Here is a 174,271-nt window from a genome sequence, read left to right on the forward strand (position 1 = left end):
AAGAATAGATTTAGCTGTACGAAAAGATTTCAATCCTAACACCGAACGAACTCTCTTTTTAATAAAACGATAATCCTGTTCCACAATGTTATTAAGATATTTTACCTGCCTTATTTGGATGCCTACGGGCATCTTTTTCTCTTTCTTCAACTCTTCAATCGCAATAGGATAGGCTGGGTTCTTATCTACCGTGATAACACAGGGCTTTGAAACATGAAAAGACCGTAAAGCTTACTTGAAAAAGCGCTTTGCAATCTTATGCTCTCTTCTGTTGCTTAAATAAAAATCAATCGTATCAACAGCACGATATAGGTACATCCACTGACCTTTGACTTTCACATACGTCTCATCGATCCGCCAAGAATCATTGGTTGGCTTAAGATGATGTCGTACTCGCTCATCTAATTCAGGACCATACTGGTGAATCCAGCGCATGATGGTTGTATGAGCAATAGATAGTCCGCGTTCTTCCGTCATTTCGACTAAATCGCGAGAACTGAGGTTGTACCGCAGGTACCATCTTGCGGTTAATACAATAATATCAGGTTGATAATGTTTCCACTTGAATAGATTTTACTTTTCCATACTGATCACATCCTTTTTTAGAGTACTAGTATCAGTATGGAAAAGTTCGGGAGATTACTTGCAGATATTTTGAAGTTTTTGCACCAGAACCCGAACAAAGGACAAATAATCAATCTAAATTCTAAGATACTCAGAATAACAAACATATGTATTCTCCCTCACGCAAAAAGTACTGCCACCATGGTTAATTGTAGATATTTCTTTTTTAGTTGATACGTTATGCAGCGCTAACCAAAATACCCCAAACCATTATATCTTATAAAATAAAGTGATTTTTTGAAAGTAACCACTTTATTTTTTCTACAATCGTTATGTTTTAATATTTCTTATCATAAAGTCATTATGAATATAAGTATGATAAAAGGAGGTACCTTTATTGAATCATCCAACTATTTCTTTGTGTATGATTGTGAAAGACGAAGAAAAAAACATTTTAAACTGCCTAGAAAGTGTAAAAGAATTCATTGATGAAATCATTATTGTTGATACAGGATCAACTGATCAGACAGTAGCAATTTGCCAGGCATTCAATGCGAAAATTTTTCATTTCAAATGGAACAATAGCTTTGCAGAGGCTAGGAATTTCGGGTTAGAACAAGCAACTGGAGATTGGATATTATGGTTAGATGCTGATGAAAAAATGGATTTAAAGGATGCCAAGGAACTTAAAAATTTTCTAAATCAATCGAAAGATGAAAAATTAATTTCTATCCACTTAATTAATTATATTGGTAAAGAAAATGATATTAACCAAACTTTCCATATAGCACATACTCGTTTATTTAAAAACTATGAAGGCTTTAAGTTTATATACAATATACATGAAACATTAAATGTAGAAGAGATTCTAGGGGAAGTACAAGAGATTAAAACTCTTCCAGTAAAAGTTTTTCATTACGGATATTTGGATTCTGAAGTATCTAGAAAGCAAAAAACTGTTCGTAACTTAACCTTATTAAAAGAAGAGCTAAAAAAAGAAAAGCATAGTCCTTGGATTGAGTATCATATTGCTAGTGAATATTATAAGGAAAAAAATACACAGATGCCTTTGAGTTTGTTAATAAATCCATACTGAATTTTATTACTAATGAACGATTACCACCTTCCCTATTGTATAAATTAAAATATTCAATACTTTTGAATTTAGGAAGCATTGAAGGAGCTTGGCCTAGTATAAATTCAGCAATTGAATTATATCCTGATTATGTAGATTTACACTTTTTTAAGGGAATTATATTATTTTTGAAGGAACAATATAATGAAGCTGTATCAGTTTTCGAACATTGTATTAAAATGGGAGATAGAAATTTAAAACACCTCACTTTATATGGTGTAGGTGGACATCTATCTTGGTATTATAAGGGGGCCTGTTTAGAAAAAATGAACAATTTAAAAGAGGCTAGAATAGCATATGAAACATCCGTTTCATTAGTACAGGATTATGTTCCCGCTGTTGAAGCTTTAAAAAAATTAAACATATAGTGTGAAAATCAATAGATGCTCAATATTATTTCAAGCAAATGTCCTTACTACTTCCTTAAAATCGTTAGCGTTAGTTTATACAACAATGATAAGGCAAAAGACGTTCAATTTATACCCAGGACAATAAATGCTAATTGCGCATTTCACTAGCACTAATTATACAAGAATTCCACCTAGATATCCATTGTAAGAATTCATCCTTAAAAACGAAGTTGTACTTATAAAAACTCTAACTCTAGACTAGAGCATACTCCTGCTACAGAAACCTAAAAACATATATGGATAAGTGTAGAAAAACAGAGAATGTACAGAACTCACAAATGAAAGGATGTAAGAATATGTCACAGGCAAATATCCCTAATATAACTCCGACGATTGCCATTACTGCGGGTCAATCTATTTCATTAATATTAGCATCCATTGCACTAGAAGAATTAGCATTGGCACATATTATTAATAGTGAAGCAGAGAAAATTCAATTTTTATTAGGCACATTAAATTCATGCGTTACGCCTCCACCAGTAACATTATCCAATTTACTTACGGTAAATAATAGTGTTCAACAAACATTACAGGCAACCATTAAACAAGAAATGCTTTTACAATTCAAGTTAGAACATATACTAGATCTTCTTGAATAAAATCCCACTTTCATAACTTACCGGTTCTTTTCTCCTCTGATTTGAGTACTTACTACAGGGGACAAATAAGGGACGTTATTATTTAAAGAAGAAAGTTTCTATGCAGTTAAATAAAGAACACAATAAGTAAAATTAAAGTTTTAATTACTCATTAGTAATTAAAACTTTAATTTTAGAATACGATATAAATATCTCGAATAAAGACGGCTACTTATATCGTATTCTTTTTTAAAAATGTTTTTTTCTCTTATAATTATTGGATTTTTTTCTTTATTCCGTTCTTCGTTTTTAGAATGTTCAAATAATCCGAAATCCTTTATTTTATTTACAGTATTTTGTATTTGAGGTAAGAAAACGTATGGATCAGTGTCCGTATGTTCGCCTGATAAATCTTCCCGATCAACTATGTCATTGTTTTTTTCCCAAAAATAAAATCATCCCAGAAATTAACCATGTTTACATACTCCTAACTTTAATTACAAATAATATTAAATCTAATAATAATGTATTCATCTTTGTTATGTACGTGTGTGTATTTACTAAGGAAACATCAATGGTTTTCATGTAAATTTAATTAATTTTATTTGTGTTTGGTTTAGATATATTGAGCTTTTAATATATATGTTTTTAAGGAGGGGGAAGTATGTCATTACCAAATATTCCTGATATAAAGCCCCAGATAACATTGACCAGAGAAGAAGTTATTAATCTGCTTTTATCTTCTATTGCGATGGAAGAAATAGGACTATCACACTTATTAAATGCTGAAGCTGAAAAGATCCAAAAAATAATAGGGGAAAACTGTCTGTCTGTTAAAGAAGTGATTATAACTCAAGAGAGCGTAGAGAAAATATTAAGGAACATTATTAAAACCCAAATGTTACTACAATTTAAACTTGAGGATGTTCTTAAAATACCAACAAATTCCTGCCATGACTGTGATTGTGATTGTGATTGTAATTGTAATTGTGATGATTGTGATGATTGCGATTAAGAATTCTAAACAACTAAGAAAAAAGGAGTAAAAATAAACACATGTACCACATCCTAAATAAAAAAACATTGGTACATAAATTTTTTATGAAAGGAGAAAACTTCAAAAATGGACTACAACACCGAATTATTAACGGGGTGGGTTGAGAGTATGCTTCAAAGAGAAGTAGCATTAAACAAGTTGCTAGAAGCTGAAATAAATATGTTAAATTTTTTATTAGATGCCGAAAATCAAACAAATGATATTTTGAATTTCCAAAGTAAAATTGTCAGTTTAATGAATTGTATTTATAATTCGAATACAATTCTTGTTAATAATTTTGAATCGATAATTTATAGATATCATTTACTTCAGGAATGATCAATATGAATATTAAAAACTTATATCACGAAATAGAGAAACAAAATTTTTACATCGCACAAATCATTTTAAAATGTATTGAATTAATAGAAATTAAAAAAAAGACAAATATCCCTCCTCAAAAAGTAGTACTATTTGAATATAATTTAGTTTTACTGTCAAATTTATTGGTAACTAAAACACATGTAATAAAAAAAGACAGCACTATGCGTTACATTAATGAACATTTTTAACATCTCTAATCATAGTATAAATAATAAAATAAAATCTTCTATTATACTTACTGATTTAAAAAATATTAAATTTGATAATTATATATTGGGGAAACAATTTCATGAAAATATAAAGCAATTTGAATTAATGTTATTTGATTTTAGAAAAAATAGATTTTGGTAAGCCAATAGCTCCCACCATAGCCCCCCCGTATTTTCTTACTGTAAAAGGTAAGAGAATACGGGGGGGGGCTAACTATAATCCATTGTATAATCAACCATTTTAAAACTCTTATCGAGTTGAACCATTGGCGTCTCAAAAACCATTTTGCTAATTCCGCAAGGTTTCAAAACCCTTATCACGCTTCACGTACAGTCGGGTAACGAAGCTTAAAAAGATTCACTGTCGTTTACCTTTCTCATCTTTTCCTAGCATGGATTGAATGTACGTTCATCGCTTCCTTATGCATCCCCTCATGCAACTAACCCTGCCATTACTAGCAAAGCTGTTTCGGGTGGAAATATTCTTGACAAATAGAATAGCGTATCCCTATGGATACGCACTATTATGAAGCGACCTCTTGTCGTGCATGAATTTCGACATTCACTTTCCAATCCGTAAACATTTCTTCTCATTCTTTTTTTAAACTTTGTAATGCGATATAATTAGCTAAATTGAATTTCGACATAATTAGAGTGCCTGTTGGAGCTAAAATCTGAGAAATAGATTGTATTACACGACTTAATTGTTCGGGCTCAATGGGATGTGACAACAAAATAAAATAGAAATATTCACCACCAAACACTTCATGCAACTTGTTATATTCGCTACATATTGTAGGAGCTATCCTATTTGCAAGGACTGCTGCTTTTTCATTAACTTCCGCTCCAAATAAGCAAGCCGTTGAATAACGACTTTTCATCTCTAATAAAGTCGCACCACATCCAGCGCCTACATGAAGCATGTTCACTTTTCCTGGCATACATCGATCTAAAATTTCTAATAAATCATAGTAAATATATAGTCCTTCGGAATAAAACCCCCATTTTTCACAGAATTTCCCATTATTTTCATTTAAAGTCATCGAGAATTTAACACTATCTTCTCTCCAAGACACACTTCCATAGTGATGAACAAATGTATCTCTACATAAATATAATTTATATCCTTTTTCAAATATTCTTAATGACAAATCATCATCTTCATAATTCCCTGGTGTAAAACGCTCATCTAATAACCCAATTTCATCTAACACTGATTTTTTAATAAGCATACAAAATCCTATTAATTTCATACGTTCTTCCCACTTATTTTTATCACTTTGATTATATAAGCTTGCAAACTCCTGCATCTCTTGAATATCCCTATAAGAAGTCGGAATAGCACTATAGTAAGAGGCACTATTAGTTACAGGGCCTACAGCTGCAGCATCTTTTTCTTCATTTAAACACTGAATTAAGTTGCTTAACCAACGGTCTGTTACCACAACATCATTATTCAACAGTAGAATATTTTCACCTTTTGCCTTTTTAATTCCCTGATTACACCCCTTTGGAAACCCCATATTTTCCGCATTTTTCACGAGTAGAATATCCGATTGTTTTTGTAACCATTCTACCGTACCGTCTGTTGACGCGTTATCCACAACTATTAACTCATACTCTTGTTGTACTGTATACTTTCTGATACTATAGATACATTCTTGGGTGTATTGTAATTGATTATGAGTTAATATAATTATACTTGTGAGCATAAACTAAACTCCCTTCGCCATCCAAAATAATAAGCAGTTATACTCAAACTATTTTCTTTTAAATTCAACGATAGAATTATTAGGCATAAGCTGTGCAACTTGTTCATTGTGATAAAAACTATTACATCCCTTTATCCTGCTATAACCAATTTTATGTTTTATATAAAACAACCATGTATAACGGCCTTATCGAATAAATAGATTTTTTTTGGTCTTTATCTTTTAATTGCTACATCATAGCAACATATGGGCCTTTTAATGTTCATTCGTATCGCTTTTTCGTAGAAAAACACTTTTGTTATAATAAATCTATAGACAAGTACAAGTCTTTCAAACTCTTCCGCTCTTTGAGAAACGACTACATATGAGGTTGGAGCAGCGATTTTTTCTACTCCGTAAAATGCATCGAGTCGTCAAGAACAAGACACTAAAACATAATGGGAACCGATCTGTTAAGAGTACCGTACCCCATGAACCTACATGGTCTATACCGTAACCTTGCACGTCGGCGATACCAGAAATGGAATCCACATTTGGTAGCAACAATCACATTTCCATCAGTCCACTTGTCTCTTCACGTATACAAATGTTAACCCCCTCTAAAAAATATTATGTTTTTATACAATCTTAAATATTAACTTCAAACCAGTCTTTTCCTACACCAAAAAACCTTAAATACCCCTTAATACTACATTGATCCTTACACTCATTTGCATAATACTTGAGAACTAAGTCGTTTACCATTCGCAGACATTTTCCTATACCTTTCAATTACAATCAGTATACGCATTTTCTTTTTTATAAGTTACACCTATGTCACTGTTTATAAAATTTCTAGGAGTCCTAAATATCCGTGAACAAAACGATACTACTAAAAGAAAATTCTCGGAAAGGATGGGGTATTTTATGTGAGCAAGCTGTGGTTCTACGTAGAGAAAAAAGATTAAGATACTGGAAGATATCATTACAGTTAGGTTGCGATTCAACCATGTTAGGAAAATATCTAAAAAACGTGAACTCCATCACAAATTCCACAATGATATCAAGCAAGATGATTATATTTAAACTGTCCGCTATTTATTTTAGTAGGCTCTGCTCATAATTCCTACGGTGAAATGAGTGTACTTGTACAGGGACTCACACGCTTGAGGAAGGAGACTTCTTTCGGATAATGCGTTAAATTAACACATCAAATCCCCTGACATGGATATATTATCATATTCAGAACAGCATTCTATCCTCAATATCCCGGGATGCTTTTTTCAGTTATACAATATAATTTTTAGATGTACATTAAATGGTTTCTCTGCCATTTAATATATACATTGACTTCATTCGCTGTTGTATGATATTTGCATCATTTATATTAGAGTTAACTACTAACGCTCACTTTCACAGCAATAGTTAACCTTAATCAAATATCAACCGTACTATGTACACTTTAAATCTTATATTAAATACAAAAAGACGACTCCATAATACCCCCTCCCATCGTTAGACATAATTAACAATTGGAGGGGCACTTTTTTATGTCCCTGTGAATATGAAGATGAATATGAATACAAATAACAATGATAATAATAAGACTTGATATAATTAATTACAATTTTATGCAAGACAAAGTATCGATTTATTTGATACAATGACTCTCATTTTAAACTGTAATTATGGGAGTGGTGTTATACTTACTAAATCTAATACATTTTCTAATTTGAATTGTAAAAGCATTTCTTGCTTAATAACCGCTTGTAATGTTTGTTTAACACTATTATTTAATGTTAGCAAACCTGATACCGTCACTGGTGGAGGAGTAACGCTTGAATTTAATGTTCCTAATAAAAATTGAATTTTCTCTGCTTCACTATTAATAATATGAGCTAATGCTAACTCTTCGAGGGCAATAGAAGCCAAGATTAAAGACACAGATTGACCCGCAGTAATGGATATCGTCGGAGTTATATTAGGGATATTCGCTTGAGACATACTCATCTTCCTTTCATTTTTAAAATCCATACATTATACGAGCTTTTGAAGAAATTCGAGCATGTCCAATAAGCCTGTATTTTTTTCGGGCCCCAATTAAATTAAAAAGACCTTCCTTTATTCTATTTTTGCACCAGAACCCTAAAGACCACCTGTAAATGAATTTTTCCTTTATGTAAAATCCCCGCAACTTATGCAGGGATACAAATACCTCTTAATATTCTCGAGACAGGTAAAATAAAAAGAAAGGTTCAGTGTTGTGAACTAGTCAACTCCTTAATACTCAATTCGTTCCACTCACCGTTAACTTCCATCTTTAAAAATCATCATAATTTCTGTATAGCTGCACTGGAAAACTTACTTTATTTTAATAAAATTAATATCATCCTACTTTTACTAGTGTGACTTGGGTAGATGTTATTGGATTTCCTGATAATATAATAGAACCTCCACCAGATCCCACATTTTGAAGGGCTAAAGTACTTCCTGCTGTTGTTACAGTTACTAATGCTGTTCCGGTAACCGGTTGAGATCCTATACTTGCCCCAACTGTCGATGGAGAAGGATTAGAATAAATATCAGTACCTGGTACAGCTGTACCATTGAGGGTAAGTTGAACATTTCCAAGCGTATTCATAGGAGATGTGTTTACCGGATTATAGTAATAAGTAACAAGATAAGTCCCAGGTGTATTAATAGTTACACTATTAGTACCGAGAGTTAAATCAGGTGTTGTTCCAGCACCAGTAGTAGATAGTGGTAAATTAGCACCTGGTGCGACTGTACCACCAGCTGTAGAAAAGAAGAATCCAGAAGTTGTTAATGCTGTAGCTGTTACTCCCGTCGGTCCTGTCGCTCCCGTTGCTCCCGTCGGTCCTGTTGCTCCCGTTGCTCCCGTCGGTCCTGTCGCTCCCGTTGCTCCCGTTGCTCCTGTCGCTCCCGTTGCTCCCGTTGCCCCTGTCGCTCCCGTTGCCCCTGTCGCTCCCGTTGCCCCTGTCGCTCCCGTCGGTCCTGTTGCTCCCGTCGCTCCCGTTGCTCCTGTTGCTCCCGTTGCCCCTGTCGCTCCCGTTGCTCCTGTTGCTCCCGTTGCTCCCGTTGCCCCTGTCGGTCCTATTGGACCTCCAGCAGGTCCTGTTGGGCCTGTTGGCCCCGGAGGTCCTGTTAATACAGGAGTTTGTATAACACTATCTAATTTAGACTGTAACAGCATCTGCGTTTTAAGCGCAGTTTGTATAGTTTGATTTACACTTTCATTCACTGCCAAAATTTCATCCAACGTAGCTGCTGGCGATAGACCACCCAATGTTCCAATGGCATATTGAATTTTTTCTGCTTCCGCATTAATTATATGAGCCAAACCTAATTCTTCTAATGCAATAGATGCTAATATTAAATTAATCGATTCTTCACGCGTTAATGTAATATTAGGGGTAATATTAGGTATATTTGCTTGTGACATATCAAATTCCCCTTCCCAAACATAAATGTAACTTTCTATAAAATAATATGATAAGTTCAGGACAAGGGTGACAAGCTAACACCTAAATTCAGAAAATTCCCGAAAAATACATAACTAAGGGTGATAGGTTCTGGTGCAAAAAATCTCTTAAACTTGGACATACTGATATTATTACTCTAGAAAAGGTGTATGATTAGTATAGAAAAGGAAAATTTGTTCAAATGGAAGCATTATCAGCCCGATATGATTTTGTTAACGGTAAGATGGTACCTACGGTATAACCTCAGTTTTCGTGATTTAGTGGAAATGATGGAGGAACGGGGCTTATCCATTTCTCATACAACGATTATGCGTTGGGTTCATCAGTCACACTAATTCCCCCTTTTATTTATATTTTATATCAGAAATGAACGCAGGGAAAATACACCTTTTTTCGATTCCAATAACACTCTATAATCCCCACTGTTCCTTTAATTGGTGCACAAGTACCCTAGCCTTCCCACTATCTTTATTTATATCTGGATGAAACTCCCTCGCTAATACTCGATAGAACTTCTTAAGCAGCTTCTGTTCTTCCTCTGTGTAGTTACTTAATGCAAATGCTTGGTAAAAATGCTTTTCTTATTATTTACTTTAAACTCACATTTACAACAGATTAACTACCTCTTGTCTCTCGATCCACTTATCTAATTTGTTTTTTGTATCATCATTTAAACGTTTTCTTTTACCGGATAACATCCTTGAAAGTGTTGAATATGAAATATCTATTTCTTTTGCTAACTCACGTATACTCTTATTATTCTTCTCTTTATACGTGTTCATCTTTTCAATATAGAACTCAATACTATTAGGAATTTCTTGATTTAGTATACTTATTTGCTTCTCTTCCATTACTGGTGACTTTTCTTCCAACTCGATGACTAATGGTACCTGTTGCTTATTTTTCTTAGTTATTAACTCTTTTTGTAGTTTAACAAGTTCATTTGTAGGGGAAATAATTACTTTCAATTTTAGCCAATAGTTTTCAAACCAATTTTTCCCCTTACATTTCTCTTCATCAATTTCAGGAGAGTAATTCCACTCTTGAATCACTTGGTCCCTCATAAGATCATCTAACGTCTTTTCAAAAACTTGTCTTATTAGACTTGGTTTTCTATTCATACTTATTTCCATAACTTGTAATAGTCCTTTAGGACCACCAATACTATATGAATGAGTCAAATGTTGATATGATTGTTGAATACGCCAACGCCAACTTAGATATCTGGTTAATCTTTTGTGATATCTCTGTTGCTTGCTATTATACTCCAGTGCTTTCTTAGATAATAAACCTGTTAGCTTTTCAGAACCGTATAGATACTTCGATAAAAAACTGCCTGGTGTAACGTTCATACTCTCTATTCCTAATGTTTTATCCGTATCAATATCTTTTGCAATGATAATTTCATCCATTACAAATAACCTTCGAATTCTTTGCTTTTTATAAGCTAATGTTTCATTTGGATCCTCTTCATTCAATATCACAATCTCATTATCTTCATTGACATAAATAAAAATACTAGCAAGAGCAGCTAAACGCTCCATAATCTTTAATCTGTCCTCTTTTCGATAATAAGCCGTACCATTCTTGATTTGTTTCATATTACACATATCTAATATTTGTTCGTAATGTACAGGCACAATAGTCTTATCATTTTCCGCACTCTTTACCCATAGTTCCGTTACAATATCGAGGCAGTCTGCCGTCAAATCATCCATTACCCGTGTTAAAAAAGTAGATTCAATCAGTGTATTCCACCTTTTTAACTCTTCCCTTTGTAATTTCATATCACCATCATCGTGTGATGATACTACCACTAGACTATTTTGTTTATCCTGCAATTGAGCTATACGAACATTCTTATCTTGATCATCTATAAACTTATTTTTAGCAATGGTATCTGATAAATGGTACATAAACCCTGCATTACTTCGTTCTATATAATCACTTTGATCCCCTGAATCTAAAGGTAACTCTTTCGCGACAACGGGAAGTTTAATTCCAAATTCCATATATAAATCGTCTTTTAGACATTCGAAAATCTCTTCCTTATGATTATCTAATTTGGGAAGAATGTCTATCACAGATAATCCTAAGGCTTCCTTCTTAGAAACCCATTTCACTAGCCTTTCGAAAGTCTGTGATGAATAAGTTGAGTTGTATATCTTCTGTAAATCTTGTTCTACATCTTGATAGAATTGTTGCCATTTATTTAAAACTCTTTCACTTCCCTCAATTCCAGTAAATAGAGGGTACGCTATATATATAGTGTTTTGAAATAGTACTTTTAACTTTTCCACTAATAATCCTCCCTCTATAAATGCTTATATATCAACAGTTATACCCGCTGTTGGGTTGTCAAAAATATTTTTTCAACACGCTAGATTAACAATAATTTATATATATGCGAAACACTGACAGAACTTAGGTGCGCTACGCGGTTTCCACTGGATAAAATTAGTGGAAATAAACCATATATGATGCACTATGGATCTCTGCAAAACTTATGATGACGTACCCTCCCATGTCTCTGGGCATCTTGTGCCTACATTCCTTCCTTCGTTCGGTCGGTCTAGTCATAAGACAGAGGCTGACAAAGCTCCTCAAGGGACTCAAAGTCTAATGGAATAAATCACGCCAGCTTCTCCGTGTCATCCTATTGTCTAGTGAATCAAATAAAAGATAGGCGTTATACTGCCCCTTCGAAGCTTGGAATATCTTTCAACATACGCTGTGCATCGAATGCCACTTGTTTTGTACCAAGTGCATGCAAAATCTTCAGTAATTTGCCACACAATATCACCATGGATTGCTTTTTGCGTAACGGATTTCTTAGCTCTTGTCGTGTAGTAAACATGTAACTTACGAAATGCTTCGTTACAACGGACCATTGGCATCATGACGCGGAAAAGAAGCGCACGTAAGTGCCTCCGTCCTCGCTTGGAAATGCGTTTCTGTCCCCAGTGTTGACCAGAAGAATGCTCACGCAATGTTAACCCTGCAAGTTTGAGTAATTGTCGTGGGTGCTGATAATACGAAAAACTTCCAATTTCAGATAGCAATTCTACAATGGTTCTATCCCCAAGACCAGGAACAGTTGATAACCATTCATACTCAACAGAAGTTTTCGCCAAATCTGGCAATTGACTTGTAAGTTCTTGTATTTCGTGATCAAGCTGGCGATAACGACGGACTAATGTGGCAATCTCTATGCGGGCCGGGCAATCTCTTGTCCTTCGGTTACACCAATAGAATTACAGGCTACCTGTGCCAACTTCATGATCTTTGACTTCTGTGGAGCTTTGATTCCTTCAACTTGCCGATAATGATGCAAAAGTTCTTCTGTCGTTTTTGCGATGACATCACCTGGAAAGGGGCTACACTCTAACGCTGCCATGGCTGTCTTTCCAAAGTCAGAAAACACTTGTGTAAATTCAGGGAAATAGCGATCTAACCAGCGAATGAGCTTATTTCGTACCGCACATCGCTCCTCTACAAGTTGATTCCGTAAGGTAGCACCGACACGAAGCTCCGCTAAAATGCGTGGATAACTAAATCGACCATCTTTCACAAGACGAGCAATTACAAGTGCATCCTTTGCATCATGTTTCGTCTGTAAGTTATCATCTAACTCTTTGGAACGCTTCACATGCATCGGATTTACCATAACCAATGGAATACCTCGTTCCGTAAGGAAATAGGCGAGATTCAGCCAATAATATCCGGTAGGTTCAATTCCTACAATCACATCTGTTTTCTGGTATTCTTTCATTGTTTCTAAAATACTTTGATAAAAGGCTTCAAAACCTTCTTTTGATTGTAAGACCGGAAATGCTTTCTTTAACACACGCCCCCTTACATCAATCAAACTTGCATAATGTGTTCGTTTCGCAATATCCATTCCGATCACAAGAGTTGTTTCGGTAACTTAATTAATTTTTGAATTCTGATTACAATCCATATGGAGCCTCCTTGGTTATGAAGTAGGGATATTTGACACCCCAGCATCATACCAAGGGGGCTTTTTATATTTCAAGTGCCCTAAATTTTTTTAACAGGAATGCTCCTAATTGCTTCTAACACAATTATATCAATTGCTGCTAATCATTTATACCATTCTAAATAGAGTTTCGAAAGTAAGTAAAAATCACCAGTCATTTAACTGTTTTTTAACTATAATAATCTTTCCGAATTGCGTACCTTATTGTAAAACACGTAACACATTTGCATTATGGTGTACCTTTTGGAACGCATAAAAAAGAAGAATCCTCAATTCGATTCTTCTTTTTCAATCTTATAATTTTTATTGTTAAGATCTAACAAATTCATTATAAATACAAATAAAAATCCTATCGCAGCCGAACCTCTGAGCCAGTTAATAGTATGTTCAGTCTTAAGTGTGGAAATAAAATCAATAACATTAATAATAAACAGTATTCCGAATACCCACATGTTGAATTTTATTAATTTTAAACTTTGAATGACATTCACCTCAATCAATACATATAATTATCATTATATGTATATTAATTGTTTTACGTAATAGAATTTGTTGTGATATATTTTCATTTAAGTTTTGTTGTTGTTTTATAATGATATTTAAAAGTTTACTTTTATTTCAGAGAAGACTAGTTCCTTATTTCATTTTGCCGCAATCCTTATCTCTAACCTAAAAACAGGTAGGTACTTATTTTACAGAATATGAATAAGGATTTTCTCTTTTAATGGAAATTAAACATGCAACACCTTTCCCAACTCACGTACTGTTTCACTAAAATAAGCAACATTCTTCCCTTCTTGCGTACTTATTTCTCTCAACAAGCAACGTCTAATATTTAAATTATTTAATTTCATGTTAAAAAAAGCAACATTTTTCCCAAGTCGCGTACCTATTGTCCTAAGAAAATTAGCTACAAACGCTATTATATCAGGCGATTTAAGATATTTAATATAATACAATCTATATATTACATAAAAATCCTTTCCCAAGTTGCGTACCCATTTTTCCGAAAAAGAAGCAACATCTTTCCCAAGTTGCGTACCTAAAGTTTATTTGAATACCTATAAAGTATTGATATAAAAGGATTCTCCTTTTTCTCGATAAGTAGCATCATACCAAAAAAGAGCAACACCCCTTCCCAAGTCGCGTACAAAAAAATTTTAAAACTTTTTTTTAATCCCTTGTGTATCTACGGCTCATAAGGTGTTGCCTTTTTTATAATTCTCTCTTAAAGGGCACATTTTTATAAAATTCGTTTTTCTATAATCAAAATGGGTGTATTTTATAGTTTTTTAGCATATATTTCTGAATTTGCAGAACGGAGGTGAAGAAGATGGGAAAATCATTTGTGATACGAAATCAACGTAGCTTAAATGGGAAAACAACAAACGCAGTTTTAATAACGCTAAAATCTTGGCAAAAGTTTGTGGAAACATTTGAGGAGAAATACTACAGCTATAAAGATACATATTTAGAAGATATTCTGCAGTACATGACATACGAAGAGCGTATTGCGGATGTAGAAGGCTTTGTCGAGCAAGCGAAACCATCTTTTTCACGTCGTGCAATGTCTGCATTTGCAGAAAAAACAGGAAGAAAACATAAATTATACGGTATTACGAATGCTGATCTTGAAGTATTCTTGTACCTACATAAAAAATGCTATACAAATGGCGTCATTCCAAATGTAACAATACATATGATGTGGGAAGATTACAAGCAATATAAAGAAGAATTTGCTTATATCCAACACTCTCAATTCTATATCGCATTAAAGAAATTAAACTTACATAACATTATCTCCGTTGAAAATGGAGTAGATGGCCGATATACAATCAAACTCACTCATTTTATGAATGAGGAAACTGAAAAAGCAAATCCGTACGTATATATTAGTCCTGTTGTATTTACAAAGGCTTTCTTTAAGCTATCTGTAGCAGCTAAGAAACTATTCTTAGACATCGCTATGCAACAACATACAGAAACAACGTTAAAGCGTTCTTTGAACAAACAGGACGAAAGAGGCAATAAAACTCACTTTGGTGGGATGTATCGTTTCTTACATAAAAAATATCCGCATCAAATTCGTGCGGTTATCGAAGAATTAACAACTGCATTACCATGTACGTGGAATCCCCTATTCAAAATTTGCAAAATGCAAAAGGGTGTAAAGCATACAAAACGATATACAACCTTATATCTATCTATCCATCCGGACTTCTTATGTACGAAAGAAGCTGGTGAAGAACAACACAGGGATCCATTTACACCAAGAGCTACCTATGCTCGTAAAGCGAAATTCATCGAATCAGTTCTACAAGAAATGAATATCGGTGAACTGTCTGCAGACATGAATAAGTTCATTCATGTATTAAAGCATACTTGTCATCGTCAAATTCGTAGTGTGATTCGTGGACTTCGTGACATGGTTGATCGAAAAGAAGGATATCCAACAAAAATTGTATATACATTGAAAAAACTATTGCATCAAACATCTCAATATCAGATTCTTGATACAGCAGCGAAAGAAGGTATCTACCCTCTTATTGCGCAACATATACCAAAAGAGAGAAATAGTGACCGTGAACAAGCTGTCTTTAATTTTGGTCTACATTATTCCATGTACTCACTTCGCCACATCAAGAAAATGTTTAAAAATGTGCATGCACTGCTGAAACAGCAGTTTGCGGTACCAGTGACGGAAGAGTCTTATCACCGTAATTATCTAAAATACCAGGAAGAAACGTTATTTAGAAAATATGCATATGATCAGGGAGTTAATCTGCATGCATATATCGCTTTAGAAATTGAAATGCGTGAAAAATTAAAAGTTCGTGGCCATAAAGAACGCACAATTCCAAGTGATGTACGTGAATGGTTTATCGAAGCAATTGATAAACTACCGCAAGAGCAGCTGCGCGTGATTGAACTACCAAATCAGTTTAATTTACTAGCGTTTATGCGTACCTTCGAACGTTTAGTACGTGTTGATGTAACAATAAAAGCTCCAGATCAGGTGCTAACGGCAATGGAAATAAAATAATAGCAACAAGCTCTCTATTTTTGAAAAAATCGAAAGTAGAGGGCTATTCGTGTTTGTTTCATTAAGACCCCTTTTCTACTACTCTATTTATACATATCAAATCTGAAGAACTTCATGTGAAATGGAGTCTTTTTTTATACATTTCTATACAAATCCTCTTCTACCTATAGAAGAATCTCCACACTACACATTGAATATTCTTCACGTGTAGTAAAACATCCGATTTTATATCTACAAAAAATCAGAAAGATATTTATAAAAATAGTGGATATGAGGACAAATATGATCAAATGTGAATAATATTTCCCCAATATCCTTGAAAATACTAGTGTCGTTACATTTATCTAATAAAAATCATCAATAATAATGTGAGTTATGTGTAAATACCGAGTAATGTTAACAAATAGCTACATTATCTGAACAAATTGTGGATAATTGCAAGCTAGATACTACTATATTTACCAAAATAAAGAAAATAAACCTTGTTTCCATGGCTGAATAAATATAATGTGATTTGTATCAATTTATTTCCGATTTTATGTAGAAACATATGATCTCCTTTCTGCTTTTTTGTAGAATTAAAAATCTAACAATCGTTGAATCTACGGATACATTTTCCACTATTTATGATTTTTTGCGTTCTAAAATCTAATTATCGCTTGTGGGAGTAGATCTTTTTCCTATTTTTGATAACCTATAAAAGTTTTATCTTTATTTCTTTTTAATATATAAGATATATATTTATAATAGATTTTAATCTTATTAGTATGCTTGTTAATAAGATGTCACACATTCAAAAATAGGTTCTGGTGCAAAAACTTAAGGACAATTGCAATGAATCTATAAATCTTGGACATACTGTTACTATTACTTTAAAAAGGGTGCGTGATTGGTATGGAAAAGGAAAATGTATTCAAATGGAAGCATTATCAGCCTGATACTATTTTGTTAACGGTAAGATGGTACCTACGGTACAACCTCAGTTTTCGTGATTTGGTGGAAATGCTAGAAGAACGGGGTTTATCCATTTCTCATACAACGATTATACTTTGGGTTCATCAGTATGGTCCTGAATTGGACAAACGAATCCCTCATCACCTCAAACAAACTAATGACTCTTGGAGAGTCGATGATACATATATCAACGCAAAAGGTCAATAGATGTATTTGTATCTTGCTGTTAATTCGATAGGAAACACAATTGACTTTTTCCTAAACAAAATAAGAGACTAAAAGGCTATAAAGCGCTTTTTAAGAAAGCTTTGTGGTCTTTTCATGTTTCAAATTCGCATGTTATAACTGTCGATAAGGACCCAACTTATCCTATAGCGATTGAACAGTTAAAATAAGAAAAAAGCATACCTGATGGTATGCAACTTAGACAACAAAAGTACTTGAATAAAATAGTAGAACAAGATCATCGCTTTATAAAGAAGCAAATCCGTTCTATGCTAGAGCTGAAATGTTTTGAAACAGCTACATCCATTCTTTCTAGGGTAGAAGCCACATGCCCATCAAGCTAAGCTTATATAAGTTTAATTTTACGTGAGATTTTTTCTTTTTTCTAAAGGTCCAGTGTAAGTTCTTTAAAGATTTGCATACTAAATAAACCCTATCGGGTTTCAATTTTTTTGATTATGCTACATGATTGTGAGATATAGTAAAGTCGTATACGACGCCTAAGATATCAAAGACTGTTTTCTTCTTGTACCGGTGAGATTTTCTCCCGTTTTTCTCTAAAAGATAAAACAAACGCAGTAAAACTTTTAATAATTCATGGATGCCCTTCTGTAATCCTTCATAAAACAATAGATAATAATTCTTTATCATATAGATGGATTTGTATTCACTTAACTCTTTCTTTTTCTTATCCAAGAGTAACTGACGCATTTTGAACATCGTTGATGAACAGAGTAAAATACTAATGAGTTGCCCATATAAATGGCATTCTAAACGCTCCTTCTTGATTTCCTTGCACTTGTCAATTTGAAAGAAAGATTTCCATGTTTTGAACAAAATTTCAATTTGCCAGCGTAATGAATACAAATCATGGATATGTTCCGTTGGAACATTTTCTGCAGAAAGATTTGTAATATACACGTTGATTCCACTCAACCGTTTACTTCGTTCTTTGTAGATAATACCTTTCTTTTTTTCTTTTTTGGCTTGTTCCTTCAACCTCTTCTCTGTTTGTTCCTTTGTTAATCGATGAATAATAACACGAGCTGGTAATTTTTGATACTGTCCAATGTATGCCTCTGAAATCTCCATTGTTTGACCAGGGAGCAATTGATTCATGAGTTCTTCCATATCTAACTGAATATAGAGTGTTCCTTTCTTCACGATCCCATTTCGGAAATATTCTGGCTTATCATTCTTACGATAGATTCGAGAATTTAATTTCAAACGTGAGATATAGTAAGCTTCTTTATCATGGATCTTCTGTAAGTCATGTAAGTCGAAATAGCCTAAATCTCTTATGTACAAGTCTTTTGGTTGAACGGTTTGTAGGCTTGTTGAACCAAAAGTTTTATCATTTTCTCTTCCTTCTCCTACATAAACGTGCAGAAACTTTCCACTCAACAGGTCATACTCCAATTGAATTTTAACTCCTGCCGTATGGCTACTTCCACCTGAACCTTGATAATGTGGAGAAAACTTATCTGGAAGCTGGAATGTTGTAGAATCTAGAATCCGAATATGCTTAAAGGTCGTGGTATATTGATGAATTATTTCTTTTGTTGAATGAATTCTTTGAGTTAGAAGTTTAGCTAGCACTTGTTCAAGAAACTGTACTGCGGAAGCATTAAATCGTTGGTTAAGTCCTTCAGGACTGATAAGAACACCTGTAGATACTTCAAGACAGCTACATAATTGTGTGAGTGATGTACTTGCAACCTGTTGACTAAGCCATACACATAAAGCAACTAACTCCTGTGCTTGATATTTACTCTTTCGCTGAACGAATCCTTTTTCTTTGGCTAGGTGTTCTAGAGTATGAGGAGACATATGTCGTTGTAATTCTTCAGCAATCGGTTGAAGTTCGTCAAGAATCGAAAGATTCATAAAGAAACGCCATCCTTTCCTATAATTCTACAGAAAGGATAACGTCTTTTTCGCTTTATAGGTAGTGCAAAATTTTAGCTGGATAGCGATGGGGCGGTACCCCACATCCATCAACCTAAGATATTGGTTGTTCCCCAAAACGAAATTTCTATCTAAGAAATAAACCATTAAATATAAAGTTAAAATAAATGTATTTTATTTTAATGTCTTAAATATTTTAACCCCGTCCTAAAATTAGAACAGGGTTAAAATAAACGTGTTTAGTTTTTGGTGTAACATAATTCCATATTAAAAGTATAATAAAACAATCGTTTAAATATGTTTTGGATTCTCCTACAATCACGTCCGATTACTATAAATCAATAATTTATTTTGATTCTCAATTTAACAGGGTAAATAGTGATTTATCGGTAATTGTTATGAATTGGTTGAAACAAATTTTCTTGGCTGGTCCGAACAACAGAAAAATTGTCAACATTGTAATGACCATGAAGTATTTCATTATGATGACTTATTATCTTTTCAGCAGATAGGATTGAAGAATCTGTCGTTGAATGACCATCCCCAACTAAAGTAACATCAAAATGATTCACCGTTGCAGTCCTCACCGCTGTGTCAATACAGTGTTCTGTTTTACATCCCATGATAACAAGGTGTTCGATCTGGTTTTCCTTTAAAAAATCCATTAATGGTGTACCATAAAATGCATTTGTAGCTACTTTATCAAATATTTTTGCATTGGTTGGCACTTTTACTTTCGGGTGTATCTGAAAACCTGGACCTTTACCCTCAGCAACATCTTTATCCCTCACAAAGATAATCAAAGTATGTGATTCTAGTGCTTTATTAATAACCAAATTAACGTTATCTAACAATACTTCTTTATTAAGCACATTTTTAGTTTTGTTATTACCATCAACTAATTCTTGTTGGACATCAATAATAAGCAAAGCTTGGTTCAATTTAAAAACTCCTTTATATTATAATTTATATATATGTTCTCCATATCTTTCTTCATTTTAATAATCATAATATCGTCCTCTTTTATCTTTTGAATCTATTTCGTTACAAACCTCACAAAATAGTATTGTTATATGTTAAGAGAGCAGACACTACTAGATAGGGGTTTAGGTCTTTTGACAAGTTCTCCTTTACAATTAGGACAAACATAATTCATTAATTTTGTACATTCCTCACAAAATGTACATTCATGTGTACAAATAAACGCCAAAGATTGCTCTTCAATCTTATTACTACATTTCTCACAACATTTCCTCATCTCAAGTCCCATTTTTATTCCTCCAATAATATTTTTTTATTATATACATAAAATTATAAATATAATATAATTTTCTTTAAATACAAATTATTAGTTATTTTATCCAAAAGACTTAAAAAATTTATTTATTATAAGCGTTTTACTTTAAATTAAAAGGGGTGTTTAGAATGGATCATATTGATCAAGAAATTTTACATATTCTTCAAGAAGATGGACGTATATCTATGACTGAACTAGGAAAAATGGTGAATTTATCAACACCTGCTGTAAAAGAAAGAGTGAAAAAATTAGAGGATAAAAATATCATTACAGCCTATCGGGCAGTTATAAACCCAGAGAAATTAAATAAGAATGTAACGGCTTTTGTTTTGTTTGAATCGAAAAAATGCCAACAATTCAGAAGTTTTTGTAAAGAAAATCCCATGGTCCTTGAGTGCCACAGATTAGCTGGACAATATAGTTATTTGGTGAAAATAGTCACAGAATCGATGCAACATTTGGAAGAATTTATAGATGCTTCAATGGAGTTTGGTCATCCATCAACTTTAATTAACTTATCATCACCAGTAAAATATAGATGTATTTTTTAGAATAGAGTTCTTCGAAGCTATTTAAAGGATGCTGCCACATCGCCATCAATTTAAGAAATTGATTGTTCCCCAAAACGAAAAAAATGAGCCGAATTCTCATAAATAACTGTAAAAAGGTAAAATTCTCGTTATGGGGGTGTCTTAAAATTTTAGCTTGATGGGCATGGGGTAGCACCAACATTTCGCGGACTCCGTACGCTTAGATGAACCAACAAACGGACTAGATCCACTAATTGGAGTTGAAAATTTCATAGTTATTGCTATTAAGGTTGATTAACCAACACCTAATAGACCAGATAGTCTCTAAAACGGTCGTTTAAGGAATTTTTCTTCTCGAAACAGACTGAAATGTGGTTAAAAACTAGTTCCAAAACTCATTACCGAAAACAAAGTACTAAAATAAACTTCAAATATCGTTTTACAGTTATTTATAATAGCACACCTCATTTTTTCGTGTTGAGTAACAACCAATTTCCTAACTTGATGGCAATGGGGTACTGAAAAATTCAGTACCCCTCATTTAGCTTTATTCCTTCGACATTTAGACATTTTCCTCTATTCGATTTGTATGATAACAAGGTGTGCCGAAACAGCCCTTGTTCCTCCAGCGAAAGGAATCAGGGTTATGGATTTGGGATTTCCAGTAGGATTACGTACAGTGAGTATTGAATTGCTGACTGTCGTTTGCACAAGAGTCATACCTGGCACCATCGAATGGACTAAATCAGCGTCATTAAGAGTTAAAATTAGTCGTCCAGGTTCGGATATACTCCCCTGAAATATGACTTCATAGGTGCCAATCGTAGACAAGTTAAATGAACTGGGACCCGTACGGGTAATAGTAGTCCCACTAGTAGGTCCGTCCTGCGGAAAACTTATGTCTGTACCAGGAGCAACCGGTGCTGCATTATCAGGAGGCATCAAGGCAAAAAAATCCGCATAATTTAATCTTCCTCCGGTAGTTCCTGTTTCTCCAGTATCACTCGTTATTTGTGCAGTGTTAGGAATATTCGCTTGCGACATATCATAACCTCCTTGTTAATAATCGTTCTATATTAGTCATATGAAAACACCAGCCAGAAAGTACTAAGTGATTTTGCTGAATAATCATATTAGGCTTGATCTCTAACTTCGTAACTTTTTATAAACGGGGTAGCGTCAGGAAAATACGAATTTACAACGTTAGCAAATTCAGCTAAAAAAAGTCGATTTCTTTACATTAGGAACCGACTTTTTTATTGGCTTGTTTCACTAAAGCACCCGTTAGCTTCAGTACGTTTGTTCACAAACCTTTACTAAAAACAAGCCGTTTTCCTATAAGGAAACAGCTTGTTCATTGTTACCCTCTAATTTTTGAGTTTTCTCATTTATTGAATTAAGTCTTAATGCAGAAGCTAGTATGATTACCATACTCACTACTCCAATCCAAACAAGGGTAGATATAGAATTCCAAGTTAATCCTTGATCAAAGAAGAATAGTTCTCGTAAACCTTCTACCATAAATCGCATTGGCAACCAAGAATAGACCCAATCGCGATAAAATGGGGACATCATTTCTGGAGCCATTGCAAGCAATGGTGCACCAAAGAAAAGCATTAAGATAAAAATCGGCATACCTCTAAGCCCTAATAGTGAAAGTACAGCTGAAATCATAAGAAAAAAGCTAAAGGATGTTATGGATAAAAATAACGATGTATCTGTAAAATCTGGAATATGAAGCCCTACCATCCCATCTGCCAGCCAAGTTAAGCCAAATCCAACTACAAGGGTGACCATCGCACCTATTAAAATTTGCACCAATTTTGCGGCAAAGTTCTCTTTTCGATTAGTAATGGATCTTTTGCTAACAGCGATAAAGATAATAGCAGCACTCGCTATACTTGCAATCCAAAGAGGTTGGAATAAAGAAATAGGAGCATTACCGTTTGCACTATTAGTACCAATTTCATTAACATTAGTGACTTTTTTTGTAATAGGATTTGCTAGACTTTCAGCTTGCTTTGCTGTTAATTTTGCTTCTTGCTGTTCAAGCTCGTCTAGTAGTTGTGTACGAACATTATTGTTCAGATTGTCAACTACTCCGTTCAATATTTGTCCTGTCATTGTTGAAGCCATCGTATTCATACCTTGATTAATAAATATTTCAACTTCAGGTGAAGAAGGTGTTGGAGTTCGTAGAGAAGCCTGCTTAGCACTAAAATCTTTAGGAATAACCAATGCTGCATAATATTCTTGGTTATCTAATCCTCTTTGAACTTCCTCTGCGTTTTTTACTTCAATCCATTTCACAGCAGGATCTTCTTGATTTGTAGTTGTTTTTGAATTCTTTTGTATCATTTCAACCATTGTTTGACCCATATTCATCATTGGCTGATTAGGAATTTCAACCCCTACATCCTCATTTACGATTGCAATAGGTAGATTTTTGGGTTCTGGTTGGACCAAAGGAATTAATGTTAATGAAAAAATGAAAATAATTGCCAATGCAATAATTGGTGATAACAATACCAGTTTGTTTTTAAACATATTTTGAATCCTCCTAGAGGTCCCGCCAGCGGAATTTACACACTTGACGGGACTCAGACATTCACTAATCTTTCTTGGGAATCACCGGTACCAAAAGGAATGAATCATACTTCCCGCCAGTATAAACCAAATGAGTTCCTTTGTTCACTGTTTCCATGTGTTCAAAACGTACTTTCATTTTTTGCGAGCTGCTTTCGGTAATGATTTCGCTACCTTTAACTACCAACACCAGACTTTCACCGGCTTTAAGGAGTGTGCTTGAAGGCCAGATTTCAATTTCCACTGGCACTATCTCGCCTTGCTTTAACTTCAATAATCTTTTGTGCTTCAACCATGGTTGGTAAGGAGTAGATTTTTCTGTATCCAGCTCTCGATGGGAAACCCGCAGCCAACCAGTAGCCACTTGACCGTTTTCAATATGATTAAAATCAGGCAGGTATACTTCATTATCTCTTCTATCGTACTTCTTAATGCCGACAAAAAGATCCATGTCATCTGTATCGTCAGTAGAGACCCAAAGCTTGAGCTTCATATACCCGGTGAGCTCGATATCTTCTTTAAAGGTGATTTTAAACCTTAACTCATTATTCTCTGTTTGTCCTGGATCAGCTTTATAAGTCAGTTTTATTTCATCCTTGGACGGTTCTTTCTGCAACGCCATTTCTTCGCCATCAAGGTATAATTGGGTATATTCTGTCCGGGCAATTGGCCATTCACTCTCGAAGTGCATCTCCCCCTGATAGAATTTGTCTCTGACTTCGTAGGATACCCGTGGAGTATCTCTCCAATCATTCTCAATACCCTTCAAGAAATAATCAAAAAACGCTTTTTGTCGTTCCAGCGATTCCCTCGCATAGTAGGTTTCCCACTCCTTACGGCCATGGACATACAGCCACTTGTCTTCGGATGAAGCCTGTTTAAAACCTTCGAAGGTTCCCCGATTATGCAAGCCCTGGGTGGACCAGCTGGCACAAACAAACATTGGCACTTTGATATCGGACAATTTCACTTGTCTGTTCTCCCAGTAGTCATCAAACAACGGATGCTCTTTTTGTGTCTCTCTCAAATCTTCCATTTTTTTATTATTCGGCCACCTTGTTAAAAGGCCTTTCGCCCAAAACCGGAAGAAGCCCGTGTCTGGTATTCCGCCGTGAAATGCAATTTCCCTATACATATCATTGAGCCCTTCCCAAGGTATCATCGCCTTCAGGTGTGGAGGGTTTAAAGATGCCACCCACCATTGGGTAACTGCCAGATAGGATACGCCGTTCGTTCCTACATTGCCGTTGCTCCATTCCTGAACGCCGGCCCATTCGATGACTTCATAATAGTCTTCGGCTTCAATCCGAGACCATGGATGAAGCCCCCCCTCCGATTTTGAACTCCCTCGTAAGGCAACTTTGATCAACACATAGTCGTTTGGAACCCAAAAACCGGGGTCCGGCGATTCTTCGGCGGTAAATTCAGATGACGGGATAGCGCCTAAGGTCGGCCAGACAGGACCAAATGAGGGAAAACGGGATTTAGCATCTTTCCCATACGTATCAGCTGACATTACCACCGGAAACTTTCCGGGCTTGTCGGGGCGAAAAACATTCACATAGAGTGTGATCCCATCTCGCATTTTGACAGGAACATCCTTCTCCATAATCATCTCTTGATTACCGTAATGCATTGTACCAACAACAATTTTGTTCAATCCTGGTTTAATGTCATTTACATCCGTCTGATTTAGGTCAGGGCGGCCCAAGAATTTGTTCATTGTACAACTACTTCCTTTCATTAGAAATTGATTGCTGGAGCCCATAAGCTCCTTTAGCTTAAAAATAGTATCCCAACTTTGAGTGAAAAACTTGGCTTATTTGATGTCGAATTTTGCTTAGCGTATATTTTCGTTAAAATGTTGGCTGTACCACTCCAAGATGTTAAGTTATAATAATGAACAACCTGTTGTGTATTACTCTTCAAATTATAAAATTGGATTAGATTCTGTTCAATAATTAAAAATGGCAAATGTGTTGGTTACGGAACACCTTTAATAATTGTGTTGGTTAAAATTAAGGAGGAATTTGCTTGCGTAATATTAATGCTGATTTACGTGTCATTCGGACAAAAGAATCAATTCGGCACGCATTAGTAGAATTAATAAATGAAAAAAGTTTTGAAGCAATTACAGTTAAAGACATAACAACTAGGGCGAAAATTAATAGAGGCACATTTTATGCACACTATCAAGACAAATTTGATTTAATGACTAAATGTGAAGAGGAAATTATGCTTGATATGTCCAGAATTACAAAACAAAACTTCCCAAGTGTTATTGCCGCACTTGAAACTGACTCTCAGACTTTGACACCATTTTCTTTAACAGTTTCATTATTTGAGTATTTAAATATAAATAGTGGATTTATGAAAGCTGTGTTAGGTCCAAAAGGGGATTTATCATTTCAAACAAGACTGAAAGAATTTATGTGGGAAACACTCTATGGAAATAATCCAAGCGCATTTATAAAGGAAGAAAAATTCCTTGTTCCAGGACAATATTTAGCTTCTTATATGGGAACTGCAATAATAGGGGTAATTCAACAATGGTTGGAAAGTGGCAGGAAAGAATCTCCTCAAGAAATGGCTCGTATCCTAACGACCATTACGGTTAATGGTCCCTACTTTGCAGCTGGTTTAAAAAAATAATCCTCAAAGAATAAGGGACACTACCTTAGAAAGAACAGGTACTGTCCCTTTATTTCAATTAATCTTTTCCGATTTTGACATAAAAAAAACAGCTGCCTATTGGCAACTGGATATATCTTTCTTATGATCAAGCAAGGTGCTCTACAACATATACTTTTACAATCATAATTATACTTTAAAGGAATCCATGTGTCTGTTCGATTAAAGTTATAATTCATTTAACCCCTTCTTTCTTCAAAATATTGAAGAACTTTAAAACGCTCATGATAATGTGGAGTAAGGCGTTCTACGTTAATCTATGTTCACAAAAAAAATGTGTATACAACTAAATAAGCCTTTTTATTTTGGATCAATAAAAAGAAAAAAACCTTATCATATTAAGGGTTTGAGGGACACCTATGAATAGAGCACCTACTATTGATAATAGAGATACTTCGTGTATTATAGTTTAATTGTTCTAGCATTTTTTACATTAGCGAACCATTGACCAAGTACATGATTATGGTGATCAATAATTTGAGATCCAGATAAAAATTGAGAATCGTATGTACTATGTCCATCTTTTACAAGCATTACGTCATACCCAAGGCTATAAGCAGTTCGACATGTTGCATCCACGCAAACCTCAGATTGAATTCCTGTTAGAATAATTCGTTTTATATTCCTCTCATCTAATTCTTGTTGAAGGCATGTTTCATGAAATGAATCAGGATGATTTTTTTCAATTATGGTGTCATTTGTTGAGGGGGCTATAGATTTGTGAATTTCCCACCCTGATGTTCCTCGCTCAAGAGATGAACCAGATTGTCCGTTAAATTTCATATAAATAACAGGGACATGTATAGAATGTGCTCTCTTAATTAACAATTGAATTATTTGTAATAGTTCTTCTCCTTTATATAATATTTTTTTCTCTTTAAATGAACCTTCCTGTACATCAATAATGAGTAATGCAGTACGATTTTCTCCCATAAAAATACCTCCTCATATGTTTCAATTTACAAAAATGTTGCATTTATAAAGAAAAAATCTATTTTTAATGTACCCAAAATAAACTATCATATAATGTATAATCATTAAATAAAGTTGAAAGTATTAAATTTAAGGTATGAAGCATCTTCCAATAAATAAAATGTAAATAAACCAAATTTACATTTTAACAAGTAAGGGGTTTTTGACAGGGTAAGAAATTGTATAGGAGTATTTTTATAAAACTCTAATTTACACCTACAGTTATTTCATTTTTGAAATAGCTACAAGTTGTTTAAATAACCGTGAGAACAAATTTATTAGGCAGCACGTCCACTATAATACCCAATCCCCTAAAATTTCCACAATCCCATTTCTCAAGAACTCGAGATCTACCATTATCTAGATTCGTTACTACAATTTTGGTTCCTTTTCTAATATATGCCTCACTTGAGTCAACAGCGCGATCATTATCCGTCATCCACTAAGTTCTGTTTTTGTAGCCAATAATAAAACTCAATTAAATAATTCTCCATTCTATACACATAAGAACCTTTAATTTCACCACGTTTAGACCTAATTGTCTGATAAGATATATATTTTGCTCCGTGAAGTACAGATAAGCCTTTTATACCTTCTTGCTGAAGCGATAAAAAGTCCTCATCATTTTCTTTAATACGCTCTATAACAAAATTTAAATACTTACACACTTCACTTGCAGCATTCCTTTGGCTACTTAAAGACTGCGATCTTCTTCCATAAACACCTTTAATAAAATTAGTTAAAGGTGTCGGTAAAACCACCTCTCTATGCAAATCATATAGACCAATTCCAACTGCTTGTTTAAAGTTTAGTATCCCTTTATCAAATTCTGCAGCCTTGTATTCCCTCACCCAAAAAATAAAATTATTTAAAACTTCCACCTTCTATATCCCCCCTAAAATAGTACTCCACACAAATGTAAGGGCTTACAATTTATAGTTTTAATTTTAACACATATTTTTATTAACTGGGGAAATAAAAAGCCTTTAACATATTGCTGTTAAAGGCCTTTTAGAAGAGAATATTCTATAATGATAATTTCCACCTAAATATGTTATACAAGCCCCAAACCCTTTCTTAGAATAGCCTAGAGCCGTGTATGAAGCGTCTGATTTCATATGTGGGTTTCGTTCCATTATCCTTTTTAACTGTTCTATCCACATAGATAAGCCCCCTTATAAAGCAACCATATATACATTTTTTTGCATCTTAATGAACATTTCTTGCAGAACAAGATTTAACGAAACATTCGCTTGTCTTCTTATATAACCTTTTTCTAAAAGTTCTATTGCATCAGCAATTCCTTTTACACCCAGTTTTTTAGCATGTAGCCCTAAAATACCGATTTGACTTTGAAAAGATATTAAATCTTTCTTATTCGTTAAAGCATATAGTACATCTTTAAACCATATATTTATAAATTTAAATAGCATTGGCTCTTTTTCTTTTGTATCTATTAATTTTAATAACTTTATTATTTCTATAAAGACTGTAGGTTCCATCAAATTTTTCATCAAGCAGGCTACTTGGGAATGTAGATCTATAAACCACTGCTCTTTTGCTAGTGACATAGCTTTATCTATATTATTTGTCATACGAGTTAAAAGCTTTACTATATCCTGAGAAAGGTTAGCTGCAGATAATTCTTCTTCGTATTCTCCCATAGGTGTATCTAGAAAGTTTAAAATTTGGCATCTAGATTGAATCGTCCCGAGAATCCTTTGTATATTTTCTGTAACAAGAATGGCCGTTGTATCTCCATCCGGTTCTTCTAAAAATTTTAATAAACTATTAGCAGCACTAGTTGTAAGCATCTCAACTCGATCAATTAGATAAATCTTTCTTGATAGTTCAGTAGATGTGTATGTTATTTCTTTGTGTAACTGCTGAATTTGCTCCTTTTTAATACTCCCACCCTCTTCTGGTGAAATAATAACTACGTCAGGATGAATGTTGTTATTTATACGATCACAATTTTGGCAATCATTACATGGTATTCTCTCTGAATTTTCTAAGCAAAATAGGCTTTTAATAAATAATAAAGCTGTCTCTTTTTTTAAAGTACCTGCTTCCCCATTAAATAGATACGCATGACTAACCTTTTTATTTACTAATCCATTTTTCAGTATTGTCCCTACGATATGTTGCTTTTGCATAACTTCGCTCCAAGATATAATCCTTGTCATCATTACCACTCCTTAAATTTTGTTAACACAAAAAGACCTTTCGAAGAAATAAGTGCTATTGTAAGAGGCTTACAATAATTCTTATAACCCGAAAGGTCTAGTGTTTTAGTTTAAGCAAAAGGAAAATATTAATAGGTAAATAATACCGAAAATTCAGATAAAAAACAAGTGTATACGCCGTTATTATATTACTTCACTATATTTTTCAGCATCAAGGATTAACATCCGTTTTTAAAAATTAAAATAAACAACTTATAAAAGACAATAGATACGTTCGACTATTGCCTTGTATTTTCACCAATATTATATTTTCATTTTTACATGTTACTGCAGCAAGATTTTTACAGCTAACCTATGATACCAACTCAATTTCATTTAAATATTCATTAAAATTATTAATATTGTATCCTATGCTTTGAAGCATGCGTTTACTTCCTGCACAAGATACAGAATATCCCTTTTGCACTGAGTTTTTGAACTGTTCTGCCGTAATCTCTTTAAGATTTTTATTTTGATAACATTTTTGTCCAGAAACAAACTTCATTATCAAGAAGAGGTTGGGATCAATTATACCATCTGAGATTACTTCTAAATCTATACAAAAATCTACAATTCTCATTTTCTCTTCGAATATAGGAATGTATCGAAACCCTTCATTTATTAACCTATTTACTATTGCTTCTACATTTGATCCTTTTTCAACGTGGTAAATTTTATACATAATTTCACTACCCTTCATAATAAAATTTTGCTCTCATCCTTATACCCTCTTTCTTTACAACAAGCACACCATCCATATAAAGCTTTAAATAACACCTTTATTCACAATCCATATCTATTACACTTTTATAAGTACACTTTTTATCCGAACATTTTAGAAATATAAATTGATCTTTCGTTTCAATACATAATTCTCTATTACATTTTGGACATATTAATTCACTTTTCATTTTTTACTCCAACCCTTGGCTTTCTTTAAATTCTATATTAATCTGCTAAGATTAGTTCTATCTCCCTGTTTAATAAAATTATAGTGGTAATTTTATTAAACAAATTACCTTTTAAGTCTCACTATCGAATAATTAAGTATGCGAAACAAAAATAAAACTGTTGAAAGTACAATATAAAAAAGAAAGCCTATTGTTTTAATAAACAATACAATGCCTAATATAAAGAATATAGGTGCAATAATCATTTTAAAATAAGCCGGAATTGCGGGCATGTGCACACCATAATTTTCTATGGCTAAAAATGAAATTGAGTTTGATGATAATATTGAATCTTGAGTGTATATAAGATTTAAAAAAATGATTACTGTAGAAAAAATCACTATATAACTCAATAACCAGAACTTTAATCCTTTTTCCCCCCACGAGGGGTTGAATTCAATCCTTAATCTTCCATTCACTTTTATCCCCCCTTTTCCACACAAAACTCAAAATTAAATTCAAAATTGATTCCAATGGGCGGTGAAAGTCTTTCTGTCCAGCGGTAACCTTCATCAATATAACGTTTTAACTCATTGATTTCTAAAAATTTTCGTTTCCCTTCTACTGCATGTAAATTCCCCTCTGGATAATCAAACCTACGGTATTCCCAAAGTATCAAGTGTAATTTTTTATCAGGAAATAACTTAAAGGCTATAACACCTGTCTCCAAAGAACCAGATTCATATTTTTGAAGATAAAAGGGAAGATTTACTCCAGATTCTTTAAAAACTTCCTTCCCCTGAATTTCACGTATGTAAAAGTTATCCCAATTATTCTTTTGCTGCTCTCTCCAATTGAGATATAGTTCTTCAGGAACTCCAAATTCTTTACATTGATTTGTTACGAAGTTGAAATATGTATTGTTATAATCTCTAACGAATTCCATTTAATATTTCCCCCTTAAAATTCACTAAATTGGTTGTTTCACAATAATTATTGAAATATGAAGAATTTAAATAGTTGCTAGTAACCTAATTATTAACATAATAATAAAAACTTTCTATTTATTTTAATTATATTACTAATCCTCTCCAATTTAAAATCATTACATAAAAAATAACAGAAGTTCGTAATTTAAGTTCCTCTGTTATCTACTAGCCATAAAATGAATAAACGATATAAAATTCTATTTTGATGATTGTAGCTTTATCTTTTATATACTTCTTTAATAAATCTAGATATTTCACAAGATTGATTTCTAACCACCTTAGGGCTAGATATGAACAATTCACTTTCAGCACGGGTAATTCCTACATAAGCCAGCCTTCTTTCTTCTTCTAAACTTTCTTGTAGTTTCATTAGCATTTCTTTTTTATTTGTAATTCTATCTTCCATCACCTCAAGAGCTGACTTATGAGGAAGTACCCCTTCAGATACTCCAATAAAGAATACAGTTGGAAATTCTAATCCCTTAGAGGAATGTATAGTATGCAATGCAACCGCATCAGGATTTTGATGCTTCTGCAATTCTTCCATTTGCTTATTTCGAAGAATAACTTTGTCTATAAAATTTAAAAATGAAGCTATATCTTTAAATTTTTTCGATGACGCTGTCAGTTCATCAAGCACCTCTTTAACTAATTCTTGATGAATAGTTAAGGATCCACGTTTATTGTTTTGTAAATACTTTTCATATCCAATGTAACCATGTCTAATTTCTTCAACAGCTAGAGCTGGGTTTAATCTAGCCAAGCCCTTTAGGTTCTTAATCACTCCTATAATAAATTGAAGTTGATACTTTTTTAGTTCTGGAATTGATGTTAAATAGTATAATAAGGGTTTTACCTTTCCATCTATATAATCTAAGGCTGAAGCACGATTAATATGAGATATCGCTTTCTCCTTACTTATATACAGTACATTACATATCTCTTTAATCGCCTCTTCATCAGTCGGATTTAAAGCTAGCCTTAAAAAATTTATGATTGGCCGTACATACGTATTCTCATAAAAAGTATCTTTATTTCCATATTGAATATAAGGGATATCATTTAGCACTAACTGTTCTACAATGGCTCTACTAACTGCGTGAGTTCTATATAGAACCGCAATATCTTTAAATTGTCTTGTCTCACTTTTAATTGCACTTTTAATACTTTGCACAATATTTATTGCCTCTTCGTCACTATCTGCAGGTGAACTATAAATTGGTTTAGGTCCGTCTGCCTTAAAGGCTCTAAGTTCTTTTTTGAATTGTACTTTATTATTTTTTATCACTGCATTTCCAAGTCCAACAATGTATGGATTGGATCGATAATTAACTTCAAGTTTTATAACTTTCGCACCTGGGTATTCATTTGGAAAATCTAATATCAATTTGGGATCGGAACCTCGAAACGAATAAACGGTTTGCCCATCGTCCCCCACACCGAATATTAACTTTTGCGGGTATGCTAACATCTTAACTATCATTTGTTGCAGCAGGCTTATGTCTTGATATTCATCCACTAGAATATGAAGAAACTTATTTTGGAGTAGTTCAAGAAGTTGATAGTCTTCTAAAAGCAATTGATAGGTATATAATAAAATATCATCAAAATCCATTTGATTATTATCTGCTTTCCATTCTTCATAAGAGTGGTAAATTGTCTTAATTTCTTTTTCTATTGGTGTTTTTACTGGAAGATTTTCTGGAGTTACAAAAGTATTTTTGTAATAGGAGATAAGTGACAATACAGTTTCAGGATCATATGCGTCCTGGTATTTATACTTCTTTAGTATATTTTTAATAATAATGTGTTTGAACTTTTCATTACTCAAAATGCGTTGATCGTACCCTCTGCTTCTTAATATCCTCAAAAAAACAGAATGAAACGTACCAGCAACAATTGTATTTAATACCGATTTACTAATGCCTGGTAAACCGGCAATTCTTTGCTTCATTTCGTTGGCTGCCTTACGTGTAAATGTTAAAACTAATATTCTTGATGCATCTAGATTTGCTATACACATTAAGTAACCCACTCTACTTGCTAGAACTCGTGTCTTTCCACTCCCTGCAGCAGCAATTGCTAATACTGGTTTATCGATTGTTCGAACAGCCTCGATTTGTTTCTCATTTAGAAAAATGTTCTTTTCTTCTAACGCCCTAAAATAAAATGAATCAAGTTCATCATCAGCAATCAATTCCTTAGAAGTGTAAATATCAGCTATTTCAGCTTGAGGTATTGCCTTTACTTCAAAGTAACCTTCTGGTAGAAATACACTTTGTTTTTCTGACATCTTCAAAAGCTTTCCCTCTCTTTCATACTTGTGTACAAATGAAAACAGCCCTCCTGGAAAAAGAATGCCATGTACAATGTACATAGATCTTTTACCCGAAGGGCATAATCTCAAATAAACGAAAGAAAATTCAAAAAAATTATTAAGGCTAGTATATCATACTTAAACATACAAATCACTTTGCATATTACTCACTAGCATATCTTTTTAATGCACTTTCAAATGCTGAAATCCCCTTACTATTTACAAAGCGAATAGGAGTATTATAACGAGCTGCGGCCGGAATAATTAATTCATGATAGATATGACTCAGTAATTCTGTTAGATAAAAGACTACATCAGCTTTTTTAACTGCACTATCTATTTTACGATGCTGATCTTCTGCTACAAATATGATTTCTGCATTGTATTTTTCAACGCACTCTCTATAGTATCTTTCTTTATTTCCACCAATTACAGCCACTTTCTTTCCTGATAAATCATTCTTATACACATTTCCTTGCGGCTCTTCTTCTTTCTGCAATTGAATGATTTCTAGAGCCATTTGTTCAATCATTTTATTTAAATACGCTACTTCTTTTTTATGTTGTTCTGACTTGATTTCCTCCTCAGTTGCCAAATCAGTCATCAATTCATTTACGGACCTCTCTGTTTGTTTAACAACTCTTGATGCCTTAGCATCTGATGAGATTTTTTGTTTTTTCAGATGTTCATTTTCCATTTTATATTTATTTAACATTTTCTCTTGTTTATTAAACTTTTTTTCATACTCGTTTAACTTACTTTGAAGTTTATTCCACTCCTCTTTAAACGAAATCTCTTCGGCCTTTTCTTGACTAGGATATCTCTCCTTATGAAATATTGCTAATTCTGCAAGAATGTTAATGTATCTGAATGGAGCAGCTTCTAAGTACAAATCATGCATATCATCTGTTCCTTGAGTTTTTATATAAGCAGTGATAAAAATTGTGAAATGCATTCCGTACTTCTCAATTACTTCTTGTACATCTTTAATTTGCTTCTGTTGATTATCTGTTTGATCATACGCTGCTTGTAATTGAGCTATCTCAATTTCACCAGCGACTTTTAAATTTTTTTGAAGTCTTTCTTTCATTTGTGGTTTACTATACTCTTTTAACAAGCGATCGATTTTCCCTCGTTTACCCTGTTTCTTTTCCTTCGCTGTTAAGAAAATTTTACAGTCATTGAAAAAACGTGTAACTATTTTCTTGTGTTTCGGTGAATCACTTTCTATTAAAGATATAATAATGTACAAATCAACAACATCAGGTAATGAATCTGTAGATTCTAACCAATACTGAGTAACAGCATCTTTTACTGTTGTAAATAATTCATCAGATATTTTATCTTGACCTATAGAATCTCCTTCCTCAAAACATTCACTGTAATGTTTAAATAAATCTATTGATTCTTTTCCGTCCTTTTTTGTAATTGAAACTAATTCACCCATTTTTAATCCCCTCTCACAATAGAATTTTCTGATAACTCATCTAAATAGTAATATGTGGAATTATGAGTGTCAAATCGATTCATAAAGTTTTTAATCTTCCTTTTTGTCAGTCCAAGAGTTATAATATTCTTATATTTTTTACTTTTTGTTTTTTTCTTCTTTAAATTAAAAGCAGCCCTTTGGGTTGAGTTAACACATGAAAATGTGAACAGTAACTCTACTCATTTGGCTGCTTTTTTGCATTTAAAAGGATTGCCATTTAATAAAATTAGATATTTATGGGAGGAATATTAATGAGTAATTATGTTGCACTATACCGTGCGTATAGACCAAATAGCTTTAACGATTTAGTGGGGCAAGATCATATTAAAACGACAATCATGAATGCGATCAAACTAGAAAAAGTAGCACATGCCTACCTTCTATCTGGACCACGGGGGACTGGAAAAACAACTGTTGCCAAAATAATTGGAAAAGGTGTTAACTGCTTAACTCCATTAAGTAATGGTGAACCTTGTCAAAAGTGTGCCAACTGTAGTGATATTAATAATAATAAATTCGCGGACATTCTAGAATTTGATGCTGCAAGTAATAATGGAGTAGAAGAAATACGGCAGATACGAGACCAGGTACATTTAGCACCGGTTACAGGAAAGTATAAAGTGTACATTATTGATGAAGTGCATATGCTTTCAAACTCTGCATTTAATGCTCTATTAAAGACATTAGAAGAGCCACCAGCACATGTTATTTTCATACTGGCTACAACAGACCCACAAAAAGTTCCTAAAACTATCATTTCTAGATGCCAACAATTCGAATTTCGAAATATACCTCTTCAAGCAATGTTTGACAGGTTAAAATTCATCTCCAATGATCAAGGAATTCAGATTACAGACGAAGCATTACATTTAATATCTCAATTAGCTGAAGGTGGTTTACGTAATGCTCTTAGCATAATGGACCAAGTCATCGCATACGCAACAAATAATGTAACAATAGAGCATGTTGCAACTGTCGTTGGTAAGGTAGCTATTCAGGATATTGAAAAACTAATACATTATATAACTGAGAAAGATTTAACTAGCACTTTAGATTCTTTACAAACTATCCTAGAGAGAAAACAAGCAGATTTCTTTTTAAGCGATTTAATCGGTTATTATAGAGACCTCATGATATTTAATCTATCTCAAAAAACTGACATTTTTAAAGTGGCCATTTATAATAATGCCTTTATAAACCTCGCTAAGCGAATACCATTATCCAAGATTCCAAGTATTCTTGAAGAACTTACTACGGTACAGTATAAAATAAAAAACTCTGTATATGCAGCAACGCTAATCGAAATTGCATTAGTTAAGATACTTCAGCTGGAGCAGGAAATATCAACGAACCAACAGAATATCAAAAATAACGAAAATGAAGATTCCAGTGAGCTTAATCAAACGTTGTTACAAAGTTTACTTGATACCATCGCAGCATTCAATCAGCGTTTAGACGAATTAGAAAAACAAAAAGAAGAACCAACTGGTAATCAAAGACGCAGAAACATTCAAATTTATCGCGATCCTAAAGCTAAGGAAACTGCAAAAGATATAGTTTTACCAGAAATTACTTGGGAAACAAGCAAATTATTAGAAACTTTCCTTCCTAACTGTATTGCTCATATAAAGAAAGATAATCCCCTTATTGCAAATAGTTTAGGAGAAATAGTTCATGCTACTGGATCCAAACACCATATTATTTTCGTAATGGAAAATCCCCAACAAGTTGAGACATTATATAATCCATTAAATGATTCCATAGTTACCAAAACCATTTCACAATTACTTAGACGCACCATTAAGATGATTTACCTAGAAAAAAGTGAATGGGAAGAGATAAATACAAGAAAGGAAGTGTAAAAATGAATAGTATCAAAGTACCATTTGGAAGAAAAAAGAAACCTAAACTCCCAGTTACACACATTTCTGCCTTATCTTCTATGGAATTTGATCATCTATTGTATGTACTTAACGAACTAGCAAATAGTTATAGGGATGCTCATCCAATCCCTTATGACATTAGATCGTTTCATCAATTAATTGCCTTTCATCTAGCTAATAAATTAACAAAGCAGCAAACCTTTTCTAACATTGAATTAGGGATCTTAAACGGAATACTTGAAAATAGGAACTTACCCATTAAAGAAAGGAAAACATTAGGAGATTTTGTTTTACTACGGGAAATCGATGAGCTAAACAATTCGAATGAATTTATTACCCAATTAATAGAAAATGACTTTCAATTAGTTGAAAACATTGCATATGTACGGATAAACAAAGAAATTGACTATAATTAAACACTCCATAAAATATAACCCCGCTTAAATATAAGCGGGGTTATAAAATTCTGAACATAATTAACCAAATAAATCTATTTTTTCTTCACTTGGTTTTTCAAGTTCTTTAATTTTCTGTTCTTGTTCTGAAATAATCTCTTTTACAAATGAACGAAGACGACTCAGAAAGTCTCTATGCATACTGTCATTCCCAGCAATATTGAACAATGGAAATAATTCATTAATTAGTTCATGTTCATAAGATTCCCTTTCATTTTCATCCTCTACAAGATATACCTTTACCCGATGAAAATAATGATTTAAAAGCTCTGTACCTTCGCTTTTGCCTTTTAAATGTTCAAGGATACGTCCTCTCAAATTATTCGACATTCCCACATACAAAGTAACCCCAGTAACCGAATAAAATACATATACACCACCGACATTTAAATGAAATCCAGTTTCAATATCTTTGCATTCTACTGTTACAGAGGGATATTTTGTAATCGGTTTTCCATAGAAACTATTTTGATTTTGCTTCATAAATATTTCTCCGTTTGGTATTTCAGTCAAAAATACTATTGAGGAAGCTATTTCCTACAAAGCTATAAGATGCCGATTTTTCATCCCATTTTAATTCGACTTCTAATATTTCTTCTTTATCCAGTACTGTATTTTTAGAAACACGGTATTCAATCCATTTTATTTTTTGAGGAACATCCGGAATAAATAGTGCTGTAAAATAAGCTCTCCTTAAAATCGTTGCCAATTGAGCATAACGATCTCCTACTGATCGACTACCATTACCATAGATCACAAATCTTGCGCCTATATCTCTTGCTATGTCTTTATCATTAAGAACATACACTTCTACAGGAAATCGTTGTACCTCCCGTAACTTATCTTCATTTGATTCCGTGGACATAAATAGCCCTGTAACGTATGGTAATTCAAACTTATATACTCCTGAATGTATTTGTTGATATTTTGGTACTTCTTTAGTTCTATTAAACATTAGTAATCCCCCTTAGTAGTTATATAAAACTAGATTTATTTTTTTGCTGCCATCACTGTATTCTCCCTTAAATGCAATTCAATTTTAGCTACCGATTACTCTTTATCCTATAGATACTGTTCTTTAGCTTAGGCTTCTTGTGCAACCGTACTTTAGTCCCATTAATATCTAAGTCAATTTTTTCTTCCTCTAAAGCCTCCATTTTCTCTTTATGTTCTTTTTCAATTTTATCTCTTTCTTCTTTTTTCTTAGTCGCTTTAGGACCAATTACGAACAGAATTAAGAATATACTCACCATGACAACAAAAGTAGTCACTAGTACCTCTCCCCCCTTTGCCAAAACTTCGTACAACAAAATTCTTTTTAATGTCTAAGACTTAATTCAGAAAATTAGAGGAGAACGAGTGCTAGTATAATTAGACTGAAAAATAATAGAAATTACCTACACTATTCCCTCCTTCCCCTAGATAAACATAGATTATAAATGGCGCAACAAGGCGGGTACTATTAATGTCATTACAAATATAAAAATTGAACTATATCTCAAACTCGAACTCCATTTCCCATATTTCGGATGTTCAAATTTCTTATAAAGCATACCTAGTGCTAGAGATATTAAAAACATTAATACAGCTGTCCCTAAAATTATAGAAGTGATTAAACCCACCATATTACCCATAAAAGTTTGAAAATCAAAAGAACGTGTTGTAAGCATTAACACCGGTAAAATCCTTATTAGTAGTATGAGAATGAAGGATCCTACTCCAAAATATATAGATCTTTTTTTCCACTTTATATGTTTAAACCATAAAGAAGCTCCAAAAACTAGTAATGATATTAAGATTACTACAGAAAGAATAAGGAAAATAACATCAAAGAATGCAGGCACACTCGCATGGACTGCACCATCTATTTTATCTCCCCCATCTTTTATTACATCACTGCCGCCATTAAACAAAGAACCAAACCAGTCTACAATCCAATCAGTAATCCAGGAAATATCAAATGGTAACTCTTCATTATTTGTTTGTGCAGGAGCAGCCGAATTAAATACCTCCAAATTATCCTCCCCCTTTAATCAAAGTATGCCTTTACTTTAAGTATATAAATTTCTCCTATTAAAACTAAGAAAATATTCAATCATATCTGATTGAATAGAAGAACCACTTATAAATAGAAGCTTCATTTTATACATCTGTACACTCTAATTATTTAATGCATTTACTTTTGCCCCTATTATGGGATGAGTAAAAAAATACCCATCCAATTGTGATACACACAATAATTGGATGGGTACTTCATTATACATTCTTTATTCTATTCTTATAGACATCGCGAAATTTATACATTTTGTGGTGATACATACTGTAATACTTCATCAAATAGCTGAAAAATATTACTACAGGATTAATCTGTTTACACTTTTTCTTTAGGAATCAGTAGATTAAAACTCTATAATACTTTTAGAATAAAAACGTTATGTTTTTATCATTGTGGATGCCATCAAAACATTAAGTTGACGCTCATAAATTAGACAAGTACCACTATTACAAGAATATAAAGTATGATAATACTTATTAGCACCAGTCTTTCCATACTTATATACTTCTTTTAAATCTAATCGCTTTTGTATATTATTTCTTTTTAAGTTTAATAGCTTCTTCTCCAACGTAAATAAACAACTTTTATGATTCCTAAAGAAATAAAGAAATACAAAAGGATATTTATAAATTGTTCTGCTGTAATATATTGAAGTATATTAAGAACAAATAATATAACTATTCCTAGAGAAAGAGTATTGTATAAAAAATTAGTAGTTTTATACTGAATTTCTACACCTCTCTCATCTCTTCCTTCTTGACTTTTTTGAAATTTAAACATATATAATTCACTTAAAAATGCTAAAAATATAATTAAAATTAATACATATTTTATTAATTCCATTTAATTATTCCTCCTCATATTCAAAAACTTCTTCTAAAGGCTTTCCAAAAGCTTGGGCTATTTTAAATGCAAGAATTAAAGAGGGATTATATTTATTCTTTTCCATAGAAGCTATTGTCTGACGACTAGAACCCACTTTCTCTCCTAATTCTTGTTGTGTCCAACCTTTTTCAGCACGACAAACAATTATTCGGTTGCTTAACAATTACCCCCACCTCCTGTAAATATTATATTTTACTTTTAACATTTTGTATATAATTCTTAACATTTTGCATATAATTTTTAACGCATATTTTACAATTCCATTATAAAAGACTGCACCTCCAATTATTAAACTTTGTCTAACAATTGGAGGTGCAGTTAATTTTAAGTACTATTTTCTAAATTAATACTAAATTGGTTTTTCTAAAGTCAAGACCGAAGGTACTTGACTCGGTTGAGCTAAGCGTAATAATTGATATCCTATACCTGATAACCCCATAAATAAACCTGGAACTTCAATATGACGCCCAACACCAGTTTTATATTTTCCTATTTCTTGTTTTTCTTTAATTGTATTCATTCCTACTGCTTGAGCCATTCTATTCCATTCTGGGCGTCCTAATACTTTTCCTGCTACATGGAATAATTCTGAATTCCCTAAATCACCATGACAAAGAGAATGACTACGTCCCATTCCAGTATCTACAGTTGTAGATACTGCAGTTTCTATCTCTTGTTGTAATAATGCGTCTTTAATATAAGGCAAATATAAAAGACGGCTTAAACCAATTCCAGTAGCTCCATGACACCATGCCGCAGAAAATTCACTAGACTTATGTTGTGAACACCTTAAATCTGCCCAATTACATTTTTTTGAATTATATAAAGAACGGTCATATCGAATTGCCTCTATTGCTGTTTCAAAAAATTCTTGTTTGGAAGTTTGCTTATACAATCTTAATAATGACCAAGCTACTCCACTTGTTCCATGTGATAATCCACCTAACATGGATTGGCTTGAAGGATCCGGCCAACCAATTCCTTTTTCTGTAACTATTTTATTTTCAAGTAAATGATTACCATATTCCTGAGCAATATGAAGTGCCTGTTCATTATTAAACTGTTCATAAATATTTATTAGGACTTGAATTATTCCAGCACTTCCACCCAGTAAATCATAAAATTTATCATTCTTTACATTTTTCTCTATATTATTTAACGAATTTTGAATATATAAATTCCATTTTTGATTTTCACCATATAAGGCATCAAAATGAGAAAGGGCGTATAAATGAGAAGCCTGTCCATGAAATGCGCTAGCAAATGATTTATCTTGAATTGGCTGTTGTAAAATTGATTCCATTGTTTGCATTGCCAACCTATTAAAATCCTTCTCACCTGAAACCTTACCTAAATAGCCAAGGAACATCGCAATACCACTTAGTCCATTGTATAATCCTCTATCTAAGGCAGCAACTTGCCATTGGTTATGATAGTTAACACCCAGACCGATCCAAGTAGAATCATTATAGGAACCATGAATAGCTTGTTCCATCAAACTATATCCAATATTTTTCGCTTCTTCTACAAATATATCTGTTTTGATTTCTTTTAAGTCTTCCTTTAGATATGTGGCCTCTTTAATAATAATTTTTTCTTTTAAATTGCTGGACACAGAAGCTTCAATCAACTTTGATTGTTCTTCAATACTCTCTAATGTTAGATTTTTAATACGCTCAACTGAAATTTCATAACTTGATTGGTCAAAGTAATTTTCAATTTTCTCACCAGAACTTGCAAATAAATCTCTGCTCCCAGGTTTTGTTGTAAAAATTGGAATATCCCCATTGAATAAATCTTTTTTCTCAAATGGAATTTGACGTGTATCTAATATAGTAAACCAAATTCGATCTAATAATTTCTCCAGCTCCACACAATCCCTCATATAGTCTGGATGGTATTTTTCTAAAAGAAAATTCCCATAATATTGAGTCGGCCTTACTACAATTCGAATTTCTATATCTTTAAATTTAGCTATAGGGCCGTCTTCATTCAGAAGTTCAGATTTATTATTATATATAATTTGAGCTACATGTTTATATCCTTCAATAATAGAATCTACATGTAAAGCTGCTCCTACTGCTTTCCCATTTAACTTTGGTACATTATTATTATTATTTATTTCTGCTTTTACCTTTTTGCGCACAAACTGCATCTCATCTGTACCTTCATTTTCAAGTTGAAGTATAGGTATTGGCAATTCTTCCTGCTTAGTTATACTTACTCCACTAATATCAATACCATAACCATCTGCGTTTTTAAAGTATAAGTGTGGAAGTAGCGCAGTACCTAGAACAGAATCGGCAATTTTATATTTCGCTTCTACTTCTGCTGTAAAATTAATATTTAATTTAGCAGGATGGTGAAAAATAGTTTCTAAATCTATTAATGTAGGAAATTCACCATTTGCAACTATATTTTCATTATGGAAATCAGTACCATTCACAGAGTGTATAATAGCTAAATATCCACCTAGACGTTTATAATAGTTTTCAATCTCATTCTGCGTCTTACATTCTTGGTTTTTAATACACTCCTCCCATGCATAATCCTTACGATTTAATATATTGTACCCCTTTAGCTTTGGTGTAAATCCTTTTTTGTTTATCCAATCTAAAAGTTCATGAAAATAAATTGCTACAGTTAAAGGCTTTGGCTTATATAATATCTCTGTATTATCTTCAAACTTAAATCTCATTACAGATCGCCCTTGTTGATGAGAGTCTCCCAATCCAACAATTATAGATTGAAGAGGTGACACCTCAAATTTTAAAGATTGATTAATTTGATTCCAATCTTCTTCATAACGAGTCAATGCTTCAGTTATTGCATTGACATAATAATTTGTGCGTATCATTAAAATTCTAGAAAGAACAGGATATTCTTTATATATAAACTCAAGAGAATCAAAATCCATTAATTTAGTTCTTACAAAGGACTCAAACCTTTCTTTAGAGGTATCACCAGTTAATTCTTTTAATTGCTTTGCAATATAAAGTTCCAAAGTAATAGTTCTAGCACCTATTTTAGTTAGACCTTCAACTAAATTATATAAAATTGATGATTGTACTTTATCCCAGTCCATTTTTTCTGAAAGTAAAGGATGCTCTTTATAAAACTTATTAAATCTATTTTTTGCCCAGAGTATAAACGGACGGAATGCTAAACTTATATGTAATTGATCAGGCTCATTTAACACTTCATTTCTATGGAGAGTTAAAGCTTCATCCAACCAATTCATCCATATAGGATTTTGAGGTGGCTCTATTTTATTTTGTTGCAACCATTCTTCATTTTCGGATGCCTTTAATACTCTGATAAAAAGCTTTTCATCTAACTGTTCCGCTTGAAATCTCTTTTTCATTGAATCATCATTCAATAATGTTGCTGCTTTCCATTCATTACGATATTTTTGAAATTCTTCTTCAGTTAGATGAATTGTATCAATCTTATCAATTAATTCAATCCGTTCTTTTATAGATAAAGATTTAAACAAAGTATTTGAAATTAATGATTTTATGTTAGTATTGGGATTCAATTTTCTCAATTCTCCATTTCAGCTTAATGTTCTTTGAGTAACCTTACACTAAAAAACACCATAATGTAAATTATATACATTTACATTATGGTGTTTTTGCTACTCTACTATGTACAATTATTAACAGTAGATTTTTGAAAGTGAAAGACCTAATGCAACTCCGCTACCAAAAGCACAAATTGGCGTTGTTTCAGGTTGAACATCCCCTCCACCATGAATACGTGATAGCTCTTCTCTTGATACTTCTACTAACTTTGAACCTGCTGGATGATTTTTTGCTAATCCTTCAATAACTTGATTACGATTCATAATATAATTCCTCCTTTATTTTAACTACAAACGATATTTTATATGAGAATATCTTTTATTTATAGTTCGCAAATTTGCAATTTTTATTTTTTTAATATACTTTTCTTCCATTTTCACCCTTAATATATAGCTCATATAAGTGTCTTTTCATTTTGAGCAAACTGATAATATCCAAAAATTAAAAAGAACTACCTGCCTTCTAAAAATAAGAAAACCAGGCGATTCTTTAAATCAATTTTTAGAATTTAAAACTAGCAACTTTGTCTAGAAAGGGCAAGACCAATAGTGATCCCATTCGCATACCAAATAGTCGAAACACAAAGTGGCGTTGTTTCAGGTTGAACGTCTCCTCCACCATATACACGTGTAATTTCATCTTTTGATACTTCTACTAGTTTTTCACCTGCTGGATGATTTTTTGCTAATCCTTCAATAATTTGATTACGATTCATAATGTAATTCCTCCCTTAATGTTAACTACAAACAATATTTTATATAAGAATAGCTTTTATTTATAGTTCGCAAATTTGCATATTTATTATTTAGGGAATTTTTTTCATAAATTTGATTTTCAACTATGTAACATACACTTTAAAACTACAATAGGGTCTTTTTCGAAAATCATCGAAAAAGACCCTATTTACTCGTGGTTTACATTATATACAAACCAAATATATTATTTTATTTAATCAGTTCTAAAGCCTTATTCGCATTTATTAGACCATACCCATACTCAGCATCTTTACCAGGGGCTCCTAAATCAGTTGAACTCTTTTTTAATATATTTTTTAACTGAGCTAATTTCAGGGAATTTCGTCCTTTCTTTTGTTGTTCAGCAATAAGGACACCAACAACTCCAGATACCTTTGGGGCTGCAACACTAGTTCCCGACATTAAAACATAACCTTCAGGCAAGTTTAAAGCCTTGCTTATTGGTGGCTGTGGTAGATTAGTAGGATATGTAGTCAATGTCATTGAAAACGGATCTAGTTTTTGCTGAGTAGCCCAATCAGGTCCATAATCTCCAGCAGGAGCTGCTACAGTAACTCCACCATAGTTTGAATAAGATGCTAGTAGATCATTTTTATCAGTAGCTGAAACAGTAATTAATGATGAAAGTCCACCGCCAGGAAGATGCACTTGCTTATCTCCAGAAAACCCTCGTTTTTCTGCGATAAGGGTTGGGTTATTATTATCCAAGCTTTCATTTCCTGCACTAGCCACAACAATAACTCCATGCTTATGCGCATACTTAACAGCTCGTTTATAAGCTTCTACTACTACTCGATCTTCTGGTTTCTCCAGTGACTTGTATGTCCCTAGGCTTAAATTAATAACATCAACTCCATCTTTTGTAGCTGCAATAATTGCTTGTGTAACCCAAGCTGATTCAGCTCCATCTTGCCAATTATCCATTACTTTATAAGGTATAATCCCTAACTCTGGTCCAACTCCTAACATTTTCCCATTAGCAGCTATAGAACCAGCTGCCATAGTGCCATGCCCCATATGATCATCCATATTCTCTACATTCGGAACAAATGATTTTCCTTTAGAAATAATATTCTCTTTTAAATCTGGATGATTAAAATCAATACCGCTATCAATAATAGCTATTTTGACATTATGATTACCTTTTTGCCTTTTAAAACTTTTTCCATCTTCAGTGATTTTCTTTATATCCCACCCCAATACTTGATATAAACTTGCCTTTTCCTCTATATCTGGAACAATAGTTGGCATAATCTCATCTTTTGGAACTATAGGGTTCAAAGTATTTTCTTTAGAATCTATTATCTTACTTTCTGGTCCTGTGGTTTCAATTTTATTATGGTATCTTTCCTTAATATCATTACTAGCTTTTATAAGCTGTTCATTATTATTTGAATCTTCCAGCTTAACCATTGCAATTTCTGGGATTACTGTCCGCTTTACTGTTGGATATTTCTTCTTAAGAAATTGATTTACTTCTTCTGAAGCATTTGAATCAGTAAAAACAAATAGTTGGTCTTTTTCACTTTCTGCATTACTTGGTTTATTGAAAGTAAATGTAAAAAGAAAAATAGTAGTTAAAATTACAATTATAGTTCCTAATTTAGATTGCCACTTCTTCATTTTTTTTCTCCTCTTGAATTTTATAAAGTTGATGATAAAAGCCTTCTCTTTTCAACAACTCTTCATGATTTCCCATTTCTTGAATTTCTCCATCCTTTAATACAATAATTCTATCTGCATCTCGCACTGTAGATAGTCGATGGGCAATGATAACCTGCGTACAGTTTAATGTTTTTAAGTTTTGTTGAACTCTTGATTCAGAAAGATTATCTAAGGCTGACGTCGCCTCGTCTAAAATTAGTATTTTAGGATCATTAGCTAAAGCACGCGCTAAAAGGAGACGCTGTTTTTGACCACCTGAAAAATTACTACCACCTTCAGATACCATAGTATAATAACCCATGGGCAATTTTAGGATTTCCTCATGAATATCACCAATTTTTGCTGCACTAACTACTTTTTCTAAGGAAATTTTATTATCTAAAATTTGAATATTTTCTATTACACTCCCATGAGTTAAACTAGCTTCTTGCAAAACTGCCCCCATTTGATTGCGTAATGCATGTAGATTTAATTCCTCTAATAGTCTGCCATCGATATAGACCTGTCCATTAGTAGGTGAATATAATCCTAACAATAACTTAGCTAATGAACTTTTCCCTGAACCAGATTGGCCAACAATCGCTACTTTTTCTCCTGCTTTTATCCTTAAATTAATATTAGAAAGAACTTCATTTCCAAAACGATCATATTTAAATGATACATTTTTAAATTCAATTTCGCCTTGAATATTATTTATCTTGTATCCATCTGTACTCTCTGATTCACTTTCCATTACATCTTGTAAACGCTGTATATAAGCGCCTAAAAGTAACAATTGAGAATACGTGTTTCCCATAGAAACAATTGGCACCATAAATGAGGTAGCAAGGGCCGAAAATCCAAGAAGTTCTCCTATTGTAAATTCCCCTTTTAATATAAATATTGAGCCTAACCAAAGTAAGATAAGTGGAGTAATAAATTGAATTCCACTACTAAAAGATTCTAGAGTAGTAGAAAGAAAATTTTGTTTTTGAGAAGCTTTTAATTGATTATGAAATAACTGATGCCATTGATTAAAAACTTTTTTTTCGGCACCTAGAATCTTAATATCACAAATTCCATGAATACTCTCTGTTAAGTAACTCTGTGTTTTGGTTTGTACAACAAGATTTTGATCTGATAATTTCTTAATCATTCGAGTACTTAGTAGCGTGATACCTGTAATAATACTGCATAGTAATACTACTAACAAACCTAATTTCCATTGTATATAGAACATCATTATTGCATATCCAATAATTAAGATCATATCAATAATCAAAGCAATCATACGCGAAGAGAGAATTTGCCTAATTATTACATTTGAATTAGCTCGGTATATAAGCTCTCCACTTGTTCTAGCTTCAAAAAATGAATATTTAAGACTAAATAATTTAGAAATAAATGCTGACATAAGTGAGGAATCCATTCGTGTTTGAAGGATAGTAATTAAATAACCTCGAAAAATAGAGAATACCTGGTAAAATAAAAATAGACCAATTACACCTATCCCCATTATACTTATGTATTCTGCATTATTAGGTATAATAACCTTATCAACAATCCATTGTGTTACTTTAGGAATTACTAGTCCAATACCTTGTAATAGGAATGCCACCAACAATATACTGATTAGTATATTTTTATGCATTAAAATATGTTGTAAAAGAAAGTTGAGTTTTAATTCTTTCTTTTTCGTAACGAATTTTTCATCTGTTTCAAACTTCAAAACATATCCCGAATAAGAACTTTTAAATATCTCCGGACTTACTTTCCGCCTCCCATTAAGAGGATCCACAATAGAAATATTATTTTTATTAATTCTTTCAAGAACAACATAATGTTTATTTTCCCAAAAAAGAATTGCAGGGCATGGAATTTGACTTAATGCATCGTAATCTGCTTTATAAACCTTTCCTTTAAGATGAGTTTCTTCCGCCATCTCTATTAAATGATAAAGAGAGGTCCCCTTTTTTGATGTCCCAAATTTATTCCTTAATTCAGATAACGTTATATAATAACCGTGGTAGCCTAACACCATTCCCAAACAAGCTAATCCACACTCGCTATGCTCCATTTGTTCAATATAAGGCACTCTTTTGCGCATAATCATCATTCCCCATAATTTCTTCAAATTTTAGCCACCCACGATGATAGGCAAGAATTCCTATGTGAACTCGAGAAGATATTCTACATTTCAACTTAATTGATGAAATAATAACTCCTACTCTTCTTCTACTAACATATAATTTTTGTGCAATTTCTACGTCTTTATAACCCTGTGCAATAAGAATAGCTACTTGTTTTTCTTGGTTACATAACGATTGTCCCAACTTAATTCACCTTCCATTAATACTTATTTGCAATAAATACCCCTTGAACCTTTTTTACGTTATATTAAGAATTTATGATACATGAAATAAATCCCTCTAAAATTTGCGCGATAATGCATTCTCTCTATTTGAAAATACATTTATAACTTAAAAATATTAGGCGCATTAATTCCTTATAGTATAAAATTATACGTTATATTTTTACCGAATATTCAAAAATATAACTCTAATTCTAAAGGTGATATTTCCATAAATCACATAAAAAAGTAAATGATATCCAATAAATCACTTAGCCAAGATTACTACAAAATTTATAGTTTGTGAATAAGTTAATTATCAATATGCAAAATTACATATATTATTTCGAGTTAAAAAGCAGGAGTAATATTGTGCCCATCAACTCCAAGATATATATCACTCCAAAAACAACATTGCAAACCAAAAATTATTAATTTTCGCTATAATAATTACTAAAGATTAATATATGTGTTCTAGTGATATATCAAAAGAGCAAATCTTACTAGTATCCTAACCACTAATTCTATAAGATTCCTTTAGGCTAAATTTCTACAGTTATTAAATTAGAGTTCCCTTCACTCCTCTCTAGCGAGTATACTAGTAGATCCTTTATTTCTTTGCCTCCGGAAATACAATACAAGTATTATTGCTTAAGTTTAGTGAAAACACCTTTAATTTTTCATTATTCTTTTTTGTATTAAATAAAAACTCAGCAAAGCTGAGTTATATTATTAATCTATTCAATTCTCTTTTTTGAATGGGTGTTTCAATTAATAAATCTAAATAAAAACCCTCTTCTGTATCGAAGAAATACTCCATTGTTTTCTCAAATTCTTCTTCTTCACTTTGCATATATTTCTCTACTTCATAATTAGAAAGTGCTGAAACTGATTGAGCAATTAAAGAATATACGAATCGCTCTGCTAACACATTATCTTCAAAATGTTTTTTTTCTTTTCGAAAACACCCAGGAGCATTATAAGTAAATGAGACAAAACTTTTCATAATAAAATCCCCCTTTAATTGTCTTAAAATAATCAATGGATTTTCGTGCTTTTTTCATCTACTTCATCTAATAGTTTAAATCTGCCTTTTCCTGTTTTTATAAGTAAACCTTCATCAACTAACTGATCCATAATATTACGAACTACATTCACATCTAGTTTCATTTCCTGTTTTACACGTGTCACTGCCGTATCCCTTGTTTCTATAATGTAAGACTTTATCCGCTCATATGGTGTTGGTAATGGCTTTATGTTTAAACCATTGTTTGGACGTTCATAAGGGAACAAATCACATATATTTTGCAATATATCCTTAGTTTTTCCTTTAGATAAGTCAACTACAGGACTTTGAAACCTTACGTATTCTTCGCTCATGACAGGGCTTTTTAATAAAGCATCTCCTTTACCAAGTAACTTCACACCTGGTGCACTTCCAAAAACCGTTTTGTAGTCATGATAACTACCACAACTAAAAGCAATTTTCGTTGGTAAATTCGCCTTGATCAAACCGTCTACAACTTTAACTTCCGGTCTTTGAGTGCCACAAATCACATAAATACCTGCAGCTCTAGCTTTTTGACCTATTCGCACAATATAGTCTTTCACATCAGGGTTTTGCATGACTAAATCACTAAACTCATCGACAATACAAACAATATACGGAAGTTTTTCCACATCAGGTAATACATTATAGTCAACTAAATCATCTATATCGTATTCTTCCATCAATGCATATCTTCGGTCCATTTCCTCAGTTACTGCAGCTAAGACAGCTGTTGATTCCTCAACTTCAGTAACTATTTTTTGAACATGTGGGAAATCCTTAAATTTCTTAAAATCGATACGCTTTGGATCTATAATATAAAAATGCAAATCATACGGCGTTTTCAATAAACATAATGACAAAATTACTCCTATTAAAAAATACGTTTTCCCACTTCCAGTTGCTCCAGCTATTAACATGTGTAAGGTATCTGTTAAGTCCTCATAGAGGGGCTTTCCATGTCCATCTAAACCAATGATAAAAGGTAATTTCGCCTCTTTTGAGAACGTTAAAAACTCTGAACTGCTTAAGATATCCCTTAAGTAAACAACACTTCGTTTTTCTTTTGGAAAACTAAACATAATTGAGTTGAGTTCTGAAGCAGATGATAATTGTAGGTCCTCTAAACCAACCGCTACCCTTATATCCTCTACATGTTTTTTTATGTCTCTAAATTTAACGTTAGAAGGAATTGAAAGGGTTACATGCATAATTGTAGACCCTTCTTCTATTTTGATAATTTCACACGATTCTTTTATGATATTTTGTTCTCTCATAACATTTAGTATCTTTAATGTATTCTCATCTGCTTCTAACCGAGCATTGCGTTCCTCTTTTGTATAAGGTAATAATTCAACCACTTTTTCCATAAAGTCGGAACTGTACACTGTATTTGTGCCTGAATTACTTGTAGGGTTATTAACCGTACATTCATTCGTTCCAATTACATCTCTTTTAATTTCTTGCCTCTCCTGCTGTACAACCAAAGACAAAATTTCACTCTCACTTATATACTGTTTATTTTGGTTCACATGAATCTTTCTGCTTTTTATACCGTCTATAACATCCTCATTTCCTTCGATTGGAGACATGTGTAGGCGATTAAAATAAGTTACTTTCTCTAATGAATTAGCAATTACATGCTGCAAATAGTCTTTTCTTGAAGTGTCTTCAGCGTAGATCCCAATGATTAATTGATATTGATATAGCGGCTCCTTTATTTTTGCTTCAATATCCTTCACCTGAGAATTTTTATTTAATGGATAGTTCATACTTTCAAATAATTGATAAACATATTTTTGGAACTTCCGTTTAAACAAAGCATCTGATGGATTCGCTATTCCAGATAAATAGTCAATGTATTGCTCTATGAGGTCTTCTTTTGCTCTATCCTCTTTCTGAGTTAAAAATTGCATCACTATTTTTTCTCTTTCCTGCAGTACATCCTGTATATTTTGAAATATCCCTTTGTCATTCTTCAATGGAAATATACTCCCTTTTTGTAAAGACACTTCATACAGGTTCATACCACTGATTAGTTCTAAAACATAATGACTATCTATCTGCTCCTGAACTATCTCAAAGTTATTTCCTACTGGTGTAGATAAATAGTTGTTACAACCTTCTTTATAAATGATTTTCTCAAAACCTATTGTTGTATTCACATCACAATTTAAAACATATTTAACCGTGTTTTCATCAAAATTATTGATAGAATAGATTGTCGGTAATAAAACATCTGCTTGAGAAGTAAATCTACGCTGGAAATGTTTAAAAAACATCACCGATCCCCCAATTCGACTTATTTTTTCTTCCCTTTTTTCCATAGCTTCATTACTGTTCCTTTTAAAGGTATTCTTGTAAAATGACTCTTTAACGATTTTCCTACTGAAAACACATCATCTCCATTATCTTGGAAACCTTTTAAAAACCCAGGAGGATTCGCAACTCTATAGAAGCCACCAATTATAAATAAAATTTTCAATAAAATCATATTAGGTTCTATAAGTCCCCTTGTAGCAAATAGAACTATTGCCATAAAAGTAATAAATGTTGCATGTATAAGCTGTATCAAAGACAACAGCTTAACATTTTTCCACCATAGGTTAAACCAATGCCGATGTTGATCGAATATCCATGTACATAGTGCTAATGGAGTACTTATTACAAGCAACATCAAATCAAACCATCGCCTTCCAGCTTTTAATAAAACAGGGATTAGTGTAGAAATAAGTAGTAAATCAAAACCTATTAGTGCAATTAAATTAATTACACTTAAAGATCCATTTAACACTAATTCACCAGCTTTTATTTCACTGACACCAATACCAGTAATTGCATCTGAACATAGATTTAATAAGGAGAAACCTTTTGCAAAAAGTGTAGGAGCAGCACCAGTTAGTAATAATGCAAGAGGAATTCTGTGAAGGATTTTTCGTATAGGTGTGTGTGGTTTACGAAGCATCATATTTATCGAATTAATAGTACATAAAATCATGATTAAAATTAATGAAATAGTGAAAAATACAAGTGTCTGATCTTTAATAATTGTTGTTTCGAACAGAAATGCCGGTAGCTTTAACAAAACGTTAGATACTAACTCAAAAATTTCATTTAATAAAGTTACACTGCCATTATAAATGTGTTGAGGAAGATTTTTTATAAACAAATCAATACTATCAATTGCATCTGATATCCCTGTTACTTTTGACTTAATTTCTGTTAATAATGTACTAACACTATTAAAGTAATTACTTCCAGGAATAAATGAAAAGGGAGCAGGATCCTCTGATGTACTTGGTAGTTTGAATTGAAATTTATCTTCAAATGGCGCCCAAGGTTCAGCAGCACTTTCCATCGCATAAGCTTCTTTCACATGAAACATTAGGAAAGTAGTTGCTAAGGTTGCATAGGGAATAAGGTTTCCAAAGCCTCTTGAAATGTAGGTAAGTACCTTGCGGGATCTATATACCACTCTAGATTTCCAAACATGGAGTGGAATAATAAAATGATGCAAAATATAGCGAGTGGCATTAATAATACTTGAATTAACCCGCGAATGATATCGTTGCTCCATTCCTGAGCAAACTTGTGTTTTCGAAACATGCGGCACACTCCTGCCAATACGGAACCTACTAGCGCAATTCCGACTGCTATTATGATACAACTCATTAATATGGCTAGTAATATTTGAATCATCTCTGCCGGCATTAATACTGCTTCGGCAGTTTTGGATACTGTTTGAGCAGCAGCCGGAGATGCGTATATTAGAAAACTGCTTAACAGCGGCACACTTCTTTTGGCTAACTCTAACCATTGGTACCTTTTCTTTTTTTTGCAGTTTATCACTTCCCTTTTTAGATTTTTCACAAGAAAAGGGACTTTCTGTAGTTGCTCATTAAACTTTTTTTCAACACCCTGATATTCGGGTTGACTGTGATGAAATTTTATTTTATATGTGTTACCCACTTGTTTCACAGAAAATGGATGACCTTGCTTTTCATCAGTTCTTTGATGCTCTAACATAAGTACACCCCATTTAAAAAATAATTAACTACTATACATTCTCTTCGTTAAGCTCCTTCCTGATCGCTTCATAGTCATGAGTCGGTGGAGCTGACACTTTAGACTTTGCCTGTTTCTTATTCTTTTTATCAAAAGTATGAAAATAGTCTATAGCTTTCGTAACACCAACTGTAAAAGCGCCCGCTATACCAAACTTTGAGACCGTCATTAAAAGAAAACCTATACCAGTCATTTTGTCATGCCACCTTTTTATTTCGGATTTGGTAAAACTTATTACGCCTGTGCCTGGTTTTATGTCATTTATTTTTAAAATTAAATCAAAAAGTTTTAAATTTAAAACTTAAGGACAAAATAAAAACTACTCTAATCCTTATCCCGATAGAATAGCTCCTCAATTGGTGGATATTGTAGTGCAGCCCATATTTTAAAGAACGCTTCTAGTGACGGCTGAACATGATTATTTACTATCAAGCTTATATTCCCCTTTTTTATATTGGTTATAGTAGCTAATTCAGCCTGCTTCATACCGATATTTTTGAGATACTGCTTCAATTTGTTACGTAATGGATAATCTGTATTAGAAGCTAAAATTTTTAAATAGTTTACATTAATCTCTTCAGTTTCTGTGGCTTGTTCAATCTTTTTTAAAAACGTCAAGATAATTCCTCTGACCAATATTTCTAGATCCACTTTTTCTTCAGCATTTAATTTTTTCCTGAAATTCTGATATCCTACCATCTCTACCAACTGGTCATATATTTCCTCTGAAACCGTAAATTTAATCTCCTTCTCATCCATACTTGAATAAAAACCTCCTTTTGCGGAAATCGTAATACTACATGTTATAAGCGAAAGGACAGTGATATGCGTGATTTCACTATTAAATAATACTGAAAAAGTAGATGAGATATTAGATGAAGTATTTGATGCAGGAAAAAGAAGTAAATAAAAAGGGTGAAATTGATGTCATTTAAATTTCTCGGAATGTGGGTACCTCAAACTGGTGTAACACCTGAATGGTTAGAAAAGCTTGAAATATGTGACGAAAGTATATTTAAAGAAATAGGTTTATCAAGAGAAAAGGTTATTGAAATCTGCCAACACCTACATGATAATAATATCTTAATTTAAAATCACCTTTCATATATATAAATTAAGACACACCTCTTGTCAGAGTATGTGTCTTTTAAACTTTAGTTTTTTAGAAATGTTTTATTTTTGAATTTCCTTGTTTGAAGCATTTATTTCCAAACATTTTAACAAAAAGTCCTCACTTCTATTAGAGATATAATTATAGACGCCATGAGGTAAATCATTTGGCATATGATTTACTGCATCATAAAATCCTCTTAACATAAACTCAAGCTGTCCTGCTGAAAACTCATACTTATTTTGTTCCCCAGATGATTTTGAAGATTCATGAATAAGTTCACTTTGCGTTATTTCTAATAAGAAAGTAATGTAATTGTGTACTCCACCTTTTTCTTTAACATATTTTAAAGCGTCTAACTGATTTTCAGGATATTTATTATACGCTTCACTTATTAACTGTTTATACTCTTGGCTATCATTGTGTTTATATGGCATATCTTCTTTACCGAACATAATTAATTCCCCCTTAATGTTTTATCTAAATTTTACCACAATTCAATCTATAGTTAGTCATATAAATCAATTTTCTCATTTTTTCTTTTTTGCTGTTCTGCTAAATCAAATATATCTATTTCTTCATCCCTCGGTTTTTCAAGGGCTTTGATTTTCTGTTCTTGTTCTGAAATAATCTCTTTTACAAATGAACGAAGGCGACTTAGAAAATCTCTATGCATACTGTCATTTCCTGCGACATTGAATAGTTGAAGTAACTCATTTATTAATTCATACTCATATGCTTCTCTTTCATTTTCGTCTTCTATAAGATACACCTTTATCCGATGGAAATAATGATTTAAAAGCTCTGTACCCTCGCTTTTACCCTGTAAATGTTCAAGAATACGCCCTCTTAAATTTGTAGACATCCCCACATACAAAGTAACTCCACTGACCGCATAAAACACATATACACCGCCGATATTTAAATGAAACCCATCTTCAACATCCTTGCATTCTAATGTTACAGAGGGATATTTGGTAATTGGTTTTCCATAGAAACTATTTTGATTTTGTTTCATAAAAAGTCCTCCGTTTAATACTTCAATCAAAAATACTATTTAGGAAGCTTTGTCCTACAAAACTATAAGAAGCCGATTTTTTATCCCATTCTAATTTGACTTCTACTATTTCTTCTCTATTTAGAACTGTATTTTTAGCATTTCGATGTTCAATCCATTTTATTTTTTCGGGAACATCCGGTATAAATAATGCTGTAAAGTAAGCTTTCCTTAATATTGTTGCCAATTGAGCATAACGATCTCCTACTGGCCGACTATCATTCCCATATATCACAAATCTTGCACCGATTCCGCTTGCTACATCTTTATCAGTAAGAACATAAACTTCTACAGGAAATTGTTGTACCTCACGTTCCTCACCTTCTTCTGATTCCAAGAATATGGGTTGACCTGTAAAGTATGGAAGTTTAAACTTATATACTCCTGAATGTATACGATGGTGCATTGGTACTTCTTCAATTTTCTTAAACATAGAAATCCCCCTTAGTTTTTATTTTCCTTAACACAATTCTCTATAAAATTCAGAAGCTCTGAAGCTCCCTCTTTTATATCAATACAGCTTATTTTTTCTGCATGATTCTTAATTGAATCAATCAATTTTCGAGCAACAGCTCGTTCCATATTTATATAAATTAAGTGCTTTCCTAGCTCATTTAAGTTACCCCCACGCTCTAAGATTTCATTTGGAGATTCAAGCTTTCCGACTGCTATTTTATTAAAATCTGAAAGACTGGCTAAAATTTGTTCCCTCATGCCATTTTCAGGATTTATATAAAAAGGTTTCCGGAATGATTGATATGTCAGCCCCGTAATTACATGCCATTTCAATTATTGGAAAAGGCATGTAATCATTCATAGAGTGTTCTGCAATGAAGTGTTCTCTTTGATAAAGTGGTTTAGCTTTTTTCTGCACACCTTCTGTAAACAATATTCTTGCACGTAGAGCTTCAAAACTATATCCACGACCCATACCGTTCATAACACGAATAAGACTATTTAAAGACTCTGTATAAGCATTTGTGATAGGGTGTTCGAAGTAATTAAAGATTTCCTCATGCCAATTGTTACATGCCTTTAAAATTGGTTCAAAGGCTTCAAAAACATCTTCTGTAACTTGATTTACCCACTCTTCATACCTACGCTGTGCTTCTATATTTGATATTAAGTTAACTCTTCTTTTTGTTTCCGAAATGTTCAGTCACTTTTTATTTTTCATATCTTTTGGTTATATCAAGAAAACCCTTCATTAAGACTTCAATCAAAAATATAAAGGATAAACAAAACCCTATATTCAGGGCAAAGTCAGGAACTATGGTACTAGCAACATCATTTCCTAAATCCTGCAAATAATAAAATCTCATAAACAACAAAAAAGAATATGTCATTAATATAGCAACCAATTTCGATATTGAAAACCTCACTTTTTATGTCGATTGGATGCTTGATTAATTTCCCCTAAATAACTAGAAAGCTTTGTATATTCTTCTTCAGTTAAAAAGTAACCTACTCTGCCCTCATCTAATAAAGACACTCTTTCTATTTTTGGCTCTTTTACCTCTCCACTTTTTAACAAACAATCAATAATTTCATTTTGCCTGTTAACCTGTTTAATTAACTTGATTATTTCATCATTTCGTTTTAAAATCTCATTCTCAAAAAATCCATACGGTCGATTACCACACCAAATTTTATATTCATCATCAAATGAATCATAAGTTACAGCAAAGCAGTCATTCGGTTCTAATCCATTTATTTTCTCTAACATTTCTGCTTTTGTTTTAGCAGTTTTGTAAGTTGATATTTTTTTAATAGGATTGGTCATAAAATCTTCAACTTTTTGATTACTAATTTGCATGATTAGATTCTTCCCCTCTTAATAATATTCATCCTTAAGAACACGAATAACCCTACATCTGCAACAAATTCAAAACCTTGTTGTTTTAAATCATTTCTAACTTCATTTATACTTACACCTCACTTTAAAACTTTAGTTTTCTTCACTTATTTACTTCACTACATGGCGTCACACTTGATTCTTTTGTTACATAAATAGCATCTTTATAAGTCTTTATAAGTCTTTATAAGTCTTTAAAATATTAACATATTCTTCCATCAAATCTCCACCTAAATAAATTTTAATTTCACGTAAGAGATAATAAATAAAGCAAACTTATGCATTTAAATATCCTTCATTAATTTTTCTAGTAGTCTCATATAATTATACGCAATTTTCGCATAACCTTCCAACAAAACCCAATTATATTTAATATAACCACTTCAGTATCTGGCCCTTTAATGGAATACTTTTTTTGTTTGTTATATTCTCTTTTACAAGACTAACAATACAAGAGATATGTCTTAGTAATACAAACTATAAAACTGGATCAAATTTGGATATATATGTTTGGACAACTCAATTAATGCACCGTTTTAACACATCACCTGTTAATTTGAAATAAAGTTTAATCAAAAAAAGTCGCACTAAGCAACCAATTTATTAAAATAAATTGGTTGCTTGAAAGATTATCGGAAGAAGATCAGTAACAACTTTGAATTATTTTCTATCCGTTATAGTAAAGCTAATTTGATTTGTCTTATCTTTCCCTACATATCTATCATATCCGAAATCATATGTGTTTGGTGACTCGTTCTCGTCTCCCCCTTTAGCTATTAACTTATCAATCTCTTCTATTGTTAGATTAGGGTCTGCAAGACGAATCACACATTCCATTAGTTTATGGTATTGCTCATATGAAGTTTTATCCTCAAATACTTTCTTTTTTGTTGTAACTGATACGGAGTTCGATACCCAATCGCTTTTACCCATTTTAGCGTATAATTCAAAACCCTTCCAGTTTGCTCTATAAATATTATCGTTTTCTTTATCACGATGTTCTATTTTTGAATCTTCAATCTCAATTATACCGTTTGAGTATTCTTTTAGCTTGTTTTCAAAGTCTAATCGATGTGTATATCCCTCTTCTATCTTATCAACATTACTATTTGTAGTTACAGCCCATACTAATATCAGTCCAAGTATAATACCTAAAGTAATTTTATATCTCATTACTTTTTACCTAACTGATGTTCTTCATCAAAATTAGTATAGTTTACGACATCCTTTACGGATTCTTCTTCATCTAGAAAATCAAAATTACCATCAATTAGATTCTGTAAATACTCATCAAAGCTGTTTGCAATCACTTCATATTCATCAGGGTCGTGTAAAAAACGAATTATTTGACCACATACCCCTTCTTCAGAAGGATTAAAATCAATATACAGCTTTGATGTTCCACCGTTGTTCATACAATCTGAAAAGTGAATGTACGTGCCAGGGAGAAGTCCTTCTGGATTTATCTTAGGGTCAACAGCATCCTCGTCATCTTGGTATTCTAAAAGATAGGAGACGTCTTCTCCTTCTTTTGAACTTTCGATCATTTCCTGTGTAGAAAGCAAATAATATGGATACTCTTCAACATCTGAACCTAAAATACATACCGTGACTTCGTGTTCTCCATATTTCCGCCAATATGTACCATCGATATTTTTCAGTAATGAGATTAATGATTCTGGACAATTTGGATATTTCGTTCTTAATATATCAATATCCCCTTTTGTAGCACAGTATGCTTTATTTAGTGCTTCAAGATCAGCTGTTGATAATGCTGCTTTCAAACCGTTTAAAAATTTGTTTACCAAATCCAATATTTTGTCCTCCCAATAATCAAATATAAATTTTCTTGTCTATATACCTAACATAAATAAGATTTAACCTTTTACCGTTTTCACATCTAATTTAATGAGTACCATTACGCTCTAGCTCTTCTCGATTAAAGTATTGTTCTAGTAGCTCTTTACCTGTTTTGATTGTAGTATAGTACTCTCCATCATACAATTTCCCTTCTGATGGAGAGTGAAAATCTTCATATTTCTTGAATTCTTCATTTTCTTCAAATGATTTCTTTGCAAGGTCCATGTCTTCTGCTTCTATTTTAGCAAACAATCTACCTATATCGAATACACCGTCTTCATCAATACTCTCTTCTACTAAATAGTGCGCTTCTTCCACTATAGGAGTTAACTTCTTCTTTGTAACAGAATATAAATGTTTCGTTTCTTCTACTTGTACCATAATGAAAATCCAACCTACTCTTACAACTGTACATGGTGCTAATCCTTCTAGTGTAAATGCAACTACCTTTTGGTCTTTCACATATTTCCCCATCTTACATACCCCTTAATTTGTTTATTTTATTCTGTTTAAAGGTCGAAATATTTTCAAAGTGATGATACATATCTATAACCATATAAAACAGCAATTCCTTTTACTACAATTGTATTTTCTTCAATACTTTTCACTATCGCTTTTCCTGTTAAACGATTCATATATTGGATATAAATAGAAAATTCTATAGGTTCCTGTTTTTGTTTTGCTTCTTCAAAATAATATAATTCTTCTTCATAGGCACTTAACTCTAACTCCCAATCTTCAAAGTTAGTTTTATGTATGGATAGTGCATGAGATTCAGGCGATCCTATTTCATATTTTAAATCTTTAACAAAAACACGGTCTATGCCATGCCAGTTCCTTTTTCTTCCCATTTTGGTCATCCTTTTCGTTTCTATCAATAATTTTTTCTACTTCTATTAAGTCAATTATTGACTATAAAAATATTGGAATATTTCCATTTTTATCATACAGGATAAAGAGTAATTACACCAATTATTACCATGGGTTTCTAAAGTTTTTTGAAATGATGTTATTGCTTTTTAACAGGTTTATTATTTGCGTACATCAAGTTTACAATGATATTTATTTTGCCATTATTGAAACAGAGTAATTGACATAAAGTTTGATTAAAATGAAGTCTTTCCTTGTGAATTACTATGTAATTTTTATAAAAAGTACGATTGTTTTGTTATCCATTATTTTGTTTAGTTCTCCGCTAATTAAGTATCTTTCTTTACATTATATTGACTATTAATCATTATATAAGAGATAATAAATTTAATGATATAAATAATGCCATGGAGGTTTAGAATATGAAAAACATAATGGAATTCCTCAACAATCCATATATTAAATATCCATTAACTGTGATTTCAGCTATAGTTATAATAAAAACAGGTTATGATTTAGGTTCCTTTATTACAAAGTTAAAATATTTTTAAATCGTAAAAAGGCGATTGATTTTTTTACAAAAGATCAATTGCCTTAAATAATATAGAAAAAGCACTGCTGAAATCTTCAGCAATGCTTTCCCATTAACCGTATATGATAATGAACGTCTAATTTTTTCTCTCATGAGTTCTGTATACTCACATATATTTATTTTAGATTTAAGATACGTTCTATTTCCTTCACACTCAACTTACTTGCTTTTGCAATAGTTTCAAGTGGTACACCAATTTCATGCATTCCTCGGATCATCTGCATCTTACCTTGCTCAATACCTTTTTCCATGCCCTCTTGTTCTGCATGCGCTAACTTAGCTTGTTCATCTAAAAGCAATTTCTCTCGAGCTTCATATGCTGTTCGGAAAGAAGAATCATGGCTCATATTTTCCCATTTATTTATTGCCTTTTGTAAAATTGGATCTTGATTCATCGCAATCTCCTCCAATGTTTGAGTTAAATGTTCATCTTCATGCGCTGGTAATAATAACATCCAACGAACAAATGTATTTTCCCACGGGCTTACTTTTTCTTCACGCCACTGTTTTACCAATTTCGGTATCTCTACAAAATGGATTTCAATGTCGTCACTTAGGAGTTGCTGCATTTTAGTATTCCATAATTGTCCGATGGTATGAAATGCATCATCCTGAGAAAATAAAATAAAGTCCAGTAAGTTAATGGTAATGGTTTTCCGAAGTGAACGATATGGCATGCCTTCTTGCATTTGGGATGTATAAAGTTTACTCCAGTAATATAAAGATCGCTTTACCATATCATGTGTATTTCGAAGCTGAATTTCAATATTTACTTGCGTTCCATTATCTAGCGTTGCTAATAAGTCTAAAATTGATAATTTATCATCTTCATAAGATTTATGGAGATGTGGATCGTCTAGTTGTAGTGATGTAATAGGTGCATCTAAAGATTCCTCTAAAATTGCATTTAAGAAACCAGTTAATATTTCCTCATTTCCTTTTGTTCCAAATAACTGTTTAAAAGCAAAATCAATACGTAAATTTACTAATTTAGTGGACATGGGTTTCCTCTCCCTGTCTATATCATCTCTTATCCCTATTGTACATAAAAATAGGTAGATCATGCAAACAAGCTCTTATGTTACCCCACATAAGAGCCCGCCTAACCTTATAAAAATTGGTGTTTCTAACCAAAAACGATTGTCAGTAACATTGTATATTGCACCATAACTATTAAAAACTCTTTATGAAGAAAAAATTATCTAGTATGCTTATGGTCATACTGACATTATTACTCTACAAATAATTTTTTTATATAATTTTACAATTTTCGTTAGGTACTTTCCATATTCGCTCATTAAAATATATAATTCAACAATGCTTTACTGCTTTATATACTGATAAAGTTGAAATAACTCTTAAGCATCTGCTAGTGTATTCATATTCAATTAACCCTGACCATTTCATCAACTATTGATAAAATTTTGATTTTGGCATCATCCCAAGTTATTTATCTACTTAATATTCCACAAAATAAACAATTTATGGAATGTAATTGTAAATATCTAATTCTCTCCTTCGTCTTACTATTACCTACTACACACACGATTTTTGATTATTTTTGTCGGATCAAAACTCAAAAAGGACTCCAACATTTTTGTTGAAGTCTCGATTTTATCAGATTATCAATCCCAATATTTGAAACGAACTCTCACACAAAAGGAACACGATTTTGAGTCCCAAAAAACAACGTACATATAATGAAATCAACAACCACAACAGTTATTGAATTATTCTTTTTTTCAATCAACACGATTACTGACTATTATGCCTCTGTTCCTCAAAATCGTCAAGCTCTTAATTAACTTGTTTATTAAATTTTGCTTGCCCTAATTGCTTATACTTCTTTATTAGTCGAAGTTCAAAGTCTCTCGCTTCCTCCTCTTTGTCGAATATACCAACTATTTTATAATCGATATTACCATCCTTCATAAGTTGTCGATGAACCGAGTTTCTTCTATCTCTTATATAGAGGAGAAGAGAAATGTAAAATGAAATTAAAACTTTTTTACTTTCAGAATAATCAGTATAATCGAAGGGATAAATTCTTATCAATCAAATTAAGGAGCGATGAATATGGGAGATGGAATAATTAGAATAAGAAGGACTTTTGATGAAATTGAACTTACTGCGGAAGATGTAGTAGAAGCTATCCAAGATTTAAGTAATGAAGAAAAATGGAAGTTGTTGGACAGTTTATATGATGAATACTACAATCTAACAGATAAAAAAGGGATCCCAACGGATTATTGAAGTAAAAAACAACTTTTATAACTTCAAAAGTTATTAGAAGCTCTAAAATATCCACTGTTACATTCTACGATAATTAAATGTAATTATATTAACTCAACCATTAAAGTGCCACACAAAACAATCTGAGAACCCATTTTTGATGATGAACGAAATAAAAAGGGAAATCACCTCTGTAAAACACAAAGTTACGGCTTCCCTTTCTTCTTTTAAAAATAAAATTAATATTTTATATTAGTCTCCTTCTTCAATCATTACCGTTGCAAGGTTTACATAATAATTGAAAGTCTGTGAGATCATTACAACCAGATTTATATAGAGGGACAATATGATTGTAATGTCCTTATTTCAGGTTGCATTGAAATTAAACCTGAGCTTTTGTTTCTACTATTTAAGGAAAACTCAATACCTAGCTCTATAGCTATTTAGAGATTGTTTTCTATTTTTTAGAACAGCAATATGTACAAACTGCCTATCTAATTACTAAAATAACATGTTAAACGAATGCCATAAGTATCCTTTAAATAAGTATCAGTTGCAAGAATAATTTGTTTCATTGAATTTGTAATCTCAACTATCGATACTCCTGGCTGAACAATTGATATTTCAAATTCTGTTTCAAAACCAGATTTTATCATCTTTTTTAACATATGCAGAGTTTGTAAGTCCCCCTTCTCAAATCGTGTTTCTTCGTGGTTTCTCTGTCTCGTATTTTCTCGTTCGATCATTCTTTGAACAATTTCTAAGACATTATCATTCCACATAATTGATTTTTCAGCTTGACCACATACTTCATATAGGTCTGAAACACGAGCACCGGGGCGTTCTCCGTGTGAGTATTTACAATGATACAGGTGAAATACGACTTTTCGATGTTCATTATCAATTTTGACAGAAACAACATCTGCAATTTCTCCTGATCCATCATCATCAAAAATAATATTTGATGTCTGATCTACAATATTATGTATCGTAGCGTATTGAATTGAATCAGTTTTTCTTCCTTTTCCTTGGGATTCAGATTTAATATTGACCCCAAATCCCTTCCAGTCGATAGCAAATAAAGAGTCTGATGGCAATCCAATTCCACTTTTTGGTTTGATAACTGTTTTTAAATTTTCTTGGACTATTATAATAGTTCCATCACTTTGTATGAATGATATTTCTGGTGAATATTCGTACAGATAATCAGTCATTTTAACAGTTTTATTACCATATTTCACCATTAGTTCTTCACCTTCGATTTGCTTAAAACTATATGAGGTCTCATCAATAATCTGTTCAAAGATAAATCCTCTTTCATTTATCCAAAATTCAAAGCGAAGATTTCCATTAACTACACTAGGATTTTTTAAATTCGATTGAAAGAATGGAAACTTCTTTTGTTCTTTAGAGATATACAACTGTTTCGTAGAAGAATTGGAAATTTCAATTGTTTCTGGCAACAATATTTTATATGGAACACCTTCTGGAAATTCCTTAATAACTTCTAAAGTGAGCGAATTATTTAATATATTATTCGTATCAATAGTATCATCCAATATCTTCTTCCCTATATTCTGACACCACTCCGTCCAAAAGTTTATCCGTTCTACCCAGCGCATCCAAACTTTTCCTTTATACGAACAACCAATACTAATGCGCCCCCCACTTTGATAGCCATAACCGAATAAATTTGATTTAGTCGAACCAGATACAACTGCCTCACTAATTCCAGACTTAATATCAGTACCAGCAAACATTCTAAAGCTAATCCTTCCGCTAGGTTGTTGCTTCAATCCCAAAGTTCCAATCATCAATCGATTAATTCCATCTAAGCTTCTATATATTGAATCTCCCTTGATTGCTACTGCTTTCGGAAACATACTTTCTACAAGTCGATTTCCTTTTCCGGTATCGGTTTCGTTTATATGAATGATTCCATTCTCCTTATCAAAGAACAACACAAAGAAATCATAATCATATTGCACTATATCCTTTTGATCTGACCAGACTACTTTTGTTTCAATTTCCTCAATAAAAATGTAAACAGAATCTTCTCCATTTATTAATGGTGTAGTTCTATCTGAATCCAAGACTTGTTTCCATCCTTCTACAAAAGTTTCTTTTGAAGAGTATCGAAACATTCGGGTACTTACTTTCATCTTTAGCTGCGATAAATCAATCTCCTTCACATGGCCTTTTTCAAACTTGCTAATGAATTCACTGAGTTCAACTTCTTTGTCAATAGCTTGGTGTGAATGTATATTAAGTAGTTGATTCCAATCAGAATCCTGACGATATAACTCTTCAATCGATTCCTTCAAATCATCCATTGCCACATTTGTAATGAGCTTTGCATTGTCCAAATTATTACCACTTGTACGAGCAAATCGTCCAATGAATTGAAGCGTAATTGGAAGTGACTTATATTTATCATGAATTGCTGCAATTTTTAATGTTGGAATATCAATGCCTTCACCAAACATATCTACACATACCACAATTTTAGCATTACCATTTTTAACTTGCTCCAAAGATTTATTTCTCTTTGCTGGTCGAATGCCCGTGTGAATTACAACGGGATTATACTCTTTATATTGAGAATATATTTTTTCATATAACTCATCAGCGCGTTTACGGCTCTTCGCTCTCGCTAAAAGTATATGTTCATATCCTTGTTTCAAATCTTCTCCCAAATGCTGAATTGCAATTTTTGCAATTTCTTCATCAGACTTTCGCTCGTCAAATTCTTGAATTGGATAAAAGTCGATTGGTTTGAAATATCCAGCTTTTTGTGCCAGTGCCAAACCATAATTAAAAATTACTTTACCATCAACCTTTTTACCATCGTTTCTAAATGGTGTTGCAGTAAATTGTAAAATTCTCTTTCCTAAAAATCTTTCTCTTACCTTTCCCCACTCGGGAGCTGCGAGATGATGTGCTTCATCAAAGATTACAACTTCTACTTTTTCAGCTAGTTTATTCAAAACAGAGGGAGGCATTTTGTTAATCATACTGGGGGTTGAAACAACTATATTAGCTTCCTCAAGTGTAGCAATCATAGCTATTTCATCCTCATTTTCTACTTTTGACTTATAAAGAAAGGTGTTAGGATAAATAACTTCATCAGAAATCATTTCTAATTTTGGAAGTATACCGAAATGCCTCGCTCCTTCAAAAATTTGCTCCCTTAAGAGATTAGACGGTACAATGATTAATGTTGAAGATATTCTTTCAGAAATAATCGTAGCATACATTGTTTCAGACTTTCCTGTTCCAGTAGGTAAGACAATTGTTGCTGGAGAGTTTGATGTCGCCCAATGTGCGCGAATTGCGGATAATGCTCCAAATTGAGGCAAACGTAAACCAATCTCATCTTTATTTCGAGATACCCTCTCTCGGTACGTTAGTTTCCAACTATTAACAATCTCTTCTCGACTGAAGGTGTTACCTTCGGCGTCCGTACAGCGACTTAACTTATTCCCACGTCCAATTGTTGAGATTACGTTATTATACGTTACCAAACAATCCCTTCTTTCTGTTATAAAATTAAACATCTTAATCTATTAATTATATTATAACAGACATAAAGAAATCTTTATATTAAAAAAACTCCTCCCATCATTGAAGAATCCTGCTCTTAAATCTTAGATTCAAATTTATGTTTCTCTTTCGAGCTAAACCAGTGGGAAATCTAAAAGGTTGGTCAGCAATGCTTAAAGAGGAATATGTCAAGGTTCGTACAAAAGTATGAGCTTTTTTAAATCTCACGGGCCATGGGCCAATTGGTACCGACGCTGAAAACGTCCCTTTCCCCGTTATTACATGATATTTTACGTTTTTTTCAAAAAGGGTAGGCGGTATCTCCCAAGCTTTTTAGCCACACACTTTCCCAATTTTTTCACCCTCTTTTTAACCGCGAATTTTTTGAGCAATCATCTCTCTTTTAACATCATTGGTTTGATCATCATCTTCAACCACTTCACCATCATTAGTATTCATCTTACATCATCTCATCATCACTGTTGTTGCATCTGCTTTAACTACTGCATCATCTAATGTAGTTGCTACTGCTTACGCCTGCATACATCATCTATTGTTACTGCTGATTGATACTACCCTTACTCACTGTTGTTATAACTGTTGTACCTACGTATGTATCTACTGTTGTTACTGCTGTTCATACTGCTTATCTATCAGCATACATATCTGTTTATATATTTATAACTACATCTGTATCTGCTAATAACCACTATACATACGGATATGTATAACAACATCCTATCAATATTAATTAGGTAGTGGCTTCCTCCCCTCTATAAGTATTACTTTCATTTGTATGCTTCCACCTATCATCCAATAGTGCTTAAAATAAAAAAAGGAGGACCGGGGAATGCCGATTCTTTGAATAATTAATCTAACTAGCGTTTTAAATACTTTAAACAATAACCAATTTAGCGATAGCTTCAGGATTATACACTGCACCATCTATGTAAGCATCAAGAAGAAATCCAATTGAACCTCGAAGAGCTTGTGCACTATCTTGAACTGTAACTAGCTCTGGTCCTTTCTTAATCATTACTGCATAACCAGCTTCAATATTTCCAAATACACATGGAACTTGTCCAACACCATCGCCAGCTTCTAAAGAATCAGTAACTATTACTTCTAAACCAAGAAAAGTATAAGATACTCGATTATTTACAATACCATTCTGTATATAGAAATGGCCTGCTTCATCTTTCAACTTAGCAAGTCTATTAAAAAAGGATCGTGAAACAATGAATGCCGAACCTTGCAAGTAATCTGGGTGAATTGATGTTACCATATCGAACATCTTATCCAACAATTCTTTGTCAGTAACTGTCGTCTGTAAAGTAAACCTTCCAATCTCTTCATTAGAAACAATCCCTTTAAACTCTTCTTTCAAAGTACCTCGAAGGAAGTTATCAAGTTTTTTTACATATCTAACCAATTTGATTCAACTGTTTTATGCTATCATAAAATATTTCTTATAGAGTGCATACATGTTCATCAATATTTAACCAATTTGATACTACGCAGAATTATTGAGTAGAATTATAATTCCAGGTAATAATTCTACTTATACTCAAACAAATTTCATATTGAATCCCAAAGATAATGTTCAATAAATTTTCATAGAATTATCTTAGTAATATTTGTTATGATTTGGAAGTTCACAAATGAAGAAATTAATAGAAAGTTAACGACAAATATCAAGGTATATTCATACCATAAAACCGTTTGGATAATGACTAAATGAAGCAGAAAAAAACCTAAAAAAGTTTTACTCACTTTAATCCCCTATATACATTAGAATTTACAAACTCAAAAAGAAATCACCATTAGGCATGATGATTTCTTTTTTGTTAATCAAAACTAATTTCATCATTTTTCTTTTCTAACTTCCTACTTAATATAACTAGTTTTAGTTGTTCATAGATTTTCTGTGTATCTGGTGTACTTTCAGCTTGCTTACGCTCACGTTTTACCGTAGTACCATGTTCTACTAATACATCATCTTTAGTTTCTGCAACCATTTCTATGTGCTCCAGTACCGCTACACGCTCTAATCCTTCCATTTCATCTAAATCCTCTACATCATCTGCATCGTCAATTATTTCTGGTTCTTCCGTTTGTATAATTTCTTTCTGTTCTTTTTTCAACTCAATTACTGGTTGCTCTTGTACTATGTTCTCTTTTTCAATATTAACTTCAGCAGCTTCAATTACCTCTAAAGGTTTGTTTTTAGTATTTGCTATTTTATTTGCTTTTGCTATAGCAATTTTCACTTTCATCGCTCTTAAAGAAGACGATATATGATTTAGTATTCTGCTTAACCCATAGAAACGAATTGCCTCAACTATAACACCCATTACAATTCCAAAAATCCATGAATTAGAAAAGTATCCAACTAAACCAAATGTTATAACTCCTGGTAAATATAAGCTAGCATAGGCTATTAAATTAGGTAAAGCTTTTTCTACTGTTAATTTAAAGCTATATTTAACTATTAAATATATGGCGCTCAACCCCACTATTAAACCAGCCAGACTTAATAATAAATTTTTAAAAGTTTCACCTATCATTACAATTTCCTCCCTTAATGTTTTAATTTTAATTTTTTTATTAAATTCCTCTTTACTTTTCACATTTTTTCAAAAATCAAATAAATTCATCGCTAATTGTCCTTCTGCAATTTTCCGTTTCAAATATATACAACTACTTTCATCCTTTCTTTTTAGAAATATCTATATAAACGGCATAAGCCTAATTGTTTTTAAACACAAAAAACCCTTTCGGGTATATGAATTTTTGCAAGCAAGGCTGCTTTACAAAGTCATTTCCCCGAAAGGGTTGTAGTATTTATGGATTATAAAAAGAAAAAAGAAAGTCTTACATACATTATATAAATTACTACCATCATATTCAATTTATTTTTAACAGAAGATTCAGACCCTTATGTGTATTTACGTTTTTTTGTTATAATATGGATATATTTTAAAAGGGTTAAGCTATAGCTCCTTATTACTATTGATATGATTTCATAGTATATTACCATCTATTTTAAGTATTATATATTTTAAAATATTGATTGAGTTGTGCCATAGTCCCTTATTACCTTCTGATATGTATGCAGACTAATTGTTTGCTATAGTTCCTTCTTGATCTTATATGATATTTCTTCACTGAAGACCTATGAAATAACATTATCTTGGGATCTTCATTTAAGTATAAAAGCATTAACTTATATACTTAAAATATAGCATGTGTAAATTTTGAGTAAGTTTGATAATTCCCCTTTAACTATTAGTTCTATATTAGGAGTGGATCTTATGGAAGGAAAAACATTGATAAAATATATTTTTTACTTTTTTCTTATTTACTTGTTTATATACCCTCATTTCCAGTTATAGTTGTTCTTGGTATGGCTGGCGCTTCTCCTGATGTAGAACATACTATACTAGAATGGATAATTACGATCTTTGAGTTATCTGTTACAATTTTAGGGGCTTGGTTTTTTAACTTTATTTTCAAAAACATAATAGGAATTAAGAAGAATACAAAATTCACTTGGACTATCTGCATTCTTCATTTAATTCTTATTCCTTTGACATGGAGACTTCTTCTTTATTATTAGATCATTTTATTATCTAAGTTTTTTATTAATAAAACTATATTTCAAATCCTGATTATTTAATCGTGTACTTGCATACTAAAAAATAAATCCCTTTGTTTGTCTTAAACAAATATTCTTCATAACAGCATGCATAATAACCTCCTGGATCTAATTTAATCCAATAAACCTCATCGGGTTCTTGTTTGAATACATTTAATAACTGCTCTATTATATATTCCTTCGCAGTCAATCCATTTAAATCATATCCGTACGGTATTTTCCCAAACCAAGAAGACTCTCCATTGGGATATTGGCAAATTAGGAATTCTTTTTTCCATTCTTTCAAGTGTATGAGTTCTAATGTGTCATTATTAGTAGCGTATGTCGCCTTTTTGGCAAGTTCAAAAATATTGTCCTTTTTATTTTCTGACATAATACTAAGCTCATAATAATTACTTACATATTCGTCAGCATTTATATCAGCAAAATCGCTTAAAATTTTATTCATTATTTCCATTTGAAAGGTACTAATTCTTCCCAATTGTTCCACCCCTCTTTAGCAGCTGGATGTATAGGGTATGAACTATCAGAAGGATATTCAAATATTTCTTCCGTATATTGGTCAATAATAGCTAAAACCTGGTGTATTCTAGAATCATAATCACCTTTAACTTTATTTTCCTTTCCCCATCCCACAGCAATTACATCTATTCCGTTCCTAAATTTTCTTAACTGTTTATGTATTTCGTTATCATTGGCATTTGGTTCATTTTTTGATGCGACCAGCTGATTTATCGATTTATGGCTAATTGTTGATAGATCTGTTGCATATATACCTGCTAAATTCAGTATAACTACCTTTGAAAACCCTCTAACATAAAAATAGATACATACTTTATTTACTGTCATATCAGATTTAGTACGATTATCCTCAATAATTCCAGCCTGGCTTGGATTTTTCAATATTACATATGCAACAGGCCCATACACTATCTTTAAATGGAATTTCTAATGAATACCGCCATTTAGAATTAATATTTGATGGTGGATTCATTCTGATTCCTTCCTCTTTAATGTGAGGACCAAAATAATAATTCATATTATTACCTCCTTTATTCGTTATGACTGTATATTTCTATTACAGTAGCATCCATATAAAATCACTCTAATTATATAAATAATAAGATGCCAATAAAATTAATCCATTTTAAATAGAGTAAAAGAGTGTATTCAATTTGGAATATTTTAAGAACTTGATTTTATTGACTTATAATTTACTTATTAAATTCAGCAATTATTGGCATATGATCACTGAACTCAATCCACTCTTCACAAGAACCTATTTTAAAAGATTTTAATTGTTCCAGGCATATTTCAGAAGCAAACAGATAATCAATATGAAATGGTCTCCCTTTTCCTTTTCTAAAATAATGGGTCGCTTTCGACTCCTCACCTTGCTTTTCCTTAGAAAATTGATGATATGCACTCTTAATCCCAAATCCTTCAAGAAATTCGACAACCTCAGAATGTGTCTTAACTCTTTTTATATGATCAAATACCTTATTGCTGTTCCAGTCCCCTACAATAATACACGGCTCCTTTAGCAAAGAAGCATATTTCTCTAACGCTAAATATATTTGACCTATGTAACTACTATAACGTTTTTCCCCCTTCTGTGACCAAACAGCAAACATTATAAATTCCTGGTTACCAGCAGAGACTTTTATTGGAACAATATAGCGGAAAGATTTATCATAGTCAGGATGAATTTCAATTTTATACCTTTTATCAAAAGTAATTATTCCAATACCCTTGTTTGGATTATCCCCTTCCCATAAAAAATCATAGATACCTTTTTCTTTATCAATCTGTCCCCATTTTTCCGATTTTTCACATTCTGAAATTACCAATATGTCTGCTTTAAGCGGTAATATTTTATCGATTTTCTTCCTAAATGCCATGCCTGCATTCCATGCAACTATTTTCATTTACCCAGCTCCTATATGTGACTACATAATATTATACAACCTATTAACACCCTAAAAATTTTTAGATCCGAAATAATTGATACATACATATTCAAGCAAAAAAAGGTCATTGTAACAATGACCTTTGCCACTCATTTATTTACAACCTTTTTAACTATTCTTTGGTTTGTTTGCTGGAAAATTAAAAGCTTTAAAAACTTCTAAATGCACTCCAGTAATTTGTCCTTCTATAAAATCGATAAATTTATTAATCTCCATATCAGATGCCTTTGAATTAAGAGTGAAATCATAAGAAACAATGGCTTTAGTACCATCAATGTCATAGTATGTTAGATTAAATTTCGGATGATTTTCCACTCCTTTGACTAATTCATCAAAAAAGTCTTTAATTGAAAAACCATACACCTTGGGTCCTTCTCTCTCTTCAACGACTTCCACTTTAAGTTTCATATCTTCAATTTTAGTAATATTTATTTGAACCTTCTTCATAAGAGCAGTTTTTGGTTCACCATAATTTACAAGTGCATACGTAGTATTTAATTCGAGTTGTCTTAAATCCATTTTCATCGCTGCATCTCTTGATAAAAATACTCTCATAATTATATCCCCCTTCTAAAGTATTTCACAAAATAAACACAGGATATATAAGCATATTTTGCATTACTACCAAACATGTTGTTATTATTTTAGCCAAGAAAACCCCTTACTCAAAGAACGCAAAATGAGACGGCAGAAGATGGATTAACTTGGTACAAGCAATGGCAGGATGCCCTCTTTATTGTTCAACAGATAGTAAGTTGTTACTTGACAATTTGTCATGATCACTTCACTACACATCGAATGTATGTTCAGTTTATAATACACATATATCGAAATGGAGGTGAAACAAATGATTATCAATAAAGCATATAAATTTCGTATCTATCCAAATAAAGCACAAGCGAGCCTAATCAATAAAACGATTGGTTGTTCCCGTTTTGTATTTAATCATTTCCTATCTCTATGGGATAACGCATACAAAGAGACAGGGAAAGGTTTGACATATGGTACATGCTCTGCCAAACTTCCTGCTATGAAAAAAAAGTTTGTTTGGCTAAAAGAAGTCGATAGTATTGCGATTCAGTCGTCCGTTCGCAACCTTGCGGATGCTTATACACGTTTTTTCAAAAAACAAAACAGTGCTCCGCGCTTTAAATCTAAGAAGAACAACGTACAATCTTATACCACAAAACAAACAAATGAAAACATTGCTGTTGTAGGAAACAAAATAAAGTTACCGAAACTAGGTCTTATTCGATTTGCCAAAAGTCGCGAAGTAAAGGGACGCATTGTAAACGCTACAGTTAGACGGAACCCTTCTGGCAGCTACTTTGTGTCATTGTTAGTTGAAACAGAAATACAAGAACTTCCGAAAACACATTCTTACATCGGAATAGATGTGGGACTAAAAGATTTCGCCATTTTGTCAGATGGAAAAACCTATAAAAATCCGAAGTTTTTTCGCTTATTAGAAGATAAGTTAGCGAAAGCACAGCGTGTTCTTTCTAGAAGAACGAAAGGATCTACTCGTTGGAATAAACAGCGAGTAAAGGTAGCTAGACTTCATGAATACATGGCAAATGCTAGAAAAGATTACTTAGACAAAATCTCAACTGAAATCATCAAAAACCACGATGTTATCGGTATAGAGGATTTGCAAGTATCGAATATGTTAAAGAATCATAAATTAGCAAAAGCAATTAGTGAGGTTTCCTGGTCACAGTTTCGAACCATGTTGGAATATAAAGCAAAATGGTATGGCAAACAAGTCATTGTCGTATCGAAAACATTTGCTTCCAGCCAATTATGTTCTAGTTGTGGATACCAAAACAAAGACGTTAAAAATCTAAACCTACGTAAATGGGACTGTCCCTCTTGTCATACACACCATGATAGGGATATTAACGCAAGTATCAATATAAAGAATGAAGCGATAAGACTTCTAACCGCAAGGACTGCGGGGTTAGCCTAATAAATTAGCGTTCGATAGAACTCATTACTTAGGAATCCCCCACTCTTAAACGAATTGACAGTGGAGGAAGTTCAAATTCTATAGATATACAATCATTTCGTAATTCATTAATAATATCCCTTTTAATACTAGTTATTATAATCAAAGTTTATACAGCTATTACCGTATAGCAACCATTTATTAACATAATTTTATCATGTTATGTTGTACAACATCAAACTATATTTCAGAAAAGTCGATTTAATCGAAAAATTAAAAATAAACCATTACCATATGGCAACCCTTTATGTTAATATAAAACAAAGGTATTACATTACTTCACTTTTTTGTGTCTATTAAGGAGAAAGAATGCGAATGAATATAACACCGGAACTAAAGAAATGGCTCACACAAGAGCTCATGATAACTAAAGATGTAGCTGCGCTTCTTGGAGTTTCTAATGCACGAGTTAAAGCTCTGGTTAAAGACGGCCGTTTACTCCCTATTAAGTCTGAAGAAAAATGTACTATTTTCCTTCGTTCTGAGGTTGTTATATTAAAAGAAGAGTTGAGAATTAACCGATCAAAGTTTATGAAAAAGGATCCAAAAGATAAATAATATGATTAGACAAGGAGGATAAAAAATGAACAATACAAATCAAAAATTGGTTGATAAAGACGCTCAGAAACTAGGTGCGAAAATACTAGTATTAAAACTCAAAAAAAATAACCAACCTGCAAAATCACGTGTGTTAATTAAAGTGAAATATTCCAATTGCATCGAAGTACATTTGCGAGACAATTTACACTCCACTACAAATGTTTCAATTTTAGAGAGTATCAATGATATACAAGAACAAATAATCTCAGCTTTAGGCATTCATGATATTAGACTAAAATTTTTACAAGATTCCCGCTGGTTTTTATATGGTCATGATGGTACGATCCGTGAATTTTGCTATGGAGAATTAGAACCAATCAATTTAGATTCAGGCCACTTAGACCAAGACTTCTTAAAACTCACCCTAGACTCTGCTCCAGATATTACTTTTGATGTAAGTATCCCTAAGAAACAAAAAAAGAACATCATTAACAATAAACACCATCAACTTGAATTCCATCTCATCTAATTTAGCCAAAATAATATATTTTCATTTACAACCATGTTAAGGAAGTGATTTTTTGAAATCCCTTAAAGACCTTTTTAAAAGGAATACCAGACCGCAATTTCCTATTCAAGATACTAAAGCACTTTCCTCCAAAGAAGTTGATTATTTAATTTTAGATTTAAGAATTAAAAATGATGATAGAAAAAAATTGGATCTCCCAAAGCCTGTTAAAGAATTCGGGGATTTGATTACTGAAAAATTAGTAAACAATTTAATGTATGGTATCCAATTTAGCGAACTAGAGATAAAGATCTTAAATGGGTTTTATCGTGACGTAGATGTTTCTTTTATTGAATTTCTATTGTTAACCGATTTAATTCAATATGAGGAGCCTAATAAAGTAATAGGAGACTTACAAGCACAAGGTTACTCTTATATAGAGGGCATTGGATATTTACGTTTTAGAAATTATTATCAAACTAATTAGCAGTTTTTAGGAGGATATATATAATGACTGAAGTTAAATACTTAAAAAGCATGCACACAAGTTTCGGTAAAGAAGTAATCAAATTAACACCGCAGATCCCTGAAAGAACATATTTCACCCGGTCCTGCGAGCATCTCCTTTCTGTATTAAGTATTTATATTATGAGTGAAACATTTGTAAATGAAAAACTAAGACCGGTTAAATATAACGAATTAATTATCTCTTCCCTTGCTTTATTAAATGAATTTAATACATGGGAAAAGCTAAATGAAAAATTACACTCAGCTTCTAATCCAGACTTTAAGGCAGTTCTTGAAAATGATGCACTTTTCTACTTAAACCCAAGTTGGGAAGAAAATGATTATGCACAACGTTCATGGGCAATGGAAGAAGCAAAACAACGTTTAGAATTACTAGAAAAAGCAGCTTTATAATATTCTATTTAACTAAATAAAGGAGTGTTTTATTTGAAAATTATTAGTTGTGAATTCAATAAGTTGTATATCAATCTAGACATTGCTTTAAATGCGGAAGAATTTCAAGAGTCAGATCAAACACTGCAGCTGAATGTAATCCATAAGGTGAAAAATATTTTACATTCCTTTGGACATTCAAATACAGAAATCCCCAATATGAAGTTTGGCAAATTTAACCGTATCGATGATGACTCTTTACTATGTACAATTCGATTTGAGGAAAATCAAATAGTGTACCAAACAATAGATGAAAATATTCATAGTTAATTTATCCTGCAATATATGAAAGATCAAGATTTTTCGAAATGTCTCGTTATAACTAAACAATGGTTAGAAGCAGCTGAATGTTTAAATAAAGATAGATGTAGATAGATAAATAAATTGATTAGAAAGGAGTTTATATTGATGAATTTGACCTATAAAGGTATTAATAAAAGTGGTTTATCCGAATGGATTGAATCAGATTTAGGAGAAGTCCTTGAAGAATGGCAAATGTTCCGTTACAGATCATTTGTGGAATCCTTACAAGAAAACATTGGTCGTCAGTTGACAAAAGATGAACTGCGAACAGTTTTATGGTTATCGGGGTTCGAACAAAATTCGATTAACAATATCGTAGGTATCGTAAGTGCTGCTCATCTGCATGGCAAAAATACAAAATAATGTTCCAAAATCATAAAGTGGTTTAAGAGCAAAACTTAAGCCACTTATTCTTGCGTTTTCAGGGTCTGAAACCTCAAATATTATGAAATTATGAAAGATATTGTTTACCAAATACAAAGGGATATTCTAACAGCTATAGGGAAAACTCAAAAATAAATAATGAAGGAGAAAATTAATAATGAATCCACTAAAAGACATACAATTAACATATTGGCTAGTGAATTTAGGGAATATGTATTACGCTGGTGGCTTATTAAGAAAGCGCGAGATTGAGTCTAGTTTCAGTTATGAATTTGTAAATGACGAAAGTATACGCATTTCCCTTCTTAGAAGAACAGGGCGCTATAAATGTAGCTAAACAATGTAGTTGAATCGTTGTGCTACTAGCGAGGAATTAACAGTTTTAGAAGAAAGAAATGAAAGATATATAAATAGTGAATCACAAGCTAGATTAGAACAAGAAATCAATATCAGAGAAGATATACGAAGAACCTAAGAAATCTACATGACTAAAATTGCAAGAATAAAACGTGATGTTTTAAGTACAATATAAACCAAAAAGAGATCAGGAGCATACACCCTGATCTCTTTTCGCTTAATTAATACAACCTTTTTCTCTCAAACTAACAAATCTATGTTCACCGATTATCACATGATCAATCAGTTCTATCCCTAATATTTTTCCACACTCTGCCAATCGTTTAGTAACCTCTCGATCTTCGTGCGAGGGAGAGGGGTCACCACTTGGATGATTATGGAAACAAACTATTGACGATGCATTATTAAGTATAGCTGTTCTAAAAGTTTCACGAGGATGAATTATGGCACAATTTATCGATCCTTGTGATACAATGTTGCAACCAATAATCTCATTCTTGGTATTTAAATTAAATACCCCAAAAATTTCATGTGGCATTTCATCAACACATAATACCGCCCTAGCAAGAATATTTATATCATCTGGGCAAGTAATTCTTTTTCTTTCAACATCATATATCTTGTTACTTTCCTTAACCAATTTTACTGATTGTATCATTATTCGCTTTCCCATTATATTTCTCCTCCCAAAAAGAACAATTTTTTTATTTGCTTATATACGCACGTTAATATTTACAATTTATATTTGGACCTTTACTCCAAATGCTCTCAAAACATTAATGATATCTTTCGCCTTAAGATGAATTTTGGTATTTGGCTCACAAACACCTAATTCAAACAGTGTAAATAGTGTATTATCTGCTACATCTTTAATTATGACTTGTTTAGACTTCAGATAGTTTTGAAAATGTTGTAGCTGATTTAATGTAAGAATTATAGGTACTTTTGAGACATTTGATTTTTCATCAACGAAATATATTTTTAAAATCATGTCTCCAGCACTCAACTCCTCAGTTATTCGAAAATCATCTTTTGCTTCACCCTTTTTTTCTTTTTCAAGATTTTCAAATACCCGCTCTAAATGACTTAAAAGTACACTTTTATCCTTAGAAACAACGTTCATATTAATTCTCCTCTCACTTTTTATAATTTGTAATTCTTTAAATCACAATTGATTATCCAAACATTGGATAGTATTCATTTCTCCCCCCTATTCAATTTTCTTAATTCCATTCCTGAAACACAAAAAGCCTTTCAGGATTACATCGTTATTAGACATGCGAACAAAATGTACGCAATGCGTTAATAATGAGTAAACCCGAAAGGCTTAGATTAGTTATGGATTAGAAAAATATAAAAAAGATATGTTACCATTATATAGAAAATGGAATTTTCAAACAATATTTTTTGAGTATTCGGATTAATTAGCTGATAAACCTTATTAATAGTTATGTTCAAATACCAGTTCTATATAATTTTGTCATATTGCAACTTGATTTTTAAAAACTGATTAGAAATAGGTTCCCATTTAGCGTCTGTGAAAAACTCTTCATTATAAAAGGATAAACACTCTTTTTCTTCTTCGTTATAAAAGAATCCAACTATCTTTTTACCGTTAATGTAATCACTATCTTTTACTGGATAATATACTCCTTCCACAATTTCTCTATATAGATGATCAGTGTCCGAGGAATCTAAGTATTCGGAAGGATCTTTAGTACTTAAATATGCTTCCATACCAATATCCAAAACGAAAAAACACTCTGTCTTTTCAGTAGGCATTATCTTCATTTAAATACCCCTTTCGTGGCTTTTTTGCCTAAAATGAAGTTTTATCCCGCTTTTAATGGGCAGTAAAACCTCCACCTCAAAACTCAGCGAAAGTAAAGAATTTAGGTGGGGGATTAACTGCTCATAAAAGTCCGATTGGTTCAACTAATAACCAGTGGGGATAAAGAAAACCCCCACTGATTAAAGTTTCATCTTATTTAAATAACTCTATTGATATGCTAACAACCAATTATTCCAAAGAGCCTATTTTTTCAATTGAATCATTTAATCATAAGGTATCATTTTCATATCTTCCTTAATGGTCGACTTAACAATCAGATCTTGACCTACCATTAAACATGGATACTTTAATGATTTGCTCTTCATATATATATGATTCTTATTTTTGAGTATAATTTTCGCGTTATATACGGAAGCTTTTATACATTCTGCTTCTTCATTACGATTATTGAATGCATCATTTAGCAATATTCTTATCTAGCGTACCCTTATTTGACACATATCCTCACTCCTTTATATAGAAAAATAATAAAGTGTGTTAAAGATGTTAAAGGTGTTACTGTTGATTAATCGATTAAAACTTTGGATTTTTGAATGATTCTAAGAAGTCACCAAAAACGAATAGACAAAAACGAATTACAAAATAAGAAAAAGTAACTAGAATCATGAGCCTAAGCAAAAACATGAAAAAGGCGTGTTCTAACAAATCAGATGAAATAATAATACAATTTATTGTTATTAAGAATCCAAAAACCATATCTAACCTCTGTATACGGGGGGTTAATAAATACTTAACAAATCTCTTCATTAAAACTGCTCTCATTTTTAAAATAAACTTTTTTAATTTGTTTATTTCAACTAAATAATAACAAGTTTTTTGTTTATACTTCTTCAATGAAAATATTCTTTAATCTTTGTTCTTCCTTCCATTCTAAAGCCTGGAGTTTCATATGGGTTTCTAGCGCTAATTCCCGTGCTTCATCTCTTTCTTCCTCTAACTGCAATACCTTTTCTTCTAGTCTTTTAATTTGCTTAGCTTTTTTAAAAAACATAGCATCTGCCCCTTGATTTCATTTTTTATCTTCAAGTAATGTAAACTAGATACTACAAATCCGAAATAAAACAACATTATTATTACAGATGACCTTAATGAATATATAGTGACATACAAATTATAATTTTCTCCTACCCTTCTTATTAACCCTTTAAAGGGATTATTTTTTAAATTAATAATGGGTAACTGTTACTAATTGTGTAAATTCCTCTTCCCCGTATACCATAACTTTATAGTAATGATACTTCTTCCTGTAATAGCCTAAAGTAAACAACGCTACTACTGTTAAAACTAATAAAGATCCGTTTAGAATTGCTGAAAACATATCAATAAAGCCTTTTATAAGTAGTGCATCTAAAGCCATTAAAGCAATTACAGAAATACATAATTTATATTTGTATCCTACTAATAATTTTTGACATCGATTCAGATCACTCATTTCCTGCACCCCTATATTTTTAGTACAAAATAAACGACTGTTACCTACATTCTCTCTTAACCACAAAAAGCTGCTTCAGCATATTTACCTGAAGCAGCTCTTGTTATCTCAAAAATGGTAATGGTGCTTGCTGAATTCCGTTTTGAGTTGAAATATAAAAAGATTTTGCGAATCCCTCATTGTGAATACATTCGTCTATTACGAGCATTATAGGAATCTTTCGTAAGTCTAACATTAGCTCCTTTCTAACATGTTCTGCTAAAGCAAGATTTGATATAGATAAAATAAAAATACCTGGTAAACTCTTCGTATTTTCGAAGTTCAATAAATTATTTGGTCCATTTTGAATTTGATCTTCCCAAATTTCCAATCTCGATTTTAAGTGCTGTGCATATCGCTGCCCCTGTTGCACCCTTTCAAATATGAAGTTTTGATTTCCAATTGGAGTTTTAATTTCCCCAACAGCAATTGGATTATATCCCCTACCAGTACCTTGTAGCTTCGGATACCAGCACCAATTTTTTAATAACTGTTGGCCTACTGCAAACTCATATTTTATCTGATTCATAGTGACAAATCTCTGTACACCCGCCACCCCAAGTTTTAACCACTGCTCTGGCTTTAATGAGTAGTTTGTATTACGGTTATGATAAGCCCACATCATTAAATGACCTGCAGTATTTAGTGTAATTGGAGCAGAGGTTTTAGGTTGATCCGGAAATAGCCCCGATTTTATCTCCCATCTACTAACAAATCCATACAGTACTAGCTTTTTCAGCGATTCGGAAACCTGAGACCTACTAATTTTAGACTCCACAAAATTTTTAATTTGAGCTTCAGTAATTGCTAATGAATCCCAAATAAGCTTTAGTATTAAATTGTCTTTTTCATTTATAAAACCTGAATTAATTCTGTCATAAATACTACGTAAGTCTGTGAGTGGTTTGAATTTATCTGGAAGAATTGGTCCCCCCTGTAAAGAGGGGTCATCCCAAAGTGATAAAGATTGGTCCCTATTAAGCCAATATTGAACCGCCTTTCCATTCTCTTGTACGGAAACCTGCGGCGCACTCATTAGTTATATAAAAACGCCGTTGGGTCGTTAACTTTTTTGCGTCCAAAAGGAAACTTGAAGATAACCCCCGACCCTCTCTCTTTTTCTACATCCACATTCACAATTCTCATACTTACTACTTCATCCAATACTGGCTGTTCGATTGTTTTAGGGACAATTCCTTTAATTGTGCAGCCTTGGTCCAATTCAACAAAAACTCCAAAACGCGGGTCAACATTTACAACTCGCCCTACAATTGTGTCCCCTTCAGCTAATTCAGATAACAACTGATAAGGATTTTCCACTGCCGCTTTCCTAGAAACGTGAATTAGTCGTTGCTCCGGATTAAATTGTAGAACCTTAACTGGGATGCGTTCACCAATAGGCGCATAGCGATCCACTGCGTTTTTATACACTCTTCCATAGTTTAGTTCATGTAACTTCATGAAGCATTCCGCACCATTAATGCGTAAGAATATAGTAGGAACCTGAGCATTCATGTTGTATCCAGTTACTTCTGCTTCGTAGGTTGGCACTTGCAGTCTTTCATCTTGCTCCAATTCTATCAACTCACGAATTAAAGCATCTGCAGATCTCCTACTTGCTTCTTTTACTGAAACCTGAACTTTATTTACATCTAGTTCATCAGACATTTGAGTAATTACTACGTTAAAAATATTACCTGTGAATTGTGTAATACTTCTAAAAGAGTAATCAGAGAAGTCCTCTTTTTTACAAACACCTATAATCTTACCGTTTTCAAGGGCAAACTCAGCATATTCAGTATCTGGATCGTCTTTATCGTGTCTTTTAACCGTTCTCAATACCGCTTGAATTGGCCCTTTATATCTACGTAGTGCCTGTAGCTTTTCATAAGTTTTTGAATCCATAAAAATATCTCCTCTCCCTCGTTCAATATTTATAAAATTCAAAAATAATACTTCTACTTGGATTATTGATATTTTTAACTGAGAAACTAAGTGTTTTAGAAATATTTTCTAAAATTTTTAAAACTAGTTCTGATCCTTATCTTATTTGTAAAAGTTAATGTTAAAATAGTTGTATATTTAATCAATTAAATTTTTATCAAAAACTAATCCAATATGAACTATTCTTTTATTTTCAATTTTGATTGGAAGGGGAAAAAGAATGCGTAAACTGTTTAATGAAAAAAGGATATTAGAAAAAGAAACCGAGGAAGGTTCGCTTTATTTCATATTACCTACAGAGGCATTTCAGAAATACGTAGGACTTTGGGGGTATCTAATACGACCTGGAGAATTTCATAAACCTGTGAAGTGGGTAAATACATATAAAATGCACTCTTTGGATTCCTACGTATTACTAAATGAATTTAACCCTAACGAATATGAATACATGATTTTTGAAGAGTTTGGTTTAGCCAAACAGCTAAATCAAATATTGACTTCTCATGGAATAAATATAAACAATAGCTTTGAAGAGTTTTTGAATATAGCAGAAATACCAGCGGCAGCTGTAGAAGAAGTAAGAGATTGTTTAATTAAAAATGAGTGTATGAACATTTATCCAGAAGATTTCCCTATTGTAGATGGGTATGAATATGCATTTGCAGGAGAAAAGAAAAAATTCATTGTTGAAACTGAAGATCATTATGATGATGTTACTTTGTATGATCAAACCCATTACTTTTCCGATCATTACATTGTGGAATCATACAAAAAAACAATTAACGGGCAACATACATACTTATACAAAACACATTACGATGAGTGGTATCAACTTTATTCTTTAGACACAAGTGATAAGTGCTGGGTTTTTAAAGAAGTCTATGAAGATGAATTGGATAACCTACCACTCTCCTCATATGAAAAAATGATAACTGAAAAAAGAGAGATTCCACAAGAAGAAATAAATTATCAATTAAATTTAAAGAAATTACATGACCCTAATACTGAATGTGATTTTTATTACTCTGACAAGATATTTGCTTTAGGCTTCTTAAATAATGGGGGAAGAATTAATGTAGTAAACATTGATGGAGAATTAAAGCGGTATAGCGAGATGGTTTTTAAAGGGGAACAGCCATTCTCAAAATGGGACGATTTAGTATATGTAGGTACAGCAGCGCAAAAGGAAATACAAGAAGATATTCTAACAGAGCAAGAAATGATGCAATTTGCTGTTTATATGAGAGAAAAAAAGGAAAGGTCTGTATAGTGATAATAAAGTTATTGAATTTTGATTAAAAAAGATAAGAGCCTTACTACATTCTATATGCAGCAAGGCTCTTTAAAGTTGTTTCAAATTATATCCATCTGCTTATGTAATGCTTAAAAAATGAATAATAAAGTTGTTTACTTCTTATTAAACTAACGCCCCCGTTAGTTTAAGTGTAACTCTTCACAATTATTTGATATTATATAGATAAATAGAAATATAAATCAGAATTTAGTTTATAGTTATAAAAATAAGTTATTTATACCCTTATAATTCTTCAGAAAGGAGAGTGTATGAAAAAGACTATTGTTTTTGTATTAACGATATTTATATTATTCTCAGGATTCGCAACACAAAGTTATGCGTTGTCAGATTCGAAATCTGTGGCAATACAAGCATTGCTAGATGATGCCTGTCGTACGTCAGGTGTGCCTGGAATGTCACTCTCAATACTTGCTGATGGTGAAGTGTTCTACTTTTCTTCTGGGTATGCAGATCTTGAAAAGGGACTGTCTGCAAGTGAAAATACACTCTATGAGTTGGCCTCGGTGAGTAAAGCTTTTACTGGTATGGGGATTTTGCTATTGGAAGAGCAAGGGCTGCTATCAATGACTGACCCTATCCAAAAATATTTACCTTGGTTTACGTTAAAGTATCAAGGTAAACCTGTTGATATGCAAAAACTTACACTAAATAACTTTCTTCACCATACCAGCGGCCTAACAAATATTAGACATCTTCAAAATATTCCACAAGGTAATACGCCTGATATGTTGCAAAAGACTGTGGAAACGCTGGTAGATGCCGAATTGGCGTTCTCTCCCGGTGAACAATATAACTATGGAACCGTTAATTATGACGTATTGGGTTTGGTTATTGAGATTGTATCACGACAAAGCTATGAAGACTTTATGAAGGAACAGGTACTTCTACCCTTAGGTCTTCACCAGACGTATGTTTATAAAGAAGATGCTCAAGCCACTGGACAGTTAGCACAGGGCTACCGTTCTTCCTTTTTTATAACAACTCCATTTAACGCTCCGGATTATGCTGGGAATAAACCTGCCGGCTATATCATTTCTAATACAAAAGATATGACGCGTTGGATGGGCATACAGATGGGGATCGTGCAGGACATACCCGAAATATTTCACAGGGCCATCGAAAAATCACATAGAGGTGATATGTCTGTTTCGGCTGTCAATGGTATGTATTATGCGGCAGGTTGGTTGGTAAACGCCGAACAAACGTTTATAGAACACACTGGGGGTAATCCAAATTTTAGTACCAAAGTAGCCATACTGCCAAATGAAAGAACAGCCATCTGCTTACTGAGCAACGGCGCAAATACCAATATAAACCTGGTACTACAAGTTAAAAATATATTAAACGGCAATCTAACTCAGTCATATGAGATAAGTGGCACACAGCTTTTGGACATCATTTTGTCGTCTACCACAATTATTCTTTGCCTATTAGCCGTTCTGTTATTTTTCTTAGAATTAAGAAAAAGGAAAACGAATGAGCAGCAGCCAATGACAAAAAAGAGAACAATCGTAACAATTATTTTCCTAATCGCTACGATTGCCCAGTGTATAATGTTTTTTGCCTTCGATTGGTCAACGATACTTATTTGGCAAACATATAGTGTTCTTACAGCTTTAATTTCGTCAACATTATTAACAGCAAGCATTACTTGGTTTGTATATACTCACCGATTAGATGCCTCGGTCCGAAAATAAGTATAATGTTAAGTAAATAAATCTTAATTTATCGATATCCTTAATTTAAAAAACAGAAGACACCTCGGTGTCTTCTTTAATGTCATCGACACTTCTCCTAGTTAAACCCACTTGCTATTTCTTCTACTAACCTGCCTCGTTAGTAGAAGAAGGATTTTTAAACAAATATATTATTTTTTAAATGACTTTATTGTAAATTAAACAACTTTATTATCTCTGTACAAGGTCTTCATTACATTAATTTGTTAGGTATCAAAAATAACTACTAAAAGCAAAAGAGCCCTCTCTATTCAAGAAAAATAGAAAAGGCTCTTTTATTATTAATTTTTAGTTTATGGCATTTGATCTCGTAAATCTGCTAACGGGATAACCTTGTCAACGAGCCATAATTTCTTATTTCCATCATAAATTAAATTGATTTGCATTAATGACATGTTTTCTGATGATACACCATTGATAATCATTTTACTTTTAACTTTAGCAAGTACGTTTGCTTTGGTGGTATCGATGAAAGCATAGTACAATTCGCCATCAATGTACTCTGATTTAAAAGCTAACTTTTTCTTATCTTTTTCTTCTGCAGTACTTGAAGCAGGTGGGTTTGGTGCACCAGGAGGCGTCAATTCCTTCTTCGCATTTGGAGTTATATACGCTTCAACATTTGTAAGATATGATTCTCCTTTGCCAGTATCATATGTTCGGAACGCTTTCAAAAACCTCTCAGCTGCTTCCTTTACCTGTTGTTGATTATTACTCTTTAAAGCTAGTAATTCCTTCTCAGTATCCTTATATCTTGATTCTATTTTTAGTATTTTCTTAGACAACTTTTCCTTTTCATCTTTGATTTGGGCATTATCTGCGTTTATTTTTAAATTTAATCCTATGCTACCTATAAGCAATACGATTAATAAAATTGTTGTTTTTTTCATTTCACCCCTCCTATCTTGCCACCCTACCATAACCCGCAAAATGCTGTTGCCAATACGGTGTATTTAAATCTGCATAACCTATTGGATCTCCTGCATGGAACATACGATTGTTACCAACATAAATTCCAATATGTGAAATGCCTGGTTTATACGTACCTTGGAAAAATATTAAATCCCCTGGTTGTGGATCATTGGTTCGCTGTGTCATTTTAAATTGTGTTTCTGCAGTACCAACTAAATTAATACCTGCTTGCCCATATACCCACTGAATGAGTCCACTACAATCAAATGATGATTGTGGTGTTCTTCCTCCCCAAACGTAAGGCCACCCCTGATATTTAATGGCTTCATCCATTACCTTTTTAAATAATTCATCTCCGCCGGCTACTGGTCCACCACCACTACCACCTTGATAATATCTTAGTACATGCGGAACATAGTCTGGATCACCATAGCACCAATTATTAGCTACTGCCTCTGCACTTCGCCAAGAACCACATTTATAACCAGTTTTCGCTGTCTGTTCTGCAGAAAACGCTCTTGCATTCGCGTGAGAATATCCTCCATTAGAAAGTGCGTAGTTTGCATAACCAGTTCCATAGTTGTAGCACTGTAATGTAATATTTGGATCACCGTTGGATTTTTTATGACAATCTGCAAAATGCATTAAACCATATTTAATACTTTCTTCTGGATCTGTAAAATAACCAGGAGGATGATTTTGTGATTCGGAACTTTGCATAACGTCCAACTGGGTTCCAGAACTTTCTTGCTGAATAAGCGCTAATATTAACGGGGTCATCGCTTCTATGCCGTGTTGGGCTGCATATTTCCTTACTAACGGCTCCCATCTCATTACTTCAGGACTAACACTTGCAGTACCTGGTGTAAAAGGGCCACCAATCCCCCCAGGACTGACTTCATCCTCACCCATTGTAGCAGTTAATAAAAATATCACTATACCTAAACCCGCAACAGCAGCCAAAATCACACCGGCTATTATTAATAATGGTTTTGCAACAGCAACTGTAGCTGCCTTTTGAGCTACTTTAACTGCTACTTTCTTCCCTACTTGTGCAACTGCTTTACCCGCTACTTTTGTACCTTTACCAGCCGCCTTCCCTAAAGAATGGCCTGCCTTTTTCAAGGCAGGCTTAGCATTCCCTAGTTCAGCTTCAGGATGATGTTCATTTTCAAAGTCGCGATTTGGTTCCGCACTCAATGTATAAACCCTCCTTCATGAGCTGAATTATTTCGGTTTTATAGTTTCTTTTGCTTTTACATTTTTTAAAGCCTCTTGTTGTGTTTGTGCTTTCGTTTCAACTTTTTTAATTGCTGCCCCTTCTTTTACCTGTTGTTGATTATCTACTTTAGGGACATTTTTAGTTGGTTGTGATGGTGTTGTTCCTGACTGTGTTGGTGTGATTGGTTTGCTCCCCATCGGATTCGCTGGTGATGGTGTTGTTCCCGACTGTGGTGGTGTAATTGGTTTGCTCCCCATCGGATTCGCTGGTGATGGTGTTGTTCCCGACTGTGGTGGTGTGATTGGCTTTGTTTGAACTGTTGGTGTTTTAATTGTTGCTGCTGGTTTTGCTTCCGCCTTTATATCTTCTTGCTTATTCTCAAGTCCACCATTATTTTGACTTGCTACTGGTCTAATTTGAGCTTTTACATCCTCTTCTTTATCTTTTAATTCCTCATTTAATTGCGCTACTGGTTTAACATCCGCTTTTACATCCTCTTCTTTATCTTTTAGTTCTGCCTGTTGCATTTCAGGATTATTATCTTCATGGTTCCCTCGTACTGCTAATTCTGGATTCTCTTTAGTTGCGGCTACTTCTTCCTTAACCCTTTCTTGCTCCTGATTTCCTTTTCTATCGCGGACACCTAAGTTTTCCTCTTTTTTCATTTGATTAATATTCTTTTCTTTTTCTGCTTGCATTTGTTCTTTTTCCTTACGTTTGCCTTCTCCTCCCTTTTCTTTTCTATCTGTATAGTTTGCTTTCATCTGTTTAAATTTACTATAGCCTGATTTACCCACATTACTAGCCACTGCAGCACCAGTTGCTACACCTCTTCCAACTGTCTTAGATCCACGTTTAACATCACCATATTTCTGCCTAATATTGCTCATAGCATCTGAAGCTTTTGCTGCACCTGCACTTGCTGGTACTGTAGTAATAGCATCGAAAATAGTTTTACGATATAACCAAACACCTAAGAATGAAAGTACTTGTAATGCGGCAACTACTAAATAACCATACTTATCTGTTGCGCTAAATAAGATTGAAGAAACCCAAAACATTAAAGTTATAAGAAAGCCAATTGCAACTTTCATAAGCAGCGTTCGGAACAATTCAGCTAAAAATTTCTTAGCTGTCCCAGTCCATGCAGGTACTAAAGCCATCAATAACATTACTGGTGACATTAGCGCTACAATGATAAACATTAATTGGTAGAACAACATCGCCATACTACATAATCCTAAGACAACCCATAAAGGTCCGTTGATTAAGAAAAGTAGTAATACTAAAGCTCCACGCTCAAAAGTAGCATCCAAAGTTAATATCGTATTTTTCTTCTGTTCTACTTCCTCTTTTAATAGATCTTGCCTTTCATCTGCTCCTGTTGTTGTTAACATTTTCTTAATTCTTTCATCACCGATCTTCTTCATATCTGTTGTACCAAACTGTAGTAATGTATAAGGTTGTTTGATTAATAGAGTGTGTGTTAAATCTGTAATGGAATCGACACCGCTTGAATATCCTTCACTTGCTCCACTAATACTTTGAGTGGAATCAAGAACAGTTTTATTTACTTGTTCCGAAAAAGTGTTCAGTCCTTTGATAATATAACTTGAATTTGCGAAGAAAGCTAAAGTGAAAACTAAAATACCTAATGCCTTTAACAATCCTCCTAACATCTCTGACTGGCGTCGTTGTACAAAACCTACCCATATAACCCAGCAGGCTAATAAAGCTAACATGAGTCCAATTAATTCACTATATATTCCATTACCCCAAGAACCATTGAACCCTGCTGCTTTAGATATTACATCGCCTAATTTATCTCCTACATCAGCTACAATATTGAGACTCATAGATTGGCCGACCATACTTGTAACAAAAGTACTAACTGCAAGATTAATGGTCCATCCAATACTTACAAGACTAAATAACACAGCAACCATTTGTTCTTTTACTTTGTCTCCCCATTTCCAAAACTTAAGAGATTCACCAAATCCACCTTCTGGTGTATAGATGTCAATTCCATAGCTACTTGCAGGATGTTCTTCATATTTTAATTTTTCCTTATTCTTTGGAATGATATCGTCTATAAGAGAAGGTCTGGGCTCTTCCTCTGCATATACTGGAGCAGCTTTAAAAAGTAAATTAAATGCTAAAAGCAAAGTACAAATTAATAACAATAGGGTAATAAACTTTTTCATTACATGTTACTCCCCCTTTGATGGGAAACCTATTAATCTTTCGAACTAAACTCATTTGTCGGTTTAGTATTTGCTACTTCATCAATTTCATTTCGTTGAGGGCCAGAATAACTTCGAACTTTGAATCCATCTTCTGTACGAACTACTCTTACCCATTTCACTGCTTTATCGATATTTTTAGGGGGCTTCTTTGAAATAAAGTTATACATAATTGTATCCTTATCTACCACATATTCTTTTACTGTATAGTCTTTGTAAGATAAATTATTTTGTGGCCCTTGATTCGGATCTAAAATTTTATTTTTATCTCCATCGACGATAAGTTTTCTAATTGTTTTATTATCATGTTGTAAGTCGGCTTTTACAAAATCCAACATCATTTCTCTAGGAGTGTGCCCCTGTTTATCTTTTTCTTCTCCTACATTTGTTTCGCTATTTCCACATGCTGCGCTCAAAATTAGAGCGCCAGCACATAGGCTAGATAGCATTAATTTTTTTAGTTTAGTTTTTACCATATTAACTCACTCCTACATTTATTTTTTCTCCCCCTTCTTCGACAAAGGTTGCATTAACTTCCTGCTTTTCATCATCATTTGACTTTCTATAATTCTTCCTCGCATTTGGTCTAGTATCAAATGCATCATATAAATCCTTAAACACTACATCCATTGTGACAACACCTGTTCTTCCTTGGATATCTTGGAATAAACATTGTCCTGTTTCTAAATTAGTAATAATTGCATGATTTTCTTCATTATCAGGTAATCCAAAGAAATCTAAGATTGAAGAAATCTCTTTACTGTCGGTATTACGGAATGAGAACTTCATACCGATATTATTCTTAAATGTCTCATCTCCAAGGTCACTTGCACTTTGTGTAGCAAAGTATACTGCTGAGTTTAAAGCACGACCCTCACGAACTAGCTTACGAGCTAACTCTCGTCCTTGAGAAGTTCCCATGATTGCCCATGCTTCATCTAATAGAACAATTTTGAATTTAGTAGGATCCTTTTGAAAGAATTTTCTTGCAAAAGAAGATAGAGACATCAGCATACTAACTGATAAATTTTCTTGTAAGGTATAATCTTTTGGATCTTTTTGAATATCTGGCATGTCAAGATGCTGAATTTGTATGATATTTACTGCTGTATCAAGTTCAATATCTCTATTTGTTCCATCACCAAAGATTAAGTGTGCAAATGATAAATTCTCAAATGCTTGAATATGAGCTGCTAATTGTTGATCCACTTTATCCTCACTATCTTCAAGGTATTGTGACACAGCTGTTAAGCACGGCTCTTCCATTCCTGCTACGAATTCTACGGCTGAAGCTAAACGCGGAAATTTCTCCGAGTTATCTGGTTTAATACCTGTAATAAAAGTAAGAATTGTCATGGCTAACTCAATTGCATCTTTTCGGCTATGTTTATGAATGATAAATGGGTCTAGTTTCCCTTCATCTCGTCTATCAGTTCCTAGTGTAATTACGTTTACTTTACCTTCTAGACCGTGTAAATCTTCTGTCCAGTTCCCCCTCTCACCTTTTGGATCGACTATCAGTGTTTGAGCTCCTCCAAGTACGGCTAGGTAAACAATTAAGTTCGTTCCAAATGATTTACCGGAACCAGTACTTCCTGTTACTGCAACTGAAAGTGCGCTTGTTTTTTGATTTGCAACGGTATTAGTTGCTGCAAGTGAGGGTGTCATATAAACTGCTTTATTTAAAATACCAGTTGTTCCAATATAAAACCCAATATTATCTCCTAAATCTTGTGTTGCACCAAACATACCGGCTGCTAGAACTCCAGGTTCCATAAAGTGTATATAATCATTTACATACCTTCTAGAACCAGGGATAAATTCATTAAACAGCAGGAACTGATCTCCATATGGTCTTACTAGTTCAATCATCATCTCTCTATAAATAGAAATGAGTGAATTGGTATTTCGACGCATTGTATCCAAATCTTCAGCACATATACAGAAAGATACTGATGTCTTAACTAGTGGCATACGTGTCTTTTGTATAAGGGCTTGTAATTCAGTAGCTTCTTGAACACCCTCATATACGTTTAGTCCAACAGTTTGTGAATTTTCCCTTGCATGTGCCTCTTGATCTTCTAAATCTTTTTTCTTTTTATTTAGTTTAGATAGTGCTTTGCGATGGTTAATATTTTCTGTGCGTACACTCAGTTCAATTGGAAAATCGATATTTTGAATCATATACATCCACTCTTGGTCTGGAAACTCCATTGTATATGGAATCTTGGATGCTGATAAGAAACTCATATATGCTGGATAATCTAATCCATCAGAACCAATTTGGTTCATTTCTATATGTCTTCCTTTAACCTCTACTTCTGATTCCGTTAAACGTAATAGACTCTCTTGATTCGGAAAGATTGCAGAATCGTCATCAACTACTGGTGGTGTCCATCCTGCTGTAACTGGTGCTTCTAATGTACGATAGAAGTTTCGTAATACAATCCATTGTGTTTCATTTGTTTCTAAACTTCTTACTGCTAAATGTTTTCTTATTTTGTTTCTAAAGGCACTAGCTTCCCGCTTATACATCTCCAAATCAGTTTTTAATATTTTGGTATCACCAAGCAATCCAAACTGCTCTGCAGTGTTTTTAAAGGTATGAAATGCAGTGTAAAGCATTTCCTTAAGTCCCTCTTGTACGTGACGTACTTTTAATTTCACACCAATAAAGTAACGATACTCTACAGCATTTTTACCAAATTTTCTTTCTAACTCATGGACAACGTCGTCAGTATGATCTATTGCCAGCTCTTTTAATTCTCCACTAATTGTTTGTTTAAACTCATCGGCTTTCTCTTTAAAATTCTGATAAACAGGTATCATTAAGAGGTGTTTTTCTTCTTCGTAATTCCAAAATAATCCGAGTTGGCGCATAAACAACGTATTTTTATCATCGTCTCCTTTAAATTCATAAGGAATACCGTATGCCTCATAATACGCCCAGCAAGAACCATCTTGGTTAAAAATCAAATTATCATGAAAATATTTGACTGGAAATTCAACCTGATTCATTTGTGCCTCCTTAGAGAAGAATATGAGACTAAACTAATTCTTCCGTATAGATTAATTAATTACTTTTTCTTAATTGAATCATCCTTAAATCGAACTACTGTCTTATATTGATAGCTTCCAATATTGCCAGTTGTATCTTTATAACGACTCAACTTCTTTTTTTCAAATGTAAATACAAAGAATCGATATATAAATTTGTGTGGACTTTTTCCATCCAATTCTACATTTCCAAAGAAGTACGCTATACCACCAGGTAATATTAGATATTTGAAAAAGACGTTGTTTCCTAGTGGTAAAATCTGTTCTAAGAATATTATTATTAATAGTGTTCCAACAAAAATCCCCAGCTGTCTGTAAGGTACAGGGAAAGGGAGTGTTATATCCCTTATCCCATATAAACTCTTAGGAATATCCCAAATAGAGTTGTAAGTCCTTACTTCCTTGCGAGTCGGTTTCTGAGTCACTTATACCAACTCCTTAAAATTTCTATTTTTTACAAATGATCATTTAAATAATAAATTATATAATTTTGTTCCAAGGTCTTTGAATACGTCTGGAGTGAATACAAACACAGATACAATCGCACATAGTACTAACCAACCAATTAGACCAGCCATTTGTCTTTTTACAAGTAAAACTATTACACCGATGATTGCTACAACTAAAAAAATGGGACCTAACTGAGCTACTAACCAGTTTTTTGCATTCACTCCAAAGTTAATGTTGCCTAAGACCGCTGCATCCGTAATAGCAGGTAATTGCTGAGCAACCATATCTAATCCCAAAAGCTCCATAATTATTTACCCTCCACTTTCTCTAATGTGTTTTCAAATTTCTTCATAGAGCTAATTGAAAACTTGTTATCTTTATTTACAAGATTTAAATCATATGTGTATGTGTACTCTAAGCTGCTATCATTGTCTTTTAACTTAGCATCAACTAAGACTCTGTATCCTTTATCCTTATCTTCATAAATTCGTAGGTTTTCTAATTTGCTAAATGTCATAATACCTTTTAGTCCATTTGTTATATTACTTTTTTCAAAGTAGTAAGCAATTTCTTCTGGTGTTCCTTCTGTATACACTTTAAATACAGATTGTAAAAATTGTTCTACTTTTTTTATTTCTGTATCTGTATTAATTTCTCGTTCTTCTGATTTGAAAGTGGCTACTTTATAAGATGCCTTTTCTCTCTCTCCATGAACGATTGTAGGATTATTAGGGACTACCATCTTCCCTTTCTCCATTAAAATTGGTATAGAGAAGTACCTTGTAACTTCTTTTGGTTCTTTTGGTGTGTCTGGAGCTTGTGTCGTTCCAGGAGCAGGATTATTTACAGGTTCTAGTTTCTGAATGATTTTCAATGTAACTTCTGCTTCATTTCCTTTTTGCCGGACTTCGACTGCTTCCGATTTAACTAAAGTACTAGATGCGTTTTTTAAAGTATCTCTATTTAATCCACCTTGCTCGTCGGATCCTTCAACTAAAAATTTCTCTAATCGTTTTCTTCGCTCTTCAGCTACATTCATATCAACTTTCCAATTAAAATAAGTAGTGGCAAAACTATTTGCATATGCAATTAATTCAGCTTCTGACATTTTAATTTTTACGGGTTCCTCCTTCTTTTCCTGAACAGCTACTGCTCTAGGAGGACCGGCAAGTTGGATAAATGAAAGGGAGCTTCCTGCAAACACGAATCCCATCACACACCAAAATGTAACCTTACCTACTTTTCTTCCAGTTATCGCTGGAACTTTCTCCCTTGTTTTACGTTTCTTCTTTTCTTTAAGTGCTTCTGAATTTTCTTGCTGCATATCTAATATTTCGGTTGTTTTAGTCTTTGCTTTTTTAAAGAATGTAAATTTCTTTTTTTCGGGGTTTTTCTGGGATTTCTTTTTTACCATGTCTTCACCTCTCTTTTTAAATGGTTAGGAGATTACAAATTTCATTGTAATTTCCACTAATCAACTATCTAATTTAAGTATGATTTACTTTTTTCGAAAATCTAAGAGAAATAAAAAAAATTTATGTTTTATATCAAAATTTTTTTAGAATGATTAAAACTAAATATAATGTTTATTAAAGTACATAAAAAAACCAATTCCATTAAGAAATGAAATTGGTTTTACACAGGATCTGTTCTCTATAGTAAGTATTACACAATATAAAAACCTAATATAATATATATCTTTAATATATATAAAGAAAAAAGATAAAACTTTTATACAGAGAAAAAATCGTCCTAAAACATTGCTGTGGTAAGGATTCGTAATTACTTTAGCCATAAAAAATCATAAAAAGTAAATACTGGGAACGTACTTAATGAGCTGGATGAGGATTTAAAACTACAAATTATCGTAAAGTAGGTATATAAAAACTACATATAATCATCGTTAGTTTGATGCAAGTAACTGTATAAATAATAAGTGCATATTTTAATGACTTACGAACAAACTTTCCACATTTATAAAAAAACTGTACACAATTTATTAACAAATTGGTTAAAGTTAGGAACAGAATTCACTTTTTAAACAGAATTAACAGATGTTTTTCTGATTTTAAGTAGATTAAAGGCAAGAACATGATAAGAACAGTAATTAAGGCTTTATATTATACACATCAGGTCAAAATTATTAAGATATCAACAGAATACTGAAAAATATTTCTGCTTTTTTGTAGATGAAAAGTTGAAAGAAGATTGATAATTCAGAATAAATAACTTAGAAATTGTGAATATCTCAATTTGTTTCACATGCACTGTATGTAATTGCATAAAAAATAGAGAGTTGTGATCATTAAATTTGAAAACTGACTCTCTACTTTGCTTGAAGTAATACACTCCACAAGTTATCTCCAACACGAATAGCCCTCCACTTTTGTTTTTTTCAAAAGTAGAGAGCTGTATCATTACATTGCTGGAAGCAGCTGATCAACCGTATGTGGTACTTCACTTGTTGAACGGTAATATGCTTCTAAGGACTGTAGAAACTGAGTTAAATTAAAGTCTTCAGGGACCTCAATTACACGAATCTTTTCCTTCGGCAATTTATCAATTTTTTCAATGAACAGTTCACGAATTTCACTAGGGATTTGATTTCCCTTATGCCCACTAGACTTTAAGAGTTCGCGTATTTCAATTTCTAATGCTGTATATGCGTTAATGTTTACGCCTTGCTCATAAGCATACTTTCTAAATAGTGATTCTTCTTGATACTGCAGGTAATTACGATGATAAGTATCTATAGTTACAGGTACAGCATATTTCGCATGAAGCAGGTCATGCGCTTTACGGAATAGCTTTTGAACATTGCGTAAAGAGTATATAGCAAAATGAGTACCAAATTTAAAAATGGCCTCTTCTTGTTTATGTTTAGGTACATTGTGTGTAATTAAAGGATAAATTCCAGTTTTAGCAGCTGTGTCTAATACACGATATTGAGAAGATTGCTTTAATAATTTACTTAGTGTATAAACAAGCTTTTTAGGATATCCTTCTTGTCGATCAATCATTTCTCGTAAACCACGAACTACTTGGCGAATTTGACGGTGACAAGAGTGTTTTAAAACATTAATGAATTGGTTCATATCCTTGGCAAATTCAGCAATATTCATTTCAACTAACAAGTTTTCTATAAATTTAGCTTTACGCTTATATGTATCTCGTGGTGTAAATGGATCACGGTATTCTGCTCCTTCTTCCTTTGCGCATAAGAAATCAGGATGTACAGATAAGTGCAATGTTGTGTATTGCTTTTTATTCTTTTTCCCTTTTTCTAACTTGCAAATTTTAAATAAAGGAGATCCGGTAGCAGATAGTTTTGTTTCTAGTTCCTCAAGTACAGCACGAATCTGATGTGGGTATTTCTTATGTAAGTAACGATACATACCACCAAAGTGTGTTGAGTTTCCTTGTTCGTCAACTTTGAATAAAGAACGTTTCAGGGTAGTTTCGCGTTTCTGCTGCATTGCTACATCCATAAATAGCTTCTTAGCTGCAATAGATAACTCAAAGAATTCTTTTGTAAATACTATTGGGCTGATAAATGTATATGCATTTGCTTTATTTGTTTCCTTATTCATGAAATCATTTAAGATGATTTTATATTTACCACTGTACTCATTTTCGATTGTAATGATGTTATGGAAGCTTAATTTCTTCAAAGCCACATAAAATTGTGAGTGGTGAATATGTGCAAATGCTTCTTTATAATTTTTATAATCTTCCCAAAGCATATGAATCGATACATGTGAAAGCTCACCATATGTATTACATTTTTTATGAAGAAATAGAAATACTTCTAAATCAGCATTTGTAATTCCGTATAGCTTATGTTTTCTGCCTTCGTTCTTATCAAATTCACTTACTTTATCTACAATCTTTTTCATTTTCAGTGAAAAAGATGGCTTTGCTTTAGCAACAAATCCCTCTTCATCTGCAATTCGTTCTTCATAGGACATTGACTTCACAATGTCTTCTAGATAAGTATCTTTAAAACTGTAATACTTACCTTCTAAAGCATCTACTAACCTTTGCCATGATTTAATTGTTACAATTACCGGTGTTGTTGTTTCACCATTCAAACTACGTTTGTTCTTTATAACGAAAGGTTTTGCCATCTTTTTCACCTCCTTTTATTTTAAGTTGCAGTTTTCCCCACAATTAGATATAGAATTTCATTTTTGATTATATCAAATCGAATACTGGTGAAATCTGTCCCTTTAAGAGGAAAAATAAAAAAATGAAACGTGCCTCAATCCCTTGTGCGACAAGGGGTTTGACGTTTCATGAAAAAAAGTTTGTTGCCACCATAGGGCTATGAAGTTTTTTGAATATGAAACGTGGTATACAGTAGGATAAATCTTTCTAAACCATTGATTTCATAGGGTTTTAGGCTAATTCTTTTTCAAAGTTGTAGCCATCATATAGCTATAACGTTTCATGTTTTTTGTAGGATGAGAAATTTCCATAGTTTTCGTATAAACACTGATATATAGGGAGTTATAACTGTTTTTAAATGAAAAGTTGTAGCCATCATACCGCTATAAACATTTTACTTCGTTTCATGTTTCCTGCCGTCATATAGCTATAACGTTTCATGTTTTCAAAATAAATAAATTTATATAAAAAACCGCTGTAACCATTGGTGTATAAGGGTTTTTGTGAGGTTTTATGAGGTCAGTTGTAGCCATCATATAGCTATAATGATTTTATCGAGTTTTTGTTCATATTTTATGAAATGGCTTTATATCAACGTTTATCACTAAAGCGCATAAAATAAAATTTTTTTTAGAAGAATAATTGTCAGGAGATTCTCGTTTCATTTTTTTAAAGTTGTAGCCATCATATAGCTATAACGTTTCATAAATCACGAAATTGTAGCCATCATATAGCTATTCATTATTAAAAGTAAGAAGTAATAGCCAAGATAAGACTATACAGTTTCAAATAAGGGCTTATAGCCACGATAAAGCTACATAGTTTCAAGTAAGAAGTATAGCCGTGATAAAGCTATACAGTTTTAAATAAGAAGTAATAGCCGGGATAAGGCTATGCAGTTTCAAGTAAGAGCTTATAGCCAAGATAAGGCTATATAGTTTCAAGTAAGAAGTAATAGCCAAGATAAGGCTATGCAGTTTCAAGTAAGAGCTTATAGCCAAGATAAGGCTATATAGTTTCAAGTAAGAAGTAATAGCCAAGATAAGGCTATGCAGTTTCAAGTAAGAGCTTATAGCCAAGATAAGGCTATGCAGTTTCAAGTAAGAGCTTATAGCCAAGATAAGGCTATGCAGTTTCAAGTAAGAGCTTATAGCCAAGATAAGGCTATATAGTTTCAAGTAAGAGCTTATAGCCATGATAAGGCTATATAGTTTCAAGTAAGAGCTTATAGCCATGATAAGGCTATATAGTTTCAAGTAAGAAGTAATAGCCAAGATAAGGCTATGCAGTTTCAAGTAAGAGCTTATAGCCAAGATAAGGCTATATAGTTTCAAGTAGAAGTAATAGCCAAGATAAGGCTATGCAGTTTCAAGTAAGAGCTTATAGCCAAGATAAGGCTATATAGTTTCAAGTAGAAGTAATAGCCATGATAAGGCTATGCAGTTTCAAATAAACCTTATAGCCAAGATAAGGCTATGTAGTTTCAAATAAGAAGCAGTTTTATATAATTAAAGACAAGTAAAGGGAATTTAAATGATCCACAATAAAACCTGTGAAAACCAACAATTGTGAGGATTATTCAGATAACATTTCAAATTAAAGGTTATGTGGTTTTCTAAATGGGAAAAGTAAACGCATTTTGATTCATACATTCGTTTAAAGTGAACTTCCATCAGTGGGAGTCTTATAGCCTGCGAATGGTGGAATGAAAAATGGACTAAGAATTTAATCTTAGTCCATTTATTATTTTATATCCATTTTGTATGGAATGTACCTTCTTTATCTACTCGTTTATACGTATGCGCTCCAAAATAATCGCGCTGCGCTTGCAATAAGTTTGCCGGTAGTTTGGCAGTACGATAGCTATCATAATAAGAAATTGCTGCTGAAAATGCAGGTATCGGAATGCCCTGTTGTACCGCCATTGAGATAATTTGGCGTAATCCGCCTTGATATGACTCTACAATTTCTTTAAAGTATGGATCAAGTAAAAGGTTCGGTAGGTCAGTGTTAGTCTCATAAGCCTCTTTAATGTTCTGTAAAAAGGCAGCACGGATAATACATCCGCCTCTCCAAAGCATAGAAATGCTGCCAAAATCAAGGTTCCAATTATATTCCTCAGAAGCTGCCTTCAATTGCGTGAATCCTTGTGCATAAGAACAAATTTTACTCATATATAAAGCTTGGCGCACTGCTTCAATTAATTCAGCTTTTTCAACTCCAATTGCTGTTTTATCTTTAGGGCCAGATAAAACTTTGCTTGCGTTCACACGCTCTTCTTTTAAAGCAGAAATGCAACGTGCAAATACAGATTCCGTGATAATAGGCAGAGAGATACCTAAATCAAGTGCGCTTTGACTTGTCCATTTACCTGTACCCTTTTGTCCTGCAGTATCAAGAATAACATCCACTAATGGCTTACCAGTTTCTTCATCTTTCTTCTTGAAGATATCGGCTGTAATCTCAATTAGATAGCTGTTCAATTCACCTTTATTCCATTCAGCAAATATTTCATGGAACTCTTCTGCAGTCAAATCAAGTGTTTGTTTCAAGAAGAAATATGCTTCACAAATTAATTGCATATCTCCATACTCAATACCGTTGTGAACCATCTTTACATAGTGTCCTGCCCCATTAGGTCCGATATAAGAACAGCAAGGCTCGTTATTCACTTTTGCAGAGATGTTTTCAAGCATATCCTTTACTTTTTCGTATGCATCCTTCTGTCCGCCTGGCATAATAGATGGTCCCTTCAATGCACCCTCTTCGCCGCCTGACACACCTGCCCCGATGAAATTGATTCCTTCTTCGGCAAGACGTTTGTTTCGGCGAATTGTATCGACAAAGTATGTATTACCACCATCAATTAAAATATCACCTTTATCAAGGTGAGGGACTAGAGAATCAATTGCTTTATCTGTAATTTCCCCTGCATTAACCATTAATAAAATCTTTCTAGGTGATTCAAGTGAGTTAACAAACTCTTCAACTATATGAGTACCAACTAAGTTTTTACCTCGGTTTTCCTCAATGATTTCATCAACTTTTTCCTTTGAAATATCATATAGGGCAACAGAATACCCTTTGCTCTCAAAGTTAAGTGCGAGGCTTTTTCCCATAACGCCCACACCAACAACTCCAATTTGTAACTTTTCCATATTCCATCGTTCCTTTCCATGTATGTTACTCTGTATTATAGTATATATACCTAAAATATCACTTTAATCAAATAATCAATCTTTTTCATTTCAATAGGCTCCGCCAGTATTCGTACATAAGGTTATAGGGACACGGCACATCACTATCAAGTTAAAAAATAAAGAGAAATTGTCATCCTTATTAATCAATCATGAAAAATAACCGGTTAATTATGAAAAATCACATTAAACAGCTTCCGTATCCCTTTTACTGTTTAGAAAGATCTATACAAATAAACTTAGTAATAAGGTAAACCCTAATCCGGCTACAGAAACGATAGTCTCAAGTAAAGTCCATGTTGCAAATGTTTCTTTCATGCTTAAACCAAAGTACTCTTTGAACATCCAGAAACCAGCATCGTTCACGTGTGAAGCAATTAAACTACCAGCCCCTGTTGCAAGGACAACTAAAGCAAGGTTAACATCAGATTGACCTAACATCGGAATCACTAAACCGACAGTTGTTAATGCAGCAACCGTAGCAGACCCCAATGAAATACGTAAGATGGCAGCGATAATCCATGCGAGCAAGATCGGTGATAATGAAGTTCCTTTGAATAATTCGGCTACATAGTTACCAACGCCGCCATCAATTAATACTTGTTTGAAAGCTCCGCCTCCACCAATAATTAAGAGCATCATCCCAATATTCGAGATCGCTGTTGTACAAGATTCCATCACGTTTTTGATTGGAATATTTCTTGCCAATCCCATTGTATAGATCGCAACTAGTAAGGATATCAACATGGCAGTATCCGCATTCCCAATAAACTCGATCGTTGCTAGTAAACTATTATCTTTAAATCCCATTGTTTTTTGCAGCAAAGTAATAATTGTAGCGACTGCCATTAAAAGAACAGGTAGTAAAGCGGTAAAAACACTGATTCCAAAGCCAGGAGTTTCTTCAAGTTTAAATACTTTCTGCTCACCTAATGATTGGATATTACCGGTTTTTGTGAACGCCTCAGGTACTAGTTTTTTTGCAAGTTTAGTAAATACAGGTCCAGCTAACACAACAGTTGGAACCGCTATCATAAAACCGTAAAGTAATACTTCACCGATGTTTGCATGCAATTCACCAGCGATAGCAGTTGGTCCTGGGTGTGGTGGTAAAAATCCGTGTGTTACAGATAAAGCAGCTGCCATCGAAATACCGAGATATAAGATAGAAACTTTTAATTCTCTTGAAATTGCAAATACAATCGGAATTAATAATACTAATCCTACTTCAAAAAATAATGCAATCCCGATAATAAATGAGGCAGTCACAACAGCCCATTGAATGTTCTTTTCACCAAATTTTTTCACAAGGGTCATGGCAATGCGTTGTGCACCCCCAGAATCTGAAAGCAACTTACCTAACATCGCACCAAGTCCAAAAACGAGTGCTAAGTGCCCAAGTGTTCCGCCTAATCCCGCTTCAATGGTTTTAAAAATCTTTTCTGGTGGCATTCCAAGTGCTAAAGCAACCCCGACCGATACAATGATTAATGAAATGAAGGTATTTAATTTAAAGCGCATAATCAGTAAAAGTAATGCTAAAATCCCAATTGCTACAATGACTAATGGCATCGTAGTTCCCCCTAATCTTAGCTGTATTTGTATTTATCCCGCTATTCGTGGGAAGTAAGGCCCCCCACCTCGAGATTTAGATAGAAGCGAGGCGTGGGGAATTACTCATGAAAGTTTTACTTTATTAAATTTCTTTGATAATTTGCAATTCGTGTATAATCATCTTCTAGTGCCCTTGATAGGTTAATAAATATCGGCAGTAATTGTCTGTATTCTTTTGTTGCTTCTTCTTTCGGTGTATGTTTGTAGGTACTCCCAACCATTTCGGAAACGATTTCAAAAGAATCAATTTTTCCTGTGGCATAGAGACCTAATATACATGCACCTAGACAAGAGCTTTCGTAGCTCTTTGGAACAACGACTTCAGATGCAAAAATATCAGACATCATCTGTCGCCAAACGTCAGACCTTGCGAAGCCGCCTGTTGCTTGAATACGAGTTACAGGACCATCCATGCATTCGGTTAATGCTAAAAATACAGTGTATAAATTATATATAACGCCTTCTAAAGCTGCACGAATCATATGTTCCTTCTTATGTGACATCGTTAAACCGAAGAAGGAGCCACGTACATCTGGATTCCATAATGGTGCACGTTCCCCTGCGAGGTATGGATGGAATAATAATCCGTCTGCACCAGGTCTCACACGTTCAGCTATTTTAGTTAATACATCGTATGGATCAATTCCTAGTCTTTTCGCAGTTTCTACTTCTGATGAAGCAAGTTCATCACGAATCCAGCGAAGGACCATCCCTCCATTGTTTACCGGTCCACCAATTACCCAATGCTTTTCCGTTAAGGCATAACAAAATATTCTTCCTTTTTTATCTGTTTGTGGTTTATCAATGATGGTCCGAATAGCACCACTTGTTCCAATTGTGACAGCAATCTCACCTTTTCGAATTGCATTCACACCTAGATTAGAAAGCACCCCATCACTAGCACCAATGACAAACGGTGTTTGTGAATCGATACCAATCTTTTGGGCTAAATCTGGATTGCAGTTGCTAAATATTTGGGTGGTTGGTACGAGTTCAGATAATTGAGCTGGTGTTATACCAGCAATTTTTAAAGCTTCCCCATCCCAATCTAGTTTTTTTAAGTTCATCATACCCATGCATGAGGCGATGGAATGATCAACAACATATTGATCAAAGAATTGTTTGAAGATATATTCTTTGATTCCAATATATTTCTTCGTTCTAATAGCAATTTCCGGATGATCATTCACAATCCATGTAATTTTACTTAATGGTGACATTGGGTGAATAGGTGTTCCTGTTCGTCTATAAACTTCATGGCCATTCAGTTCATCTTTGATTTTATGTGCCCATGCCTCACTGCGATTATCTGCCCAAGTAATACAAGGTGTCAGCGGCTGATCATTTTCATCCATGGCAATGACACTATGCATAGCACTGCTAAATGAAATAAACGATGGTTTTTTATCTGAATGCTGTTTCGTTATATTTGATATCGCTTGTAAAACAGCTTGGAAAATCTCTTCTGGGTCTTGTTCCGCTGTGGATATATCCGGTGTGCGAAGTGGATAACCAATATTCTCGGTTTGGATGATTTCGCCTTTTTCAGTAAATAAAACTGCTTTCGTACTTGTTGTACCGATATCTATACCTAACATATAGTTACTCATGTCCTTGCTCAACTCCTTTAGATAACATTTGTTGTGACATCCAGAGGTCTTCGACTTTCCCTTGCACATCATCAAAGTTTTGATGTAAGGCCTCAATCATGAGGGCTCGATCTTTTGATTCGATTGCTTTTATATAAAGCTCATGATTTTTAATAATCCGTTCAAAGTCTTCGTATTTTTCCTTGAAACGAGTACGCATTGATAAAAGGATTAAGCTTTCCATAACAGGCTTTAAATTATTCCAAATCATCAGGATGTAGGAATGCTCAATGGTTCGAATAATCGTTTCATGGAATAAGAGATCTTGATAAGAAAATTCATCAGAATCATGATATTTAATGGCGATTTTCATCATTTCCATTATTTTATTTAGTTCTCTTACTAAATCATTTGTGTCCATCTTTCCAAGTCGCTCAAAGATAAATGTTTCTATAAGTAAACGAACATCATATATTTCTTCGATTTCTTTCTCGGTTAAACCAATAACAACTGCGCCCATTCTTTCTAAGCGAATAATATTTTCAGAAGCTAGTAATTTTAATGCTTCACGAACGGGTGACCGACTTACAGAAAAATCGGCAGCTATTTTATTTTCTGACAGGATGGTACCGCTTTCAATTACGTCTGCAATAATGCGCATTCTCAATTCGCTCGCAACACGATCACCTGTAGAAGCTTTTGAAAGCCATTTTTCAGGATAAAGAAATCCCATTGATTTTGTCATAAACCCACCTCTTGTTAATCAAGTATACTTGTATACAAGTATTATAACTTGGATTTTTAATTATGCAAGCGCTTTTATTGTTTACTTTGGTTCTTTTAGAGGAAAACCCCATAATTAATAAGCTAACAAGTCGAGTCGCCCCAAAAACTATTATTATTGATGGAGAAGATTTAGGGAATGGAAAACTGAAGAATATGATATCCAAGGACTTACATCAACATATTTACCATTCGGGTTTACAACTTTTTGAATCATAAATATAGATGTTAAAAATGTAACAGTAACTGAATTTGAGCATTAAAAACTTTCAAAAATTGAAATTGTATTGTAAAGTAATGATTTTACAAATAGAAGCAGTTTTATATAATTAAAGACAAGTAAAGAGAATTTAAATGATTCACAATAGAACGAGTAAAAATCAGTAATTGCGCGGATTATTCAGATAACATTTCAACTTAAAGGTTATGTAGCCATCATATAGCTATGACGTTTCATAGTTTTAGGATTTAAATTATATTGGTTATTAACATTGTTAGGAGGTACTTAAATATGGAGAAAGTATTAGTATTGTTCAGTGACGCCCTCCTACTTGCTGCTCCAATCTATGAAGAAAATAAGCAGTTATGGGCCAAATGGAAAAAATATTATAACGAAGTACAAGAGAATCACGATAAATTAGTAACATCAGCTAATATATCCCCTTCATTCTCAACACTTGTTTCTTGGTTGGGTCAGAAACAAGAACAAGGAATATCGTTGTTGAACATTTATGCGAATCTAGATAAATATAAAATTGAGATTCAAAATGTATTAGATAAAATCATTGAACAAGAGTTTGGAGAAAAGTTTGAAGCAGTTGAACCAACTCAAATTTCAAATCCTGAACATGGTCATATAAAAGAGCATATAGCAGATATACCTGACGACTATTATCCCGTATCTAATGACGCAATGTACTATCAATTACGTGATGGAATAGCAAAAAATCAGTTTGAAGAAGATGAAGTAGCAGCAAAACAGGTACTGCCATTAGAAACAAAGAATTCAAGCGGAGTTGCACAACTATCTTCACATAAAGATGAGGATTTGAGATTAGTGAATACAAATGAAGCAGAAAGATGGTCTATATTGGTTGATGGGGTAATTAGTAATATGGATGATCTTACAGCAGATTGTTTGGATACCATTACAATACAATGGTTAAATCAAGCTAAATCTCCAGATGAATTCATAGATTTTAGTTATGAAAATGTATTGGAATTATGTAATATGCCAAAAGCATCAGCAAACGGTGTAGAGTATTATCGTGCGGAAGATAAGATTAAAGTAGCACAACGTATTGCAGCGTTAGCAAGCATCTTTATTTATTTGAATGATGATAATGAAGTTGTAGTATTGAACGATCAAGCTGAAACTGGGGAACAATTTGAAGTAAAACGTGAAGTAATCAAAAGGCTATTCGTACTGGACTCTGTAGTGTTATGGAGAGATAAGAATACTAATGAATATATGGGGATAGAATCCTGTAAGATTAAACCAGGTAGTTTCTTATCGGGCTATTTGTATGGATCTAATAGCACAACTGCTTTATTGTCGAAAAAAGCATTAGAGTATAATAGCTATAGACACAAGTTTCATAAACGTTTAATACGTTATTTATCCTGGCAGTGGCGAATTCGTCAACAATACAGTACTTTAAAAAGACCATACTCCATTGGTGGAGAAAAAGGTTTATTATCTGTAATGGGTATTACAACCACAAAGGGTCGCCCAACTCGAATTCGTGAACAACTAGAAAGTGTTTTAATTGATTTAGAAAAAGAAAATGTAATTTCACATTGGGCGTATGCAGAGGAATTGGATGAAACAAAGATAGGAGAACGTAATTGGTTTAAGAATTACTATTCCAAATTAGGAATCATTATCTTACCACCCAAAGAATTGATGAATAATATAGATAGTATGGTAAAGAAAAAAGTAATAGGTATGCAAGAGAAGCAGGAAGACCATTATATTGCAGGGACAGTAAAACAAACTCCTGAGGGATCAGAAGATGTGATACGAGAAAAAATTATGTATCAGCATATGCATCAAAATAAAACAATGCGTGAGATAGCAGATGAAATAGGTCTATCCCCTGCTACACTATCAAGATTCTGTAATAACAAAATGAAGCGTATTTCAAAAAGTGTTAATGAAAAGCTAAACAAGTGGTATGAAAGACAAATGATTATAGAGTCTATGTAAAAAGAAGCAGTTACCTTTAACTGGAGAGGTACCTGCTTCTTTTTAGTTTGTTCATATTCTGCTTTTGCTTTGAAATAAACTTTGTTCACAATATATTTCACTAATTATTCTCAAGAACGTCGTGTAACCTCTCAGCAAACTCTTTATAATGCACTGTGTTGTATCCCGTATGGTGTCCGGGAAACTCAGCAAACTCTGTTCCGAGTTGTTTTGCTAAGTTGACTGCGCAATGGTAAGGAAAAAATTCTTGTGAAACACTTCCGCCGGCTGGAAGTACTTGTATCAATACAGATTTTAATGGAGTCTTTAATGCATCGATATTTAAAGTATATTTGAGAATTCCTGGGATTTCATACTCAGTGAAATACGTCGAATTATCGAGTAGCCGCTTTGTTAGTACATCTTTCGATAATCTGAAATTGGTATCATCAATATTTGACAATAACTTCATAACCTCACTTCGATGATTTTTCTTAAGGTCTTCCATGAATTTTATAGCTTGATTGAACTCATTTTCAGGTAAAAGTTGTAATAAAACTGGTTCGTGTGAGATTAGTAACTGTATCTGCTCAGGATGGCGTATGCACAGATCAAGTCCGATGACAGCACCAGAACTACTTCCGAATACATAAGCTGGTTCATCGGTCAGATTGGCTAGCAGTCGGTGAGCGTCTTCACTATGTGTGTTCACATGATAATCCTCAGTCTTATTCGCGAGATTGCTACGTGAATGACCACGACGATCGTAAGTAACAACTGTATACCAATTAGCAAGATGGTCGGCGATATTATGGAACTTATCGGCATCACCACCCCCACCATGGATCAAAAGAAGAATTGGACCTGAGCCACGCACCTCATAGTAGATGCTCGCTCCATGTACTTGCAATGTTCCGTTTTTTACTATCCTCATTTGTACATCCTTCCCTTCTTCTGTCATCTCCCTTAACACTACACGATTGGTGAAGGATATAAAATGCAAGAAACAACTAAGAAACAAATTTGCCATTAGAAAGAACAATGAGCGTCATTTCATCAGTGCATCCATTTTATTTAGAGCAGACAATTATTTTATGTAAGTATCTCAATTAGAGATAATCTATTTCTCGCCTGACTTTTCCAAAAGAAAGTTTAAATTGCCATGATATAAACAATTCCAAAATTGTCTATTGTAGTTATCATCATTAATTAATATGTTATTATCAAGCTCGACTAATTTGTTCTTCAAATCATGAAAAGTCTTTATTAGATCACAATCTTTGTAGTGCCCCTGCTCTATTAGCTGAACCCAATACTTTTTAAAGCAATTGAAGCAGGAATGCATTTTCTCTATAGAAGAATTAACAAAATATCTTTCTACTCTTTCTATAATTTCATGCTCTAGCTCATATATCTCCCCTGTGGGCTGGTAGATAGTAATTAGATTACCTGAATCCATATTACTCCCAATAACAAGGTATGGTTTAAACTTCTCTAAACTCGTTAAAAACGCTTCTGTATATTCTTTATCCAATATCGATAATGAAAAATCATTTTGTTTTGTCCATTCCACTACATCTAAAAGAAAACCATTTGAATAGGTGTAAAATTCTACATTGAGACATTCGAATTCATTTCCTTTAATTTGATGATTAAGTAAAAAGTGCATACTATCAATGGGCAAATTCAATTTGGCTATTTCCAATGTCATTCCTCCAACCCTTATTATGTAATCCATTTTCTGCTTCTACACAAACTTAATTAAATTTTAGCATAAAGAAATGGTCTTCTTGCGGAAAGTAGAATATGAATTAATAAAAAGGTATGAGTATACAACCCACACCTTTTTACCGTTATAAATATTCGTTATATGCTTAGTGCATCAATCATGATTAATGTCACCTTCGATATATTGACTGAGTTTATCCTTAATTGCCGCACTTTCTGGGGTTACTTCTGCTACTTTACGATTGTGAAGACGAGAGCCACCTTCCATTTCATCTAAAGGTAATGTATTTTCTTCTTCTTGAGGAACAGTAGCAGCCATTTGTTGTAACCATTGCATTGTTAAGTTAGATGTTGTATTTTTACCATTGATTTCTGCAGTTCGTTGAATTTCCTGTTCCTGCTGATTATGGGTAACAGTTGACGTGTAAGCAGGTTCTCTATATTGTGGTGTATGCTTCGCCCTTGGCACTTCTATTGGAGATTCAGTAATAACTGATGCTTTGTTGTTAAGTTCAATAGGTTCTCTATGTTTACTTGTATCTGGTACATTTTCTTTTGGAACATCGATTACTTCAGTAATTTTTGCGGGTTCTGTTTTATTAGAAGTAGCAATTGATGCTGTAGTGCTTTCCTTTTCTAGTTTAGGAGCAGAGTTTCTTGAGTAATCTTGCACAGACTGACTATTAGTTAATTCTCCTTCATTGTCAGTATCATCTTCATTATTATAAAAATCGTAAGTATCAGGATTTAACGTTTGTAACCAGCCTTCTATTGCAGTAGGTGCTGTTTTAGGTGTACTCAATTCCTCAATTACAGCTTCTTCACTATCAACATTTGTATCTGTGACATAATCATCATATTTAATTTCCGTATTCAATGACTCTTCACGAATTTTTAACCAATAAGCAGCTGCTTCTGCATCAACTTGAATCTTAGCTGTTTTAAACTCAGAGGCAGGAACAAAGTTAGCATTTACTTGTATTCCTCCTTGTGGAGCATTATCTTTTACAATTTTAGCCGCACACTGGAATGCTTTTTGAATTAAGATATCATTTTCAGAAAGAATGGGTACCTCTAGTTTCGAATAAGAGTAGGATGTTCTACGTGTACTTTGAGTTTTCGTTTCTGCAGTTACCATATCAATTTCTTGATCACCTTCACGTGCCTCATAAATTGTTTTCGTACCCATTAGCTTACTAAACAATTTAGCATCTTCATTAGTAACATCACCATAAACAAGCTTGTTACGAAATGTCCCTAATAGGATATCCATGAATCTTGGGCCATGTTCAATTGCTAATTGACTAATTGTTTGTGCAATAACAATTAAAGGTGCTTTATATTTACGGGATTGAGCAGGAAAACTTTTAAATGCTTTATAAATGTAATCTGCAAACTCATCGACTAAAACCGGATGGTAAGGAGATACGTTAGGCTTACGACGGAAAATAGCATTCTGTACGGCATATAAACACAATTTGCCAAATACATCAGATAGATCAGAAAGTTCCCCTTTTGCTGTATTGACTAACAATATACCTCCAAATTCCAGGTGTTTCTCGAAATCGAAATCCGATGGACCACATAAAACACGTCGGAGCAGAGGTTGAGCAGAAATATCATTTAATGTGTTTCGTAAACCGCGAACAAAGGTTTCTTGTTTATCAATAATCTTTGGTTGACCATAGTATTTCCCTTCAGTATGATAAACAACTTCCCCTCCCCCACGGCCACCAGAAATTTCAGGAACATAATTTAAATCAAACCATTCATCTACTTGTTTCATAATGCGGAAATGGTTTCGTTCATCCCTATCCGGAATAGATTCAATATCATTCGGAAGTCGTTCTTTTAATTTGAGATGCATCTCAAACACAAGATTAGCATCATTATACATATCAATTAAATGCTCAAATCTAGCTTCAAAGTTAGAATCATGGAGTTTTAACAGATAAATATGTTGTTTAAGATGAGAACGCTCAGATTGAACGAAGAACGGATTCACTGCTCCATTATCAGAGAGACCCGTTAATACTGAACATAACATCTCAGCAACTTTATCAACTGGACCACGTACAAAATTTATTGAAGGGGTATCAGGATTTGTTGGGTCTAAATAGAAAATAACACTTTCGGGAATCTTGTGTGCTAATACCAATTTATATACTTTTTCGCAGAAGTCATTAGATGGCTCGATAACTGTAAGACCATTAACCTGCGTACCTTTTACATCCTCTGAATGATAATCTTTTCTTGCATATAAGGTTTTAAAGTTATTAATCATGGAAGCCATATAGTCAAGAATTTGATTGGCAATTGGCAAACCTAGTGCAGCTGATTTACCTGTACCAATGTTACCTATGATCATTATATTAAGCGTTAGAGACTTGCCCTGTATTACTGCCATTTCCCGTGTAGCACTGTTAGGACCAAGAAAGATATCGGGTTCAGGCAATTTTGATGGATTCTTTTCAGTGAAAAATCTGTGTAATGAAGTAGCAAGTTTCCGTTGACGATCATCATTCAAAAAGGAAAGCATCCAACCAGGTATTTTAAATACGTATTCCCATTTTCCGAATTCATCTATAAGCTCTTTTTTATGTTCATAAAAAATCTTAAAGAGCCATAAGAGTACGAGAATAATAATAATTACAGGTATAGCAAATACAAGGTGCATAATATTACTAAAATTTGAAAGTATGGTATCCTCTAATCCTTTGTCATTTAGTGAAACCTCTCCAGCTTTCGAATGTAAGAATGGAATAAATATTTTAGCTAATGGAACACTAAACGCCCATAAGTACTGGGCAACTATACCAATTAACATCATCGAGAAGATAAACCATCTGCGCTTTATCTCCTGGTAGGTCTTAACCTTGGTTGATAGTTGCCAAGTATAAATTAAAATCCAAAAGCTAAAAAAGGTTTCAATGTAATAATTAGTTTCAAACGGATTACCGAAGATACTTAAAGTAGGCAATGGAGTGCCCATTTGTATTGACCAGAAAGAAGCGTATTTATATATTCCTCTAAAAGCAAAATACCAAGCTAGCAGAAGTAGTAATGTTATAACATAGTAAGATGAGCGGGCTGCTAAACGATATTTCCAACTTTTTGTAACGTCGATTGTAACTGTATAGGAATTTTTTTTACTCTTTCCGGCTTTTGGATCCTCCCCATTACCTGGTCCATTATTGAGTTCAGCATTCTTTTGAACTGCATTCTCCAAATTCTTGTTTCACCCTCTCTTTTAACGAATAAAAAGCAGCGGTGAAATTAAGCAATTCAGCAGATGTAGCCAATAATATATTCTCTGGTGCTATGGAATTGTGATACAAATCAGTAAAAATGGCTTGCTGCCCATGCTCTAATTCATCCGCTTCATATATCCCCAAAATTTTAATTGGGTTTAGTGTTCGGTGTTGATTTTGCATGGCCAACAATCCTGATAATTGCTGTAATTTAAAGTGTGTGTTAACCTCCCCTACCTTAAGTATTGTTAATATACATAATATTTCTAAGTAATCTAAAGATTTTTTTTCTTCATCAGGTGCTTTTTTTCGTAATACCAAAATGTCATCTGTTAGCTCAAGTAGTTTAGAATGTTGAATCCCTTTCGCTTGAATTTCATTTTTATTAGAAATCCACTCTACCGAATAAGGGAAAGAAGAATTTATGTTTAAACGTTCAGCGATTTTTTTTAGCAAATGACTTTTGTTTAAACTATTAATTTCGCGAATTTCATGAAGAATATTATTTATTACAAGTGCAGATCCACCCATATTGCTTACGTAAACATTTAGGTTATTCACTACACTTAAACGTGGTATATTGCTGAATGCCTTTTTTAAATTTGTTACACGTGTAGTTCTTTTTTTGTAAGTAGAAATTGTGTGATAGGAATCATCGATTACTGAAAATAAAACGTAAAACTGTTTAGACGCATTAGAAGCAGCGATATCAAGATATTTTTTTAGTTTGTTTTCTAGAAATGGAATGTTTTCCGTTCCTGTATCAACTTCAATATTGATAATAGAATCATTACATGTAAGAACCCAATCAGGAATGATTAATAGGTCTCCCTTTAGGTCTGGATAAAACACTTTAGATGGACGAAATGAATAAACGAGTTGAGGTAAGTCTGGTTGGAAGGAAACGGGTTGAAGTTCTGGTTGAAACATTTCGCGATACTCTTCATCTTCATATAAGAAGTAGACATCATTTGAATCGGAATACATTAGGTTGGGTAAATGTAAGTTTTGCTTAACAATTGAGTTTAATGGAAAAAGATAATCGCCATTACCACCTACAATTGCACCGGTATGTTCATTTTGGGATTCTGCTTCAAGTAGATTTAGCACGAATTGTGTAATAGCTATATTGTGTTCATATTGCCTTTTGGTAACAAACGATGTGTTGCAATCAGTAATTAATTTTAAACGATATAATATTTCTGCTCCCTTTGAAGCTATAGAAACGAAATCTAATGTAAAGCCACGCTTTTTTCTCACACTTATATTTTCTTTTTTTATTAATTTCATTTTTGCCCACTTAGTTAACTTGGATGAAAATGTAGTTCGACTTATAGGCTCCCCACTTATTAATTCATAAAATTTTCGTAATTGAATTTGAGATACTGTTCGTTGTTCATATAAAAATAAGACTGTAAAAATGTCAGAACGATTAAAATAAACTCCGCGGTCATTCTCTCCGACGATATATTTAACGGCATGATCAAATGATTTTTTCAATTTAAAACACTCCCTTGATATGGAAAAAATATACGGAAATCTGCATAAAAACGGGTGCAATTGTCATGAAATGAAAGTAATTAACGTTGGATAAATTAAGCAATTCAGTACATAAAAATGATTAGTGTATATTTTAACTGAAATTTACAAAAAAGTAACCCATTATCCCCTATGAACTCTCGATTTAAAAACGCATATTATTTCGTCAGGTGTGGGTAATTAAATTCAATGATATCAAGTGGAAAATTACTATTAGGGTTCGTCATTTGTACTTTGACATAGATAAAAGAACATATGACGAACTCTAATGATGAAAAAAGGGTTCGTCATTTGTATCTCGTCATATATGTGTAGAGTAACAAAAATAGATAAAATATACAGTGAATATTCTTTTGCATAGATGATATTAAGTGTTAAACAGAATTGTATTTAATTCTATAGAGCTATTTGTTTATCAGAAGGAAAAATTACATCATAAAAGAAATAAGTAAATAAACATTATAAAGTAAATGAAAATTGTGTATATTTTATATTTTGCATGTTACAATCTGTTTTAAGGGGTGAAAAAATGCGGAATTGGAACACAGAATATGGGTTAATAACAAAGATAATACAAAGCGAATTTGAAACGGACTTTCTTTATACTAAAGTAATCAATACATTAAGTATCGAACACGAGATAATCCCAATAAAGTTTGCAGCTCTAGATCCTTATAGAACGTATACTACGGCACAAGTCAGTAGAATTTTGAGGATAAAATCTAATCAATTAAGATATTTAATCAACAAATACGGTGAATACATCCAATTAATAAAAAAAGAACCAAATATGCTATTTCATTTAAAGCTTTATACAGGATTTATTTAGTAAATCTATGTTTAACAAAGAAATTAGTTAATTTAGCTGAATTTAACAACATTATGACTTTACATGTTAGTTATAGCGATTATATTGATATGAAATTGACAAGTTATACTGACAAGTTTGTAGAACTTAACTATAAAACTAGCCAATTAAATGAAAATGAATCAGAATTTTATGCGTTATTCCTGCAAATATCAGAAATAACTACGGAATTAATAAAAGAAATAGCTGAATATAATATGACATTAACATCCCCTTTCCTTTCTGTTGACAATAGAGAGAGAAATAAGTTGGTAAATAAGAAACAGGATCATGAAGTTCTTTTCAATAAACTAAGTATTTTATATAAAAATTTATAATTAGAAGAGTAATACTTTATTAAGTATTACTCTTTTTTTATAAACTTATTTATAACGTGTATACATAAGACTTATAAGTAAGACGTATAAAGATTTGTGGTAATATTGTATTGACATGAAATTAATATAAAAGTAAATAAAACCTTTATTTGTAGGTGTTTTTATGTAAGTCTTATATATAGTACGTTTATGTAAGTTGTATAAGTACGATAGAGGTGTTATTAGCAATATATTTTAGATGTATCAAATGTTAAAACTATAAATCTGGATAAAAATCTACATAAATACTGCCTTTTTATTAAGTATCCGATAGTTATTGTTAGTTATATGAAAACTGAAATTAACATGTTTTGTTTACTACGCATATAAATGACTTACATATACGTCTTATATATAAAGTATTGATATGTAAGAGTTTAATTCGTTTTTTGAAATGAAATCCTTATATAAGTCTTGTATATAATAACCTTATATAAGACTTATATATAATGACTTGATATACGTCTTATAATAATGTAATATGTTTTTAGGAATAATTAACCAACGTTTTAAGGGGGGGACAACTTGAACGAGGTATTAAGTGAAAAATATAAACAGAACAAATTTACTCCTGAAGTTGTAGAAATGTTCGCAGACATTATTGAAGAAGACGAAATACTATACAATGTATTTCATTACATAGGATCTCAAGTAAACAAACAATACCAAGAGACAAAGTATATGAGAGGTATTTCAATAAATGAGATAGTAGAAAATGTTGTTATTGATAGGAGAGTAAAGAAACCTAAGGGAAAATCCTATTCGTTAGAAATTGAAAGAACTAATATTTCAAGAAGATCAGCAGAGGGAAGTGTGGGTACTTTAGCTGCCATGTCATTAATAACAGAAAAAATTATGCATCCGTATAAGTTTTTAATTTCAACAATAAGAGGACAACAAATTTTAATTGAATTAGAGAAACGTAAAAATAAGTAAAAAGAACGAAGGAGAGATGGAAAATGGCAAAAAACTTTCTGAAAAACGAAGTTGCTGTAAAGATGACTATGGTTGGTTTTGGGCAAGCTGGAACTAGAATGGTAGATAGGTTTGCTGAGTATAAGCATACAGATGGTACAGCAGTATATAATTGTCTTGCATTAAATAGTAATGACGGAGATTTAGCTGAACTGAAGCATGTTCCAAAAAGCAATCAGGTTTCACTTAAATTAGGTGGTTTAGGTAAAAATCCTGAACGTGCTGTAAAGGTTTTAGAATCTAATGACGATGCTAAAGATAAATTAAAAGAGTTTATTACAGAACGAGTAAGACCTTCTGATGAATTAGTGTTATTTTTTGCTGGTTTAGGCGGTGGAACAGGTACATCTACAATTATTAAGGCAATTGAAGAATTCTCTGCTTTTCATAATAAGCCTGTTATCGCGGAAGAACTTAAAAGTATGGCAATGAAAATCCCTAGAGAAGAACTAATAGCAAATCAAAAAAAGTATGCAAGAATTGCTTTCAATAATGCAATTGAACGTAAAGATTTCATTAAAATGGGTATTGTAGTTACACTTCCAGTTAGAGCCGATGGACCAGACGTACTAAGACAAGTAAATAAATTCTCACAAGAAATTTGGAAATTAGCTAATGATCCGGCTAAAGGTGTAGCGTTTGTTGTGTTTGCAGATAATCAACATTTTTATGATGAGTTTAAAGGATTAAATGAAAATGAGAAAAAAGGAATTGCAAACTCAAGGGACTATGCAAACCAGCGCATTGGAGATATTATTCATGAGTTAAACACAGCTGCAAACGGTTCTGGAACGTCTGTAATTTTAGATTCTCAAGACTTTAAACGAATTCTATTAGAAAGAACTGGCTGCTTGGTAATTAATAAGGTTTCACGTAACATGAACCAAATTGAAAATAGTAAAGAAATTGTAGATATGTTCTCGGAATCATTAAAAGGAAGCTCATTCCACCACCCAATTGATCTAATGAAAACAAATGAAAATGGAGATTTAGAGGCATCTAAAGTGCATCATTTTGGTATGTTGGCAATTTTAGATGAACAAAAAAATATTGATGATTCATTTATGGATGATGCTAAGGTAGAAGTAACAAATAAACTACCAATCAATGGAACTGTTTTTAATGGATATCTAGTTAGTAAGAATGACTTTATGGGTAGCGTGTATACTTTCTATAAAACAGATGCACTACCATCTCGCTTATCTAAAGGATTAGTCGAAGAATACAATGAATTTAAAGAAAAGCAAAGCCAAATTCAATATACAAAGTCTCAAATTACAACTATTGAGGAACAAGATTCAGATGATGATTTCCACATTAATTTTGGTGATTATTTAGAAATGGAACCAGCTAAAGATGAAGAAAAGAATGTACAAAATGATGAAGAATTAGCGGCATTTATGGATCCAGATAAAATGTTTGGAGCATAATAAAAAATAAGCCTGGAATTTTCCAGGCTTATTTTTCTATATTCATAGCATTTTGTATGTACTCAATCATGTTTTCATCAATATAGTTTTCTATGAAAAGCTGCTTCCGCGCAAGATCTTCTTCTTTTTTAAACCAGCCAACTTTTTTAATCCGGGTTTCTTCAGGAAGAGTATTCCACTCTTTTTCAGCTTGTTTTCTTAACTCTGTACGCGCTCTGTGCTGAATAATCATATTATCTAGTCTTTCTTGTCTTTGGCGCTCTTTTAAGGATTCAGGGTCTTCTGGTTCAGGTAACGCAGAACGTACAGCTTCCTCAAATTTTGCTCGATACTCCATTTCAATGTTTTGTAAATGCAATTCAAGCTTTTGCTCTACTATTTTTTCGATTGTTGCAGCTGCTTCATGTATGTTTAATTGAGCTGAAACTTCACTGGTTTGATTTTCTAGTGAAACTGGCCTTAGTTCAAATTGAAGTGGTAAAAGTTCAATAATTGCATCTAGTGACCATTTTTCATCCCTCTTCTGCTTGATAAATAAAGCAATATCTAAATCAAGACTATTATATAATTTTTCATTTGTATTATTGGTTCTAAGAGTTCCATGTAACCCTTTTTCTTCTAACGTGTTGAACCAATTATATACAGTATTGTGATGGCGGCCTACTAACTTTGAAAACTCAGTTATTCGCCATGCTTTTTCAAAAGCGTCTTCATGAATAAAGCTTTTATTAGTTTCTTCACCATTTTCAGTGGTAGTTTGTTTATCTTGTTCAACCATTGTTATACCTCCTTGGAATTTAATCGTAGAAAGTGAAATTAACATAGAAAGTGGAATTGACATGTTAAGTACTTTTCGGCAATACTAATTAAAATACCTTCACAAAATGAAATTAACATAAAATATAGCATTAACATGTAATCGATTATTGGTTAACATGACATTAATGTTTATATAATAACGTTATAAAAGTGTTAATGTCATGTTAATGTTTTGTTGTTTGTAATGCTCTATTTGGAGTGTTAATCCGCTTTATTGTTGCTATGAAATTAACAAATTAGTCTACAATATATTAATGATAAGTAAATAAAAGTGATTTGTAAATAAATTATAAAGATATAATATTAAACTTATAATATAAAAAACTTAAAGTTTATGTATAAAACAAATAAAAAAAGCCCATACTTGAAAGTATAGGCTTAATTATTTAATTAATAATGCTAGGTAATATGAATCTAAAATCTGAATAATGAATCGGTTGTAATGGCTCAGTAGAATTGACGCCAAGGTTATTGTAATAATCTTCATGTACTATACTAATAGGCTTTTTCTCACCATTAAAGCCAATAGATATTAAATCACAGTTTATAACTTTTATAGAAGAATACAGTAATTGTACATTGAAACCGAATTTTATTATTGAGTCTTCAGGTTTAACTGATGGATCAGGTGTTGTAATATCCTCAGTTTGTATTAAGATTTGTGCGTTGCCCTCGGATTTTTCTTCATTTTCTATAGTGATAGCATTATTATTCAATGTAAAGATGCCTGTTGGTTTATTTGATGTAAATAGCATTATTTGTTCTAGAGCCTCTAATATCTCACGTTTGTTAACTAAAATTACATTTTCGTATAGTGGCGAAAGTAATCTAACTAAGACATCGGGATAATCGCCCTCAAGTGTTTGGGTTCTAAATGTTTCAGTATCACTTGATAAAATAAAAGTATTATCGAGTTTGCTCAGTTTAATCGATTTTTTTGTATCGAAACTATAGATAGCTTCTTTTAAAGCGATGGCTGGAATTGTCATTTTAATTTCTTCTTTAAAGGCTGTCTGTAATTTAATAGCTTTATATGCTAGTTGATGGCTATCTGTAGACTGAAAGGTCATGAGGTTCTCTGATACAGTTAGGTGAATGCCTTTTAAAATAGGTCTTTGATTTGAGGTAGACGCTGCATAGCAAACGCTGTTTATAGCTTCTTCTAATATAGAACACTCTATGTCAGCGAAATATTCAGCTTGACTCGGTTTAATTACAGGATAATCACTTACTTTAAAGGTATTTAGAGTGAATTTACTTTTACCAGAGATTACTTGAAGAGTATTTTTTGATAGTTTTAGTTTAATAGGTTCTTTTGTTAATTTTTTTGCGACATCTACTATTTTCTTTTCAACTAAAACTGTTCCTTCTGATATTACTGATACGTCTTCATCACAAAAAACAATCCGCTCAATTGTTTCTTTTGAATTAGTGGCAATAAATCGCAATTTATCTATTTCAGCTACAATCAAAATACTCTCAAGAATAGGCTCTTTTTTGTCTTTACCTGCAAATTTCACCACACCAGATAAGCTTTCAACTAATTTAGATTTTGAAATTTCAATGTGCATAGATATTTCCTCCTCAAAAATATAAAATGTTAATGTTATGTCAATCTCTAATGGGTTCAGTTGATATAACATTGATATTTCGGTGTTTCACTATACTTAACATGTTAATTTCAGATGATATGTTAATGTTAATTGTATATTTTGATTCGTTGAATTTCACTTGATGTTAACATGAAATTGATAGTTAGATTGCGTTTTTGCTTTGTTTTAAATAGCTATCTGTATATTCAACAGCTGCTTCGTTCATAAAACCGATAGTAGTTTTAAAATTGGTAAATTGTTGATTACAGCATCTTGATAACTCATTTAATATATGTTTTTCAGTATTTGAATTACTAGCCATTACTGCAATTTCTGCAGAATGTTTTATTATAGAAATGTAAAATTCTAATTGTTTTTCATTTAACTTTTTAAAATCGCGTTGTTTAGGGTATGACGGTGTTAATATCTCTTTTCGATCATCAATATTAATTTTTAACGCTTTTTCATAATTGTTTACGATGTTCCATAATTCATTGTAATTGCTGTTTGATGGTGGAGTTGTATTACTTGTTTGTTGGTGGTTCGGATTTAAGCATAGGTATAAGCCGATCCCAACAGATTCGCATGCCTTTACAAATGCTCTAGCCATTGCTGATTTTTCATCATCACCTAAATCACAAATTTGCTCCACAACTCCATTTTCTATATTTTTCTCTTTATTAGAAAATCTGTTCAATTTCTTTGCATCTGTGCCACAAACAATTCTTTTCTCGCCGCCCCATTCTGAAAAGTCTAAAGTTAACTTGCATGTTGTTCTTGCCCACATAATAGGGGGAACGCTACTTGGTTCTGCATAAAGTTCTTGAATCGGATATTCAATTGAAAATCCATAAACACCAAAAATCTCTATTAATCTTTTTCTAGCTTGATAATGAGGAATGTATGGTTTACCATCTTTGTATTTCAATTCATTCTTTTCAAATGGAGCTAATAAAGCGTCGTGTACATCTTCTAAACTTTTGTATTTTCTCTTTTTGAACATCTTTTTTCCTCCTTTTAAACACAAAAATGCCCTTCGAAGGAATCAAATTTTTTACACGAAGTTAGTGTAATAAAATCGATTACCCGAAGGGCATGAGTGTTTTTTGAAATAAAATAAAAAATAATGGTACATTTTAAGTATATGTTTTATAGTCTGTATTTTCAATTTATTTTTTTCGGGAGAAACACTTAGTAATTTAATAGAAAAAGAATATTCTTATTATGATAAGGAATTTAAATAGTTCGTTATAAATTTTAATTAAGGAGGGAGGGAGAATGTTGCTTATTGATACATTGATACCAGAAAATGATTCTGAAATATTGGTGCTTTGTAGAAAAAGATTAGGAATTAAACAAAACGAATTAGCTAAAGAATTAGGAGTAACTCCTAGCCATTTATCTAATATAGAAAATGGTAAGTATGAGCTATCATACAAAATGAGGAAACAGTTATGTCGTTTATTAGAGGAATTTAATTTGAGTAGAGAGCAAGGTGGTGCTTGAATTGAAAGTTTTAGTTTTAAAATCAATTGCTACCGAATTAAAAAAGGTTATTGAAGAATTTTTTCCTGGTGATGAGATCATTGAAGTTACGTATACCAACATAGACGATTATAATGAGGTTTTTGCAGTTTTCGTGGATTCAGAAGAAATAATAGGCGAAAATGGAAGTAGTTATATTGCAATGCTGCGGCAGAACTTAAGAGCGAATTACAAGGTATGCTTAGCTGATGAATTAGATAGTTTAGAATTAGATCTTATTACACATCCTTTTAAAGTAGTTGATAATTCACCTGGTAGTTTACATTCTTATTTACAAAAGATGATTATGGTTAACTCAAGAAGCGATGTAGGTGAGGGAAACCAGGAGAAGTCCGGTAGTAATGAATCGCGTAATAACAAAAATGAAGATATAGAAATAGAACCTCATATTGTAGAGGAAGTTAAAATACGAAAATTAAATACTGTTAAAAATGAACAGGACAATATTATTCAAAATGAAACCAAGGTAATCGAGAAATATAACGATGGAAATGTAGCTGCTGGCAAAGAAGATTATTTAGAAAAACCTCTTGAAAGTAAAAATGATAACAATTCTAAGGATGAAATATGTAGTAGAGAGGGTACTTCGATAAGTGAAGAAATTAAAAAAGAGACTATAAAAAGGGAAAGTGTTCTTGCAATAAGCGAAGAGACATATGAAAAAGCAATATTAAATCTTAGAAATTATATAAATATCCCTGTTCATAGAAGAAAACTAATAGGTGAAAAAGTAATTGGTGTATGGTCACCTATTAATCGTGTAGGCGTTACAAGCTTTTTGACTAACCTCGCTGTGTTTATGGCTAATTACTCAATTTCAATTTCTGTGTTAGAAGGTGTATCAAATACACCAAAATTATATTCTTATGTTCAAAAATTTATGAAGATAGATGAACGTTGGATATCATTAAGTGATTATTTAATTAACCCTAATCTAACAACACAACAAATTCCACTTCATTATAAGGGAGTAACCTTTTTCCCTTTTAATCGTAATAATTATAAATGCTTTACAGATAACATAATGAACCGCTATTACATTGAAGGGCTACGTTTTTTTGATTTAGTCTTTTTAGATATTCCTTCTGGTCCTATGGTAAAGCATACGATTGAAAGTTTAAAATACATTGATGAATTATGGATCCTATGCAATAACGATGTATATAATTATAATCTTGCTTCGAAATTTATTACTCAAAAAATAAATCCTAAAGTTGAAACTAAACTCATCTTCATAGATCAGTTTGAGTTTAGTAAACCGAAAATAATTCAGAAAATGTTTGAATCTGATATTTTGTTTGAATTTCCTTCTATTTTTGAGGAAGTAGCTAAAATACAATACTCTAATAAACTTTTTGTCGAGGATGATACAACATTTGAAAAGATAAAGCCTGGATTCGAGCAAATTATGAATTATTTAATACCTGAATCGAATTTTAAAGGCAGTTATAACGATGAGTCTAATGTAAAAAGGATTTGGAATGTAATGAAGAAAATTATAATTAATCCCTAGATTAAATTAGGAAAATTTAGTATATTTTTAATATACTCTTTTCAATTTTTTGTTTTATTTTCTAGTGATTACATAAAGCCCTTCGGGTTACGGATTAAATTACACATTTGTGTGGTATTTAACCTCCGTATTCCAAAGGGCTTTTTTTATTAATTTAATGGAAAAGGAGAGATATTATGTCGATAGAAAAATTAGCGGTAAGTAGAGTGTTAAGGCCAGCAAGAAGTATGAGCAAAGGTAGCAATGAAAGATGGTTTGAGTACTATAGAACAACTTGCCCAATATGTGGTCATCAGGGATGGTGTATGGTGAATGAATCAGAGTCAAAAATAATCTGTGGGCGAATAGAATCAGATACAAAACTAGGTGAAGCTGGCTATTTGCATTTAGTCAATGAAAATCAAAAAAGGGGATATGATTTTTCACCGGATCAGATGGTAAAGGAACATAAAAAGAAAAATGATTATACTTTAGATGTTTTATATTACATGTTTCTGCAAGAACTAGAACTACGAGAAGAACATATTGAAATGTTAACTGGTCCTGAGCGTAGGATTGCAAGAGAAACAATAAATATACGAAATTATAAAAGTTTTCCTATGAAACCTTGGGATGTAACGAAAGAAATAATCAAGAAAGCTGGCGGTAAAACAAGTTTGATTGTAGGGATACCTGGATTCTATGCAAAAGAAACGAAAGATGGAAGGTATTTTACATTTGCAGGTAGGAGAGATTCTCTCTTAATTCCACAAAGGAATATTTATAATCAAATATGTGGTTTTCAGTATAGGATTGATAATCCAAAATATGTGACAGTTGTGAGAGATCATAAACCTAGCTTTCAAGCAGCTGTTATTGAGCAACCTAATATCATTGAAGTTACTTATAAAATCAATGGTAAGATAGAGTCTTTGTTTAAGGGTGAAGTAGACGTAAAAGAATGGTATGAAATTGATTACGAAGGTAAAAAAATAGGTGAAGTACAGCTGAAATTGGAAAGTAAATACATTTGGGTTAGCTCCGGTGGAAAATTTCATGGAACGGGAGCAGGAAACCCATTACCAATACATGTAGCAGTGCCGAGTCGTGAGTTGAAATATTGGGAACGTGGAGAATTAATAAAAAAGGATAACGTATGGATCACAGAAGGCAGTCTAAAGGCCGATATATCTGCAGAGAATTTAGATGAACTTCTAACAAATGAAGAAAAATTAATGTATGGTACTACAGTTGTATCGATACCAGGAGTTAAAGTTTGGAGAATATTAATTGAGCTATTAAAAAAAATGGGTGTTAAGCAGGCGACTTTCGCTTTAGATATGGATATGATTACAAACCCTGATGTTCAAAGAACATTATTAGAATGTGCACAAGCACTATATCAGGAAGGTATAAGTATTAATTATGCAAGTTGGGATATCAATCTTGGTAAGGGAATTGACGACTTGCTTTTATTGGATTACATTCCGGCAGTGGAGAAGGTCAGATAAGTTATCTTTACTGAAGTGTGAATTTTATCGAATATACAAAAAAATACGAATTATTTAAAGGTAAACTATTTTTTACTTTTTTTAATGGATGTTTTGTATTAAAAATACAAAGCATCCATCACTTTAAATTTGTTCTTCATAATCATCAAGGTTTAAATTGTATATTTAAATTTTGGTGATTATGAAGAGTAAAATATATGTGAAATGGTGTGTAATTACTTTGCTAGGTTTATATAAATATAATTAGTTAGACCACAAGAAAATAATGTATATTTTAATATCTTGGTAATTTTTTTAAATTTTTTGAAGAATTGATTTTACATTTTTTTATAATCCTATATCATATACATACAGGGGAAAAATGGAAGAGTTTTGAAGAGGAAGTTTCGTATCTATGTCATATCGATGATAGTTTTTAATTATTAAATACTATACATGTATACGAGGTGAAACCAATGGGGAGACGAGTAAACGAGAAGAAAACAAAAGAGCAATTTTTATATGAAAGAAAAAGACAATTAGAAATAATGGAAGGTATTAGTAGCATCTGTAAAGGGTGCGATATATATAAAGAACTGAGAAAAACGAAAGCGCATAAGGAAGTTTCTAATACATGCGCAAAAGAATGTAAGTTAATTAGTAGTGTACAAAAGGAAACAAAGTTGTTTTTAGAAACAATACGGTAAAAAAGAGAGAGGAGGAATAGGTATGAAGCAATCATATAGCAGACTGAATCGCGATGAATCATTGAATAAAACTATAACGTATGGTTCTGCTGCAATAAATATTAAGCCAATGCCTAATACTGAAGAAAATAATTATAATATTAGGGGGATTGGAAATTACAAGGTACTGTCAAAAGAAGAGAGTTTGCATTTATTTAAGCGGTATAAGCATGGAGAAAAAGATCTTCGCGACTATTTGTTCCATGTAAATGAAGGTTTAGTATTATCTATTGCAAGAAATTATAAAAACAAGCATCCTGATATAGAATTTGATGATTTGGTTCAAGAAGGAAATGAAGGAATGCTGCGGGCGATGGAAGATTTTAATCCAGATTTAGGGTACTGTTTTTCCACATACGCTTTCTGGTGGATACAAAAAAGCATGTTAGGAATTATACGTAAAAAAAATCCGGACCATTTAAAATTCCTACTCATGTGAATCAATTTAATTTAAAATATGTAGAATTGGAAGATAAATATTTACAAAGGTACAATAGGACTCCATCGGTAGAAGAAGTAGTAAAAGAGCTAAATGTAACTAGAGAAACGGTTATAAGGCACAAAGTATATTATAAACGAGCTACTACTATGACATTGGATATAGATACAATAAATGAAAATGTCGGTATATCAAATCCATTCTTTGACGATAAATCAGCAATTCCTTCAACAAATGAGATGATAATAGAGGACTTAAATTACGAAATATGGTTAATATTTGATGAGGTATTAAATCCGAAGCAAAAGATGGTGCTAAATTTATGTTTCGGTCTACTTGATGGTAAGTTGTATTTGCATAAAGAAATTGCAAAGGCACTTATGATAACAACTGAAAGAGTTTCACAAATTAAGGATGAAGCAATAAAAAAATTAAAGAAATGTCAATATAAAAATGAAATCTTCAACTTACTTCATGAAAAGATGAAAGTAATGGATGAACTTAATATGGCGTGAAAATGAATATTCATATTTATCAGAAGATACAGTATAATGTACATATTGTATCTTTTTATTTTTAAATCTATTTCACAAAATTTTGCCCCTCGGGTAACGTGAATTACAAATTTGTTATTTAAGTTTGTAATAATACGAGACCTTGAGGGGCTTTTTGTGTCTAAAGGAGGAAACCATGTGATGAAGAAAAGAGAAAAGATCTTTAGTTTAAGAAAAGAACTAGGAAAAAAATTAAAGAATAACGGATTTTCTAAGGAGTTTATGGATATTCAATTAAAATTTAAGAAGCCAATTAATCAATATTCAACTGCTGAGCTGAAGGAAGAGACACTAAAAGCATTAATAAAATATTACAGAAGAAAAATTGAGCAAGTAACAAGTTATAAGGAAATAGAAGGAATCCCTTTTTCAAGGCAATCAATAGAAATATCTAAAATTGATGAGGAGGGATACTCAAGTGCAATACACTTATTGACGGATATTAATCCAAAATTGAAAGAAAGACGTAAGGATTATAAAGAGAGATTTAAAGTTCAGAATTTTAAAGAATTATTACCGATTAATATTAAAGTAAAGAAGTTTTCAAATAATAAACAGCAATTCCTTGAAAAAACAGGTATCGCATTTGCGAAAAATCCTATTCGAAAAAGTGCTCATATGCGCACATATAGACTTAAAACAGATTATAAAACATATAAACTCATAGATTTAGGGACGTTATTAGCTGAAGCATTTCTAGAGAATTCGTTTGAGTTATTTATTATTTCTAACTCGGAGTTGTATGAATATCAGGGGATAAAATTTTGCTTTAAAAACAAGATAGAGAATGAAAATATAGTTGATGTATATGTGGATATGAAAATTGATAATATGACCGCTGAAGGAATAATGATTTTTGAGAAGTTAAAGGAATTTAAATATATTAATACAAATGCAGAATTAAATATAATTCCTGTAGAAGATGATACAAGGAGTTTTTATAAACTTAACTTAAATCCAGAGTATAATGTAATCCATAATTTTAACGATTTACATTATAAAATCATGCTTATTGAGTTTATAGATAGACAGGAGAATATAAAAAAGCATATTAAGCTAAGAGGAGATAAAGCTACGGTATATGCTCGTTTTTTTGAAACAAAAAAGTATATAAACAAATCAACGTTTAGGGTAATGGAGAACAATTGTTTCAAAGAAAATTTCGGGTATGTTGAATTAGACAATGATGTAGACTTAATAAAATTTAAGAAAATTGAAAGGGAGTTCTTGGAATTCAAAAAAGTCGTTCCCTTACCAGAATTGAACGATCATAGCTTTAGGGTGAAAAAATTAGGCAGAATAAAGGCTGATGGTGTATACGTTTCTTCTCCGGTTAAGGCATTAATAATAGACATTGCTGCTCCTAATTCCTTTGCACACGAATGCTTGCATCTTATCGACTATACAATGACGAATGATACAACTCTTTTAAGTGAAGGTATACGGTTTAGACCAATAGTAGATAAGTATAAAGAACTAGTTTCACAAAATGTGGATTCATTAAAAAGTGGAGATGCTTTTAAAGCCCAGTGGTTTAGTAGTAAGAAGTATAACAAAGATTATTACTTGGATTATTCGGAGATATTCGCACGTGCTGGTGAAATGTATTTGTTTTATATCGCAAAGATAGAAACATCATTCTTGTATGATGTTTATAATTCAATTGTTTTCCCAAAAGGTGAAGAGTTTATGAATATGATAACTGATTACTTTAATTGGTTATTTCGAAAATTAAAAGCTAATCAACCTAAAAAAGAAAGGTTAATTATGAAAATCTTAAATAACATGAATTCAAACATGGATGCAGTGGGTGCTGCTCCATTGGAATACATTATTAACAGCGACGGCCAGCTTACCTTGTTTTAGTAAAATTTTCTGGAGGTGGATAGAATGCCAACATATGCGATGTATGGAAAAGAAACATATTTATTAGAAGATAAGGTTAAAGAGATAGTCCGTGGATTTACGAATAGTACAAATGAAGATTTAAACGTCATTGAATTCGATATGGAAGAAGAAACAATTCAGGCAGCTATAAATGAAGCAGAAGAGTATTCTTTTTTCGGAGGTACAAAAATTGTAATAACGAGAAATGCAAAGTTTTTAACAACTGATAATAATAAAGAGGTAAACCATGATGTTGATTGTATATTGAGTTTTTTAGAAAAGAACATGGAAGATTCGGTATTAATATTAATTGTTGATTATGAAAAATTAGATCAAAGAAAAAAGATAGTAAAGGAATTAAAAAAGAAAGCAATTATTTTTGAGGCAAAGGCACTTAATCAGGCGGAAACAGCTACTTGGATACTAAACTATGCAAAAGACAAAAATATACAAATATCTAATGAATTGGTTCAGGAATTGATAGTATCAATTGGGTGTGATTTAAGATGTTTGAAAAATGAAGTTGATAAATTGTATGTGTATAGTAATGGTGGAAAAGAAATAACTAGTGATGCTGTAGCAGCTGTCACTGTTAAGAGTCTAGAGCAGTCAATCTTTAATTTAAGTGAGTATCTATTAAGTCATGATACTCATAAAGCAATTGGGTTATTTAATGAATTAATTTTGAAAAAGCATAACCCTATTCAAATATTAGCAACCCTTATATATAAATTTGATATGTTATTCAAAATTAAAGTTTTACAGAATGGTACAAAGGACAAGGAACTAATTGGGATATTAGGTTGCCATCCATATGTATTACAAAAATCTAAAGAACAAATAAAGGAATTTAATCTTTCAAAAGATGACTTAGGTAATATCTTATGTTTACTAACAGAAGCTGATAATAATATGAAAATGGGAAAAGATTCATATCTTACTATGGAAATTTTAATAAGCAGAATCAGTGAATTACTAAGAACATCTCTTATAATTTAAATTAAAGACTCTACTATATACTTTAGGAGGGGAATAATGAGTTATTGTGAAATATGTGGTTCCTCTGTTCGAGAAGGGGATTATGGGCAATCAAAATATATATGTGAGAATACGATGTGCGAAAGATCGAAACCATATTGGGCTTATAAAAAAGAAATGAACTAATTAAACCTTTTTTAAAAGAAATAGAGAAATATAGTTCGTTTAGTCAAGGTGTAATTGATTTTCATGATGTTAGATGGATTGGAGATGGTTCGGCTGAAATTAAACTGAACGATGGAACTGAATTTATGTGTCATGTTAAAAAGAATAAATTTAATCCATTTGATTTTCCACATTTTATAGAACTAGAAATTAAGTTAAGTGAGTGTGTTATCAAAGAAATAAAAGAAAACATGCTAAATTTAATTTATGTACATGAAGAAATGAGAAAAGCTATTAAGAAAGAGGTTAGAAAGTAGTTTTTAACCTCTTATAATAAAACATTTAAATGTATCACAATTTTAAAGAAGAAGGATAAATGGGTGCCGCCCGTTTATCCTTCTTTTTGGTTTATCACGCTAAAAAAATAATATTATATTAATTTTTCCTTAGTTTTTTTGGGGGAATATCTCATGATTAATTATGAAGGATAAATAATTTAATTACTCTCATTTATGAGGTACTGATAGAAAGGAGGCCATTGTTGATATATGCAAAATAATAGAAAAAAAAACGTAATTAAAGAAAGGATCAGACAAGAAAAAGAACGACGAGAGCGATTACTAGCAGAGGAAGAAGAACAGTATGAGGATGTCTATAAAGATCCAGTAAGTGAGCAAATACAACAAGAGCATTCAGAACAACCGCAGAACCAACGTGAAGAAAGTGTAAATGTAAATTTACCTAAAAATGAATCTTCAAATAGTAACCCAGCTCTTGATTGGATTACTACAATTCAAAAACAGGCAGGCACTTCTGAAAATGATTTAAAAATAAAAGAAACAGAGGAAGAAGCAAGAAAACAGGCAGAAGTAGAAGCACGTAGAAAAGCAGAGGAAGAAGCAAGGAAGCGTGAAGAAGCGGAAGCCCGTAGAAAGGCAGAGGAAGAAGCAAGGAAGCGTGAAGAAGCGGAAGCCCGTAGAAAAGCAGAGGAAGAAGCAGGAAAACGAGCAGAAGCGGAAGCCCGTAGAAAAGCAGAGGAAGAAGCAAGGAAGCGTGAAGAAGCGGAAGCCCGTAGAAAGGCAGAGGAAGAAGCAGGAAAACGAGCAGAAGCGGAAGCCCGTAGAAAGGCAGAGGAAGAAGCAAGAAAACAGGCAGAAGTAGAAGCCCGTAGAAAGGCAGAGGAAGAAGCAAGAAAACAGGCAGAAGCACAACGGAAGGAAGAAGAGAAAAAACTTGAGGAAGTAAGAAAAAGAAGACTAGAGGAAGAAAAGAAAATAAAAGATGCACAAAAGAGACAAAAAATAGTTGTAGCTAAAAGCGAACCCGAAAGTGATGAAATTAATTTAAATAATGAAAGAAATCAACCAAATGAAACTAAATTTGAACAAGAAGAGAAAGTCGCAATCGATAAAAAAGGAATCTTAAATAATATGAAAAAATATAAGTACGCTATTATAGGAGTCGCATCAATTGTTTTATTAGTAGTAGCAGGTTTTGCCTTTAGCAATATGAAAAATTCACAGGCTGCATCTGCAAATAATGTAAATAGTTTAGAAGTTAATGTGAATCTAATAAATGGGTTAAGGTTATCTGCAGTTCAAAAATATCAAGATGCTGCTTTGGAATTTGATAAAGTCGATTATAAAAAATTAGGAAAAGAAGATAAAAAGGCGGTTTTATTTACGTATCTATTAAGTGGTAAAGCACAGAAGGCAATTGACTTAGAACAAGATTTTGCAGAATCAGTAGTTTCATATTATATAGCTGTAGATAATTTGAAAAAAGTAAAAGAATTAAAAACAAAAAATCCACTAATTAATTTTGAAATTGCTGCATTAGATAACAAACATGAAGAAGTTATCAAATTAAGAGATCAAGTGCCACTAGATGGCAGAAGAGAAGGAATTATTGTTAATAGTTATTTGAAATTAAATAAATCTGAGGAAGCTAAAAAGTTTGCTCAAAAGGTTGGAAATAAAGATTTACTCGAAAAAATTAATAATTCTACACCTAATAGTTCTGCTACTTCTGTAGCAACTATAAGTGCAGGTTAGGTAATAGGGAGGAATTAATTGTGCCTTTAGATTATTCGAAAATTTTAAAGAAAGTGTTACTTACGACTACTGTAACTACCTTAAGTGTTGGGGTAGTTACAGGCTGCTCACTGTTTTCTTCTGAAAAGAAGAGCACTAAAACAGCATCAGTATCTAAAAAGAAAAAAGATAGTGAAAAAGAAAAGAAAAAAGATGAGAAAAAAGAGGAAAGTAAGAATGAACAGACTGAAAATCTAAATACTAATGATTTCGATGAAATCATTGATAATGCAAAACGTAGCTCTGACCAAAATTTAGCCGGTATCATTGAAAATAACAAAACCAAAAAGAAATTTGATGACTTAACAGATTCAATTGCAACCGCAGCTATAAACTCAGATCGAAACTTAGCGTCAGTTATTGATGGTGATAAATCAAATAATCGTTTTTCAGATTTAAATACTTCAATAGCATCAGCAACAAACAATCCTTCTGTCTCGGATAATAAGGATAGTAAGAACTTTGTATTTGGTGGCGATCTAAATATTAATGATGGTGTAGCTATTGCAGATAACTCAATACCTCCAATTAATAATGATAAAAAACCACCTACTTCTGGTAACACTAGTGGCGAGGAAGTGAAACCGCCAACAGGTGGTGAAGGTAATAATGGAGGAGGTACAAAACCACCAACAGGCGGAGATAGTAATGATGGTGGAGGAGGTACAAAACCACCAACAGGCGGAGATGGTAATGATGGTGGAGGAGGTACAAAACCACCAACAGGCGGAGATGGTAACGATGGTGGAGGAGGTACAAAACCACCAACAGGCGGAGATGGTAATGATGGTGGAGGAGGTACAAAACCACCAACAGGCGGAGATGGTAACGATGGTGGGGGCGGTACAAAACCACCAACGGGCGGAGATGGTAACGATGGTGGTACAACAAAACCAGAAAAGGATACAGTGGCACCAGTAATTACAGCGAAACAAGGTGTAACTGTTTATGTAGGAGATAGTCTAAATGCGGGAGATTTAGTAGAAGTAAAAGATAATAAAGATCCAAACCCAGTGGTAACGGTGGGAGCGTACGATACAAGTAAAGCAGGGGAAATTCAAGTAACAGTAACGGCAACAGATGCATCAGGAAATAGCTCAAGTACAACAGTAACCGTCAGCGTAGTAGAAAAAGAAGGAGAGAAAGATACAGAAGCACCAGTAATTACAGCGAAACAAGGTGTAACTGTTTATGTAGGAGATGGCTTAAATGCAGGAGATTTGGTAGACGTAAGAGATAATAAAGATCCAAACCCAGTAGTAACAGTAGGAGCGTACGACACAAGTAAGGCAGGAGAAATTCAGGTAACAGTAATAGCAACAGATGCATCAGGAAATAGCTCAAGTACAACAGTAACTGTTAACGTAGTAGAAAAAGAAGAAGAAAAGGATACAGAAGCACCAGTAATTACAGCAAAACAAGATGTAACTGTACATGTAGGAGATAGCTTAAATGCAGGAGATTTAGTAGAAGTAAAAGATAATAAAGATCCAAACCCAGTAGTAACAGTGGGAGCGTACGATACAAGTAAGGCAGGAGAAATTCAAGTAACAGTAACGGCAACAGATGCATCAGGAAATAGCTCAAGTACAACAGTAACCGTTAAAGTAGTAGAAAAAGAAGAAGAAAAGGATACAGAAGCACCAGTAATAACAGTGAAACATGGTGTAACCGTACATGTAGGAGATAGCTTAAATGCAGGAGATTTAGTAGAAGTAAAAGATAATAAAGATCCAAACCCAGTAGTAACAGTGGGAGCATATGATACAAGTAAGCCAGGTACTTTAACAGTTCAAGTAACGGCAACTGATAATGCGGGTAACAGCTCAACTGCAACTGTAACAGTTAAAGTAGTAGAAAAAGAAGAGGAGAAAGATACAGAAGCACCAGTAATAACAGTAAAACAAGGTGTAACCGTACATGTAGGAGATAAATTGAGTCCAGAAAGTTTAGTGAATGTAAAAGATAATAAAGATTTAAATCCGGTAGTAACAGTGGGAGCATATGATACAAGTAAGCCAGGTACTTTAACAGTTCAAGTAACGGCAACTGATAATGCGGGTAACAGCTCAACTGCAACTGTAACAGTTAAAGTAGTAGAAAAGCAAGAAGAGAAGGATACGGAAGCACCAGTGATAACAGCGAAACAAGGTGTAACCGTAACTGTGGGAGATAAATTGAGTCCAGGAAGTCTAGTGAGTGTAAAAGATAATAAAGATTCAAATCCAGTAGTAACTGTAGGAACATATGATACAAGTAAGCCAGGTGCTATATCAGTTCAAGTAACGGCGACCGATAAGGCAGGAAACAGCTCAACTGCAACAGTAAATGTGGTAGTTCTTGAGAAAGAAAAGCCAGAACAAAAACCTGAGCAAAAGCCAGAACAAAAGCCAGAGCAAAAGCCAGAACAAAAGCCAGAGCAGAAACCAGAGCAAAAGCCAGAGCAAAAGCCAGAGCAAAAGCCAGAGCAAAAGCCAGAACAGAAACCAGAGCAGAAGCCAGAACAAAAGCCAGAACAGAAAACAGCTGAAACAACATCTAAAGAGCAAGGGAATGGAATGCTTGCATCAAATTCTAATGATGTAGCTAAATAAGACCTTAGTAAAATGTTAATTTAGTAAAAGTAAAGGATCTCAACACTATTAGTTGGGATTCTTTTTTTATCGATGAATATATGGAAAATTCTATCATTGCAACCTATAATGGATATATACTATTTTCTTTTTTCTTTTTAAATCATAACAACGACTTTTAGCCCTTCGGGTTTTGTTGAATTATTAGATTACTCTATGTAGTCCACTAATATGACAAATCCCAAAGGGCTTTTTGTTTTGAAAAAAGAATTTAGTAAATTCAAAAGCAAAGGGGAATGAAAATGAACGTAATACAATTACCAAATCGTGTATTTAAAGCAAAAGAGGAAAGGGAAAAAAATGAGTATGTAAACTACATTCGAGATGTGGTTTTTGCAAATTGTACTAAGGGTGAAATAGAAAAATTTAATGAAGTACTAATGAGTAGGAAAGAGAACTTAATTAAGAGACAGTTAAGTTTATTGTTTTTTAACTCAATAGTTAGGTCTTCGTTAAAGGAAGCGTTATATGTTGCTTTAGATGTAGAAGGGGATTTTTCATTAAATCAAAAGCAGGATGAAAAATTACTAGATTTTAAAATTAAAAAGGAAAGAGAAGAGGTTAAAGATTATTTTACTGTTTTAGAAGATAAAATAATTAATGAGGTAGATGACGGGACAAAAATTCGTCTAGCTGAAAATTATAATAGTGAGGATTTTAGAAGGTTCATTTATAAGTTTTTATATCAGTAATAAATAACTTATTAAAAAGCTATTTTAAAATGAATTGGCAGTCCTACTGCTAGTTTAAGATAAACAAACTTCGAATTTTTTAGCTTAATACCACCCGAATATCATTGATACTTATTAATTGTATCAGTGGATAGGTTACTAATGAAAGGAATGAAGAATTATGAATAAACCCAAAATCATAAAGCTACTTCAATTACTTGTATTTACCTTATATGTAGTCTTATATGTAGTGTGGTTTGTACGTGCAGTATTTAGTATTAATTTAATACATGTTGCATTTGAGCAAGATGATATATTAATAAGAATATTACTAGTAATTAGTCTTATTGGAATGGTGCTCACTTCTTTTTATCTAAATTCCCTAAATAAAGACCAAATTAAAGAAAAAAATAAAACTAAACCCCTATTAGCTATGTATATAGTCGTTGCAATTATGACTTTATATTCTACGGATATTGCTAAATACTTCAAAAGTTTTATTTAAATGTAACTCATAAAAAAATAAAATGTACCCTATCGAATATACTTAAAAAATATATTCGATAGGGTATTTCACTTTTTACAGGACATTGTTTTAAAGTATCTACAATAATGTTTTCTTAAAACTTCACAAATCCGTCGAATGGTTTATAGCGTAGAACAACCTTGCCTTCTATATTATTCAAAGGTACAAATCCTATTTCTTTAAATCGACTGTCTAAACTCTCCTCGCGATTATCTCCTAATACAAAAATTGTATCATTTGGAACCCTATCGAAACCGTAAATACTTTTTAATGAAAAATCAGCTGTTTTACCTTTTGAGTATAGATCTTTTACCACAAGTCCATTTATATAAAGCTGCTGTGATTTATATTCTATTGTATCTCCAGGTAAACCAATTACTCTTTTTATAATGGTTTTATTATGAGAAGTGTTTTCTAGTGGGGAATTAACAACAACTATATCAAATCTTTGCAGATCTTCTATTGAATGGGAGAGGTGATTAATTAAAACCTTGTCATTATTAAATAAGGTATTTTCCATAGAGACTCCAGAAACCTTATATGGAAAAAAACGAACTGTCTAAATAAAAGTAAGGTAACGCCAATTATAAATATTAATATTGGAAAAATAGAAATTAGACGTTTTTTCAATTGTAAATCAAACTCCATTCTGAGGGTTTATAATATTTATCATAACATAAATTTAATGGATTGAATATTCTGAAGATTGTTGTTTTTGTAGGTGTAATTTGTTAAAATTAAGTATACCTTTTTTTAATTTCAATTTTTTATATCCATAACTACTATAGCCCTTTCGGGGTTTCGATTTTCAAAGATAGTTTAAGTTTTTTACTTTTACTTTCTTTTTAAATATAACTCCGAAAAGGGCTTTTTGCGTTTTTTGGAGAACATCACATTGTGAAAGGATGAAGATTTTATGAAGATCAAAAGATTATTTTTAGTGTTAGGCGTTTTAGCTATGATGTTTGTTTTTTATAACACCTTTATAAAAGATGAGCCTCAAACTGATGCTTTAACTCCAATCAAAGTAGAAGATTTGAAACAAAAGATTCAATACGATTATTTGTTTGAAGATGAATTATCACAAAATGTGATTAATGACTTAGGTGGGCAATTCAAATTAATATTTGATGATATTGATAAGAATGGCCACTTAACCATTTATCAAAATAAAAAAGAACTAGAAATGTTTTTAGGAAATCATGTAACTACTGCAGAATTAGCTGATGAATTTACATCAGACTATTTTAGTACAAATAAGAACTACAAAGTTACTTATAAAAGTAAACCAAGTCTATTTAATTATGAAGAACCAAGAACTGTTACAAAAGTAAAAAAAGGATTGTTTTTGGTAAAACAAAACGACTTAATTCTGAAATTTAAATATGTACCAGAAATAGATGGATTCCGAATTTCTGAGATTACATATTTAAAATAAAAAAATATTAGGAGGAACTTATTATGTTACAAATTAGAACTGTTATTGCTGATGCATTAAATATTGATAAAGAAGTGAATGGTTTTTTGAAGTATTGTGATAATCACGGGAAAATAGTTAAAGAAATAAAACCAGGTGGGATCATTAATCGTGAATATGATCAAGGCCAACCACTTGTAACAGTTTTAGTTGTTTATGAAGAGAAAAATTAACTGCAGTTATGAAAAAGACGAGGATCAATTCCTTGTCTTTTTTATTTTCTAAGAAGGGTGGATAAATTGACTATGAAAATAATAAAAAAAGTGGCCGTCTTTAATTACAAAGAATTTGAGAATTCTTTGTTAGAGATGAATAATCGTGAATTAGATGTGGATGATTTAATGGTACCTATTGATTTAGCGAAAGTTCTAAAGTTTATACGTAAAGATTCATTCTCGGTTAAAGAGCTATTGGATCAGAACTTTCAACTTGAATTAATAGTAGCAGCTGCAGATTACATGAGACCTGAATTATTCGAAAATCAAACTATTTTAGATGAAATTACAGGAAATGTTGAATATGCAGATACAACAGATGAAGACTTCCCATTTTTTTAATGGTAGAAAATGAGGGGATTATATGTGGAATGATATTGAACAGTTTTTTGTTGGAAATGATACTACTGGTATATACGACATGTACAATTCTTTTTTTCAATTAATCTATTTCATTTGTAGTTCTAAAGACTTGCTAGCAAAAGTTAATATGGATGATTACGAAATTTGTATTCAGGATCATGATATTGAGTTTAATAGTGAATGCGCCCATATTAATTTTGTTAATGCGTTATTGCAATCGATAAATGATGAATGTAAGTTTCAAGCAGCATTTTTAATGGATGAGGAAGAAGTATATTTATTTCAATTAGAAGACTCAGTATTTCGAGAATACAATAAAAAGCTATTTTTAAATGATACGTGTTTATTACAAATTAAAAGTAACATCGATTTAAAAAATGTAAAGGATATATTTCCGGATTTAGTTTTAATAAGTGACTATGCTAATGAAGATATATTTTATGTAATCCATGAAGACATTCATGATGTGTTAGATACAAAGAAATTGAATCGATATATAGATTTACTGATATTAATTAAAGAGTAAGGAGTCCTGATTATGATAGATATATGGGAACGTTTAGAGATGGATGAACATGAAGAAAATTCTAATCTAACAATAATAAATCTTATTTCTTTATTTATCTCAATGAAGAATGAAGGGGTACCAGCGGAATTATTTGAAGAGGTTGTAATTCAGAAATTAGATTGGAATGCAGAATTCTATTCCTATAATGGCTTCAATCCATATACAGAGCTTGTAGAAGGAATACTTAACTGTATTGGATATTTAGAAGAAGCTACTGTTAGAGAGTATCTAGAATGTGAAGCGAATGAACTATTTGAAGGAGATTTTGATGAACCTATTATATTAGTTTTCATTCCCCTACCTTCAGGATATGAAATGAATGATATTAAGAATGTATTTAAGGATAAGGTAATCCATTTTATAGAAGATGTGGATAACGAATTCGATAATGAATTTGCTTTTGTTATGTGTAGTCAATTTGAATATTTTGACGTATTTACTTGGATTGAACTATTTGAAGTGGTGTATTTCATAAAAAAAGTTCAAGAAGAAAAAGAAAAATTTAATTTAAGCCTATATAAAGAAGAGATTGTTGGGAGGACTTACTTTGACAATTTATTTAAAAATTGAGGAACATTCTCCAATAGTAGAAGCAAAGATTGTGGATGATTTAGGAGTAATAAAAAAGGATTTTAAATTTCCTGCGGTTGAGCTTGGAAAATCTATTGCTAGGTCTATTTCACTAGCAAAGGAAGAATTAGATTTTGAATTTAATTATGATTCAGGTTTTATTCCTAAGAATTTAAAGCAGCATCTTTCTGTTGGTACAAAAGATGGAATTAAGCACTTTTATTTTTTGGAATTAGAGAAAGCAAATAGAAAAGTTGAGTTGTGGAGAGGTAATCATAAAGAAAAATTAACTTTTAATATTGTGGGTTTTCCAAAGGTCTTAATAGTACTCGCGGTATTACAAAATCCAAAAGGGGTTAAATCTTTTCAGAGTGCATTTGCATATGCGATGAAAGATGAACCTATTAAATTAGATTCTCCACTATATGTATATCCATTTCCGAATGTCTACTATAGTGGGAATGTATGCATGGGTGGGAATAAACCTCCAACAATAGAAAATTTAACAGCTTTTGAACGATGGTTTCACCAATTACCATTCGGTGCAGATATGTATACGCCTGATAGAATTTCGAAGGATCTAGAATTAAAAAATAAATCTGATGTTTTCCAACTTTTTAGTTTTTTAGATGGAAAAGAATTTAATGATAACTGGTTAGTTTCATATAAGAAAACATATAAGCAATTGGTTAATGAATTTAAGAATTCAAAATAATAAGGAGGAAGTTATTATGAGTAAAAAAGAACTTGATATTTTTGATTATTTATTAGAGGAAAATGAACAAAGTGAAAAAAATGGAGCGGAAACAATAGATAGCTTAGATGAAGGAACGATTTTGGCAATACAAAAGATGGAGGAACAAAAAAGGGCCAGCGAAGAAAATAGAGCATCAAGATTAAAAGAACCTAATAGAAAAAAACAGCAGCAGGCATCTAAGAATGAGCAAAAAGATAATAAACAGAAACCCGATAACGATGCAATAATTAGAGATTATAAATTGTGGAAGCTTAATAATGAAACTGTAGTGAAGTATTGGGGTAACACACATGCTATAATAGAGTACTTTAGTGAAGAAGAGATTCTTAATAACGGAAAACCAGACTTCATGGAAATAAGTGGAGAAAAATTGAGAGAAAGAATGGAGAACTCAGGATACGATGAATTGGTAAAAGGTCATGTAATAATGGGTTATATCAAAGATAAAAATATTATCACAGTATCCATTGACATGAAGAAAAAGGGGAATAGTACTAAAATAACACCTTTCTTTCCAATACCGCAGTATATACTTCAAACTTTTATAGAGAATGCAAAATTTTACGCTACTAAAGAGTTAGAGTTACATGCAGAAGTATATCTTGATCAAAATGGGTGTTATGAAATAGTATTTCCAAAGCAAAAAGTAAATAAATATTGGGTTAAACCTGAGATTGATATTTTAATGCAAATGGAGAAGAGATTAGTGCTTCAAATACATTCACATCATAATATGAGTGAAATGCCAAGTGTTTTGGATAATCAAAATGAGGTTGTTCCAAATATTATTTATGTAATTGTAGGTAGATTACATCGATATTTTCCTTCAATTCATGCGAGGATTTATAAAGATGGGTTACATCAACAAGTAGACCTTACAAAGGTATTTGCATCACCTTTTAATCTTAATGGACCGCTGGAACAAGTGGAGGTTGTAGAGTCTGCAATTCATGAGGTGGACGAAATATGATTCAATTATATCCATTTAATGTAGATATACCTATTCATATTGTTCAAGTTGGTACTGGCGGTACGGGATCATTAGTGGCTCAGTATGTAGCGCAGCAAATGGTTACTTCTAGAAATACGGAAATTAAGGGGATTTTAGCAGATGCAGATAGTATAGAGGAGAAAAACTTAAGAAATCAGTATTTCATTAAAAATGAGATAGGTAAGAAAAAAGCAGACGTATTAGCTAAAAGATATTCTAATCCATTTGGAATTGATTTGCGGTCATATTCTGAAGAGTATATTGAAACTACTGATCTTTTAATGGATTTATTTGATTCACTGAAAGCAAACAATAAAAAGGAATCAATAAAAATTCTTATAAGCTGCGTCGACAATAATTTTTCAAGACAACAATTTCATCAATTTTTCAATGAACAAGAAAATATTATTTATATAGACACAGGCAATGATGCAGTAGATTTAATAAAAGGAGATCCAAGTGAGGAAATTATTAAACAGCAAGAAGAGAGCGGTTATACAGGGCAAACGGTAACAGGGTTAAGAGTGAAAGGTGAAACAATTTTAGCGCCTGTTGCTGAATTGTATCCAGATGTTTTAACAGATGAGGATACAATTGCACCTAGCGATATTTCTTGTGATCGAGTAGTAGAATCACAGCCGCAAAGACGTATTACAAATCAATATTCGGCTTTGGCAGTTAATAATATGTTGAATTTTATTATCAATCAATATTTGATTGTAAATCATCATATCGTATTTCATGCGAAAAAAGGATATAGTAGGGCATTTCCTGTAACTGAGGAACAAAGGCAGCTGTTTAATCTAAAAAATAAGAGTGGTAAAGAATAATTATTTGAAATATGTAATTGGATTTTGAATTTTTAAAAAAGGAGAATGAAAATGAATAAATGTACATTTTGTGGAAGAGAATCAGATTTTCATGAAACTAAAATTGTAGGAGGTTAACAAATATTAACATGTTGCACTGATTGCGAAGAAGAAATTCTATCGGGGCAAGAAGATTAAAAGTTAAAACGTTACATTAGGGAGTGTAATCGCAAAAGTAGAAGTGTATGGACTTTTAAGTCCATACACTTCATTAGTTTTTAAAATAAATTGTTTGAAACTAATAAATCTAATTGAATTTACTCTATTATTTATCCTCTTTTAACATATCCATAAACTCACTATTTAATTTAACGCCTTCATCAAATAAAACAGGTACTTTTTCAGACGTATTATTTTCTTTCATCTCTGGATCAATACTAAGTAAGCTAAATAGTTCGTAGAATTTTTCTGCTGCTTCCCTATATTTTTTCTCAGCATTATCAAACTTTTTAGGTGGAGCAGTACCAGATATTTTATGTAAGTGTTCTCTAGCATCTTTTACAAGAGTTTCTATTTCATATGAGCTTCGATCAGATAGGTTTCCATCTCCAAAACAATCATAAAACTGCCTAATTTCTACGCTAACTATCTTGAGATATTCCTCTTGTGTTACTCGTCTATGCTCCCGCTTTTTTTTAATCAGGCTCTCTTTCGCATCACTACCTAAGGATTTTTCATAAGCTTCAATCTGCTTCACTAACTTTTCTAAATCCTTTTCACTAAAACTTTCATGTACAGCAGTTACATTTTTAAGGCTTCCTTTTGCTTCATCCACCAACTTAGCAAATAAATCTAGATATTCTTCATATTCTTTATCTGCAGTTTTAAATTCAGAAGGTGGAGAAATCTTTTTTGCTTCTTTCATAATAGAAATTGCTTTATCGACATATTTTTTTCTTTCATCAACTGAAATTGATGTGTCTTCAACTTCTTCCAACTCTTTATCAATTTCATATTCCTTTTTTGCGATAGCTTCTAGATAACCATCCTTGTCGTTCTTATAATCATAGTCATTTTGAGCTGATGAACATGCTGATAAAAATAATATAAAGCATAATGCAGTCATCTTAATTTTAACTAGATTCATAAATTTCTCCTTTCTAATATACGAAACAAATCATTATTGTAACATAAAATCTTAATATTTTCTTTCTGTAATAATTAACTAACTTCTTAAAGTTAATAATTGAGGAGAGTGAAAGCGTTTGGTGGATGATGCTTTAAAATCATTGTTTGATTGGTATTGGGTTCTCACTAGAAAAAATGGAAATAAAATTTACATGTATTGTAATGAAAAGATAAAAATATTGGTTTTTTATTTTGAGGATTAAGAATTATATGTTCATAAAAATTATAAAGTGGCTACATTAATTTTATATATGAATTGGATGATTTTGGTTATTGATATGATATAATAAGTATATAATCTTTTTTCTTTTTCCTTTTTCCTTTCTGTAATTAAAGCAACCTATCGGGTTGAAGAGTACGCATTTTTAATGTGTTATGTCTTCTCCTTTTAGGTTGCTTTTTTATTTTGCTTAAAAAAGGAGTGATAATTTGAATCATTTATTGAGAATTTCAGAAACAATACATCCTGTTACCTTAAATGCTTATCGATGGAAAATAACTAAAGGGAAACTAATTAACAAAAGATTAATTAGAATTGAAAATATCGATTTAAGCATCGATACAGAACTCGAAGGCGTTAAAGTAGGTGATACGGTTTATATTCATGTAGGAGATGTTATCTCGTATATCACAGCCGCTGAATGGGATCAGTATCAAAAAGAACAACATGTAATTGAAGATAGTTACAATAAGATGGTAACTAGTAACATTCGTAATAGAACTTTATTTTAATAAAAACGATAAAAAGAGGAGTGTATATTGATGAATGTGTCTATTTATAATCGCGAAAATAAAGAATGGAAAGAAAGAAAAGAAACAAAAAACAACAGTTTTAACGAAGTACTGAAGACATTGCAAATTCTTGAAAAAAATTTAGGAGGGAATACCTGTATTGCACCGTCAGAAATAGATTTGGGAAATTATCCAGAGCTGATAAAGATGGAAAATATAATACGAAATAAGTTAATAGGATATCAAGAAGATTTTTATTTCTTTGATATATATTATTATTATTTCTTATTTGAGCGAAAGGTATTGTGGTTAGTACGAGAGACAGGAACGAGAATAATAAATTTATGCAATTATGAAAACTTTGAAGAAAAACAGGTAGCATTTGAAATATTGGAATTCTATATTTATCAAAATTGTAGTGTAATCTATAGCATAATTGATGGGAGATTGAAAAAAATAAATAACCATCAGGCATTAGAATTATTAGAAAATGTAAAGATATCAAAGAATTTGATTTGTTAACTTGAGAAAGTACAATAACAAAATAAATTTTCTGAATTTAAAGATTAAATAAACTTCAATGTGATATAATTTAGTTGCATTTTTTTCTTTTTCTTTTTCTTTTTTATATCACTAATTACTTATAACCTTTCGGGTTAATGAAATTACACAAAAAGGAACTTTATGTTACTTTATTTCATTGTGTAAACAATTCATTTTCCTGGAAGGTTATTTGTTTTTGACTGAAAGGGGTGATGCTATGTTATAGCAACTAATTATTAAATAGAAACTGCTGCTGCAATGTCAAAAGTTTTTCGAAAAGGGGTGCATATTATGTTGGTTACAGTAATTGTTTCAGTTGTGGCTGGTATGGTCTCAGGATTGGCTAGTCATTACATCACAAACAAAAAGTTTTTGTTGCCTCGTAAGAGCAAGCTTGCATTTCACCCGGGTTTCTTGGGAGAGATGTTTGTAGGAAGTATTGCTTCACTCGTTGGTGTTGCAATGTTTAACCCTGAAACAATGATGGATATTCTTAAGGTGAGTATTCTTGCTGGAATTTCAGGGCAAGCTTTCCTGCTGCACAATCGCTTGGCAACGGAACAAGTAAAAACCGACGAGATTCAGTCGATTTCAAAGAAATTGAACGAACTCGAAAAAAAGAATAAGGAATAATAGAGGAGTAATCTGGTATAAATAGAAATAGAGAGATGAGGAGATTTGGTTATGTAACGGCCAAATAAAGTGAGTTGAGTTGAGGTGAGCCCGATGTCTCGAAAGGAAGTTTTTGATTATCTAGATGATCAAGAAAAAGAAGATTTAGCAGAATGGACAGAAGAGCTTAAGAATGCTCAATCTACGAAAGCAGTCAAACTTTATTCAGATAAGATAAAGGAACTGCTAGGAAAGATTGAACAACGAATGATTAGTTCAGGAGAGGAAGCAGCGACGGTTAGCTTCTAATTGAATAGCAAGAAAAAGGAAAGCTGGTGGATTTTATCCACCAGCTCTTCTTTATTATTTAAAAATGTTCTATGAAAACAGAGAACCTTGTTGACTAGGTTTTTTTATTAAAAAATTTAAGAGGAGTGTTTATAATGAGTACAGATATATTACAACAATTATTAGAGGTTGATCAAAAAGCAAGAGAACAAGAAAGAGTCCATTTAATCCAAAACTTTTTCAATTTAGGTGTTTCAGTTGAAATCATAGCGGAAGCAACTTCAGTAAGTGTAGAGGATGTAAAAAGAATAATTAAATAATAAATGTATAAGGTTAAAAATTGTTTAATGACCTATTTAAAAATATAATAACCATCTATCGTATAACAGATAGATGGTTATTATATTTGTATTAAAAACTAGTATTTTGTTTTCTTTTTCATCGATTTATTCATGTAACTTTTCACTAATATAAGTCTCTTTATATTCATTCCCTATACGAACTAACATCAATGTATTTTTTAAATCAGAAATATTGGCTACGGATGAAGCTTTTAATGTGCCTGTCAAATAAGCAATGGCAGCTTGACTTAGTTCAAGTGAGAAATCAATAAATTGTTTTATCTGCTCTTTTCTTAACGGATTTTCTTCAATCAATTTATCCATGTTTTTCATAGCTTTCTTAGTATTATGACTATATATCTTATCTCTTTGAGTATACAACCAGTCTAAGCTGTTATTTTTTTCGAATTGTTCATATTCCTGTTTTTTTGATTTAAAAAAGGATTCTGGTGCTGGTCCACTTACTGTCAATTCAGTTGAAAATGTTTTATACTCCATACATCGACCAAGAAATTTTTTAACGCTAATTGCATCTTTGTGTGTAGTTTTTTCATACAATTTGGACACGACTGCAAACGTTGAAACTACTAATGAATTATAAATGAAAGAATAAAAAGCTGAGGAAGCTCTCATCTCATCAAAGTATTCCACTTTTTCTCTTTCTAATTGCATCATTATTTCATAAAAATTATTTGCCTCAAATGACTGTTGGTAAATTTCTTCAGCAAGCTCTAGTAACTGTTCTTCTGTCATAATGTCCCACCTATACCTATCTTTTATTTTCATTATATCAAAATTTAAAACTCTTCTCCCCAAACCGTTCCATTACGGGGGAACACGACATCACCATTAAGCTAACATTTTGAAGTGCCCCAAAACGAAATTTTTTGTTGTTTTTTATAGCAAAAAAATTCATTTTTATCGTTTTGGGGTAATCTATTTTCTTAACTTGATGGGTAGGGGGTATCGCTAGCATTTCAGAAAAAACCAGACTAAGATTATGCAAGATTTTATACATTTTTTTGGCTAACCCAGTAACAAATGAGAGCCATAAAACCGTACCAGGATAGGAATTTATAAAAAATGCATAGATCCCTAGAACAAAAAAGGAGGAACCCATACTCTCATAAGGGTTCCTCCTTTTCTTTGCTACCGATAATTTGGCTTTATGTAAACTTGACATGTATAAAATATACAGGGTTCTTTATTCAACTGATGGAACAAATTAGTTGAACACGACATTTCAAAAACAGTATGATTATGAAGGATGGAATATTAAGGGATTTGAAAAAAGTAGAAATTTAAAAATCAAATTTGTAAATAGAATGGATGATACTATGAATGAAAACAGAATAAAAATACTCGCTATTTCAGGCAGTCTAAGGAAGAATTCCTCTAATACAAACGTTTTATATGCTATTTCTAATCTGAAATCGGAAAATATTGATTTTCAATTTTATGAAGGATTGGAACATCTCCCATACTTTAGTCCTGAAGCAGATACAGAGGATCCTCCTGCTTCAGTTAAGGACTTACGTGAACAACTTAAACTAGCTGATGGTGTAATAATTTGTACCCCTGAGTATGCGAGGGGAGTTCCAGGAGTTCTAAAAAATGCTCTTGATTGGGTTGTATCATCGGGAGAATTTATGAATAAACCAGTAGCTGTTATTAGTGCTTCTTCACGTATTACAGGTGGAGATAAAGCACACGAATCAATAATGCTCACATTACAAATGATTGAAGCAAGTATCCCAAAAGAAAGCACTTTACAAATTGGTGTCGTAGGAACCAAGATTAATAGTAAAGCAGAAATCCTAGATCCTACGACGAGAGAACAATTAAAATCAGTGCTTAATTCCCTTATTTCATCTATCTAATGTTAAGCAAAACACATGTATTTACTTCCGATAACACCTGATTATGTGAACATAAGAGCCCTCCAGATCAATTAAACTGAAGGGCTTTTGATAGTCTCTAAAATACATTGCTCCCGATAATGAGACGTTATGTTAACTGATCATGTATACGGTATTCAAAATAGATTTCTGATTTTCCTTTTCCATCCATGATACAATTTATTAAATAATTTACTTATTGTACCTTGGAAGATGGAAGGAGTTAAATCTGAATGAAGAAGGTTTTAGAACGTGAGGAATTTGTTGATATAGGTGGATTTCAATTATATACAAAAATATTTGGAAGTGATAAAGAAACTCCAACTGTAGTAATGGACGCGGGTTATGGTGATTACTCTAAAGCTTGGAATGAAATAGTATCGCAAATTGCGGAATTTACAAAAGTTCTGGTCTATGATAGAGCTGGTTTAGGAAAGAGTGATTCTAGTCCCAACAATAGAGTTAGTTCTGAAATGGTAAAAGAGCTAAGAACATTACTAAAAAAATTACAATTAACGCCTCCTTATATTTTTGTGGGACATTCCTTTGGTGGAGTAAATGTTCGATTATACGCATCTTTATATCCAAGCGAGGTAGCAGGTCTAATACTTGTAGATTCAACCCCAGAGGGCTATAGAGAACGATTTCTTCCCATCATGCCTTCAGATTTCCAAGAAGCTTATAATAAACAATTTATTTATGAAGGTACATACGATCAGTTTATGAAGAGTCTTGAAGAAGTACGATTACACAGAAAAACACTTATAGATACAAACGTTATTATTCTTTCTGCAGGAAAAAAAGCTTTTTATTCCACTGATGCACAAAACTTATGGTTGCATATGCAAGAGGAATTATTGGATTTATCAACTAATAGTTCCTTAGTTATAGCACCTAACAGTGGACACTATATCCAAAAGGATGAGCCACAATATGTAATAAATGCGGTCAAAAAGGTTCTTCAGATTATATAATTAACTTCCGCTAACGATAATTATGTAAATAAGCTGTCCATATGGACAGCTTATTTCATGTTTTTGCTTAGCGTGATTTTTTCCGAGATGCTGACTGTATCCCATGTAACATAAAAAGCAACAATAAACTTTAGAATTTAAATTAAGGATTATTAAAATAGTATATGGAGTGAGACACCCTATAACTGTAATACATATTATATGGTTGTTAAAATACTCAAAATTTACCGTAAGAATTACTATTTTTTATAGTCTATTTACGTAATTTATGTTATGGTTTCATATGTTAATTACTTACAATTTTTCGGGGGGTATGGAAGTTTGAAGGTAAAGGGACTAATATTATTAGCATTTTCACTTATGTTTGTAGCAGGGGGAGCAGCAGGGTGTACTACAAAAGAAAAACAAGTAGATAGTAAAATTTCTATTGAGCAAAATAAGAAAGAAGACTATGAAGAAAACTTAGCCTATCTGATGAAAGATGTTTCTGAACAGTCCAAGGTCGTAAGTGACATATTAACAGGCCAAAAGTCGGTAGAAGAGAAGAAGAAAGAATTTGATTTAGCTTCTAAGGACTTACTTGAAACATCAGAAAAGGTTAAAAAATTAAAGCATGACGAAAAGTATAGAGATGTGCAATTTACAATGGATACGGCTATGGGTTTACTAGATATGTCACTTAAATCAATTGGTGACGGTCTAGAATTAAAAGATAGAAAATTAATAGAAATAGGTAATGATGCAGTAGTTAAAGCTTCTAAGAAGATAGACGAAGCAAACGAGATGATGAAAGACATCAAATAGAAAGATAAATTAAGACAGTGGTAATTTAGTTAGCTTCTGAACTACTAGAAAATGAGTTTGATGAAAGTAGGAAAAGATATGAAACGAAAGGCACTAAAACTTGCGTTACCCTTCATGCTATTATTAGGAGGAGTTGGTTGTGGAAGTAATGCAATAGATGAAGAGCACGCTATTGTCTCGAAAGAAGATGCAAAAAAGGAAGACATTTATGCAGGAAATCTACTCCAATTAAATAATGAGTTTAACACTATTATTGAAGATCTAGCTATAGCTGAGGAAAAGGGGGATAGTTCTGAATCATCCAAAGCTGAGTTTGAAGAGAAATTTAAACAAGCAAAGTCAGTTACAGCACAAATGAGAAGATTAGCACCAAGCTCAAAATATAAAGATGCCCATAAAAAGGTATCTCAAGCAACTACAGCGATAGATAAATCTTTTAATAAGCAATTAGACGCTATTAAACAAGAAGATTCAAGTAAACTTAAAGAAGCTACAGATAGTATGAATGAACCATTTGATAAGTATTTAGAGGGGATAAGTGATGTAAACGATATATATTTAAAAGAGATTGAAGATATTGCTGAAACATTAGGAAAATAGGTAAAATAAACGATATTCGTAGTGGCGAATAAAATGGAAACAAATATAAAAGTGGAAAGAATAGAAAAAGCATTTTAAAACAAAGGGGTATATGTTAATGAAACGTAAGATATTATCTTTTTTAGTAGTTCCAATGTTAATGTTAACTGGGGGTGGATGTGAGACAAAGGTTAAGAAAGATGAAGCAATGGAAGCTTCTGTTAAACAGAATAAAAAAGAAGACTTCAGTAAGAACCTAGAATATTTAATGAAAGATTTCTCAGAACAATCTAAAGAAATAGACGGTATTGTAAAAAGTAGCAAGTCAATGAAGAAAAAATCAGAAAAGTTAAAAGAAGTATCTAAACCTTATTTAGAGTTAGTGGACAAATTAAGTAAGTTAGAGTATGAAGAAAAAGATCACCCAGTACAACATAATGTAGGTGTAGCGATGATTCATGTAAAAGATGGAGTGGCAATCATACAAGAAGGTTTAGATAAGGGTAAAGAAAATGAAGTTGATGCTGGGGTTGAAAGATTAGAGACTGCTTCTAAGTTAATTGATAAAGCAAACAAAGAATTGAAAAAATCTAAGTAACCTAACTATAGGGGAGTGTGTTATATCTATAGGCTATCCTATAATTAATTGATCCTAAAGCTTCATACATAATAAAAATACCGGTTCTTATTAGAACCGGTATTTTAAGTGGTATTATTTCGAAGCACTTATTTTACTTAGTAAAATAAGTGTATAGTCTAATTCCTATCAATAATCCGTAGGTAACATCATAATAAAACTTTTACCGTTATCAATAATCCATATACGGTGTGCTAATGGAAGTTTATCCACTTTTACATCTGTTTTGGAACGTATCTCAAAACCTGGACTTTCTTGTTGATAATTTAATACCAAATAATTATCTTCCAATTTTAAATCAAAGATGTGTTTATAGCTTAATAAAGAATTGTTTCTTGAAAGTATTTGTGTTTTAAAAAAATCCCAAATGCTTTTAGTTATTATTGAAGGAAGATTTTTATCTATACTTGCAGTTCCATAACTATGACGGTAAATATTACGTATTTTCATATTGTATCCTCCTTTTCAAAACCAAAGGAGATTGAAACATTTAAGGTTAAATCTAATGATGGTACATGTAAATTACCCCATGTATCTAATGGATCATGCCCATCTATAACATATCTTTCCTCAATTCTTGCTAAATAATAGTTTTCATTTCCAATGCAATTTAGCCAATAAAATAATAGTAAAATAGATTCGCTATTTTTAGTATCATTTTTGTTTTCTCCTAGTTCCTCTGGCATATCCCACTTGAAATCCGTCCAATGCCATAACAGACCGTGTGGCAGTGTATTTTTTGTCTTTGCCTTATTCAGTAATTCGTGCACTTTTTCTACTGATTCAGAATTAGTTAATATTTCATTCATAGATCTCAATAAATCTGAATGCCTTATAATTAACACAACATTTGCCATGTGCTTAATACCTCCTAAAGTATTCTTTATAAAATTTCACGTACCATATGTTTAATATATTTTTAAACATATGGTAATCAAGGGAATGCTGTCCTTGAAAGGACGGAAATATCATTCGGAATTTCACACGTAATTACGTAAAACATAATCACAATCGCTACATATATCCTTATATGATTTACCGTGTATGGTTTTCTTTTCAAATAGTTCAATTGTCTCCACATAATAAGAACAATTTGTACATTTTTTAAAGTGTAAATCCAATTGATCGATAGGTAATTTATTTTTATATAGCCAAATATCTACATCAAATTGTATTAGTTTTTTGATTCTTGGAAATTTCATAGTAGGAGTTTGGGATTTAACATTAACTAAATTAAGCATGAAGGACCTCCTTAATATAATTCTGATTCACCCAAATAATCTGGGTGAATCAGAAGCTTTATCCAAGTATTTAATCTTAAAATTTCATCAAAGTTTAATTAAAAAAGGATATTTTGACTATTAATAAGTGAAAGCGAATTTTTCTTAAATACGAATAAAGTCATGGGTGCTAATATGGAAATCTTCTTGTTTTTGAAACAAAATTACCTCAGAACAACCTTCACTCTTTTTTATTTTGTTTATAAAATTATTTAAATTTTTTTGATCATAATTTTCTAATTTCCAATATACTAACTCACTGTTGATCGACCAGCCTTTTAAATAATTTTCGCGGAGACCAACTACTAATAAGATGAAATCCTTATTCTTTTTACTATTCTTCTTATATAACTTTTCCAAATTTACATATCCAAGTAGTAATGCAAATAGCATTTCTATATCACCAGACATACTGGAAATGAAATTTTCATGTTTGGCATATGCAATTAATCTTTGCTTAATAACGGTTAAATCATAATTACTAAATGCCAATACCATTGGGCCGCCCCAATCACCATCAGATATATAGCCAGCTTTTTTTCCATCTATATATACCACTGCTTGTTGAAGTGGTTCACCCTCATGTCCACGTTTAATTGTGTAAGTCTTGATTTCTATTCCATTAATACTTGCCATTTTTATTCCCCCTGGTTTGCATGATTTAATTCTTAAATATCCGTCATACAATTTGTGAATAAATAGATTCAAATTTCTTGCGATCATTTATCGTTCCAGATAACTCAAATTTCATTAATACGGGTACGTTGTATTTATCAGAGATAACATCTGCACTCTTTGCAAACATGTCTCCCCAATTGCGATTGCCACTTGCTGCAACGCCTCGTAAGTGCTTAGAATTCTTAGTTAAGAAGTATTCTACAAGTTGTGGCACTTGACCAAAACCTGTTGTGTAAGTAACGAGTATAAAATCTTCTTCAAGGAGTAAATTATCAGTAATTTTTACTGACTTTATATCAGGAAATGATTTTATAAACCGTTCAACATTACTTGTCTTAGATGCAAATGCCACTAACATAAAAGTACCCCCTTGACTATTTTTTAAAGCAGAAAAGGGGCATATTCTAATTGAATATAACCCCATTTTGAAACTATAAAATTAGGTTCTCACCCAGGTTCTAATTACTGATAGTTAGTTGTTCATTTAGGTCTTCTATTATTGATTCTTTAGTTGATTCCATCCCGACAGGAATAACAACTCCATATATAACGCCCTGAATTAACCCATCTGGATAATTCGGAGTATCTTTAACCCGTTCTAATAGAAATTCAGCAAATTCTTCGATGGTTTCATCATCTTGAGCGTAAAATTGAATGTTTCCAAGAAGGACTAGTTCCGGAGTCTCTGAACTCTGTTGCATTGGCACTAGTTCCTGCGTTAACGGTTGACGTATTTCTGGTAAGCAATAATCTAAAAATATGCCTATTGTCGAAATAACCATAGTATCCATGAAAGAAGTAATAATCAGATCTCCTTTCATTCCATAAACACGAATTGCTGCAGCTATTTGACGATAATCTTCGCTATTTAAATACCCTTGAAACTCACCATTTAAATATAAACTAAATAACTCATTATTATTTTCAAACATATTATAATTCCTCCTTATTATCTTTAATAATATTTCTATCATCTTCATAATGACTTGCTGCTGCATCTGAAAATTGGTCCAACAGAAAGTGGATTTGTCTGTCTAGGAGAATAATATCGTCAAATACATGACTTCCAAAGTACATGCTAATTGATGTAATACTTTCAAAGTTAATGCTTAATTCATATTGCCCGATCTTACTGTTGAAATAGAAAGTTGATTTTTGCTGTGTGTTTTGGAATTTATGTCGTACTTCTGTTTTTTCGAGAAGTTTTCTTTCTTCAAGTTTTGGGGCGATAAAACGATATATCACTTTAATTAGACTAGAAGAGAGTACTTCCATCATAAAAGTAAATATTTCTGGATTCTTTTTGTAGATGCGATTATAGGAATCTAAAAAAAGCATAGTTTTTGTAAATTCAATTTTTGCTTTAGAAAACTTTTGGATTTCAGTATGTTCATGAATTATACAACTATCCCAGTAAGTTTCATTTAGCAGCTCAATAAAATTATTCATCATAACTCCCTCCATAATAAAAACTCCTCAAAATTGAGAAGTCTGTGTATTACGCATAAATGCGTTTAATATTTTCTTACTGTGCTTTTAGTAGAAATTCTTCGTAGTCTTTCCTCAAAAGTAGATATTGTTTTGAGATGATTTCTTGAATGTCTTCATGTGTTAGATACTGATTTTCAATCAGAGTTTCATTTTTTAATTCTGGCCATGTTTTTCCGCATTGATCTAATACGAATTCGTTAAAACTCATTTACTCTCTCCTTTCTAGACAATACAAAAAGCCCTTCAAGGATACAGGATAGTAAGAACAAATGCAGTTTGCATTATATTCTTCTTTCAAGTAACCCGAAGGGCTTATGTGTATTGAGATTGATTTAAAAAATTAAAAAGGTGTATATAACAAATAATATCTCAAATTTCTGAAAATGTAAATTGATTATAAAGATTTCATTTTAGAGTTTGATAAATATAATTTATAAGAAGTAAATATGAAAAAGTTAGAGAATTATCTTAGTTATTAAATAGATTCTGCCTATACTTTAAGTAGAGCCCAATTTATTAAATTTAAATAGTTTATATGTTCATATATAGAATTTTGAAGGGGGTAAATTGTAAATGATTCCAACGTCAACATATGTGGCTAAATGGGTATTAGATGACTTAACACTTGCATCAAGACCGAATCAGGGGATCAAACTAAGTACATTTAAAAAATTAGAGAAACTTTATGTAGAATACAGAGAAATGATTGAGGGGGATACTAGCTTTGAAATCACACATTATTTGCTAGAGTTTATCAATCCACATAATCTTTTTATAGTAAGAGAAGGTTACTATATATTTGATAATAAAACGATGAAATTCATTAAAGTATCGGACGATATTCATTTTTCTAATCAAAGCTTAGCGTATTGTAATAATGGAGTTGCAGTGGATTTAATAAACGGAAAAATGCATTTTTTAGAAGGACATTATTATAAAGTTAAGACCTCATATGTTGATTTGTTAAAAGGAGAAACTATCCCTGTAATGGTACTAAGTCATTTAGATAATAATGTTGGAGTATCAGTTCCTTTGACAATGTTTAATGAGGAAAGAACTTTTAAAATTTCAGAGAGTTATATAGTGGATCTCACCTCGAAAAATTGTAACAATGAGAGTGAATTTAGTGAAAAGGGAAACGTAGTACGATTTCTAAAACCATCTATTGTGTAGTTAAGTATATATGTTAATTAAATTCATAATGAATTTAAGAAGGTGATAAATTTGTCTTTTGAAATGTATACAGCCTTTCGAGGTAAAGTAATTATAAAGGATGAATATAAAGAATTGGTGGAATTAATAAATACAGGAAGATGGGAAGAAGCAGCGTTAAAGTTTCCATTTGTTAAAGAATATATAAAAGTTAATCGTAGTACAGACATTCCATTTACAATGGAACAGATAAATGAAGCATTAGCAGAAGATGATTTTCTATATATGAGGTGGCACGTAGGAAACTGGGAAGAAGAGAAAGACTATTATACAACTTTAAAAGGTAATGAATGGTCATTTATAGCCAATTTAAAGAATTACAGAGATCCAGAATATAATGTGACACCTATTTCATTATTTATGAATTTGATATTAAAAGAAGTAGCAGAACATATTATAAAGCTGGAAGCTTGGTATGGTGAAGCTGATGAACCAGAAGAATATGTTTTTATTAATAATGAATTTATAAAGAAGCTTTAGCAGTAATGAAATATTGCTGCTTTTTATTTATTAATACACTAAAATTATTGTTGTTAGCGTTATATATATTCATTTATAATAGAATATGGAAAATTTTACACTGCAATAATAAAGGTTTTTATTATATAAGAGCTGGGAGCAGCTCTTTTTATTTTGCTCAGGGGGAGTGTGAAATAAAAAAGTTTATGTTTGTAGCGAAGTTAAATGATCTAATGGAAAATAAAAAAATGGAATTAGTTGAACTGGTAAATAAACACGGCTTTAGCCATACGAAAGTTCTCTATTTAAGTCAAGAAATTGATAAGTTAATTAATAAATATATGGTTATAAAAAAAGGAACCCTATAATAGTAGGGTTCAAAGGGAACAGATACATAAAATAAATAAAGAGAATAATTTAATTATATAAGAAATTTCATACTGTAATATTGAGAAAGTGTAAAACCTTAATTAAATATTTTCGTTTGAAAAGTGAAGTAATTACTATTTTAAAATTAAGAACAGATTTAATAGAGAAAGCCGTTAAACTAACTCATATAAAAGAAGACACCAATGTTAGTAAAAAGGAAGTCAATATTGCATTTAATTTATATGAAGAATTACAAAAAATAAACGAACCTAAGAAATTTAAATTTTATCCTTTCAATGAAAAGGAAGCCAGTGAATTCTCACTAGCTGATTTCTCGGAAGACGCTAAAAAAATTATTAGTTTAAGAAACTGGGTTTTAGAAGTGCTGCCTATTATTGATTTGTATAAGGAGGTTGGAAAATTACCCCTAACTAGGGAGAATGACGACTTTGTAGAGTATCTTGAAGATTGCTTCAGTACTTATATCTCAGGGTTAGAGAGTATCTGCAGTGCAACATTAGCAGCAGTTATTAAAAAACAGGATTTGAGACACGTAAAGAATTTGTGTGAAGGAATTATTTGTTCCTTACAAGAATATTATAAAGGTTTTCCTTCAAAGGCTTCTAATGAATTTTATAGGGTTTTAAAAAATAATGTATCTAAGCCAAATCATTTTAATGATATAAAAACACTTCAAAACTTTGACAATGAATTCCTCTATAAAATGCGAGTCGGTACCGATCATGTATTTACAAGTGATGAAATGTTTCATATTCCGTTAGAACTTCGGGGAATAGTCAGCACAAATAGATACAGTATTCCTGGGTTACCTTGTATCTATTTAGGAAGCTCACCTTTAACCTGCTGGGAAGAACTTAATAAACCGGATTTAAATACGGTCCAGACTTCAGTATTTAAATCAGATGATATAAGTTATATAGATTTATCTACACCACCTGTTGTTTTTATAGAGAAGATAATTACGAAATTTTATAATTTCGGTACAATTATGAAAAACCGTTTATTTGCGAAGGAGTTAAATGAACCAAATGAAGTAATTTCTTATCTAATTATTTGGCCTTTAATGGCAGCATGTTCTGTACGTGTAAAAAATACCACTGACACATTCAAACCAGAATATATTATCCCACAACTATTATTGCAGTTTATAAGATATGATGGATTTTTTGATGGCGTAAGCTACTTCTCAACTAAAGTGGATAACTACTCTGCTGAAACAGCCGTACTTTATAAAAATTTTGCTTTTCCTGTTCAAGGTGGAGCAACTAAAGGTCTTTGTCCAGAACTACTAAGTAAATTTGAGGTTTCAGATGCAGTACCGTGGAATATGTTTCAGTTGTATAAGGATTCAAATCATTGTGATCCCCATGAGGGAGAGAAACGAGTGGAACATGACTTTATTAATGGAATGAGTTTATTATATTCTTCGACAGATTTTAGTAAGCTAGAAACTTTTTTACAGAATAAAGTTTTATTAGAAAGTTCTAATTGATGTTCGTCTAGAGTGTGGGAGTTTGACCGATTTGTAGATTCAAATGTTTAGGATACTAGATGAATTTGTGATATATTTTTAAAGTAGTGCACAAGTGCAAAATCACAAAAAAGATCACCTGTTAAATTTTATAGGTGGTCTTTTAATGTTTATTAAATAATCTTTTGATTGAATTAGTACAGGGGTTCCGCCACATACCTATCAAGCTAAACTTCTGAAATATCCCCAAAACGAAAATTTCATCCTTTCATAGTTGTCCATAGGATCTTAGGGCGATTTTCATTTTTGAGAAGAATACATTTCTCAAATTGATGGCAATTATGGAGGGGTAAAAATAATGTTACGATGTTTATAAAAAATATGCGAAGAAATATGTTAATAGATTTTTAAATAATATTCATATTAAATACTATTTTGACTTTGATTAAACTTTGTTTCAAACAAACATTAAAATCTATTCTAAAGAAAGGGAAATATGGTAGAAAATGAAAGCGAACATTAAAATTATTGAAAAGCTTAAAGAAGAATCTTGTACCTTCTACATTCACAAAGTAACATCTTTTATTTTAGATATGGTATCAACACTAGAGAATAGTTCTGATAACTATTTAATAGTTAATTCTACTCACAAAGGTGAACAAGAAAAAATTTCTTGCTCAACTGTTATTTATTTGGAATATCTTGAAAGGAAAATTTTTGTTTATACAAAAGAAAATATATTTGAGATAAAAAGTCCTTTATATAAATTACAATCTGAACTTCCAGATAACTTCATTAGAATTTCAAAAACTATAATTATCAATATTTATTTTTTAAACAAATTCTCCGCTAAAGCAAACGGAAATTTGGAAGCACTGCTTTCAAACAGAGAAAAAGTAATTGTGTCAAGAAAATATGTTTCTTCATTAAAAAAACAGCTAAAAAAACATTCCCAATAACCACTTATGTATTGATTTTTACCACTTATGTTTAAAAGTATTTCTTTATATCCCCTTTGATGTAAATATTAATAAAAACAAAGGAGGATATACAATGTATACTATGATTAAAGAAGTATTTATAAGAACTCCATTATGGGTATGGATATTATTATTCGTTTTAATAAAAAGGGGTATTGCTATTTCTCAAGAAAGACCAATTAATTTATCTAAAATGTTCCTTGTTCCCATGATTTTTATGATATGGGGGTTAGATAAAATTATCACTAAATTTTCTTACTTAGGATATTGTTTAATAAGCTATACGATTTTCATTCTTCCAGGCATTTTGATTTGATATTTGTTATATACAAAATATCAAATTTTCTTCAAGCAAGAGACGGTTACTTTCAGGAAGAAATGTTACCTTCCATTAATAATTATATTGATTAATTTCTTTGTAAAATATCTCTTAAATGTAACTTTAGGAATTTACTCATCATTTTATGATAATATTTCGTTTAATATAATTTATTCTGCCATAAGTGGACTATCTGTAGGCTTATTTTTTGGAGGAATATTCTACACATTTTATATACAATCAAAATTAAATAACCTTATCTTAAAATCATAAAAAAAGAAGGGAAAGACTTTATTGAAACTAAAAAATCGACTGTATACAGGTTTAGGAACTGGTTCATTTATATACATGATAGTTTTACTATCAAGAAACAATAATATATCTATTACACGAGCTGAGATAATAAGTGTTCTTATAATCTCAGCTTGTGCAGGCATTTTTACATTCATTTTTGATATTGAAAGAATCAGCTATTCGTTCGCCTTGGTAATCCATTTTTTCATGATGATTATAGTTGTCTTTCTTATATCTACATATAACCATTGGATAGAAATATTCCCAACTGCTGATTTTCTTGAAAGTATAGTTTTGATATATGCATTTTCTTGGTTAATATCATTTTTAAATACAAAAAAAGATGCTAAAGAATTAAATATGTTACTAAAAAATAAAAATAACATTTAAAGTGTCCTTCTTATAAGAAGGATTATGGTAATTAATCAGGTCGATTGTTTAACAAAAACAACCCTTTTTACGTATGTAAACTTTGGTTAGTTTACGTTGTCTTCCGTTTTCGAATCTCATGTCATCAACGTTTACGATAGGATAACTACATGTAGAAGATGGAAAATCGCACAGAGGTTTTATACTTTTTTTCAATAGATAAAACTACATGAAAATAAAAAAAGTAAAAATGTGGAGAGTTATTTGTCAAAATATATAGAATTTTTAACAAAAATTCATAATTATGTTATATAATGATGTTAACAAACCATATTTTAGGCATTACCCCCGATTGTGTAGAATAAATAATTTTTCGATGAGCTAAAGTATTTGGTTAAAAGAACTTGTAGCGGGGCCTGCTACAAGTTCTTTTATGTTTTTAGTAAGACAAAATAAGAAAAAAGGAGGGAATACAAGTATGACAAGAAATTTTAAGAAAGCAGCACTTAATTCGTTAGATGGGAAATGGGGAGTAGGTATAGGAGTATCAGCTTTATTCTATTTTGTACCAACCTTAAGTGCATCAGCAATCGCCACTTTTATGTATTTAATATTTGCACTGTTTATCGGGATAATTGGTCCTGATGCATTATTTATTTATTCAATTGGTGGAGAACCACAAGTAGATCCAACAGCACTTGCTGTACTTATTCTAAGTTATATTGGTTTAGGTGGGGTTTGTTTCCTAATTTATAGTCTCATACAAGGTATCTTCAATTATGGATATTCTGTTTTTACTTTACACTTAGGGAAAAAAGAAGATGCTAAGGTAGACGATGTATTTTCGGGATTTAAAAAGAAGAATGTGTTTAAATCAATGAAATTGGGGTTGCTGCAAGCTATTTTTCTTTTTTTATGGAGTCTCTTATTAATTGTTCCAGGTATTATTAAATATTTTTCTTATTCCATGTCTTATTACATATTAGTAGAGAATCCTGATTATACAGCAAGTGAAGCATTGAGAGAAAGTAAAAGAATACTGAAAGGACAAAAGCTAAAGTTATTTGTTCTTTGGTTATCATTTATTGGTTGGTTTTTATTAGCCACATTTATCGGAATGTTTACATTTAATCTATCATTTATTTTTATTTCCCCTTATTACAATACAACTGTCTCCCATTTTTACTTAGATTTAATTAAAAAACAGGATATTGGAGAAGCGAAGGTAAGTATATAAATAAGAAGAAAGTGTGGAATAGGGGTAGCACCACATCGCTATCAAGCTAAGCTTATGTAAAGTCAATTTCAAGCGAGATTGTTTCTTTTTTTCTAAAAGGCAAGTGTAGATGATTGAAAGATTTGCATACGAAATAAACCCTAACGGGTTTCACTTTTTTAAATTAAGCGGCTTGATTTTCAGACATTGTACAATTGTAAACGACACCTAATATATCAAAGACCGTTTTTTTCTCATATCGATGAGATTTCCGCCCGTTTTGCTGTAGGAGATTGAACAGGCGAAGTAACACCTTTGATAGCTCTTGGGTGTTTTTTTGTATAGTTTGGAATAAAAGAAGAAAATAGTCTTTAATCATATATATGGCTTTATACTCACTAAGCTCTCGTTTTTTCTTCATGAGGAGCAATTGCCGCATTTGAAACATGATAGAGGAACAGAGTAGAATGGCAATCAATTGACCATATAAATGGCACTCTAATCGTTCTGGTTTTATCTTCTTACAATGATGAATTTGAAAGAATGACTTCCACGTTTTAAATAAAATTTCGATTTGCCAACGCAAAGAATACCAGTCATGTACCTGTCCCATCGGGACAATATCTGTAGGGGTGTTTGTCATATATACATTGATACCACTGAGTCGTTTACTACGAGGAGAATACTTCATTCCTTTCTTTTTTTCTCTTACAGCTTGATCTTGTAATCGTTTTTGTTGCTGTTGTTTTGTTAATCGATGAACAATTACACGAGCTGGCACTTTATCAATCATTCCTACATAAGCATCAGCTATTTCACATGTTTGTCCTGGTTGAAGGGAGTTCATTAACGTCTCCATATCTATCTGTATATACTCTGTACCTTTCTTAATTCTTCCATCTTGAAAATAATCAGGGCTAGGATTTTTTTGATACATACGTGTATTCGACTTGATACGAGAGATATAGTAGGCCTCTTTATCTTGTATATATTGAAGGTCTTTTAAATGAAAATAACCTAAATCTCGGATACATAAATCATTCGCTGTCACAGTTGGGGCACACAGAGAGCCGTAAGTGCGATCATGTTGTTTACCTGGACCTGTATGAATATGTAGGAACTGTCCACTTAACAAATCATACTCAAGTTGAATTTTTATCCCAGCTGTATGGCTGCATCCTCCTGCACCTGGATAAACCGATGAAAATACATCCGGGAGTTGAAATGCAGTTGAATCTAAAATACGAATACGCTTGAAAACAGAAGTGTATGGAGAAGAAATCGGCATAGATGCGGCCAATTTTTTGCTTAGTAGTTCGGCTAGTAGGTGTTGTAAAAGTTGGACGGCCGCCTTATTAAACCGTTGATTCAGTCCCTCAGGACTGATGAGTACTTCTGTTGATGCTTCTAAACAGCTAGATAACTGAGTTAAAGAAGTCATAGCTATATTTTGGCTCAACCATACACATAAAGCGACTAAATCTTTTGCTTGGTACTTACTGGTTCGTTGTACAAAGCCAACATCTTTTGCAAGATCCCGTAAGGTATTTGGAGATAAAAAACTTTGAATCTCTTGAGCAAATAGTTGTAATTCGTCATACACAGAAACAGACATAAAAAACGCCATCCTTTCCTATGATTCTACAGAAAGAATAGCGTATTTTTTCTACTTAGGGCTATTAAAATCGCTTAATTTGATAGGCATGTTGTGAAATGCCCACAAGAACAGGCTTCATTAAAATTCTATATACCTCTTTCGAATGGGTGCACTCTTTGCGTCAGAACCAAATTTACTATTAATACACAAATACTATCATTTGATCATCACAAAACACACAATAGTAAAGATATAGCATATTATATGGTGATAAATAAATTTTATGAAGGCTAATTGTATATATTCTTATAATAAAGTATATCTGTAGGAGGTAGTTACATGTTTGATAAAAACAAAATACTTCAAGCTAATGCATTTAATTCAAATTTAATTGGTCCTACACTTCCACCAATTCCACCATTTACTCTACCAACAGGCCCTACAGGAGCAACAGGAGTAACAGGTTCAACAGGTCCAACAGGTTCAACAGGTCCAACAGGAGCAACTGAAGGTTGCTTTTGTGACTGCTGTGTTTTACCTATGCAGAATGTTTTACAACAACTTATTGGGGAAACAGTGCTTCTTGGCACTATTGCAGATGCACCAAACGCTCCACCACTTTTCTTTTTATTTACTATTACTTCTGTAAATGATTTTTTAGTTACAGTTACAGATGGTTTCACATCCTTTGTAGTCAATATTTCTGATGTAACAGGGGTAGGTTTTTTACCGCCGGGGCCATCTATAACATTACTTCCACCTGTAGACTTAGGATGTGAATGTGATTGTCGCGAACGACCAATTAGGGAATTACTAGATACGCTTATTGGTTCTACAGTGAATCTTTTAGCAAGTACTGGTTCTACTGCAGTAGATTTTAACGTGGAACAAACAGGTCTTGGTATAGTTCTAGGTACTTTACCTATAAATCCAACTACAATCGTTAGGTTTGCTATTTCAACCTGCAAAATTACAGCTGTAAACATTCTCTAAAATTTAGAGATGCATAATAAAAAATAGTATCAAATGCCCATCAACCCAACATTTTGAAGTACCTCCAAACAAAAAATGTACATTTTCACCTGAGGATGCCAATTTTTTCGTTTTGGGGTATTTGCTTTTCTTAGGTTGATAGCGATGGGGTAGCACCACATCGCTATCAACCTAAGTTCATACAACGTCACTTATAGTAGAGGTTATTTCTTTTTTTCTAGAGGATACATATAGGGAATTTAAAGATTTGCATATGAAATAAACCCTAACGGGTTTCATTTTTTTGAATTAAGCTGCTTTATTATTAGACATGGTATAATTGTAAACGACACCTAATATATCAAAGACTGTTTTCTTCTCATATCGATGAGATTTTCTCCCGTTTTGCTGTAGTAGGTTGAACATGCGAATTAGAATCTTTGATAGCTCTTGGGTATCTTTCTGTATTGCTTGGAAAAGAAGAAGAAAGTAATCTTTAATCATATATATGGCCTTATATTCACTCAGTTCTCGTTTCTTTTTCATAAGAAGCAATTGCCGCATTTGAAACATGGTAGAAGAACAAAGTAGGATGGCAATTAGTTGCCCATACAAATGACATTCCAATCGTTCTTGTTTTATCTTTTTACAATGATGAATATGAAAGAATGATTTCCACGTTTTAAATAAAATCTCGATTTGCCAACGTAAAGAATACCAATCATGCACTTGTCCCATCGGGACAATATCTGTAGGAGTATTTGTCATATATACATTGATACCGCTAAGTCGTTTACTACGAGCAGAATACTTCATTCCTTTCTTTTTTTCTCTTACCGTTTGATTGTGTAATCGTTTTTGTTGTTGTTCTTTTGTTAGTCGATGAACAATCAGACGAGTTGGGACTTTATCAGTTATTCCTACATAAGCGTTGGATATTTCGCATGTTTGTCCTGGTTGAAGGGAGTTCATTAATGTCTCCATATCTATTTGTATATATTCTGTACCTTTCTTAATTCTTCCATCTTGAAAATGATCAGGATTAGGATTTTTCTGATAAATACGTGTATTCGACTTGATACGTGATATATAATAAGCCTTTTTATCTTGTATATGTTGAAGATCTTTCAAATGAAAGTAACCTAAATCTCGGATACATAAATCATTCGCTGTTACAGTTGGGACACACAGGGAACCGTAGGTTCGATCATGTTGTTTACCTGGACCTGTATGAATATGAAGGAATTGTCCACTTAATAAATCATACTCAAGCTGTATCTTTACTCCCGCTGTATGGCTGCATCCTCCCGCACCAGGATAAATTGATGAAAATATATCTGGAAGTTGAAATGCAGTGGAATCTAAAATACGAATACGCTTGAAAATAGAAGAATATGGAGAAGAAATCGGCATAGATAAGGTCAGTTTTTGGTTTATTAATTTAGCTAATAGATGTTGTAAAAATTGTACAGCCGCTTTATTAAATCGTTGATTCAAGCCCTCAGGGCTGATGAGTACTTCTGTTGATGCTTCTAAACAGCTAGATAACTGAGTTAAAGAAGTCATAGCTACATTTTGGTTCACCCATACACATAAAGCGACTAAATCTTTTGCTTGGTACTTACTGGCTCGTTGTACAAAACCAGCATCTCTAACAAGATCCCGTAAGGCATTTGGAGATAGGGCACTTTGAATCTCTTGAGCAAATAGTTGTAATTCGTCAGACACAGAAACAGACATAAAAAACGCCATCCTTTCCTATAATTCTACAGAAAGAATAACGTCTTTTTTGCTTTATGGATAGTGCAAAACCTTAGCTTTATATAACCGTTTAATCATTACTTCTGTTATATATATTTACATAATCTTTGTCAGCTGAATTCCATTAAGCCTTTTGGAATGTATTAACTATAGGCAGCAACTCTTTTAAATCATTAATTACATGCTCATCTGTAAACGGATTCCCCCAAAACGTATCTTTCTTCCATATTGCATTCATTCCCACATCCCGAGCTCCTATTACATCATTATTTGGATGATCTCCTACGTACACACTTTCTTCCGGACTAACACCTAGTCTTGCTAAAGCTCTCAGAAAAATTTCAGCTTGAGGTTTTTTTATCCCTTCTTGTTCTGACACTAAAATGATATCCATGTACTTATCAATTCCTAGAGCGCGGATATTCAGTAGTTGGAATTCAGTAAATCCATTTGTAATCATGCCTAATAAAATCCCTCCACTTTTAAGCTCTTGTAATACATACTCCATGTTAGAAAAAGGAATACAGTTATGTTGAAAGTTATTTATGTAATCCTCTAATAATTGCTCCCAAGTTAAACTAGTAATAGAATGTTCTTGAAGTAACTGTTCATATACTTTGTCTTTCCAAACATATCCCTTATTATCTAACTCAATAAATCGGTTTACATATTGTTCTTCAGGTACATGTTTTAGTTCATTAATATACCTCGTGTATTGATCTTTAATAAAAAGTTTAAGGGAACTATCTCTATCCAACAAAGTTCCATCTAAATCGAAAATAACTGCTTTCACCATTCTTTCTCCCCCTTTTATTAAAGAGTACTAAAAAAGGGCTATATACCCTATCTATACAAGTATTGTGTACATAACGCATCAGTAGTAGTAAATAAACTAAGAAAATGTAAAGGGATTTCTTTTTACATTATTACTTCAGCTTAATTACTAACATGTGATTAGCATTCTTCTGAAACTCATAAGATACTTTTACTTCTTCAATCGAACGAACATGTTCTTTTAAGTCATTCATCAATTGAGATAATTGATCATATTTCTTTCCATATAAATCTGTTAAAGGAAAAATACGAATTTCACCTTTTGTTACACGTATCAACTCTTTTAAACTATTTAAGTGGAATTGATAATCTAAACGATCAGAATACATGAACAGCAAATGTGCACAAACTGTCATATCAAATTGTTTATTTTCAAATGGTAAAACAGGCAAAGTAACAGCCTGATAATGTTGCGGATTTTCTCTCATATCCTGAACACAATCTTTTAAAGCACGGCTTCTTTCTTCTTTTAATGCATCAATAGACGAGAAATGCTCCCATACATAGTTTCCTGATGCTTTTTCCATATGTTTTATAGTATGTTCAATGTCTTCTAATCCTTTTTGTTCCAAGTCAACTACCTCATGATAATAAGCAATATCACAAGACGTAGAATCAATACCTAATTTATTGGCATGTGCAGTAAAAGAACATGCTCCGCCTGCACAATCTAAAACTTTCATATTCTCTAAATTTTCAGGAGATAAATCAAACATTTTAATGTATTCCTCAAATGTTTTACCAATAAATACAATACGATTAATATCTAACTTTAAATTTTTTTCAATTATACTCACCGTATCTCGCCCCTTTTTTATCCAAATATTCCAAACACTCTTCCATTTTATCTTTTTTATATAAATTTCGCGATATAAATCTATTGTCTTCAGGTAACATAACCATCTTATCAGTAGTCAACAATGGATAAAATTTTCATTCTGGGGGAGTTGTATTTTCTTAGCTTGATAGCGATGGGGTAACGTCACATGCCCATCAACTTAAGAATTCAGAATTACCCCAAAACAAAAAAATGAGCTTTTTTGCTACAAGTTAGCACAAAATTTCGTTCTGGGGGTATTTACTTTTCTTAGCTTGATAGCGATGGGGTACTAGCCCTAAAAGGAGGAATTTAATTGAAGTTAAAAATAATAATTTATTATCTATTTTTAGAAAAAATTATTTTTTTAATAGAAAGATATTGAAATATATATATAATTGTATTAAACTAATATTTACCAGGGTATATATTCAAAAAAAAGAAAATATATCCTGAAAAAACACTAAAGGGGATAGTAATTATGGTAGTAAAAGTTCCAAACTTAGAAGCGGTAAAAGGATTAGAATCAGTTAAAAAAGAAGAGTTAAATAACGTAGTTGGTGGAATGTCTAAAGCACAATGTGCTTATCTATGGTCATTATGTGGTACTGGCGGTGCTCGTTTTGGTAGTGTTGGGATTGAAAACACTTGTAGACTAGCAATTGCAAACTGCTAACAAGTAAAAAAGCCCTACTTTAATTTAAAGTAGGGCTTTCTTTATAAAAGAATGCAAATGAATGGGTGTAAATTTATGTTATCAAAGAAAAAATATTCTCATACAAAACAAAATGGTGAGTATGATTGCGGTGCTGCTTGTGTGGCCACAATTTTATCAGATTATAATATTCATTATAATCTTAATGTTATTAGAGATATTATTAATACAGAAATATATGGAACTACAGCTTCAAATATTATAAATGGTTTCAAAAAATTAGATTTTAAAGCAGAGGCATTTCATTTAGAATCTAGTGATTTTTTTAAGGTTGTTCAAACATTAAATGCTCCCTGTATTGCGTATACAACAAAGGAAAGCGGGGGACATTTTGTAGTAATTCATGGAACTCAGAAAAGCAAAATAATTATTAGTGATCCTTCTAATAATACAATAGAAAAGGTTGAAAAAAGTGAATTTTTGCAGAAATTTGGAGGGGTTATAATTACAGTATATCCCAAAGAGGGGGCTACTAAACAGGGAAATCCATTAAAAAAAGGAAATGTTAAATCACAAATACTAGAATTGATATTTGATAATAAACTTGCTCTTCTTTTTGTTCTTATTCTTTCTATATTTATTATAGCTGCAACGATTGCTTTTTCATTTTTTATTAAGTTAATTGTAGATGTTATTATTCCAAATCGTTGGGAAGATGGCCTTTCTACAATTGCTTTAGCATTTATAGGGTTTGCTCTTGGAAGGTGTTTATTAGAATATATTAGAGGACGACTAATAATTAAGATTGGATTTCAAGTAGAAAAGAGGCTTTTCAACAAATATTTTTCTCATTTATTAAAACTTCCTAGTACATTCTTCCAAAAGAGAAATACTGGTGAATTGATTTCTAGGTTTAATGATGCGAGAGATTTAAGAGACCTTGTTAGTACGAGCGTAGTATCTGCTGTTGTAGATATATTATTGATTTTTATATCTGGAGTTTTCTTGTATTTGCAAAATGAGAATCTATTTTTTGCATCTTTAGTTCCGATGTTCCTGTATTTAGTTATAACATATTTGTTCTATGAAAATTTGGCTAGACAGAGTAAAAATACCATGGAGAATAACGCGGATGTAAATAGTTATTTGGTTCAAATGTTAAAGGGCATGGAAGGAATTAAATCGTTTAATAAACAACCATTTGTGCAAGACATGAAAGATAATAAATTTAATAACTTTCTCTCGAGTATAGTTAAGTTAAATAATACCATTAATTTATCTAATTCTTTAAAATTGGTTCTCCAATCAATATTTCAAGTCATTGTTCTATGGCTGGGTGTAAAAGAAATATTTTCAGATAATATGAGTTTAGGATCTTTATTAACTTTTAATATGTTATTAGGATACTTTTTAGGGTCAACGGAAAACCTTATGAACTTACAGCCATTGATACAAAAAGGAATAGTAGCCGCAGAACGATTATTTGAGATTTTAGAGTATCCCATTAAAGAAATAAAAAAACAAAGTACATTACTTGATGAAATTAAAACAATTAATATTAAAAATCTTACGTTCTCGTATAATGATGAGAAGATATTTGAAAATGCTACGTTAGAAATCAAAAAAGGAGAAACGATTGCATTTATTGGAGATAGTGGATCAGGTAAAAGTACTTTAGCGAAGTTGTTAGTAAATTTATATGAAGTGCCTGAGCAAAGTATTTTTATTGATGGTAGGGATATAAATCATATTAATAAAGTTTCTTTGAGAAATAAAATATTGTATGTTCCCCAAAGTCCTTTCTTTTTTACGGGGACTGTATTGGAAAATATATGTTTAGGAAAGGAATTTTTAGAGGAAGAGATTAAACGTGCCAGCGAAATGTCTGGGCTGTATAAATTTTTAAATAAAACTCCTTATGGATATAATCATTTGCTCACAGAAAATGCATCTAACATTTCTTTGGGACAAAGACAAATGATTATGCTAACCAGGGCAATATTACATGCACCAGATATATTGATTCTAGACGAGGCAACAAGCAATATAGATAAGAATACATCCAAAGAGATATTAGAGAATTTAAAAAGAATTGATTGTACCAAAATAATAATAACTCATGAGAGAAATAATATGGACTATTTCGATAAAATCTGTTTATTTTCTGATACAGAAATCATGTTAGTAGAGGAAAGGGAGCTTTTAGTATGAAGAAATGGATTTTAGTCACTGTGGCATTAATAGTAACAATTGGCTCTATGTTTTTTCTTTTTAAAAAAACTGAAGATGAAAAACCGTTATATAAAAATGTAAGTATGAAAGAATATAAACAAAAAATGAATAATAAAGAGGATTTTGTTATGTATATATATTCTCCAACCTGCACATTTTGTAAGTCATTTAAACCTACATTAAATGAAACAATTAAAGAAACGGACTTGAAAATATTAGCTTTAGATACCAGTATTAGTGAGAATTTAGATAATACCTTCCTTAATAAATATAAAATAGAGCATACGCCTACCCTTATTTATTATAGTCGAGGAGAAGAAAAGGATAGAAGAGAAGGAAATTTATCAAAAAAAGATTTATTGAAATTTCTAGAGCCATATACAAATGTTGGTACAGCTAAAAACTGATTAATTTATGTGGAGGTGAATAACCAATGCCAATCTCAATTTTTGAGCATAAAGAAACGCTCATAAAATACAACGAAGAGATTTTAGAAGGATACGAATTAATAAAAGCGTCTAATGTTCTTGTTGATGATAATTTTACAGTAGGAAAATTAGAAGTGTTAAGAGAGAACATCCGAAATCTTTATGATAATAAAACGTTTCCAAAAATTACGTGTTGTATCTTAACTTTTAATGAAGAAAGATGTATAGAAAGATGTATTTCCAGTATTTATCAGGAAGTTGACGAGGTAGTGGTACTAGATTCGGGTTCTACTGATAGGACTTTAGAAATAATTAAAGAGAAATTCTCAAATGTTAAGATAGTGTCCCTTGAATGGAAAAATGACTTTGCTTACCATAGAAACTATGTAATAAATCAAACAAGTCATGATTGGATTTTATTTCTAGATGCTGATGAATATTTATCTGAACATGATCGGGGAAAGATAAAAAATGTCATAAGGTTCGCTGCAATATTTGAAGATAAAGAGTTTTGTATTAGTCCGTTTATCCGCAATACGGATGGACACACGTATAATGACACAAAAAGAATATTTAATAAACAAGCTAATATTAGATATTATGGGAAGGTTCATGAAGAGCCTTTAAAAGATGATAAAAATGTCCCTAGTCATATGATTGTGGATATGACCTTTATACATGATGGATATGAATTAAATGTAGTACAGAAGAAGAACAAGTTTAAAAGGAATATAACTTTAATAGAAGATATGGTGAAAAAAGAACCTAGCAATTACAAGTGGAAATTTTTCCTTGGTAGGGAAAAATATGCGAATGGAAATATTGAGGAATATCCTGCAAGTATAGATGTATTAGTTGAGGTTATAAATCATTATTTAGAATTAGGAGAGTTGTCACAAAGGTATCTTTGTGAATCCCTAGTGATTGTCTGTAATGCATATCTATCTATGGGGTATATCGATAAATTACAAGAATTCCTAGAGGTATTAAGAAATAATTTCCCTAATTGCTCAGATATTTACTATTTTGATTTGATAATCAATTTGTTAATTTGTAAGAAAAGTATATATAATTCTTTACAAGAGATAGAAAAGGAAGTTCTTAATAATGATATTGGAATAAGTTATATCAATACGACTAATAGTCACTTACATTCGTTACTAGTTCTTTCCTTGTTAAGCATGGGAGAAAATGAAAGGGCTTTAGAAATATATTGTAAAGAAAACTTGAGTGAAAAAATCCTGAATTGCAAGAACAATTGAGAAAGACATTTTATCAACTAAAGAAAACTTTAGGTATATCCTAAAGTTTTTAAAATAATAGAAAATCTAGAGGTGAAATAATTATGGAAAACTTAAAAAAAGCTATGACTTTAGTACAGCCACACTTGGGAACAGAAGAGGTTGTTGAAAAAAGTGTTTATGGAATGTTTCAGTTTCAATTATTTGGCGCAGGTGGGCAAAGGAAAGGAATTTTAATTGCTACGAATGAACGGTTGTGTTTCTATACTAAATATTTGGGGAACGAAACTTTTGAAGTATTTGAGTATAAAAAAATTGATTCTATAAAAGTGGAGAAAGGACTGTTAAGCGGTCCGAAAATTGTCTTTTATCATAATGGTAATCGTGAAATGATGAATTTAATTGAAGACGGAGACTTGGAAGTCTTTGTAAGGTTTGTAAAAGAAAAAATCAAAGAGTAGTGTTATTTATTAATTTAAAATCAATCTATCTTTTATAGGATGTTCTTTTATTAAAAGATGGATTGATTTTATTTCATTTGAAGGAGATATCAAAATGAATATGATGCAAAAATTTAATATTCACTTGGCCTGGATAATATCTATATGTGGAACAGCATTTAGTCTTTTATTTAGTGAAATTTTAGATCTTCCACCATGTGATTTGTGCTGGTATCAAAGGATTTTTATGTATCCTCTTGTACTAATTTTAGGTGTAGGTATTTATAAAAAGGATTCTAATATAAATAGTTATGCATTACCTTTGTCAATTTTAGGATTAAGCATATCTTTATATCATATCTTAATACAAACATTCCCATCTTTAAGTGTTTCTTCATGTGCTATTGGGGTTTCTTGTACTACGGATAGCTTAAACTTATTTGGCTTTATAACCATTCCAATGCTATCCTTTTTAGGGTTTTTAATAATAACTATACTTTTATATCCAAAATTTAAAGTTAAAGCCTAATTTATAGGATTAGGATGGGGATAAATTTCATTTTATAATTTATGGTTCTGATGCAAAAAACTCTTTAGCATGGAAAACAACTCTTCCAACTTTAGAGAAGGTATGTGATAAATATAGAAAAGGAAAATTAGAAATAGTTATCTTTCTGTAGGGGTACGGAAAGGATTTTGGATATGAAGGGCCACTTTGGGGAAATATTCAAATCGATATTATAAATATAAACAAGATAATCGAGTAGTAAAAATTTCAGTCCGAACGGAATTTTTCTATACTGAAATTTTTCAAGGGAGAAATCATGTGGGGTACAGCCGAGATACATGTAATTTCGAGTTATAGGCTTACTTTCATTTCCAAATCGATTTAAATTGTACAGTATGTAAATATAAGATATACTTGATTTCGAAGAGCAAATTATGTGGCATAAGTGTATGTGTGGTAAATTTACGTGAACAGAAGTAAATATGGAATAAAGAAAAAGGTAGACACAGAGAAAGAATGTGCCTATCTTTTTTTGTATAAGTTTGCTTATTTTTAACTTTATTTTGTACAATCATTATAAGAACCGTTAGGAATAATAAGGGATGACTAGAATGTCACTTATACGGACAATTAATAAGTATCCTTCTTTGTTCCTCCACTATCTTTCAAATGCGCCAATTACTCCTCATCAAGAAGAAACGAGAATTAAGTGAATATAAAGTAATTTATATCATCAAAAATTATTTTCCACTTATTTATCAAACTTTACAAAAAGATACCCAAGAATTAACAAAGATTCTCTTTCGTCTGCTTAATTGCTTACAGAAAAACGGACAAAAATCCCATCGATATGAGAAGAAAACAGTCTTTGATATATTAGGTGTCGTTTACAATTATACCATTTCTGAAGATCAAGCGGCCTAATTCAAAAAATGAAACCCGATAGGGTTTATTTCGCATGCAAACCTTTAAATTCTCTAAGCATGGCTTTTAGAAAAAAGAAATAATCTCTACTATACTTGACATTGTATAATCTTAGCTTGATAGCGATGTGGTGCTACCCCATCGCTATCAAGCTAAGAAATTAAGTCACCCCCAAAACAAAAAATGAACTTAAATTCTTTAGAAATGATATAAAATGTTTATTAGAAAAGGAGAACAAGTATATAATTTGGTACCTGCTAATGAGATTTACTGTTGATAAATGGTGTTTTGTTAACTAAAAGGTGAGTATATATAAACATTTTCAAAGATTCTCAATATACAAATAGATTAATTTCAATTTAAAGTTTATAATTAGTTTGTGGGAAAGTTTATAACAAAGGGGCATACATATGTTAAATTACATCTGCACTACATGCGGCGTTCAATATTCTAAAAGTCAAGAAGTTCCTTCTGATTGTATAATTTGTAATGAAGAAAGGCAGTATGTTAATCCATCTGGACAATCATGGACTACTCTTGAAAAAATGCAAAAAAGTAAATTATATAAAAATGAAATCTTAAAAGAAGAAACTGGTTTATATAGTATTACTACAAAACCTGAATTTGCAATTGGGCAAACAGCTTATTTAATACAAAGTCAAAATTTTAATGTTTTGTGGGATTGTATTACTTACTTAGATGAAAATACAATACAAGAGATACATAAACTGGGAGGTATACAAGCAATTGTACTTTCCCATCCTCACTATTATTCTACACAAGTAGAATGGGCAGAAACATTTAATATTCCAATTTATATTCATGAAGATGATAAAGAGTGGGTAAATCGTTCAAGTAAACAAATTATTTTCTGGTCTGGAGAATCTTTGGTATTAACTGATGCGATTACAATTTATCGTTTGGGAGGGCACTTTAAAGGTGGAGCTATTTTACATTGGAAAGATGGCAGTGACAAAAAAGGTCTTCTTCTGACAGGTGATATCATCCAAGTTGTTGCAGATCGTCAGTGGGTAAGTTTTATGTATAGTTATCCAAATTTAATTCCGTTGCCAGCTAATAAAGTAAAAGAAATGGTAGATAAGATTAAAGACTTACCTTTTAATCGCTTGTATAATGCATTTCATAGAGTAATAGTCGAGGATGCAAATAAGTCTGTTCAAAAATCGGCTGATCGGTATATAAAAGCTTTACAGGGAAAACTTTTTCATACTTAAAAAATCAAGTCACTTCTGACGACACCGATTATATAAAAGTAATTACGGTTTTTTACTATCCATAAAGCAAAAAACACGTTATCCTTTCTGTAGAATCATAGGAAAGGATGGCGTTTTTTGTATGTCTATTTCTGTATCTGACGAACTACAACTATTTGCCCAGGAGATTCAGGATCTTTTATCCCCAAATACCTTACAGAATCTAGCTAGAGATGTTGGGTTTGTACAACGAGCAAGTAAGTATCGAGCACAAGATTTAGTAGCTTTATGTGTATGGATAAGCCAAAGTGTAGCAAAAACGTCCTTAAACCAGCTATGTAGTTGTTTAGAAGCATCAACAGAAATACTCATCAGTCCCGAAGGACTGAATCAAAGATTTAACGCTGCAGCCGTCCAGTTTCTACAGAAAGTATTAGCCAAACTTCTCAACCAAAAGTTATTTTCCG

Annotated in this window: 164 protein-coding genes and 11 pseudogenes (1 of these 175 only partly in view); 76 read left to right on the top strand and 99 right to left on the bottom strand. The window is 32.2% G+C overall.

The features are described from left to right. Positions 1-585: pseudogene (locus JFU02_RS02585) on the bottom strand (IS6 family transposase); it reaches 111 nt to the left of the window's first position. A 376-nt stretch (positions 586-961) separates the two neighbouring features. On the opposite strand from JFU02_RS02585, the gene JFU02_RS32380 reads away from it, so the two are divergent. The 5 genes from JFU02_RS32380 to JFU02_RS02605 all read left to right on the top strand — a co-directional run bounded on the left by JFU02_RS32380 (position 962) and on the right by JFU02_RS02605 (position 4,062). Beyond that, entirely contained in the window at positions 962-1,660 is a 699-nt protein-coding gene (locus JFU02_RS32380) for a glycosyltransferase family 2 protein (RefSeq protein ID WP_276571034.1), read from the top strand. 62 nt (positions 1,661-1,722) lie between these two features. Further along, a complete protein-coding gene (locus JFU02_RS32385; RefSeq protein WP_276571035.1) occupies positions 1,723-2,067 on the top strand; it encodes a tetratricopeptide repeat protein in 345 nt (114 codons plus the stop codon). 338 nt (positions 2,068-2,405) lie between these two features. Next, the gene (locus tag JFU02_RS02595; RefSeq protein ID WP_201069618.1) at positions 2,406-2,708 is read left to right on the top strand and encodes an alpha-helical endospore appendage domain-containing protein; all 303 of its coding nucleotides are present in this window, start codon (positions 2,406-2,408) and stop codon (positions 2,706-2,708) included. Positions 2,709-3,351: 643 nt separating this feature from the next. Next, positions 3,352-3,702 (top strand): alpha-helical endospore appendage domain-containing protein, encoded by a 351-nt coding sequence (locus JFU02_RS02600; protein WP_201069619.1) that lies wholly within the window; start codon positions 3,352-3,354, stop codon positions 3,700-3,702. Between the two features lie 108 nt (positions 3,703-3,810). Continuing rightward, complete coding sequence (locus JFU02_RS02605; protein ID WP_201069620.1) at positions 3,811-4,062, top strand: alpha-helical endospore appendage domain-containing protein; 252 nt, start codon at positions 3,811-3,813, stop codon at positions 4,060-4,062. Between the two features lie 844 nt (positions 4,063-4,906). Here JFU02_RS02605 and JFU02_RS02610 read toward each other — a convergent pair. The 3 genes from JFU02_RS02610 to JFU02_RS02620 form a co-directional block, all read right to left on the bottom strand. Beyond that, positions 4,907-6,028: a glycosyltransferase family 2 protein gene (locus JFU02_RS02610; RefSeq protein WP_201069621.1), complete on the bottom strand. Its 1,122-nt coding sequence runs from the start codon at positions 6,026-6,028 to the stop codon at positions 4,907-4,909. A 1,665-nt stretch (positions 6,029-7,693) separates the two neighbouring features. Then, positions 7,694-8,011, bottom strand: coding sequence for an alpha-helical endospore appendage domain-containing protein (locus JFU02_RS02615; protein WP_201069622.1), 318 nt, complete (start codon positions 8,009-8,011; stop codon positions 7,694-7,696). Positions 8,012-8,393: 382 nt separating this feature from the next. Further along, entirely contained in the window at positions 8,394-9,470 is a 1,077-nt protein-coding gene (locus JFU02_RS02620; RefSeq protein ID WP_201069623.1) for an alpha-helical endospore appendage domain-containing protein, read from the bottom strand. Positions 9,471-9,659: 189 nt separating this feature from the next. On the opposite strand from JFU02_RS02620, the pseudogene JFU02_RS02625 reads away from it, so the two are divergent. Beyond that, positions 9,660-9,836, top strand: a pseudogene (locus tag JFU02_RS02625) (IS6 family transposase); the annotation flags it as partial. A 279-nt stretch (positions 9,837-10,115) separates the two neighbouring features. On the opposite strand, the gene JFU02_RS02630 reads toward JFU02_RS02625, so the two are convergent. Further along, positions 10,116-11,810, bottom strand: a complete 1,695-nt coding sequence (locus JFU02_RS02630) for a helix-turn-helix domain-containing protein (protein WP_201069624.1) — start codon at positions 11,808-11,810, stop codon at positions 10,116-10,118. Between the two features lie 389 nt (positions 11,811-12,199). Next, a pseudogene (locus JFU02_RS02635) lies at positions 12,200-13,411 on the bottom strand (IS110 family RNA-guided transposase). A 1,432-nt stretch (positions 13,412-14,843) separates the two neighbouring features. On the opposite strand from JFU02_RS02635, the gene JFU02_RS02640 reads away from it, so the two are divergent. After that, positions 14,844-16,553, top strand: a complete 1,710-nt coding sequence (locus tag JFU02_RS02640) for a hypothetical protein (RefSeq protein WP_201069625.1) — start codon at positions 14,844-14,846, stop codon at positions 16,551-16,553. Between the two features lie 894 nt (positions 16,554-17,447). Beyond that, positions 17,448-18,076, top strand: a pseudogene (locus JFU02_RS02645) (IS6 family transposase). Positions 18,077-18,188: 112 nt separating this feature from the next. Here JFU02_RS02645 and JFU02_RS02650 read toward each other — a convergent pair. The 3 genes from JFU02_RS02650 to JFU02_RS02660 all read right to left on the bottom strand — a co-directional run bounded on the left by JFU02_RS02650 (position 18,189) and on the right by JFU02_RS02660 (position 20,910). Next, on the bottom strand, positions 18,189-19,619 hold the full coding sequence (locus JFU02_RS02650; protein ID WP_201069626.1) for an IS4 family transposase: 1,431 nt from the start codon (positions 19,617-19,619) through the stop codon (positions 18,189-18,191). Positions 19,620-20,023: 404 nt separating this feature from the next. After that, complete coding sequence (locus JFU02_RS02655; protein ID WP_201069627.1) at positions 20,024-20,581, bottom strand: isochorismatase family protein; 558 nt, start codon at positions 20,579-20,581, stop codon at positions 20,024-20,026. Between the two features lie 128 nt (positions 20,582-20,709). Beyond that, positions 20,710-20,910: a DUF1272 domain-containing protein gene (locus JFU02_RS02660; RefSeq protein ID WP_098303186.1), complete on the bottom strand. Its 201-nt coding sequence runs from the start codon at positions 20,908-20,910 to the stop codon at positions 20,710-20,712. A 155-nt stretch (positions 20,911-21,065) separates the two neighbouring features. Here JFU02_RS02660 and JFU02_RS02665 point away from each other — a divergent pair, with 155 nt between their 5' ends. Then, positions 21,066-21,488: an Lrp/AsnC family transcriptional regulator gene (locus JFU02_RS02665; RefSeq protein WP_201069628.1), complete on the top strand. Its 423-nt coding sequence runs from the start codon at positions 21,066-21,068 to the stop codon at positions 21,486-21,488. A gap of 555 nt (positions 21,489-22,043) precedes the next feature. On the opposite strand, the gene JFU02_RS02670 is transcribed toward JFU02_RS02665, so the two are convergent. The 3 genes from JFU02_RS02670 to JFU02_RS02680 form a co-directional block, all read right to left on the bottom strand. Beyond that, positions 22,044-22,511 carry a hypothetical protein gene (locus tag JFU02_RS02670; protein WP_242488026.1) on the bottom strand — a complete coding sequence of 156 codons (468 nt, stop codon included), beginning with the start codon at positions 22,509-22,511 and terminating at the stop codon, positions 22,044-22,046. Positions 22,512-22,802: 291 nt separating this feature from the next. Further along, the gene (locus JFU02_RS02675; RefSeq protein WP_201069629.1) at positions 22,803-24,014 is read right to left on the bottom strand and encodes a YhgE/Pip domain-containing protein; all 1,212 of its coding nucleotides are present in this window, start codon (positions 24,012-24,014) and stop codon (positions 22,803-22,805) included. Between the two features lie 64 nt (positions 24,015-24,078). Further along, entirely contained in the window at positions 24,079-25,776 is a 1,698-nt protein-coding gene (locus JFU02_RS02680) for a CocE/NonD family hydrolase (protein WP_201069630.1), read from the bottom strand. Between the two features lie 311 nt (positions 25,777-26,087). Here JFU02_RS02680 and JFU02_RS02685 point away from each other — a divergent pair, with 311 nt between their 5' ends. Next, on the top strand, positions 26,088-26,705 hold the full coding sequence (locus JFU02_RS02685; RefSeq protein ID WP_201069631.1) for a TetR/AcrR family transcriptional regulator: 618 nt from the start codon (positions 26,088-26,090) through the stop codon (positions 26,703-26,705). Between the two features lie 441 nt (positions 26,706-27,146). Here the strand turns inward: JFU02_RS02685 and JFU02_RS02690 are convergent, their stop codons facing one another. The 8 genes from JFU02_RS02690 to JFU02_RS02725 form a co-directional block, all read right to left on the bottom strand. Further along, complete coding sequence (locus JFU02_RS02690; RefSeq protein WP_201069632.1) at positions 27,147-27,677, bottom strand: cysteine hydrolase family protein; 531 nt, start codon at positions 27,675-27,677, stop codon at positions 27,147-27,149. A 467-nt stretch (positions 27,678-28,144) separates the two neighbouring features. Continuing rightward, positions 28,145-28,597 carry a hypothetical protein gene (locus tag JFU02_RS02695; protein ID WP_242488027.1) on the bottom strand — a complete coding sequence of 151 codons (453 nt, stop codon included), beginning with the start codon at positions 28,595-28,597 and terminating at the stop codon, positions 28,145-28,147. 105 nt (positions 28,598-28,702) lie between these two features. Then, positions 28,703-28,879: a hypothetical protein gene (locus JFU02_RS31940; RefSeq protein WP_242488028.1), complete on the bottom strand. Its 177-nt coding sequence runs from the start codon at positions 28,877-28,879 to the stop codon at positions 28,703-28,705. 12 nt (positions 28,880-28,891) lie between these two features. Then, positions 28,892-29,902, bottom strand: a complete 1,011-nt coding sequence (locus JFU02_RS02705) for a DNA polymerase III subunit delta' (protein ID WP_242488029.1) — start codon at positions 29,900-29,902, stop codon at positions 28,892-28,894. A gap of 352 nt (positions 29,903-30,254) precedes the next feature. After that, positions 30,255-30,641, bottom strand: a complete 387-nt coding sequence (locus tag JFU02_RS02710) for a hypothetical protein (RefSeq protein WP_242488030.1) — start codon at positions 30,639-30,641, stop codon at positions 30,255-30,257. 671 nt (positions 30,642-31,312) lie between these two features. Beyond that, complete coding sequence (locus tag JFU02_RS02715) at positions 31,313-31,777, bottom strand: hypothetical protein (protein WP_201069634.1); 465 nt, start codon at positions 31,775-31,777, stop codon at positions 31,313-31,315. Positions 31,778-32,037: 260 nt separating this feature from the next. Next, complete coding sequence (locus JFU02_RS02720) at positions 32,038-34,113, bottom strand: ATP-dependent helicase (protein ID WP_242488045.1); 2,076 nt, start codon at positions 34,111-34,113, stop codon at positions 32,038-32,040. A gap of 187 nt (positions 34,114-34,300) precedes the next feature. Beyond that, positions 34,301-35,584 carry a DUF2325 domain-containing protein gene (locus JFU02_RS02725; RefSeq protein ID WP_201069636.1) on the bottom strand — a complete coding sequence of 428 codons (1,284 nt, stop codon included), beginning with the start codon at positions 35,582-35,584 and terminating at the stop codon, positions 34,301-34,303. 293 nt (positions 35,585-35,877) lie between these two features. On the opposite strand from JFU02_RS02725, the gene dnaX reads away from it, so the two are divergent. Together dnaX and JFU02_RS02735 are read left to right on the top strand one after the other, a co-directional pair. Next, positions 35,878-37,488 carry a DNA polymerase III subunit gamma/tau gene (gene dnaX / locus JFU02_RS02730; RefSeq protein ID WP_201069637.1) on the top strand — a complete coding sequence of 537 codons (1,611 nt, stop codon included), beginning with the start codon at positions 35,878-35,880 and terminating at the stop codon, positions 37,486-37,488. Between the two features lie 2 nt (positions 37,489-37,490). Further along, on the top strand, positions 37,491-37,925 hold the full coding sequence (locus JFU02_RS02735; RefSeq protein WP_201069638.1) for a hypothetical protein: 435 nt from the start codon (positions 37,491-37,493) through the stop codon (positions 37,923-37,925). A gap of 60 nt (positions 37,926-37,985) precedes the next feature. Here JFU02_RS02735 and JFU02_RS02740 read toward each other — a convergent pair whose 3' ends face one another. The 18 genes from JFU02_RS02740 to JFU02_RS02825 all read right to left on the bottom strand — a co-directional run bounded on the left by JFU02_RS02740 (position 37,986) and on the right by JFU02_RS02825 (position 55,110). Then, entirely contained in the window at positions 37,986-38,447 is a 462-nt protein-coding gene (locus JFU02_RS02740) for a GIY-YIG nuclease family protein (protein ID WP_098940282.1), read from the bottom strand. A 22-nt stretch (positions 38,448-38,469) separates the two neighbouring features. Beyond that, a complete protein-coding gene (locus tag JFU02_RS02745) occupies positions 38,470-38,919 on the bottom strand; it encodes a hypothetical protein (RefSeq protein WP_201069639.1) in 450 nt (149 codons plus the stop codon). 88 nt (positions 38,920-39,007) lie between these two features. Then, positions 39,008-39,235: a hypothetical protein gene (locus tag JFU02_RS02750; RefSeq protein WP_201069640.1), complete on the bottom strand. Its 228-nt coding sequence runs from the start codon at positions 39,233-39,235 to the stop codon at positions 39,008-39,010. A 162-nt stretch (positions 39,236-39,397) separates the two neighbouring features. Continuing rightward, complete coding sequence (locus JFU02_RS02755; protein ID WP_201069641.1) at positions 39,398-39,979, bottom strand: hypothetical protein; 582 nt, start codon at positions 39,977-39,979, stop codon at positions 39,398-39,400. 590 nt (positions 39,980-40,569) lie between these two features. Next, positions 40,570-40,863 (bottom strand): hypothetical protein, encoded by a 294-nt coding sequence (locus tag JFU02_RS02760; RefSeq protein WP_098858914.1) that lies wholly within the window; start codon positions 40,861-40,863, stop codon positions 40,570-40,572. 4 nt (positions 40,864-40,867) lie between these two features. Next, the gene (locus JFU02_RS02765; RefSeq protein WP_201069642.1) at positions 40,868-41,068 is read right to left on the bottom strand and encodes a helix-turn-helix transcriptional regulator; all 201 of its coding nucleotides are present in this window, start codon (positions 41,066-41,068) and stop codon (positions 40,868-40,870) included. Between the two features lie 186 nt (positions 41,069-41,254). After that, positions 41,255-44,443 carry a type 2 lanthipeptide synthetase LanM family protein gene (locus tag JFU02_RS02770; protein WP_201069643.1) on the bottom strand — a complete coding sequence of 1,063 codons (3,189 nt, stop codon included), beginning with the start codon at positions 44,441-44,443 and terminating at the stop codon, positions 41,255-41,257. A 120-nt stretch (positions 44,444-44,563) separates the two neighbouring features. Beyond that, on the bottom strand, positions 44,564-44,752 hold the full coding sequence (locus JFU02_RS02775) for a mersacidin family lantibiotic (RefSeq protein ID WP_201069644.1): 189 nt from the start codon (positions 44,750-44,752) through the stop codon (positions 44,564-44,566). A 251-nt stretch (positions 44,753-45,003) separates the two neighbouring features. Then, a complete protein-coding gene (locus JFU02_RS02780; protein ID WP_201069645.1) occupies positions 45,004-45,204 on the bottom strand; it encodes a mersacidin family lantibiotic in 201 nt (66 codons plus the stop codon). A gap of 229 nt (positions 45,205-45,433) precedes the next feature. Then, entirely contained in the window at positions 45,434-46,867 is a 1,434-nt protein-coding gene (locus JFU02_RS02785; protein WP_201069646.1) for a S8 family serine peptidase, read from the bottom strand. Continuing rightward, positions 46,848-49,022 (bottom strand): peptidase domain-containing ABC transporter, encoded by a 2,175-nt coding sequence (locus tag JFU02_RS02790; protein ID WP_242488031.1) that lies wholly within the window; start codon positions 49,020-49,022, stop codon positions 46,848-46,850. Before JFU02_RS02790 ends, JFU02_RS02785 begins: the two co-directional genes overlap by 20 nt. Then, positions 48,970-49,221 carry a response regulator transcription factor gene (locus JFU02_RS02795; RefSeq protein ID WP_201069647.1) on the bottom strand — a complete coding sequence of 84 codons (252 nt, stop codon included), beginning with the start codon at positions 49,219-49,221 and terminating at the stop codon, positions 48,970-48,972. Before JFU02_RS02795 ends, JFU02_RS02790 begins: the two co-directional genes overlap by 53 nt. 741 nt (positions 49,222-49,962) lie before the next feature. Beyond that, entirely contained in the window at positions 49,963-50,244 is a 282-nt protein-coding gene (locus JFU02_RS02800) for a hypothetical protein (protein WP_201069648.1), read from the bottom strand. A gap of 32 nt (positions 50,245-50,276) precedes the next feature. After that, complete coding sequence (locus JFU02_RS02805) at positions 50,277-52,568, bottom strand: FtsK/SpoIIIE domain-containing protein (RefSeq protein WP_201069649.1); 2,292 nt, start codon at positions 52,566-52,568, stop codon at positions 50,277-50,279. Positions 52,569-52,588: 20 nt separating this feature from the next. Beyond that, entirely contained in the window at positions 52,589-53,644 is a 1,056-nt protein-coding gene (locus JFU02_RS02810; RefSeq protein ID WP_242488032.1) for a hypothetical protein, read from the bottom strand. Between the two features lie 41 nt (positions 53,645-53,685). Continuing rightward, a complete protein-coding gene (locus tag JFU02_RS02815; protein WP_201069651.1) occupies positions 53,686-54,312 on the bottom strand; it encodes a hypothetical protein in 627 nt (208 codons plus the stop codon). A 31-nt stretch (positions 54,313-54,343) separates the two neighbouring features. Continuing rightward, positions 54,344-54,544, bottom strand: a complete 201-nt coding sequence (locus tag JFU02_RS02820) for a hypothetical protein (protein WP_074651294.1) — start codon at positions 54,542-54,544, stop codon at positions 54,344-54,346. Between the two features lie 131 nt (positions 54,545-54,675). Continuing rightward, a complete protein-coding gene (locus JFU02_RS02825; RefSeq protein ID WP_201069652.1) occupies positions 54,676-55,110 on the bottom strand; it encodes a helix-turn-helix transcriptional regulator in 435 nt (144 codons plus the stop codon). 165 nt (positions 55,111-55,275) lie between these two features. On the opposite strand from JFU02_RS02825, the gene JFU02_RS02830 reads away from it, so the two are divergent. Further along, entirely contained in the window at positions 55,276-55,443 is a 168-nt protein-coding gene (locus tag JFU02_RS02830) for a hypothetical protein (RefSeq protein WP_170828851.1), read from the top strand. 81 nt (positions 55,444-55,524) lie between these two features. On the opposite strand, the gene JFU02_RS31795 is transcribed toward JFU02_RS02830, so the two are convergent. From JFU02_RS31795 to JFU02_RS02885, 11 genes are all read right to left on the bottom strand, one after another. After that, positions 55,525-55,917, bottom strand: a complete 393-nt coding sequence (locus tag JFU02_RS31795; protein ID WP_207193675.1) for a hypothetical protein — start codon at positions 55,915-55,917, stop codon at positions 55,525-55,527. A 53-nt stretch (positions 55,918-55,970) separates the two neighbouring features. Beyond that, positions 55,971-56,480: a GIY-YIG nuclease family protein gene (locus JFU02_RS02840; protein ID WP_201069653.1), complete on the bottom strand. Its 510-nt coding sequence runs from the start codon at positions 56,478-56,480 to the stop codon at positions 55,971-55,973. Between the two features lie 22 nt (positions 56,481-56,502). Beyond that, positions 56,503-56,952, bottom strand: coding sequence for a hypothetical protein (locus JFU02_RS02845; protein ID WP_201069654.1), 450 nt, complete (start codon positions 56,950-56,952; stop codon positions 56,503-56,505). An 11-nt stretch (positions 56,953-56,963) separates the two neighbouring features. Then, entirely contained in the window at positions 56,964-57,233 is a 270-nt protein-coding gene (locus JFU02_RS02850) for a hypothetical protein (protein ID WP_207193676.1), read from the bottom strand. Between the two features lie 7 nt (positions 57,234-57,240). Next, on the bottom strand, positions 57,241-57,678 hold the full coding sequence (locus tag JFU02_RS02855) for a transposase (RefSeq protein WP_201069838.1): 438 nt from the start codon (positions 57,676-57,678) through the stop codon (positions 57,241-57,243). Between the two features lie 219 nt (positions 57,679-57,897). Continuing rightward, positions 57,898-58,335, bottom strand: a complete 438-nt coding sequence (locus tag JFU02_RS31945; protein ID WP_242488033.1) for a hypothetical protein — start codon at positions 58,333-58,335, stop codon at positions 57,898-57,900. 699 nt (positions 58,336-59,034) lie between these two features. After that, a complete protein-coding gene (locus JFU02_RS02865; protein ID WP_201069656.1) occupies positions 59,035-59,547 on the bottom strand; it encodes a hypothetical protein in 513 nt (170 codons plus the stop codon). After that, positions 59,547-60,188 (bottom strand): SMI1/KNR4 family protein, encoded by a 642-nt coding sequence (locus JFU02_RS02870; protein WP_201069657.1) that lies wholly within the window; start codon positions 60,186-60,188, stop codon positions 59,547-59,549. Before JFU02_RS02870 ends, JFU02_RS02865 begins: the two co-directional genes overlap by 1 nt. Before the next feature lie 91 nt (positions 60,189-60,279). Next, positions 60,280-60,708: a hypothetical protein gene (locus tag JFU02_RS02875; protein WP_201069658.1), complete on the bottom strand. Its 429-nt coding sequence runs from the start codon at positions 60,706-60,708 to the stop codon at positions 60,280-60,282. Positions 60,709-60,761: 53 nt separating this feature from the next. Next, on the bottom strand, positions 60,762-61,094 hold the full coding sequence (locus tag JFU02_RS02880) for a transposase (RefSeq protein WP_201069839.1): 333 nt from the start codon (positions 61,092-61,094) through the stop codon (positions 60,762-60,764). Between the two features lie 718 nt (positions 61,095-61,812). Beyond that, the gene (locus JFU02_RS02885) at positions 61,813-62,697 is read right to left on the bottom strand and encodes an Rpn family recombination-promoting nuclease/putative transposase (RefSeq protein ID WP_201069659.1); all 885 of its coding nucleotides are present in this window, start codon (positions 62,695-62,697) and stop codon (positions 61,813-61,815) included. A 1,075-nt stretch (positions 62,698-63,772) separates the two neighbouring features. Here JFU02_RS02885 and JFU02_RS02890 point away from each other — a divergent pair. Next, positions 63,773-63,949, top strand: a complete 177-nt coding sequence (locus JFU02_RS02890) for a hypothetical protein (RefSeq protein WP_179195160.1) — start codon at positions 63,773-63,775, stop codon at positions 63,947-63,949. A gap of 244 nt (positions 63,950-64,193) precedes the next feature. Here JFU02_RS02890 and JFU02_RS32710 read toward each other — a convergent pair whose 3' ends face one another. The 8 genes and pseudogenes from JFU02_RS32710 to JFU02_RS02930 form a co-directional block, all read right to left on the bottom strand. Further along, complete coding sequence (locus JFU02_RS32710) at positions 64,194-64,274, bottom strand: hypothetical protein (RefSeq protein ID WP_088015171.1); 81 nt, start codon at positions 64,272-64,274, stop codon at positions 64,194-64,196. 148 nt (positions 64,275-64,422) lie between these two features. Beyond that, complete coding sequence (locus JFU02_RS02900) at positions 64,423-67,452, bottom strand: DEAD/DEAH box helicase (protein WP_201069660.1); 3,030 nt, start codon at positions 67,450-67,452, stop codon at positions 64,423-64,425. A gap of 914 nt (positions 67,453-68,366) precedes the next feature. Continuing rightward, positions 68,367-68,903 carry a phage major capsid protein gene (locus tag JFU02_RS02905; RefSeq protein ID WP_276571036.1) on the bottom strand — a complete coding sequence of 179 codons (537 nt, stop codon included), beginning with the start codon at positions 68,901-68,903 and terminating at the stop codon, positions 68,367-68,369. Positions 68,904-69,318: 415 nt separating this feature from the next. Then, positions 69,319-70,038 carry a hypothetical protein gene (locus JFU02_RS02910; RefSeq protein ID WP_201069661.1) on the bottom strand — a complete coding sequence of 240 codons (720 nt, stop codon included), beginning with the start codon at positions 70,036-70,038 and terminating at the stop codon, positions 69,319-69,321. A gap of 1,108 nt (positions 70,039-71,146) precedes the next feature. Beyond that, positions 71,147-71,586 (bottom strand): annotated as a pseudogene (locus JFU02_RS02915) (hypothetical protein). Further along, entirely contained in the window at positions 71,577-72,032 is a 456-nt protein-coding gene (locus JFU02_RS02920; RefSeq protein WP_242488035.1) for a DUF1643 domain-containing protein, read from the bottom strand. The pseudogene JFU02_RS02915 and the gene JFU02_RS02920 overlap by 10 nt, the downstream one beginning before the upstream one ends. A 311-nt stretch (positions 72,033-72,343) precedes the next feature. Then, complete coding sequence (locus JFU02_RS02925; protein ID WP_074651269.1) at positions 72,344-73,057, bottom strand: exonuclease/endonuclease/phosphatase family protein; 714 nt, start codon at positions 73,055-73,057, stop codon at positions 72,344-72,346. A 150-nt stretch (positions 73,058-73,207) separates the two neighbouring features. Then, positions 73,208-73,654: a hypothetical protein gene (locus tag JFU02_RS02930; protein ID WP_074651268.1), complete on the bottom strand. Its 447-nt coding sequence runs from the start codon at positions 73,652-73,654 to the stop codon at positions 73,208-73,210. 292 nt (positions 73,655-73,946) lie between these two features. Here JFU02_RS02930 and tnpB point away from each other — a divergent pair, with 292 nt between their 5' ends. From tnpB to JFU02_RS32550, 8 genes and pseudogenes are all read left to right on the top strand, one after another. Next, complete coding sequence (gene tnpB, locus JFU02_RS02935) at positions 73,947-75,068, top strand: IS200/IS605 family element RNA-guided endonuclease TnpB (RefSeq protein ID WP_201069662.1); 1,122 nt, start codon at positions 73,947-73,949, stop codon at positions 75,066-75,068. Between the two features lie 354 nt (positions 75,069-75,422). Then, positions 75,423-75,665 carry a helix-turn-helix transcriptional regulator gene (locus JFU02_RS02940; RefSeq protein WP_242488036.1) on the top strand — a complete coding sequence of 81 codons (243 nt, stop codon included), beginning with the start codon at positions 75,423-75,425 and terminating at the stop codon, positions 75,663-75,665. A gap of 25 nt (positions 75,666-75,690) precedes the next feature. Further along, positions 75,691-76,176, top strand: a complete 486-nt coding sequence (locus JFU02_RS02945) for a hypothetical protein (protein ID WP_201069664.1) — start codon at positions 75,691-75,693, stop codon at positions 76,174-76,176. 52 nt (positions 76,177-76,228) lie between these two features. Continuing rightward, on the top strand, positions 76,229-76,642 hold the full coding sequence (locus tag JFU02_RS02950) for a hypothetical protein (protein WP_201069665.1): 414 nt from the start codon (positions 76,229-76,231) through the stop codon (positions 76,640-76,642). Between the two features lie 23 nt (positions 76,643-76,665). Then, positions 76,666-77,076 carry a hypothetical protein gene (locus JFU02_RS02955; RefSeq protein WP_098882802.1) on the top strand — a complete coding sequence of 137 codons (411 nt, stop codon included), beginning with the start codon at positions 76,666-76,668 and terminating at the stop codon, positions 77,074-77,076. 24 nt (positions 77,077-77,100) lie between these two features. Continuing rightward, complete coding sequence (locus tag JFU02_RS02960; RefSeq protein WP_327830018.1) at positions 77,101-77,385, top strand: hypothetical protein; 285 nt, start codon at positions 77,101-77,103, stop codon at positions 77,383-77,385. A 138-nt stretch (positions 77,386-77,523) separates the two neighbouring features. Beyond that, the gene (locus tag JFU02_RS02965) at positions 77,524-77,781 is read left to right on the top strand and encodes a hypothetical protein (protein ID WP_098882801.1); all 258 of its coding nucleotides are present in this window, start codon (positions 77,524-77,526) and stop codon (positions 77,779-77,781) included. Positions 77,782-77,959: 178 nt separating this feature from the next. Then, a pseudogene (locus JFU02_RS32550) lies at positions 77,960-78,277 on the top strand (hypothetical protein). Positions 78,278-78,376: 99 nt separating this feature from the next. Here the strand turns inward: JFU02_RS32550 and JFU02_RS02975 are convergent. The 7 genes from JFU02_RS02975 to JFU02_RS03005 form a co-directional block, all read right to left on the bottom strand. Continuing rightward, complete coding sequence (locus JFU02_RS02975) at positions 78,377-78,832, bottom strand: JAB domain-containing protein (protein ID WP_098882800.1); 456 nt, start codon at positions 78,830-78,832, stop codon at positions 78,377-78,379. Between the two features lie 66 nt (positions 78,833-78,898). Further along, entirely contained in the window at positions 78,899-79,282 is a 384-nt protein-coding gene (locus JFU02_RS02980) for a hypothetical protein (protein WP_098882799.1), read from the bottom strand. A 344-nt stretch (positions 79,283-79,626) separates the two neighbouring features. Then, positions 79,627-79,950 carry a hypothetical protein gene (locus tag JFU02_RS02985; RefSeq protein WP_201069666.1) on the bottom strand — a complete coding sequence of 108 codons (324 nt, stop codon included), beginning with the start codon at positions 79,948-79,950 and terminating at the stop codon, positions 79,627-79,629. A gap of 881 nt (positions 79,951-80,831) precedes the next feature. Continuing rightward, on the bottom strand, positions 80,832-81,002 hold the full coding sequence (locus JFU02_RS02990; protein ID WP_201069667.1) for a hypothetical protein: 171 nt from the start codon (positions 81,000-81,002) through the stop codon (positions 80,832-80,834). A 174-nt stretch (positions 81,003-81,176) separates the two neighbouring features. Then, entirely contained in the window at positions 81,177-81,443 is a 267-nt protein-coding gene (locus JFU02_RS02995) for a hypothetical protein (RefSeq protein ID WP_098058698.1), read from the bottom strand. A 103-nt stretch (positions 81,444-81,546) separates the two neighbouring features. Further along, positions 81,547-82,518, bottom strand: a complete 972-nt coding sequence (locus JFU02_RS03000; RefSeq protein ID WP_098122721.1) for a hypothetical protein — start codon at positions 82,516-82,518, stop codon at positions 81,547-81,549. Continuing rightward, entirely contained in the window at positions 82,518-83,387 is an 870-nt protein-coding gene (locus JFU02_RS03005; protein ID WP_201069668.1) for an RNA-binding protein, read from the bottom strand. The genes JFU02_RS03000 and JFU02_RS03005 overlap by 1 nt, the downstream gene beginning before the upstream one ends. A gap of 259 nt (positions 83,388-83,646) precedes the next feature. On the opposite strand from JFU02_RS03005, the gene JFU02_RS03010 reads away from it, so the two are divergent. Both JFU02_RS03010 and JFU02_RS03015 read left to right on the top strand, forming a co-directional pair. Further along, positions 83,647-84,696: a hypothetical protein gene (locus JFU02_RS03010; RefSeq protein WP_201069669.1), complete on the top strand. Its 1,050-nt coding sequence runs from the start codon at positions 83,647-83,649 to the stop codon at positions 84,694-84,696. A 293-nt stretch (positions 84,697-84,989) separates the two neighbouring features. Beyond that, positions 84,990-86,438 carry a serine hydrolase domain-containing protein gene (locus JFU02_RS03015; RefSeq protein WP_201069670.1) on the top strand — a complete coding sequence of 483 codons (1,449 nt, stop codon included), beginning with the start codon at positions 84,990-84,992 and terminating at the stop codon, positions 86,436-86,438. Positions 86,439-86,770: 332 nt separating this feature from the next. On the opposite strand, the gene JFU02_RS03020 is transcribed toward JFU02_RS03015, so the two are convergent. The 13 genes from JFU02_RS03020 to gntR form a co-directional block, all read right to left on the bottom strand. After that, a complete protein-coding gene (locus JFU02_RS03020; RefSeq protein ID WP_199714266.1) occupies positions 86,771-87,367 on the bottom strand; it encodes a hypothetical protein in 597 nt (198 codons plus the stop codon). Positions 87,368-87,377: 10 nt separating this feature from the next. Then, positions 87,378-88,589, bottom strand: coding sequence for a bifunctional lytic transglycosylase/C40 family peptidase (locus tag JFU02_RS03025; RefSeq protein ID WP_074651255.1), 1,212 nt, complete (start codon positions 88,587-88,589; stop codon positions 87,378-87,380). Between the two features lie 27 nt (positions 88,590-88,616). Then, a complete protein-coding gene (locus tag JFU02_RS03030; protein WP_201069671.1) occupies positions 88,617-90,815 on the bottom strand; it encodes a CD3337/EF1877 family mobilome membrane protein in 2,199 nt (732 codons plus the stop codon). A 32-nt stretch (positions 90,816-90,847) separates the two neighbouring features. After that, the gene (locus JFU02_RS03035; RefSeq protein ID WP_000241150.1) at positions 90,848-91,330 is read right to left on the bottom strand and encodes a hypothetical protein; all 483 of its coding nucleotides are present in this window, start codon (positions 91,328-91,330) and stop codon (positions 90,848-90,850) included. Between the two features lies 1 nt (position 91,331). Next, a complete protein-coding gene (locus JFU02_RS03040) occupies positions 91,332-93,872 on the bottom strand; it encodes an ATP-binding protein (protein ID WP_201069672.1) in 2,541 nt (846 codons plus the stop codon). Between the two features lie 59 nt (positions 93,873-93,931). Next, a complete protein-coding gene (locus JFU02_RS03045; RefSeq protein WP_000192353.1) occupies positions 93,932-94,336 on the bottom strand; it encodes a TcpE family conjugal transfer membrane protein in 405 nt (134 codons plus the stop codon). 39 nt (positions 94,337-94,375) lie between these two features. After that, positions 94,376-94,666, bottom strand: coding sequence for a hypothetical protein (locus JFU02_RS03050; RefSeq protein WP_000421394.1), 291 nt, complete (start codon positions 94,664-94,666; stop codon positions 94,376-94,378). 2 nt (positions 94,667-94,668) lie between these two features. Beyond that, a complete protein-coding gene (locus JFU02_RS03055) occupies positions 94,669-95,775 on the bottom strand; it encodes a conjugal transfer protein (RefSeq protein ID WP_201069673.1) in 1,107 nt (368 codons plus the stop codon). Between the two features lie 1,003 nt (positions 95,776-96,778). Further along, entirely contained in the window at positions 96,779-98,488 is a 1,710-nt protein-coding gene (locus JFU02_RS03060) for a hypothetical protein (protein ID WP_075313826.1), read from the bottom strand. Positions 98,489-100,276: 1,788 nt separating this feature from the next. Further along, positions 100,277-101,686 (bottom strand): NADP-dependent phosphogluconate dehydrogenase, encoded by a 1,410-nt coding sequence (gndA, locus tag JFU02_RS03065; RefSeq protein WP_074651167.1) that lies wholly within the window; start codon positions 101,684-101,686, stop codon positions 100,277-100,279. A gap of 264 nt (positions 101,687-101,950) precedes the next feature. Beyond that, complete coding sequence (gene gntP / locus JFU02_RS03070) at positions 101,951-103,297, bottom strand: gluconate permease GntP (RefSeq protein ID WP_001131723.1); 1,347 nt, start codon at positions 103,295-103,297, stop codon at positions 101,951-101,953. Positions 103,298-103,413: 116 nt separating this feature from the next. Continuing rightward, positions 103,414-104,949, bottom strand: coding sequence for a gluconokinase (gene gntK, locus JFU02_RS03075; RefSeq protein ID WP_201069674.1), 1,536 nt, complete (start codon positions 104,947-104,949; stop codon positions 103,414-103,416). Further along, complete coding sequence (gene gntR, locus JFU02_RS03080; RefSeq protein WP_201069681.1) at positions 104,942-105,673, bottom strand: gluconate operon transcriptional repressor GntR; 732 nt, start codon at positions 105,671-105,673, stop codon at positions 104,942-104,944. The genes gntK and gntR overlap by 8 nt, the downstream gene beginning before the upstream one ends. A 549-nt stretch (positions 105,674-106,222) precedes the next feature. Here gntR and JFU02_RS03085 point away from each other — a divergent pair. Next, on the top strand, positions 106,223-107,920 hold the full coding sequence (locus tag JFU02_RS03085) for a helix-turn-helix domain-containing protein (RefSeq protein ID WP_201069683.1): 1,698 nt from the start codon (positions 106,223-106,225) through the stop codon (positions 107,918-107,920). Between the two features lie 100 nt (positions 107,921-108,020). Here JFU02_RS03085 and JFU02_RS03090 read toward each other — a convergent pair whose 3' ends face one another. The 4 genes from JFU02_RS03090 to JFU02_RS03105 all read right to left on the bottom strand — a co-directional run bounded on the left by JFU02_RS03090 (position 108,021) and on the right by JFU02_RS03105 (position 114,378). Continuing rightward, the gene (locus JFU02_RS03090; RefSeq protein WP_201069685.1) at positions 108,021-108,929 is read right to left on the bottom strand and encodes an alpha/beta fold hydrolase; all 909 of its coding nucleotides are present in this window, start codon (positions 108,927-108,929) and stop codon (positions 108,021-108,023) included. A 90-nt stretch (positions 108,930-109,019) separates the two neighbouring features. Continuing rightward, positions 109,020-109,610 (bottom strand): SUKH-4 family immunity protein, encoded by a 591-nt coding sequence (locus JFU02_RS03095; protein WP_074651172.1) that lies wholly within the window; start codon positions 109,608-109,610, stop codon positions 109,020-109,022. Between the two features lie 171 nt (positions 109,611-109,781). Further along, positions 109,782-112,856, bottom strand: a complete 3,075-nt coding sequence (locus JFU02_RS03100; RefSeq protein ID WP_201069692.1) for a type IV secretory system conjugative DNA transfer family protein — start codon at positions 112,854-112,856, stop codon at positions 109,782-109,784. Beyond that, entirely contained in the window at positions 112,828-114,378 is a 1,551-nt protein-coding gene (locus JFU02_RS03105; RefSeq protein WP_201069699.1) for a replication-relaxation family protein, read from the bottom strand. Before JFU02_RS03105 ends, JFU02_RS03100 begins: the two co-directional genes overlap by 29 nt. 538 nt (positions 114,379-114,916) lie before the next feature. Between JFU02_RS03105 and JFU02_RS31955 the strand changes: the two are divergent. The 3 genes and pseudogenes from JFU02_RS31955 (at position 114,917) to JFU02_RS03115 (ending at position 118,046) form a co-directional block, all read left to right on the top strand. Further along, positions 114,917-115,602: pseudogene (locus JFU02_RS31955) on the top strand (hypothetical protein). Between the two features lie 564 nt (positions 115,603-116,166). After that, entirely contained in the window at positions 116,167-116,577 is a 411-nt protein-coding gene (locus tag JFU02_RS03110) for a hypothetical protein (protein ID WP_001006724.1), read from the top strand. Between the two features lie 23 nt (positions 116,578-116,600). Next, the gene (locus tag JFU02_RS03115) at positions 116,601-118,046 is read left to right on the top strand and encodes an FtsZ/tubulin family protein (RefSeq protein ID WP_201069701.1); all 1,446 of its coding nucleotides are present in this window, start codon (positions 116,601-116,603) and stop codon (positions 118,044-118,046) included. A gap of 28 nt (positions 118,047-118,074) precedes the next feature. Here JFU02_RS03115 and JFU02_RS03120 read toward each other — a convergent pair whose 3' ends face one another. From JFU02_RS03120 to JFU02_RS03130, 3 genes are all read right to left on the bottom strand, one after another. Continuing rightward, positions 118,075-118,824, bottom strand: coding sequence for a terminase gpP N-terminus-related DNA-binding protein (locus JFU02_RS03120; protein ID WP_071739248.1), 750 nt, complete (start codon positions 118,822-118,824; stop codon positions 118,075-118,077). 427 nt (positions 118,825-119,251) lie between these two features. Further along, a complete protein-coding gene (gene dnaN, locus JFU02_RS03125) occupies positions 119,252-120,436 on the bottom strand; it encodes a DNA polymerase III subunit beta (RefSeq protein ID WP_201069703.1) in 1,185 nt (394 codons plus the stop codon). A gap of 184 nt (positions 120,437-120,620) precedes the next feature. After that, entirely contained in the window at positions 120,621-121,460 is an 840-nt protein-coding gene (locus JFU02_RS03130; RefSeq protein WP_201069705.1) for a hypothetical protein, read from the bottom strand. Between the two features lie 275 nt (positions 121,461-121,735). Between JFU02_RS03130 and JFU02_RS03135 the strand changes: the two genes are divergently transcribed. From JFU02_RS03135 to JFU02_RS03185, 12 genes and pseudogenes are all read left to right on the top strand, one after another. Further along, positions 121,736-121,963 (top strand): helix-turn-helix transcriptional regulator, encoded by a 228-nt coding sequence (locus tag JFU02_RS03135; protein WP_000924383.1) that lies wholly within the window; start codon positions 121,736-121,738, stop codon positions 121,961-121,963. Then, entirely contained in the window at positions 121,956-123,515 is a 1,560-nt protein-coding gene (locus JFU02_RS03140) for a hypothetical protein (protein WP_346656153.1), read from the top strand. Before JFU02_RS03135 ends, JFU02_RS03140 begins: the two co-directional genes overlap by 8 nt. 176 nt (positions 123,516-123,691) lie before the next feature. Beyond that, complete coding sequence (locus tag JFU02_RS03145) at positions 123,692-125,005, top strand: toprim domain-containing protein (RefSeq protein WP_201069709.1); 1,314 nt, start codon at positions 123,692-123,694, stop codon at positions 125,003-125,005. A gap of 455 nt (positions 125,006-125,460) precedes the next feature. Next, complete coding sequence (locus JFU02_RS03150) at positions 125,461-125,691, top strand: hypothetical protein (protein ID WP_074651179.1); 231 nt, start codon at positions 125,461-125,463, stop codon at positions 125,689-125,691. A gap of 22 nt (positions 125,692-125,713) precedes the next feature. Continuing rightward, positions 125,714-126,684, top strand: a pseudogene (locus JFU02_RS03155) (sigma-70 family RNA polymerase sigma factor). 180 nt (positions 126,685-126,864) lie between these two features. Then, complete coding sequence (locus JFU02_RS03160; RefSeq protein WP_201069843.1) at positions 126,865-128,589, top strand: hypothetical protein; 1,725 nt, start codon at positions 126,865-126,867, stop codon at positions 128,587-128,589. 24 nt (positions 128,590-128,613) lie between these two features. Then, the gene (gene holA, locus JFU02_RS03165; protein WP_201069711.1) at positions 128,614-129,609 is read left to right on the top strand and encodes a DNA polymerase III subunit delta; all 996 of its coding nucleotides are present in this window, start codon (positions 128,614-128,616) and stop codon (positions 129,607-129,609) included. Between the two features lie 36 nt (positions 129,610-129,645). Then, complete coding sequence (locus JFU02_RS32390; RefSeq protein WP_276571037.1) at positions 129,646-129,774, top strand: hypothetical protein; 129 nt, start codon at positions 129,646-129,648, stop codon at positions 129,772-129,774. Positions 129,775-130,301: 527 nt separating this feature from the next. Beyond that, positions 130,302-131,807 carry a hypothetical protein gene (locus JFU02_RS03170; protein ID WP_201069713.1) on the top strand — a complete coding sequence of 502 codons (1,506 nt, stop codon included), beginning with the start codon at positions 130,302-130,304 and terminating at the stop codon, positions 131,805-131,807. A 20-nt stretch (positions 131,808-131,827) separates the two neighbouring features. Next, a complete protein-coding gene (locus JFU02_RS03175) occupies positions 131,828-134,440 on the top strand; it encodes an adhesin (protein WP_201069715.1) in 2,613 nt (870 codons plus the stop codon). 281 nt (positions 134,441-134,721) lie between these two features. Beyond that, a complete protein-coding gene (locus JFU02_RS03180; RefSeq protein WP_201069717.1) occupies positions 134,722-135,171 on the top strand; it encodes a hypothetical protein in 450 nt (149 codons plus the stop codon). Positions 135,172-135,331: 160 nt separating this feature from the next. After that, positions 135,332-135,655, top strand: a complete 324-nt coding sequence (locus JFU02_RS03185) for a hypothetical protein (RefSeq protein ID WP_201069719.1) — start codon at positions 135,332-135,334, stop codon at positions 135,653-135,655. Positions 135,656-135,770: 115 nt separating this feature from the next. On the opposite strand, the pseudogene lepB reads toward JFU02_RS03185, so the two are convergent. Then, positions 135,771-136,324, bottom strand: a pseudogene (gene lepB, locus JFU02_RS03190) (signal peptidase I). A 268-nt stretch (positions 136,325-136,592) separates the two neighbouring features. Between lepB and JFU02_RS03195 the strand changes: the two are divergent. The 8 genes from JFU02_RS03195 to JFU02_RS03230 all read left to right on the top strand — a co-directional run bounded on the left by JFU02_RS03195 (position 136,593) and on the right by JFU02_RS03230 (position 141,447). Then, a complete protein-coding gene (locus JFU02_RS03195) occupies positions 136,593-137,114 on the top strand; it encodes a peptide ABC transporter ATP-binding protein (RefSeq protein ID WP_071739578.1) in 522 nt (173 codons plus the stop codon). A 23-nt stretch (positions 137,115-137,137) separates the two neighbouring features. Then, positions 137,138-137,326 carry a hypothetical protein gene (locus tag JFU02_RS03200; RefSeq protein ID WP_000939328.1) on the top strand — a complete coding sequence of 63 codons (189 nt, stop codon included), beginning with the start codon at positions 137,138-137,140 and terminating at the stop codon, positions 137,324-137,326. Between the two features lie 72 nt (positions 137,327-137,398). Next, complete coding sequence (locus JFU02_RS03205) at positions 137,399-137,710, top strand: hypothetical protein (RefSeq protein ID WP_000691501.1); 312 nt, start codon at positions 137,399-137,401, stop codon at positions 137,708-137,710. 22 nt (positions 137,711-137,732) lie between these two features. Further along, positions 137,733-138,257, top strand: a complete 525-nt coding sequence (locus JFU02_RS03210) for a hypothetical protein (RefSeq protein WP_201069721.1) — start codon at positions 137,733-137,735, stop codon at positions 138,255-138,257. 12 nt (positions 138,258-138,269) lie between these two features. Further along, positions 138,270-138,869, top strand: a complete 600-nt coding sequence (locus JFU02_RS03215) for a hypothetical protein (protein ID WP_201069723.1) — start codon at positions 138,270-138,272, stop codon at positions 138,867-138,869. Further along, positions 138,847-139,584: a hypothetical protein gene (locus tag JFU02_RS03220; protein WP_201069725.1), complete on the top strand. Its 738-nt coding sequence runs from the start codon at positions 138,847-138,849 to the stop codon at positions 139,582-139,584. Before JFU02_RS03215 ends, JFU02_RS03220 begins: the two co-directional genes overlap by 23 nt. Before the next feature lie 16 nt (positions 139,585-139,600). Continuing rightward, a complete protein-coding gene (locus tag JFU02_RS03225) occupies positions 139,601-140,596 on the top strand; it encodes a hypothetical protein (protein ID WP_201069727.1) in 996 nt (331 codons plus the stop codon). Further along, the gene (locus tag JFU02_RS03230; protein ID WP_201069740.1) at positions 140,593-141,447 is read left to right on the top strand and encodes a ThiF family adenylyltransferase; all 855 of its coding nucleotides are present in this window, start codon (positions 140,593-140,595) and stop codon (positions 141,445-141,447) included. Before JFU02_RS03225 ends, JFU02_RS03230 begins: the two co-directional genes overlap by 4 nt. 304 nt (positions 141,448-141,751) lie before the next feature. On the opposite strand, the gene JFU02_RS03235 is transcribed toward JFU02_RS03230, so the two are convergent. Continuing rightward, positions 141,752-142,573 carry a hypothetical protein gene (locus JFU02_RS03235; protein ID WP_201069742.1) on the bottom strand — a complete coding sequence of 274 codons (822 nt, stop codon included), beginning with the start codon at positions 142,571-142,573 and terminating at the stop codon, positions 141,752-141,754. A 470-nt stretch (positions 142,574-143,043) separates the two neighbouring features. Between JFU02_RS03235 and JFU02_RS03240 the strand changes: the two genes are divergently transcribed. From JFU02_RS03240 to JFU02_RS03260, 5 genes are all read left to right on the top strand, one after another. Next, a complete protein-coding gene (locus JFU02_RS03240) occupies positions 143,044-143,346 on the top strand; it encodes a hypothetical protein (protein ID WP_196303433.1) in 303 nt (100 codons plus the stop codon). A gap of 30 nt (positions 143,347-143,376) precedes the next feature. After that, entirely contained in the window at positions 143,377-143,868 is a 492-nt protein-coding gene (locus tag JFU02_RS03245; protein WP_201069744.1) for a hypothetical protein, read from the top strand. A gap of 312 nt (positions 143,869-144,180) precedes the next feature. After that, on the top strand, positions 144,181-144,522 hold the full coding sequence (locus tag JFU02_RS03250; RefSeq protein WP_000961794.1) for a DUF4257 domain-containing protein: 342 nt from the start codon (positions 144,181-144,183) through the stop codon (positions 144,520-144,522). A gap of 93 nt (positions 144,523-144,615) precedes the next feature. Beyond that, positions 144,616-144,810, top strand: a complete 195-nt coding sequence (locus JFU02_RS03255) for a hypothetical protein (RefSeq protein ID WP_000087398.1) — start codon at positions 144,616-144,618, stop codon at positions 144,808-144,810. 134 nt (positions 144,811-144,944) lie between these two features. Next, a complete protein-coding gene (locus tag JFU02_RS03260) occupies positions 144,945-145,109 on the top strand; it encodes a hypothetical protein (RefSeq protein ID WP_180226655.1) in 165 nt (54 codons plus the stop codon). A gap of 126 nt (positions 145,110-145,235) precedes the next feature. Here JFU02_RS03260 and JFU02_RS03265 read toward each other — a convergent pair whose 3' ends face one another. After that, complete coding sequence (locus JFU02_RS03265) at positions 145,236-145,883, bottom strand: AbiU2 domain-containing protein (RefSeq protein ID WP_242488039.1); 648 nt, start codon at positions 145,881-145,883, stop codon at positions 145,236-145,238. Positions 145,884-146,467: 584 nt separating this feature from the next. On the opposite strand from JFU02_RS03265, the gene JFU02_RS03270 reads away from it, so the two are divergent. From JFU02_RS03270 to JFU02_RS03290, 5 genes are all read left to right on the top strand, one after another. Next, the gene (locus JFU02_RS03270) at positions 146,468-147,010 is read left to right on the top strand and encodes an NADPH-dependent FMN reductase (protein WP_201069847.1); all 543 of its coding nucleotides are present in this window, start codon (positions 146,468-146,470) and stop codon (positions 147,008-147,010) included. Between the two features lie 251 nt (positions 147,011-147,261). Then, the gene (locus tag JFU02_RS03275; RefSeq protein ID WP_201069751.1) at positions 147,262-148,002 is read left to right on the top strand and encodes an alpha/beta fold hydrolase; all 741 of its coding nucleotides are present in this window, start codon (positions 147,262-147,264) and stop codon (positions 148,000-148,002) included. Between the two features lie 321 nt (positions 148,003-148,323). Beyond that, positions 148,324-148,806, top strand: a complete 483-nt coding sequence (locus JFU02_RS03280; RefSeq protein WP_201069753.1) for a tungsten formylmethanofuran dehydrogenase — start codon at positions 148,324-148,326, stop codon at positions 148,804-148,806. Positions 148,807-148,884: 78 nt separating this feature from the next. Continuing rightward, positions 148,885-149,406: a hypothetical protein gene (locus JFU02_RS03285; RefSeq protein WP_201069755.1), complete on the top strand. Its 522-nt coding sequence runs from the start codon at positions 148,885-148,887 to the stop codon at positions 149,404-149,406. 91 nt (positions 149,407-149,497) lie between these two features. Continuing rightward, the gene (locus JFU02_RS03290; protein WP_201069757.1) at positions 149,498-149,983 is read left to right on the top strand and encodes a hypothetical protein; all 486 of its coding nucleotides are present in this window, start codon (positions 149,498-149,500) and stop codon (positions 149,981-149,983) included. A 168-nt stretch (positions 149,984-150,151) separates the two neighbouring features. Here the strand turns inward: JFU02_RS03290 and JFU02_RS03295 are convergent, their stop codons facing one another. From JFU02_RS03295 to JFU02_RS03330, 8 genes are all read right to left on the bottom strand, one after another. Then, positions 150,152-150,472, bottom strand: a complete 321-nt coding sequence (locus tag JFU02_RS03295) for a DUF960 family protein (protein WP_201069759.1) — start codon at positions 150,470-150,472, stop codon at positions 150,152-150,154. Beyond that, positions 150,469-150,879 carry a hypothetical protein gene (locus JFU02_RS03300; RefSeq protein WP_064473007.1) on the bottom strand — a complete coding sequence of 137 codons (411 nt, stop codon included), beginning with the start codon at positions 150,877-150,879 and terminating at the stop codon, positions 150,469-150,471. The genes JFU02_RS03295 and JFU02_RS03300 overlap by 4 nt, the downstream gene beginning before the upstream one ends. A 123-nt stretch (positions 150,880-151,002) precedes the next feature. Next, positions 151,003-151,263 carry a hypothetical protein gene (locus JFU02_RS03305; protein WP_201069761.1) on the bottom strand — a complete coding sequence of 87 codons (261 nt, stop codon included), beginning with the start codon at positions 151,261-151,263 and terminating at the stop codon, positions 151,003-151,005. A gap of 144 nt (positions 151,264-151,407) precedes the next feature. After that, on the bottom strand, positions 151,408-151,938 hold the full coding sequence (locus tag JFU02_RS03310; RefSeq protein WP_201069764.1) for a hypothetical protein: 531 nt from the start codon (positions 151,936-151,938) through the stop codon (positions 151,408-151,410). A 43-nt stretch (positions 151,939-151,981) separates the two neighbouring features. After that, positions 151,982-152,338 carry a class Ib ribonucleoside-diphosphate reductase assembly flavoprotein NrdI gene (gene nrdI, locus JFU02_RS03315; protein WP_201069766.1) on the bottom strand — a complete coding sequence of 119 codons (357 nt, stop codon included), beginning with the start codon at positions 152,336-152,338 and terminating at the stop codon, positions 151,982-151,984. Between the two features lie 100 nt (positions 152,339-152,438). Beyond that, positions 152,439-152,912: a hypothetical protein gene (locus JFU02_RS03320; protein WP_201069768.1), complete on the bottom strand. Its 474-nt coding sequence runs from the start codon at positions 152,910-152,912 to the stop codon at positions 152,439-152,441. Between the two features lies 1 nt (position 152,913). After that, positions 152,914-153,429, bottom strand: a complete 516-nt coding sequence (locus JFU02_RS03325; protein ID WP_201069850.1) for a hypothetical protein — start codon at positions 153,427-153,429, stop codon at positions 152,914-152,916. Positions 153,430-153,505: 76 nt separating this feature from the next. Continuing rightward, on the bottom strand, positions 153,506-153,679 hold the full coding sequence (locus JFU02_RS03330) for a hypothetical protein (RefSeq protein WP_201069770.1): 174 nt from the start codon (positions 153,677-153,679) through the stop codon (positions 153,506-153,508). A 365-nt stretch (positions 153,680-154,044) separates the two neighbouring features. Between JFU02_RS03330 and JFU02_RS03335 the strand changes: the two genes are divergently transcribed. The 8 genes from JFU02_RS03335 (at position 154,045) to JFU02_RS03370 (ending at position 160,202) form a co-directional block, all read left to right on the top strand. Further along, the gene (locus JFU02_RS03335; RefSeq protein ID WP_201069772.1) at positions 154,045-154,644 is read left to right on the top strand and encodes a hypothetical protein; all 600 of its coding nucleotides are present in this window, start codon (positions 154,045-154,047) and stop codon (positions 154,642-154,644) included. 63 nt (positions 154,645-154,707) lie between these two features. After that, positions 154,708-155,163, top strand: a complete 456-nt coding sequence (locus tag JFU02_RS03340; RefSeq protein WP_201069852.1) for a hypothetical protein — start codon at positions 154,708-154,710, stop codon at positions 155,161-155,163. 227 nt (positions 155,164-155,390) lie between these two features. Continuing rightward, on the top strand, positions 155,391-155,510 hold the full coding sequence (locus tag JFU02_RS03345; protein ID WP_232289742.1) for an aspartyl-phosphate phosphatase Spo0E family protein: 120 nt from the start codon (positions 155,391-155,393) through the stop codon (positions 155,508-155,510). 80 nt (positions 155,511-155,590) lie between these two features. Then, positions 155,591-157,024 (top strand): hypothetical protein, encoded by a 1,434-nt coding sequence (locus JFU02_RS03350; protein ID WP_201069774.1) that lies wholly within the window; start codon positions 155,591-155,593, stop codon positions 157,022-157,024. A gap of 485 nt (positions 157,025-157,509) precedes the next feature. Next, positions 157,510-157,962: a LytTR family DNA-binding domain-containing protein gene (locus JFU02_RS03355; RefSeq protein ID WP_201069777.1), complete on the top strand. Its 453-nt coding sequence runs from the start codon at positions 157,510-157,512 to the stop codon at positions 157,960-157,962. A gap of 94 nt (positions 157,963-158,056) precedes the next feature. Next, positions 158,057-158,299, top strand: a complete 243-nt coding sequence (locus tag JFU02_RS31960) for a hypothetical protein (protein WP_242488041.1) — start codon at positions 158,057-158,059, stop codon at positions 158,297-158,299. Positions 158,300-158,596: 297 nt separating this feature from the next. After that, positions 158,597-158,986 carry a DUF3021 domain-containing protein gene (locus JFU02_RS03365; protein WP_201069778.1) on the top strand — a complete coding sequence of 130 codons (390 nt, stop codon included), beginning with the start codon at positions 158,597-158,599 and terminating at the stop codon, positions 158,984-158,986. 457 nt (positions 158,987-159,443) lie between these two features. After that, complete coding sequence (locus JFU02_RS03370; RefSeq protein WP_201069780.1) at positions 159,444-160,202, top strand: DUF975 family protein; 759 nt, start codon at positions 159,444-159,446, stop codon at positions 160,200-160,202. 163 nt (positions 160,203-160,365) lie between these two features. Here the strand turns inward: JFU02_RS03370 and JFU02_RS03375 are convergent, their stop codons facing one another. Then, positions 160,366-161,796, bottom strand: coding sequence for an IS4 family transposase (locus JFU02_RS03375; protein ID WP_201069782.1), 1,431 nt, complete (start codon positions 161,794-161,796; stop codon positions 160,366-160,368). 321 nt (positions 161,797-162,117) lie between these two features. On the opposite strand from JFU02_RS03375, the gene JFU02_RS32395 reads away from it, so the two are divergent. Continuing rightward, positions 162,118-162,771, top strand: a complete 654-nt coding sequence (locus tag JFU02_RS32395; RefSeq protein ID WP_201069784.1) for an exosporium leader peptide-containing protein — start codon at positions 162,118-162,120, stop codon at positions 162,769-162,771. A 288-nt stretch (positions 162,772-163,059) separates the two neighbouring features. On the opposite strand, the gene JFU02_RS03385 is transcribed toward JFU02_RS32395, so the two are convergent. The 3 genes from JFU02_RS03385 to JFU02_RS03395 all read right to left on the bottom strand — a co-directional run bounded on the left by JFU02_RS03385 (position 163,060) and on the right by JFU02_RS03395 (position 166,142). Next, positions 163,060-164,490, bottom strand: a complete 1,431-nt coding sequence (locus JFU02_RS03385; RefSeq protein WP_201069785.1) for an IS4 family transposase — start codon at positions 164,488-164,490, stop codon at positions 163,060-163,062. Positions 164,491-164,635: 145 nt separating this feature from the next. Then, positions 164,636-165,307: an HAD family hydrolase gene (locus tag JFU02_RS03390; protein WP_201069787.1), complete on the bottom strand. Its 672-nt coding sequence runs from the start codon at positions 165,305-165,307 to the stop codon at positions 164,636-164,638. A gap of 130 nt (positions 165,308-165,437) precedes the next feature. Further along, positions 165,438-166,142, bottom strand: coding sequence for an SAM-dependent methyltransferase (locus tag JFU02_RS03395; RefSeq protein ID WP_201069789.1), 705 nt, complete (start codon positions 166,140-166,142; stop codon positions 165,438-165,440). 501 nt (positions 166,143-166,643) lie between these two features. On the opposite strand from JFU02_RS03395, the gene JFU02_RS03400 reads away from it, so the two are divergent. The 9 genes and pseudogenes from JFU02_RS03400 to JFU02_RS03440 all read left to right on the top strand — a co-directional run. Next, entirely contained in the window at positions 166,644-166,838 is a 195-nt protein-coding gene (locus JFU02_RS03400) for a hypothetical protein (RefSeq protein WP_201069791.1), read from the top strand. Positions 166,839-166,913: 75 nt separating this feature from the next. Next, entirely contained in the window at positions 166,914-169,028 is a 2,115-nt protein-coding gene (locus JFU02_RS03405) for a peptidase domain-containing ABC transporter (protein WP_201069793.1), read from the top strand. Further along, positions 169,025-169,456 carry a thioredoxin family protein gene (locus tag JFU02_RS03410; protein WP_201069795.1) on the top strand — a complete coding sequence of 144 codons (432 nt, stop codon included), beginning with the start codon at positions 169,025-169,027 and terminating at the stop codon, positions 169,454-169,456. The genes JFU02_RS03405 and JFU02_RS03410 overlap by 4 nt, the downstream gene beginning before the upstream one ends. A gap of 26 nt (positions 169,457-169,482) precedes the next feature. Then, positions 169,483-170,739, top strand: a complete 1,257-nt coding sequence (locus JFU02_RS03415) for a glycosyltransferase (protein ID WP_201069797.1) — start codon at positions 169,483-169,485, stop codon at positions 170,737-170,739. A gap of 83 nt (positions 170,740-170,822) precedes the next feature. After that, positions 170,823-171,179: a PH domain-containing protein gene (locus tag JFU02_RS03420; RefSeq protein ID WP_201069799.1), complete on the top strand. Its 357-nt coding sequence runs from the start codon at positions 170,823-170,825 to the stop codon at positions 171,177-171,179. 94 nt (positions 171,180-171,273) lie between these two features. Next, positions 171,274-171,687: a disulfide oxidoreductase gene (locus tag JFU02_RS03425; RefSeq protein WP_201069807.1), complete on the top strand. Its 414-nt coding sequence runs from the start codon at positions 171,274-171,276 to the stop codon at positions 171,685-171,687. Positions 171,688-172,272: 585 nt separating this feature from the next. Then, a pseudogene (locus tag JFU02_RS03430) lies at positions 172,273-172,590 on the top strand (IS4 family transposase); the annotation flags it as partial. 410 nt (positions 172,591-173,000) lie between these two features. Continuing rightward, positions 173,001-173,825: an MBL fold metallo-hydrolase gene (locus JFU02_RS03435; protein ID WP_000935936.1), complete on the top strand. Its 825-nt coding sequence runs from the start codon at positions 173,001-173,003 to the stop codon at positions 173,823-173,825. Positions 173,826-173,946: 121 nt separating this feature from the next. Beyond that, positions 173,947-174,271, top strand: a pseudogene (locus JFU02_RS03440) (IS4 family transposase); the annotation flags it as partial.

The sequence above is a fragment of the Bacillus sp. TH13 genome (assembly GCF_016651175.1).
In the GTDB taxonomy this organism is placed as follows: Bacteria; Bacillota; Bacilli; order Bacillales; family Bacillaceae_G; genus Bacillus_A; species Bacillus_A thuringiensis_S.

Excerpts from the sequence above, each read along its gene's own strand:
- JFU02_RS02595 (WP_201069618.1), top strand. The coding sequence starts at position 2,406 with ATGTCACAGGCAAATATCCCTAATATAACTCCGACGATTGCCATTACT.
- JFU02_RS02600 (WP_201069619.1), top strand. The coding sequence starts at position 3,352 with ATGTCATTACCAAATATTCCTGATATAAAGCCCCAGATAACATTGACC.
- JFU02_RS02605 (WP_201069620.1), top strand. The coding sequence starts at position 3,811 with ATGGACTACAACACCGAATTATTAACGGGGTGGGTTGAGAGTATGCTT.
- JFU02_RS02610 (WP_201069621.1), bottom strand. The coding sequence starts at position 6,028 with ATGCTCACAAGTATAATTATATTAACTCATAATCAATTACAATACACC.
- JFU02_RS02615 (WP_201069622.1), bottom strand. The coding sequence starts at position 8,011 with ATGTCTCAAGCGAATATCCCTAATATAACTCCGACGATATCCATTACT.
- JFU02_RS02620 (WP_201069623.1), bottom strand. The coding sequence starts at position 9,470 with ATGTCACAAGCAAATATACCTAATATTACCCCTAATATTACATTAACG.
- JFU02_RS02640 (WP_201069625.1), top strand. The coding sequence starts at position 14,844 with ATGGGAAAATCATTTGTGATACGAAATCAACGTAGCTTAAATGGGAAA.
- JFU02_RS02650 (WP_201069626.1), bottom strand. The coding sequence starts at position 19,619 with ATGAATCTTTCGATTCTTGACGAACTTCAACCGATTGCTGAAGAATTA.
- JFU02_RS02660 (WP_098303186.1), bottom strand. The coding sequence starts at position 20,910 with ATGGGACTTGAGATGAGGAAATGTTGTGAGAAATGTAGTAATAAGATT.
- JFU02_RS02665 (WP_201069628.1), top strand. The coding sequence starts at position 21,066 with ATGGATCATATTGATCAAGAAATTTTACATATTCTTCAAGAAGATGGA.
- JFU02_RS02670 (WP_242488026.1), bottom strand. The coding sequence starts at position 22,511 with ATGTCGCAAGCGAATATTCCTAACACTGCACAAATAACGAGTGATACT.
- JFU02_RS02675 (WP_201069629.1), bottom strand. The coding sequence starts at position 24,014 with ATGTTTAAAAACAAACTGGTATTGTTATCACCAATTATTGCATTGGCA.
- JFU02_RS02680 (WP_201069630.1), bottom strand. The coding sequence starts at position 25,776 with ATGAACAAATTCTTGGGCCGCCCTGACCTAAATCAGACGGATGTAAAT.
- JFU02_RS02690 (WP_201069632.1), bottom strand. The coding sequence starts at position 27,677 with ATGGGAGAAAATCGTACTGCATTACTCATTATTGATGTACAGGAAGGT.
- JFU02_RS31940 (WP_242488028.1), bottom strand. The coding sequence starts at position 28,879 with ATGTGGATAGAACAGTTAAAAAGGATAATGGAACGAAACCCACATATG.
- JFU02_RS02705 (WP_242488029.1), bottom strand. The coding sequence starts at position 29,902 with ATGACAAGGATTATATCTTGGAGCGAAGTTATGCAAAAGCAACATATC.
- JFU02_RS02710 (WP_242488030.1), bottom strand. The coding sequence starts at position 30,641 with ATGAAGGGTAGTGAAATTATGTATAAAATTTACCACGTTGAAAAAGGA.
- JFU02_RS02715 (WP_201069634.1), bottom strand. The coding sequence starts at position 31,777 with ATGGAATTCGTTAGAGATTATAACAATACATATTTCAACTTCGTAACA.
- JFU02_RS02720 (WP_242488045.1), bottom strand. The coding sequence starts at position 34,113 with ATGTCAGAAAAACAAAGTGTATTTCTACCAGAAGGTTACTTTGAAGTA.
- JFU02_RS02725 (WP_201069636.1), bottom strand. The coding sequence starts at position 35,584 with ATGGGTGAATTAGTTTCAATTACAAAAAAGGACGGAAAAGAATCAATA.
- dnaX (WP_201069637.1), top strand. The coding sequence starts at position 35,878 with ATGAGTAATTATGTTGCACTATACCGTGCGTATAGACCAAATAGCTTT.
- JFU02_RS02735 (WP_201069638.1), top strand. The coding sequence starts at position 37,491 with ATGAATAGTATCAAAGTACCATTTGGAAGAAAAAAGAAACCTAAACTC.
- JFU02_RS02740 (WP_098940282.1), bottom strand. The coding sequence starts at position 38,447 with ATGAAGCAAAATCAAAATAGTTTCTATGGAAAACCGATTACAAAATAT.
- JFU02_RS02745 (WP_201069639.1), bottom strand. The coding sequence starts at position 38,919 with ATGTTTAATAGAACTAAAGAAGTACCAAAATATCAACAAATACATTCA.
- JFU02_RS02760 (WP_098858914.1), bottom strand. The coding sequence starts at position 40,863 with ATGGAATTAATAAAATATGTATTAATTTTAATTATATTTTTAGCATTT.
- JFU02_RS02775 (WP_201069644.1), bottom strand. The coding sequence starts at position 44,752 with ATGAATCGTAATCAAGTTATTGAAGGATTAGCAAAAAATCATCCAGCA.
- JFU02_RS02780 (WP_201069645.1), bottom strand. The coding sequence starts at position 45,204 with ATGAATCGTAATCAAATTATTGAAGGATTAGCAAAAAATCATCCAGCA.
- JFU02_RS02785 (WP_201069646.1), bottom strand. The coding sequence starts at position 46,867 with ATGAAGAAGTGGCAATCTAAATTAGGAACTATAATTGTAATTTTAACT.
- JFU02_RS02800 (WP_201069648.1), bottom strand. The coding sequence starts at position 50,244 with ATGAAAAGTTTTGTCTCATTTACTTATAATGCTCCTGGGTGTTTTCGA.
- JFU02_RS02805 (WP_201069649.1), bottom strand. The coding sequence starts at position 52,568 with ATGTTTTTTAAACATTTCCAGCGTAGATTTACTTCTCAAGCAGATGTT.
- JFU02_RS02810 (WP_242488032.1), bottom strand. The coding sequence starts at position 53,644 with ATGGAAAGTGCTGCTGAACCTTGGGCGCCATTTGAAGATAAATTTCAA.
- JFU02_RS02815 (WP_201069651.1), bottom strand. The coding sequence starts at position 54,312 with ATGTTAGAGCATCAAAGAACTGATGAAAAGCAAGGTCATCCATTTTCT.
- JFU02_RS02820 (WP_074651294.1), bottom strand. The coding sequence starts at position 54,544 with ATGACTGGTATAGGTTTTCTTTTAATGACGGTCTCAAAGTTTGGTATA.
- JFU02_RS02825 (WP_201069652.1), bottom strand. The coding sequence starts at position 55,110 with ATGGATGAGAAGGAGATTAAATTTACGGTTTCAGAGGAAATATATGAC.
- JFU02_RS02830 (WP_170828851.1), top strand. The coding sequence starts at position 55,276 with ATGTCATTTAAATTTCTCGGAATGTGGGTACCTCAAACTGGTGTAACA.
- JFU02_RS31795 (WP_207193675.1), bottom strand. The coding sequence starts at position 55,917 with ATGTTCGGTAAAGAAGATATGCCATATAAACACAATGATAGCCAAGAG.
- JFU02_RS02840 (WP_201069653.1), bottom strand. The coding sequence starts at position 56,480 with ATGAAACAAAATCAAAATAGTTTCTATGGAAAACCAATTACCAAATAT.
- JFU02_RS02845 (WP_201069654.1), bottom strand. The coding sequence starts at position 56,952 with ATGTTTAAGAAAATTGAAGAAGTACCAATGCACCATCGTATACATTCA.
- JFU02_RS02850 (WP_207193676.1), bottom strand. The coding sequence starts at position 57,233 with ATGAGGGAACAAATTTTAGCCAGTCTTTCAGATTTTAATAAAATAGCA.
- JFU02_RS31945 (WP_242488033.1), bottom strand. The coding sequence starts at position 58,335 with ATGCAAATTAGTAATCAAAAAGTTGAAGATTTTATGACCAATCCTATT.
- JFU02_RS02865 (WP_201069656.1), bottom strand. The coding sequence starts at position 59,547 with ATGAGATATAAAATTACTTTAGGTATTATACTTGGACTGATATTAGTA.
- JFU02_RS02875 (WP_201069658.1), bottom strand. The coding sequence starts at position 60,708 with ATGGGGAAATATGTGAAAGACCAAAAGGTAGTTGCATTTACACTAGAA.
- JFU02_RS02880 (WP_201069839.1), bottom strand. The coding sequence starts at position 61,094 with ATGACCAAAATGGGAAGAAAAAGGAACTGGCATGGCATAGACCGTGTT.
- JFU02_RS02885 (WP_201069659.1), bottom strand. The coding sequence starts at position 62,697 with ATGTCCACTAAATTAGTAAATTTACGTATTGATTTTGCTTTTAAACAG.
- JFU02_RS02890 (WP_179195160.1), top strand. The coding sequence starts at position 63,773 with ATGGGAGATGGAATAATTAGAATAAGAAGGACTTTTGATGAAATTGAA.
- JFU02_RS02910 (WP_201069661.1), bottom strand. The coding sequence starts at position 70,038 with ATGATAGGTGAAACTTTTAAAAATTTATTATTAAGTCTGGCTGGTTTA.
- JFU02_RS02925 (WP_074651269.1), bottom strand. The coding sequence starts at position 73,057 with ATGAAAATAGTTGCATGGAATGCAGGCATGGCATTTAGGAAGAAAATC.
- JFU02_RS02930 (WP_074651268.1), bottom strand. The coding sequence starts at position 73,654 with ATGAGAGTATTTTTATCAAGAGATGCAGCGATGAAAATGGATTTAAGA.
- tnpB (WP_201069662.1), top strand. The coding sequence starts at position 73,947 with ATGATTATCAATAAAGCATATAAATTTCGTATCTATCCAAATAAAGCA.
- JFU02_RS02940 (WP_242488036.1), top strand. The coding sequence starts at position 75,423 with ATGAATATAACACCGGAACTAAAGAAATGGCTCACACAAGAGCTCATG.
- JFU02_RS02945 (WP_201069664.1), top strand. The coding sequence starts at position 75,691 with ATGAACAATACAAATCAAAAATTGGTTGATAAAGACGCTCAGAAACTA.
- JFU02_RS02955 (WP_098882802.1), top strand. The coding sequence starts at position 76,666 with ATGACTGAAGTTAAATACTTAAAAAGCATGCACACAAGTTTCGGTAAA.
- JFU02_RS02965 (WP_098882801.1), top strand. The coding sequence starts at position 77,524 with ATGAATTTGACCTATAAAGGTATTAATAAAAGTGGTTTATCCGAATGG.
- JFU02_RS02975 (WP_098882800.1), bottom strand. The coding sequence starts at position 78,832 with ATGGGAAAGCGAATAATGATACAATCAGTAAAATTGGTTAAGGAAAGT.
- JFU02_RS02980 (WP_098882799.1), bottom strand. The coding sequence starts at position 79,282 with ATGAACGTTGTTTCTAAGGATAAAAGTGTACTTTTAAGTCATTTAGAG.
- JFU02_RS02985 (WP_201069666.1), bottom strand. The coding sequence starts at position 79,950 with ATGAAGATAATGCCTACTGAAAAGACAGAGTGTTTTTTCGTTTTGGAT.
- JFU02_RS02990 (WP_201069667.1), bottom strand. The coding sequence starts at position 81,002 with ATGTTTTTTAAAAAAGCTAAGCAAATTAAAAGACTAGAAGAAAAGGTA.
- JFU02_RS02995 (WP_098058698.1), bottom strand. The coding sequence starts at position 81,443 with ATGAGTGATCTGAATCGATGTCAAAAATTATTAGTAGGATACAAATAT.
- JFU02_RS03000 (WP_098122721.1), bottom strand. The coding sequence starts at position 82,518 with ATGAGTGCGCCGCAGGTTTCCGTACAAGAGAATGGAAAGGCGGTTCAA.
- JFU02_RS03005 (WP_201069668.1), bottom strand. The coding sequence starts at position 83,387 with ATGGATTCAAAAACTTATGAAAAGCTACAGGCACTACGTAGATATAAA.
- JFU02_RS03010 (WP_201069669.1), top strand. The coding sequence starts at position 83,647 with ATGCGTAAACTGTTTAATGAAAAAAGGATATTAGAAAAAGAAACCGAG.
- JFU02_RS03015 (WP_201069670.1), top strand. The coding sequence starts at position 84,990 with ATGAAAAAGACTATTGTTTTTGTATTAACGATATTTATATTATTCTCA.
- JFU02_RS03020 (WP_199714266.1), bottom strand. The coding sequence starts at position 87,367 with ATGAAAAAAACAACAATTTTATTAATCGTATTGCTTATAGGTAGCATA.
- JFU02_RS03030 (WP_201069671.1), bottom strand. The coding sequence starts at position 90,815 with ATGAAAAAGTTTATTACCCTATTGTTATTAATTTGTACTTTGCTTTTA.
- JFU02_RS03035 (WP_000241150.1), bottom strand. The coding sequence starts at position 91,330 with ATGGTAAAAACTAAACTAAAAAAATTAATGCTATCTAGCCTATGTGCT.
- JFU02_RS03040 (WP_201069672.1), bottom strand. The coding sequence starts at position 93,872 with ATGAATCAGGTTGAATTTCCAGTCAAATATTTTCATGATAATTTGATT.
- JFU02_RS03050 (WP_000421394.1), bottom strand. The coding sequence starts at position 94,666 with ATGGAGCTTTTGGGATTAGATATGGTTGCTCAGCAATTACCTGCTATT.
- JFU02_RS03055 (WP_201069673.1), bottom strand. The coding sequence starts at position 95,775 with ATGGTAAAAAAGAAATCCCAGAAAAACCCCGAAAAAAAGAAATTTACA.
- JFU02_RS03060 (WP_075313826.1), bottom strand. The coding sequence starts at position 98,488 with ATGGCAAAACCTTTCGTTATAAAGAACAAACGTAGTTTGAATGGTGAA.
- gndA (WP_074651167.1), bottom strand. The coding sequence starts at position 101,686 with ATGGAAAAGTTACAAATTGGAGTTGTTGGTGTGGGCGTTATGGGAAAA.
- gntP (WP_001131723.1), bottom strand. The coding sequence starts at position 103,297 with ATGCCATTAGTCATTGTAGCAATTGGGATTTTAGCATTACTTTTACTG.
- gntK (WP_201069674.1), bottom strand. The coding sequence starts at position 104,949 with ATGAGTAACTATATGTTAGGTATAGATATCGGTACAACAAGTACGAAA.
- gntR (WP_201069681.1), bottom strand. The coding sequence starts at position 105,673 with ATGACAAAATCAATGGGATTTCTTTATCCTGAAAAATGGCTTTCAAAA.
- JFU02_RS03085 (WP_201069683.1), top strand. The coding sequence starts at position 106,223 with ATGGAGAAAGTATTAGTATTGTTCAGTGACGCCCTCCTACTTGCTGCT.
- JFU02_RS03090 (WP_201069685.1), bottom strand. The coding sequence starts at position 108,929 with ATGGCAAATTTGTTTCTTAGTTGTTTCTTGCATTTTATATCCTTCACC.
- JFU02_RS03095 (WP_074651172.1), bottom strand. The coding sequence starts at position 109,610 with ATGACATTGGAAATAGCCAAATTGAATTTGCCCATTGATAGTATGCAC.
- JFU02_RS03115 (WP_201069701.1), top strand. The coding sequence starts at position 116,601 with ATGGCAAAAAACTTTCTGAAAAACGAAGTTGCTGTAAAGATGACTATG.
- JFU02_RS03120 (WP_071739248.1), bottom strand. The coding sequence starts at position 118,824 with ATGGTTGAACAAGATAAACAAACTACCACTGAAAATGGTGAAGAAACT.
- dnaN (WP_201069703.1), bottom strand. The coding sequence starts at position 120,436 with ATGCACATTGAAATTTCAAAATCTAAATTAGTTGAAAGCTTATCTGGT.
- JFU02_RS03130 (WP_201069705.1), bottom strand. The coding sequence starts at position 121,460 with ATGTTCAAAAAGAGAAAATACAAAAGTTTAGAAGATGTACACGACGCT.
- JFU02_RS03135 (WP_000924383.1), top strand. The coding sequence starts at position 121,736 with ATGTTGCTTATTGATACATTGATACCAGAAAATGATTCTGAAATATTG.
- JFU02_RS03145 (WP_201069709.1), top strand. The coding sequence starts at position 123,692 with ATGTCGATAGAAAAATTAGCGGTAAGTAGAGTGTTAAGGCCAGCAAGA.
- JFU02_RS03150 (WP_074651179.1), top strand. The coding sequence starts at position 125,461 with ATGGGGAGACGAGTAAACGAGAAGAAAACAAAAGAGCAATTTTTATAT.
- JFU02_RS03160 (WP_201069843.1), top strand. The coding sequence starts at position 126,865 with ATGAAGAAAAGAGAAAAGATCTTTAGTTTAAGAAAAGAACTAGGAAAA.
- holA (WP_201069711.1), top strand. The coding sequence starts at position 128,614 with ATGCCAACATATGCGATGTATGGAAAAGAAACATATTTATTAGAAGAT.
- JFU02_RS32390 (WP_276571037.1), top strand. The coding sequence starts at position 129,646 with ATGAGTTATTGTGAAATATGTGGTTCCTCTGTTCGAGAAGGGGATTAT.
- JFU02_RS03170 (WP_201069713.1), top strand. The coding sequence starts at position 130,302 with ATGCAAAATAATAGAAAAAAAAACGTAATTAAAGAAAGGATCAGACAA.
- JFU02_RS03180 (WP_201069717.1), top strand. The coding sequence starts at position 134,722 with ATGAACGTAATACAATTACCAAATCGTGTATTTAAAGCAAAAGAGGAA.
- JFU02_RS03185 (WP_201069719.1), top strand. The coding sequence starts at position 135,332 with ATGAATAAACCCAAAATCATAAAGCTACTTCAATTACTTGTATTTACC.
- JFU02_RS03195 (WP_071739578.1), top strand. The coding sequence starts at position 136,593 with ATGAAGATCAAAAGATTATTTTTAGTGTTAGGCGTTTTAGCTATGATG.
- JFU02_RS03200 (WP_000939328.1), top strand. The coding sequence starts at position 137,138 with ATGTTACAAATTAGAACTGTTATTGCTGATGCATTAAATATTGATAAA.
- JFU02_RS03205 (WP_000691501.1), top strand. The coding sequence starts at position 137,399 with ATGAAAATAATAAAAAAAGTGGCCGTCTTTAATTACAAAGAATTTGAG.
- JFU02_RS03210 (WP_201069721.1), top strand. The coding sequence starts at position 137,733 with ATGTGGAATGATATTGAACAGTTTTTTGTTGGAAATGATACTACTGGT.
- JFU02_RS03215 (WP_201069723.1), top strand. The coding sequence starts at position 138,270 with ATGATAGATATATGGGAACGTTTAGAGATGGATGAACATGAAGAAAAT.
- JFU02_RS03225 (WP_201069727.1), top strand. The coding sequence starts at position 139,601 with ATGAGTAAAAAAGAACTTGATATTTTTGATTATTTATTAGAGGAAAAT.
- JFU02_RS03230 (WP_201069740.1), top strand. The coding sequence starts at position 140,593 with ATGATTCAATTATATCCATTTAATGTAGATATACCTATTCATATTGTT.
- JFU02_RS03235 (WP_201069742.1), bottom strand. The coding sequence starts at position 142,573 with ATGAATCTAGTTAAAATTAAGATGACTGCATTATGCTTTATATTATTT.
- JFU02_RS03245 (WP_201069744.1), top strand. The coding sequence starts at position 143,377 with ATGAATGTGTCTATTTATAATCGCGAAAATAAAGAATGGAAAGAAAGA.
- JFU02_RS03250 (WP_000961794.1), top strand. The coding sequence starts at position 144,181 with ATGTTGGTTACAGTAATTGTTTCAGTTGTGGCTGGTATGGTCTCAGGA.
- JFU02_RS03255 (WP_000087398.1), top strand. The coding sequence starts at position 144,616 with ATGTCTCGAAAGGAAGTTTTTGATTATCTAGATGATCAAGAAAAAGAA.
- JFU02_RS03260 (WP_180226655.1), top strand. The coding sequence starts at position 144,945 with ATGAGTACAGATATATTACAACAATTATTAGAGGTTGATCAAAAAGCA.
- JFU02_RS03265 (WP_242488039.1), bottom strand. The coding sequence starts at position 145,883 with ATGACAGAAGAACAGTTACTAGAGCTTGCTGAAGAAATTTACCAACAG.
- JFU02_RS03270 (WP_201069847.1), top strand. The coding sequence starts at position 146,468 with ATGAATGAAAACAGAATAAAAATACTCGCTATTTCAGGCAGTCTAAGG.
- JFU02_RS03275 (WP_201069751.1), top strand. The coding sequence starts at position 147,262 with ATGAAGAAGGTTTTAGAACGTGAGGAATTTGTTGATATAGGTGGATTT.
- JFU02_RS03285 (WP_201069755.1), top strand. The coding sequence starts at position 148,885 with ATGAAACGAAAGGCACTAAAACTTGCGTTACCCTTCATGCTATTATTA.
- JFU02_RS03290 (WP_201069757.1), top strand. The coding sequence starts at position 149,498 with ATGTTAATGAAACGTAAGATATTATCTTTTTTAGTAGTTCCAATGTTA.
- JFU02_RS03295 (WP_201069759.1), bottom strand. The coding sequence starts at position 150,472 with ATGAAAATACGTAATATTTACCGTCATAGTTATGGAACTGCAAGTATA.
- JFU02_RS03300 (WP_064473007.1), bottom strand. The coding sequence starts at position 150,879 with ATGGCAAATGTTGTGTTAATTATAAGGCATTCAGATTTATTGAGATCT.
- JFU02_RS03305 (WP_201069761.1), bottom strand. The coding sequence starts at position 151,263 with ATGCTTAATTTAGTTAATGTTAAATCCCAAACTCCTACTATGAAATTT.
- JFU02_RS03310 (WP_201069764.1), bottom strand. The coding sequence starts at position 151,938 with ATGGCAAGTATTAATGGAATAGAAATCAAGACTTACACAATTAAACGT.
- nrdI (WP_201069766.1), bottom strand. The coding sequence starts at position 152,338 with ATGTTAGTGGCATTTGCATCTAAGACAAGTAATGTTGAACGGTTTATA.
- JFU02_RS03320 (WP_201069768.1), bottom strand. The coding sequence starts at position 152,912 with ATGTTTGAAAATAATAATGAGTTATTTAGTTTATATTTAAATGGTGAG.
- JFU02_RS03325 (WP_201069850.1), bottom strand. The coding sequence starts at position 153,429 with ATGAATAATTTTATTGAGCTGCTAAATGAAACTTACTGGGATAGTTGT.
- JFU02_RS03330 (WP_201069770.1), bottom strand. The coding sequence starts at position 153,679 with ATGAGTTTTAACGAATTCGTATTAGATCAATGCGGAAAAACATGGCCA.
- JFU02_RS03335 (WP_201069772.1), top strand. The coding sequence starts at position 154,045 with ATGATTCCAACGTCAACATATGTGGCTAAATGGGTATTAGATGACTTA.
- JFU02_RS03340 (WP_201069852.1), top strand. The coding sequence starts at position 154,708 with ATGTATACAGCCTTTCGAGGTAAAGTAATTATAAAGGATGAATATAAA.
- JFU02_RS03345 (WP_232289742.1), top strand. The coding sequence starts at position 155,391 with ATGGAATTAGTTGAACTGGTAAATAAACACGGCTTTAGCCATACGAAA.
- JFU02_RS03355 (WP_201069777.1), top strand. The coding sequence starts at position 157,510 with ATGAAAGCGAACATTAAAATTATTGAAAAGCTTAAAGAAGAATCTTGT.
- JFU02_RS31960 (WP_242488041.1), top strand. The coding sequence starts at position 158,057 with ATGTATACTATGATTAAAGAAGTATTTATAAGAACTCCATTATGGGTA.
- JFU02_RS03370 (WP_201069780.1), top strand. The coding sequence starts at position 159,444 with ATGACAAGAAATTTTAAGAAAGCAGCACTTAATTCGTTAGATGGGAAA.
- JFU02_RS03375 (WP_201069782.1), bottom strand. The coding sequence starts at position 161,796 with ATGTCTGTTTCTGTGTATGACGAATTACAACTATTTGCTCAAGAGATT.
- JFU02_RS32395 (WP_201069784.1), top strand. The coding sequence starts at position 162,118 with ATGTTTGATAAAAACAAAATACTTCAAGCTAATGCATTTAATTCAAAT.
- JFU02_RS03385 (WP_201069785.1), bottom strand. The coding sequence starts at position 164,490 with ATGTCTGTTTCTGTGTCTGACGAATTACAACTATTTGCTCAAGAGATT.
- JFU02_RS03390 (WP_201069787.1), bottom strand. The coding sequence starts at position 165,307 with ATGGTGAAAGCAGTTATTTTCGATTTAGATGGAACTTTGTTGGATAGA.
- JFU02_RS03400 (WP_201069791.1), top strand. The coding sequence starts at position 166,644 with ATGGTAGTAAAAGTTCCAAACTTAGAAGCGGTAAAAGGATTAGAATCA.
- JFU02_RS03405 (WP_201069793.1), top strand. The coding sequence starts at position 166,914 with ATGTTATCAAAGAAAAAATATTCTCATACAAAACAAAATGGTGAGTAT.
- JFU02_RS03410 (WP_201069795.1), top strand. The coding sequence starts at position 169,025 with ATGAAGAAATGGATTTTAGTCACTGTGGCATTAATAGTAACAATTGGC.
- JFU02_RS03415 (WP_201069797.1), top strand. The coding sequence starts at position 169,483 with ATGCCAATCTCAATTTTTGAGCATAAAGAAACGCTCATAAAATACAAC.
- JFU02_RS03420 (WP_201069799.1), top strand. The coding sequence starts at position 170,823 with ATGGAAAACTTAAAAAAAGCTATGACTTTAGTACAGCCACACTTGGGA.
- JFU02_RS03425 (WP_201069807.1), top strand. The coding sequence starts at position 171,274 with ATGAATATGATGCAAAAATTTAATATTCACTTGGCCTGGATAATATCT.
- JFU02_RS03435 (WP_000935936.1), top strand. The coding sequence starts at position 173,001 with ATGTTAAATTACATCTGCACTACATGCGGCGTTCAATATTCTAAAAGT.